The sequence below is a fragment of the Hoylesella loescheii DSM 19665 = JCM 12249 = ATCC 15930 genome, assembly GCF_000378085.1.
GTDB classification, from domain to species: Bacteria; Bacteroidota; Bacteroidia; order Bacteroidales; family Bacteroidaceae; genus Prevotella; species Prevotella loescheii.
Genome location: NZ_KB899212.1, coordinates 57672 through 288357, shown reverse-complemented (window position 1 = coordinate 288357; position 230686 = coordinate 57672). Strand labels below are relative to the sequence as shown.

157 protein-coding genes, 3 tRNA genes and 3 pseudogenes (2 of these 163 only partly in view) are annotated in these 230686 nt (G+C 47.8%); 72 read left to right on the top strand and 91 right to left on the bottom strand.

The window, feature by feature from the left end; all coding sequences use genetic code 11:
- A protein-coding gene (locus tag F453_RS0104815; protein ID WP_018966991.1) for a 4-alpha-glucanotransferase crosses the window boundary here: on the bottom strand, positions 1-368 show its 5' end (the start). The gene continues 2329 nt to the left of window position 1, outside the view; only the first 368 of its 2697 coding nucleotides appear in the window; the start codon lies at positions 366-368; its stop codon lies off the left edge, out of view.
- 1048 nt (positions 369-1416) lie between these two features.
- Between F453_RS0104815 and F453_RS14100 the strand changes: the two genes are divergently transcribed.
- A complete protein-coding gene (locus F453_RS14100) occupies positions 1417-1998 on the top strand; it encodes a hypothetical protein (RefSeq protein ID WP_018966990.1) in 582 nt (193 codons plus the stop codon).
- 241 nt (positions 1999-2239) lie between these two features.
- Here the strand turns inward: F453_RS14100 and lpxA are convergent, their stop codons facing one another.
- From lpxA to F453_RS0104780, 5 genes are all read right to left on the bottom strand, one after another.
- Positions 2240-3022 (bottom strand): acyl-ACP--UDP-N-acetylglucosamine O-acyltransferase, encoded by a 783-nt coding sequence (lpxA, locus tag F453_RS0104800; RefSeq protein ID WP_018966989.1) that lies wholly within the window; start codon positions 3020-3022, stop codon positions 2240-2242.
- 318 nt (positions 3023-3340) lie between these two features.
- A complete protein-coding gene (locus F453_RS0104795; protein ID WP_018966988.1) occupies positions 3341-4726 on the bottom strand; it encodes a TolC family protein in 1386 nt (461 codons plus the stop codon).
- Positions 4723-7992: an efflux RND transporter permease subunit gene (locus F453_RS0104790; protein ID WP_018966987.1), complete on the bottom strand. Its 3270-nt coding sequence runs from the start codon at positions 7990-7992 to the stop codon at positions 4723-4725. The genes F453_RS0104795 and F453_RS0104790 overlap by 4 nt, the downstream gene beginning before the upstream one ends.
- Before the next feature lie 353 nt (positions 7993-8345).
- Positions 8346-9539: an efflux RND transporter periplasmic adaptor subunit gene (locus F453_RS0104785; protein WP_018966986.1), complete on the bottom strand. Its 1194-nt coding sequence runs from the start codon at positions 9537-9539 to the stop codon at positions 8346-8348.
- A gap of 1082 nt (positions 9540-10621) precedes the next feature.
- Positions 10622-11728 carry a zinc-dependent metalloproteinase lipoprotein gene (locus tag F453_RS0104780; protein WP_025789912.1) on the bottom strand — a complete coding sequence of 369 codons (1107 nt, stop codon included), beginning with the start codon at positions 11726-11728 and terminating at the stop codon, positions 10622-10624.
- A gap of 196 nt (positions 11729-11924) precedes the next feature.
- On the opposite strand from F453_RS0104780, the gene F453_RS0104775 reads away from it, so the two are divergent.
- The 6 genes from F453_RS0104775 to F453_RS0104735 all read left to right on the top strand — a co-directional run bounded on the left by F453_RS0104775 (position 11925) and on the right by F453_RS0104735 (position 26603).
- A tRNA-Pro gene (locus F453_RS0104775) sits at positions 11925-11997 on the top strand.
- A gap of 497 nt (positions 11998-12494) precedes the next feature.
- Positions 12495-15884, top strand: coding sequence for a SusC/RagA family TonB-linked outer membrane protein (locus F453_RS0104765; protein ID WP_025789911.1), 3390 nt, complete (start codon positions 12495-12497; stop codon positions 15882-15884).
- Between the two features lie 13 nt (positions 15885-15897).
- A complete protein-coding gene (locus F453_RS0104760) occupies positions 15898-17811 on the top strand; it encodes a SusD/RagB family nutrient-binding outer membrane lipoprotein (RefSeq protein ID WP_025789910.1) in 1914 nt (637 codons plus the stop codon).
- A 2147-nt stretch (positions 17812-19958) separates the two neighbouring features.
- Positions 19959-23159: a SusC/RagA family TonB-linked outer membrane protein gene (locus F453_RS0104745; RefSeq protein ID WP_026292455.1), complete on the top strand. Its 3201-nt coding sequence runs from the start codon at positions 19959-19961 to the stop codon at positions 23157-23159.
- Positions 23160-23186: 27 nt separating this feature from the next.
- A complete protein-coding gene (locus tag F453_RS0104740; RefSeq protein WP_025789909.1) occupies positions 23187-24953 on the top strand; it encodes a RagB/SusD family nutrient uptake outer membrane protein in 1767 nt (588 codons plus the stop codon).
- 249 nt (positions 24954-25202) lie between these two features.
- Entirely contained in the window at positions 25203-26603 is a 1401-nt protein-coding gene (locus F453_RS0104735; RefSeq protein ID WP_234398359.1) for a hypothetical protein, read from the top strand.
- Positions 26604-26707: 104 nt separating this feature from the next.
- Here the strand turns inward: F453_RS0104735 and F453_RS15815 are convergent, their stop codons facing one another.
- The 5 genes from F453_RS15815 to F453_RS0104710 all read right to left on the bottom strand — a co-directional run bounded on the left by F453_RS15815 (position 26708) and on the right by F453_RS0104710 (position 28964).
- Positions 26708-26851 carry a hypothetical protein gene (locus F453_RS15815; protein WP_018966978.1) on the bottom strand — a complete coding sequence of 48 codons (144 nt, stop codon included), beginning with the start codon at positions 26849-26851 and terminating at the stop codon, positions 26708-26710.
- A 79-nt stretch (positions 26852-26930) separates the two neighbouring features.
- On the bottom strand, positions 26931-27665 hold the full coding sequence (locus F453_RS0104725; protein WP_018966977.1) for a hypothetical protein: 735 nt from the start codon (positions 27663-27665) through the stop codon (positions 26931-26933).
- On the bottom strand, positions 27662-28099 hold the full coding sequence (locus tag F453_RS0104720; RefSeq protein ID WP_018966976.1) for a hypothetical protein: 438 nt from the start codon (positions 28097-28099) through the stop codon (positions 27662-27664). Before F453_RS0104720 ends, F453_RS0104725 begins: the two co-directional genes overlap by 4 nt.
- A complete protein-coding gene (locus tag F453_RS0104715) occupies positions 28100-28720 on the bottom strand; it encodes an ADP-ribosylation factor-like protein (protein WP_018966975.1) in 621 nt (206 codons plus the stop codon).
- Between the two features lie 19 nt (positions 28721-28739).
- The gene (locus F453_RS0104710) at positions 28740-28964 is read right to left on the bottom strand and encodes a DUF6140 family protein (RefSeq protein ID WP_018966974.1); all 225 of its coding nucleotides are present in this window, start codon (positions 28962-28964) and stop codon (positions 28740-28742) included.
- Between the two features lie 1164 nt (positions 28965-30128).
- On the opposite strand from F453_RS0104710, the pseudogene F453_RS16100 reads away from it, so the two are divergent.
- Positions 30129-30341, top strand: a pseudogene (locus F453_RS16100) (hypothetical protein).
- A 374-nt stretch (positions 30342-30715) separates the two neighbouring features.
- Here the strand turns inward: F453_RS16100 and F453_RS0104705 are convergent.
- The 15 genes from F453_RS0104705 to F453_RS0104630 form a co-directional block, all read right to left on the bottom strand.
- Positions 30716-32134: a tetratricopeptide repeat protein gene (locus F453_RS0104705; protein WP_025789908.1), complete on the bottom strand. Its 1419-nt coding sequence runs from the start codon at positions 32132-32134 to the stop codon at positions 30716-30718.
- A gap of 434 nt (positions 32135-32568) precedes the next feature.
- Entirely contained in the window at positions 32569-33531 is a 963-nt protein-coding gene (locus tag F453_RS0104700; RefSeq protein WP_018966972.1) for a PstS family phosphate ABC transporter substrate-binding protein, read from the bottom strand.
- 6 nt (positions 33532-33537) lie between these two features.
- Positions 33538-34371, bottom strand: coding sequence for an energy transducer TonB (locus F453_RS0104695; protein WP_018966971.1), 834 nt, complete (start codon positions 34369-34371; stop codon positions 33538-33540).
- A 41-nt stretch (positions 34372-34412) separates the two neighbouring features.
- On the bottom strand, positions 34413-35072 hold the full coding sequence (locus F453_RS0104690; protein WP_018966970.1) for an ExbD/TolR family protein: 660 nt from the start codon (positions 35070-35072) through the stop codon (positions 34413-34415).
- A gap of 3 nt (positions 35073-35075) precedes the next feature.
- Positions 35076-35687 carry an ExbD/TolR family protein gene (locus F453_RS0104685; RefSeq protein ID WP_018966969.1) on the bottom strand — a complete coding sequence of 204 codons (612 nt, stop codon included), beginning with the start codon at positions 35685-35687 and terminating at the stop codon, positions 35076-35078.
- Positions 35688-35718: 31 nt separating this feature from the next.
- Entirely contained in the window at positions 35719-36549 is an 831-nt protein-coding gene (locus F453_RS0104680) for a MotA/TolQ/ExbB proton channel family protein (protein WP_009236450.1), read from the bottom strand.
- A gap of 252 nt (positions 36550-36801) precedes the next feature.
- A complete protein-coding gene (locus F453_RS0104675) occupies positions 36802-37995 on the bottom strand; it encodes a pyridoxal phosphate-dependent aminotransferase (protein ID WP_018966968.1) in 1194 nt (397 codons plus the stop codon).
- Positions 37996-38520: 525 nt separating this feature from the next.
- A complete protein-coding gene (locus tag F453_RS0104670) occupies positions 38521-39732 on the bottom strand; it encodes a bifunctional 3,4-dihydroxy-2-butanone-4-phosphate synthase/GTP cyclohydrolase II (RefSeq protein WP_018966967.1) in 1212 nt (403 codons plus the stop codon).
- Between the two features lie 345 nt (positions 39733-40077).
- Positions 40078-41970: an LptF/LptG family permease gene (locus F453_RS0104665; protein ID WP_018966966.1), complete on the bottom strand. Its 1893-nt coding sequence runs from the start codon at positions 41968-41970 to the stop codon at positions 40078-40080.
- Between the two features lie 878 nt (positions 41971-42848).
- Positions 42849-43043 (bottom strand): hypothetical protein, encoded by a 195-nt coding sequence (locus F453_RS0104660; RefSeq protein WP_018966965.1) that lies wholly within the window; start codon positions 43041-43043, stop codon positions 42849-42851.
- Positions 43044-43062: 19 nt separating this feature from the next.
- The gene (locus F453_RS0104655; RefSeq protein WP_018966964.1) at positions 43063-44244 is read right to left on the bottom strand and encodes a phosphoribosylaminoimidazolecarboxamide formyltransferase; all 1182 of its coding nucleotides are present in this window, start codon (positions 44242-44244) and stop codon (positions 43063-43065) included.
- 120 nt (positions 44245-44364) lie between these two features.
- Positions 44365-44715, bottom strand: coding sequence for a DUF2752 domain-containing protein (locus tag F453_RS0104650; RefSeq protein WP_234398358.1), 351 nt, complete (start codon positions 44713-44715; stop codon positions 44365-44367).
- 52 nt (positions 44716-44767) lie between these two features.
- Positions 44768-45100: a TM2 domain-containing protein gene (locus F453_RS0104645; protein ID WP_018966962.1), complete on the bottom strand. Its 333-nt coding sequence runs from the start codon at positions 45098-45100 to the stop codon at positions 44768-44770.
- Positions 45101-45327: 227 nt separating this feature from the next.
- Complete coding sequence (locus F453_RS0104635; RefSeq protein ID WP_026292454.1) at positions 45328-46923, bottom strand: leucine-rich repeat domain-containing protein; 1596 nt, start codon at positions 46921-46923, stop codon at positions 45328-45330.
- Positions 46924-47028: 105 nt separating this feature from the next.
- Complete coding sequence (locus F453_RS0104630) at positions 47029-48465, bottom strand: leucine-rich repeat domain-containing protein (RefSeq protein WP_018966960.1); 1437 nt, start codon at positions 48463-48465, stop codon at positions 47029-47031.
- Positions 48466-48777: 312 nt separating this feature from the next.
- Here F453_RS0104630 and F453_RS0104625 point away from each other — a divergent pair, with 312 nt between their 5' ends.
- From F453_RS0104625 to F453_RS16425, 3 genes are all read left to right on the top strand, one after another.
- Positions 48778-49065 (top strand): hypothetical protein, encoded by a 288-nt coding sequence (locus tag F453_RS0104625; protein ID WP_081619115.1) that lies wholly within the window; start codon positions 48778-48780, stop codon positions 49063-49065.
- 177 nt (positions 49066-49242) lie between these two features.
- Positions 49243-49398 (top strand): type II toxin-antitoxin system YafQ family toxin, encoded by a 156-nt coding sequence (locus tag F453_RS16430; RefSeq protein ID WP_018966958.1) that lies wholly within the window; start codon positions 49243-49245, stop codon positions 49396-49398.
- A gap of 40 nt (positions 49399-49438) precedes the next feature.
- Positions 49439-49549, top strand: coding sequence for a hypothetical protein (locus F453_RS16425; RefSeq protein WP_262502535.1), 111 nt, complete (start codon positions 49439-49441; stop codon positions 49547-49549).
- A 153-nt stretch (positions 49550-49702) separates the two neighbouring features.
- Here F453_RS16425 and rplS read toward each other — a convergent pair whose 3' ends face one another.
- Entirely contained in the window at positions 49703-50071 is a 369-nt protein-coding gene (rplS, locus tag F453_RS0104615; RefSeq protein WP_018966957.1) for a 50S ribosomal protein L19, read from the bottom strand.
- Positions 50072-50281: 210 nt separating this feature from the next.
- Positions 50282-50355: transfer RNA gene (locus F453_RS0104610), tRNA-Met, on the bottom strand.
- 228 nt (positions 50356-50583) lie between these two features.
- Between F453_RS0104610 and F453_RS0104605 the strand changes: the two genes are divergently transcribed.
- From F453_RS0104605 to fdxA, 5 genes are all read left to right on the top strand, one after another.
- Complete coding sequence (locus tag F453_RS0104605) at positions 50584-50982, top strand: START-like domain-containing protein (RefSeq protein ID WP_009236467.1); 399 nt, start codon at positions 50584-50586, stop codon at positions 50980-50982.
- A 628-nt stretch (positions 50983-51610) separates the two neighbouring features.
- Positions 51611-52375 (top strand): 5'-nucleotidase C-terminal domain-containing protein, encoded by a 765-nt coding sequence (locus tag F453_RS0104595; RefSeq protein ID WP_018966956.1) that lies wholly within the window; start codon positions 51611-51613, stop codon positions 52373-52375.
- Between the two features lie 181 nt (positions 52376-52556).
- Positions 52557-53393 (top strand): bifunctional metallophosphatase/5'-nucleotidase, encoded by an 837-nt coding sequence (locus F453_RS0104590; protein ID WP_018966955.1) that lies wholly within the window; start codon positions 52557-52559, stop codon positions 53391-53393.
- Between the two features lie 244 nt (positions 53394-53637).
- On the top strand, positions 53638-54384 hold the full coding sequence (gene porT / locus F453_RS0104585; protein WP_018966954.1) for a type IX secretion/gliding motility protein PorT/SprT: 747 nt from the start codon (positions 53638-53640) through the stop codon (positions 54382-54384).
- Positions 54385-54692: 308 nt separating this feature from the next.
- Positions 54693-54860, top strand: a complete 168-nt coding sequence (fdxA, locus tag F453_RS14090; RefSeq protein ID WP_009236471.1) for a 4Fe-4S ferredoxin — start codon at positions 54693-54695, stop codon at positions 54858-54860.
- A gap of 850 nt (positions 54861-55710) precedes the next feature.
- On the opposite strand, the gene F453_RS0104580 is transcribed toward fdxA, so the two are convergent.
- The 3 genes from F453_RS0104580 to F453_RS0104570 all read right to left on the bottom strand — a co-directional run bounded on the left by F453_RS0104580 (position 55711) and on the right by F453_RS0104570 (position 59253).
- A complete protein-coding gene (locus tag F453_RS0104580) occupies positions 55711-56286 on the bottom strand; it encodes a TlpA family protein disulfide reductase (protein WP_018966953.1) in 576 nt (191 codons plus the stop codon).
- 163 nt (positions 56287-56449) lie between these two features.
- Positions 56450-57502, bottom strand: coding sequence for a DUF4831 family protein (locus F453_RS0104575; RefSeq protein WP_018966952.1), 1053 nt, complete (start codon positions 57500-57502; stop codon positions 56450-56452).
- Positions 57503-57738: 236 nt separating this feature from the next.
- Positions 57739-59253, bottom strand: coding sequence for a bifunctional ADP-dependent NAD(P)H-hydrate dehydratase/NAD(P)H-hydrate epimerase (locus tag F453_RS0104570; protein WP_018966951.1), 1515 nt, complete (start codon positions 59251-59253; stop codon positions 57739-57741).
- A 407-nt stretch (positions 59254-59660) separates the two neighbouring features.
- On the opposite strand from F453_RS0104570, the gene hpt reads away from it, so the two are divergent.
- From hpt to F453_RS0104525, 7 genes are all read left to right on the top strand, one after another.
- On the top strand, positions 59661-60200 hold the full coding sequence (gene hpt, locus F453_RS0104555; protein WP_018966950.1) for a hypoxanthine phosphoribosyltransferase: 540 nt from the start codon (positions 59661-59663) through the stop codon (positions 60198-60200).
- Positions 60201-60662: 462 nt separating this feature from the next.
- Positions 60663-61235 (top strand): adenylate kinase, encoded by a 573-nt coding sequence (locus F453_RS0104550; protein ID WP_009236478.1) that lies wholly within the window; start codon positions 60663-60665, stop codon positions 61233-61235.
- A 7-nt stretch (positions 61236-61242) separates the two neighbouring features.
- On the top strand, positions 61243-62409 hold the full coding sequence (gene obgE / locus F453_RS0104545) for a GTPase ObgE (RefSeq protein ID WP_025789904.1): 1167 nt from the start codon (positions 61243-61245) through the stop codon (positions 62407-62409).
- Positions 62402-63175 carry a peptidoglycan editing factor PgeF gene (gene pgeF, locus F453_RS0104540; protein WP_018966948.1) on the top strand — a complete coding sequence of 258 codons (774 nt, stop codon included), beginning with the start codon at positions 62402-62404 and terminating at the stop codon, positions 63173-63175. The genes obgE and pgeF overlap by 8 nt, the downstream gene beginning before the upstream one ends.
- Positions 63176-63250: 75 nt before the next feature.
- Entirely contained in the window at positions 63251-64495 is a 1245-nt protein-coding gene (locus F453_RS0104535) for a M23 family metallopeptidase (protein ID WP_018966947.1), read from the top strand.
- Positions 64496-64549: 54 nt separating this feature from the next.
- The gene (locus F453_RS0104530; RefSeq protein WP_018966946.1) at positions 64550-65104 is read left to right on the top strand and encodes a hypothetical protein; all 555 of its coding nucleotides are present in this window, start codon (positions 64550-64552) and stop codon (positions 65102-65104) included.
- A 138-nt stretch (positions 65105-65242) separates the two neighbouring features.
- On the top strand, positions 65243-67054 hold the full coding sequence (locus F453_RS0104525; RefSeq protein WP_018966945.1) for a MutS-related protein: 1812 nt from the start codon (positions 65243-65245) through the stop codon (positions 67052-67054).
- 360 nt (positions 67055-67414) lie between these two features.
- On the opposite strand, the gene F453_RS15645 is transcribed toward F453_RS0104525, so the two are convergent.
- From F453_RS15645 to F453_RS0104510, 3 genes are read right to left on the bottom strand one after another with little or no spacing between them, the layout of a single operon-like run.
- Positions 67415-68134: a DUF8188 family protein gene (locus F453_RS15645; protein ID WP_018966944.1), complete on the bottom strand. Its 720-nt coding sequence runs from the start codon at positions 68132-68134 to the stop codon at positions 67415-67417.
- The gene (locus F453_RS14675; protein WP_148295792.1) at positions 68124-69389 is read right to left on the bottom strand and encodes a hypothetical protein; all 1266 of its coding nucleotides are present in this window, start codon (positions 69387-69389) and stop codon (positions 68124-68126) included. Before F453_RS14675 ends, F453_RS15645 begins: the two co-directional genes overlap by 11 nt.
- Before the next feature lie 47 nt (positions 69390-69436).
- On the bottom strand, positions 69437-70363 hold the full coding sequence (locus F453_RS0104510) for a hypothetical protein (protein WP_018966942.1): 927 nt from the start codon (positions 70361-70363) through the stop codon (positions 69437-69439).
- Positions 70364-70913: 550 nt separating this feature from the next.
- On the opposite strand from F453_RS0104510, the gene F453_RS0104505 reads away from it, so the two are divergent.
- The 11 genes from F453_RS0104505 to F453_RS0104455 all read left to right on the top strand — a co-directional run bounded on the left by F453_RS0104505 (position 70914) and on the right by F453_RS0104455 (position 88950).
- Positions 70914-72167, top strand: a complete 1254-nt coding sequence (locus F453_RS0104505) for an exo-beta-N-acetylmuramidase NamZ family protein (protein ID WP_018966941.1) — start codon at positions 70914-70916, stop codon at positions 72165-72167.
- A 108-nt stretch (positions 72168-72275) separates the two neighbouring features.
- Positions 72276-73733, top strand: a complete 1458-nt coding sequence (locus tag F453_RS0104500; protein WP_018966940.1) for a sodium:solute symporter — start codon at positions 72276-72278, stop codon at positions 73731-73733.
- A 95-nt stretch (positions 73734-73828) separates the two neighbouring features.
- The gene (locus F453_RS0104495) at positions 73829-76582 is read left to right on the top strand and encodes a golvesin C-terminal-like domain-containing protein (RefSeq protein WP_026292453.1); all 2754 of its coding nucleotides are present in this window, start codon (positions 73829-73831) and stop codon (positions 76580-76582) included.
- A 175-nt stretch (positions 76583-76757) separates the two neighbouring features.
- Entirely contained in the window at positions 76758-78170 is a 1413-nt protein-coding gene (locus tag F453_RS0104490) for a glycosyltransferase family 2 protein (protein WP_018966938.1), read from the top strand.
- Between the two features lie 239 nt (positions 78171-78409).
- The gene (locus F453_RS0104485) at positions 78410-79774 is read left to right on the top strand and encodes an MFS transporter (RefSeq protein WP_018966937.1); all 1365 of its coding nucleotides are present in this window, start codon (positions 78410-78412) and stop codon (positions 79772-79774) included.
- Positions 79764-81014 carry an exo-beta-N-acetylmuramidase NamZ family protein gene (locus F453_RS0104480; RefSeq protein WP_018966936.1) on the top strand — a complete coding sequence of 417 codons (1251 nt, stop codon included), beginning with the start codon at positions 79764-79766 and terminating at the stop codon, positions 81012-81014. The genes F453_RS0104485 and F453_RS0104480 overlap by 11 nt, the downstream gene beginning before the upstream one ends.
- Before the next feature lie 17 nt (positions 81015-81031).
- The gene (locus tag F453_RS0104475) at positions 81032-82231 is read left to right on the top strand and encodes an acyltransferase family protein (RefSeq protein WP_018966935.1); all 1200 of its coding nucleotides are present in this window, start codon (positions 81032-81034) and stop codon (positions 82229-82231) included.
- Between the two features lie 240 nt (positions 82232-82471).
- On the top strand, positions 82472-83311 hold the full coding sequence (locus F453_RS0104470; RefSeq protein ID WP_018966934.1) for an ATPase: 840 nt from the start codon (positions 82472-82474) through the stop codon (positions 83309-83311).
- Positions 83312-83514: 203 nt separating this feature from the next.
- A complete protein-coding gene (gene murQ / locus F453_RS0104465) occupies positions 83515-84336 on the top strand; it encodes an N-acetylmuramic acid 6-phosphate etherase (protein WP_009236512.1) in 822 nt (273 codons plus the stop codon).
- A gap of 20 nt (positions 84337-84356) precedes the next feature.
- Entirely contained in the window at positions 84357-86210 is a 1854-nt protein-coding gene (locus tag F453_RS0104460) for a serine hydrolase (protein WP_018966933.1), read from the top strand.
- A 517-nt stretch (positions 86211-86727) separates the two neighbouring features.
- Entirely contained in the window at positions 86728-88950 is a 2223-nt protein-coding gene (locus F453_RS0104455) for a GH92 family glycosyl hydrolase (protein ID WP_018966932.1), read from the top strand.
- Between the two features lie 264 nt (positions 88951-89214).
- Here F453_RS0104455 and F453_RS0104450 read toward each other — a convergent pair whose 3' ends face one another.
- From F453_RS0104450 to pta, 7 genes are all read right to left on the bottom strand, one after another.
- Complete coding sequence (locus tag F453_RS0104450; RefSeq protein WP_018966931.1) at positions 89215-90531, bottom strand: DUF4369 domain-containing protein; 1317 nt, start codon at positions 90529-90531, stop codon at positions 89215-89217.
- 351 nt (positions 90532-90882) lie between these two features.
- Positions 90883-91893, bottom strand: coding sequence for a class II fructose-bisphosphate aldolase (locus tag F453_RS0104445; protein ID WP_009236518.1), 1011 nt, complete (start codon positions 91891-91893; stop codon positions 90883-90885).
- 193 nt (positions 91894-92086) lie between these two features.
- A complete protein-coding gene (locus F453_RS0104440) occupies positions 92087-93922 on the bottom strand; it encodes an SLC13 family permease (RefSeq protein ID WP_025789901.1) in 1836 nt (611 codons plus the stop codon).
- 284 nt (positions 93923-94206) lie between these two features.
- A complete protein-coding gene (locus F453_RS0104435; RefSeq protein ID WP_018966929.1) occupies positions 94207-95409 on the bottom strand; it encodes a sugar MFS transporter in 1203 nt (400 codons plus the stop codon).
- Between the two features lie 881 nt (positions 95410-96290).
- The gene (locus F453_RS0104425) at positions 96291-97154 is read right to left on the bottom strand and encodes a hypothetical protein (protein WP_018966927.1); all 864 of its coding nucleotides are present in this window, start codon (positions 97152-97154) and stop codon (positions 96291-96293) included.
- A gap of 1567 nt (positions 97155-98721) precedes the next feature.
- The gene (locus F453_RS0104415) at positions 98722-99924 is read right to left on the bottom strand and encodes an acetate kinase (protein ID WP_018966925.1); all 1203 of its coding nucleotides are present in this window, start codon (positions 99922-99924) and stop codon (positions 98722-98724) included.
- A gap of 176 nt (positions 99925-100100) precedes the next feature.
- Positions 100101-101138: a phosphate acetyltransferase gene (gene pta, locus F453_RS0104410; RefSeq protein ID WP_018966924.1), complete on the bottom strand. Its 1038-nt coding sequence runs from the start codon at positions 101136-101138 to the stop codon at positions 100101-100103.
- A gap of 231 nt (positions 101139-101369) precedes the next feature.
- On the opposite strand from pta, the gene F453_RS0104400 reads away from it, so the two are divergent.
- From F453_RS0104400 to F453_RS0104355, 10 genes are all read left to right on the top strand, one after another.
- Positions 101370-103136: a GNAT family N-acetyltransferase gene (locus tag F453_RS0104400; RefSeq protein WP_018966923.1), complete on the top strand. Its 1767-nt coding sequence runs from the start codon at positions 101370-101372 to the stop codon at positions 103134-103136.
- A gap of 282 nt (positions 103137-103418) precedes the next feature.
- Entirely contained in the window at positions 103419-104555 is a 1137-nt protein-coding gene (sucC, locus tag F453_RS0104395) for an ADP-forming succinate--CoA ligase subunit beta (protein ID WP_018966922.1), read from the top strand.
- A gap of 93 nt (positions 104556-104648) precedes the next feature.
- Positions 104649-105527, top strand: coding sequence for a succinate--CoA ligase subunit alpha (gene sucD, locus F453_RS0104390; RefSeq protein ID WP_018966921.1), 879 nt, complete (start codon positions 104649-104651; stop codon positions 105525-105527).
- Positions 105528-105786: 259 nt separating this feature from the next.
- Positions 105787-107097, top strand: a complete 1311-nt coding sequence (locus F453_RS0104385) for a hypothetical protein (RefSeq protein WP_018966920.1) — start codon at positions 105787-105789, stop codon at positions 107095-107097.
- Between the two features lie 54 nt (positions 107098-107151).
- Positions 107152-108159: an SPFH domain-containing protein gene (locus tag F453_RS0104380; RefSeq protein ID WP_018966919.1), complete on the top strand. Its 1008-nt coding sequence runs from the start codon at positions 107152-107154 to the stop codon at positions 108157-108159.
- Between the two features lie 143 nt (positions 108160-108302).
- On the top strand, positions 108303-108566 hold the full coding sequence (locus tag F453_RS0104375) for a hypothetical protein (RefSeq protein ID WP_018966918.1): 264 nt from the start codon (positions 108303-108305) through the stop codon (positions 108564-108566).
- Between the two features lie 815 nt (positions 108567-109381).
- Positions 109382-112726 carry a SusC/RagA family TonB-linked outer membrane protein gene (locus tag F453_RS0104370; RefSeq protein WP_026292452.1) on the top strand — a complete coding sequence of 1115 codons (3345 nt, stop codon included), beginning with the start codon at positions 109382-109384 and terminating at the stop codon, positions 112724-112726.
- Positions 112727-112755: 29 nt separating this feature from the next.
- Entirely contained in the window at positions 112756-114450 is a 1695-nt protein-coding gene (locus tag F453_RS0104365) for a RagB/SusD family nutrient uptake outer membrane protein (RefSeq protein WP_018966916.1), read from the top strand.
- A gap of 234 nt (positions 114451-114684) precedes the next feature.
- Positions 114685-117969, top strand: a complete 3285-nt coding sequence (locus tag F453_RS0104360) for a SusC/RagA family TonB-linked outer membrane protein (protein ID WP_018966915.1) — start codon at positions 114685-114687, stop codon at positions 117967-117969.
- A gap of 21 nt (positions 117970-117990) precedes the next feature.
- The gene (locus F453_RS0104355; protein ID WP_018966914.1) at positions 117991-119823 is read left to right on the top strand and encodes a RagB/SusD family nutrient uptake outer membrane protein; all 1833 of its coding nucleotides are present in this window, start codon (positions 117991-117993) and stop codon (positions 119821-119823) included.
- Here the strand turns inward: F453_RS0104355 and F453_RS0104350 are convergent.
- Positions 119795-120100 (bottom strand): biopolymer transporter ExbB, encoded by a 306-nt coding sequence (locus tag F453_RS0104350; RefSeq protein ID WP_234398345.1) that lies wholly within the window; start codon positions 120098-120100, stop codon positions 119795-119797. The two genes, F453_RS0104355 and F453_RS0104350, sit on opposite strands and share 29 nt — an antisense overlap.
- A gap of 159 nt (positions 120101-120259) precedes the next feature.
- Here F453_RS0104350 and F453_RS0104345 point away from each other — a divergent pair, with 159 nt between their 5' ends.
- The 3 genes from F453_RS0104345 to F453_RS0104330 all read left to right on the top strand — a co-directional run bounded on the left by F453_RS0104345 (position 120260) and on the right by F453_RS0104330 (position 125294).
- Positions 120260-122005 carry a phosphoethanolamine transferase gene (locus F453_RS0104345; RefSeq protein WP_018966912.1) on the top strand — a complete coding sequence of 582 codons (1746 nt, stop codon included), beginning with the start codon at positions 120260-120262 and terminating at the stop codon, positions 122003-122005.
- 331 nt (positions 122006-122336) lie between these two features.
- Positions 122337-123170 (top strand): YMGG-like glycine zipper-containing protein, encoded by an 834-nt coding sequence (locus tag F453_RS0104340; RefSeq protein ID WP_148295791.1) that lies wholly within the window; start codon positions 122337-122339, stop codon positions 123168-123170.
- Positions 123171-123941: 771 nt separating this feature from the next.
- Positions 123942-125294 (top strand): MATE family efflux transporter, encoded by a 1353-nt coding sequence (locus F453_RS0104330; RefSeq protein WP_018966909.1) that lies wholly within the window; start codon positions 123942-123944, stop codon positions 125292-125294.
- 432 nt (positions 125295-125726) lie between these two features.
- On the opposite strand, the gene F453_RS0104320 is transcribed toward F453_RS0104330, so the two are convergent.
- Entirely contained in the window at positions 125727-125987 is a 261-nt protein-coding gene (locus tag F453_RS0104320; protein WP_025789896.1) for a hypothetical protein, read from the bottom strand.
- 756 nt (positions 125988-126743) lie between these two features.
- On the opposite strand from F453_RS0104320, the gene F453_RS0104315 reads away from it, so the two are divergent.
- From F453_RS0104315 to F453_RS0104305, 3 genes are read left to right on the top strand one after another with little or no spacing between them, the layout of a single operon-like run.
- Positions 126744-130052: a SusC/RagA family TonB-linked outer membrane protein gene (locus F453_RS0104315; RefSeq protein ID WP_018966906.1), complete on the top strand. Its 3309-nt coding sequence runs from the start codon at positions 126744-126746 to the stop codon at positions 130050-130052.
- A 58-nt stretch (positions 130053-130110) separates the two neighbouring features.
- Positions 130111-131511: a RagB/SusD family nutrient uptake outer membrane protein gene (locus F453_RS0104310; protein ID WP_018966905.1), complete on the top strand. Its 1401-nt coding sequence runs from the start codon at positions 130111-130113 to the stop codon at positions 131509-131511.
- Positions 131512-131515: 4 nt separating this feature from the next.
- Positions 131516-132685, top strand: a complete 1170-nt coding sequence (locus F453_RS0104305) for a TlpA family protein disulfide reductase (RefSeq protein ID WP_025789895.1) — start codon at positions 131516-131518, stop codon at positions 132683-132685.
- Positions 132686-132961: 276 nt separating this feature from the next.
- Here F453_RS0104305 and F453_RS0104300 read toward each other — a convergent pair whose 3' ends face one another.
- The 8 genes from F453_RS0104300 to F453_RS0104255 form a co-directional block, all read right to left on the bottom strand.
- Entirely contained in the window at positions 132962-133552 is a 591-nt protein-coding gene (locus F453_RS0104300) for a DUF4240 domain-containing protein (RefSeq protein ID WP_018966903.1), read from the bottom strand.
- Positions 133553-133840: 288 nt separating this feature from the next.
- Complete coding sequence (locus F453_RS14080) at positions 133841-134452, bottom strand: septal ring lytic transglycosylase RlpA family protein (RefSeq protein WP_018966902.1); 612 nt, start codon at positions 134450-134452, stop codon at positions 133841-133843.
- A gap of 147 nt (positions 134453-134599) precedes the next feature.
- On the bottom strand, positions 134600-135937 hold the full coding sequence (gene gdhA, locus F453_RS0104290; RefSeq protein ID WP_025789893.1) for an NADP-specific glutamate dehydrogenase: 1338 nt from the start codon (positions 135935-135937) through the stop codon (positions 134600-134602).
- A 254-nt stretch (positions 135938-136191) separates the two neighbouring features.
- Positions 136192-137613 (bottom strand): protoporphyrinogen oxidase, encoded by a 1422-nt coding sequence (gene hemG / locus F453_RS0104285; RefSeq protein WP_018966901.1) that lies wholly within the window; start codon positions 137611-137613, stop codon positions 136192-136194.
- Positions 137614-139142: 1529 nt separating this feature from the next.
- Entirely contained in the window at positions 139143-140075 is a 933-nt protein-coding gene (locus F453_RS0104270) for an endonuclease/exonuclease/phosphatase family protein (RefSeq protein ID WP_018966898.1), read from the bottom strand.
- Positions 140062-141360, bottom strand: a complete 1299-nt coding sequence (locus F453_RS0104265) for an NCS2 family permease (protein ID WP_018966897.1) — start codon at positions 141358-141360, stop codon at positions 140062-140064. The genes F453_RS0104270 and F453_RS0104265 overlap by 14 nt, the downstream gene beginning before the upstream one ends.
- A 183-nt stretch (positions 141361-141543) precedes the next feature.
- Positions 141544-142248 (bottom strand): nucleoside-specific channel-forming Tsx family protein, encoded by a 705-nt coding sequence (locus tag F453_RS0104260; RefSeq protein ID WP_018966896.1) that lies wholly within the window; start codon positions 142246-142248, stop codon positions 141544-141546.
- Between the two features lie 395 nt (positions 142249-142643).
- Positions 142644-144665, bottom strand: coding sequence for an ATP-binding protein (locus tag F453_RS0104255; protein WP_044108442.1), 2022 nt, complete (start codon positions 144663-144665; stop codon positions 142644-142646).
- Between the two features lie 903 nt (positions 144666-145568).
- Here F453_RS0104255 and F453_RS14075 point away from each other — a divergent pair.
- Entirely contained in the window at positions 145569-147236 is a 1668-nt protein-coding gene (locus F453_RS14075) for a hypothetical protein (protein ID WP_154659391.1), read from the top strand.
- A 924-nt stretch (positions 147237-148160) separates the two neighbouring features.
- On the opposite strand, the gene F453_RS0104235 is transcribed toward F453_RS14075, so the two are convergent.
- Positions 148161-150779 carry a transglutaminase-like domain-containing protein gene (locus tag F453_RS0104235; protein ID WP_018966891.1) on the bottom strand — a complete coding sequence of 873 codons (2619 nt, stop codon included), beginning with the start codon at positions 150777-150779 and terminating at the stop codon, positions 148161-148163.
- Positions 150780-151160: 381 nt separating this feature from the next.
- A complete protein-coding gene (locus tag F453_RS0104225; protein WP_018966889.1) occupies positions 151161-151934 on the bottom strand; it encodes a copper homeostasis protein CutC in 774 nt (257 codons plus the stop codon).
- Between the two features lie 612 nt (positions 151935-152546).
- On the opposite strand from F453_RS0104225, the gene F453_RS0104215 reads away from it, so the two are divergent.
- The gene (locus F453_RS0104215) at positions 152547-155264 is read left to right on the top strand and encodes a substrate-binding domain-containing protein (RefSeq protein ID WP_018966888.1); all 2718 of its coding nucleotides are present in this window, start codon (positions 152547-152549) and stop codon (positions 155262-155264) included.
- A 582-nt stretch (positions 155265-155846) separates the two neighbouring features.
- Complete coding sequence (hcp, locus tag F453_RS0104210; protein WP_025789890.1) at positions 155847-157499, top strand: hydroxylamine reductase; 1653 nt, start codon at positions 155847-155849, stop codon at positions 157497-157499.
- A 217-nt stretch (positions 157500-157716) separates the two neighbouring features.
- Here hcp and F453_RS0104205 read toward each other — a convergent pair whose 3' ends face one another.
- From F453_RS0104205 to F453_RS0104195, 4 genes are all read right to left on the bottom strand, one after another.
- Positions 157717-158349: a glutathione peroxidase gene (locus tag F453_RS0104205; RefSeq protein ID WP_018966886.1), complete on the bottom strand. Its 633-nt coding sequence runs from the start codon at positions 158347-158349 to the stop codon at positions 157717-157719.
- Between the two features lie 488 nt (positions 158350-158837).
- Positions 158838-160151 (bottom strand): phosphopyruvate hydratase, encoded by a 1314-nt coding sequence (eno, locus tag F453_RS0104200; protein ID WP_018966885.1) that lies wholly within the window; start codon positions 160149-160151, stop codon positions 158838-158840.
- Positions 160152-160645: 494 nt separating this feature from the next.
- Positions 160646-160819: a thioesterase gene (locus tag F453_RS16085; protein WP_081619111.1), complete on the bottom strand. Its 174-nt coding sequence runs from the start codon at positions 160817-160819 to the stop codon at positions 160646-160648.
- A 198-nt stretch (positions 160820-161017) separates the two neighbouring features.
- Positions 161018-161917 (bottom strand): AraC family transcriptional regulator, encoded by a 900-nt coding sequence (locus F453_RS0104195; protein ID WP_026292447.1) that lies wholly within the window; start codon positions 161915-161917, stop codon positions 161018-161020.
- 159 nt (positions 161918-162076) lie between these two features.
- On the opposite strand from F453_RS0104195, the gene F453_RS0104190 reads away from it, so the two are divergent.
- From F453_RS0104190 to F453_RS0104170, 5 genes are all read left to right on the top strand, one after another.
- The gene (locus F453_RS0104190; protein ID WP_018966883.1) at positions 162077-163405 is read left to right on the top strand and encodes a TolC family protein; all 1329 of its coding nucleotides are present in this window, start codon (positions 162077-162079) and stop codon (positions 163403-163405) included.
- Between the two features lie 131 nt (positions 163406-163536).
- The gene (locus F453_RS0104185) at positions 163537-164430 is read left to right on the top strand and encodes an HlyD family secretion protein (protein ID WP_018966882.1); all 894 of its coding nucleotides are present in this window, start codon (positions 163537-163539) and stop codon (positions 164428-164430) included.
- A complete protein-coding gene (locus F453_RS0104180; protein ID WP_018966881.1) occupies positions 164427-165908 on the top strand; it encodes an ATP-binding cassette domain-containing protein in 1482 nt (493 codons plus the stop codon). Before F453_RS0104185 ends, F453_RS0104180 begins: the two co-directional genes overlap by 4 nt.
- Positions 165905-167008 carry an ABC transporter permease gene (locus tag F453_RS0104175; protein ID WP_018966880.1) on the top strand — a complete coding sequence of 368 codons (1104 nt, stop codon included), beginning with the start codon at positions 165905-165907 and terminating at the stop codon, positions 167006-167008. The genes F453_RS0104180 and F453_RS0104175 overlap by 4 nt, the downstream gene beginning before the upstream one ends.
- 219 nt (positions 167009-167227) lie before the next feature.
- A complete protein-coding gene (locus tag F453_RS0104170; RefSeq protein ID WP_018966879.1) occupies positions 167228-168319 on the top strand; it encodes an ABC transporter permease in 1092 nt (363 codons plus the stop codon).
- Between the two features lie 304 nt (positions 168320-168623).
- Here F453_RS0104170 and F453_RS15640 read toward each other — a convergent pair whose 3' ends face one another.
- From F453_RS15640 to F453_RS0104130, 8 genes are all read right to left on the bottom strand, one after another.
- Positions 168624-168785: a hypothetical protein gene (locus F453_RS15640; RefSeq protein ID WP_154650683.1), complete on the bottom strand. Its 162-nt coding sequence runs from the start codon at positions 168783-168785 to the stop codon at positions 168624-168626.
- Positions 168786-170335: 1550 nt separating this feature from the next.
- On the bottom strand, positions 170336-171955 hold the full coding sequence (locus F453_RS0104165) for a sialidase family protein (protein ID WP_018966878.1): 1620 nt from the start codon (positions 171953-171955) through the stop codon (positions 170336-170338).
- Between the two features lie 327 nt (positions 171956-172282).
- Positions 172283-174343 carry a glycoside hydrolase family 20 protein gene (locus F453_RS0104160; RefSeq protein ID WP_018966877.1) on the bottom strand — a complete coding sequence of 687 codons (2061 nt, stop codon included), beginning with the start codon at positions 174341-174343 and terminating at the stop codon, positions 172283-172285.
- 137 nt (positions 174344-174480) lie between these two features.
- Positions 174481-176109, bottom strand: a complete 1629-nt coding sequence (locus tag F453_RS0104155) for a beta-N-acetylhexosaminidase (RefSeq protein ID WP_026292446.1) — start codon at positions 176107-176109, stop codon at positions 174481-174483.
- A 303-nt stretch (positions 176110-176412) separates the two neighbouring features.
- Positions 176413-177387 carry a glycoside hydrolase family 130 protein gene (locus F453_RS0104150; RefSeq protein WP_018966875.1) on the bottom strand — a complete coding sequence of 325 codons (975 nt, stop codon included), beginning with the start codon at positions 177385-177387 and terminating at the stop codon, positions 176413-176415.
- A gap of 249 nt (positions 177388-177636) precedes the next feature.
- The gene (locus F453_RS0104145) at positions 177637-178959 is read right to left on the bottom strand and encodes an MFS transporter (protein WP_044108438.1); all 1323 of its coding nucleotides are present in this window, start codon (positions 178957-178959) and stop codon (positions 177637-177639) included.
- Positions 178960-179283: 324 nt separating this feature from the next.
- Positions 179284-181146 carry an alpha-L-fucosidase gene (locus F453_RS0104135; RefSeq protein WP_026292444.1) on the bottom strand — a complete coding sequence of 621 codons (1863 nt, stop codon included), beginning with the start codon at positions 181144-181146 and terminating at the stop codon, positions 179284-179286.
- 651 nt (positions 181147-181797) lie between these two features.
- Positions 181798-182472, bottom strand: coding sequence for a hypothetical protein (locus F453_RS0104130; protein ID WP_018966871.1), 675 nt, complete (start codon positions 182470-182472; stop codon positions 181798-181800).
- Between the two features lie 688 nt (positions 182473-183160).
- Here F453_RS0104130 and tig point away from each other — a divergent pair.
- From tig to F453_RS0104095, 6 genes are all read left to right on the top strand, one after another.
- Entirely contained in the window at positions 183161-184522 is a 1362-nt protein-coding gene (tig, locus tag F453_RS0104120) for a trigger factor (protein ID WP_018966869.1), read from the top strand.
- A 350-nt stretch (positions 184523-184872) separates the two neighbouring features.
- A complete protein-coding gene (locus F453_RS0104115; protein WP_018966868.1) occupies positions 184873-186492 on the top strand; it encodes a BACON domain-containing protein in 1620 nt (539 codons plus the stop codon).
- A 36-nt stretch (positions 186493-186528) separates the two neighbouring features.
- Positions 186529-188133, top strand: a complete 1605-nt coding sequence (locus F453_RS0104110) for a BACON domain-containing protein (protein WP_025789886.1) — start codon at positions 186529-186531, stop codon at positions 188131-188133.
- Between the two features lie 17 nt (positions 188134-188150).
- On the top strand, positions 188151-190913 hold the full coding sequence (locus F453_RS0104105) for a S8 family serine peptidase (RefSeq protein ID WP_026292443.1): 2763 nt from the start codon (positions 188151-188153) through the stop codon (positions 190911-190913).
- 11 nt (positions 190914-190924) lie between these two features.
- Positions 190925-191875, top strand: a complete 951-nt coding sequence (locus tag F453_RS0104100; RefSeq protein ID WP_018966865.1) for a PorV/PorQ family protein — start codon at positions 190925-190927, stop codon at positions 191873-191875.
- A gap of 46 nt (positions 191876-191921) precedes the next feature.
- Entirely contained in the window at positions 191922-193484 is a 1563-nt protein-coding gene (locus F453_RS0104095) for a hypothetical protein (protein WP_026292442.1), read from the top strand.
- A 212-nt stretch (positions 193485-193696) separates the two neighbouring features.
- Here the strand turns inward: F453_RS0104095 and F453_RS14670 are convergent, their stop codons facing one another.
- The 10 genes from F453_RS14670 to prmC form a co-directional block, all read right to left on the bottom strand.
- On the bottom strand, positions 193697-194449 hold the full coding sequence (locus F453_RS14670) for a hypothetical protein (protein ID WP_018966863.1): 753 nt from the start codon (positions 194447-194449) through the stop codon (positions 193697-193699).
- Positions 194450-194622: 173 nt separating this feature from the next.
- Positions 194623-196242 carry a right-handed parallel beta-helix repeat-containing protein gene (locus F453_RS0104085; RefSeq protein ID WP_234398337.1) on the bottom strand — a complete coding sequence of 540 codons (1620 nt, stop codon included), beginning with the start codon at positions 196240-196242 and terminating at the stop codon, positions 194623-194625.
- A gap of 203 nt (positions 196243-196445) precedes the next feature.
- The gene (locus F453_RS0104080; RefSeq protein ID WP_033404144.1) at positions 196446-197363 is read right to left on the bottom strand and encodes a hypothetical protein; all 918 of its coding nucleotides are present in this window, start codon (positions 197361-197363) and stop codon (positions 196446-196448) included.
- Between the two features lie 996 nt (positions 197364-198359).
- On the bottom strand, positions 198360-199643 hold the full coding sequence (locus tag F453_RS0104070; protein WP_018966859.1) for a DUF1302 family protein: 1284 nt from the start codon (positions 199641-199643) through the stop codon (positions 198360-198362).
- A complete protein-coding gene (locus F453_RS0104065) occupies positions 199640-200416 on the bottom strand; it encodes an outer membrane lipoprotein-sorting protein (protein ID WP_026292441.1) in 777 nt (258 codons plus the stop codon). The genes F453_RS0104070 and F453_RS0104065 overlap by 4 nt, the downstream gene beginning before the upstream one ends.
- 40 nt (positions 200417-200456) lie before the next feature.
- Entirely contained in the window at positions 200457-202817 is a 2361-nt protein-coding gene (locus tag F453_RS0104060; protein ID WP_018966856.1) for an efflux RND transporter permease subunit, read from the bottom strand.
- Positions 202818-203036: 219 nt separating this feature from the next.
- A complete protein-coding gene (locus F453_RS0104055) occupies positions 203037-203651 on the bottom strand; it encodes a TetR/AcrR family transcriptional regulator (protein WP_025789885.1) in 615 nt (204 codons plus the stop codon).
- Positions 203652-204268: 617 nt separating this feature from the next.
- Positions 204269-204985, bottom strand: a complete 717-nt coding sequence (locus F453_RS0104050) for a ComF family protein (RefSeq protein WP_018966854.1) — start codon at positions 204983-204985, stop codon at positions 204269-204271.
- The gene (locus F453_RS0104045) at positions 204960-205448 is read right to left on the bottom strand and encodes a regulatory protein RecX (RefSeq protein ID WP_018966853.1); all 489 of its coding nucleotides are present in this window, start codon (positions 205446-205448) and stop codon (positions 204960-204962) included. Before F453_RS0104045 ends, F453_RS0104050 begins: the two co-directional genes overlap by 26 nt.
- A 292-nt stretch (positions 205449-205740) precedes the next feature.
- A complete protein-coding gene (gene prmC, locus F453_RS0104040) occupies positions 205741-206601 on the bottom strand; it encodes a peptide chain release factor N(5)-glutamine methyltransferase (RefSeq protein ID WP_018966852.1) in 861 nt (286 codons plus the stop codon).
- 22 nt (positions 206602-206623) lie between these two features.
- Here prmC and ribD point away from each other — a divergent pair, with 22 nt between their 5' ends.
- Positions 206624-207667 carry a bifunctional diaminohydroxyphosphoribosylaminopyrimidine deaminase/5-amino-6-(5-phosphoribosylamino)uracil reductase RibD gene (gene ribD / locus F453_RS0104035; protein ID WP_244869409.1) on the top strand — a complete coding sequence of 348 codons (1044 nt, stop codon included), beginning with the start codon at positions 206624-206626 and terminating at the stop codon, positions 207665-207667.
- A gap of 169 nt (positions 207668-207836) precedes the next feature.
- Positions 207837-208433 (top strand): hypothetical protein, encoded by a 597-nt coding sequence (locus F453_RS0104030; protein ID WP_018966850.1) that lies wholly within the window; start codon positions 207837-207839, stop codon positions 208431-208433.
- Positions 208434-208683: 250 nt separating this feature from the next.
- On the opposite strand, the pseudogene F453_RS16075 reads toward F453_RS0104030, so the two are convergent.
- The 7 genes and pseudogenes from F453_RS16075 to F453_RS0104005 all read right to left on the bottom strand — a co-directional run bounded on the left by F453_RS16075 (position 208684) and on the right by F453_RS0104005 (position 216584).
- Positions 208684-208857 (bottom strand): annotated as a pseudogene (locus tag F453_RS16075) (thioesterase).
- A 244-nt stretch (positions 208858-209101) separates the two neighbouring features.
- On the bottom strand, positions 209102-210358 hold the full coding sequence (locus tag F453_RS0104025; protein ID WP_025789883.1) for an alginate export family protein: 1257 nt from the start codon (positions 210356-210358) through the stop codon (positions 209102-209104).
- Positions 210359-210465: 107 nt separating this feature from the next.
- Positions 210466-210936, bottom strand: coding sequence for an RNase H family protein (locus F453_RS0104020; protein WP_018966848.1), 471 nt, complete (start codon positions 210934-210936; stop codon positions 210466-210468).
- Between the two features lie 3 nt (positions 210937-210939).
- Positions 210940-212757, bottom strand: coding sequence for an arginine--tRNA ligase (gene argS / locus F453_RS0104015; protein ID WP_018966847.1), 1818 nt, complete (start codon positions 212755-212757; stop codon positions 210940-210942).
- A 58-nt stretch (positions 212758-212815) separates the two neighbouring features.
- Entirely contained in the window at positions 212816-213043 is a 228-nt protein-coding gene (locus F453_RS14070; RefSeq protein WP_018966846.1) for a hypothetical protein, read from the bottom strand.
- Between the two features lie 126 nt (positions 213044-213169).
- A complete protein-coding gene (locus F453_RS0104010; RefSeq protein ID WP_018966845.1) occupies positions 213170-213889 on the bottom strand; it encodes a GLPGLI family protein in 720 nt (239 codons plus the stop codon).
- A gap of 49 nt (positions 213890-213938) precedes the next feature.
- Entirely contained in the window at positions 213939-216584 is a 2646-nt protein-coding gene (locus F453_RS0104005; RefSeq protein ID WP_234398334.1) for a carboxypeptidase regulatory-like domain-containing protein, read from the bottom strand.
- A 322-nt stretch (positions 216585-216906) separates the two neighbouring features.
- Here F453_RS0104005 and pyrE point away from each other — a divergent pair, with 322 nt between their 5' ends.
- The 5 genes from pyrE (at position 216907) to F453_RS0103980 (ending at position 219671) form a co-directional block, all read left to right on the top strand.
- A complete protein-coding gene (gene pyrE, locus F453_RS0104000; RefSeq protein WP_018966843.1) occupies positions 216907-217545 on the top strand; it encodes an orotate phosphoribosyltransferase in 639 nt (212 codons plus the stop codon).
- 244 nt (positions 217546-217789) lie between these two features.
- Positions 217790-218203, top strand: a complete 414-nt coding sequence (locus tag F453_RS0103995; RefSeq protein ID WP_018966842.1) for an SRPBCC family protein — start codon at positions 217790-217792, stop codon at positions 218201-218203.
- 231 nt (positions 218204-218434) lie between these two features.
- Positions 218435-219034 (top strand): hypothetical protein, encoded by a 600-nt coding sequence (locus F453_RS0103990; protein ID WP_018966841.1) that lies wholly within the window; start codon positions 218435-218437, stop codon positions 219032-219034.
- Between the two features lie 123 nt (positions 219035-219157).
- Positions 219158-219511, top strand: coding sequence for a hypothetical protein (locus F453_RS0103985; protein WP_018966840.1), 354 nt, complete (start codon positions 219158-219160; stop codon positions 219509-219511).
- 88 nt (positions 219512-219599) lie between these two features.
- Positions 219600-219671: transfer RNA gene (locus tag F453_RS0103980), tRNA-Arg, on the top strand.
- A 1972-nt stretch (positions 219672-221643) separates the two neighbouring features.
- On the opposite strand, the gene F453_RS0103975 is transcribed toward F453_RS0103980, so the two are convergent.
- The 3 genes from F453_RS0103975 to F453_RS0103965 all read right to left on the bottom strand — a co-directional run bounded on the left by F453_RS0103975 (position 221644) and on the right by F453_RS0103965 (position 226167).
- Positions 221644-222174 (bottom strand): methylated-DNA--[protein]-cysteine S-methyltransferase, encoded by a 531-nt coding sequence (locus F453_RS0103975; protein WP_018966839.1) that lies wholly within the window; start codon positions 222172-222174, stop codon positions 221644-221646.
- Positions 222175-222413: 239 nt separating this feature from the next.
- Positions 222414-224492, bottom strand: a complete 2079-nt coding sequence (locus F453_RS0103970) for a GDSL-type esterase/lipase family protein (protein WP_018966838.1) — start codon at positions 224490-224492, stop codon at positions 222414-222416.
- 316 nt (positions 224493-224808) lie between these two features.
- Positions 224809-226167 carry a dipeptidase gene (locus tag F453_RS0103965; RefSeq protein ID WP_009236629.1) on the bottom strand — a complete coding sequence of 453 codons (1359 nt, stop codon included), beginning with the start codon at positions 226165-226167 and terminating at the stop codon, positions 224809-224811.
- Between the two features lie 298 nt (positions 226168-226465).
- On the opposite strand from F453_RS0103965, the gene F453_RS15635 reads away from it, so the two are divergent.
- Complete coding sequence (locus tag F453_RS15635; protein ID WP_148295833.1) at positions 226466-226672, top strand: hypothetical protein; 207 nt, start codon at positions 226466-226468, stop codon at positions 226670-226672.
- A 76-nt stretch (positions 226673-226748) separates the two neighbouring features.
- On the opposite strand, the gene F453_RS0103955 is transcribed toward F453_RS15635, so the two are convergent.
- From F453_RS0103955 to F453_RS0103930, 6 genes and pseudogenes are all read right to left on the bottom strand, one after another.
- Complete coding sequence (locus tag F453_RS0103955) at positions 226749-227255, bottom strand: hypothetical protein (protein ID WP_018966836.1); 507 nt, start codon at positions 227253-227255, stop codon at positions 226749-226751.
- A gap of 242 nt (positions 227256-227497) precedes the next feature.
- Positions 227498-228292: an alpha-1,2-fucosyltransferase gene (locus tag F453_RS0103950; RefSeq protein WP_018966835.1), complete on the bottom strand. Its 795-nt coding sequence runs from the start codon at positions 228290-228292 to the stop codon at positions 227498-227500.
- 36 nt (positions 228293-228328) lie between these two features.
- A pseudogene (locus F453_RS16070) lies at positions 228329-228442 on the bottom strand (magnesium chelatase subunit ChlI family protein); the annotation flags it as partial.
- 162 nt (positions 228443-228604) lie between these two features.
- Positions 228605-228880 carry a YciI family protein gene (locus F453_RS0103940; RefSeq protein ID WP_025790077.1) on the bottom strand — a complete coding sequence of 92 codons (276 nt, stop codon included), beginning with the start codon at positions 228878-228880 and terminating at the stop codon, positions 228605-228607.
- 22 nt (positions 228881-228902) lie between these two features.
- On the bottom strand, positions 228903-230450 hold the full coding sequence (locus tag F453_RS0103935) for a YifB family Mg chelatase-like AAA ATPase (protein WP_018966832.1): 1548 nt from the start codon (positions 230448-230450) through the stop codon (positions 228903-228905).
- 15 nt (positions 230451-230465) lie between these two features.
- On the bottom strand, positions 230466-230686 hold the 3' end of the coding sequence (locus F453_RS0103930) for a DUF4369 domain-containing protein (protein WP_018966831.1). Its footprint extends 865 nt past the window's final position; the window shows 221 of its 1086 coding nt (coding positions 866-1086); its start codon lies beyond the right edge, outside the window; its stop codon occupies positions 230466-230468.

The window sequence follows — 230686 nt, the reverse complement described above, 5'->3', positions numbered from 1 at the left end:
ATGTCGCGGCGCTTAAGACATTGGGTGAAGGCCGAAGTGTATTGGTAAGCATCTTCGGGGATGGCATTCCACTGGTCGTAAACGTGGTAGGCTTTTGCTTTAAGCGCGCCAAGGCCCAAGCGATGGGGATGTAACGTCCACTCCTGACGCTTCGTTACGCCAGCGATATCTACACAATAGAAGTACTCCACGGCGTTTTGGCAAGCGTCGGGCAACTTGTTTATACAACAGTTCCAGCGCAATCCGTCGATCGTATTCATACGATATTGCGTTGTTTGGCATTCGCCCTTACCGTTGTTAGTAACAATGTTCAGCACCAATTCTTCTCCGAAGACGGTCTGGTAATCGATATTGAAATATAAATTCATAGACTCAGGGGTTAGTAAACTTGGCGTAAAGTTAGGCATTAATTCGTAAGGGATTCACCCCTAAAAGAGGGAAATGTTTATCTTGGCGATGCAAACGATTGCGCGAAGCTAAAATCAGGGCTAATTTGCAAATAGTCAATAAGCTATCGTTTGCTATAGATAACGCGCACTTACACTAACTTCGGCCACACGAATGACACCCCCTTGCAATGGGCTTTTTGGCAAGGCGAAATGCTACAAGCCACTTGTAGCCCGGCTACAACTGCTTTGTAGTGACACTACAAGTGCTTTGTAGTGGGGCTACAAAAGGCTTGTAGTGGCAGTACAAACGGCTTGTAGTGACAGTACAAACGGCTTTGTACGACGCAATTGAGAAATAATGGCATTAAGAAGGCTAAGAAATCACGTGAATTCGGGATAAGAAGCAACTTATAATAGCATATATACATGCGAAAGATGTTGCGCTAACTACCACTTAGCGATTCGTTTGCTGGAAGGGTAGGATCTCAAATTCTATTGTATCTTTGTCCAGTACTTCATACATGAGAGATCGTATTTTATCTTGGTTTAGCATAAGAGAATAACCCTCCTCTCAGCTTGAAGGGTTTTAAAAGTCAAGATGGCTCCTATGCCTATCACATGTAAAAATATTTCTACCCACATAATATTTTTCTGTAAAAATAATGTCCCCATGAAAAGAATTATTAATTTTGCAGAAGAATGAAGAACTTCAGCACCTTAGACTATAGCAAAGAATTCTATTAGACGATTATACATGTAAGGTTTAATTCACTTGTTTTTTCGTCATTTCCAACCTTTCACTAAGTGCTCTGAAGAGTGCATTCAATGCCTGTGTCGGCTTGGGTGACGGCAAAACCACCATATCATGCCTTGCCGTACACTTATGGAATCCCGTAAGCGAGCACATCATCGTGGGCAGTTCACCTTTCGCAACGGCAAAACAAACATCGAAAATCTAACACATATAAACATGAATAAAAAAAGTTTTTTGACAGCATTCGTTCTGTTATTTGCCTCATTAATTCTGATGCCGATCAAAGTATCTGCCATCGCCATATTAACCTATCGCGCAGCCTGCGATGTTTATCTGAAAGACGGAACGCAAATTCGCGATGCCGAATTCACTATACCCAAGAACTCTACTTTCAAAAAATTCACCATCAAGGTTGAAGGCGAAAAGCGCGTAATTAAATCAGACGAAGTAGACTACTTAGTCGTTTATCACCGCAAACAAGACGCCCAACATGGTTTTGTGCTGAAATACATAACGTGGAAGAAAGGGGGTAAGGATAAAATCCAATCGAAACCCTACTGGGCCTTATACTCTGGTGGTAGCAAGCGACTTGGTATATGGGACGTAGGCGACGCTGGATTCCAGGTTACCAAGCAAGGTACCATAGCCGTAAACATTCGAAATTCTTCAGAAACTCTTCTATGGAAAGAGGGTGAAAGCATACCCACGTCGGTTCCGACGACCTTTTTCGGCAGTTTGAAAAAAGAGTTTTTGCTCGATTATTTTTCAGACAGCCCGAAGGTGCTAGATTATATTAAGAACAACGATCTACCCTCCTTATACTCACTATTTAAGCTAGCCGAGATATACAATTAACTTCCTTCGTTTTATTTTGTATGCCACAGACAGAATAATCTAGCCACTTAAAATTACTCTAATTATTGGATTGAGGGTCACTTACCACACCAAGCCCACATGCCGTCAATTCTTCTCCATCTATTCTTAAAGGCCATGGCCATACCTTTTATGAGTATAGCCATGGCCTTTAAGTTGTGTTTCGCAACTTGCAAGTAGCTAAGTTGCAATATTAAAAAGGTGTGAACGAACCCAAGAAAACCTACATCTTGGTGACGATACCACCCTCTGTGGCCTCGATAAACTGCACGAGATTGCGTATTTCAGGACCATCGGGCACTTGTTCTTTCACCTGGAGCACCGAGTCGAACACGCTTGTTTGTCCGTGGAACACCAATCGGTAGGCGTTAGCGATGTGCTTAATGTTCTTCGGATCTACGCCATCGGCTTTCAACATCACGGAGTTTACACCGCCGTAAGCCAGCGGTTTGCCGCCAAGGATGATATAAGGGGGCACGTCTTTCGAGAAAGTGGTGCCCGCTTGAATCATGGCGCGGTCACCAACACGCGTCTTGGCATTCTCGATAACACCCGTAGAGAATATCACGCCGTTGCCAATTACGCAGTCGCCTGCAATCTTGGTGCCGTAGCCAAACACACAATCGTTGCCCACCTGCGTATCGTGCGAGATGTGTGCACCCTCCATCAGGAAGTTGTGATTGCCGATAACGGTTTTACAACCCTCGTGAGTGGCGCGGTTGATAACCACGTTTTCGCGAATGGTATTGTCGTTGCCGATGATGAGGAACGACCTTTCGCCCACGAAATTGAAGTCTTGGGGCAGCGCTCCCAATACCGAACATTGATAAACAGTGTTGCCATTGCCCATTCGTGTGCCGTTAAGTATGCTCACGAAGGGGTAGATAACACAGTTGTCGCCTATCTCCACATCGTCTTCTATATAGACGAAGGGGTAAATTTTGCAGTTGTCGCCTATCTTGGCACGTGGCGACACCTCTGCTCTTGAACTTATATCGCTTGACATAATATGAGTTTTTGAGTTGATGAGTTTATGGGCTTGGGAGTTTTTGAGTTGATGAGTTATTTTGAGTTTTTGAGTTTTGAGTTTGTAAGTTTATGAGTTTTTGTGCTGGATGTTGGTAAACAGCCGAGGTGGCGATGTTTGCCTGCGTAAGGTTTAACTTGTAAACGCACCGACAATCAGGTTTGCCTACCCTGCAATCAGAACAATCGCAAATGCCCATGAGGCATTATCGAACTGTTCTATATTCTAATATCCGTCATCTCAAAAGAAGTCATGAACTTACAAACTCAAAACTCACAAACTTAAATTTTCACGTCCCTACTTTCCGCCTCCCAATGCCATGTAGAGGTTTACAACGGCTTGCATCTTGTAGAAGTCGTCTTGAACCTTTGAGAGTTCTACTTGCAGCAGGGTTTGTTGGGCGGTAATCACTTCGAGGTAGCTGCCTCGACTCTCGGTGAGAAGCATCTTGGTATCTTCTACGTTCTGACGAAGCGTAACGATTTGCTTAGCCTCAATCTCGCTTTTTTCGGCCGAAGCGTTGTACAATACCAAGGCGTTGCTCACCTCGTTGCCTGCACTTAGCACCGCTTGTTGCCAAGTATTGTATGCGCGTTCGTATTGTATCTTGGCCACTTTAAGGCCTGCAACGATTTGCCCGCGTTGGAAAATGGGTTGCACCAAACTACCCACAGCCGAAAGCAACAGCTTTGCGGGGTTGGTGATACCCATGCCACCGCTGTTGGTATAACCGCCTTGAGCGCTAAGCGTAAGCGTTGGATAGAAGCGACTACGGGCCGTTTGCACGTTGTAGAAGCATTGCGCAAGACTCATTTCGGCAGCATGCACGTCGGGGCGATTGTTAAGCATCTGCAAGGCAATACCCGTTGAGAAGTTGGTTGGCAAGCTCTGACCTTCGAATTTGCCGCGAGCAATGGTGCCGGCAGCCTGACCCAACAGTAGCGACAGGGCGTTTTCCGACTCGCGCAACTGACGTTTCAGTCCCACCTTTTGTGCCTGAACCGAGTAGTAATTGCTCTCGGCACTCTGCACACCCGTAGAACGAACGTTGCCATATTCCTTTTGCAGCTTCATGGTTTCCCACGTATCCTTAGCCAAAACCTCCATTTCGTCTATCAGTTCCAGCTCCTTATCGAGCATCAGCAACGTGTAATAGAGGTTGGCTACATTTGCCACGAGCCTTGTACGCGTAGCTAACTGATAGTCTTTCATGCCCAACAGGGCCATCTGCGAACTGCGTTTGGCGGAGAGAAGCGTGCCAAAGAGGTCGATGGTCCAACTTGCCGACACGGGCAGCGAGTAGGTTTTAACGGCTGCATTGCCGTCCCACGAACTGATGGTTCCCTGCGGTGTGAAGGCGAACGAGGGCAAGAAGGCCAGTCGGGCCGACTTTAATTGCGCCTCGGCCATCTGTACATTGAGGGCCGCATTAAGCAAGTCGTAGTTGTGTTCGAGTGCCGTGGCGATGTGCGACTGCAATTGTGGGTCGGTAAACACGCTGCGCCAAGGCAGGTTTCCGAAGCTAGCCGTATCGGTAACGGCCAGCGTATCGGTGTCTGAAAGGGGCGAACGAACCACCCCTTTGGCGTTAACCGCGGGGCGTTCGTACTTGCCATAGAGGCTCTTGCAGCCCGTTAGGGCAAGGGCTGCAAGTGCCAGGAGGATGAAATTCTTTATCTTCATTGTTTTGCTTTCACGTCTTTTTCTATCGCCATTTGGCGTGCATACTGTTTCAACTCGCTCTTTACCTCGCGGTTTTCTTCGTCGCCAAACTCCAAGGGACTGAACTTCTCTTGCAGGTGTTGGAAGATAACGAAGAGCGCGGGCACAACAAATATCTGCAAAATCATACCGATGAGCATACCGCCAACGGCTGCCGCACCCAGCGTTTGGTTTCCGTTCTTGCCCACACCGCTAGCAAACATCATGGGTAGAAGACCGATAACCATGGCCAAACCTGTCATCAAGATGGGTCGCAGACGGGAGGCCGCACCCAAGATGGCACTGTACTTGATGGCCATACCCGTGCGTCGGCGTTCCAAAGCGAACTCAACGATAAGGATGGCGTTCTTTGCCAAGAGTCCGATAAGCATAATGAGGGCAATCTGCATGTAAATGTCGTTCTGATGACCAAATAGCTGCGTAAAGATGAACGCACCCGCCAAGCCGAACGGCAACGAAAGGATTACCGACAAGGGAAGCAGATAACTCTCGTATTGAGCCGAGAGAATGAGGTAGACGAACACCAAACAGAGGGCGAAAATAATAGCCGTGGTGTTGGATTGTTCGTGCTCCGAACGCGTCAAACCTGAGAAGTCGTAGCCGTAACCTGTAGGTAAATTCTGCGCAGCAACCTCTTCTATGGCCTTGATAACTTCTCCCGAGGAGTATCCGTCGGCAGGTGTTACGTTGATGTTGATGCTGGTGAAGAGGTTGAAACGTCGCACATTAGAGGGTCCATACACACGTTTGAGCGTGCAATATTCGCTTACGGGCACCATGCCTTGTGCTGTACGCACGTAGATATTGGTGATGTCGCTTGGTTTCATACGACTGGCAACGTCGCCTTGAATCATTACGCGGTAGAGCTTACCAAAGCTATTGAAGTTGGATGCGTACATACCGCCATAGTAACCTTGCAACGTTGAGAGCACCACGCGCGGACTAATGCCACTCTGCTTACACTTGGCCACATCCACGTCTACCAAATATTGCGGGTAGTTGGGGTTGTAAGTGGTCATGGCGTTCATCACTTCAGGGCGTTGGTTCAGCTCCTTCAGATAGTCTTGCGTCACCTTAAAGAAGTGGTCGAGGCTTCCGCCCGTCTTATCCTGCATGGTGAACGTAACACTGTTGGCAAGTCCGTAGCCAGGAATCATCGGCGCACCGAATGCGATGATCTGTGCACCCTTGATGCTGGAAATCTGCTTATAAATGGTGCCAAGAATCATGTTAGAACTGCGAACATCGATAAAGAAACGCATAATGCCGTCGCCCTCCCACAATCCAGCAAGCTTATAGAAGAATCCACCTGTACGTTCTTCAAACGGTTTGAGCTTAAGCACGAACGTGGCTTGGTCGGAACCTTGGCCTGCGATGAAGTTGTAGCCCACAATTTGTTCGCGACTCTGTATCATTGGGTTGTTAGCCAGCATCTCATCCACTTGGTTTACCACCTCTTGTGTGTGCTCTTGGCTGGTGGCTGGTGGCAACGAGATGGTTACGAAGAGCGTTCCCGTGTCTTCGTTAGGCACAAGACCCGTCTTGGTTGTGCTCATAGTGAACACCAAAACCACAACACCCACCAACACGGCGATACCAGTAACGATGCGATGCCTGATGATGTTCTCTACGCCCTTGCGATATTTACCCAACATCTTGTTAAAAGCCACATTGAAGCCCGCATGGAAACGATCTACAAAACTGGTTTTCTTGCCATGCTCGCCATCGGCGTGGGGCTTCAAGAAGATGGCACAAAGCGCGGGCGAAAGGGTAAGGGCGTTGATGGCCGATATGATAATAGACACGGCCATGGTAACACCGAACTCGCGATAGAACGTTCCCGACGTGCCACTGATAAACGATACGGGGATAAACACACAGGCCATAACCAGCGTAATGGAGATAATGGCACCCGAAATCTCGTTCATGGCATCGATGGCAGCCACCTTCGAACTCTTATAACCCATGTCTAGCTTGGCGTGCACAGCCTCAACCACCACAATGGCATCGTCTACCACAATGGCAATGGCCAGCAACAAGGCCGAGAGCGTTAGCAAGTTGATGGAGAAACCGAACATCCACAAGAAGAGGAACGTACCAATGAGCGACACGGGCACGGCAATAAGCGGGATGAGCGTTGAGCGGAAGTCTTGCAAGAAGACGTAAACCACAAGGAACACCAGCACAAAGGTAATGATCAAGGTCATTACCACCTCTTCGATTGCGGCGAAAAGGAACTCGGTAACGTCGTAGTTTATCTTATATTCAAGCCCAGGAGGGAAGGTTTTAGATTGCTCTTCAAGCACCTTCTTCACGTCTTGTGCAATCTGTGTGGCGTTAGAACCGGCAATCTGTTGTACCATACCCATCGCCGAGGGATGGCCGTTGTTCTTCATCATTACAGAATAACCCAGCGCACCCAGCTCTATCTTAGCCACGTCTTTTAGGTAAAGCGTCTGGCCTTGGGTATTGTTGCTGATGATGATGTTGCCGTATTCTTCGGGCGTTTTAAGCCTTCCCTTATAGCGCATCACGTATTCGAAAGCCACATTGCTTTGCTCGCCAAACGAGCCAGGTGCTGCCTGAATGTTCTGTTCGGCAAGTGCGGCAGCCACGTCGCTAGGCATCAGCCCGTATTGTTTCATCTTGTCGGGCTGCAACCATATACGCATAGAGTACGTACCGGAGCTAAACGACTGCACATTACCCACTCCCTGCACACGTTTGATGGCTGGTTGGATGTTGATTTCGTTGAAATTGGTGATGAACTTTTCGTCGTAACGGCCGTCGGAAGACGTGATGGTATACATCACAACGTTACTCGTCTGCCGTTTCGAGGTGGTAACACCCACCTGCGTAACCTCTGCGGGCAGCAGCGCTTGTGCCTGCGACACGCGGTTTTGCACGTTCACGGCAGCCATGTCGGCGTTAACGCCCTGCTTAAAGTAAATGGTTATCATGGCCGTACCGTCGTTTGTGGCAGTACTCTCCATGTAGGTCATGTTCTCTACACCGTTAATGCTCTCTTCAAGAGGTACCACCACGGAGTTAAGGACCGTTTGGGCATCGGCTCCCTGATAAAAAGCCATCACCGAAATGGTGGGTGGGGCAATGTCGGGATACTGCGCAATGGGCAGCGACACGATGCCGATTAAACCCAGCAACACAAGAAACACGGAGATAACCGTGGAGAGTACTGGGCGTTGTATGAATCTTGTAAATGTCATATTCTAGTCTTTGAGTTCGAAAGTTCTTGAGCTTTCTAGTTCTTGATGTTGAGTACAAGGACAGGCGACACCTTATTAAATAAGAAGCCCTACCCCATTTTTAAGGTCTAGTTTATATCGTGAGCATCTGTTCAAAGTGATGATGCCTATTCGCGTTTCTGAGTTTTTGATATTTCGAGATGTGGTTATGACAAGCGCAACAAATCACGATGTGCATGCGTTTAACCTGCCATAGGTGTCAAGAAAGGCACAAACCAAGTTCAAAAGTTCATTAACGCAAAACCAACAAAACTAAAAAACAAAACCTTATCAACTCTAAAACTTAAAAGCTAAGCGTCTTAAAAACTATTGTTCTACTTCTTCATCATGTCGATAAAACCCTTTGCGCTATTCTGGTTCTTGCCCAGCTTAGCCGCATCCGACACCTTTTTCAGATATTGCTCCTCTGTAATCGGTACAATCTGCATGGTGTCTGTAAGCGTGGTAAGTCCGCGAGTAACAATCTTATCGCCTGCTTTCAACCCGCCAGTAACCACATAATTGTTACCATCGTTTTGTGGATCGACGGTAATCTCTGTGTATCTCACGCGGTTTTCTTCACCCACCTTATACACAAATACCTTATCTTGTATCTCGGTAGTTGCGCTTTGGGGGATAACCAGACTATTATTGTTAACTCGAGGCACAATGATCGTGCCCGAAGCACCACTCTTTAGCAGGTGTTCGGGGTTGGGGAAGCGAGCGATAAGCGAAACGGCACCCGTTGCTTGGTTGATAACGCCACTCATCTTCACCACCTTACCTGGATGTTGGTACACCGTTCCATCGGCCAATTGCAACTTCACTTCGGGATAGTCGCTAATGGCAGCGTGTGTTCCTCCTGCTTGTTTCGACATGTTTAGCACGTCTTTCTCGTTCACGGAGAAGTACACCTCGATGGTAGAAGCGTTCGAAACGGTCGTGAGCGGTTCAACGCTTTGTGCGCTAACCAGTGCTCCCACCTTATAGGGCAAGCTGCCCACGATGCCGTTGGCAGGACTTTTCACGAAGCAAAAGCCCAACATGTCTTTTGCCGAAGACAACGAAGCCTGTGCTTGTGCCACTGTGGCGCGAGCGTTTTCGTATGCGTTTTGTGAAGTTTGCAGTTCGTAAGCGCCGATAACGTTACGTTCAAAAAGCTTCTTACTGTTATCGAAAGTAAGCTTGGTGGTGTTAAGTTGCACCTTAGCCGAATTCAGTGCGGCCTGCGCTTGGCGCACTTGTGCCTGGTAAGTGGTGTTATCAATGACGAAGAGCAACTGCCCAGCCTTCACCACTTGACCCTCTTGTACGCAAAGCTTGGTGATGAAGCCCGACACTTTGGGCCTTATCTCCACGTCTTGTTCACCCTTGATGGAAGCGGGATAGGTGGTTTGCGTCTCCGACCCTTGCGTACCTACCGTCATTACGGGATATTCATTGTCGCCCATTTTCATGTCACCCCTGCCGCCACATGCAGCCAAAAGGGCGGCAAAGGCCACCAACATTAACCATTTCTTTTGTTTCATACCTTATTTATCTAAACTATTTATTGCTGTATTCGACCAATTTGTTATCCTAATTAGAAAAACTCAACGCGCCGGTTAAGTTTTTTCGTTGCAAAGGTACGAAGAAATATCGTTCGTTGTCAGAATACTTCAACGCTTTTAATATTTATTAATACGACTTGCGCGAGGTGCTGTGTGCGAGCACTTTAATTGGTAGACAAGTATCTGGAAGAACAACGGAGCAAGCACAAAATGCGGTGAACAAATGAACACAAAAACGAATGTAAGCGAAGAGCTATTGAGCAATGACTAAATAAGGGTAGGCTGAAGCGGGCATTTGTTGCTATTGGCGAACGGACGTTTGCTCTATATCACTATGAACATGGGATAATCAACAACCCCCAAACAACCTACATACAGACGGGATTAGTTTTACTTATCATTACATAGCAGTTGGTGTAGATACGTGTTTTTCATGTTAGCCTTGTCCAAAACACACCTGTTTAAAACCACAAACAACACAAAACGGTCTAGGCATAGGCGAGAAAACCTTGCGCTAACTACCACGTAGCAGTTAGCCAAGAAGCATAATCCGCCCCCTTAAAGAGCAACTCACACCATCTCTTCTATGGCATTTTCAACAACAACACGTCTGCTTTCGAAAGCCCCAAAATAAGCCTTTGCAATGCATTTATTGGTAAGGCATCACCCTATTGCTATTCTGGAGAGTTGGTCCACATAAGATGGAACGCTGCTCCATTTCATCTGGAACATTGCTCCATATCATCTGGAACACAGTTCCAGCATACATGTAACAACCGAAATATTCATCTACTATCTATCAACGACATAACCTATCGACTTCAAAAGGTAAAAGACGAAAAGGCGAAAGATGGCATACCTGCCCTTAAATACGCTTCCATTTAACTCTTATATCTTTTTATACATTGATTTTTTCACCTTTCCATCCTTTCACCCTTTCACCTTTTCACCTTCTCACCTTTTCACTTCTTCACCCTTTCCACCTCTTCACCTTTTCATTTTTTCACTTCTTCACCTTCTCACCTTTTCACTTCTTCACCTTTTCACCCTTTCATCTTTTCCTACTCTACCACAATAAACTCGATATCCACGATGCCCTTTGGCGCAACGCGCGTATTGACTGTTCGGCTTCTTCTAAGCGTTTTCGGCATCAACGGACTATAACCGAGCACGTGATACATACGCTCCGTTTGGTTCTTGGTAAAGGTGTGGCCCAAGCTTAGGGCATAATCCATGATGTTGTTAGAAGTGAACGTTTTGCCATCGCTTCCCGTTCGCTTTAATAATTCGTTGAGATCCGCATTATGAGCATTGTGCGTTTTAACGTACTCTGTCAAGAAATTGTCGTATGCCACCTTATTATATGTTGGCGTGTCTTTACAATAATCGGTATCTTTAAAACCATCTAGATATTCCCCATTCTCTTCTCCAAACACGTGGAAAAGTCCCAAATAATGTCCCAGTTCGTGTGCAAGCGTGACATTGAAGTCGGCAGAGTGGATCGTAAAAGTACGCAAGTTGGGCCAATCGTTATAACGGTTTGACTCTTGGTTAACATACTTGCTGTTCACCGACACGCAGAAAGGGGTTGTCAAATTCTCCAAGGTTAGATAGTTGCTATTAGCCACCACCAATCCCTCCAACTCATGATTGCCCTTTGAAGACACGGCCATGTGGCTCACGCCGAGCGTCGTTGCATTCTCTTTAGGCTGCTTGAAATGGTACACGTACACGTTAATATACTTGTTTGGGTCCCACATATATTGCTTAAATTTGCCAGTCTTGTCGTTCATCAGCACGTAAGGATCGATGGGATACTCGTTCTTTCCAAGCTTGATATATTCCACACCAGGAGCGTCGAGCCGCTTTCCTGCATCGGCGGTTGATGCAAGCGTAAAGGCAATATTTGTGCTTTCACCCCCACTGTAAGTGCCACGATACAACTCATTGACGTTATTAAGCACCTGCCTTAGTCGGTTGGCTGGCACTTTCTGCGTAGCGTCGTTCTCATCGGCATAGAAAACATGGAACACAACAGGCAATATACTTACAACCGTAGGATCTATGGGCTCGGGGCCAGGGGAGGTTCTAAGTTCATCCTTACTACAAGCAGCCAGCAACACGAGCGCTGCGACCACCATAAAAAGTGAAGACAAATACTGTTTCATTACATTGTAAATATTTAGATTAGACGAGACGCCAACCTGCTTTACAGGCAAGAAGAGATACATTGCGCCACTACAAAAATACGACAAAAGAGCGATAAATTCATCTCCCACACGAAAAAACAGCAATAAAATTTTGCCATTAACAATTTATTGCCTACCTTTGCACTCGCTTTTAAGGCAACTTAAAGGCTATGTTCGGGATTTAGCGCAGTTGGTAGCGCACACGTCTGGGGGGCGCGAGGTCGCTGGTTCGAGTCCAGTAATCCCGACAGAAGAAAAGGAGTTACAACCACAAGGTTGGCAACTCCTTTTTTTTGTTGGCACGGTTCTCTATTTCCAAAAACCACATCTTGAACACTGTTATTCGCATTACTGAATATTGAAATACCAAGCAAATAACACTTTGTAGGCTTTTTTGTTGTCAGTTATTTACTTTTTATTTAAATTTGTTGGCGAATAACAACTGCTTACCTTGCTATGTGTTGTGCGCCACAGGGCAGTCTACTATTAACTATTACTCGACTGCTTAATCCGAATAATGTTTTCCTTGTGGCTTGAGTGGGCATGTTTTTCACCCCCACGCGAGTGACGCGGCCTAGGTCATTAATGACAGAAGGTGCAGCCCAACGATGCACAAATGGAAGAAAAAGAGAATAAAAAGACGAGGATCGAACCCTGTTAGAGCAGGCTATCCCTGCATTATTTAGTTCCTCGACAAAACCTAAATTGACACTTACTATATAATTAATCTTTAAACATGACAGAAATGAACGAAAAGCTGAAAAAGTCGCACGCCTTTTGGCGAATGTGCCTAACCGCATTAATATGGATGCTGGCCAGCACACTTTATGCGCAAAACATCACGGTAAAGGGAACCGTGAAAGACCCGACGGGCGAACCCGTTATCGGCGCTTCGGTAACGGTGCAAGGCACACGAACGGGTACTGTTACCAACATTGATGGAAATTATTCTATCGAATGTTCGCCACAGTCAACGCTCGTGTTCTCGTATCTGGGTTTCAAAGCCAAGAGCGTTGCCGTTAACGGACGCCAACAGGTGGACGTGGACTTTGAAGACGATGCCACCGCACTGAACGAAGTGGTGGTGACGGCTCTGGGTATCAAACGCCAAACCAAAGCTCTGGGATACGCCGTAACCGAACTGAAGAGCGACGAACTGGAACGCGCCAACACCGTTTCGCCCGTAACCGCACTTCAAGGAAAGGTGGCTGGTGTGGAGATTAGCCAGTCAGACGGTGGTATGTTCGGCTCTACCAAGATACAGATAAGAGGTGCATCCACGCTGAACGCCAACAACCAACCCATCTTCGTGGTAGACGGCGTGATACTAGACAATGCCACAAGCCGTTCGGGCGACGCCGACTGGAATAGCAACATCAACGACTATGGTAACCAACTGAAAAACCTCAACCCCGACGATTTCGAGAGCGTGAGCGTACTAAAAGGTGCTGCTGCAACGGCCTTGTATGGTTCGCGTGGTTTGAATGGTGCCGTGGTTATTACCACCAAGAGCGGTAAAGCAGGTAAAGGGGTAAGCGTACGTTTCTCGCAAACCGTGGGTTTGGAAACGGTTTATCGCTCGCCCGACTTGCAGAACAAGTATCTTGTGGGCGCGTTCCCTGGCGGAGTGGGGTACGACGAGTACTATACGAAGACAGGTAACACGTGGGGAGACAACATGTCGTCGTTTGCAAGAAACTCAAAAGGCGACTATTCGTTTATCGAACAATATGATAATGGTCTTGCTTGGGGGCCTGAAATATCGTGGGCCGAAGGCAAGCAGTTTGAGCAATACGACGGTACCATGGGTCCTGCCCGCATCTTTAAGAACAATTATAAGGATGCCTACGATACTGGCTTTAACACCAATACCAACATATCGTTGCAAGGTGGAAACGACCGAACGCAATTCTACGCCTCGGCTTCTTACAAGTATAATAAGGGCACAACGCCACGTAACACCTTCAATCGTTTCTCTTTCCTAGGTAAGGCTTCTCAGAAGGTGGGCGACATCATGACCGTAGATTTCAGCGTAAACTTCACCCAATCGCAGCCACGAAACGCTCCTTTGAACATCGGCGAATACTTTGCAAAGGGCACTTTCCCCCGCGAATACGACGTTAACCGCTATCGCCACCTGTACAAAGGCGAACATGGCGGATTGGCCGACGGAAAATATGGCGACCAATATCGTTCCGTTCCTGGTAGGGGGCTATGGTGGAGCATTTACGAAAACGACTATCGGCAGACCGAAACGGTGTTCCGCCCAGTGCTCAACCTCAACGTTCAAGCTTTACCTTGGCTGCAATTGTCGGCTGGAGGCTCGCTCAACTACTATGCCGTTAGTGGCGAATATAAAGAACCTGGCAGTGGTTATGCCAACGAAGGAGGAAGTTATTCCCTGTCGCATACCCAAACCACGCAAGAAAACTTTTATGTTGGAGCCAACGTTAACTATCAAATCAACGACGATTGGGAGGTGCATGGATTCTTGCGCGAGGAGTATTTCAACCAATACGCACAGCTACATTCGGAAAAAACTAACGGTGGATTGATTGTACCTAACCAGTATTTCATCAAGAACTCTAAGCTTCAGCCCGACGTTGATACCTATAAGTTCAACACCAAGCGCATCGTTTCTACCATCTTTATGGTGGGTACAAGCTGGAAGAACCAACTGTTCCTCGACGTAACAGGCCGTAACGACTGGTCGTCGTCGCTTGTATATAGCTACGGCAGGGGTAACTTCTCGTACTTCTATCCCTCAGTTTCTGGTTCGTGGATTATCACCGAAAGCTTTAAAGACAAGCTTCCCAAGTGGATTAGTTTTGCCAAAGTGCGCGGTTCGTGGGCACAAGTGGGCAACGACACATCACCCTATTACATCAACTCGGGCTACGAAATTGCCACCTATCAACGTGGCGACAAGAAGGTGTATGGCATGAAAATACCCGACAACATGAAGAGTACCGACTTGAAACCCGAACGTAAGAACGCGTGGGAAGTGGGTCTCGACTGGCGTTTCCTTGACAGTAGAATTGGCTTAGACTTCACTTATTACAAGGAAAACACACGCGACCAAATCATGACCATTGATGTACCCAGACCCTCGGGCGTAAGACAAAAGCTCATCAATGCCGGTAACATACAAAACTCGGGTATAGAAATAGCCCTTAATACCACGCCATATAAACGCGGCGATTGGCAATGGGACCTTAACCTAACCTACACCCGCAACCGCAATAAGATTGTGGAGCTAAGTCCCGATGTTGCCTCGTACATCAACTTGGATGGTGCGGCCACCTATGGCAACTACCGTATCGCATCCGTTGCCAAAGTAGGATCAGACTATGGTATGCTTATGTCCGACTCGTGGATTAAGACCGACGAGAAGACAGGCAAGCCCATCATCGGTTACAGCAACAACTATCGTACGGTTTATTACAAGCGTGGCGGAACGGTTAAAGAAGTGGGCTCCATGTTGCCCGACTTCCTTGGCACGGTCAACACCACCCTACGCTGGAAAGACCTCAGCCTGTATGTGCTCTTCGATGCACGCTTTGGCGGTTACGTGGCTTCGTACAACTCGCGCTACTCCACAGCATACGGATTCTCGGGCGCATCCGAGAACTATCGTAAGGGTATGACTTGGACCAGCCGATACGACAACGCAAAGGACAAAACCTTTACCGATGGATTTATTCCTGATGCCATTTTCGACAAAGGAACTGTTGTAACTGCCCCCGATGGCACACAACACGATGTTAGTGGCATGACTTATCAACAGGCTTACGAAAAAGGCTATGTAGAACCTGCACACATGCAAAGCCACGGTTACTTTAAGAACAGTTGGGGCCAAGGCGTTATCAACGACGACTGGTTTAAGAAACTAAACTACATTGCCTTGCGCGAAGTAACCTTATCTTATAACGTTCCGCGCAGACTTTGCGGATACATCGGAGCCAAAAGCTTAGCATTGAACCTCACGGGTCGCAACATAGCCTACCTGCTTAACACCGCACCCAACCACGAAAACCCCGAATCGGTTCGTGGAACAGGAGCCGCACAGTTCCGTATGCGTTCGTTCATGCCTTACACGGCTAGTTATCTCTTCACCCTAAACGCCACTTTCTAAACGCATTGTCATCATGAAACAGAATATTTTCAACTTCAAATCCCTAGCTATGGGGCTCTGTACGGCATGCTTGGCCCTAACAATGGGATGCAGCGAAAGCGATTATGCCGACATCAACACCGACCCATCGAAGGTTACAAAGGGCGATCCCATCTTCCTCTTCACGCAAGCGCAGGTGGAATATCAGCCTTTCGACTACCTGTTGTGGTTCTACGATGGAGCCTACACCTCAAAGTTTGTGCAGGCATATACGCCCGCAGCTAGTTTCAACGACCTCTTTAACAAGATGGCCGAATTAGGTGGCGTGGGTTCGCAGAGCATCCGCGTTAAGCTTTACGAAAACGAAATAAACAGCGTTCTCGCAACTATGCCTGCCGATAAGGCAGCGCAATACACGCACCTGTCGGCTATGGCCAACGCCTTATCTGTGTATATGGCGCTCTTCGACACCGATCTCTTCGGCTCTAGACCCTACTCTGAGGCCGCAAGAGCAAGGCTTGATGGTACGCTTACTCCCAAATACGACAGTCAGCCGCAGCTTTTCGACCAATGGCTGAAAGAATTGGATACTGACTTAGAAAAGCTGAAGGTTACCACCACGCAGATAACCGTCGGCAACAGCGACCTTGCTTACGACGGCGATGCGGCTAAGTGGGTGAAGTTCATCAACGGCATCAAACTTAAAATTGCCGTGCGCATGCTGCATCAAGATAAGGCACGAGCCATAAAAATTGCCGAAGAGGTGGGTGCAGACAACGCCAACGTGATGCAAAGTATCACCGACGACTATGTGTATAACAAGGGTACGGGTGGCGATGGAGGCAACAACACCTATGGAACAGACAATAGCGTGAACCTAGGCGTGAGCAGCAAAAACGTTATCGACTTTATGCGCCGCAACAAAGACCCACGTATGCTCGTGATGTTTACCAAGAACGACTTCAACTCGGAGGTGATTCAGGCCTTCTTCGATGCGCAAGCTAGGGGCGATAAAGACTGCGCCGTTCCTAAGTATATTCTCGACCAAGTGAACTATACCACTGATGCGAAGGGACATAAGCATTTTGCTAGCTGGAAAGGCGACGGCGAACCATGGGTGCGCTATCATGGTTTGCCCATCGGTATAAAACTTTCTGACGACGCACAATATACCGGCGACAACAACTACTTTGTGGCTACACGATGGAAAGTAACCGATGGAGACAAGTCGAAAACCTACTCGCCACTATCGTATTTCAATGAAGAGCTAGTGCGCGGACGTGTAGACTACACCTTCCCCACAGCTCCCAAAGGTAAGGTGGTGCAAGACGTGGAAGACAATCCGTTGTACGAAATGACGCTCTCTACGGCCGAAATGAACCTCTACTTGGCAGAGTTTAAGCTGTTGGGAGCTAACTTGCCACGCACGGCAGCCGATTATTTCAAGGCTGGCGTTGAGGCTTCGGCACAGGCTTACAACCGTATGGCCACGCTTAACAAAATTCCTTATTACGATAAGGCGCATTGCAACGACCCACTAGACAAGCCCGTTACATACGAAGCCGATGCGATCAAGGCCATGATGGCCAATGCCGACTATCAGCTTACGGGCGATCGCGACGCCGACTTGGAGAAGGTGTACATCCAACTCTACCTACACTTCTACTATCAGCCACTCGAACAATTCGTAACCGTTCGTCGTTCGGGTGTGCCAAAGGTGGGTAGTACGCTCATTCCATGGGTGGCTTTGAAGCCCAGCAAGGATATTCCGCGCCGCTTCTATATCGCTCAACCCGAGCCATCCGATAAGATGAGGGCTATCATTGAGGCAGCCATGCACGAACAAGGATTTAGCTTTACCGACGGACAAAATCCCGAAGTGCTTAACGCCGAAAGAGTGTGGTACGACAAGGGAGCACCTAACTATGGCGAAGGACCAAATTATTAATGTAAGTAAACAAGTTAACAAGTAGACGAGTTAACAAGCGGATGCGTTAACAAGTAAACGAGTTAACAAGTGGACAAGTAAATAACTGAATCGGTTGACGAGTTGAAGAATGAACTGGTTGACAAGTCGATAAGTTAACAAGGCCACTTACTAACAAACTTACAATTACATTTTAGATAAAGGGGGCACCATACTGTGGTGCCCCCTTTTTTATTAACTGCCTTAAATGCCTATCTTGCTCGCCCATATTGTTACGTAAGTTCGGGATAAGATACCATGCCTTTTGAACAAAACTAGGTAGGTAAAGACATGGCGATCTCGCTAACTACCGCGTAGCGGTTGGTCATTTAGGGACAAACATCATTCAACAACTTTATTTAAACATGCCTATTAGCGGCCCGTATTGCATGAACTACCGCGTAGCGGTTGGCCATTTAGGGACGAACATCATTCAACAACTTTATTTAAACATGCCTATTAGAGGCCCGTATTGCATGAACTACCGCGTAGCGGTTGGTCCGTTGGTAGGGCAGGGTTGCGAACGAAGTGAGCTACCCTGCCTTGCAGATGGAATAATAAAACTAGGCCGAAGGTCTTGGTCTTTTTACGTTTACCACATCTGTTATCTAGTCGATAGACGGATACGAAGGCAAATGCGATTGATGAGGAACATTGTTTTTCGCCATTCGCTTTCCATAAGCAGATTGTTCAAACGTAAAAAGACCAAGACCTTCGGCCTAGCTTTGTTCACCTACAACTTAGGCAGGGTAGGTCGCCGCTGCTCCCAACCCTGCCCTATTAACGGACCAACCGCTACGCGGTAGTTGGCATAACGAGTCTCTCTTATCACGAACCTGCGCACTGTTTGTAAATATTTTGTACTAGATTTTAACATCGTGAGTGCCTGTCTAATTCACAAACGCGCCATCCGACTTGCATTTAGCCGATTCTCGCGAAAGAGCCGTAATCGACTGATATCCTTCCGCTTACACAATCCTAACAGACAAAACGAGAGGTTTTAAAGGGCATTTAAACATGTTTATTACTAGTTGTGAGCATTCCAGGCATAAATTTTAAGTTGGCGATTTCTCGTCTCATGCTTTCTGTTTTGTAAGGTCCAATTTGACGTTTTTCCACTTCTTTCCTTGCGTTTTAAGGTAAAACGGCGTGTTATCGTTAAGATGCAACCTTGTTCCATATAAGCTGGAACAAGGTTCCAGATGATATGGAACGTTATTCCAACTTATCTGGAACAGGTGTCCCGCTTATAAAAAACACGGCAACCAGCCTATTAATACGCTACAAACGACAATGTCGTAGCGTTCGTTAGTTTGTAAAATTGGAGGCGCGAGAATAACGTTGCCTTGTCGTTTGGTGAAATCGGGAGTTGATAAAACATGCGCGACGGTGGGTGGAATTTGGTGTGGCGAGGTAGAAAAAGAAAGTCGTGAAGATATGTTTTTACCACTTTTCGCAGAACAACTCTTCTAGAATAGGACAGAAAAACAACATCTGTTTGTAAAGATTAATTACCACATTTAACGCCATCAGAGAACTAAGGGCCAATTGAATTTGTATATACGGTTTGGCCCACGTTGTTGAATCTCCGCTTGAAGAGCGTCCTATTCACCACGTATTGACGCATCCTTCATAGCTTTTGCATTGCTATCATCTCACATTCAAAACCCGTTTACACCTTATTATATGCCAGTTTGGGATAAGACGCCATACGTTTTAGAGCATGGCAAAGGCGTAAGCGGAAACTATTATGCTAATCGCCATACGGCTGCTGGCGCTTCGCTGTATTTGTAGGCGAACTATTATGAATTACGTAAATTGAGGATAAAAACGATGCTTTTTGAACAAGATTAGATAAGAACAAATGGTTATCCCACCAAATACCACGTTGCGGGTGGCCCGTTGTTGGGCAGGGGTACTATCGAAGTGAGCTGTCTTACCTTGCAGGTGCACATAAAACGACATGAAAGAGACAATCCCAAATAAGATATTTTATTATATCGATGCAAATAATTAGATATTTATAGAATTTTATCAATTCAAATGTGTCTACGCAGAAAATCTTTAATAAATTTGCACCCGCTACCTGAATTTATTTCGTATATATAAACTTTTTGACAAATATAGATATGAAAAGATTTATCTCCAGAAAGCAAGAGATGCGACTTGGTCATCTTTTGCGAAGCACCACATTCTTATGTGGCATGATGCTTCTACCTTCGCCCATGGTGGGAGCACCCAAAAGCAATATTCAACAAACACAGTCTACCGAACAAATCAAGGGTTCGATAACCAGCGACACTGGCGAACCATTGACTGGTGTAACAGTGAAAGTAGCAGGCGGACAAGGAACCATTACCGATATCGATGGTAACTTTTCTGTTAATGCCACACCTGGCACCATGCTTACATTCTCTTACACGGGCTTCAAAACCCAAACGGCTAAGGCACAAAACGGGATGCGCATTGTGCTAGAAAGCGATGTAAGCAATTTAAATGAAGTTGTTGTGGTGGGTTATGGCACACAAAAGAAAGCCAACTTAACGGGAGCAGTGGCCTCGGTGAATGGTGCCGTGCTAGAGAATCGCCCAATAAGCAACATCGGACAAGGATTGCAAGGCGTGGTTCCTAACCTCAACGTTACAATGGGTAGAGGTGGCGCGCCCGGTGCAAGTTCCTCGTTTAATGTTCGCGGAACGACTTCGCTCAATGGCGGCGAGCCTCTTGTATTGGTAGACAACGTGCAAATGGACCCCAACCTAGTGAATCCAGACGACATTGAATCTATCTCCGTGCTAAAAGATGCTGCTTCTGCAGCCATCTACGGTGCCCGTGCAGCCTATGGCGTAATCCTCATTACAACCAAGAAAGGAAAGCTAAACGCACGCCCAACGGTTCAGTTCTCGGCTTCGGGATATTGGCAAAAGCCCGCCGTTGAAATGCATAATGTGAGTTCGCTGGACTATCTCAAAATGATTGACATTGCCTATCAAAACAGCGGTGGTAGCGGTCACTACTTCAACCCCTTAGTATATAGCTATGCCGAGAAGTATGCTAATGGCACTTATGACAAGCCCGTGTTCTTTGACAGCAGCTACAGCACCTCTAAATATGGCTACTGCGGAAACACCGATTGGTGGGATGAGCTGTACAAAACCTCTTTCTCGCAGATTTATAATGCCAGCATTAGCGGTGGAAGCAAAAAGACGAGTTACTACGTTTCGCTGGGTGCCAACAACCAAGGAGGTATCTTAAAAGCCACAGACGAAAAGTACAACAAGTATAATGCAAACATCAATATAACTTCAGAGGTAACGCCTTGGATGGAAGTTTCTGCCAAGATTGCACATACCTATACAACGGAGATACACCCAACAGGCGGTACAACAGCAATGAATTCCACACCATATTCGGGAATATCGGCTTATAGCGGTATGATGAAGTCGGACCTTAGCCCACTGATGCCCGTGAAACATCCTGACGGACACTATGCAGGACAAGGAAACTTTACCAACCCCGTTGCTATTCAGGCACAAGGAGGAAATGCTCACTATCGCCAAAACGACCTGTGGATGACAGGAGCCGTAAAGCTAACCCCCATTAAGGGACTTATCATTAATGCCGATTACACTTGGAACTTCTATGGCCTCTCATCAACGCAACATGTGCGCAACTTCTACGACTACACTGCCGTTCCGGGTACAGAGAACTATTACCCCTGGACAAACCCAAGCAGCGTAACCAAAGCCAACAATGACGACTACTACTCTTCGTTTAATGCTTTCGCCGAATATTCGTTGGCATTGGCCGAAAATAGCCATAACTTCAAGTTCATGGTGGGCTACAACCAAGAGAAAAAACGCACGCAGTATTACTATGCAGGAAGAAAAGACCTGATTAATCCAGACAACCCTGCCATCAATCAAGCTACTGGCGACATGGCCATCGATGGCAACATGGGCCAATGGGCGGTAAATGGAACTTTTGCCCGCATCAACTACGACTACAAAGGACGCTATCTTCTCGAATTGAATGGACGCTATGACGGCTCTTCGAAGTTCAAAAAAGGCTATCGTTATCAGTTCTTCCCATCCGTTTCACTTGCTTGGCGCGTATCGGAAGAGAAATTCTTCGAAAGCATGAAGACATGGTGGGACAACCTGAAACTACGCGCCTCTTACGGTTCGCTAGGTAATCAGGTTGTAAGCGGCAACTTCCCCTACCTGGCCACCTATGGCATAAACAGCAAATATGGCGCATTGTTGGGTGGCAAGCTCCCCGTAGCCATTACCGCACCTGGCCTTGTTAGCCCTTCTTTCACATGGGAGACCGTTGACCAAATCGACTTAGGACTTGATGCAAGCTTCCTTCGCAACCGTCTGAATGTGTCTTTCGACTGGTATCGCCGTAACACCAAAGACATGCTTGTAGACGGCGAAGTGCTACCTGCTGTACTGGGCGCAAAGGTTCCAAGAATGAATGCCGCCGACTTAAAGACCTTGGGTTGGGAGTTGTCGCTAGAATGGAACGACCGTCTGCCCTTTGGCTTGTCTTATCACGTCAAGGGTGTGCTTTCTGATTACCAATCAACCATCACCAAGTTTAATAACCCCACTGGGCTTATCAGCCAATACTATGTAGGACACAAATTGAATGAGATATGGGGATATGTATCTAACGGACTCTTCCAAAGCGACGAAGAAGCTGCCGCTCACGCCAATCAGTCTTATCTCTATGGCGGTAAATGGGGTGCAGGCGATGTACGCTATGAAGACCTGAATGGTGATAAAAAGATCGATATTGGCGACAACACCTTGGCTAATCCTGGCGATAGAAAAGTGATTGGAAACAGCACGCCACGCTTTGCCTATGGTATCACAGCTGGATGCGAATATAAAGGCTTCGACTTTGAAATGTTCTGGCAAGGTATAGGCAAGCGCGATTGGTTCCCTGGCTCAGGTTCTGCAGCCTATTGGGGATTTACCAACGAGTGGCAGACTCCGTTAACAACCTCTCTCGACTATTGGACAACAGAAAACCGAAACGCGTTCTTCCCCAAACTGGGATGGTCTAATGGCGGTAACCGCGCTATAAGCTCGCGCTATTTGCAAAACGCCAGCTATTGCCGCCTCAAGAACGTAACGCTAGGTTATTCACTACCCAAAGCAATACTCGATAAAGTTGGCGTCTCGCGCCTCAGAGTGTACATCACAGGCGAAAACCTCTTCACATTTACTCCACTTATCAAGGCATTCGACCCAGAAACCTTAGACAACATGACCTACCCCATCAACAAGAAGATTGCAGTAGGTATGAATTTAACTTTCTGATGTGTCACTTTATAAATAACAATGATTATGAAATTAAGAAATTATATCGCGCTATCATTATTTGCAGGAATGACAGCAGCGTGCGATTATACAGACTTATCACCACTTGATTCTTTCACGGATCAAACCTACTGGACCTCGACCAACGACCTAAAGCTTTATGCCAATGGCCTTTATGGCGTGTTGAGTAGTCCATCTGCAACGCTCGACAACGTGAGCGACAACTTTGTAACGTCCAACTACAGCTCTTATCTCTTTGACGAGATGACCGTTCCCACAGAAGCTTCGGCAGGAAACGGATGGTATTGGAACGACATACGCGCTTGTAACTACTTCATGAAGCGCTACTCAAAAGTAGCTGGCAACCAAAACGAAATCAACAAGTATGTGGCTGAAGTAAGGTTCTTCCGTGGCTTGCATTATTTCAACAAGATCAAGATGTTTGGAAACGTTCCTTACTATGATGAAGATTTGCAAACGGATAATAAGGAACAGCTTTATAAAGGGCGCGACCCACGCGACTTGGTACTTGGTAAGGTGATTGACGACTTCTTGTTTGCCATCAAATGGCTACCCGAGAAATCACAGTCTGAGTCTGGCCGCCTCAATAAAGAAGCGGCACGAACTCAGCTAGCACGCATTTATCTCCATTTTGGAACTTACAAAAAGTACCACAAAGAAGCTGCCACAGGAGAACTGTCGGCTGATGCGCTATTGAAAGCGGCCGTACTGCAAACCGACACGCTGATGAATGCTGGGACATTCGACATTGTGAAAGGTACAGATGCAGGTTGCGACCAGCTCCACTTCCCTAATTACCCACTTTCTTACTCAAACCAGTTCACACAAGAAGACCTTTCTACCAACAAAGAATGTATCCTAGCAAGATTTTATGTGACAGGTGTGCTCACGCACGAACTAGGTAGACAAGTGCAAAACGGAGGTATGGGCTTATCAAAAGACTTTGTAGAATCTTTCTTGATGAAAGATGGTACTCCTATTTATAATAGTGGCTCAGGTTATGTTGGCGACAACGACCTTGAAGAAGAACTTACCAACCGCGACCCTCGTCTCTATCAAATCGTAGATAACAACCACAAACCCTACTATGTTAGAAATGGTGTACGAGACCTTAACGAAGCAGCAAACCGAGTGGGGGCTAGCAAAAGCGTAACAGGTTATGATTGCGTGAAGTTCCATCATGCAAACACCACGCAACAAGAGGCGCGCAGCTCTTCATTCGACTGGTTTGTATATCGCTATGCCGAGGTGCTGCTCATCAATGCAGAAGCCCATGCAGAACTGGGTACTTGCACACAAGAAGTACTCGATAAGACCATTAATAAGCTGCGCGACCGCGTTGACATGCCGCATCTCACAACCACACCCGTTACCGATGCCAAGCCCATTAATTATGGTTACACGCTATCCAACCTCATCTATGAGATACGACGCGAACGCCGCATCGAGCTTATTGCAGAAGGTTTCAGGCTCGACGACCTAAAACGTTGGAATGCCATGAAACTGATGGAGAACCCCAAAACGATGTTCGGCATCAGAATTACGCCAAAATCTATCAGCGGCTTCCCCGAAGGAACATTCGACAGCAAAACAGGCCGTCCTACCATTGAATATAATGGCGCAACATACCTATATCAATATAAGGCTGCCAAACAGCTAGACGATGCAGGTAGAAAGTGGAAAGCCAACGACCGCCGTTTCCTCTACCCACTGCCCAAACAAGAATTGGTGCTCAACAAAGCGCTTAATCCACAAAACCCAGGATGGGAATAACACTTTGTTGTAATGCGCTATAGCATATATATGAGAGCCACTACGCATAGTGGCTCTCATTATATATAGCGGTATCGCGAAAACAAACTTCCCCTCTCCATGCGTCTTATTTCTACATACTCCTAATACTCCCCCTAAATCGTACCTTAACACAAAATATCAACAAAACGCATGTTTTGCAACACACATAGCCTCACGTGCTTCATCTGTTACTACCTAAATCCGTAACTTTGCCGTATGAAAACAAACATGAAAGAAACATACGAAGAATGGCTTACGGCCATTGCCAACACCCGTCTGTTGTTCAACAGGATGGCAGAACTAGAAGACTGGCTAGACAACCATTCTCTACACAACAATGGTGTGAAGAGAAGCTTTAAGTCGGTTCAGCGTATGCGCGCCGCTTTTCGAGACCTTAAAGAGCAAGTTCGACTTGATACCGACGAAGTGATAGACCTCGAAGAACTGTTAGCAGAATACAGCGTTGCATGGCATTTCTACGACAAACATCTCGCACGGCGTGCCAATCCCGAAGAGTTGGCCTACCAACTACTCCTGTTCTACTATTCCCTCGAACCACCAACTAATCTTAATAGCCGTATATCACAAATATTTCAGCAAGTCCTTGCACAAGATATCAGCGTACCCTTCCTCATTTCTTTCTTGCTAAAAGCCATCCCCGGTTATGGTTCGCGCGATGGCGATGCAACAGACATGGGCCAAAAATACGAGTCGGTGATGCAGTTGCTCAAACGCTTTACCAGCAACACGCGCGTCTTCACCTCACTCCCTGCGTTGGTTAAGGCGAGACAGGAGAAGAAGAAAACAAGGCTGATGCTGATTTACCACACTCGCGAAGTGCTGGAAATCTATAATGGCTTATCCCACCCACAAGGGATTTACGATACGGCAGACAACGTGAAGCAACAGACGGTGGCGCTAGACCTTGATGGCTTTTGGAACGAATGCGAAGGGCGCAACGAGTATACGCACTTTTGGCAGTTTATTGAGGCCGACAATAACACAGGACATTTTATGTTCCACTGGGAGAAATTAGCCGATGGAACAATGCGCCACACGCGTTTCCTCATCAGGTTCTTATGGGGAGAACAGGGCAAACCTGTTGCCAACATCATGCACCTCTTAGCGTTTTGGCAACACATACAGGGCCATCCCTATTCAGAATCAGTAAACACATACTACCTTGTAGAGAAGTTGGAGGAGAAACATCCGACTGAATTAAACCTGCGTCGTGAGTTTCCCTCTAACGTATGGTCTGCCAAAATCAACCTTACACGCGTAACAGACGAAGCCTTGAACGAGCAATACGCCAATTGGATAACACACAACAAGGGCGTTACAGCCCAATATTCCTCGGCCGAATACACGTTTTATCCCAGTCTTTTCGCCGTCTCTATAAACTACATCTACATTTTATCGACAGACGAAGACTTTCTTTATCGCGTTCCGCGTGACGCACATGACGGTTTTGAGAGAATCAAAATGGGCGACAACGTTGGTCAACTGCTTATGGACGACAAAGCATATCTTGCCTTCGACGAGCTAGACATCTACCTGCCCATCGAGCCCGAAGTATTAGAGAAGTATGGCATAACCAAGGTGCCGAATTGGGAACAACTGCCAACTTAATTATCCCCCTCCACCCTCTTAATTGACTGCAAACTCGCAATGCAGGTAGAGAGGATGGAGGGGGAAACCGTAAAGTATATAACTACAAAAGCTATAGATACTTTTTATTTCTTTTGCTTGTTCTTCGTTTCTTTCTTTTCAAATATCTTTTTTATGCCTTCTTGTATAACAAAAGTTGCGGCAGCCTCAGCTGCTTGCTTAGCAAAGGGCTTTAGAAGCTCGACAACAGGCTTAATTGTTATTGCCATAGTGTATTAATTTTTGAATGGTTTTACTATTATACTATCTTGTATTGTACAACATTTATTCCCAGTCGTTTTGTTGATTCTACCCAAAATCTACTTCAATTACCGAAGTAAACTCGTGGATATGCTCTTTCTTGTGCATGGCATCCGCGTGTGCGTTTACCAACTTGGCTTTAATATCTACGGCAAAATTCCACGAACTTTTGAGTTCACACAGCCAGTTAACAGTCATTTCCTCTTTACCTGATAGCCGTTCGTCACATCTTAGTCTATCAGCTAACATGGTAAGAAATGTATCGTTAGCCAGTCCATGTTCATTTATGAATGCCATTACATCGGCAAAAGGTTTAGGTTCACGGTTAGGGTCTTCGCTAGAAATCATTCCTTGCAGGTTTATCGAGGTTGATTTATCCCAACCAACATGCACCGCACCTTTGACAAGAGTATGTTTGGCATTCCCATTCAGCTCTGTTTCTTCTTTATCTGTGTCCTTAACAGTCTTTTTAATTGTGATACGCTTTGCACCCATTCTTACCAACGCCTCTTTTACAGCATTACACTGTGAAGTGATAAACAACTTTTCTATGTTGTCATCATCCATTCTCACATACACATTACTATGGCTGTCTTTAATGTATAAGTCTTTGTCATCAAAGGAAGGTGGTGTATGTAGCGTAAAGTTTGGTTGAGTCACCTCGTCTGGATTGACGAATTCTACCCTTCTATTCACATCGTCTGTAAGCATTTCTGGGTAAAAACCACTTTTCAAACCATTGTGATAATCCTTGTCTACAACTATCAATAATTCCTTTTTCATTTATCTATTATGCTTAATGAGTAAATAATTAAAGTTACAATTGTTAATATGGCTATAGAGATTAGTGCGATTTGGAATGTTGTCAATCGGCTGTTTCTGTTTAAGCAGTTTTCAGAAGAGGAAGCTAAGCCAAGGCCAGCCAGTTCCAAATCATGTTTCAATGCCTCTTTCGGATTGGGTAAATCCGTTATATACATAAAGCTCATGGTACGTCCTAGTTCATCCTTGGCATCCAGATTACCTTTCATGAAGAAGAAATTGCGCACCTTACCGCACCAAGGGCTGTTTTTTTTAAGTACAAAATCAGCTTGTTGTTTTATCAACCCGAAGTGTTCAGCGCATTTTAATGCATCTTCAACCCTTTCACCATTGTGTATTATAACATCCTGCTCACTTAGCCTTGCAGGCTGATACCATAAAATGCTAGTTTCCATTTATCTGTCTATTATTTCGTCTTTAATTGTTTTTATATCATTTGGCGAGTTGAGATTTACAGTTTCTATTCTCTTCGCCATATCTCTTGGCAAGCCTTTTATCGTTGCAAGTTCTAACCCATCATTTACATATTCGATGAGTTGTGCTTTTGGCATACATTTTAAGTTGTTGTTAAAGAATACGTCTGTGTGGGTTACAAGAATTTTGAAACCACAGTCTTTCTTGCCGTCCTCACCACTTTCACCTTTTATCATATTGAATATCTTGCGTAGTCGCATTCTTATTGCATCCTTGTTTTCTTTAATTGTGTTGATGTCTACAAGGAAGTAAATAAACGTGCCGTCTTCTATGAGCTCGTCATAGCAAGGCACATAATAATCTCCTCCTCCAATATCTTTGGTGGAGGCAATCGTTACTTCGTCCTTTCCACTTTTAATTGAAAACTCATCTATCTCTTGATAGTGGGTTGTTACATATTCTACCTCGTTTTTGTCTCGTAAGCCATTCCACAGAGTTGTTTTTCCTGATCCTTTAATTCCCAGGATGGCTATCTTTTTCGTCTTCTGAGAAGGCTTTAACAAGAAGTAAGCCAATAAGGCCTCAATAATTAAATCAATCATAACATTACTCTTTGATTAACTAATCTGTTATTTCCTCTGCACTCAACTCCCCCATATTCAAGCAGCCTGCCTTCTTAATGTCAACGCCATAGATACGGAGGAAAGCTTGTTGAACTAATGTGCCGCCATTGTTGACAACGGGGTTGCCGATGGTGGGGGTTATCACTTCCACGGACATGCCGGGCTCGATGCGAACGCCGTTGTTGGTTCGCAAATGTTTAGTGGTTATTCGGTATTTTGCCATATCTTATTAGTTTGATGTTGTTTTATGCTTTTCTTGTGAAGCAGTGGCAGGGCGACACATATATAATAAGGAGATAGCTTACATTGTGTGCTACCATGACAGCTCTTCGTGAGATTTGTTTTATTGTTATTGGGTAAGGCGGAGTTAGCTACGGTTTAGAGCCGTGGGTTGCTGCTGTCCACATCGCCACTGGTTACAAATGCAAAGTTAGGCATAGGCCATGTGGTTGTATTTATAGCGAACGGAGAATGTGAATGGGGTACATACAGAATGTGAACATAACGTATTGGCATACGTCACGGACACAGATACAAAGCAAAGAAACTACACACTTATGGGCATGAGCCAAGTGTACACCCTGGCGAAGACATAGCACGGAAATGCGTCTAGACGTATGCAGTCTGCAGTTTGCAGGCATAGGTCCGTATGAGCCGTCCTTTATGGGCTACCAACAGCTAAGTCAATATTGTAGATAAGGGTTTCATAGGCATTAAGCGTTCATGTCCTTGTGTCTCCATGATAGGACGAGTTTTTAGTGTTTGTTTAGTGCTTTGTGGAGCATACGATAACAAAAAGCGCGGAGACTACCGTCACCCGTCCCGCGCATATAGGCTCTCGCATTGCCCTTACAGTAGAACGAGCAACTGTAGAGCCCCACGCCGATGCGCTATATATAGCCTCTTCATACAGCAAGGACAATGCACTAGGCGACAATCCGCCGTCATGCCCAAGTGTAAAGGGCGTAATAATCACATCATTGAGGACATCTACTTGTTGCCTCGTCTCTGACTGCAAGTTCGAATTTGCGAGATTCATATACGCCAAAGACAAAACGTGGGTAAACGTCTTTCCATTATGTATGTGCCATCTTGATGACCACTATCCGCAAACAGAAGCGTGGTATCGTTAAGACGACACTGCAAAAATACTAAAAAAGTTTTAAACAATTGGTGAAAACGAAGATTTTTCGCTGCCAGCACTACGCGAGTTCGGGATAAAACACAATCGTTATGCCTTCTGTTGCTTAGCACTAGTTGGCGAGATAGCCATTTCTTTACCTGTCCAATCCTGTTCAGGGGGCATGGTCACTTATCCCAAACTCACCAATCAACCCTTCCGTCGTTCGCATTTTCACAGTTCCGAAGATGCGCTTTCTAGGCCCCGATAATGCATTATTACATTAACCGCCGTGTTAAATATGTTTTGGACGGCTGTTCCATGTTATCTGGAATGCTGTTCCAGTTGAATTGGAACCCTATTCCAACTTAGCTGGAACAGGAGTCCAACTTAGCTGTAACAAAGCGGGAGCTTAAAAAGCTCACTACACGAGCTTATAGGGTGAGGCGTGAAAAGTGGCGTTGGAGGTTGGAAGGGTGAGTTAGTGGCGGTAATAGGAGGTGGAACGAGCTCCCTAGATGGTGTCCAGCAGGTATCAAACGTTACGATAATTCGGGATAAGCTACGATGCATTCTTGGGCAAGATTAGATAAAAAGCGAATGGAAGTATCACCAACTAGCGCTACGCGATAGTTGACATAGCGAACATCTCTTATCCCAAACTCGTGTATGGACTATACGCATAGTGATGAAGTAAGGTCTAAGCGTCTTTTCAACTTCTCACTCCTTCACCTTTTCTTCCTGTCTAAGTCACAATGAGAGAAATACAAAAAAGGGGTGCACCACACCTGTGTGGCACACCCCCAAATGAAAATATCTAAATTAAATTTATGGATAATCCTTGTTGAAGGGCATTACTTGACACCCAAAGCTTGTTTAGCCGTTTCGTTATCAGGATCAATTTCCAATACTTTCTTCCAATACCCATCGGCCGTTGCCTTATCGTTCTTTACCAAGAAATAATAACCTAGGTAACGATAGGCTTCCGTCAAGCGGGCGTTATCGGCCTTGTCGCGGTCGGTTTTATTAGCCAAAGAGTTTACGATAGCCTCGTAGAAAGGTTTAGCAAGACCCTCTTTGGTTTCGGGATCAAGATTGGAATTGATGCGAGCACGCATGAAATTGGCGAAATCGATGTTGGCTGGGAACTTCTCACCCAAACGTGCATAAACGTCATCAGCCTTCTTAAACGAAGCCTTTTGTTGGTCGCCTGTCTGCTTTGCAGCAAGATTCATGTAGATGGTAGCCAGTCCGGCCATGTCGCTAGCAGTCGTTTTGGGGGCATGTTTGAGGTATTCTTCATAATAAGCCGTAGCCTTATCGAAATCTTCTTTAGCCAAAAAGAGGTCGGAAAGAGCCTTACGGTTGCTGTTAACTAGCTCCTCATTGCCCTTGTTCTCTTCCATAGCCTTATTGAACATCTCGATAGCCTTATCGTATTGCTTATCGTTCTTCAAGGCCGTACCATAATAGGTATAGTCGAAGCCAGTGAATTTAGAACTGTCGGAAGCGTTGAAAAGTGCATCGGCATACTTCAAAGCCTCAGCTGTGCGCTCCATATCCGTAAGATTGTAGAAGGCCAAACGGTTCCAAGCTGCCTTACGTGGGTTGCGCGACAATCCGTAAAGAGCCATTTCCAAACTCTTGTCGCGCTTCTGCAACATCCATGCCTCAGTGGCGTAGTTGGTAATGTCTACATCTTCGAGTTTGCTCTTGTCGGTTACCTTGTCATAATACTGCAAGCTCTGCTCCATGCGGTTAGAGGCATAGAGGATACGCCCTGCAAGAGCGTCAACAGCCACATCAGGGCGTTGTGCACGCAAGTCGTTGAGCTTTGCAACGGCCTCTTCCGGACTACGTCCGCGGTAGATGTTGGCATACTTGAAATATCCCTCGGGGTTTTTCGGGTCGAAATAGATGGCCTGCTGATACCATGCGGCTGCGGCTCCACCATCATCGTTCAACACTTCGATGTCGCCCAAGAGGATGTAACCTTGACCGTAGTTTTTGTTGGCCTTAATGGCAAGGTTGGCGTAATGCTTAGCATTGGCCGTATCTTTGGCCTCGAAATAAGCCTGTCCGATACCAACCAACACCTCGGCATTCTTCTTGTTCTTCTTGAACACCTCCTTAACCTGGTCTTTTGAACCGGCAGGGTTGGCCTTAATTACCTTAGAGATGGCGTCGATAGTAGACTTATTGTCTTGCGCCATGAGCGGCGCGCCGATGCCTACCATCAACGCACCTAGTAAAAGATATTTAACTGTCTTCATAATCCTACGTTCTTTATAATACTTCTGGCATGTTTTGAAGGTGTGTTGAATAAACAGCCCGTTGCGACACGACGTCAGCGAATGGGCTAACGCTTCGTTGATAGTTGTTCTTAAGCAGTCATCCTCGGGTATTTTTCGCACCTTTTGTGAAAGTATGTGCGTTAGATACACACCGAAGAAGTGAATACCAAAGTACAAATGCCATTGAAGGCTGTCTACATCATCCACTTCAAGGGACACTTTGTTGTTGCTTTTGCATTTTCGGCTAATGACATTCGCCCTAGTGAGCGAAGCATTGTGTGGTGTTTGAAACTTAGGAAAGTAATACGAAACACCATGCGGCCGAAATCAAGAGCCTACTTGAAACTGCCCGATGATACATGCTTCAACATGTCTATACCTACTTAGACGATGAAAAGCCTGAATTGTTTTATCTATTGATTAACATTAACATCCCTTATAGTTATGTTACCTTGAACAGGCAACAAACCAGACTTGAGGATGATAAGCTGCCCTTTGGGCGAGGCCATAAACTGCGCAAATCCCCAAGGAAGCCCCTGATAGGGGTCGTTGAGAAGGGCGTAAATGGTGCGTATCAACGGATAATTACCGTTATATATATAATATTGGTAAGGTTTCCAGCTGTTGGCAGGGGTACCTTTGTCTTTTCTGCTTACCGACATTACACGAATATTCTTCTTGAAGGTGAGATTGGTGCTATCTCGCTTGTCGTTGAGCCAATTACTACCGATGATACCGATAGCATTAGGAGTTTTCTCAACGTAATCCACCACTTCAGCCGTTTTGTTCGTTGCAACGACATTTGGGTTGGTGATGGGTTTTCCGCCAAGTATGGAGTCTTCGGCGAAGTGCACGGTGCTAGACCGCTTATTGTCGAAAACCACCGTGATGGTGCCCCGCTTAGAGCCAGGGAAGATGTCGCTCCAATTCTTCGCTTCTCCGCGAAGAACACGTGCAAGATCTTTAACAGAGATGCAGGTGTCGACATTGTTCTTGTTTACGATGAGCGCCAATCCGTCGTATGCCAACTTAATGGTCTGCGGACGGAACTGCCTATCATAAAGGCTCTGGTACTCTTTCTTCTTAAAATCACGACTGGTGATAACAAGGTTAACGCTATCCTTCAGCAAGAGGGTGAGACCTTCGCCCTCGGTGATATAAATGGGATTGACCGTGGCTTGGGGATAGACAGAATGGAAGACCTCGCGCTCTTCGTCGATGATGGGACTAAAACTTTCGTCAGAGGCGAAACTAATCACCCCTGACGAATATGTGTCCGTGCGCCCATTCTTGCGCTTGCTTTCTCCACAAGCGGCAAGAACAAGGCTACACAGTGCTAATCCTACGATTGTGTAAGATGTTATGCGTTTTTTCATAAAATGCTATTGCAGTCTGAATGAAACCGGAACGTTGTACTTAACACGTACAGCCGAACCATTCTGCTTACCTGGAATCCAGTTGGGCATGCTCTTAACAACACGAGCGGCCTCGCGGTCTAGAGAGGGGTCTACGGAACGAGCCACCTTCACGTCGGTGATAGAGCCATCACGCTCTACAACGAACGATATAACAACACGTCCTTGTACGCCGTTCTCCTGTGCTACGACAGGGTACTTCACGTTTTCCGACAAGAATTTCATCAATGCAGCGTCGCCACCAGGGAATTGAGGCATCTGCTCAACCACCTCGAAGATCTTTGTTTCTACTTCGGGTTTAGGCTCGGGCTGTGCCACAGCTTCCTTAATCTTGAGCACTTCACCAGCAGCATCGTCGTTACCCTTTACGTCAAGGGCACCGATAGCTGTCTTGGTAGACATGATTTCTTCTTGTGTCTTGATTTCATCCTCAGGCTTCACTTGGTCGTCACGCTTAATAACAGGTGCTGTAAACTTCACAGAGCTCTTCACACGTTCAACAACCTTTTCGGGTTCCACATCCACTTTGGGTTTCTGTTTCACCTCAGCCTTTTTCTTGGGTTGGTTGATTTGAGATATCTCAGTTACCTGAGTAACGTCAACCTTTCCGCGGTTTGCCTCGATTACGCTTTTAATAGCGACAATCGAGAACACAACGACTGCAGCAGCAAGGATAGAGATCATGGCGATGATGTTGCGCTTGGTGGTACCCTTACGGAGCTTATACGCACCATACGCTTGGTTTTTACCTTCAAACACGAGGTCTACCCAATCGCCAGCAACCAAATCAATCTTTGACATAGTTTTCTCCTTTCTTAATTAATCATTAATAGGCCATCGACTTATTCAACACCCCTCTTCTTCAGCATTTCGCTGTCTTGGGGATTGATTTTATCGATAACGTATTTACCTATACTGCAAATCTGCATTTCGTCGAGAACATCTACCAAGTTCTTATAAGAAGCCTTGTCGGTAGCCTTTATAATAATGGTCAGCGTTGGTATTTTCTGGCCATCTATTTCACCAGCTTTGAGCTTAGACAATTCCTTGTCGTACTCTTCCTGAGTGAACTTTGGGTTTTCCAACTTCTTCTTGTCGAGCTTGGCCTTAGCAGCCATGATTTGTCTTACTGGTATCGTACCGTCTTCCGTTTGGTGGTTGATCAGTACATTACGGATACCTTTTGCGCCCCATGTTGTCTCCTTCATCGTAGAAGGGTCGTTGTAGTTAGGCAAACCATCGACGTGATAAATCTTATCGTTACCGGCCACGTAGATCGTAATAGTCTGTGAGGCCTTTGTCACCGATTTATCATCGTCTGTCATATTCTTATCGTTACTAGGCATACTCAATTCCATCGTCTGTGGCTTAGCCAAAGAGGTACAGAGCATGAAGAAGGTGATAAGAAGCATCATCATGTCCACCATCGGGGTGAAGTCAACGCGGACGTCTTTTTTCTTTTGTTTTCCGCCGCCTTTTCCTTGTTCAACTAGTTCAGCCATTCTTTATTCCTCCACCTTTTTATACGATGTAATGAGATAGTAACGGTTTTCGCTCATATCTTGGAGTTCGGACATCACCTTCTTAACCACAGCATAAGGCGTTTTCTCGTCAGCTTTAATGGCGAGCTTCACGTCGGTGTTAACCTTACGTGCTTCCTTCACCCAAAGTTGGAACTCGCTTTCCTTTCCGTCAATACTGTCGGTAGGAATGCCATAGTTCTTCAACTGCTGTGCCATCTCGGTCTCTGTGAGAGAGAGATACTGTTGGATGGTGTTCATGGGAACTCCCCACATGGCGTCCTTCTTGAACTTGTTCACTTGTTGTGGTGTGAACTTCATTCCATAAAGTTCGCTCATGCCTTCAAGCACAGCCTGTGTGTCATTTTGATTGTCCATACTCATGAATATCTTGCCCGACTTATCGACAAGAATATTCAGCACACTCTTCTCGGGGACCTTTATTTCCGATACCGAGCCAGGAGTAACTACCTTCACGGGTTCATTCTTGACGAAAGTAGACGTCAACATGAAGAACGTTAGAAGGAGCACCATGACGTCGCTCATCGGGGTCATGTCGATCCAAGTGGATTTCTTCTTAATTTTTACTTTACCCATAGTGATAAATTTTTAAAGGGTTAGCAAAAAATTAAGCTTCTTCTGCGTGGTTGGCTTCGTAGGTCTGAGCGATAGAATAACCAACCTCATCAAGTGCGTAGGTCAGTTTATCGATCTTATTGGTAAAGAAACCGTAAGAAATAACTGCGAACCACGAAGTGGTGATACCGAAGGCCGTATTGATAAGGGCCTCAGAAATACCAGCAGAAAGAGCGAGCGAGTCGCCACCGCCACCAGCGGCAAGAGCCTGGAACGACTTGATCATACCCGTTACAGTACCGAGAAGACCAGTAAGTGTACCCAGCGTTACGAGAGTTGCGAGGATGGGAAGGTTCATCTGCAAGGTAGGCATTTCAAGCTGAGTAGCCTCTTCGTGAGCTTGCTGTATCTTAGCAATCTTCTGAGAAAGCTTGATACCAGTTACAGACTCCATTGCCTTATAAGCAGTAAGCGAAGCCGAAACAACGTTAGCCACCGAACCTTTTTGCTTGTCGCAAAGTTGTTGTGCACGGTTGAAGTCCTTAGCGTTAAGGGCTGCCTTGATGTTAGCAACGAATTTGGTGAGCGAACCCGTACCAAATGCGGTGCGCAATGCCAACCAACGCTCAACAGAAAGTGCGAGCACGGTCAACAACAAAGTCTGAATTACAGGAACCACAAGACCACCCTTGTATATCGTTCCCCAAATATCTAGCGGGTGTCCTTCGTTATCTCCACCTTGGAAGTGCGATGGACTTCCCAAATAGAACTTGAAGAAGCATGCAGCGATGATGAAGCAGCAAACGATTACCCAAAATGCTGCTCTAATTCCTTGAAAGCCCTGAGACTTATTTGCAGGGCTGGCTGTTTTCTGTGTTGCCATAATTTAATTTTTAAATTTTAGTTGTTAATAAATATTTAAGTTTTATTTTGTTCCTTATAGTATAGACGTTCGTCCAAATGCTGATTTGTTGTTGGGCTTTGTCCTTAATGGTCTCGCAAAGATACTCATTATTGTATAAATTGAAACACAATTAAGAAGTTTTAACGACTAAAAGTTGCCAATAAGGCTGCTATACAGCATTAACGTACCATTATATGGAAAAAAAACTGCTTTTTGTCACCATTCACAATATTATACAAGTTTCTCGAGAGCCTCCTTAATGCGCTTCATCGCCTCACGAAGATTATCGTCGCTAGTGGCGTAACTGAACCTGATGCACTCAGGATCGCCAAAGGCATCACCTGAAACCGTTGCCACATGTCCCACTTCAAGCAGATACATCGCCAAATCGGTTGCGTTATTAATCACGTAACCATCGGTACGCTTGCCGAAGAAACTGCTACACTTTGGGAAGAGATAGAAAGCACCTTCTGGAACATTCACTTCCAGTCCGTCTATTTCCTTTGCCAGCTTCACCACAAGATTCCTTCTGCGTTCGAAAGCCAACCGCATGTCTTCCACACAACCTTGATCGAGCGTGTAAGCAGCCTCAGCCGCCTTCTGACTTACCGAGCATGGACCGCTGGTATATTGTCCTTGCAGCTTATTACATCCTTTTATTATCCATTCGGGAGCAGCCATATAACCAATACGCCATCCCGTCATCGCATATGCCTTTGACACGCCATTGACGATGATACAGCGTTCCTTCATGCCATCGAACTGAGCGATGCTCGCATGTTTACCAACATAGTTGATGTGTTCGTATATCTCATCGGCCAACACATAGAGATCGTCGTGTCGGCGTATCACGTCGGCCAAAGCCTGGAGTTCTTCTTTCGAATACACGCTACCTGTTGGATTGCTTGGCGAGCAAAGTATGAGCATCTTCGTTTTAGGCGTGATGGCGGCCTCAAGTTGCTGAGGTGCCATCTTAAAGTTTTGCTCAAATCCAGCATTTACATAAACGGGGGTTCCGCCAGCAAGCTTCACCATTTGTGGATAACTCACCCAATATGGTGCAGGCACAATTACCTCATCGCCATTGTTCACTAAAGCCATAACTGCGTTGCACACGCATTGTTTAGCACCATTCGACACCAGCACCTCGTTAAGACCATACTCCAGATTGTTTTCTTTCTGTAGTTTGTCCACGATAGCCTTCCTCAGTTCGGGATAACCAGGCACAGGAGAGTATCTAGAATAGTTCTCGTCCACAGCTTTCTTCGCAGCATCCTTGATGTGATCAGGCGTGTTGAAGTCTGGTTCGCCCACACTCAGGTTGATGACATCGATACCCTGTGCTTTCATTTCTCCACTCTTTTGCGACATTGCGAGGGTTGCCGAGGGTGAGAGTCTATTTAGTCTGTCGGATAATTGTGCCATAACTATTCTTGTTTAGAAGGTTTATTGTGCAAATGTACTTATTATATCACAGCTAACGAAACAAAAGCGAGTTTATTTTACAAAAACATTGATTTTTCTTTTATTTGCCATAGTTTCGCCCTAAACGAACATTTTAATTGGGGCGTTTTTGGTTTTCAAGATCAGCTTAGGGTTCAACTAGCGAATTAACGAGTTGACATAGGGTAAGTTTACAAGTTAACAAAAGAAACAGCACGAACCTTGACGGGTAGACAATAAGGATAAAGGACTAATATGAAGAGGTTTTCAAAGAGTGAAAATTTGGAAAACAAAGAGATAACGATATAAACACGCGGGAATATAAATTGACAAAAAGCAAGCTAACTTACCAATTTGCCAACGTATAAATATGTTAACTTGCAGGTAAGTTAGCTTGCTTGTATATCCAACCAAATAAATAGGGCTGCCCAAATTGGCACAGGCGCATAGGCTACCGAGCAAGAACGCCATATCCGTACGGGCAAGTCACTACACGCAAAAGCACGTTTATTTCAGGTGGAGATCATGACCCATACGATCTTGTTTGGTTTTAAGATATTTGTAATCGTATTCGTTGGGATGAACCTCAACAGGCACATTCTCGGTTATTTCCAATCCGTAGGCTTCCAGTCCCACGCGTTTAACTGGGTTATTGGTGATAAGTCGCATCTTGTGCACACGCAGATGACGAAGCATTTGAGCCCCACATCCATAGTCGCGCTCATCAGGCTTGAAGCCTAGATGTACGTTAGCGTCCACCGTATCATAACCTTGCTCTTGCAGTTTGTAGGCAGCAATCTTGTTCATCAGTCCAATTCCCCTACCCTCTTGCTGCATATATACGAGCACGCCACGACCTTCTTTCTCTATCATTTCTAGTGAATGGTGCAGCTGATCACCACAATCGCAGCGCATACTACCTAGGATGTCGCCCGTTGCACACGACGAATGCACCCTAACCAGCACTTCATCATCATCTTTCCATTCGCCTTTGGTCAGTGCGAAATGCTCCAGGCCGTTGCTAATTTGACGGAATGGCGTAAGCTTGAAATGGCCATACTTGGTGGGCATATCCACCGTTTGGCCCACTTCGATCAGCGATTCGGTCTTCAAGCGATAGGCAATCATGTCTTTAATGCTTATCAGCTTCATACCATATTTATCTGCCATCACCTTCAATTCTGGCAAACGCGCCATCGTTCCGTCTTCATTCATTATCTCCATCAACGCTCCCGCCGGATACAGACCAGCCATTCGGCACAGGTCTATTGCCGCTTCGGTGTGCCCACTGCGTCTCAACACACCGTTATCTTGGGCATAAAGGGGATTGATGTGTCCAGGACGACCGAACGTTTCGGGTGTAGATGCGGGGTCGGCCAATGCTCGGATGGTCTCTGCACGGTCGTGAGCCGACACGCCTGTTGAACAACCTTCCAACTTATCCACTGTAACCGTGAACGGCGTACCCAACACCGAGGTGTTGTCGTTCACCTGATGGGGCAGGTTCAGCTCCTTACAGCGCGACAAGGTGATAGGTACACACAACACGCCACGGGCATGTTTCAGCATGAAGTTCACCATTTCGGGCGTTATCTTTTCGGCTGCTGCGATGAGGTCACCTTCGTTTTCGCGGTCTTCATCGTCTACAACAATCACGAACTTACCTTCTTTAAAGTCCGCTATTGCCTCTTCTACGCTATTGAGTTTTATTTCTGACATGTTTGTTTATATTTTTATTGTATACATTATTATAAAGCCTCACCCCAGCCCTTACTTAAAGGGCGAAGGGAGTAATATGCCTTGCTGTCTCGGGCTTTAGGGGCAAAGTAAACAAATTGACAAGCTTACGAGTGTACAAATTTACAAGTTAACGAACTGACAAGCAAACAAGCTAACGAACTTATGAGTATTCAAATTAACACGATTGCTTAGTTCCCTGTTCAAAAGCATTTGTCTTAACACCTTTACTCCATAACCTCTTTACGTCTTATTTATCAATCACTTACTACTTACTACTTATCACCTCACTACTTACTACTTATCACCTCACTACTTACTACCCTGCTACAACTCTTCTATCTGCGCGATAATCTGGTTGTTGTTTTGCACCACCACGCGCAAGTCGTTTAACAAGCGCGACCTAAATCGCCACATTCTTAAATACAGAACCAACCCAACTGGCACCAATATGGCCGCCACGGTGTTGAGCCATTGACGATTGAATGGACGCGTATGCGCCTTCACCGACATGATGGGATACCTGTTCAGCAAGTTCAATATCACTTTGTCTCGCGAGTTGCCCAAGTCGTCTATGGCCTCGTCCAACAGACGATTAATCTCCTCCATTTCATTGTCCGCCTGGTATTCAAAGAATACACGCCGCACATTAGGAGCCGATTTCAGCCTATGTGCCTCGGCGTATGCCTGCGCCCTAGCCGTAACTTCGCGCAGCAATTCTGCATCGTGATGATAGTCGGGTTCGTTTATTATCACCTCTTTCGCCACAATATGGCGTTCCATTCGCATACCCAGAAGACTCATCAGCACACCTCGGTAGGCATCGAAGTTAAACACGGCCGAGTCTTTGTTAGCCTTATAGGTAACGAACACCGCCAACGGGGTAAGCACCATCGTTGCCAACAGCTCGCCAAACCACACGTCCCAGATACCACGCCGTGCCATCTGGTAGCCTGTGTTGTCGAGAATATAATACACGATGAACACCAACACCGACACGATAACCGGTATACCCAGTCCACCTTTGCGAATGATGGTACCCAGCGGAGCACCGATAAAGAAGAATATTAGGCACGACAACGACACCAAGAACTTCTTGTACATCTCTATCTTATGCTGCCTTATCATGCGGTTTGCATCTTCCGTCACCATCGCTTTAAACTCCATGTCGGCACTCACAGCCTGTACTTGCGAACGTGCCATGCTCAATACGCCCCGTTTCCCATCTCCATTCAGTCGGGCAAAGGCACTATCCACGTTAAACGCTTTCGTTTTCGCTTCCGCCATAGCAGCCGATGAGTCGGCTTTGGTCATGTTCGAAGCGTTGTAATAGCTAGCTTGCACCTCGTTGTAAAACACTCGCCCGATACTGTCGTTGTTATGTTGCAGCGAGTCGAGGTCGTGGTATAGCTTTGCCAAACCTTTACCCCTGGCATCGCCCGAGAAAAGTTCGGCATCAGTCATATTAAAATCGCCGTTAAAGTCTATCAATGTTTTCTTCTCCAAAAAAGTTTCCCTACGGAACGGTGCAGCGGCATTTTTGCCCACTTCTTGCGACTGATTAGAGAACCATTCACCGTTCCACAGCGTCAGCAACAGGTGTTTTCTCTCGGCCGTTGTCTGCAACATGCCCGAGTCGGCCAAGATTATCTCCGAGTCTTCATAGCTGTTGCTCATGCGATAAATCATTATTCCGTAGAACTTTCCTGTCTGATTGTCTTTCTTCTGCACGTAGATGTTGCTGTTGGGAATGCCATCGTAGAACACGCCTTCGGGTATTCCAAGCTCCGGACTCTTCTGTTTCATCGAGATAAGCAACTGAGAGAGCTTGATGGTAGAATAGGGTCCGATGTTGTTTTGAAACACGAACGACGTGACGCTGATAAGACTACATACCACAACCAGCGAGCTAAACGTGCGCGTTAGCGAGATGCCGGCCGACTTGATGGCCGTTAACTCGGAACTTTCGCTAAGGTTTCCGAAGGTGATGAGCGACGACAGCAGTATGGCCAACGGCAAAGCCTGTGGCACCATCATCAATGCCATCCACCAAAAGAACTGCGCCAGCACCTCCATCGTCAGTCCCTTGCCCACCAGTTCGTCTACATAGCGCCACAGGAACTGCATCATCAGCACAAAAAGGCAGATGAAGAACGTTCCGAGAAACAACATCCCGAACTGCTTGCAGATAAATATGTCTAGTTTCTTTATTCTCAACATGTCTTTGTTGTTAAGCCCATTCGGGACTTCCGATTTGCCGAGTGCAGCCTAATTTCTGCAAAATTAGTGCAAACGAGTGCAAAGAAAGCTGGCTTTCAGTTTGCCGAGTGCAGCCTAATTTCTGCAAAATTACCACAAAAATATAAGAAACGGCAAGCTTACAGTCGATAATTTACCCTACCACCTTGCCGAACACTACACCACCATAACATAGCTTTACATATTCCAATCACACCCCCCTATCGACAAATTCGTTATATCAACAGCACCAACCACAACTCTACCACGATGCACAAACCACTAAACGCTATTATTTTTCTCGCCATATCCAGTCCTCATCCAATAATCATCCAACTAGGGCATCATGCCCTAACACGGTTGTTTCCCATTGCAAGCGGATGCAATAAAGACAAACCATCATGATTTGGCAAAATTATGCCCACACATTTACATCGCTTTCCAAACACATTCAAAAAGCTCCTATCTATCATCAATTGATCAAACAAAAAAGTCCAGCTAAGATGTACTCGTGTTCCATATAAGCTGGAACCTTGTTCCAGATAAGATGGAACCTCGTTCCAGATCATCTGGAATCGCGTTACACATAAGATGTAACAAACTAAAACACTAAAAAGCACGCTATCAGGACTTTGCTATGGCACTTCCATAGCAAAGTTACCCACGTAAAAACAATAAATAATGATGTTGCATGAAGGCGTGTTCTAAATATTGTAGGCTTGTATTCTCTACCGCCTAATCTCTTCATCCTTCACCGCTTAAACGTTATCCACGCTTTTGCAGCACCCTCTTTGCTCCTGTGGCTTACTGTTCAGTAAGGGCGAGTAAGCGCAAACGGCAATCGTTTGGCATTCCAGTCGCTATCGTTTCTTATGCCTATTGGCGCGCCGTTCGCGGTATTTAGCCTTTTGCTTAGCCGATCCGCTGCCATGCGCCCCTGTGATATACTTCTTCTTTTTGGCCTTGGTTTTCACCTTATCGTCTTTCTTATCGCCGCCAGAAGAAGATTTGCGGAAGGTCATTCCGCCACCAGCAATTATCTCGTCGATGTCCATGTGCAAAGTATTTAGGGGGTTAATGGTGGAAAAGCCTTACGCCTGTAAAGGCCATGGCGATGTTGTATTTGTCGCAAGTGGCGATAACATGGTCGTCGCGAACCGAGCCACCAGCCTGCGCAATGAAGTCGACACCGCTTTTATAGGCACGTTCGATGTTGTCGCCGAAAGGGAAGAAGGCATCGCTACCCAAAGAAACACCGTGGTTTTGGGCTATCCATTGGCGCTTCTCCGTTAGCGTAAGAGGCTCGGGCTTGGTCTTGAAAAACTGCTGCCAAGTGCCTTCTGCCAATACGTCTTCGCTCTCGTCGCCAATGTAAAGGTCGATGGTGTTGTCGCGATCGGCACGTTTGATATTGTCTACAAAGGGTAAACTCATCACCTTGGGATGTTGGCGCAGCCACCAAATGTCAGCCTTGTTACCTGCCAAACGCGTGCAATGAATACGGCTCTGTTGCCCTGCGCCGATGCCGATGGCCTGCCCGTCTTTAACATAACATACCGAATTGCTCTGCGTATATTTAAGAGTGATAAGTGCGATGATGAGGTCGCGAAGGGCTTCGGGTGTGAAATGCTTGTTCTGTGTGGGAATATTCTCAAACAGTTTTGGGTCGTCTAGGCGTATGTCGTTGCGCCCCTGTTCGAAGGTTATACCAAAAACCTGCTTCCTTTCCAATGGTTCGGGCGTGTAAGCAGGGTTTATTTGCAACACGTTGTACGTGCCCTTGCGTTTCTCTTTCAATATGGCCAGCGCCTCGGGGGTATAGTCTGGGGCGATAACACCATCCGAAACTTCGGGCTTGATGAGTAAGGCCGTTGCCTCATCGCATGTGTCGCTCAGTGCGATAAAGTCGCCAAAGCTGCTCATGCGGTCGGCTCCACGCGCCCTTGCGTAGGCACAAGCCAAGGGCGAGAGTGGCATCGGGGTATCGTTTACAAAGTAAATGCGTTTCAGGGTGTCGGTAAGTGGCAGGCCAACAGCGGCTCCAGCAGGCGACACATGTTTGAAACTAGCCGCAGCGGGCAGTCCGATGGCGGCTTTCAGTTCCTTAACCAACTGCCAACTGTTAAGTGCATCAAGGAAGTTGATGTATCCTGGGCGACCGCTTAACACCTTAATGGGTAGTTCGCCATCAGTCATAAAGATGCGCGAAGGTTTTTGGTTGGGGTTGCAACCATACTTCAAGGCAAGTTCTTTCATCTCTTTGTGGGTTTAATTGCCTTGCAAAGATAGTAAAAAATAATGGCAAACGCCTAATAATGGGTGCACGGTGTTAATTCTTTCAACTGGAAAACGTCCGCCGTATGTGTTTTTCGTAGTTTAATGGAAATGCCTAAAAAGGAGGTAAGCCCACACGCATAGTTCCCACGCCACAAACGTTGCGAACACGCGTTTACGACTCAATGTGGCCTGCGTTCGTACATAAAGGCGCTGTGTAAAGGGCTTTCTAAACCACCAACCTGCCACGAGCGCAAGGGTGAAAGCCAATGCTGCGGGCGCGACCAGCAACACATTGGGGTTTGACGCCACAGCTTGCCATAGCTCACCATGCAGAAGATGCTTCAGCCCACGTGTGGTTCCGCAGGCAGGACAAGGTAAACCTGTTGCCGAACGCAATGGACAGATAACAACATTTATCCGCCAAATCACGTTCAGCAACAGCCAAGCCACACCTATTATATATAATAAGGTGACAAGTTTAATTTCTTTCTTTACCGTCAACTTAGACTATGCGCATCAGCTTTTGCAAGTTTTCTTGGCGCGCCGAATCCATAACGAGGAAGAGGTCGATGATTGCCCAAATGTAGAATCCACCGCAAGTAAGCAGCTTTATGACACCCAAAACCGGATGGCCAAGATAAAACCTGTCTATACCCAGAACGCCTCCAAACAGCGAAATAATAAGTACTGTGATGGGATCTTTAAATTGCAAGCATACCAACATGCCGATTTGTTTCTCGTCCATGTTTTCAAATATCTCGCGTATTTGCATTAGGCTACTCTCAGGGAAATACTTGCCGTATGTGGCAAGCAGCATGTTTACGTCTTTTTCCATAATGACATGTGTGATGTTTTGGTGCAAAGTTACACATTTTTTATTACAAACAAAGGAAAGGGATTTAAAAAAGCCTCACCCCCTAGTTTTGCTCCAAAGGGAGAGGAAGATGAAGCGCCTTGCCGCTAATAAGGCTATAAGCTAACGAGTAGGCAAGTTAACCCGTCAACTTGCCTACTCGTTCCACTTGTTATTTTATCAAAATGCTAGTGCATTTACTTGCCGTATCACTTCACCAACACTTTCTTTTGCGTTCCATCGCTCATCTTCACGATGTTTACTCCACGTTGCGGAGCGTATATACGCACGCCTTGCAGATTGTAGCGAGCCGTTTCAACGGCTTCGACACTACTTGGAGCAGTCGCGCTAACACCTGTAACAATTGCCTTGAGGTCGTCTTCAATGTCGTTGAAAACCGATCCCTTCCAGTCGTTCGACTTCTCGTAAGCTTGTTTCTTTCCTTTCACCACGTGCAGGTTGATAGAACTGGCAAAGTCGGCGAAGGCATCTCGGTGACAGGTGGGTGGATTGACGGCATATACATTGAGTGTCGTTTCTACGTAATTAAATGCCATAATCTTTGCACCAACATATTCGATGGTAGAGGGAAGAGTGATGGTTGCGAGCGAGTAACAGGCTGCGAACATGCCGTCGCCAATGCGCTTAACGCCTTCGGGGATTGTCATCTCCTCTATTTCGCTGTAAAAGAAGCAGCTATCGCCAATCTCGCGTACCGTAGAAGGGATGTTAACTTGGCAGCCAGAGAAAGTAAACGCCCACTTTCCAATCTTTGTTAGTCCTTCGGGAAGGGTCACTTGGTTTAGCTTGGCCTTTTTCTTTTCGGCCTTGTCCTTGATATGCTTATAGGCGTTTCCTCCGCCACACTCTTGGAAAGCACCTGTTGCCAACTCCTTAACAGTAGCCGGAACGGCATAAGAGTTGCCCCGCTTAGACGTGGGGTAACAGATAAGCAGGGTGGCATCTTTATTAAACAACACACCATTTGTCGACGCAAAGTGTGCATTTCCCTCGGCAACGCTGATGGCTTCGAGGGCGTAGGTAGAGGCAAAAGCATCCTCGCCAATGGCGGTTACCGACTTCGGGATGTTGATCGAGCTGATGTTTTTCGCGCCACCAAAGGCCAAATGGCCAATGCGTTCAACCACTTCGGGCACTTGCACTTGGCCCTTGCCCTTCATAAAACATTGCAACAGCGTGTTGTCGGCATTGCGAATCAGCATGCTATCTACAATGTCGAAGTGCTCGTTTGCTGCAGGCACACTCACCTCGGTAAGACTTTTGAGGTGGGCAAAAGCTCCTTCGCCAATCGTTTCTAGCGATACAGGCAGGTTTACACGCTGTATGCCCGTGCCAACAAAGGCGCATTCGCCAATGCTTTTCAAGCCTTCGGGCAGGTCGGCTTTGCGAAGCGAGTTGGTGTTAGCAAAGGCATACGCACCCACTTCTTTAAGCGTGGTGGGCAGATAGACGTGGGTTACGTAGGCAAGGCCCTGCAACCAGTGGGCAGGAACACGTTCCAGCTGTGCCTTTTGTAGGTTAATACTGTGCAAATCTTCTTTTCCACTAGGCTTTGCAAGCTTGGCTAGGAAGCGCATGTCAGCTTCGTTTAGGGGGCCAACAACGCATAATCCTTGGTAATTGTCGGGCTTGGCGTCGGCGAACGCTTGTTCCAACGTACCCGCTTTGGTTACTTGCAGCGTGGTTTGGTTAAGGTAATGGTCATTGTCGTTGTTCTTTCCGTTTTGTGCCATCACGTTTAACGTGCAGGCAATGCAAAACAATTGCAGTAAAATTTTTCTCATAAGGTGTAAATATTAGGTGTGATATATCATGCGATGACTATAATAAGGTAAGCTAAAGGGGCTTGGACGACATCTGCTATTGCCGTTCAAGCCCCTTGTTTGCCTTTATTTCACGAATGCTTTACGTTGACTTTTGGCCTTATGATCGGTGAGCGAGGCCCACGTTTCATCGGCGTTATAGGCCGCCTTGTCGCCATTTGGCACATCTAGTTTAGGGTTCGTGCCAATCTTCGCGAATGCCTCTGCGTGGCATCTAGGCGGTGTAACGGCGTGTATCTCGATGGTTTTCAGTCCGTCGGAGAGGTCGAACACACCCTGACCAACATATTCAAGACTGGCAGGCAACACCACTTTGCGAAGCGAGTAGCAAGCATAGAAGGTGCCATCTTCAAGTCGGCTAATGCCTTCGGGCACCACAGCCTCTTCAATATCTGTGTAATAGAAGCTGTTGTAGCCAATAGCTCGCACCGTGGAAGGGATATTTACGTGCTGAACGCCTGCGAAAAGGAAGGCCTCGTGACCAATGATTTCGAGTCCTTCGGGTAATACCACGGTCTTTAAACGATGCTCACTTTTCTCTTTCGAGCCAGTATGCGTGTTTTGTCCGCCTGCCTCTTGGAAAGCTCCCGGCGCTAACTTCTTCACCGTTGCAGGCACTTCGTAGCTGTTTCCCTTGCGCGAAGCAGGGTAAGCGATAAGTTTGGTGAGGTCTTTATTAAAGAGAACGCCATCTGCCGACGAAGCATAGTGGGCGTTGTCGGTTGCCACTTCTATGCGAACAAGGCTATATGTGGAGGCGAAAGCATCGTGCCCGATGCGCGTTACCGATGCAGGGATGTTCACTTGCGTAACCTCTTGCGCCTTACTAAATGCCAATGCGCCAATGCCCAACGTGCCTTGGGGAACGTTTACCTCACCTTTGCGGAAGTTGAAGCATTGCAGCAAAGTGCTGTTTTCTTTGTCGAAGAGCAACCCGTCACGTTCTTCGTAACGCGCGTTGCCCTCACCGATGTGCAGTTCGGTTAGTTCCTTCATGCCCGACAATGCCCCTTCACCGATATGACGAACACCTGCCGGCAAGCTAAGCGTACGTAAATGCAGATTGGCAAAGGCCTGTTCGCCAATGCTTTCTAAGCTTTGGGGTAGCTCGATGTTAAGCAAGGCGTTGCAATTGGCAAAGGCGAAGTCGCCAACGGCTTTCAGTTGGGTGGGGAAATAAAAGTGAGTGAGAAACACCAATCCCTCAAATGCGTGGTCGGGAAGCCTTTCGATGATGGCATCGTGCAAGTTAATGCTGTGCAAACTATCAAGTTCGTTGCCCGCAGAGAGTTTTGCCAAGAAGGCAATATCGGCCGCATTGATGGGTCCCACCACGCGAATGCCCGTCATGTCTTTGGGATTAAGGGCGTGGAAGAGGTCTTCTAGCGTACCCGGCTCTTCGATATTGATGGTTATGGTGTTGAAAAACGTGTCGTTATCCTGACGATAGCCAAACGCTTGTTCATCGTTCGGGTTTGGCGTTTGGGATATGTTCTGTGTCATGTCGCTTCTTGTTTTAAATGAAATGTTTTTGTGTTTTGACTGCCTCGCGAGAGTCTAACCACCTGTATAATTGTACTTTCGTGCTTCCATACATGCAGCAGAAAAGCCCAAAGGTGTTAAGACATCTTGCAAAAGACAATCTAATAACTTGTTTGCGGTTACAAATTTACATCTTCTTACAATTTCGGGCAATACCTAAAAGATGGTATTTTGTCCCAAATTGGTGCATGTCTTGGAAACTTTTTTTATAACTTTGCAGCGATAAAAACGAGGTGGTTGACAGCAGTGTGTCAACCCATTAATGGCATAAAGATGATGAAGCGGGATTTAACAGCATTAGTAAAGGCTGTAGAAAAGAAATTCGGACAGAGCGTGACGATGGCCACCGACTTCGAGAAACTGGCTTTTGCGTTTGCCCGACAGCACGTAACGCTGCATCCCACCGCCCTAAAACGATTGTGGATGCAGCTTTCTGGAGCGGAGAAACCTTCGGTAGAAATACTGGATAAGGTGGCGTTGTTTGTGGGTTTCCAAAGTTGGAAAGCCTTTAAAGACGCACTACACGGCAACGGCGACGGACAATCTAACTACGAGGTATAACCTTTCGTCCCCCTCTTTTATGGGCTTATCGACTACCGCATTTTAAATGTGGTGTGGCGAAAGCTATTGGCCAATTTGTGAATAAGAAAGAGGCAACGCGTCGTGCACTTAATGAATTGCGCGAGGGAAAAGTAACTCGTTGTAAGAATTTTGAGAATACTTGAAAAGCGTTAGATAATGCGCGAGATCGTCTATACTGGGCAATACAAACGCGATTTGAAGCGTGCTCGTAAACGCCAGATGCCAGAAGACGATCCCAACGAAGTCATCCGCCTGCTAGCCGAAAACCAACCCTTGCCCTTAGAAAGGAGAGGCCACGGCACTTTCTGGTGAGTTTTCTGGACTGCGCGAATGTCACATACATCCCGATTGGTTGCTGATATACAGCAAAGAATACATCTTCCCTACCGCAAAAGAAGGTGTAACAAAAGAGCTACACATTCTAAACCTTATACGTACTGGTACACACGCCGACTTATTCTAACCGTTCTTCTTATAAAATAGCGTAAAATCGGAAAATTACTTTCCCTATTTTTAGCTCCTACAAAAACGTTATTGGCTGGCGCTTACAGCCCCACTAAAAACTCAAAAGCCCGACATTTGCATGCCGAGCTTTTGTTGTAACTTGTTGAGTTTTTTATTGTTGAGGAGCAACAACGCCGCCTCTCTTCTCCTTGATACGAGCTTTCTTGCCCGTAAGTGCGCGGAGATAGTAGAGTTTTGCGCGACGAACCTTACCACGTTTGTTCACCTCAATGCTGTCGATATTGGGCGATTCGATGGGGAAGATACGCTCAACACCCACTGTTCCCGACATCTTGCGAACGGTGAAACGCTTCTTATCTCCATGCCCGGAGATGCGGATAACAACACCGCGGTAAAGCTGGATACGCTCTTTCGTACCCTCGATAATTTTGTAAGCGACAGTAATGGTGTCTCCCGACTTAAATTCGGGGAACTTTTTGCCGGTTGCAAATGCTTCTTCAGCAACTTTAATCAAATCCATTTTGCTTGATATTTAAATTGTTTATCGTCCCAACGTAACATAGCTAGGTAACTCTTCTTCCTGCCAGCGATTACGCCGAAAAGCGGTGCAAAGTTACTGCTTTTCCCTCTTTTGGCCAAATTAATGGCGCGAAAAGTGGATTTTAGCAGTTTGAAATGTCCCAAAAAGAAAGTCAGGCAACCGACTTAAGCCGTTTGCCTGACTGCTTTGTAGCGGGACCCAGGATTGAACTGGGGACCTCATGATTATGAATCATGCGCTCTAACCAGCTGAGCTATCCCGCCAACATTCTGTTTGTTTGCGGGTGCAAAGGTAAGGTAAAAATACGAAACGAGCAAAAAAAAATATGTTTTTTCAAACACTTACCGTAAAAAAGTAGTATTTTTGTACACGAAACGATAAAATAAGGGTGTCGGCGAGATGCCCGTGCCGCCTCTCCAACATAAACTAAAAGAAAATGGAGGGTAAGCATACACCTTTATATATTATAGCAAACCACTATCTGTATTGTTATGGACAAGCAAAGACTGTGTATCGAACGAGAGCTCATATCTAGCTCCGCACCCATCATTTGGGACCTCATCAGTACCGACGCAGGGTTATCTCGATGGATGGCAGACAGCGTAACGCAAGAGGGAGAACAACTCACCTTCGTGTGGGGCGAGCTATGGAGCCATCACGAGGTGCGTACAGCCACCATCGTAGAGAAGATAAAGAACGAATACATCAGAATTAGTTGGGACGATGAAGAAGGCCCAGACAACTTTTTCGAACTGCGAATGGACAAGAGTCACATCACCAACGACTATGTGCTAACCATCACCGACTTCGCATGGGACGATGAGGTGGACAGCCTGCGCACCATCTGGAACGACAACTTGGCAAGGCTGCGCAACACCAGTGGCATTTAACCGCACTCTCTGCATTTACATCCAAAAGCGTAGCCAACGACTTGTTTGTGATGCATTGGCCCCTAGGCCGATAACCTACGCACACAGCCAACTGGCCGTTTATCCTGCGTTGTGACAACAAACCATCGTAAACACAACCTTGATTCGATACCTGAACAACCCTGTTCTACATTGTTTTTCACACGAAAACCTTTGCCATCGGAAGGCCTTTCACAAGTTCTTATTGCACGCTTTTTGGCGTTTGGGATTGTTACATACGATGCGTAACAAAAGCACTACTTGTACCTAACAACCCATCCGCTTAAAACCCACATTCCAAAAGCTTTCTAGGCATGTTTAGAAAGCGATGTGAATGCACGGCCATGGTTCTGTCTGCATCTTCGTTCCTTCATGGTAAACATACACGTTCCCTTTCATAATTACGCGAGAAAGAGAACAAAATTTAGCCTCGATGTATAATAAAATCTCATCGTATAGCCATGTCCTTGCTCAAAAATGCGTACCTTTGTGATGCGGTTTAAGCCTTTCGAGCAGTTTTGGCAATGGCCTTCCATGGGCCAGAATGGGGCGAAAGCGCTTTCGCAAGACCGTTTTTAGCATGATAATCACTTTATTATATAACTAGGAAATGAAAAAGGGAAGAGGTTTTTTTTCGCTTCTTATAACGGCCCTTACACTGTGGGGGTGCGGCACTCGCTATGTCGTCACGGGCATAGAACATAGCCGAATACTGGTAGACAAACGTTACGATGCCAGCCACGACACCGAATTGCAGACTTTTATCGCGCCTTATAAGCAGCGGGTAGATAGCCTCATAGCTCCACTTGTGGGACGTGCAGGCTGCTACATGTCGGCAGGAAGACCCGAAAGTCCGCTGTCTAACCTATTATCCGACATACTAGTATGGGGCGGAGAACGCTTTAACGAGCAGCCGCAGTTTGCCGTTTACAACATTGGTGGCATGCGTGCAGCCATCATCGAGGGTAACGTTACGCGGGGCGACATCATCAATGTGGCTCCATTTGAGAACAAAATCTGCTTCATTACCCTAACTGGCGAACAGGTACAACGCCTTTTCGAGCAGATTGCCAAACGTGGCGGAGAGGGCGTGAGCCACAGTGTAAAGTTGGTTATGGACAAGAATTGCCATCTGCTTCGTGCCTCCATCGACGGCAAACCCATCGATCCGAAGGCGCAATATCGCGTGGCAACCATCGATTATGTAGTGCAAGGAAACGACGGTATGAGTGCCTTTAAGGAGGGAACGCAACTGGTTTCGCCCCAATCGGATGAAAACAACGTGCGCTATATCATCATGGATTACTTCCGCCAACAGATGAAAGCGGGTAAGGCCGTGTGTGGAAAGCGAGAGGGAAGAATAACGATTGAATAGCTTGTGAGTTTTTAAGCTGCTTAGTTTGTGAGTCTTATCTCTGCGGCCAATAAGCCAACGCACACTTCGTTATGTCACGGAATAAACCCAAAACCGGCAAACGGGTTCATTAAACCCATGAACTCGAATTTCAAAAACATAAAAGCTCAGAGCCTCAAAAAATTAAAACTTCAAAATCAAGATGAAGAAATATCTGTTAATGGCCGTGGCCTGCATGGCTTTGCTTACGGTCCAAGCACAAAAACAGCTGGTTATATTACACTCCAACGATACGCATAGCTGCATCATGCCTCTAAGCGAGCACCTCGCCGACACGGCCATCGCAGGGCGCGGAGGTTTTCTTAGGCGCGTGGAAATGATCAGGCAAGAACGCCAGAAACATCCCGACTTGCTGTATTTCGACAGCGGCGACTTCTCGCAAGGCTCGCCCTACTACTCCATATTCAAGGGCGACGTGGAGATTGAGCTGATGAACCGCATGGGTTGCGATGCCAGTACGGTGGGCAATCACGAGTTCGATTTTGGCATGGAGAATATGGCACGCATCTTCAAAAAAGCCAAATTCCCCATTCTTTGCTCCAATTACGACTTCACGGGAACGCCTCTCGAGGGTGTGGTTAAACCTTATACCATCATTCACCGCAATGGTTTGAAGATTGGGGTATTTGGTATCGACCCTAAGTTAGAGGGCCTTGTGCTCACCAAGATGTACAAAACGGTGAAGTATTTAGACCCTGCCGACACTGCATTAAAGATGGCCACGATGCTGAAAAAGAAAATGAAATGCGACGTGGTGATTTGCATTTCGCACCTTGGTTGGGGTATCGGAGGCGACGACGACCAACGAATGATAGAGGGGTCGCGCAACATCGACCTGGTGTTGGGCGGACATTCGCACACGTTTTTCGAGAAACTACGCTATGCCAACAACCTAGATGGTCAGCCAGTGCCTGTAAACCAAAATGGCAAGAACGCCATTTATGTGGGTAAAATTGTGCTGAAGGTGGGGAAAAAATAAAGCGCCGTACAGGGCGAAGGCGTAAAAATAGGCGTTAAAGGTGGGCAGGGAAAGCTCGCATAGCCTTTTCGTTTACCTTGTTTATTGGCTATCCTAGCTTACTTAATTGTCTTATTAATCCTAAGACAGCACAAGATGTCCCAGCCAATCCTCCTTACCCACCCCCCCATCCGTCACGCCAAACCCGTCCCCATTACCCATAGTTACACAATAACCGCCCTCGTCTTGCGTTTATATACAACGTATGAAGCAGCTGATATACCTTATTATATATATGTGCGCACTGCCTATCTCGATGATGGCACAGCAACGGCGCGTGGAGAACAGGCCCTATACCGACCTGCGCCCATTCCATTTTGGCGTGGTGGTGGGTGCGCATGTACAGGATGTTGAACTGTTTAACGCTGGTCCGCAAAGTGTAACGCTAGACAACGGACAGGTTATCGAGACCAACATCGCCACCGACCAAGACCGCTACGACCCTGGCTTTGTGGTGGGCGTAACGGGCGAATTGCGCCTTAACCGCCACTTCCAGCTGCGCGTTGTACCTGCAATGTACTTCGGAAATAGGCACTTGGTGTTTCGAAACCAAGGGCAAACCGATGCCGAAGGGCGTCCCATCGAACAGCGGCAAGACATGAAGACGGCTTACATATCTACGGCCTTCAACCTTATTTTCGCTGCACCACGCTTCAACAACCATCGCCCATACCTTGTGGCTGGCATCAACCCGATGCTTAATCTCAGTGGAAGCGATACCGACATATTGCGATTTAAGCGCCACGATGTTTTTACCGAGGTGGGTATTGGCTGCGATTTTTACTTGCCTTACTTTAAGCTTCGCCCCGAATTGAAGTTCATGTTTAGCCTCATCGACTGCCTAGACGCGAAGCATGCAGACCGTCTGCGCGACAAGACCCTTGTGCCTTACGCCCGTTCCACATCACGTGCAACCAGCAAGATGATAGCCCTATCGTTTTATTTCGAGTAAGACGGCGAGGCTGCTGCTTAACGATCTGACGAAAAACAGTTAAGAAGTCAACCTGCAAACAAGCTAACAAAGCATGCGTTTATCAATTGATAACGTGCAAGTTTGCCTATTCATAACCACTTTTAGAGTTGATATAGATTGACCCTTAATCAACAAAAAGTGGGTATCCAACAAAAAAATAATCATTATTTCTAGGTACATAACGAAACATTTACTACCTTTGCGTCATCAAAAGTTAGTATGGCGCAAATTAAAAGCGCAACTACTAGAGCACATATTATACAAAAACATTTAAATAGAATTTTATTATGGCTTACGTTATTGGTAACGATTGTATCGCTTGTGGCACCTGTTTGCCCGAGTGCCCCGTAGAAGCAATCTCTGAGGGCGATATTTATAAGATTGACGCAGACGCTTGCACCGAGTGTGGCACATGCGCTAGTGTATGTCCCAGCGAGGCAATCAGCTTGCCGTAAGGACAAATAACAGGAGGGCTAGGCGATAAGGCAACCTGTTGACGAGTAAACAAACATACGAGTTGACAAGTTAACCAAACCACCAATTTACGCCCCAACAAGAACACGAGGAGACCAATTAACAAGGTTTGGATGGGCCAAAGGGCTTGCGCACACTGCGCATCACCCACCCCATCAATTAGTAAACCTTGCTTATTGGCCTCCTTTTTTCGTGCCCATTTGTCTCGTTCGCCCACAAGTTAAAGCATCAGTTCGGTATATTTAGCGTTCTTTGGTTGGTCGGTATACGGATATGCGCTAGTTCGGAAGATACCGTTCGTTTTGAAGAAGACCAAATGCAACAGACATCTATTATGCCAATTACCCCACACGCTCATTCTTTTGAAAAGCCATTGATAAGCATTGGCTAACCCAGAACAAGCACATTACCACTACTACATTCAACCATCACCTTAGTATCTCTTAGTTGGAATGCGGTTCCAGATAAGCTGGAACGTTGTTCCAGTTAAGATGGAACACTGTTCCGGATGATATGGAACCGCATTCCAGCTAATGTATAACGCAGCGTTGAATGAAAGAAAAGGTAACGAACGCTTATCTCATTGGTATTAAATAGGTAACAGCAAAACGGCAATAACCCATCCACACGATGGCAAAAGCTGATTAAGAACAATGTCAGAAGTTGCCTCGCGCGCGCGTACGCGCACGTTTAATTAATGAGTAAGCAAGGAAAGTATGGGACGAGCATTAGCCCACCCCTTCGCTAGTGCCACCCCATAAAAAACATTGTTGCAAGCAAAGCATGCCTGCAACAATGATAATTCTCTATAACTACTATGTTTCGTCAGTCTTATTTCAGCAGTTCGGCCAAGCGAGCGTGCAGTTCTTCGGCACGCAAGTCGGCACCAACAATTTCGCCCTTTTGATTGATCAGCACGCATGCAGGAATGCCTTCAACCTTGTAAAGGCGTGCAGCTTCGCTTTTCCAGCCCTTCAAGTCGCTTGCCTGAATCCATGTCATGCCCATTTCTTTCACAGCTTCGGCCCAGTCTTCTTTGCGTTCGTCGAGCGAAACACCTACAATTTCAAGGCCTTTGTCATGAAAGTCCTTATAGGCCTTAACCACGTTAGGCATCTCCATACGGCAAGGACCGCACCACGAAGCCCAAAAATCTACCATCGTTATCTTGTTCTTAGCCACCACTTCAGACAGCAACACTCGCTTGCCATCAAGTGTAGGCAGGGCGAAATCGGTGTACTTGGTAGAGCCGTCGGCCTGTTCTTGGTTGTTAGAAGCGGCGTTTGCCGTATCGTTAGCTTGGGTAGCAGCAGCATCTTGCTTGTTGTTGCATGCTTTCTTGTTTGAACACGAAGCAAAGGAAATGGCTACCGCCAATGCCAATGCAGAGAGGATTGTTTTCGTCATATAGTTGTTTTGTTATTGGTTGTTTGTGTAAATCGCCATCGCTTGCCATTGGCAGACGTATGGCACAATGGGCATATTGCAGCTTTTATCTTGTTTTGTGCTCTGTTCGTTGCGTTGACATAGGCTTGCGCCTTAACTTATCGCATCGAATGGGTATGCACGTTTACTTCAAGGTTTCGGTCTTCACGCTCTCGATGGTTCCCGTTATGGGGCTTAGCACCATTCTCGTGAGTTGCTTTTTGCTAAAAAGCTCGCCACTAATCGGCTCGGTTTTACCAAATTGGGCCATGTATAGCTCGATGGCAGCACGCAGATTACCCTCTTGGGCCACAGAAATCTTCACCTTGCCAGGCAGGTTTACGTAAACGCCAGCATTGTCTTTGCTCTTGCCCTTGTCGATAGAGGCCTGCATGGTGGGTATGGAATGAAGGTCTTCAACACTGATATAGTAAGGCGCTCCACCAAGGTCGTCCTTATCGGCCATACCATAATGACGCGAGAAACGGAAGAGCACCTCGCGCTCTACTGCTTTGGTGGGCACGAAATTGATAATGGTTTCGGTGGTATCTTTCACCGTTGTGCCCGAGAACACTTGCAAAAGAGCCTGCTCTTGTTGGTCTAGGTTGTTGAGCATCAGGCGTAATTGCTCGCCATCTTTGGGCATTGCGTCGGCCTGACCACGTGAAAGCTGGTTGCGACTATCGCGAATGTCGTATATTTCTTTAGCTATTAGCTCGGCCATCTTTGCCGACGAGCCTGCCGAAAGGATGTCTTGGTTCATGAAATCCTTAGGATTGAGGGGGCGTTTAGCCCGTGCAGGCACGAAGCTTTTGGGCTGCTTGGGTGTGGGAGGTGTGGCATTGATGGCCAGTAGCACGCCATTGTCGGCCAATCGCACGTCAGTGATGCTGTGTTTCTTATCCATAGCCGCCACATAATGCTTAGTAGAGTCGGGCATTCCAAAGTCGGTGATGTTAATGCTCACCACACGATACTCGGTGTTTTTTTGCATCTGCGTGTTGAAAAGCTTCATATACTTTTCGCCATACATGGCCAATTCTCCAGGAGTATAAGTAGTTTTCTCCACCAATACGGCAAGTCTGATGCCCGTTTTGGGCAAGAAATAAGCGATACCCTCTGTTTGTGCGTTGCCTTGAGCTAGCCCAGGAAGAGCGGCAAAAGCCAAAGCAGCGATGGTAACCATTATCTTTTTCATATCTGTTGTTGAGTTTATTTAATTTCAAGTTGACAAGTAGACAAGTTAATGGGTTAACAAGGAGGAGAAGAATGGCCTAAAAATGAAAGGTTGGAGCATTGAAAGGAGAAGCCTCTTAAAGAAACTCTTGGCTCAAATTCGCCATCAAGCCAACAAGCATACTTATTTGCCAAGCGCTGAAACTCACAGGCATTTGGCTTAACTCCTTAACCCTTTAACTTCTTAACTCCTTGTAATTATCCTAGAAATTCAAACGCCTGTGGCAGGTGCGCGATAATGTCGCCAGCCATCAAACTTTCCTGTCCCAATTGTTTTGCAGCCAAATCGCCAGCCAAGCCATGAAGGTACATACCCACGATGCAGGCATTTTCGCGGTCGTAACCACGTGCCAACAACCCGGTTATCACGCCCGTTAGCACGTCGCCACTGCCTGCCGTGGCCATACCTGCATTACCTGTGGGGTTGAAATACACCCTTCCATCGGGCATGCACAGTGCCGAATAGTGACCTTTCAGCAAGATGTAGGCATGCAGGTGTTGAGCCAAGTCGATGGCTTTCGACAGTCGGTCGTAGTCGCCTTCACTGCCACCGTTCCCCAATCGGTCGAATTCGCCCACGTGGGGTGTTAGTATGAGCTGTTCGGGCAGCTGTTGCATCCAAGCCTTGTGCGATGCGAGGATGTTCAGAGCATCGGCATCTATCACCATGGGACATTGTGTTCGGCGAATTTGCGAGATAAGCGCGATGGCGGTATCTTCGTGTTGTCCCATGCCAGGACCCATGCCCACGGCATCGTAATGCTCGGTATCGAGAGGTTCGGTGAAGAAATAATCTTCCTTACCCGTACTTAAAATGGCCTCGGGAAGCGATATTTGCATCACGTCGTAGTTACGTCGGGGCGTGCAAACGGTAAGTTTTCCCACGCCCGAACGCATACAAGCACGGCCAGCGAGCACTGCAGCGCCCGCCATTCCATAACTTCCTGCCACGATGAGGGCATGTCCCATCAGGCCCTTATTAACGAAATCGCCACGCGTAAGCAGTCGTTCGCGCACGTCGCTTTCTTCCAATATCTGGAAGTTGGTGTTCGTCTGCTCGATATACTTTTGGCTAAGCCTGATATCTAGCACACGCAAACGACCTATAAACTGTTGGTTGTCTTCGAAAAGCATGGCCAACTTCTTCTGCTGTAACGTCAATGTGAGATGCGCTCTCACAATGTGAGCCTTCACGTTATGCGTGTTGTCTTCGGTCATTAGTCCCGAAGGCAGGTCGATACTCACAACCTTGCAAGGCGACTGGTTGATGTATTTCACCAGCGAAGCAAAGCCACCGGTGAGCGTTTTGGTCAATCCCGAACCGAAAAGGCCGTCTATCACCACCGTTTCGGGCGTTAGTTTGGGCGGATCGAAGTCTACCAACACCTCCGTAAAGGATTTGATGCGCTTACAATCTATGGTCCTCTGCTTGTTAGTGGCACAGTCGGCCGAGAGCCTGTCGTTAACATTGAAGAGATACACCTTTACGTTATAGCCCGCTTCGGCCAACAAACGAGACACGGCTAACGCGTCCCCGCCGTTGTTTCCTGGGCCAGCAAACACCACAAAGGGCGTTCTATTGTCCCATTCTTCTCGTAAAGCGCGCACAATAGCCTTAGCGGCACGCTCCATAAGGTCGATGCTCGCCACGGGCTCGTTCTCTATCGTAAACTTATCTAGCTCTTTAATCTGAGCGCCGGTGAATATCTTCATAATGTGCAAAAATACAAATTAAATTACATCTGATAGTCAAAAGCTACCAACATTTACATATTATTATGTTCTTTAAGCGCAAATACGAACAAAATGTATTGAAAAACTGCTTTACGGCATACATTGTTATACACTTAAAAGACTATGGCTAGACATGGGCCGAAGCCGTTTAAAGCTGGGCAACGAGGGAGAGGCGAGGGGGAGAAGGCAGAGCTATTAATTCGTGAAAAAACACCCAAGAGCAAACGAAGAACAAAAGCACGACATTCGCAAAGAAGTAAATGAGACGCCATAGGGTAAGGCGAAGCACAGCCTTTTCACACCACTTCAAAACCTAAATAACGTTACCTACGCCCCGTGTTCCACTTTTTTTTCGTATTTTTGCAGCCTAAAAGCAAAAAGATTTTATGTCTCGAATTAAATTGATAGATAAGGTTTTCGAAACGTCTATTACGGAAGCCGAAATTCAGGAGCGTGTTAAAGCCGTTGCCGACAGGATAAACAAAGACATGGCCGACAAGAACCCTATACTCTTAGCAGTGCTAAATGGCTCGTTCATGTTCGCTGCCGACCTCATGCGCATGCTCACCATACCCTGCGAAATATCGTTCGTTAAGCTGGCTTCGTACCAAGGCACCACCTCGACAGGTACAATCAAGGAGGTGATTGGTATCAACGAAGACCTCTCGGGACGAACGGTTATCATCATTGAAGACATTGTTGAGTCGGGGTTGACGATAAAACGCATGATTGAAACCATCGGAACGCGCGCCCCGAAGTCGATACACATCTGCACATTGCTGATTAAGCCCGACCGGTTAACGGTTCCGCTCGACGTGGAATACGCGGCCATCGAAATCCCCAACGACTTTATCGTGGGTTATGGACTGGATTATAACCAGCAAGGCCGCAACCTAAGAGACATCTACACCTTGGTGGAGGAATAGCATTTCTTAGGAGTTAAAGGAGTTATGGAGTTAAGGAGTTAAGCCAAATGCATAGGTGACGTTAGTCATTCTTTCACCTTTTCACCCTTTCACTTTTAGGAGTTAAGGAGTTATGGAGTTAAGGAGTAAAGTCAGATGCATAGGTGACGTCAGTCATTTTCTCACCTTTTCACCTTTTCACTCTTTCAATTTTAGGAGTTATGGAGTTAAGGAGTTAAGCCAAAAGCATCGGTGGCGTTAGCCATCCTTTCACCTTTTCACCCTTTCACTTTTAGGAGTTAAGGAGTTAAGCCAAAAGCATCGGTGGCGTTAGCCATCCTTTCACCTTTTCACCCTTTCACTTTTAGAAGTTAAGCCTACACCAACAAATTATCAGACCATAAATAAACAAGGCATACCGCTCCCCTGCTCTTCTCGGAGAGAAATCGAGAGTAATGCCGCTAACAAAATAAACACAACGAAATGAAGAATATCGTTATCTTCGGTGCCCCCGGATCGGGTAAAGGCACACAGAGCGACAAGATGATCGCCAAGTATGGTTTCAAACATATCTCAACGGGCGACGTGCTACGAAACGAGATAAAGAACGGCACTGAACTGGGAAAAACCGCCAAAGGATACATCGATAACGGGCAACTGATACCCGATGAACTGATGATTGACATCCTAGCCAGCGTGTACGACAGCTTCGGAAAAGAACATAAGGGCGTTATCTTCGATGGTTTTCCACGTACCATTCCGCAAGCCGAGGCCCTGAAAACAATGCTGGCCGAACGCGGACACAAAGTGGCGGCCATGATCGAATTGGACGTTCCCGAAGAAGAACTGATGAAACGACTGGTGTTGCGCGGACAACAAAGCGGACGAACAGACGATAACGAGGAAACGATTAAAAAGCGACTGGGCGTGTATCACAACCAAACGGCACCGCTCATCGAATGGTATAAAACCGAAAACATTCACAATCACATCGACGGATTGGGCGAATTAGACCGCATCTTTGCCGACGTATGTGCCGTGATTGACAACATCTAAACTGCTCATGCCCGAATCAAACTTTGTAGACTACGTTAAGATTTACTGCCGCTCGGGTAAGGGCGGAAGGGGATCTATGCACCTTAGGCGCGTAAAATACAACCCTAATGGCGGTCCCGACGGTGGCGACGGCGGACGCGGAGGCAACATCTACCTGCGCGGAAACCACAACTACTGGACCCTGTTGCACCTGAAATACCAACGCCACGTGTTCGCCGAGCATGGCGGAAACGGTGGAAGAGACAAGTGCCACGGAACCGACGGCAAGGATATGTATATCGATGTGCCGTGCGGAACTGTGGTGTATAATGCCGAAACGGGCAAATTCGTCTGCGACGTGATGCACGACGGACAGGTGGTGATGTTGCTCAAAGGCGGTAGAGGAGGACTGGGCAACTTCCAATTCCGCACCGCCACCAACCAAACGCCACGCTATGCGCAGCCCGGAGAACCAATGGAAGAGATGACCATCATACTCGAACTGAAGCTTCTTGCCGATGTCGGGTTGGTGGGTTTCCCCAATGCGGGCAAGTCTACGCTGCTTTCTTCGCTCTCTTCGGCACGTCCCAAGATTGCCAACTACCCTTTCACCACCCTCGAACCATCGCTCGGCATCGTGGCCTATCACGACCATAAGTCGTTTGTTATGGCCGATATTCCAGGCATAATCGAGGGCGCAAGCGAGGGAAAAGGTTTGGGATTGCGTTTTCTTCGACACATCGAGCGCAACTCGTTGCTGCTCTTTATGGTGCCTGGCGATACCGACGACATCAAGAAAGAGTACGAGGTGCTGCTCAACGAGCTAAACAACTTCAATCCCGAACTGAACGATAAGCACCGCGTATTGGCTGTTACCAAATGCGACTTGCTAGACGAAGAGTTGATGGAGATGCTTCGCGAGACGCTACCCACCGATCTTCCCGTGGTGTTTATATCGTCTGTTACGGGTCTGGGGCTGTCTGAATTGAAAGACATCCTTTGGCGAGAGCTGAACAGCGAGAGCAATAAGCTGCAAAGTATCATGGCCGAAGACACCCTCGTTCACCGCGATAAAGACATCAGGAACTTTGCGCAAGAACTGGCCGACGAGGGTGAAGACTTCGAAGTGGAGTACATCGACGCCGACATTGAAGACCTAGACGACTTTGAATACGAGGAGGAAGACGATGCCTAAGCTATTGGAATACGCGCTTGGCGACGGCATCCACGCCTTTAGCACCATGCGTGCCGATGGCACAAGCCAAGGTGCTTACGCTCATTTCAACATCAACCCCTATTGTGGCGACAACCCCGAGCACGTGGCACAAAACCTTAACAGCCTGTGCCACATGCTTGGTATCGCCCCCACAAACCTCGTTATGCCCCACCAAACCCACGAAACAACGGTGCGACAGGTGGGTAACGAGCTACTTTCCATGCCAAAAGAAGTGCGCCAGATGGTGCTCGAAGGCGTGGACGCACTTATCACCAACGTGCCTGGCGTGTGTATCGGCGTATCTACGGCCGACTGCATACCCATCATTCTTTACGATGCCGAACATCGTGCAACGGCTGCCATCCATGCCGGATGGCGCGGAACGGTGAAGCGCATCGCACAAAACGCCATCGCCCAGATGCGCACGGCCTTCGCCACCAACCCGCAAACCCTGCGCGCCGTTATTGCCCCTGGCATATCGCTGCAAAACTTTGAGGTAGGCGACGAGGTGTACGAGGCCTTTGCCAACGCTGCATTCCCCATGGGCGAGATAGCTAAACGATACGAAAAATGGCACATCAACCTGCCCTTATGCAACCAACTGCAATTGCAAGAGGCGGGTTTGAAGGCCGAAAACATATATGCAACGGACATCTGTACATACGACCGCTGCAACGAATTCTTTTCTGCCCGAAGGCTGGGCATCAACTCTGGCCGCATATTTACGGGCGTTACCATCAGCTGAACATGGCCAAAAGGCTTGTCGCCACTTAGCGTGGCGGTGTTGGCTAGTGCCTGTTCGCATATATATTTTATACAAATGAAACAGCTTACCACACTTCTCCTCGCGTTGATCTTCATCGCGGGCAAGCCTGCTGACGACCATTTCACTGCTGCCGAAATGCAACAGATAAGTATCGCGACGCCTGGATTGTTCGATAAGGGCGATGTTTTCTACATCGATCTCACCGCCATTGGGCACAAGAACTTCGCTTTCCCGCTACCCGTAGGTAAGTCGAAGGCCATCGGGGGAGATGTGTTGGAGATTACCACGCAGAAAGGTGATGCCGTAAAGGCTATGCTACCGGGAAGGGTTAGGCTGGCCCGAAAGAACAAACAGTGGGGAAACGTGGTGGTGATACGCCACGATAACGGTCTGGAAACCGTGTATGCGCACAACGCGCAAAACCTTGTGAAGCCCAACCAAATGGTAGAGGCTGGCCAAAGCATCGCCATCGTGGGTACGAAAAGCGGAAAGGGGCGCATGGCTCTCCTTACAATGGTGAACGGTGGGCGCATCAATCCGCTAACCATCATAGACATCTATGGTCAGAAATTGCACAAAACGGTGCTGCGATTTGAGAAAAAAGGCCATCGCGTTTTGGTAAGGCAGGCCACCGAAAAAGACCTAGAAGAAAAACTCTTAGCCGAGAAGAAGGCGAAAGACGACGAGAAAAAGGCTCGCAAGGAGGAAGAAAAAGCCAAGAAAGAAGAGGCCAAACGCCTGAAAGAAGAAGAGAAAATGCTTGCCGATGAGAAAAAGGCAAACGAGAAAACACTGCTCAAACCCCAAAAGTCGGGCAAGAACAACTCGGGCAATAAGCTGGTTCTCGCCGACTTCTCGCACAAAGAATGGGCCTATCCGCTACCTGGAAGCCACGTCATCAGCCCCTACGGCGGTCGCCGAAGACATTCGGGTGTCGACGTTAAGACCCGTCCTAACGACAAGATACTTGCTGCATTCAGTGGCATTGTCACTCGTTCTGGCCCCTATTTCGGTTATGGCAACTGCATCGTTATTCGTCACGACAACGGCTTAGAAACGCTTTACAGCCACCAATCACGCAACTTGGTGAAGGTGGGACAGGCTGTTAAGGCCGGCGATGTTATCGGACTGACGGGACGAACGGGCCGTGCCACCACCGAACACTTGCACTTCGAGGTGTCGTTTAAGGGCAGACGCATAGACCCCGCATTGGTTTTCAACCACGCTTCGAAAACCCTACACCAGCATACATTGGTGCATGCCAGTGGCATTGTGCGTGTAGACAAGTCGAAACGATAAAGACCTGGGCAAACGATAAACGGTAAACAGCAATCAATAAACCACAAATAGAAGATGGACATACAACAGCTTTTCGACAGATATCTCGCACTTTCGGAAGCCAGACGCAAGGGCTACACAGAGAGTTTGGGGCTTCCCGACCCCGAGGCCACACAAAAAATGGAGTTTGCCGCAGGCACACCGCTCCCTGCTCTACTTGTGTGTATATATAATAAGGTGTCGGGCACACCTCGGCAATGCAAGCGCGAAGATTTCATCGACTTTATTCCAGGCTTTCGCCTACCCCACTTGCGCGAGTGGTCGGCAGCCTACGAAGCGCTGAAATTGGTACATGGCGCAGAGTGGTTGCCCTTGTTGCACGATGGCGAAAGGGGTTATTACGCCATCAACAGGACAACAGACGAGGTGGCAATCACCTTCCTAGACGAGTTCGCCTTTATCGACACCGTGAGCCTTAACTCCGTTAACTTCATGCAAACGCTTGTGGCCAACTACGAACGCAAGGTGTATTCCGTTGACCGCTACGGCCTACTCGACTTCGACGAACGCAGAGAAGGAGAAGTGGCACGCGAGATAAATCCCGACGTGGATTATTGGATGGAAGAATAAGCGGTGGCTAATCGTCTAGTGATCTAGCCCTTCCAGCAGCCTCCAAAACTCCTAGAAGTCATAGCTATCCTTCAAAACCTAGCATCCCTAGAAACCCCATAACCCCTCGTAAAACCTAAAAAACACCTACTCACGCTCATGAAATCAGCCACCCTAAAAGACTCCTATCGCTCTGAAGCCTCATTATTGGCAGCCCAACTCGCGCGCTTAAAGCGCCGTAACCTCTACTTTGTGGCGGGCGAAATCACCTCTTTCATCGCCATGTTGGGCTTCATTGTCCTCGCCACCACCCTTCACAATGCCACGTGGACACTGTGGTTGGCTGCCGTTTGCTTGGCCTTATACGTAATTATCAGGCGATTTGATGTGCAAAACGAAGCTGCAACCACAGCCATCGACCAGTTAAGGCAAGCCTACGAAGACGAGGCGCGTTATCTCGAAGGCGATTTCACCCCCTTCGACGATGGTGCATGCCATGCTGATGCGCACCATCCCTTTGCCCTCGACCTTGACATCTTCGGACGTTCATCGCTTTTTCATCGCCTCAACCGCACTGTTTCAACTGGCGGAAGCCATTCTTTGGCACAGTCACTCACCTGCTTGCCTGGCTCTACGCCACAAGCCAAGGCCGAGGTAGAACAAAAACGCGATGCCATAGACGAACTGGCCACCAAACAAACATGGCGAATGCACTTCATTGCGCAAGGCAAAGGCAAGGCAGGCGGCATAGACAGCGCACGCCTTACACAAGCCATCGCTGCGGCTTCTACTGTAAACATACCACGTTTTGCCACCGCTTTCCTACCCTTCGCCTTGGCTTGTGCCTCCATCGTGGGCTTCTTCGCCTCGGTCTTGCTCGCCATCTTCACGCCTCTTGATGCCAACATCCCCATTTGGTGGGGAATGATTAACTTCTTTGCGGTTATGTTGCTCTGTGCCAAACCTCTGCGTGCGGTAAGCAAAACGGCAAACCTGCTGCACAGCGAACTTACTGCCTGTGTGCAATTGCTTACCCTTATCACGGCCGAAGAGATGCGAGCCGCACTAAACAAACAACTGAAAACCGAACTAGAAGGTGCATTGCACGCCTTCAAACAACTGGAACAAACGGTTGGAAGCCTAGATCGTCGCAGCAACATATTGGGTCTGATGTTTGCCAATGCCCTCTTCCTTAGCGATTTCTTCCTAGTTCGTAAGTTCTTAAAATGGCAAGATAGCAACCTGCAACGCTTTCCGCAGTGGGTAGACAGCTTAAGTCAGATGGACGCCCTCGTATCGTTGGGCACTTTCCGCTACAACCACCCCGAGGCCGTTCAGCCACAAATTGAAGACACGCCCCACATCGTTTACCACGCCACCAACCTTCGCCACCCCTTCTTAGGCACAAAGGCTGTGGGCAACGACCTACAAATTCGGCAAGGCCAATACCACATCGTTACGGGTGCCAACATGGCTGGCAAAAGCACATTTCTTAGGTGCGTGGGCATAAACTACGTGTTGGCCATGGCGGGTCTGCCCGTCTTCGCCAGCGAGATGCGTGTCTCGTGCTTCTGGCTTTTCAGCAGCATGCGCACCACCGACGACCTCACCCATGGCATTTCTTACTTCAACGCCGAACTACTTCGTCTCGAACAGCTTATCGACTATTGCCAACAGCATCCCAACACCTTTATTATTCTCGACGAGATATTAAAGGGAACAAACTCGCTCGACAAGCTCAACGGCTCACGACTGTTTCTACAAACCATGTCGCAGATGCCAGCCAGCGGCATAGTAGCCACCCACGACCTTGAACTTTCTAAGCTAGAAGACGAAGACAGCGCTCGTTTCGCCAACTATTGCTTTGAAATTGAGTTGGGCAACGATGTCACTTACTCGTACCGCATTACGCGCGGTGTGGCCAAAAACCAAAATGCCACGTTCTTATTAAAGAAAATATTGAACCGCTAAGCCATGCCCTTGGCTTACGTCTAACGAGCATTTATAACGCGAAAGCAAAACTCCGAAAACCAACGAAGTGAGCTTTCGCGTTATCATTATTCAGTCCTTCATCCCTTATCGCTTAACTGTAACTTTGTTCCACATCACATGGAACAGTGTTCCAGATAACATGGAAGGATGTTCCAGATAACCTGGAACAGGGTTCCAACTTACATATACCACGACAGGAGTTCTTAAAACGTTTCTTTACACCTCATTCAGCGCATCGTAAACAAGTATGGAAGGCATCACATTACCTGTTTACATGCAAACTTTATAGATAAAAGAGGGACTATATCCAGGCCTTTCTTTAATTATGTTGCAAAGGATTTATTTAACGAAAAGCCGCTTGAACTCATCTTTGGGCAGGATGTAACGAAGGTAGTGTTCGACGTACTTGCGGTTGATGGAGTCGGGCGTGTTCCGCATGCGGCGAACAGTGCGGGGCGACATGTAGTCGTACAAGAGATGATCTTCGTTGGGGTATATGCTGTCTATATACATCAGGTCTTTGTTCCGCTCGTCTATCTTGTCGCCCGAAACAAAGCGGTGAAGGAACACGGGCATGGGATTAGCTTTTGTGCCATAACTCTTGTCGTGCCACTGAATGCGATTGACATACACGCAAAGCACCATGCCATCTTCTAGTTGGCGTTGTTGAACTCCTCCCGTATCATAATGACGCCCCTTATGACCAACAAAGTCTTCAACACCTATAATCCAAATAAATTCGAAAAACTTTTTGTACTTCTCTATAAAGAATATGGATGCACGCATATATATTCTTTCTCCCGTAAATTTATTATACTTTATACCTTTTATATTGAACATTTTACCACCTGATATGTTCAGGTACCTATCCTTCGGCAACGTGACATAAATACTGTCAAAGTTCTGTACGTATGTGTCTACATAAGCAACTGCAGAACGATTACCTTTAAAGTGGTATACTATGGGAATAAGCAATGCGACCAAGATTGGCGCTACAACAAACTTGCCAAGCGCCAACAATCCTTGTCTCTTCAATGAATCTTTACCCTTAAAAATCATTTGCTACTATTTTTGGTTTGGTATCGTCCTCATGAAGAGCAAAAAGTAATTCACCAATCATGCCTTCTGTCATGTAAAACTCATCCTCTTTGTTTTCGCTATCAACCCAAATGCCAAGACCTGCACCAAGTACTCCTACGCCAAACCCTAAAAGAGTTTCAAAGAGTTGCTTGCCCATCTTTCGCGCTATCTTCTCTGTGTTTTCTGCTGCCTTGTTTGCAACCTTGCTTGCTCTTCTAGCTTTTTGTTGAGCTGCGATTTTCCTACCCTTCATCTTACGGTGAGGCTTTTTCTTTCCGTGAGACCTTTTCTTTAGTTTTTCATCACGGCTGGCCGCTTCACCTTCTTTCTTACGACAAGACTCCTTTGCTGCATCCTCTGCTTTCTTGGCCTCATTTAGATCTGAGGGATTACCTTTGGCCTCAGTATATGTACCGCCTTCAAAAGTATTGGGCGACACCTGATGAAGTGCTTCTGCCGTAGCTTCGCCTGCGGCTGTTTCTTCAGCTGTCTCTGCTATTTTACCAGCATAGTCGTATTCAAAGTTCTTGTCCTCGGTAGAATTCTTCATCATCTCATAATGATCTAACTCTACATCCTCTGCTCCTCCATTGTAAGCGAAAAGAATGGATACGGCCAACGATATGGGATTTGCACCACCCGTTAAACCACTGATAATACCTTGTACCCTTTGATTCTCCTTTTCGGTAGAGATGATCTTCTGGTTAGCCGCACTGATATTCTCTGCGGCCAGCTTAGCCAGATCGTCATCAAGAATTACGGTGACAACGCCGCCACGAGGACATAACAGAAAAGAATGTTGGAGCAAGGCAGGCTTACCTTTGACAAAGGTGCCCGTATGCCCCATCTTCCATTGCCCGTCTTTTAAAACGTCACAAAAGTGCTTTACATCATAACCTAGTTTCTCGCCATCTACAAGAAGCGCACTGCCCCACATCACAGCCGAAGTGGCCAGCGCATCGCCAGTGGGTATCATCATTGCTGCCACTGAGGCAAAAATAGTATCGGCCCCACAAGTCATGATTGTAAGCGCAACGCCAGCAATAGCGACAGCCCCAATTGCAAGGCCACAAAGGTAAGAGTCCAAGCCTTCCCACGCCATATAGGGGAGTTTGCAATTAAAACATGCTGATAATTTGCGGGCATCAGTATTCAAAACGGCTAGACCGTCTCCTGATAAGAAACTCCATGGACATGTTTCAATCCCTATTTGTACAGGATAGGGAGATGTCATGTTCGTACAAACTGCGTTTGTTCCATGTCGAAGATACGATATACTCATTATTCGTCTAGTTTTCTGATTTTATATTGTATGGTCATACTCACGTTGTTTAGCACCTCTTCCGTTATGTTACACTCAGCCTCTTGCACGTAACGTTGTTCACCGTTAACCAACGCATGAACGTACAATCGGGCTGCGTATTCGGAGAAGGAGTAATCAACAGAAGGCTTGAAACGGGTGTCGTAGGCTTCGCGTATCTCTTTTTTTCGCTTAGTTTCCTCGTCTATCTCGCCCTTACGCTCGAACAAAACACTGCTAGGCGATTCTTTGATGATACGCGGGGTAACCCTCATGGGCACAGTTATGCCTTGGAAAAGTTGTGACGGCAGCTCTATATCGTAGGGATTGTTATACTCTTCTTTGCCAACAATGTAGCCGCCAAATAGCAGTGTAAAAAACATCTTACTTTTAAGTTCAGCCAAAAGCAGATCTCCATTTGTCATGACTTTTTCAACAGACTGCACGAATTGCATCATGCTGTCTCTTGCAGGTTTCGACTTGAGGAAATCATATTTACTCAGCAGGTCGGTTTTATACTCCTCCCACTTCTCCCGCATCTCGTCTTCGTTTATCACAGTTTCAATTATACCTGTGCCCATGTCTATACCCAACACGGCTTCGCACTTCAGCTTTTCCAAATCGTTCATTAGTTCCAATGGCTTTTCGTAGCTACTCGGGTAGATGTTAGCAAACTGCTCTAGCAGCGTACAACGGGCATTAACCATTCCCTTGTCTATGTTCTCAAACGACTCAAGAAGGTAGTCCGACTTCATTCTTATCGCACATACAGGTTCTTCGTCCACCTTATTTATGATGGTCTGTTCGCAACGGTACTTGTGGGAGATGAACTTAACATGGTCTAGGCCTTTGCAACGTTCACACAGCTCTTCCCAATATGCCTTTTTCATCCAAAATGTCTTTTCCATATCGTGTATTGATTATTCTTATTCTAGTCTGTTTAATGTCTGCATTAGGTAATCGCGCCAAAATCTTCGTATAACAACCGACTTGGCCAAGATGCCCATAGTAGATGTCTGCAAGGGCAAAACTAGTGATTTTATTTTACATTATCAAGAAAACATTAATCAAATTCTTCGCATTAAACATATTTTTCACATTGGTAATGCGACATTAAATTATACACAATAAACATTAATTCAATAGATAAAGCATAAATGAAAAGGATATAAGACGGCCATGCCCGTGGAGTGGGTACATAATAAGTATAAAGACTAGCACCAAAGCATGTTATAAAACAACTCGCTGAAAGCGTATCATACCTCATATATTATGCTATAGCCTACAAATGCCTGCTTAAACAAATCTATAGAAGTTACCTGTTTGTATTTACCTAATCATTATCGGCCGTATTTTTGCAAAACATCAATAACAAATCTAAAAATACTTAATTTCGTGTTTCTGATTCTAAAAAAATGCACTAACTTTGCCATGTAAGCAACTAAAAACCGCCTTGACATGAAAAAAATTGTTACGATATTGATGCTCTTTTGCCTTGTCGCTGTTGTCGGTAAGGCACAAAAAGCACGCGTGGCTTGCGGCGACGAACGCACGAATGCGTATCTGCCCGCACTGAAAGACAAGCGAGTGGCATTGTTCGCCAATCATACGGCCGTGGTGAAAGGCAAGCATATCTTAGACTTGCTTATTGATAATAACGTGAATGTGGTGGGCGTTTTTGCGCCCGAACATGGGTTCAGGGGAACAGCCGACGCAGGCGAACATGTGAAAAACTCAACCGATAAGAAAACGGGCGTGCCCATTTTTTCGCTCTATAACGGAAAAGACGGTACGCCTAACATTAAAGTATTGAAGGAAACAGACGTACTGGTGGTTGACATTCAGGACGTAGGACTGAGGTTCTACACCTATTATATATCCATGTTGCAATTGATGAACGCCTGCGCAAAGACTAAAACCACGATGATGATATTGGATAGGCCCAACCCAAACGGCTGCTATGTAGACGGTCCGGTGCTAGATATGAAGTACAAGTCGGGTGTTGGTGCTTTGCCCATTCCTGTTGTTCACGGCCTAACGTTGGCCGAAATGGCGAGCATGATAAATGGCGAAGGCTGGTTGGAAGGTGGTGAGCCATGCCAACTCAACATCATTGCATGCCGCAACTATACGCATTCCACGCGCTACAAGCTGCCTATCGCGCCCTCGCCAAACCTACCTAACATGCAGGCCATATACCTTTATCCTTCTATTTGCCTGTTCGAAGGCACGGTTGTAAGCCTTGGACGCGGCACCAGCCTGCCGTTTCAGCAGTACGGACACCCCCAAATGGTGGGCTATAAATATGGCTTTATACCCCGAAGTGTTGCCGGCGCGAAAAATCCGCCACAGCTAAACCAGCTGTGTTTTGGTGTAAATTTAAGCCGCAAACCTCAAGAAGAGATTATCAAACGGGGCTTCGACCTTACGTATGTCATCGACGCATACCGCAACTTAAATATCGGCGAGCGCTTTTTCACACCCTTCTTCACCAAGCTGGTGGGCGTAGACTATGTGCAAAAGATGATCATGGAAGGTCGCTCTAACGAAGAAATACGCGCCGTTTGGCAACCCGAACTCGAGAAATATAAGGAGATGCGGCGCAAGTATCTTATATATAAGGAGGAAGAAGTAAGTAGTAAAGGAATAAGTAGTAAAGGAGGAAAGAGTAAAAGGAGTAAAGGAGGAAGGAGTAAAAGAGTAAAGAGGTAAGGAATTAAGCCAATAGCTCGCGACTCTTTAACTTGGAACTCATCAACTTGTAAAGCCTGTCAACCCGTAAACTTGTCAACTCGTCAACTATATTTAAACCAACAAGATATGACCCCAATTGCAATCCTAGCAACCGTTTTAGCCTATTTCGCCGTTTTGTTCCTTGTCTCGAGCATCGCCCGACGCAATGTGGATAATGCCGCTTTCTTCACTGGCAGTCGCCAAAGCAAGTGGTACATGGTGGCATTTGCCATGATTGGGGCCAGCATCTCAGGCGTAACGTACGTTTCTGTACCAGGTATGGTGTCGCAAAGTGGCTTTGGCTACCTGCAATTGGTATTGGGATTTATCGCTGGTCAGCTTATCGTGGCCTTCGTTCTCACACCATTATTCTATCGTTTGCAGCTCACTTCGGTTTACGAATACCTGCGTAACCGTTTCGGACAGCAAGCTTACCACACGGGAGCATGGTTCTTCTTCATCTCGAAGATGCTTGGAGCGGCCGTTCGTCTTTTCCTCGTATGCTTCACTTTACAGCTTCTGGCTTTCGGTCCATTGGGCATCCCCTTCTGGGTTAACGTGGCCTTATCGGTGGGTTGCGTGTGGTTTTACACCCATAAGGGTGGCGTTAAGTCGGTAATTTGGGCCGACCTGATAAAGACCACCTGTCTTATCGTATCGGTGGCATTGTGCATTTGGTTTATCGCGGACGACTTACAGCTGTCGTTTGGCGGCGTGGTGAGTCACATTAGCCAAAGCGACATGAGCCGCATGTTCTTCTTCGACGACGTTAACAACAAGCAATTCTTCTTCAAGCAGTTCTTTGCCGGTATCTTCACCACCATTGCCATGACTGGGCTAGACCAAGATATGATGCAGCGCAACCTAAGTTGTCGCAACAGTCGTGAATCTCAAAAGAACATGGTGATTAGCATTCTGCTGCAATTCATCGTGGTTGCGGCCTTCCTGATGTTAGGTGTGCTGCTCTACGAAGAGGCTGCACGCCACGGCGTAACGGCTACAGGCGACCAGCTTTTCCCCACCATCGCCACAGGAGGCTTGCTTCCGGGCGTTGTTGGCGTGCTGTTCATCGTTGGTTTGTCAGCTTCAGCCTATAATGCAGCAGGCTCGGCGCTCACCGCACTCACCACTTCGTTCACCGTAGACATACTCGGGGCAGGCAAACGCAGCGAAAGCGAAGTTACCCGAATGCGCAAACGCGTGCACATAGGCATGGCCGTGGTGATGGGCTTGTCTATTATCGTGTTCAATGTGCTGAACAACACCAGCGTGGTAGATGCCGTTTACACCCTAGCCAGCTACACTTACGGACCAATATTGGGCCTCTTCGCCTTTGGCATATTGGTAAAGCGACCTGTGCGCGACCGTTGGATACCCCTCGTGGCCTTGGCTTCGCCCCTGCTCTGTTGGGTACTAGACCGCCATTCAGAGGCTTGGTTCAACGGCTATCATTTCAGTTACGAGTTGCTTATACTCAACGCCCTGTTCACCTTCGTGGGTCTTTGCCTACTCATCAAACGAGGCGAAACCGCTCAAAAAATATAGCAAAAGATGGTTAGGAGCAACTGTCAACAGCATTGGTTCCATCAATTCCATCAGCCACATCAGTTCCATCAAGTCACATCAGAAAGGAGATAAAGATGTTTAGACGCAACATATCAATCGTAGCCCTTTGCCTTGCTGCCCTCTCTACATGGGCGCAGCAGGTAGCTCCAACAACCTTCGCACCCCGCTGCGACCAGCCGTTGGTAACCAACATGTCGGTTCCCACTACCCCCACGCAGGGACTTACGGGCAGACATATCGCCGTTTGGCATAGTCACGGCCGATATTACGAGCGCACACAAGACCGCTGGGAGTGGCAGCGCGCACGTCTATTGCAAACCGTAGAAGACCTCTACACGCAGAGTTACGTGCTGCCTTTCCTCGTACCCATGCTCGAAAATGCGGGCGCAAACGTGCTTGTGCCGCGCGAAAGAGATTGGAATACGAATGAAGTGGTGGTAGACAACGATGCCAACACACTGTCGCCACACACCATATATAAAGAGCGCAACGGCCAACAGGCATGGCAACAGGGACAGGGCGAAGGCTTTGCCTACCGTCATAAGGTGTACACCAACTTTCAAAATCCCTTCCGCGATGGTACGTTTCGCACCGTGCAATCGATAAAGAAGGGGCAAGAGAGCCTTGCCGAATGGGTGCCCAACGTGCCAAAGACAGGCGAATATGCCGTTTATGTATCGTATAAAACCGTGCCTGGAAGCACCGCCACGGCCCATTACACGGTGCATCACCAAGGTGGGGAAAGTCATTTCCGCGTGAACCAACAGATGGGTGGCGGAACATGGATTTACCTCGGCAAGTTTGTTTTTGACGAGAAAGCAGGCCAACAGCATCGTGTTAGCCTAAGCAACAACACGGGAAAAGTGGGCGAAATCGTGACGGCCGACGGTGTGAAGTTTGGCGGTGGCATGGGTAATATCGGTAGGCCCGACATTAGCGGCTATCCTCGCTTCACCGAGGCAGCACGCTATTGGCTGCAATGGGCTGGCGTGCCAGACAGTGTTTACTCTGCTTCGCATGGCGAAAACGACTACACCGACGACTATAAAAGTCGTGGAATGTGGGTCAACTGGCTTGCAGGCGGATCAGAATGTTACCCCGATGGACAGGGACTTAACGTGCCCATCGACCTTTCTTTAGCCTTCCACAGCGATGCCGGAACCACCAAAGACGACCGCACTATCGGTACATTGGGCATCTATTACAGCCAATCTTACGACAGCGTGTTTGCCAATGGTGCCTCACGACATCTCTGCAAAGACCTTACCGAGAGCGTACAAAACAGCATATTAAACGACATTCGCGCACTATACGAACCCCTTTGGAACAGTCGTGGCAGTCGCGACGCCTCGTATTTCGAAGCTCGCACCCCCCGCGTTCCCGCTATGTTGCTCGAATTACTTTCGCATCAAAACTTCGCCGACATGCGTTATGGCCTCGACCCACGCTTCCGTTTCACCGTAAGTAGGGCCATTTACAAGGGCATGTTACGCTTTATCTGCGCCCAAAGGGGACAAACACCCGTGGTAGCACCACTGCCCGTAGACCATCTTTCGGCATCGCTTAAAGGCACCGATCAGGTGGAACTGACGTGGAAAGCCGTGGCCGACACACTCGAACCATCGGCCATGCCCGACCGATACATCGTTTATACACGTCTGGGCAACGGCGCATTCGACAACGGCAAGGTGGTAAAACGCAACCGCTATGTGGCTCGCATACCCTCCGACGTGGTGTGCAGCTTCCGCGTTGAGGCGGTGAACAAGGGCGGAAAGAGCTTCCCCTCCGAAACAATGGCTGTGGCACGATGCTCGGCCAGCATGGGTAAAAAGGCCTTGGTGGTAAATGGTTTCGACCGCGTTTCTGCCCCAGCCGACTTCGTTGCGCCTGCTCCTGCCGACACTTTGTATGCCGGTTTCCTAGATAACATCGACCACGGCGTGCCTTATCTGCAAGACATCAGCTACACAGGAAGCCAAAAAGAGTTTAACCGAAGCCTGCCTTGGCTCGACGACGACTCGGGTGGATATGGCGATAGCTATGGAAACGAAGAGACAAAGGTGATTGCTGGAAACACGTTCGACTATCCCGCACTACACGGCGAGGCCATATTGAAGGCGGGTTTGAGCTTTGAATCGTGTGCCAACGAGTGCCTCGACAAGGCGAAAGACGGATACGCCTTTGTTGATTACATACTAGGTAAGCAATGCCAAACCAAGATGGGGCGTGGCAATGTACACCCCTTGATGTTTAAGACCTTCGATGCGAAGGTACAAAAAGCATTGGCAGAGTATGCCCAACGTGGCGTTCACCTGTTTGTTTCGGGTGCATACGTAGCTAGCGACCTTTGGTGCAACCCCTTGGCTAAGCCCTTAGAGAGCGACCAACGTTTTGCTGCCGAGGTGCTGAAATATAAGTGGCGCAACTCGCGAGCAGCCCTCACGGGAAGTGTTCGCATGGTGCGCTCGCCGCTAGAGCTGGGTGTGGGCGAGATGAACTACGCCAACACACTGAACTCGGAACAATATATCGTGGAGTCGCCTGATGCCCTCGAGGCCGCCGACTCAACGGGATATACCGTGATGCGCTATCCCGAGAACAACCTCAGTGCAGCCGTTGCCTCGCAAGGCAGCTACAAAACGTTCGTCATGGGCTTCCCCTTCGAGAGCATCACACAGGCCTTCTGTCGCGAGAAACTGATGAAAACCATCGTCGATTTCTTTATGCGCCAGCCCCACGAAGACATTACGCACGACTCGAAACAGGATGAAAGAAAGGCCAGACACATCACTTCGTTTACCGGAGAAGAGAAAAAGGTGAAAAAGTGAAAAGGTGAAAAAATGGCTAACGCCGTTAAGGCATTTGGCTTAACTCCTAAAACTGAAAGGGTGAAAAAAGGGCTAACGCCACCAAAGCATTTGGCTTAACTCCTTAACTCCATAACTTCTTAACTCCTTCTCCCTAACTCCCAACATAACTCGTAAACTAATAAATAACAACGATATGAAGAAAATAACTTGTTTCGTACCTTATATAGACGAGGCTCAGGCTGGTAAAACACTGTCGGCCTTGCGTGCTTCACAGTTGGTAGACAAGGTTGTTTGCCTTGACCAACCTGTGTTTAAGTCGGAAACCATCCGTCGAATAGCCGCCGAGAGCAATGCCGATTATGCCTTGGTTTATACCAAGAGCACCACGCTAGAACTGGGATACATGGCCTTAGAACGCCTTTTGCAGATTGCACAAGACACCGAAGCAGGCCTAGTTTACGCCGATCATTACCAAGTAAAGGGTAACGAACAGGTTAAAGCGCCCGTTATCGACTATCAAAAGGGTTCGTTAAGAGATGATTTCGACTTTGGTTCGGTGCTCTTCTTCAATGCTGCCGCCCTCAAAGAAAGCGTGCAACGCATGACAGACAGCTACCAACACGCTGGTCTTTACGACCTACGGTTGAAGCTCAGTCAACGCTACTCGCTGGTACACGCCAACGAATACCTGTACAGCGAGGTAGAGGAAGACAACAGAAAGAGCGGCGAAAAGCAGTTTGATTATGTTGACCCACGCAACCGCGACCGCCAAATTGAGATGGAAAAGGCATGCACTCAACACCTGAAAGAGATTGGTGGATACCTCGAACCCCACTTCAAAGACATCGATTTCAACCAAGGTGAGTTCGAAGTGGAGGCATCGGTAATTATCCCCGTTCGTAATAGGGTGGCTACTGTTGGTGCCGCCATCGAGTCGGTATTGAAACAACAGACCAAGTTTAAGTTCAACCTCATCGTCATCGACAATCATAGCACCGACGGAACAACCGAAGCCATCGACGCATTTAAAGCCGACGGGCGCGTGGTGCACCTTGTTCCCGAACGCAACGACCTTGGCATTGGCGGATGTTGGAACTATGGCGTGAACTCCACTCACTGTGGAAAGTTCGCCGTTCAGCTAGACAGCGACGACCTATATAAGGACGAACATACGTTGCAAACCATCGTCGACGCCTTCTATGAGCAAAAGTGCGCCATGGTAATCGGTTCGTATATGATGACCGACTTCGACCTGAACGAACTTCCCCCTGGCGTTATCGACCACAAAGAGTGGACGCCCGACAACGGCCGAAACAACGCCTTACGCATCAACGGACTGGGTGCGCCCCGCGCTTTCTATACTCCTGTGTTGCGAGCTATTGGCTTACCCAACACCAGTTATGGTGAAGACTACGCCATGGGACTAAACATTTCGCGCCATTATCAAATTGGACGCATCTACGATGTACTTTACCTGTGTCGCCGTTGGGGTGGAAACTCCGATGCTGCACTGAGCATCGAAAAGGTAAACGCCAACAACCTGTACAAGGATAGGATAAGAACGTGGGAGTTGGAAGCACGTATTGCGGCCAACAAACAACGCTAAAAAAGACAATAATAGGTACTAAGATAAAAAGAATGACAGGAAAACATCCTTGCATTAATCCGCCTGCCGTCTTCAAAAAGAGGGCAGGACGGATGGCAAGGTAAAAGATGCGGTCGGCAAATTAAGTGCCTAATCACAAGCCTGATCTTTCAAATCGCAAGTACCAACACATCTCGACGCAATCGAAAATTTGCGTAAACAAAGTAGCGAAAGCAACATAACGAAGCAATATCAGCAAAATGAAGAATGTAACAAAGAACATAAACCCATGGCTATGGATACCCACGCTCTACTTTGCAGAAGGTATTCCTTACTTCATAGTCAACAATATCTCGGTGATTTTGTTTACTCGCATGGGTGTGCCCAATGGCGAGATGGCCCTCTTCACCAGTCTTATTTACTTCCCTTGGGTAATTAAGCCCCTGTGGAGTCCCTTTGTAGACATCCTACGCACTAAACGTTGGTGGATTGTCATGATGCAAATCGTGATGAGTATAGCCTTCATCTTGCTCACGTTCTCCATCCCGCATCCCTCGCCCGATGTTATTTCGGCTACCGCTACACCTGTTAGCCTCTTCACTTTCACGCTGATACTCTTCGTGATAACCGCCTTTGCCTCGGCCACACACGACATAGCGGCCGACGGTTTCTACATGCTTGCCCTCAACCAACAGCAACAATCGTTCTTCGTTGGCATTCGAAGCACCTTCTATCGACTATCGTCCATCTTCGGACAAGGCGTATTGGTGTACGTTGCAGGCGTGTTAGAAACCCGAACGGGCAACATTCCATGGGCTTGGACCATCACTATGGCCATCACGGCCGTGATGTTTAGCGGCATCACCATCTATCACACGTTCTTTGTTCCGCGTGCCAAAGAAGACGCAGAGAAAGATGCTGAGAACCCTACGAACAAGGAAACGCAGAAACGAAGCACAGCCGAAGAAATATTCGACGAGTTCGCACGCACGTTCAGTCTTTACTTCAAGAAGCCTGGTGTGTTGCTGGCCATCGTCTTCATGCTACTCTATCGCTTGCCCGAAGCATTCTTACTCAAGATGGTTAGCCCCTTCTTGCTAGACAAGCGGATTAATGGCGGACTGGCATTAAGTACCGAAGACGTTGGCTTTGTTTATGGAACCATTGGCGTTATCTTCCTCACCGTGGGCGGTATTATTGGTGGTATGGCCGCTTCTCGTTGGGGATTGAAGAAGAGTCTTTGGCCAATGGCTGCCTGCATGACGCTGCCTTGCTTCACCTTTGTGTACCTAAGCATGGCCATGCCCACCAGTTTGGTGGTTATTAGCATTTGTGTAGCCATCGAACAGTTTGGCTATGGATTCGGCTTCACAGCCTACATGCTCTACATGATGTACTTCGCAGAAGGCGAATTTAAGACTGCCCACTATGCCATCTGCACCGCTTTCATGGCTGCAAGTATGATGATACCGGGCATGGTGGCGGGCTATCTGCAAGAGCTATTGGGCTACGAACACTTCTTTTGGATGGTTATCATCTGCTGTATTGCCACGGTGGGCGTTACGCTAACGATCAAAGTAGACCCCGAATACGGACGTAAACGCATAACGAAAAATGAAAAATAAAGCCCTCCTTACCATCGCCCTAGCACTCGCAGCTATGCTTGCCCCCACCCAAACGTGGGCAAAGAAAACGGTGCTAACGGGTATCGACGTGCTTACGCAGCAGAAATTCAAATGCTTGCAGGGCAAACGCGTGGGATTGATAACCAACCCCACAGGCGTAAACGCCAACCTCGTGTCTACCGTCGATGTGCTGAAAGCGGCCCCTGGCGTAAACCTCGTGGCCCTGTATGGTCCTGAGCACGGCGTGCGTGGCGACATCCATGCGGGCGATAAGGTAGAAACGGCGCGCGATGCAAAAACTGGATTGCCCGTGTTTTCGCTCTACGGCAAAACACGGAAACCAACACCCGAGATGCTAAAAGACGTTGACGTGCTGGTGTACGACATCCAAGACATCGGTTGCCGTTCGTTTACCTTCATCAGCACGATGGGTCTGGCCATGGAAGCAGCGGCCGAAAACGATAAGGAATTTGTGGTATTGGACCGTCCAAACCCACTTGGCGGACTGAAAATAGAGGGAAATATCACCGACGACGACTGCATATCGTTCGTCAGTCAGTTTAAGATACCTTATATATATGGACTAACTTGTGGCGAATTGGCACGTATGCTCAACGATGAAGGCATGCTCAAAGGTGGCGTTCGCTGCAAACTGACGGTGGTAAAGATGAAAAACTGGAAGCGAACGATGGGCTATGCCGACACGGGTTTGCAATGGATTGCCTCGTCGCCGCATATCCCACAGGCCGTTACCTCCTATTACTACCCCACCAGTGGTATCCTTGGCGAACTGGGTTATGTGTCCATCGGCGTGGGATATACCATCCCTTTCCAAATGTTTGCAGCACCTTGGATAGATGCCGTGCAGCTTGCCGATGCCATGAACGCCCATCAACTTCCCGGCGTAACCTTCCGCCCCATCTACCTCAAGCCCTTTTACAGCGTGGGTAAGGGCGAACTGTTGCAGGGCGTGCAGATGCACATCGCCGACTTCCAACGCGTTGAACTAACGCCCATGCAGTTTGTTTTCATCGAAGAAGTGGCGCACCTTTACCCCAAACATGCTGTTCTGGCGAACGCCGATGCCAAGCGCTTCGACATGTTCGACAAGGTGTCGGGATCTAAACAAGTGCGCATCAAGATGGCCATGCACAACCGTTGGGCCGACCTCAAACCTTTCTGGGATAAGGATGTGGCCCAATTCCGCACGCTTTCAAAGAAATATTATCTTTATAAATAACCCCAAACACCCTACCTATGGAAAAGAATAAGACCACTAGTAGGATTTTATCCATCGACATTTTGCGTGGTTTGACCATCGCGGGCATGATAACCGTGAACAATCCAGGCAGTTGGAGTTACATGTATGCACCGCTCGAGCATGCCGAATGGAACGGTCTGACACCCACCGACCTCGTTTTTCCCTTCTTCATGTGCGTGATGGGAATGTGCATCTACATCGCCATGAGCAAGTTCAACTTTGCTTGCAACCGTGCCACCGTGTACAAGATATTAAAGCGTATGGTGCTAATCTACCTCGTAGGTTTGGCCATTGGCTGGTTCGCCAAGTTCTGCTACCGCTGGAATAATCTACAAGAGGGGGCCGATTTCTTCTCCCAACTGTGGTACATGGTATGGTCGTTCGACAAAATTCGCTTAACGGGCGTACTTGCAAGACTTGCCGTTTGCTATGGCATAACGGCGTTGTTGGCCATCACCGTGCGGCATAAGCACCTGCCCTACATCGTTGGCGGACTGCTGCTAGCCTATTTTGTGATATTGATGGCAGGCAACGGGTTCGCCTACGACGAAACAAACATTCTCTCTATTGTAGACCGCGCAGTGCTTACCGATGCCCACATGTATCACGACAACGGCATCGATCCCGAAGGTTTGCTAAGCACCCTACCCTCAATAGCTCATACCCTGTTGGGCTTTATCATTGGTGGCATGCTCTTCCGCAAAGCTGACGCAGGCGTGCAACAACTTGACGCACGTGCTAATATCACCCTAACCAAGGTTGTTCCTCTTTTCGTTGTGGGCACATCGTTGCTATTTGCAGGCTATTTGCTTAGCTATGGTTGCCCCATCAACAAGAAAGTGTGGTCGCCTACCTTCGTATTGGTAACCTGCGGACTAGCCTCCATGCTCTTAGCCCTATTTACTTGGATTATCGACGTTAAGGGCAAAAAGAAGTGGAGCAAGTTCTTCGAAGTGTTTGGCGTTAATCCGCTCTTCCTCTTTGTACTGAGCGACTTCTTCGCCATTGTCTTCGGTGCATTCACCTTCCCCGTTGGCGACAAACAGATGAATGTCATTGGCTTCGTCTACTCGCAGCTATTATCCCCCATCTTTGGCCAATACGGCGGTTCGTTGGTCTATTCGCTGCTCTTTATCACCCTCAATTGGGTTATTGGTTATCAACTATATAAGAGGAAAATATACATTAAGTTATAAGAATTTGAGTGTTGATGTTTTTGAGTTTTGAAGTTCATAAGTTGTGGACAATTTGTTTTAGACCAACCAAAATAATTGCCCTATCATCAACTCGAATAAAAAGCAACTTAAAACTAACAAACCCAAGAACCCATCAACTCAAAAACTCGAAAGCCATTGGCTTAACTCCTTAAACGCCATAACCCCTTAACTCCTGAGACAGAATCAGTAAACTTGTAAACTAAAAAAACTCATAAACTCATGCAATATATTCTCATTGCCGACAGTGGCTCTACTAAAACAGACTGGTGTGTAGTGCAAAACGGACAGCAACAAGGCCGATATGAAACCAAGGGAATGAACCCTTTCTTTCAAACACAAGTCCAAATGGAAGAGGAGATACGCCAAAACCTCTTGCCCCAACTGCCCAACGAACAGCCCACAGCAGTGTTTTTCTATGGTGCAGGATGCACACCCGAGAAGTCGCCATTGGTGAAAGAGAGTCTCGAACGCTGCTTTCCTGGCGCAACCACCATTGAGGTCAACTCCGACCTCTTGGCTGCCGCCCGTTCCCTTTGCGGTTACCAGCCTGGCATCGCCTGCATTCTGGGCACAGGTTCAAACTCGTGTTTCTACGATGGTAAGGGTATTTCGTTCAACGTTCCCGCATTAGGCTTCATCCTAGGCGATGAAGGTAGCGGTGCCAACCTTGGCAAAAGGCTTGTAGGAGACATACTTAAAAACCAATTCCCAGGCGACTTAAAGACGGCGTTCTTTGAAGAATTCGACACCAGCATGGCAGATATCATCGACCGTGTTTACCGTCAACCCTTCCCAAGTAGGTTCCTTGCAGGCTTCAGTCCGTTCCTCTCGCGCCATCGCGAGCATCCAGCAGTACACCATTTGTTGGTTAACGCCTTCAAATCGTTTATTCGCCGAAACGTGATGCAGTACGATTACAACAAACACGCCATGAACTGTATTGGCTCTATTGCCGACGTTTACCGCAACGAAGTGGCTGAAGCAGCACAGATTTTGGGCGTTACCTTGGGGCAGATAAAGAAAAGCCCGATGGAGGGATTGGTAACTTATCACTCATAATCCCAACCACTTCCCCTCTCTCCAAAGGTAGAGAGAAGAAGTATTCAGTGCAACCACACAATGTGGCCACAAAGCAAATAAACACAGCAAGCAAAGCTATCATAAGTAAATAAATATAGAATACAAAGCCATCACACAGCATATCGCTCCCCTCTACCCTTGGAGAGGGGCGAACGGGGGTGAGGCTTCACATCTATTACATTATGTCATTCACAAAGATAACCGAGCAGCCGTCGCTCTATAACAACCTCGAAACAAAGACGGCAGAAGAACTTCTGAGAGACATCAACACTGAAGACCGAAAGGTGGCAGAGGCTGTTGAGAAGACCATTCCACAAGTGGCGAAGCTCGTAGAACTGATTGTGCCCCGCATGAAACGCGGTGGACGCATCTTTTATATGGGCGCTGGAACAAGCGGAAGATTGGGCGTGCTAGACGCTAGCGAACTTCCCCCAACCTTCGGCGTACCCAAAACGCTGGTCATCGGCCTTATCGCAGGTGGCGACACGGCGCTTCGCAATGCCGTTGAAAATGCCGAAGACGATGAGGAACGCGGATGGGACGAGCTCACCGAGTTTAACATTAACGAGAAAGACACCGTTATTGGCATTGCCGCTTCGGGTACAACGCCCTACGTGGTGGGTGCTCTTAGATGCGCAAGAGAACATGGAATACTCACCGCTTGCATCACAAGCAACCCCGATTCGCCTATGGCAGCCGAGTCGGATGTGGCTATCGAGATGGTTGTAGGTCCCGAATACGTTACGGGAAGCTCGCGAATGAAGTCGGGAACGGGTCAAAAGATGATTCTCAACATGATTTCAACCGCCGTGATGATACAGCTTGGCCGCGTTAAAGGCAACAAGATGGTGAACATGCAGCTTAGCAACAAGAAGCTGGTTGACCGTGGAACGCGCATGCTCGTTGAGATGCTTGGTTTGGAATACGGCAAAGCCAAGAACCTGCTTTTGCTCCATGGGTCGGTGGAAAAGGCCTTGGAAGAATACAAACGCCCTCACGAATAACCCCCAAACGCACATAAACGATGTTCAGGATTTTGTTTTCGGCTCTCTGTGCTTTTGCCCTTAACGCCTCGGCTAACAACATTCCCACGGCTTCACCCGAAGAAGTGGGCATGAGTTTGGCACGTCTGCGCGCTGCCGACGAAGTTATTCTGCGCGCCATTCGCGACCATCGCACACCTGGTGCAGTGCTTGCTGTGGTGCGCCACGGAAAAATGGCCTACCTTAAAGCCTATGGAAATAGGCAGACCTACCCCACCACGCAACCCATGACCACCCAAACGGTGTTCGACATGGCATCGTGTACCAAGCCCATGGCTACGGCCATATCGGCCATGCTACTTGTAGAGCGGGGCAAGCTGCGCCTTTCCGACCCCGTTAGCACTTATCTGCCCGAGTTTAAAAACTGGCATGGCGAGGGTAAAGACAGCGTAACGATACGCGTGGAAGACTTGCTGACGCACACTTCAGGTCTACCGCCTTACGCCCCCGTAAAGACATTGGCCGAGGCCAACGGCAAGCCCAACCCCGCCAAACTGATGGCATACATCGCACGCTGCAAACGCGATTTTAAGCCACATACCGACATGCAGTACAGCTGCCTGAACTATATCACCCTGCAAAACATCGTTGAACGCATCACGGGACAGTCGCTCCGCACCTTTGCTGCCAACAATATCTTCATCCCATTGGGCATGAATCACACCGATTTCTTACCCTGCGCACCCGACAAAAGCGGTAAGCTGGCCAACACATCACAGCCTCGCTGGGTGACCAACGGCGAACAAGCAAGCCTCACGCCCATAGCTCCCACCGAGCGACAACCCAACGGAACGGTGAAACTAGGTCAGGTACACGACCCCTTGGCATGCACACTTAATGGTGGCGTGTCGGGTAATGCGGGCCTATTTTCCTCTGCCGAAGACGTAGCCACACTTTGCGCCATGCTCCAAAACGGAGGTGAATGGGGCGGGAAACGCATCCTTAGTCCGCTAACGGTAAAGGCCATGCGCTCTATTCCACAAAATTTCAACAGCTTTGGGCGTAGCCTTGGCTGGGACGTAAGTTCGGCATACGCCTCCAATCAAGGCGATTTGCTTAGCGACGAAGCCTACGGACACACAGGCTACACAGGCACATCGATCGTTATCGACCCTGTTAACGACCTCTCCATCATCTTACTTTGCAACAGCGTTCACCCCGTAGACACCACCAATGTGATACGTCTGCGCGCCCAAGTGGCCAATGCCGTGGCCGCAAGCATAACCAACGAGGCTGCCGCTTTCCCTGGTTATTACTACGTTAGGATGCGTACTTTCGAGGCCGAACCACCCATCCGCTCTACCGATATCGTGATGTTGGGCAACAGCCTTACCGAAGGTGGTCGCGATTGGGCAGAGAAATTGGGCAAGCCCAACGTGCGCAATCGTGGCATTAGTGGTGATGTGGCGATGGGTATTGATGCTCGTCTGTTCCAAATTACGCCCCACAAACCTGCTAAAATATTCTTACTCGTCGGCATTAACGATGTAAGCCACGACCTCACCGTAGACAGCATCGTTACCAATATACGTTTGTTGGTAGAGCATATACACGCCCAATCACCCAAAACTAAATTGGTGTTACAGAGCCTTCTACCCATACGCGAGAGCACAGGGCGATGGAAACGCCTGCAAGGCAAAACCGACATGATACCCCAAATCAATGCGCGCCTCGAAGCGTTGGCACGCGAAAAGGGGCTCACTTTCATCAATCTCTTCCCTCACTTCACCGAACCAGGCACCAATGTGCTACGTTCCGAGCTAACCTACGATGGGCTTCACCTCAGCAAGGCGGGCTACGACGTATGGGTGAAGTTGCTTAAGCCGCATCTGTAATATTGCTTCGAGTTGGTGAGTTCATGAGTTTTTAGTTCATAAATTCATGAGTTTATTGGTTCATTAGTTTACTGATTTTTGGGCATTCAGCCAACAAGCTAAAAGCTTAATGCCTAAAAAGAATGGGGTAAAGAATGCCGTATGCAACGGGCTTTATCGTCAGCCTATCAGTACAAGACCGTTTGTACGGTGGCTACAAGTCGTTTGTAGTGGCACTACAAAGCATCGGTAGGGCGACTACAAGCCACTTGTAGTGGGGCTACAAAGCACTTGTAGTGGGAATACAAGCCACTGTGTAGCCTAACAGGAGGTTTGCAAATGCCTCATCGCTAAACAACGGTTAATTTCCCAATGCTAATCTTTTGTACCACAATGGTGCTAAGAAAAGAAGGCATAAGCAAATTAAAGAAGCCACAAACCCAGCGGTTTGGCAACTAAAAAGCTCAACAACTCACCCCCTCACAAACGCAAGCCCCCAACTCTTCATAAACTCAAACCCTCATAAACCCACAACGCAATGAAGAAATTAACAATCTTGGCACTTGCCCTTATGGCAACAAGTGCGGGCATGGCACAGAGCCAACCCGTTGATTATGTCAGCACGCTGGTGGGCACGCAGTCCACATTCCAGCTATCTACCGGTAATACCTATCCCGCCACGGCCATGCCCTGGGGAATGAATTTCTGGACTCCGCAAACGGGAAAGATGGGCGATGGGTGGACGTATGGCTATCAAGCCAACAAGATAAGGGGACTGAAACAGACGCACCAGCCCAGTCCGTGGATCAACGATTACGGTCAATTCGCAATCATGGCCACAACGGGCAAGCCCATTTTTGATGAAGAAGGGCGCGCCTCGTGGTTCTCACACAAGGCCGAAACAGCCAAGCCCTATCATTATAAGGTGTACTTGGCCGACTACGACATTACGGCCGAACTGGCACCCACCGAGCGGGCGTGCCTCATGCGCTTCACTTTCCCGAAGACCGACTCGGCAAACGTCATCGTAGACGCTTTCGACAAGGGTTCGTACATCAGGTTATTGCCCGACAAACGCACCATCGTGGGCTACACCACGAAGAATAGCGGGGGCGTGCCAGATAACTTCAAGAACTACTTTGTTATCGTGTTCGACCGCGATTTCAACACAGCACGTTTGGCCGACGGTAAGAAACTGCTCGCCACCGACAAACAAGAGCTACAAACAGACCATGCTGGGGCCGTCGTAACCTTCAGCTGCAAGCGTGGCGAACAGGTGCACGCGCGTGTCGCCTCATCGTTTATCAGCGAGGCGCAGGCCATACAAAATCTCGAAGAATTGGGCAACAGCTCGTTCGAAACGTTGCTGCAAAAAGGCAGACAACGCTGGAACGACGTGCTGGGACGCATCAGCGTGGAAGACACCAACATCGATAACTTGCGCACTTTCTACTCATGCCTCTACCGCTCTACGCTTTTCCCGCGCAAGTTTTATGAGATTTCTGCCAATGGCGACACGCTACATTACAGTCCGTACAACGGAAAGGTGTTGCCTGGAACGATGTTTACCGACACAGGTTTTTGGGATACGTTTCGCAGTCTCTTCCCTTTGGTAAACCTTGTGTACCCCTCCATGGCGCGCGAGATGCAAGAAGGACTGGTGAATACCTACAAGGAGAGCGGCTTTTTACCCGAATGGGCAAGCCCTGGACATCGCAATTGCATGGTGGGTAACAACTCGGCGTCGATCGTTGCCGATGCTTACATCAAGGGCATACGTGGTTACGACATCGAAACGCTATGGCAGGCCGTGAAGCATGGCACGAAAGCGGTGCATCCGCAGGTGGCTTCTACGGGCCGTTTGGGGTACGAGTATTACAACAAACTGGGCTATGTGCCCTGCGATGTGGGCATTAACGAGAGCGCTGCACGCACCTTAGAATATGCTTACGACGACTGGTGCATTGCCCAATTGGGTAAGGCGCTAGGCAAACCAAAGAAAGAATGGGCCGAGTTTGAACGTCGTTCGGAGAACTATCGCAACCTTTTCAGCAAGGAATTTAACCTGATGCGCGGCCGAAAAAAGAATGGCGAGTGGCAAAAACCTTACAACCCATTGAAGTGGGGCGATGTTTTCACCGAGGGAAACGGCTGGCATTACACATGGTCAGTATTTCATAACCCCCGTGGCCTTATCTCGTTGATGGGCGGCAACAAAGCTTTCACGGCCATGCTCGACTCTGTTTTCGCTCTCCCACCTGTGTTCGACGACAGCTATTATGGTCAGGTGATACACGAAATTCGTGAGATGCAGATTATGAACATGGGTAATTATGCCCATGGAAACCAACCCATACAGCACATGCCTTATCTCTACAATTGGAGTGGCTCACCTTGGAAGACCCAATATTGGGTTCGCGAGGTGATGGATAGGCTTTACAGTGCGCATCCCGACGGCTATTGCGGTGATGAAGACAATGGTCAAACTTCCGCTTGGTACGTCTTTTCGGCCATGGGTTTTTACCCGGTGTGTCCAGCTAGCAACGAATATGCCATTGGCACACCGCTTTTCGCCAAGGTTTCGTTGCACTTGGAGAACGGCAAGACAACCGTTATCACCGACAACAACCCACAATGGCGCTACATCAAGCGGTTAACCATTAACGGATCGCCCAACAACAGCAATTGGCTAACCCACAAAACGCTTACTTCGGGCGCAACAATTGGTTTCGAAATGAGTGAGAAACCCGTTGATAGGTAATAACTATCATATAACCAAACAAGACCGACAAGACCCATACGACGAGGCAAACAAGGTGCTTCTCGTATGGGTCTTGTCGGTCTTACTTTTTCTATGAGCCTTGCAAAAATGTAAGTTCGGGATAAGAAACATGTTTGTGACATGCAACATTGTTACATATCACAAAAGTATCGCTTATGCGGTAACGCAATGGGAATTAAAAAAGGCAGTTCAAGACATTATTAGGCGATTTTTTCTTGCTTGTTAGCTGGGTCGCAATTCACCCTATGCCTTCTTCTTCTCTTTCTTTGTTTTGCCTTTGTCTTTTTGTTCGTTCTTCTTCTTTCCTTTCTTATCGTTGTCTCCGTCGTTCTGTTCGTCCTTCTTACTTTTCTTTTCGTTGCCTTCGTCCTTTAACTCGCCTTTCTTCTTACCCTTCTTATCGTTACCTTCATCGTTTAATTCGCCCTTCTTCTTACCTTTCTTATCGTTGTCTTCATCGCCTTGTTCAACATTCTTCTTTTTCTGTTTCTGCTCGTATTGTTTGGTTAATTTAGCTGCATTCTTGTCTAGAAGTTTCTGCATTTCAGCAAGGTAACTGCTCGTCCTGACTATTTTTCCTTCGGGGTCTAACATTGCGAAGAAAGGCGTAGCGTCTTGTCCATAAACCTCGTTAAAGCGTTTGAAGCCCTTCTTGGTAAGGCGATATTGTGGCCACAAAAGCTGCTCGCGTTCCAAGAATTTTTGCCAAAGAAAGTCTTCCTTGTCGTCGGCCACACAGAGAAAAGACACCTCTGGATGTTTGGCAATCATCTTTTTAAACTCGGGTATTAGCTTTTGGTTCGACTTTCTCCACGTTGTCCAAAAGCATACGAACGCCACTTTGTCTTTTGGGATGGCAGAAAGCAGGGAGGTTAGATGGTTCTTTTGGGTGTACATAGACAAGTCTTCAAGCGCTTCGCCCACAGCCATTGCCTTGGCGGTAGCCACTGCTCGGCGGTAGGCTTGCACTCGTGGGTAGTCGTCGAGACACGCAAAAATGTTGGCCGTGATGTCTTCTATCTGGCGTTTGGTAAGCGTTCGGTTGTTAAGCACCATCTCTGTGGCCATCTTTATGGCCAAAGGCGACTGCGGATGCTGCTTCATCCACGTCAAAGAGTCGTTCTTACGTTGGTTAAAGTCGTTGAAGTCTTCCTGTGCTCGTCCACCCGTAACGCGCAGATGCTTGCTTATGGGCAGGTTAGAGAAAAGGTATTTGTACTTGTCGGCTTTGATAACCATCTCGGTATTACTAACAAATATGGGGGTATAGGTCCACGTTGGTTCTTCTTTCGATTCCATGGCGTAGAGCAGCTTGTAGTTGTTGGTAGACAGTGTACACAGTGTGGGGTGTGTAACTCTTCCCACTACCTCGAACTTTCCATCCTTAACGATGGCTCTAGCCACTTCATCGTAGTTCGATCCCTCCGCTGTTTCCAATACAACTTCAATGCCTTCGGGCAAGTCGGGTATGTCGCTTGTAATGATAAAGCCCTTATTTGATTGGGCGAATGTGTTTAAGGTGCAGAGCGTGCATAACAGGGTAATGATTAGTCTATCCATGTTTTCGTGGTTATTTTTTGCAAAAATAGCGAATTATTTCATATTACAAGACACATTGGATGTAAATTATTGCATTGTGAAAAAGTTAAAATAGGAAATGGAGGCATGTAGACGAGTAAACCCGTAGTTTAGGACTAAATGCAGTTGGTTGAGCTATCAGATACAGGCTATTAAAAATAAAAAAGCGGACATCTTTTTAACAAAGATGTCCGCATTCGTTAAGGTTTGTTCCCTAGTCAATCTGTTGCACTGGTTTTACCTTGTAACAGCTGTCTATGGGAGTGTCACCTAATTCTGTATAAGGATGTGCCTCCAACGTGAGGACACATCCCCTAAAGACTTATTATAAAATTAGTCGAGTTGTGCCAACTTGTTATCAGAACCCAACACTTCCTTAATCTTGTGCTTGTAGAGTTCTGTCATCAGGTCGCGAGCAGGTCCGCAGTACTTGCGGGGATCAAACTCAGCAGGCTGTTCAGCAAATACCTTACGAACGGCAGCGGTGAAAGCCAAACGCGAGTCAGAGTCGATGTTGATCTTGCAAACAGCGCTCTTCGATGCTTTACGCAGTTGCTCTTCGGGGATACCAACAGCATCGGGCAACTTGCCACCATATTTGTTAATCATGTCAACATACTCTTGGGGTACTGAAGACGAACCATGGAGCACGATGGGGAATCCAGGAAGTTTCTCCATGATGGCGTCGAGCACGTCGAAAGCCAAGGGAGGAGGTACAAGACGACCAGTCTTCGGGTCGCGTGTGCATTGTTCGGGAGTGAACTTGTATGCTCCGTGCGACGTACCGATAGAGATAGCCAACGAGTCTACACCCGTCTTCGTAACGAAGTCGATAACCTCTTCGGGCTTGGTGTAGTGCGATTCGCTTGCCACAACGTCGTCTTCAACGCCAGCAAGAACGCCAAGCTCACCCTCAACAGTTACGTCGAACTGATGTGCATACTCAACAACCTTCTTCGTTAGGGCAACGTTTTCGTCATAAGGAAGTGACGAACCGTCGATCATTACTGACGAGAAGCCAGCGTCGATACAGCTCTTGCAAGTTTCGAAGCTATCTCCGTGGTCCAAGTGAATAACGATTTCAGGGTGTTTTACTCCGAGTTCTTTTGCGTATTCAACAGCGCCCTGTGACATATAACGCAGAAGGGTGGGGTTAGCATAGTTGCGCGCGCCCTTCGAAACCTGTAAGATTACGGGTGATTTGAGGTCGGCAGCAGCCTTAATGATGGCTTGCAGCTGTTCCATGTTGTTAAAGTTGAATGCCGGAATTGCGTATCCGCCATTGATGGCCTTCTTAAACATCTCGCGAGTGTTTACTAGACCCAGTGATTTGTAATCTACCATAATTTTATTTTATTAAAAAGTTGGATGTCGTTATCTTATTTATACGTATGCAAAATTACAGCTTTAATTTGTCAACACAAAGAGTTATATGTGTTTTTTATGCCTAACGGGGTCGAATAGTAGCATTAATTGATACTTATCATTTCGTGGCTTACATTTTGTCAGCTTTACTTTACACTTGCATACGTTACCCTTATCCCAATGGGAAGATTATGGGCAATAAGAAGATCATCACTATACCGATGACGAGTTGCAAGGGGAAGCCCACCTTTACATAGTCCATGAAGGTATATTGGCCCGCTCGCATAACCAGCGCATTTGGCGGAGTGGAGAACGGCGACATAAAACACATGCTCGCGGCAATGGTTACGGCGAAGAGGAACGCATAAGGACTGGCGCCTATCTCTTTGGCTGCCGAGAGCGCAATGGGTGCCATTAGCACGGCGGTGGCCGTGTTACTAATGAACATCGTTAAGATCGTGGTCGTTAAATAAATGCCGGCTAGAAGCACAATGGGACTCATACTGCCCAAAGAATCTACCAAAGCGTGTGATATTTCAGCAGAAACGCCCGTTTTTTCGAGGGCTGTAGACATGGGCATCATGGCTGCAATAAGCACCACACTCTCCCAATTGATGGTTTTATAAGCGGCTTCCACGTTGCGGAAACATCCCGTTAGCACCATCAGCAGACCAGCAATGACAACGGCCGTTACAGGTGCAATGGGGATGAAATCGAACATCATCATGGCCACCATCAGCAACATGATGGCGCCCGCGATGGGTGCCTTGTTGGTAAGTATCACCTTTTGAGCCTGCTCTTTGGGCTGACCCAGCACCACCCAGTCGTCATTTTCGTTTGCAAGTTGTCCGATATTGGTCCACGAACCTTGTACCAACAGCACGTCGCCTGCATGTAGACGCTCTTCGGAAAGGTCTTTAAGGATGTAGTCGTGACTACGTCTGATGCCCAGAACGTTAACGTTAAAGTGTTCGCGAAGACCAGAATTCTTCAGCTTCGCACCGTTAAGCTGCGACGTAGGCATAAGCACCAGCTCGGCAATACCCAGGTCGTAGAAGTCGATACCTGTGTTATCAAGTAGTTCGAGCTTCATTTCGGTGGCAAAAACGTCCATGTGTTCGTTGTCGCCCGTTATGTAAATAACGTCTTCGGCTTGCAACATACTGTCGGGCATGGGCATGCTTTGCTTCACGTTACGTATGAAACGACCACTACGCGCAGCCTTTCGTCTAATCTCCATCACACTTAATCCGTAGCGGTTGCGGAGGTCTAGTTCGGCAAGTGTTTGTCCGCCAATGGGCGATTCGTGCGTGATATGATACCGACGAAGCTGATGTTGCAGGTTGTATTCCTCTACTAGCTGGTCGAGCGTTTTACCCACGTTGGCTGCATCGCCGTCTTTCTGCTTGCGTTTTCCCAGAAACAGGCGCGATAGTGGCAACATCATGCCCACACCCAAGCACACGATGACGATACCCACAGGGGTAAACGAGAAGAATGTTAACGGTTGTTCGCCTGCTTGCGTTAACGCATCTTGTATCACAAGGTTAGGAGGCGTACCGATAAGGGTTAGCATTCCGCCCATGCTACTTGCAAAAGCCAAGGGCATAAGCATGCGCCCGGGGTGCGTTCCTTTTTGTGTGGCCATACTCACAACAACAGGCATCATCAAGGCTATTGTTCCCGTGTTGCTCACGAGACCGCCGATAACGGCTGTGGTAAACATCACTAGCAGGAACATAAACGTGTCGTTGCCGCCCGCCATCTTCATAATGCGTTGGCTGGTGGCCTTGGCCAAGCCTGTTTGGAATATGGCTCCGCCAACAACGAACAGGCCCACCATCATGATAACCACGGTGGAAGAGAAGCCAGCAAGCGCCTCGGCAGGAGTGAGAACACCAAATATCAGGAGGGCAGCCATGGCACATACCGCCACAACATCCGAACGAAGGCGGCCGATGATGAACATGGTTACCGAAAGGGCAAGGATTACTAATGTAATGATCATGTTTTGAACGATTGCTTTTTTGTGTTTTACCAACCACTGTAAAGAACTCTCTTCGGCTGGCGTTGTTGGTGAATAGGGATGTAAAGATACAAAGAAAATCACGATTAGAAGGCCTAATCGGGATTATATTATGTTCTTTTATAGGTTGGAAAAGGACTTGGGATAACTTGTTTTCGCCATTCATCTAGGCTTTCCCTACAGCCTTGGCTCACAAGGATACGCATCATTTCGAGAAATCCAATGCATTCCTGCCTCCTAACAAAATTGTATTACCCTCCCCAAGATTAACCTCTTCTAAGTTCTTTCCACGCGTATGCCAGTACCACCGCAAAGCCTGCGAGGGGCAAAACAAAAGGCAAAACGGGGTTGCTATTATCAGCTATCATACCCATGAGCAAGAAACCGCAACCGCCAACAGGTGTCATCATCAAGATAGACGATGCACTTTTGGTGAGCCTACCTAAGCCCGTGAGGGCCAAAGAGAAGATGGTGGGGAACATGATGGCCTCAAAAAAGTAGTTGGCTAGCAAGCCTATCAACGACAACACGCCCATATTGAGCAACACCAAGCACATACTACATACGCAGCCAACTGCGCAAACGAACAGCACACGCTGTGCACGAACGCGTCGCATCACCCAACTTCCGCCAAACCTACCTATCATAAAGAAGGCCAAAGCAGCAGTAAGTACAATCGAAGCAGACTTATCCGACATCCATCCTTGGCCTGTAACAAAGTTGATAAAGTAGCTGTTGATGGATATTTCGGCCACTTCGTAAGCTAAAAGTGCAGCCAAACCCATCACGAACATTGGCTGTTTAAATAGTTCAGCAAGGTTTTTCAGTCCGCTTCCGCTCGTTTCGTCTTCGGTGGTGGATTGTATTTCGGGCAGTTGCACACGCGAGAAAACCAGTGCAATAAGCAGCACCACAACGCCTAAAACCACGTAGGGGATGGCCACATTGCCTCCTTCGCTGTCGTTGCGAAAGAGAAACAGGCCCACGCTAAACGTAGCGAAAATGCTGCCCATGCCGTTAAACGACTGCGAGAGGTTTAGCCTACTGGTGGCCGTTTGGGGCGAACCCAACTCGGTTACGTAGGGATTGGCAGCCGTCTCAAGAAAGGTGAGTCCGCAACCAATGACAAACAGCGCGCCCAAAAACACCTCAAACGTGCCGATATTGGCCCCTGGCACGAAGAGAAACGCACCCAAAGCAAAGAGCGCAAGCCCAAAAACCACCCCACGACGATAGCCAAAGCGATTGATAAACAATCCTGCGGGAATGGCCATGATAAAGTAACCCAGATAGGTTGTTACCTGAATGAGGGCCGACTGCGAAATGGATATATGCAGTTCGTTCTGAAAATGCTTGTTCAGCACATCGAGAATGGCTCGGGCAAAGCCCCATAAAAAAAAGAGGGTGGTGATAAGTACAAAGGGCAGAAGGTATCTCCGCTCCGTTAGTGATGCTTGTTTTTTGTTCATTATATGATGATAAGGATAGACGTTTATGGTTCGCATCGAATGTTATTTGGTAGCACCGCGTGTCTGCTTTCGCGCATACCGTTGCCTCGCGTGTTGCCTTTTTGCCATCTTTGCACGAGCCTGTGCACGATGAATGCGCACTACAAGATATTCGCTGCGATACTTGTCGACTTCATTACACAATACATCAGCATATTTTTGTTTCTTTAAGAAGCCGACGGCGTTTAACGTTCGCATGCAGAAAAGCCCTCTTATGCACTGCATTATAGCGTTTACGCGCCTGTACAAGGCCTTTTCTGGTATTCTACATTTCTCTTTTCGCACAAGGCGAAACGATTAAACCACTGCTGCAAAGTTAATAAAAAATCGCGACACCCCAGCAAATACCCTCCGATAAAGCCTTCTAGGTATAGCTGTTGGGCATTAGAAAAGGCGAAAAACGAACTAATCGGCACGATAAAGGGATGAAAAACAGCGTTTATCCTTCAATTCTGGGCATGAAAAAAGGGCTCCGCTGAGCCCCAACCTTTTGTTAACCTTAAATCTAATACTATGAAAAACACATTACAAAGTTAATTCTTTATTATTTACGTTGCAAGCATTTGTCCATAATTATACCGTATTTTATATTTTGTTGTATTATTTATGCACCGTTTTAATACAAATTAAATCTTTGGAAGAGCCATCAAATACTGTATGTTTACAAACAAGAATGACCCATTTGTCGCAATATATGCAAGGCGCAGCAAGGGCTAATGAAGGCGGATGTAAATCTTTTCGAACTCTTTAAACACGTATCCATGCACCAATATGCGCACTCGTCCTACGCTAAAAGAGCGAGGTTAAGTTTACATTTGCCCAGCGCTTACGATTTAGCCCCACTAAGTACGCACGCCACTTGTTTTCTTCTTTCGCCTGTTGTGATAGTTAACCAATCCCGGAATAATGTCGTTTTCGATACATGCAGGTTCAAAATTAAACTCCGAACAAACCTCACGCAGCAGATATTCCCACGTTGTTGCGATCTTGCCCATAAAGTAAACGGGCTGCGATTGGAAGTCGTATTGTATCAAGTTACGCCTTACAAAGCTGCGAAAACTATCAGCAACAAGGTCGTGCACATAAGGATGGTTGGGGCGTTCGGCTAAAAAAGTGCTCACCGTAGCCAAATAGTAGTGTGGCAAGGGTTCGTTATATACCTTCTCCATCATCTCAGACGGTGTGGTGTTGTTCTTGTATAGGAAGTCAACCACCAACTCTTCGGGTGCCAATCGTTTAAGCACATCCGATAGAAATGCCTTTCCCATAGCCGAACCACTACCCTCGTCGCCAAGGATAAAGCCACCAGGATGCACGTTCTTCTCAATCTCCTCGCCATTGTAGAAACACGAGTTGCTACCCGTATCAAGAATACAGGCAATGCCAGGCTTATCTAGACACATGCCACGAGCCGCTGCCAGCAAGTCGCTTTCTACGAAAGTGGGGGTTTTGAACTGCGAAATGATAGACGTACTCACAACTTTCTTCTTCGATTCGTTGCTACATCCCGCACCATAATAGTATATTTTTTGCAGTTTTCGGTGAAAATATTCCTCGGGTAAGCCTAGTCGTACGCTTCGACTAATCTCCTTTCGGGTCTGAAAATAGGGGTTAAGACCCTCCGTTCGCGCCTTTTCCACAATCTTCCCGTCCTCAACAAACACCCAATCGGTATGTCGCGAGCCACTTACTACAATCAATGTCATCATATCTTTCCTGCGTATAAAGGTTTTTAGCCATGCCCTATGGCATGCGGTTGGTTTCTTTTATGAAAACGTTTTTAGGTTTTATATGCACAAAGATACAGTTTTATTTCCACCACGCCATGTTTTTATGGATAAAAATGTAGGTAAAAACGATAAGCGGTATCGGCACGGCGATGGTGGCATAGATAACAAACCGGGCGCGTGCATACCCACAACCGCCCACTCATCTTTAATAATACGCGCGCGCGTACGCGAGAGAGAAAGACACCAGTAGTTGCCCATCCTTATTCATCTTTCACGGCATCACCCGCCCAAACACCAGAAGCCACAACAAGCCCACAACCCTCTTGACTATTAGAAACTCATCTCAAAAAAGAGAAAATCATGTTTAAAGTTTGCCCAATGTAAAAAAACACCTAACTTTGCGGCAACATACTTACCCCGCTTCCCATAAGAACAGCGCGCTCAGGGTAAGTTTTTTTCTTTTCAATCGTCCCTATTCATGTTCGATAGATATACGTGAACTCGGGATAAGAAACAATGGTTTTTGAGCAAGATTAGATAAAACCAATAGGCATCTCACCAACTACCGCGTAGCGGTTGGTCTGTTGGTAGGGCAGGGTTGCGAACGAAGTGAACTACCCTGTCTTGCAGATGGAATAACAAAGCAAGGCCGAAGGTCTTGGTCTTTTTACATTTACCGCAGCTGTTGTCCAGTCAATAGACGGATATGAGGGCAAATACCATTGATGAATAACATTATTTTTAGCCATTGGTTTCCCCCAAACAGATCGTTCAAACGTAAAAAGGCCAAGACCTTCGGCCTAGCTTTGCTCACGTACAACTTAGGCAGGGTAGGTCGCCGTTGCTCCCAACCCTGCCCTACCAACAGACCAACCGCTACGCGGTAGTTGACATAACGAATTTCTCTTATCCCGAACTCGCGTATATACATATATGCAAGTCATGGATAAAATATCAACTTCTCTAAACAAGATAAAGATGAAAAAGCTCTCTATCGCACCAACTTACGCCTTGCGATTGATGCATTACACACAACCAACAAACCAATATCCATACTGTCATTTCTTAACCTAAACACCCATAGGCACAACTTTTCCTAGCTAAACGCAATAGTTATTAAGTTTCGAAAGAGGCTCTCTTACAATCAACGAGTTATGCCCTTATATCAACATTAATCACTAACCATCGTGTTACAACTTAGGTGTAACCCTGTTCCATGTTATCTGGAACAGGGTTCCAGTTGATATGGAACGTTGTTCCAGATAACATGGAACAGGAGTCCAAAATAGCTGTACCAAAGCGAGAGATAGAAAGACTATGTGCAAGAGCTATTTTCGGGCAATTTGAGTGCTAAGCTCGTGGCGGTTGATTGGCCAAATAACGAAGAGCGCGGACGAAATAGAACAAGGCAAAATACATCGACAAAAGCTATGAGGGCCAATAAAAAGGAAAGTACTTTACTGTGGGTAGAAAAAGAAAAGACCAATCGGGCGGTGTGCCTGATTGGTCTCTTCGCTAGTGTGAGAGGGTAAAAGCGCCCTCCTTATCCTTGTTTGCTAACAAGCCTTTGAGTGTCGCTAGCAATAACCAGTTCTTCATCGGTGGGTATAACGCATACCGTAACCTTCGAATCGGGTGTAGAAATGATGGCCTCTTTGCTACGAACCTTGTTGGCTTCGGCATCCATCTTAATGCCAAGAAACTCTAAACCGCTGCACGCATCAAGGCGCGTACCTGTTTGGTTCTCACCTACGCCGGCCGTCCACACGATGATATCCACACCACCCATTGCTGCGGCGTATGCGCCAATATATTTCTTGATGCGGTAGTTGTACATGTCGAGAGCTAGCTGAGCACGCTTGTTGCCTTCGGCTGCAGCACTTTCTATCTCGCGCATGTCCGACGAAATGCCCGTGATACCCAACACGCCACTTTGCTTGTTGAGGTATTCGGCCATCTCTTGGGGTTTCATTCCCGTCTTTTCCATGAGATAAGTAACGGCCGAGGGGTCGATGTCGCCCGAACGCGAACCCATCATCAGACCTTCGAGTGGCGTAAGACCCATAGACGTGTCTACACATTTGCCGAACTTAACGGCAGCCATGCTGGCTCCGTTACCGATGTGGCAAGTGATGATACGCTGGGTTTTAATGTCGCGACCAAGGTATTCGCACACGCGTTGCGATACGTAACGATGGCTGGTACCATGGAAACCGTAGCGACGAACATGGTAATCTTCGTAGAACTTATAAGGAACAGCGTAGAGGAAAGCATGTTCGGGCATGGTGCTATGGAAAGCATTGTCGAACACAACCACTTGCGGTGTGGTGGGCATAAGTGCATCTACGGCCCTGATACCACGCAAATGACCCGCGTTGTGCACGGGTGCGAGGTCGCAAAGGTCTTCTATTCCCTTTTCTACCTCTGGTGTAACGATGCAGCTGTCGTTAAACTTATCGCCGCCTTGAACGACGCGATGGCCCACAGCATCAATCTCGCTGAGGTCTTTGATGGCACCAATTTCCTTGTCGAGAAGGGTTTGGAAAACGAAGTTCACACCCTCCTTATGGTCGGGCATGTCGTGCATAATCACCTTTTTCTCGCCATTGGGCAGGGTCAGTTTTAAGAAAGCCTCGTCTAGTCCGATGCGTTCAACGCCTCCTTGTGCCAGAACTGACTTGTCGTCCATGTTGTAGAGCTTGTACTTAATGGACGAGCTACCACAGTTTAATACCAATATTTTCATTCTTATATATCGTTGTTTTCTTTAGTTCTTGAGTTTCTGAGTTCGTGATTTATTGAGTTTTTAAATTCTTCAAACATTATCTCATCCAGAACTTATAAGCTTGTATGAGTGGGCTTGTGAAATGCGTTCTGCAAGCCACATCAACTTAAACACCCCCGCAACTCGGCAACTCCAAATTACTTGTCAGCGGAAAGGGTGCAGGCTTTGGCCTTAGCATCTTGTGCCTGACAAGCAGTAATGGCCACCATATAATAGATGTCATCTACCGAGCAACCACGGCTCAAGTCGTTCACGGGACGTGCTATGCCCTGCAAAATTGGGCCTATGGCCTTGGTGTTTCCTAGTCGCTGCACCAACTTGTAACCAATGTTTCCCACTTCGAGATTGGGCACCACCAACACGTTGGCATTGCCAGCGATGGCACTTCCAGGTGCTTTTTTCTGTCCAACAGATGGAACCAGTGCAGCATCGGCCTGCAATTCGCCATCGATACGCAAGTCGGGGTTCATGGTTTTGGCCAATCGGGTGGCCTCAACCACCTTGTCTACCACCTCGTGACTGGCACTTCCCTTGGTAGAGAAGCTTAACATAGCCACGCGCGGATCTTTAAATCCAGCCACACAGCGTGCCGTAGCAGCGGTACAAACAGCTATTTGGGCCAGCTGATTGGCATCGGGCATGGGTGTAACGGCTACGTCGCCCATCACCACCACACCGTCTTCGCCATACTCTTTTTGGTCGGTTACGAGCAGCATAGCACCACTTATGCAAGTGACACCTGGTTCGCATTTGATAATTTGCAATGCAGGTCGAAGCGTGTCGCCCGTTGTGCTGAGTGCGCCAGATATTTGTCCGTCGGCTCGATCGGTTTTAATGAGCATACAACCAAGGTATAGGTTGTTCTTCACCAGTTCGCGAGCCTGCATCAAAGTCATACCTTTCTTCTTGCGAAGTTCGGCTAGCAGTTGTGCCAACTCTTCGCTATCGGGATTGTCTTCGGGGTCGATGATGGTTGCCTTGTCAATGTTTACCAGTCCGCGAGCCTCTGCCAGCTTATGAATTTCAGAAGGGTTGCCAATGAGAATGATGTCGGCGATCTCGTCGGCCAATGCTCTATCGGCGGCACGAAGCGTACGTTCTTCGCTTGCTTCGGGCAAAACGATGCGCTGTTTGTCACTTTTGGCGCGTTCTATGATTTGGTGTAATAGGTCCATTATTGTCTACCTTATTTTTAAGAAGTTATCTTTTTTATTACGTTGATTTGCTATATGCATAATGCAAAAGTAACAAAAATATGTGGGATAGCCTTTGTCCGACAAATAAAAATTGATAATTTTGTGTCATGGGGCAGTCAAAGGCCAGCACCATGGCATATTCGATAGCGAACAAAAGCAGCAGAACAAGGCCAACAAAGCACGTCCCACACCAGCAACTAACAAAAGTTTATGATAAAATTCAAAGACTTGACAACAGGCGATCGACAACTCATCCAAAGCTACACGCTATGGGGCGAGCGCCAAAATTGTGATCTCTCGTTTGCCAACCTCATCAGTTGGAGATTTCTTTACAACACACAGTTCGCCATCGTAGACGATTACTTAGTGTTCAGGTTTCACTTTAATCGCCACTTGGCGTACATGATGCCCGTGGCTAAACCCCAGCTGCAAGACGACGGAACATACAAGGTGAAACCCTGCGACGAATGCTCCATCGACGTGATTAAAGCCATTAGAGACGACTCTATCGCCATGGGCCACCCCTTTTTGCTGATGGGCGTGTGCAATTATATGCGCGATCTTATCGAGATACGCTTCCCTGACACCTTCGAAATAAAACCCAATAGAGACTCAGCCGACTACATCTATACACGTGAAAAGCTGATTAACCTCTCGGGAAAGAAGTTGCAAAGCAAGCGCAATCACATCAATAAGTTTAAAAACCTTTATCCTCATTATATATATAAGGAGCTTACACCCGACCTCATTCCCCAATGCCTGGCCCTGGAAAAGCAATGGCGAAGCGTATCGAAAGACGATAACGATGAGCAAGACCTTGACGAAGGACTCTCGGGAGAACTGCGTTCGATGACGCGCGCCTTTAACCGATGGGACAGATTGGGACTTACAGGCGGCACCATTTGGGTAGACGACAAGCTGGTGGCATTCACCTTTGGCTGCCCCATCAACCAAAACACCTTCGACGTATGCGTTGAGAAGGCCGACGTGAACTATGAGGGGGCATTCACCATCATCAACCAAGAGTTTGTGAAACACCTGCCCGAGCAGTATTTCTACATCAATCGCGAAGAGGATATGGGCGACGAAGGACTGCGAAGGGCAAAAGAATCGTACAAGCCCGATATTCTCTTAGAGAAGAATAGCGTAATGGAGAAACACCCATTGGCGCTTTTCGAAGACGTGAACCGCATCAAAGAGGAGACGCGCGAGCTGTGGAAGCTAGTGTTTCGCGACTCGGATAAGTTCATGGACCTATACTTCTCGCGTGTGTTCAGGCCCAAATACAACATCGTTTGCCAAATAGACGATCACGTGGTGGCGGCGCTTCAAACTCTTCCTTACAACCTGCTGTACCACGGACAGGAAGTGAAGACGGCCTACATCAGTGGCGTTAGCACCCATCCCGATTACCGACAGCAGGGCGTTGCCGACAATTTGATGCGTCAGGCACACTTCGACCTCTACTATAAAGATACGGTTTTCGCCGCGCTTATCCCTGCCGAAGAATGGCTCTTCGAATGGTATGGCAAGTGCGGATATGCCAAACAGATAACTTGCACACCACCCCCAGAAGACGTGGAGAGCATGGATTTCGCCACGTTCGACCGTTGGCAACGCGCCAAGACCTGTATCTTGCTACACGATGCCGATGCTTTCGACGTGGCTAAAGAAGACATTCGGCTTGCAGGCGACCAATACCAACGCCCCGAAAATAACGTACCAGGCATGATTCGCGTAGTGAACGTTAAGCGTGCACTGCAACTTTACTTGCTGCAACACCCCGAAACGAACACCGTGATACGTGTGGAAGACGACCACGACATACCCATGAACAACGCCTATTACATCTTGGCGAACGGAAAAGTGAAGAAAACCGACGAGCCAGACACTAATGCCACAAGACTGCGCATCGAGCAATTGGCCGACTTCATCTTTGGGGAAGAACGGGCGGAAATGAACCTCATGCTCAATTGAGCCACCCCTTTGCAGCACGTTTGGGATGAGCTATGCGCACGTTTCAACTTGTTCGTCCCAACCTGCGATTACCTTTCAACTTGTAAGCCACATGGGCACATAGCACATAAGGTAGACAAACACAACTGCAAAAACGCAAAACAATGTCAGAAAGCGTACAAATTGGGCGTCTGTTAAAAAATCATTATTACGTAAATTACCCCTGCAAACAACGCCGTGGGTTAAAACAAAAAAACTAAATTTGCACTTAGAACTCATTCTCAAATAATTAATTATCAAACTATGAAAGTTCATGAATATCAGGCAAAAGGTATTTTTGCAAGTTATGGCGTGCCAGTAGACAACAGCATTCTATGCAAAACGCCCCAAGAGGCAGTAGAAGCTTTCAAGAAACTTGGCACAGAACGATGCGTGGTTAAGGCGCAAGTGCACACCGGTGGACGTGGAAAGGCAGGCGGTGTGAAGCTTGCCAGCAACGAGGCCGAAGTGCTTCAGCATGCCACAAGCATTCTGGGGATGGACATCAAGGGCTTCACCGTAGACCGTATACTGGTTGGCGAGGCCGTAAACATCGCCGCCGAATATTACGTGAGCATCGTTATCGACCGCAAGTCGAAAGGTGCCATACTCATGCTAAGCCGCGAAGGAGGCATGGATATCGAGGCCGTGGCGAAAGAAACGCCAGAGAAAATCTTCAAGATTGCCATCGATCCATCCGTAGGACTTACCGACTTCAAGGCCCGCGAAGCTGCTTTCAAACTCTTCGACGACATGGCTCAGGTGAAGCAAGCTGTACCTTTGTTCCAGAAATTGTATAAGCTCTTCGTGGGAAAAGATGCATCGCTGGCCGAAATTAACCCGCTGGTGCTCACCAAAGACGGACAGCTGAAGGCCATCGACGCAAAGATGACCTTCGACAACAACGCCCTTTATCGTCATCCCGACATCTTCGCGATGTTCGAACCCACAGCCGACGAGAAGAAGGAACAAGAAGCTAAGGACAAGGGATTTAGCTACGTGAACCTCGGAGGCGAAATAGGATGTATGGTTAATGGCGCTGGATTGGCCATGGCCACTATGGATATGATTAAGCTTTACGGTGGAAATCCCGCCAACTTCCTCGATATCGGCGGCAGTTCGAACCCCCAAAAGATTGTTGAAGCCATGAAACTGTTGCTTGCAGACAAGCATGTGCGCGTGGTGCTCATCAACATCTTCGGTGGAATTACACGCTGTGACGACGTGGCTCAAGGACTCATCGAGGCCTTTAAGGAACTAAAAACCGACATGCCCATTGTTATCAGATTGACTGGAACCAACGAGAAAGAAGGTCGCGAACTACTGAAAGGCACTAAGTTTATTGTGGCAGAAACCATGGCCGAGGCTGGTAAGAAAGCCGTGGCAGCAGCTGGATATTAACCACAAGACAACAAAACGCGAGCGCAACACCCCGCAATGGGTGTACATGAACCAGTAGTGAACAATTCACCCACAAACTAAAAACATCCCAAAATGAGTATACTAATCAACAAAAATACAAGGCTTATCGTGCAAGGTATCACGGGCCGAGACGGTGGTTTTCATGCCACCAAGATGAAAGCGTATGGCACTAACGTCGTTGGAGGCACCTCGCCAGGCAAAGCAGGACAAGAAGTGAGCGGCATTCCCGTGTTTAACACCGTGCGCGATGCCGTTGAGGCGACCCAAGCCAACACCTCCGTGATCTTCGTTCCCGCAGCTTTCGCCAAAGACGCGATGATGGAAGCAGCCGATGCAGGTATCCAACTCATCATCTGTATCACAGAAGGCGTACCCACTTTAGATGTGGTTCAAGCCTATAACTACATCCGCCAGAAGGGCGCTAAACTAATAGGACCCAACTGTCCCGGACTTATCTCGCCCGAAGAGAGTATGGTTGGCATCATGCCTACCAACATTTTCAAGAAGGGCGGCACAGGAGTTATCAGCCGAAGCGGAACGCTGACCTACGAAGTGGTGTATAATCTCACCCAAAACGGCATGGGACAAAGCACCGCCGTGGGTGTAGGTGGCGACCCAATCGTGGGCCTTTACTTCCAAGATTTACTCGAAATGTTCGAGAACGACCCTGCAACCGACAGCATCGCCATTATCGGAGAGATTGGCGGAGATGCCGAAGAGCGGGCCGCCGAATACATTAAGGCGCACGTAACCAAACCCGTTGCCGCCTTCATCTCGGGCAGAGAAGCACCCAAAGGCAAACAAATGGGACATGCAGGAGCCATCATCTCGAGCGGAAGCGGTACGGCAAAAGAGAAGGTTGCAGCCTTCGAAGCGGCCGGAATACCCGTAGCTAGAGAAACAAGCGAAATTCCCATGCTGCTTAAAAAGCAACTGGACGCGAAACAATAGCAAACGTTTAGGGGGCGGCGAGGGCAACTAAGCCCATACGGTTACAAGGCAATATCGGAATTGATCGACACATAAGAACTCCTGAACACTTATAGCCTTTAACCCAGCCAACCCTCCCCCACCGATAAATCGCACTCCGACCGCCAGAGGTCGGAGTGCCTTTCTTCACTTGTTTGGCCATCCACTCCAACCCTGTTGCATATATAATAAGGAGTGTGAAGCCAACAATAATCCATCTTTAGAGAATTGGAAAACAAACATGAGCAAACGAATCAAAGTAATTAAATGCCCACATTGTGGAAGCGTTAAGGTAAAAGAAACACGAACCGACTATTACCAATGCGAAGCATGCTCCACCGAATTTTTCATTGATAGCGATGATATCAACATCAACCACCATTACGTTGGCCCCACCGACAACGTCTCCCAAACCAACATTATCAAATATTTGCTGATAGCGCTAGCCGTTATCTGCTTCATATCCATACCCTCTATCATCGTCAAATGCTTCAGAAGCAGTGCCACGCATTCAACTCCCTCGGTGTTTTCTAGCATGCCCGAAGAGAAGGAACGTTTCAACACCGAGCACATTATGCCCTTCCTCACCAAAGACGGGCGAGCTGTCGTGGCGGTTTTTGGTTCCGTTAGTAAGGGCGATTACCGCAATGAAAAGATCGATTACCTAATGCGGGTGTACGATGTGAAGAAAGACGAGAAGATAAAAGAGCAGCGTCTGGCAGTAGATAAGCTTGACGATGTGCAAACCCGAACCTTCGAGAACGGCTGGATAAACGTGGTTATCAACAAGAGCACATGGTACACCATAGACCCAAGCTCGCTCGAACTGAAAGAGATGACCGTCTACAAGAACGTACCCGAACTGCGTGAAGGCTTCGCTAGCATCGAACCACTTTACCCAGGCGACTCTGATGGCTTCAAGGTGATGACCAACCTTGGCAAAGAGCGCTATTACCTGCCGCTCATCGGCAAGACATACACATCCAACGAGCTTTTCGACGCCTGCCAAGCCAAGCTGCCTAACCCCACCGTTCGCACGGCATTCGCTTTCTCAAAGCAAACAACAGACTATCCAGAGCAGCAAATACAACTGGTGAAATACACCCATTACGCGCAAGAAGGTCAGCCCAAAAGAGATTCGTGGGAATTCGGATGGTGCAGGGATTTTGGTGAAAAATCGGGCATTTTCTTCGGAAATGCAGGCTCGGTGAAGGCTTTCATCAGCACATTCGACCGCAAGATGGCGCGCCTCATCAACTATTCCGACTTCACACCCGAAGCCATATACTTCTCGCCGAGCGTGCTTTGGTTCGACAACTCGCAATTGCTTATACGCTATAAACCCACGGCCAAGGAAGATGCCGAGTACGTTTACCAGCTGTTAGACGCCAATACCGCCCAGCGCAAGTGGTCGATAAAGGCGCCAGCCAAGTTCAACACCACCAACATAGAAAATGTAGTGCGCTCGCCCGAAGGCTTCCTTATCCCCAGCTACCGCAGCGCTTGGTTAATCGGTAACGACGGGAAAACCATCGCCGTGAGAGAATTTTAAGTGCCTTGAGGCATCAAATGCATTTCGTTACACATTATAATATATACATACATTATGGGCATAGCCAATCTTTTTCGCAATCAGCTGTCGGCCGTAATTCAATGGCAAGCTGATAAACAACAATACTTGTGGTACAAATATCCCACTAAAACCGACGAGATAAAGAACGCCAGCAAACTGATAGTTGGCCCAGGACAAGGCGCAGTGTTGGTTTACGAAGGCAAAGTGGTAGACGTACTGACGGAAGAAGGAACCTTTAACCTCAAGACCGACAACCACCCCTTCTTCACCACACTTGTAAACCTTCGCCAAAACTTCGAAAGCGAACACAAGCTGCACATCTATTTCTATCGCAAGGCGCAAGTTACGAACCAGCAATGGGGCACCTCTTCGCCCGTAAAGTTTATTGACGAGCAATATAACCTGCCCGTAGAAATGGGCGTTAATGGAACGTTCTCTTACCAAATAAGCGACGTTGAGCACTTTTTTAAAGACATCGTTGGTGCACGAACAGAAGTTAGCAACAGCGAGATACGCGATCTGATATTGGGCCGTCTGTCGCAAAACATCGTTACAACCATCCACAAGCTGGGCTACTCGTACAACCAGATAGACGGCCACCTCACCGAAATTGGTCAAGAGCTAGCCACCCTACTCAACGAAGAGACACAGAAACTGGGCTTCACCCTCACCGACTTCCGCGTAGACGGAACGCTCTTCGACGAGCAAACACAAGAGCGAATAGGCAGAATTGCCGATGTAACGGCCGACTCGCAGGCTGCACAGGCGGGCGGACTTACCTACGCCGAACTGGAAAAACTACGTGCCTTGCGCGATGCAGCACGCAACGAAGGTGGCCTTTCGGGCAGTGGCGTGCAGATGGGCGTGGGGCTTGAGATGGGCAAACAAATGGGAGCCGCCACCCAACTGATGAACGAACGCAGCCCGGCCGACGACGATTTATCACGCCGATTGGCTCGCCTGCGCCTACTAAGAGACGAAAACGTGATTACGGATGCCGACTACGAAGCGAAGAAACGCGAGTTGCTCAACGAGATATAACACCCGCTTAGCATGCCGTTTCAAACGCCTTGTAGACGTATAAACCCATAAACTTGCCAACTCATCATATCGTTTACCAGTTAATCCGTTAACTGGTAAACTTATCAACTCACATACTTGCAAACCCATAAACTCGCCAAACAATGAAATATATCAAAGCCATAATATGGAGCATCGTGCTACTTATCGTTCTCGTTGCTCTCTTTGCCATCATCAAAATATGGGGCATCACCCTGCCCGAGGGCTGGAACATGTCTGTCAGAACCCTCGTCAACATCATCCTTACCGTTGGTATTGCCGACTTCCTACTTATTTTCTTCCTCATCGCCATCCCTTTCTTAACAGGCAAATCGCGAAAGAAATACAATGAAAAGAGTGGAAAAGTGGCGCAAAGAATGGAGGATTAAGCAAACGTTTTTGCCGTCTAGGCCAATAACAAGCTTCATTCCCAACCCCCTTCTATTCATTCATCCACATCCCCGCACCAACATTTAGTTAAGCATATTATTAGTTCGTGGCGTGCGTTGAAAAAGCTTTTGTTCAAAGCTTTTTCAACTAACGCCTCGGTAAAGATAAGTTGTACCGTCATTCCAGTTAACGTGGAACAAGGTTCCATTTATGATGGAACAAGACTACACATCAACTGGAACAGCATTACACATCAGTTGTAACACTTCAAGAACTGCTAAAGCTGCGTGCAAGCGCTTATCTAACGGGAGATAATTACACAATTATGGGTCAATAAAGTACAAGCCAACGAGGTCTTTTACCAAAGCTTATATAATAAAACAATTAATTAAACCGCAGCCGAAACGAAAATATTGACGGTATTGGGCCTTCCAAAATAACGTTTCGTAAATATGTTGTTGTACAAGGTTAAATATCTTATATTTTTACACGTCACTAGCTAACTATATCGTAAAAGCAGTGTAAAAACAGCGAGCGAATTACCAATTAACCTTTTATTGCTAAACTCTTAAATCTTGTGATATAAATTATTTTTAACACAAAAATAAGTCTATGTATATTAAAAACTTGTAAATTTGCCTATACCTAAAATGATATCCAGGCCTAATAAGATGAAAAGGCCGTAGTTTCTAAACAATTTAAAGTTGACAACAGTGTACCGAGCGAGCCCGCACCATGGCGTCAAATCCCCCTTCAACAAAAGGCTAAAACAACGCCAGCAGGTATCACAACGTATCTACTTAATAATGTCCTTATGAAAAAAGCTTATTGTTTACTTGCAACGCTGGCTTCCCTAACCGCCCCGTCTACTATGCTGACGGCCATGGCAGGAAATACTCAAGGAGCCGCTATCGTGACTGAACTGCAAGAGCAGAACACTATCACGGGTGTGATTACCGATACCCAAGGCGAACCCATCACAGGCGCAACAGTGGCTGTGGTTGGAAAAACCGTGGGTGCCGTGTCCGATATTAACGGGCGATTTACCCTCAATGTGCGTCCAGGCGCTAAGTTGAGCATCTCATACGTGGGTTATAAAACCGTAACCGTTGCGGCTTCAGAATCCATGAAGATTGAGCTGCAAGAAGATGCTGGCCAACTCTCCGAAGTGGTTGTAGTGGGCTATGGCACACAGAAAAAGGCTAATCTTACGGGTGCCGTAAGCACCGTAGACCTCTCAAAGACCATGGCCGGACGTCCACAACAAGATGTGGCCAAGGCCTTGCAAGGTGCTGTGCCGGGTCTGTCGGTTATCAGTAACAATGGCGATATCAACGGCAAGCCCACCCTGCGCATACGTGGTGTGGGAACATTGAGTAACGATGCCAAAAGCAATCCATTGATCGTGGTAGACGGCGTGCCTATGGACGACATCTCGTTCCTTAACACGCAAGACATCGAAAGCGTGTCGGTGCTCAAGGATGCTGCCTCTACATCCATCTATGGAACAAGAGCAGCCTTCGGTGTGATATTGATACAAACAAAAGGTGCACACCCCACGGAGCGTTCGACCATCACTTACAGCAACAACTTTGCATGGGATCAGGCGACCTTCACCCCTGATTATCCCGATGTTCCTACGCAATTGAGAGCCGCATTGGAAGGTAAAGCCAGTGCAGGAAAATACGCAGTGGAACTATTTGGTATGCATTTCGACAAGCTGCTGCCACTCGCAGAGAAATGGCAACAGCAAAACGGAGGCAAGACAAACTATCGCGAGATGCGCCCATACATAGACGAAAACAACGTGGGCGACTATACACTCATTGACGGTAAGCCTTACTATTATGCCGATTGGGACATCAATAAGATTTATTACAACAATGCCGCCCCATCGCAAAGCCACATTCTGTCAATACAAGGCTCGTCAGGGAAGAGTTCTTACTATATTTCCTTTGGCTATGATCACAAGGACGGCATCATGAAAGTACGTCCCGACAAGCTGGATAAGTATAATGCTACGGTTAACGTAACCAGCAGCCTGTACGACTGGCTGCAGGTGGGAGCACGCTTTAACTATACGCGTCGCGACTATGAACGTCCCGATACATATAACAATGTATACCAATACCTATGGCGTTGGGGCTCGTTTTTCATCCCTTCGGGTACAATCGGCGGATACGACACGCGCGTGTTGGCACAGCTGAAACAGGCAGCCACAGAGAAGACCGCTACCGATTTCACTCGCATGAACGCATTCCTCAAAGCTAACATCATGGAGGGGTTGACGTTTAATGCGGACTTCACCTACGCCATCCAAAATATGAACAGCGGCTCGCAAGACTTCTCAGTTTATGGAATCAACTGGTTACACGCCAATCCCACCTACATCGTAGAGAAGGAAGCGACTTCTGTGTGGAAAGATAACTCGAAAGAAAACACGTGGACACTTAATGCCTACATTGACTACGAGAAGAGTTTCGCCCAGAAACACAATCTCAAAGCGATGGCGGGTTTCAATGCCGAGAAGGTTGAATATATCTATCTCAAAGGTAGCAGAAACATACTGTTCGATCAAGCGATGCCCGAACTGAACCTTGCAATGAAAGAAGGACAGGACATTGGCTCTAAACATACCCGCCGCGCATCTGCAGGATTCTTCGGCAGAATCAACTACGACTACAAAGACATTTACCTCTTGGAAATCAACGGGCGTTACGATGGCTCGTCTAGATTCCCACACAATGCACACTGGGCATTCTTCCCATCGGTTTCTTTGGGTTATCGTTTCACCGAAGAACCATACTTTAAGAACCTGAAAAATGTTGTGAGCAATGGTAAGTTGCGTGCATCAATAGGCGAAATAGGTAATGAGGCCGTAGGCGATTACATGTTTGAAGAACTGATTAGCCAGATGGAAGACAAGTATGTGAACTGGGTGGACAACAATAAGCCTAACGCCAACCTGCTAACCATGTACAACATGCCCGACCTTGTGGCAAAGAGCCTTACATGGGAACGCATCCGAACCACCGACATAGGCATCGACCTAGGTTTTCTTAACAATGAGTTGATGGTAGGTTTCGATTGGTATCAACGTGAGAATCGCGATATGCTAGCCCCCTCGAAAGTGCTTCCACAGGTCTTGGGAGCTGATGCCCCCGTATCTAATGCAGGTACCTTGCGCACACGCGGATGGGAGTTTACTGTAGATTGGCATCATCGCTTCGGCGAGTTTAACGTGTACGCTAATTTCAACCTGAGCGATTCGCGCTCGAAAGTAGTAAGGTGGGACAACCCATCGATGCTGCTCAACGCCAACTATTCAGGCAAAAACTATGGTGACATCTGGGGTTTTGAGACCGACCGCTATTTCGAAGAGAGCGACTTCACTGGGAAAAACCCTGATGGAACATGGAATTACGCCAACGGCGTTGCTTCGCAAAAGGGCCTGGAACAAGGCTCGTTCCACTACGGACCAGGCGACGTGAAGTTCAAAGACCTTGACGGCAATGGTGTTATCAATGGCGGTAAAGGTACAGCCAACGATCATGGCGACCTCAAGGTGATAGGTAACTTCTTGCCCCGTTACGAATATAGCTTCCATCTTGGTGGCTCTTGGAAGGGCATCGACCTTGACCTATTCTTCCAAGGCGTGGGTAAACGTGATGCATGGACAATTTCTTCGATGAACTTCCCTCTGATGCGTGAGGCCGACCTTGCACTTTACGCACATCAAACCAGTTACAACAAGGTGCGCTTCTCGGCAGATCGCAAGACCATTGAGGGCTACGAAATTGACCAGAACAACAAATATCCGCGCTTGTATCCTGGCAATGAGGGGAAAGGAACAATATCAGGAATAGAAAACGGAACAAACAACTATTATCCGCAATCACGCTATCTCACCGACATGTCGTATCTAAGGTTAAAGAACGTAACTCTTGGCTACACTTTACCCGCAGAACTAACACGCAAGGCCTACATACAAAAGGCACGCATATACTTCAGCGCAAACAATCTCTTCTTACTGTATAAAGGCAACGACCTGCCCGTAGACCCCGAAATAAATACAGGTGCAGGATTGAAGTATGGCGGTTGGGGACGTACCACGCCCATAACCCGTACTTTCTCGTTTGGCATGCAGGTAACATTATAACTAAAAAACCATCTTAAAGCATTAGAAATATGAAAAAGATATTGATATGCGGTATCATTGTGACGGGTGCGCTGACTAGTTGCGACAGCTTCTTAGATATACACCCAGACGATACCTTCACCAATACTCCTTCTTATTGGAGCAACACCGATAACTTGGACAACCAGTGCAACACTTTCCTCAATAACTATACAGGTTACGGAAACGGAGGCTCGTACGGATGGTTTTACTTCAAGACGTTGGGCGATGACCAAGTAAACTTTTCCGACAACAACTGGGAATATACTAATGTCGTGGCATCGTCATTAGACTGGAAATATCCATTCGAAGACGTGCGCCATGCCAACTACGTTCTAACTGGCCTGAAGTCGTCATCACTCGCTTACGAGACGAAAGCCAACTATGAGGGTATTGCCAAGCTCAACAGGGCGTGGACCTACTATCAGCTTGTACGCCAATATGGTGATGTGCCCTTCATCAATACAGTGGTTACCACCGAAGACGATAATATTCTATATGGTCCCAGGATTGACCGCGACATAGTGATGGACAGTGTGTTGAACGACCTTAACTATGCAGCAGAGCACATTACGCAAACTAACAAGCAAAGATTTACGGCCGACATGGCATTGGCAATGAAAGCCGAGATTGCGCTCTACGAAGGAACGTATTGCAAATACAGAACTGCCGAGGACAACGCTGGTAAAGCCGCCAATCCTGACAGGGCACAGCGTTATCTTAACGAATGCGTTGACGCTTGCAATAAGCTCATGGCTAAGGACTATAAACTGAACGAGAGCTATAGAGGCAACTACAATTCTACCGACTTGAGCAAAAATCCGGAGATGATTTTCTATAAGCCTTACTCTAAGAATAAGTTGCACCACTCTACCATCGACTACACGATGAACACTGGTGGAACCAACGGTATGACCAAGGATGCTTTCGACGCGTATCTCTTCCTTGATGGCAAGCCTAAGGCAACAACTACAATGAACACCAACGATGCTGCCACTAAGAATGCCGATGGACAGTATAGCATTGAGGCGCAACTTGCCGTACGCGACAAACGATTGGCCGAAACCATCGACCCGATACTTGCTTTCAAAGGTCACGACTACAAGCGTGCAGGCAGTAGTGGTTTCACTTCGTCCACAGGCTACGCTGTTTGCAAATACGATAATGTGACAGAACTAACTGTAGACGAACGTAACAACATCGGCAGGCAGTACACCGACTGCCCTATTTACTGGTTGTCTGTCATTTATCTAAACTTTGCCGAGGCCAAAGCTGAACTTGGAACGATCACGCAAACCGACCTAGACAACAGCGTAAACAAGCTGCAAACACGCGCAGGACTACCTGGAATACAGCTTGCTCCTGCTGCCGACCCAGCCAATAACATGAACGTGAGCAACCTACTGTGGGAAATCCGCCGAACACGCAGATGCGAATTGATGTTCGATAACTGGACACGCTATTGGGATTTGATACGTTGGCACCAGCTCCATCTCCTCGATTCAGAGCAACATCCCAACATCTATCTCGGAGCAAACCTCAGCAATGTGACTAACCCAGAAGAGGACCTGACCCCCAATGGGTATATGATTGGTTCGAACACCATCAATCAAGTGCGCCGTTTCGATAAGAAATATTACTTCTATCCCATACCAACTGGCCAGATCACGCTGGGCGGATTAACCCAGAACCCTGGTTGGCAATAGAAAACAATAAGAGATTTAGCCTTCCAAAGGTTAGATCTAACACTACTACAAATGGGGTATAGCGGGACTAACAACACCGACAAGCTGCACCTCACTTTGCAAACAAGACTAGATTTGGCAGGGACTTACCTGAAAATGGCAAGCGCCCTGCCAAATCATGAATAAGACAGACTCACCAATCTGCGACACACAATTCACAAAAAAATACAATTATACCAACAAATCATATTTAAAATGCGAAGAATCTATTATTTAAGCGCGGCTTTCGCAGCCCTATCGGGCACATTCGCCCTGCAACAGGCACAGGCCGCAGCAAACCAAACGCCACGCACCGTTAACACCGTGCAACAGCAAACAGGTCTTTCGGGCATCGTTACCGATGCTAACGGCGAACCCGTAACGGGCGCTTCAGTCGCCATCGAAGGCAAGGGCGTGGGCGCAGTGACCGACATCAACGGCCGATTCACCATCGACGCACGTCCGGGAGACAAGCTAACCATCACCTACGTGGGCTATAACCCCATGCACGTGACAGCCAAAGCCGATATGCGCATCACCCTCACCGAGAACGCCAGTCAGCTAGGCGAAGTGGTGGTGGTGGGCTATGGTACTCAAAAGAAGGTGAATCTCACGGGTGCCGTGTCTAACGTAAACGTGAAAGAGGCCATCGCCAGCCGTCCCATCACCGATGTGGCCAAGGCTTTACAGGGTATAACCCCTGGTCTTACCATCACCAACCGTATCGGTGGAGTTGGCACACAAAGTGCCGTTAAACTACGTGGTTCGGTGGGTTCGCTTAGCGCAGAGTCGGGAACAACGCCACTCATCCTCGTAGACAACGTGGAAGTACCCAACCTGAACTTGGTAAACCCCGACGACATCGAAACCATTTCGGTGCTCAAAGACGCAGCTTCGGCATCCATTTACGGAACTCGTGCTGCATGGGGTGTTATCCTTATCACCACCAAACAAGGTTCTAACAACGATAAGGTAAACGTAAGCTACTCCAACAACTTTGCTTGGAGCACGCCCACCAAGATGGCCGAGCAGATGAAAGCATCAGACAACGCCCGCTTTATCTTCGAGATTATGAAGAGCAAAGGCTTGTCTAGCAAGTCGAATATCGGTTATACCATCGACGAGGCACTAATTGGCAAACTCGAAGAATGGGAAAACAAGTATGGCGGAATGTCGCAAGAAGAACTCGGAGAGATGCAGCAAGGCCGCGACTTTGATATTATTGGCGGTAACACTTACTTCTATCGCTCGTTCGATCCAATTAAGGAATTCACCCGTAAATGGACTCCACAGCAGAACCATAACCTATCGGTGACGGGCGGAAGCAAGAAAACCACCTACAATATCAGTTTGAGTTACCTCACCCAAAGTGGTGTAATGAAGTACAACTCCGATAAATACGACCGCTATACGCTGCATAGCAACATCACAACCAACGTTAGCGACTGGTGGAAAGTGCGCACAAACATACTCTTTACGCGCACTAAGAACGATGAGCCATACCGTTTCACGTCTGGCCAATACGATGCTTGGTTCTACCTTTTACGTTGGCCTCGCTGGTATCCTTATGCCAATTACCAGGGTCGTCCCTTCCGTTCGGCAGTTACCGACATCAAGCATGGCAATCGCGAAAACACCACAACCACTTACGTTCGCGGAAATCTAGGCACGGAGATAACGCCAATGAAGAATCTCTCCATCAACTTCGACTACACGTTCTCCTTCACCAACGATTCGCGTAAGGTGAACGGTGGCACGATCTACGCCTACGACATGTTCTCCACGGCACCATTCTCTAACTACACAGACATCTACGGTTTGCCTCACAACATGGCCGAACAGTCTAGCCAATACACCCTGCAAAACATCTTTAAGGGTTATGCAACCTACATGTTCGACATCGAAAAGCAACACAACTTTAAGTTGATGGCCGGTTTCGACGCCGAAACACGTGAAGCTTTCGCACACTATTCAGAGCGCCAAAAGCTCTATAACGAGAAATATCCAGAGATCGCTCTGGCCTACGGAAACCAATTCTCGTACAACAGCAACTACAGCTATCACAACGATTTCGCTGCGGCTGGTGTGTTCGGACGTATCAACTATGACTATCTACAACGCTACCTGCTCGAATTTAACCTGCGTTACGACGGCTCTTCACGCTTCCCTGTTGGCAAGAAGTGGGCATTCTTCCCCTCGGTATCGGCTGGATGGCGTGCAAGCGAAGAGAAATTCATGGACTGGACTAAACCAGTGCTCTCCAACTTCAAGCTTCGTGCCTCATGGGGAACCATTGGTAACCAAGATGTAGCAGCTTACGCTTACCTTCCCATCATGGCTCCGCAAAACTCGGGATGGGTTATCGATGGCAAGAACGTAGCTACACTCAACACGCCTTCCGTTAGTTCGGATGCCCTGACATGGGAACGCGTGTCCACACTCGACATTGGTTTCGATGCCAGCCTTCTCAACAACGACCTCAATATCACATTCGATTGGTATCGTCGCGTAACATCGGGCATGCACACCGTGGGCGAAAAGCTACCCGCCACCTTTGGTGCCACAGTGCCCAAGATGAACTTCGGTGAGCTCACCGGCACCGGATTGGAGATTGGCGTTAACTATCAGCACCAGTTCGAGAATGGTTTGGGTATCTCGGCATCGGCTTCTTTCTCGCACGTTAAGGAAGTTATCACCAAGTTTAACAGTCAAACGCGTGACATCAACGAGAACTACGAAGGTAAACGACTTGGCGAAATATGGGGTTACGAAACCGATCGCCTGTTCCAAGCAGACGACTTCGACAATACTGGAAAGCTTAAAGACGGCATCGCTTCACAAAGTAAATTCGAGAACGACGCCTTTAAATTCGGTCCGGGCGACGTGAAATACAAGGATCTAAATAACGACGGAAAGATCACTTACGGCGACAATACGGTTGATAATCCTGGCGACCAGAAGGTGATTGGTAACTACCTGCCCAACTACGAGTATAGTTTCTCGTTGGGTGCAAACTATAAGGGATTCGATTTCAACATGTTCTTCCAAGGCGTAGGTAAGCGCGACTTCTGGGTTGGCGGTGCTGTTGGCATCCCCGCAGGTGGTTCTGGCTACATGGATGCAGCCTACAAGCACCAGCTAGATTACTGGACGCCCTCCAATACGGGTGCTTTCTACCCCCGTCCCACCGATATGAGCTGGAAACAAAACAACCAGAACTATCTCAAACAAACCCGTTTCCTTGCCAACATGGCTTACTTGCGTTGCAAGAACATAACGCTGGGCTACACCTTGCCACAAGACATCGTGAAAAAAATCATGCTGCAAAGCTTCCGCGTATATGTTAGTGCCGAAAATCTCTTTGAGTTCGAAAACCTGCACTTGCCTATCGACCCCGAAACAACGGAGTACAAGCGCGGAGCAGCAAATGCCTCATGGTCTTTCGGACGCTCATATCCCTTCACGCGAACCATTTCTTTCGGCTTGCAAGCCGCATTCTAAACCTCTTAACAAGAACAAAATATGAAACATAAGATATTGGGCCTCGCTTTGCTAGCCCTGCCATTGGTAGCCTGCAACGATTTCCTTACGCGCGAACCGTATGACAAGCTACGTGGCGACAACGACGAAACATGGAACTCGGAAGACGTTATCAAGTATTCCATGTACAACGTATATCCCACTTTCTTTAAGGGATATAACTCAAGCTGGGGACGTGCCGACTGGTTTGCAGAAACAAACATTGCCGACTGGAACGACGATAATGCCCAAGAAGTGGCAACTTTCTTCACCAAGAACGTACCCACCGCAACCACCGCCGCTACTCAATGGAACTTCGACCAGATACATACCGTCAACACCTATCTTGACAAATTGTCGCGGTCAACCATCCTCGATGAACCCAAACGCCATTGGACGGGTGTCAACCGTTTCCTCCGCGCAGTGGAATATGCCAAGTTGGTATCTAACTTCGGCGACGTTCCTTACTATCAACAGCCAATTGCCCCAACCGACAAGGCCACTTTATATCGTGCATTCAGTCCGCGATTGGAAGTGATGGACAGCGTACTCTCAGATATGAAGTATGCCATGGAGAATGTTCGTCTTACCGATGGCGAGAAAGGACTTAACATCACCCGCGACCTTGTTTATGCTTATGCATCGCGCATATTCCTCTTTGAAGGCACATGGCAGAAGTATCACAATCCGCAGAACACCGAAGTAGCCGCCAAATACTTGCAAGTGGCCAAAGATGCAGCCGATTACGTGTTGAAATCTAAGCGTTATGAGCTATGCAGCAACTACAAAGATCTCACCACTTCGATAGATCTCGCGGGTAATCCAGAGATCATTCTCTACCGTGCTTATGCTGCAGGTGTTGTCACCCACAGCTTGATGACGTTCAACAACACAGAACCCGAGAAGTCTAGTCCATCTAGGTCACTCATCGAGAGCTATCTCATGCAGAACGGTCTACCTATAACCCAAGAGGGAGGAAACGCCATGTACCAGGGCGATAAGGACTTCAAGAAAGAGATGATGAAACGCGATCCGCGCCTTTATGCCACCATCGACACCACAGAACTGCGCTTGCCATCTGTCGCCGCAGTATATGCCACGTCGGGCTATTTCGCTAATCGCTTCGTCAACCCCACGCTCATCAATGCCGCTGGCGGTAAAAGCTACACCAACATTACCGATGCGCCCGTGATGAAACTCAACGAAGTGATGATGAACTACATCGAAGCAGCAGCAGAGTTGGCCACTTTGGGTAAGTACACCCTTACCCAAGCCGACTTCGATCTCACCATCAATGCCCTTCGCAAGCGTCCTAGCACCAACATGCCTGCCCTGCAATTGGTGGGCGATGCACTACACGTGCCCGCTGGCGAGATAAAAGATAGCCAACGCCAAGCTAATGTTTCGCCCATCCTTTGGGAGATACGTCGCGAGCGTCGCGTTGAGTTGGTGTACGAAGGTCTGCGCTTTAACGACCTACGTCGTTGGAAAAAGCTGGAAGATGCCGACATGCAAAAGAACCCCAAGCTTAACATGGGTGCCTTCGTTAACAAGAAGGAGTACGTAGCGTGGTACAATCAAACGCATCCCGCAGAAAAACCTGAAAAGGTATTAACCCTAGAGAAACTGAGCAAGATGCATCTCATTCAGCTCAACCCCGCCACAGGAAAGTATGAAGTAAACGACACCGTAGGCTACATCATACCTATTGTGAAAGAAGACTTTATGCGTACCTTCGCCGACAAGGATTATCTCTATCCCATCCCCATCGACCAACTAACGCTCTATCGCAACGCTGGTCATGCCATCAAGCAAAACCCCGGTTGGGAAAAATAATCAAAGTGATCATCATCCATTCCCCCATCTCGTCGATGCGAGATGGGGGAATTTTGATTTTAATAAAACCAACACCAGCCTCACCCCCAGCCCCTCTCCAAGGGGAGAGGGGAGTGATATGCCGTGTGACGACAATGCTGCCCGTATTCATTAGCATTGGTATGCCGATACAGCCATACATCATTATCAGTGCGATTACAAAATTACCTGCGCCTATTAACATTTGTATGCCCATACCAGCCTGTGTCATTTTCGATGCGATTACAAAACCACCCATACCTATTAGCATTACATCCACATGGCATACCACTCCCCTCTCCCCTTGGAGAGGGGCTGGGGGTGAGGCTCTTCTTTAGAAAAAACAATACGCTTTGTGCATTTTGCCACTTCAATTTTTCTTCCGACCTTTGCACCTAACAAACAAATCTGCACGAAAATGATACGCACGCTCATGCGCCCCCTTCGTCAATGGGTATTCTTCTTGGCCATGTTTGCGGCCATAACACTGATGCCTATCGAGGCCATTAAGCACATGTACGCCTATCCCGACGAAGTGGCGGCGGCCCTGCTACACCTCGTCGCCGCTCTAGCCTTGGCCTACCTGCTCACCTGCGTGGTGCATGCCGTGGGGCGTAAGTGGTTCAAATGCTTGGCCTACGTCCTGCCCACATGGTGTGTATTGTTACGAAGTTTCTTGCATTATGCCCTTAAATCAGAACTCACACCCAAAACCGTGATGCTCGTGGCAGAGACCAACGCCGCCGAAGTGTCGGGTTTCTTCTCCACATTTGCCATATCGGCAGGCGCATTTAAAAGTTACGCCCTCACCATATTATATATGGCCATCGTCGTTTTTGCCGAACGTCACCGCGTCACTTGGGGTCGTTGGCTCCAGCATAAACTACCCTCCAAGCTGCTCGCAGGCACCATCCTCACCTCGTTTGTTGCCCTAGCCTACACCTATTCGGCCATTCCTGCCCTGATGCGTTGCCAAACCACGGCCGATGCAGAATGGTGGAACATTCGCTATTACGCCTATTCGATGGACGACCTTTCTATCGCCGCCTACTCCCTTTACGTTCCCCACCTGATGAAACGCGAGATGCAAGACGCCATCGCCAACAACCTAGCGGCCGCAAGAAGCACAAGCCATCTTGCCAACGATGCCGATTCGCTTACCATGGTGGTAGTCATTGGCGAATCGTACATCAAGAGCCACGCCCAAATCTACGGTTACCCGCTGCCCACCACACCGCGAATGGTGGCCGAACAAAAACGTGGCAACCTGCTAGCCTTTACCGATTACATCAGCCCCTACAACTTCACCACCGAGGCCGTAAAGGCCATACTCAGCACCAACGACGTGTCCGCAGGTCAGAATTGGAGCCAAGGCGCACTATGGCCTGTGGTATTTAAACGTGCGGGATATGCCGTAGAGATGTGGAGCAACCAACTGGTTTCGGCCGACAACGTGTTCACCAACTACACCCTCAACGGCTTTATCTATCATCCGCAGATACGTCCTGTGACCTACGATAGCGTTCATGGCAGTGAAGGAACACTCGACGGACCACTTGTTTCGCAAGCTCTTGCCCATGTCAAGAACCACAATCGTCGCCATAGACTACTGCTGCTACACCTCAACGGACAGCATTTCAACGCCAAAGACAAATATCCCGACACGCCCGACTTCAATGTTTTCAGTGCCACGGACATTAAAAGCGCTGCACCATGGCTAACAACGAAGAAGCGACAACAGGTCGCCGAGTACGATAACGCCACACGTTACAACGATCATGTGTTAGGTATGGTCTTCGATGCGATGCGTAACACGTCGGCTGTTGTGGTCTACCTGCCCGACCATGGCGAAGAGATATACGATTGGCGCGACCAATATGGGCGCGGAACTACGCCCGAACACACCTCGTCTTACATGCATAGCATGAACGACATACCATTCATTGTATGGGCCTCACCATCGTTTATCCACCGCAACCCCGAAGTTTGGCAGCGCCTGCAACGTGCCGTGGCTCGCCCAGGCATGTCCGATGGCATCTGCCACTTACTCTTCGGTATTGCCAATATTCGCACTCCTTATTATATAGCGCACAAGGATATCGCCAGCGACGCATGGAAACCCTCGCGCAGAATTGTCTACGGAAAGGTGGAATACAAACCCTAATGCCGCCAACAAAGCGGTTGCCCAAGTCGATAAGCGTGTTAATCTCCCTACCCCTAGCCTCATCTTAAAAGCGCTAGATTATCTAGAACGCCCATAACGCCTACAATATCTAAGCTCACAAGAAACCCGATTAATCCTAGAAAACCCAGAAAAACACCCCACCCCACATGCTTTGTTTAGGGTATTCCCTACCTTCGTTTCGGGGATTCCCCTCCCACCACATCGCTCCTTCTTGCTAACTTTGCATCCAGAAACAAGAATAAAAGTGTTGGAAGGCGACTTGTCGCCCTATACATCACCGCAAATTCTCAACCCAACAACAACGAAGACGATGGTAATAAGAAAACTCACAACAGCCATAATCGCTCTGGCGATACTCGTCGGATGTGGAACCTACGCTGGTTCGGGTGCTTATGCAGGTGCCACTCTTGGCTCTATCTTAGGCAGCGCCATCGGTGGAATAACTGGCGGACCACGTGGATCCGACCTCGGAACCATTGTTGGCATGGGTGTAGGAGGTGCTGTCGGGGCTGCCATTGGCGAACAAGCCGACAAGAAAATGCAAGAGCAGAGCGAGAGAAGACGCGAGCGCATCGAACAACGGCGAAGAGAAAGAGACCGCGACGACTACGGCTATTACAACGAACAACCGCCATACGAACAGCGCCCCACATACGAAAACGGTTTCGATGAGAACAACGGAGGCGACGACCGCATATACGATTTCAAGGGTTCAGACTATACAGGCAGTTATAGCGCTCAGCAACCCACCACCAGTATCGACGCGCAACAGCAGCCAGCACAAACAATCAGCGCGCTGCCCATCAAGATACTAAATGCCCGATTTGTGGATAACAACCAAAACCGCTGCATCAATCGCAACGAGCTTTGCAAGGTAATCTTCGAACTTTGGAACAATAGCGACCAAACACTGCACGATGTTCAACCCATCGTAACCGAAGAAACGGGCAACAAACACTTGGGCATATCGTCCACCATACATATTGAACAGCTAGAACCAGGCAAGGCCATACGCTACACAGCACTGGTAAAGGCCGACAAGAAGTTGAAACCGGGCAACGCCGTCATACGTCTGGCAGCCGTAGCGGGGAACAACATCCCCATCACAGAACCCGTGTTTTTCAACATACCCACAGACAAGTAATTCATGATATCGTAAATAGATCATAGGTAGAGAGTTTTAAAAGGCAAAAAGTTAATCAGGATTAGAGAAGTTATAAAAAGTCAGGTTGATAAACAAAGGCAATTGTGAAGTTGCCTCACAAACAAGAGAGAGAGAATTATACAACAGAGAGTTGGCGTTCAAACATGTTCCTATGCAAAGGCAACAGTTATCCCTGTTCCTTATAGTAGGCATGACAACGCCAAGCCATAGCGAGGCAAACACTCGCTGCGCACCATTGCGATGCGGGATTGCCGATATGGGAATAGATTATTTTGCATAGTTTAATAGCATATTAGGTACAAAAAAGAGGAACGTTTTCGATAAGTCAAATGTGCAATGCCAAGTTTACTTGAGCATTGCCATGACGAGAAAACGAACTTTTCGAGAAACGAGAAAAGAACGTTTTCGATAAGTCAAATGTGCAATGCCAGGTTTACTTAAGCATTGCCATGACGAGAAAACGAACTTTTCGAGAAACGAGAAAAGAAAAGTATAGCCGAGCATTCCGAGTCGTGAAGACTAAGGATGTTCGGTTTTCCCATTTGCCCAGCTCATCGAAAAACACTACCTTTGCAAGCGTTTTAAAGGTCATAATAAAACGGTTTGCACAATTAGCGAAAGCCATAGGGCAAGCCAGTACAGCACAGATAAACCCACTTAGCTTATCTAATCAAGCCCCGAACATTAAGGCGAGCTAAGCCGACTAGGCCCATAAAGCCCCTATCCCCACCCCCACATCATCCCTATCACATGGATAACAGAGACAACATAGACTTCGGTAAGATGAACATCCCCCAATTGTTCATTAAGCTTTTCGTGCCCACCCTTTTAGGATTGGTGTTCAACGCCATGCTTACCCTTGCCGATGGCATCTTCGTTGGGCAGGGTGTAGGCAGCAACGCCTTGGCAGCAGTAAACATCGCCGCACCCATTTTCCTTCTCGGCCTGGGCGTGTCGCTCATGTTTGCCACAGGCGTTAGTGTGGTGGCGGCCGTCCATCTCTCACGGGGCAACAACAAGGCTGCCAACATCAATGCCACCCAAGCCCTCACCGTGCCCTTCGCCATCATGTCGGTGGTGAGCGTGCTTATCGCCGTTTTCGCCCCACAACTATGCTATCTCTTCGGCGGTTCCGAAACACTCGAACCCCTCGTTGTTGAATATCTCACCTACATCAGTCCCATACCCGCCCTCACCGTGCTTGTTCATGTAGGCAGCTTCATCATCCGTCTAGACGGTTCGCCCAAGTACGCCATGTACACCAGCGTAATTCCTGCCATACTCAACATCTTTCTCGACTGGCTATTTGTTTTCCCCCTCAATCTTGGTTTGATGGGTGCCGCCTCTGCCACAAGCATTTCCGAAGCCGTGGGAGCTGTGATGGCCGTGGCCTATTTGGTGTATTTCCCAAAGACCATACACCTTTATCGGCCCAAGTTCACCCGCACCAGCGTGCGTCTCACTGTGCGTAACCTGGGGTATATGATGAAGTTGGGCGTTCCTACGTTCATTGCCGAAACCGCCATTTCAGGCCTCATGATTGTTGGCAACTTCATGTTCATGACCTTTCTTCACGAAGATGGCGTGGCGGCGTTCAGCGTGGCATGCTATCTTTTCCCACTCGTGTACATGTTCGGCAATTCCATTGCGCAGGCACAGCTACCCATCGTAAGCTACAACTACGGTCAGTCCAACCACGATCGTGTTCGCCACACCCTCCGTCTGTCGCTTGCGCTCACGGCCGTAAGCGGACTCATTATCAGCATTTTGGGTATGTTGGCCTTCCGCCCGCTCATTTCCCTGTTCCTTGCCGAAGGTAGTCATGCCTTCAATGTGTGCGCCGAAGGCTTCCCGTTGTTTGCCATCAGCTTCGTATTCTTCTCGCTCAACGTAGTCATTATCGGCTTTTATCAAAGCGTGGAGCGTGCCTCCGAAGCCATCTCCTTCATGTTTTTGCGTGGTTTCGTCTTGGTTATCCCCATCTTCATAGCCCTCCCCCATCTCATTGGCGTTAATGGGCTATGGCTCGCCGTTCCCCTTTCCGAGGCCCTAACCTTCGTTGTGCTAGTGGTATGGAGCAAACAAAGGCTGATTTTCGGTTGACGAGTTTGTCTCCAGTTCACAAGTTAACGAGTTTGTTTCCAGTTAACAAGATTAACGAATTTGCAAGATCGTAGTTCTCAAAATGGCATAAGTCCGTTTGTTTAAACCTATTGTTAACACTACATTTCATTTGCAAAATCGATAATTTGATTAACCTCTTCGCTCAACTTGATTAGCTTTTCGATGGTTTCGCATTGGCTAATAAAGAAAATACAGCTATCACTATCAATTTCAAACTCAGCTAAACAATCCTTGATTTGCCACTTTGCTACATATCTCCATTCTCGTTTCCAAGTCTATGGCTTCTGCGTTAGGTATGTTGCGAAACCATTTTTCAGCGCGTTCTTCCTTTGTCATTTGTTATTCTTGCTCCTCACAGCGCGAAATATAGTAATCAATCTTGACAAATCAACATCGTGTTTCCGCTCCATTCTAGAAGCGTTTTTCTGCAAAAAACGGTAAAAACATATCTTCACCACTTTCTTTTTCTACCTCGCCACACCACATTTTGCCCACCATCACACATGTTTTACCAACTCTCGTTTTCACCAAACGACAAAGCTGCGCTATTTTCACGCCTCCAAATTCACAAACCAACGAACGGCATAACATCATTCCTAGCAGTGCATTATTAAGCTTTCTGCCGTATTTTTTATAAGAGGGACACCTGTTCCATATAAGCTGGAACATCATTCCATATCATCTGGAACATTGTTCCATGTCATCTGGAACAACGTTACACCTTAGCGACAACACGTGGTTTTACCTTAAAACGCATCGAAAGTAGTGGAAAATCGTCAAGTAAAACCCTAGAAAACAGAAAGCACGAGGTAAACAATCGCAAACCTAAAATTTACGCCTAAAGTACTCAAATCTAGCAATAAAACATGCCTAAACACATCTAAAAGCCTCTCGCTTCATTGTATAAATCAACATAAAGCACACTATATCAACCCATTACAAGCCCTCACGAGAATCAATTAAATGCAAGTCGATGGCAGGTTTGTGAATTAGACAGGCTCTCACAATGTTAAAAATCGGTGCAAAATATTTACAAACAAAGAAGAAGGTATCACTAAATTTGAGGTCCTGAATTTGTGAGTAGACAGGGGCGGATTGCAGTTAACAAGTCAAAGAGTTAGCAAGTTCGTTTTCTGTTAATAAACAGCCACGCCTCTCTGCATAATCACCTATTAGTTTAACGAAAACCTCTATTTGCTTGCACAAAAACAAAAAAACAATTATCTTTACAGCCGATAAAATAGAATATACACCATTTAGGGCTTCCTTCGCACCCCACACAGGCTTCCATGACGTCTGTTACACGCCACCAAACATCTGTAAACCTCCGCGAAAGATACGTTTCAACCAAGAAAGCTACAAGCCAACATTTACTTAACAGATATCGCAACATATCAATTACACTACAAAAACAATACCCAAAGGCCTATGAACCCAATTCTACCCCGCGTGCAAATAGCAAAGCATCACACGCAGTGGCATCGCCTTGCCATTGCCGTCATTTTGCCTTCGCTACTTGCCCTTGCGCCCTTTGCTATGCAAGCCATGGCCCACGCGCCAGGAAATGCGCCACACAAACCCATGCCCGACAACGACAAACGGCAGCTGCACGGAGTTGTTACCGATGAAAACGGCGAACCGCTGATGGGCGTTAGCGTGTCGGCCGACGGATCTACACCCCTCACCATCACCGATGCCGATGGTAAGTTTAGCGTTGCCATGCCCGCCAACGCCACTCGGTTAACCTTCACTTACGTGGGTATGGCCACACAAACCGTAAACATCGGCCAACGAACAAACTTCCGTATCGCTATGAACGCAGGCGAACAGGCCCTTAAAGACGTGGTGGTTACGGGCTACCAAAGCATCTCGCGCGAACGCACAACGGGTTCGTTTAACATCGTTACGCCCGAAAAGTTGAAAGGTAAGCTACAAACCAACATCTTGGCACGTATTGAAGGCATGGTGCCTGGTATGATGCAGCAAAACGGCAACCTATATATACGTGGTATGTCGACACTTAACGGCGGTGCCAACGCCTATCGCCCGCTCTTCGTTGTAGACGGTTTGCCCTTCGAGGGAGATATAGGCAGCATCAACCCATCTACCATCAAGTCGATAACCGTACTGAAAGATGCTGCCGCTGCCTCAATTTATGGTGCGCGGGCAGCCAATGGCGTTATCGTTATCACCACCATCGATGCCAAGGAAAGTCCTAAAACCACGGTGAGATATGATGCCAGCGTGAAGTTCACGCCTAAACCCAACATGGACTATCTGAACCTGATGGATAGTCGCGAGCTGGTAGACCTGCAAGTGTATGGTTTCAAATACAACTCCATACCCTACGACATGCTCCCCAAAAACTATTATCTCAATCCCGTTTCGGAGTTGCTCTATAAGCACCGCGACGGACTTATCGACGAGCAAACGTTTCAACAAGGGTTGGAAAAATATCGTAACCTGAACAACCGCAAGCAACTGGAAGACTTCTATGCGCAAACAGGTATCGAGCACCAACACAACCTTAGCCTAAGCGGAGGCAACGACATTAACCGCTATGTGTTCACCCTTAACTACGCGGGTAACCGCTATAGCGCCCGCTATAACCAAACGGAACGCTTCGGGGCTACGCTTAGAGACAACATCAGACTGACGAATTGGCTTAGCGCCGAGGCGGCTTTCACGATGAACTTTAACAACACCAACAGCGACAGGGGCATGGGAACGTATGCCGACATGTATCGAAACCAACCTTCGTATACCATGTTGAAAGACGAAAACGGCAATCCCCTGAACGTGCCGACCTATAAGTCGGAATGGGAATTGAACCGACTTCTAGAACTGGGACTTAAAGACGAGCATTACAGCCCCATAACCAATCGCAGCGAAGAGCGATACAAAAGCAACGAGAAATATTATCGGCTGATGTTGGGCCTCAACGTTAAGATTATCAAGGGGCTTAACTTCGACATGCGTTTCCAAACCGAAAACTCGTCTGATAAAACAACGGAGATATTCAGTGCACGGTCGTATTACGTGCGCAACAAAATTAACGATGCCGCCAAATACAACCCTACCACCAAGCGACTGACACTTAACGTGCCAGAGGGCGCACACTATTCGGAGAGCAGGGGCGATGCCGACGCATACACCTTGCGTGCACAACTCAACTTCAACCGCGACTTCGGCCCACACAGCATCATTACTCTTGCCGGCGGCGAACGGCGCAGAACAAGGAGCACAAACACCTCGGTGTATTACATGGGCTTTGACGAGAGCACGCTGGCTTACAAACCTGTAGACCCCGTTAGCCTGACCAACCTCAAGGGAACAGAGTCGCTCTCGGGCAATTTCAGCTGGTCGAGCAGTGGCAACAACTGGATAAACGAGATCGAAAACCGATATGTGTCCTTCTATGCCAACGCTGCATACGCCTTCGACAGCAAGTATAACCTCACGGCGAGCATACGTATAGACCAGTCGAACCTCTTCGGAACCGACCCGCGCTACCAATATCGGCCACTTTGGTCGGTGGGTGGTGCATGGCATGCATCCAAAGAGCGCTTCCTTGAAGGCAAACTGCCATGGCTAAACAACCTCACGCTTCGCCTCACTTACGGTATCGGCGGAAACGTACCACGTGGTGCCGGCCCCTTCGTTACGCTAAATGCGGCCCAATATAACCCATGGAGCAAAGACTTTGGAGCCGAAATTAAGAGTCCGCCCAACTACACCTTGCGTTGGGAAAAAACCGCTACCACCAACTTGGGACTCGACTTTGCCGTGCTCAACAATCGCCTCTCGGGTAGCATCGAGGTGTATCACAAGCATTCAACCGACCTCTTGGCCCAACGAGATGCCGACCCCACACTAGGGTTTAGGCAGCTGACGCTGAACTATGGCAACATGACCAACAGAGGTATAGAAGTGTCGTTGAACAGCGTTAACCTGCAAACGCGAAACCTAAGGTGGACAACGGGCATGAATTTTGGCTGCAACAAGAACACGCTCGACGACGTGGAGGACTCTAATCCCAACGTTCATTCGTACACAAGTGGCTTTGCTGCCGTTAAGGGACATCCGCTCGGGTCGATCTTCAGCTTCCGTTACGCAGGTCTTTCGCCCACCGATGGAACGCCACGCTACTATGTAGACGGTGGCAGCAGAACCGATTCGCAAGTGAGCAACTTATCGGATCTTGTCCACTCGGGCACTCGTCACCCCACATATAGCGGTTCGTTTACCAACACCATCGCCTATAAAGACTTCGAATTGTCGTTCATGTTCATGTTCTACGGCGGCAACGTGTTGCGCACGGAGCCTGCTCCTTTCGTGTCAGAACCCTCGCATCTCAACCCCAACAAAGAAATGCGCAATATCTGGCGACAACCAGGCGACGAACGAAACCCAGACGCAACGCCTGCATTTACCGGCTATGCGCTAGACCTAGCAACAATGAGACACCCATGGTATGCGGCCGACCGCCACGTGTTTAAGGCCGACTATGCCAAGCTTCGCCATCTGTCGCTCACCTATCGCGTACCCCAACAGCTCGTTAGTAAGTGTAGACTGTCGCAGCTGGCCTTAACGTTGCAAGCACAAAACTTGCTCACTTGGACCGCCAACAACTATGGAATAGACCCCGAAGCACTAGGAACCACAGGCTACGGATGGGGTATGCGTACCATTCCAACCCCTGCAACATGGACATTCGGACTGTCTGCCACATTCTAAAGATGTGCACAGCCCATCAAAGGTGATTTATAAAACCCACCCAAAACGTAAAACAAAGATGAGAACAACATACCACATCCTTGCCACCATGGCACTAGTTGCACTGCTATGCGCCTGCGACTCGTATCTCGACATTAAGCCTAAAGGGGAGAGAATACCCGAAACGGCCGTCGATTACAGGAGCATGATCAGTCATCCCAACATACAAAAGATTACCGAAACCTATCCCTGCTACCTCACCGACGACTGCTTTTTGCCAGATACGGCCCTCAACTCGAGTACTCCAGGGTTAAATACCATCACACCATACATCAAACGCCTCTACACCTTCGACAAACAGGTGTTCGGCGACGGTGAAGACGATACGTTCTGGTTTTCGGCCTATTCGCGCATCTTCACCAATAACGTGGTGATTCGTGAAGTGATGGATGCCATCGAAGGCACCACCGAAGAGAAGTCGGCCATACGTGGCGAAGCGCTCGTTAATCGTGCGTTGGACTATCTATACCTCGTTAACGGTTACGCCAAACACTATAACGAGCCCACGGCCGAAGGAGATGCGGGCGTGCCCTTGCTGCTTAACGCCGACATATCACAAACAAACCTTACGCGAGCTAGCGTGAAAAGCGTATATCAACAGATATTGGCCGACCTCTATGAGGCTGAAACTGGCTTACCAGAAGAGATCAGCACCAACGCTTTTCATGCCACGAAAGATGCCGCACGCGGACTTATGGCTAGGGTTTACCTATACATGGGTAACTACACAGAGGCTTTAAAGGTGGCCAATGGGGTAATAGCCAGACACGACACGCTGCTGAATCTCACCCAGTATGCGGTGGTAAAACCTGCGGGAATGATTGGTCGCACCAACGTTCCTGATGCCGATGCCAACCCCGAAAGCATCTTTATTAAGTACGCTCCCTATATCTTTGGGGTTAGTTCGAAGGCGTTTCCATCAGACAGTCTGCTGAAAATGTACCCTGATAGCGACATGCGTAAGGTGCTTTTCATGCCTGAAACTTATCGCGGCAACCTGCTTCCACATCCGATATGGGCACCTTTCGTGCGAGCCAATACGGCTGTAAATACGCCCGAACTGTTTCTCATCGCCGCCGAATGCGAAGCGCGCGTGGGCAATTTGCAGCGAGCCATGGCACTAGTAAATAAACTGCGCGACCATCGTATAAAGGAAAACGCCCACGTTTCGTTAGCCGACAAAGACAGCGTGCTAAGCTTTGTGCTCGAAGAACGTCGTCGCGAGCTGGCCTTCAATGGTTTCTTACGGCTCATCGACTTGAAAAGGCTCAACCTAGACCCACGTTTCGCCACGACGGTGCAACACGTTGGCGCAACAGAAACATGGACATTGCCACCCAACGACCCAAAATACGTGTTACCCATTCCGCAAAGGGTGATGCGATTTAATGCAAATAGTATGACACAAAATGAAAGGTAATAATATGAAACGACTATCTTTGCTCACCCTCCTTCTAGGCCTTGTTCTCCAAGCGACAGCCACGGGCATGAGCGTAACAGGTCTTGTGACCGACAAGAACATCAAGAAGCTGTATCTATTCATCGTTGAAGACGAACACTATGGCTACGTTCAGCCAGTAGATTCGTTTAAAGTGGAGGACGGCAGCTTTACTTATCGCAACGATACGCTTACTACACGACTCTTCTTTATGTCGCCTGCGTTCAACCCTAACGAAATGGAGAGCTGCTTCGAACAAGGTGCCTTCCTGTTTTTAGCTAACGGCAATAACCAATTGACGGTTTCTAGAAATGGTAATGGACCAATAATCGTCGACAATCCCAACGTAAAACTCAACGCGCAATACGCTCTTTTCAAGCATCAGAAAGACAGCGCGGGCAACAAACACACGCTCGATTCACTAGATCAGATGTTCTATGCGGCGAGAGATCGTAATGACGAGCGCGAGATGCAACGTATTAAAAGCAGTACGGCATCTATCTACGACCGTGCTTACGAACAGTTGCGCCAGTGGCTGGGCAATGAGATTGAGCGCCATCAAGGTACTGCATTCGGCCTATACCTTTATTATACGCACAGGTTGCAGAACGTAAACATCACCAATCGCACAGACCTTGCCTATGCGAGGCAGATCGTTGAGGGGTCGGATGCTGAAGCGAAGCAAACTTGGTATTACACATTGGCAACGCAAAAGCTAAACGCGCTGGAACTGACGATTGTGGGACAAACGGCTCCTGCAATAGTGGGAGAAGATAAGGCAGGTAAGTCTTTGAGCCTATCCGACTTCAAAGGGAAGTATGTTTTGGTAGATTTCTGGAGCTCTTCTTGCACCTGGTGTAGGAAAGAAACGCCTATTTTGCTCAAGACTTTCAATGCTTTCAAAGGCAAAAACTTCACTATCTTGGGCGTGTCTACCGACTTTAAAAAGGCCGAATGGCTAAAAGCCATCAAGGAAGACGGTGCTGTTTGGAATCACCTTTTGCTTAAAGGCAATGCGCGTAAAAAGGTTATGGATGATTATTCCATCGTGAGCATCCCCCAAATATTACTCGTTTCGCCCGAAGGAGCCATCATCGCCAAAGACTTACGAGGAAATAGAATCTACGAAGCGGTGAAAAAAGCGGTGGCAAAATAGCCATTGACGTGAGATAAAATAAAACAAAAACAACAAAGCAGGCTAATCGTATGGGAGCGATTAGCCTGCTTATTGATTGGGTTATTAGTTTTATTGGTTTCCTCGAACGTAAATGTCGGACTGACAGGATAAGTCAAACCAATCCGATTAGCCTGATTGCCTAGATCGACTTAAAAGCCATCGCATTACCTAATCGGTGAGCCTAACCAGCCCAATTTCGTAGCTTTAACCGCTTGGACAATAGCCAAACGCGAAATGGTTAATGCAAAATGACCGTTATTCCCCGAACCTTTCGAAGAGGCGTGGGCATAATTTTTGCATTGATTCAGGTTCATCTTCTTCCCAATTAAATTCGAAATTGGGATAATAACCCTCACAAGTTTTGAAGTTGTCGTAGTCAATATAGTCGTACAACTCAGCATCAACGGACTCTTCGAACGCCTCTAACGCCACAAACCAGAACAGCTCGAACTCAAAAAAGTCTATCTCGGCACCATCAGCAATATAGTCGATGAGGTTGTCGGGGTTGGCCATAGCTGCCTCGTAAGCCTTACGTCCGCGCGATATAACCCACAAACGGAAATACTCGAAGCCATCGTCCGAACAGCCACCATTCATCAAATACGCGGCGCAACACATCTCAGAGTTGTAACTATCGTAAAGAAGCTTGTCGGTGCGAAGCCTAAATCCAACCATTTCTTTTAACGACAGTTTGCTCAGTTCGCGTTTTACAACTTCCAAATACTCGTCTTCGTCGTCGCCAGCCTCGTCTACTGCGGTTTGTACGATGGTCCAAAACTGTTCTTCGTCCATCATTTCGGCCGTCGGTTTAAGTTCGGCCAGCTCTTGTTGTCTTTGCTTTTCCATAACATAAAAGGTTTTAACTTGAAGGGTGGAAAGTGATTCAAACAGGTTTCTTGGGGCTTTTTGTCAGCAATATTGCTATCTCTTCTAGGCTATCTGACTTTTATTGGCCGCTTGGTACAAGACAAGGACAGACCATTATGCCCTACTTTTGCCAAAGTTTCTAGCATTTTAAGCAGTGCAATCAACCCCTGCAAACAGTCCTATCGGGCATAGATACTACCCCAATCAGCCCAAGAAAAAAGACCAATTGTTGACAACCTAGCGACGACCAAATATCCTTTGGCATCGCTATCGCCTACCTCTTTTCTTACCTTTCTTTCCCTTCTTGGTCTTAGATTTTACGTGTTTCTTCTTCGATTTAACGGTTTTGCCCGTAGCAGAGTGATGTCTTTTGGCACTACCTTTTACCTTAGCGCCTTTCGACTTGTGTTTTCTTCCAATGGTAGAAGCTTTCTTTTTCTTATGCTTTCCCTTCTTTTTCGCTTTGAACTTTGTATCTCGTTTCTCCGAGTCATACTTCAGATGTCGGGTTGAAGTTAAGTTTTCATCCTCCAAAGACACATCGCCATTCTTCACAGGCGTAACCTCTACGGGTACGACACCCTTGGAAAGCATACCCAATGCCTTAGCTGCACCCCACGACAAGTCCACGATACGGCCGCGTCCAAAAGGTCCACGGTCGTTCACACGAACCACAACTTCCTTACCGTTAGTTAGGTTTTTCACCTTCAATAACGTACCGAAAGGATGCGTTCGATGGGCGCAAGTAAAGGCATCATGGTGCAATCGTTCACCACTACTTGTTCGCGCGCCAGTTGCTCGGCGTGAATAAAAAGAGGCTTTACCTCTCTGCTGTGCGTGCAAAGAGATAAAGCCTCCAATGATAAGTGCAACTAACAATACTTTTCTTAATTGCGTCACGTTGCTTGATTTTATGATTATTGAGGTTTGTCGCACCCCGATGCACCACCTTTGGCACGGATTGCCGCTCCTTCTGCCCAAGGAATGCGGGTGCGCAACACTCTAATTCTGTATTATCTATATGCTTTATGCGATGCCCTGAGCCATCATGGCGTGAGCAACCTTCATAAAGCCGGCGATGTTAGCGCCCTTCACGTAGTCGATATAACCGTTGGCTTCTGTGCCATACTTCACACATTGCTCGTGTATCGACGACATGATGTGGTGCAAGCGTTCGTCAACTTCCTTGCCTGTCCATCCCAAACGTAGAGAGTTCTGCGTCATTTCAAGACCCGAAGTAGCTACGCCACCAGCGTTAACAGCCTTTCCAGGTGCGAACAACGTTTTGGTAGCAACAAACTTCTCGGCAGCTTCGGCGGTACAACCCATGTTCGAAACCTCAGCCACACAAACGGGTTTGACAGCCAAAATCTTGTCGGCGTCTTCGCCATTGAGTTCGTTTTGGGTAGCGCAAGGCAAGTAGATGTCTGCCTTTGTTTCCCAAGGCTTCTTGCCAGCAAAGAACGTAGAACCGGGGAACTTATCTGCGTATGGAGCGCAAATGTCGTTGCCGCTATTGCGAAGTTCGAGCATATACTCGATCTTTTCACCGCTGATGCCGTTCGGATCAAGGATATAGCCGTCGGGACCACTAATGGTTATAACCTTAGCACCTAGTTCGGTGGCCTTCTTTGCAGCACCCCAAGCCACGTTTCCGAAGCCACTTAGCGCCACAGTCTTGCCCTTAATGTCGATGCCCTTGGTTTGTAACATCTGGTTAACGAAGTAAAGTGCGCCGTAACCTGTTGCCTCTGGACGGAAGATTGAGCCACCCCATTCAAGACCTTTACCCGTAAGCACGCCCTCAAATTGGTGCGTTAGCTTGCGATACATACCAAAGAGGTAACCTATTTCGCGACCTCCAACGCCGATGTCGCCTGCGGGAACGTCTTCGTTGGGACCAATATGGCGATACAATTCAGTCATGAAAGCTTGGCAGAAACGCATAATTTCAGCATCGCTGCGTCCGCGGGGCGAGAAGTCGCTACCACCTTTACCGCCACCCATAGGCAACGTGGTGAGAGCGTTTTTGAATGTCTGCTCGAAGCCCAAGAACTTCAAGATAGAGAGGTTTACAGAGGGATGGAAACGCAATCCGCCCTTGTATGGGCCAATAGCGCCGTTAAATTGCACGCGATAACCAATGTTCACGTGTACCTCGCCCTTATCGTCGGTCCAAGGAACACGGAAAGTAATAACGCGCTCAGGCTCTACCATCCGCTCGATAATCTTAGCTTTTTCAAACTCAGGATGTTGATTATACACGTCCTTAATTGAAACAAGCACTTCTTTTACGGCCTGAAGGAACTCAGGTTCACCTGGATGCTTGCGCTCCAGTTCTTGCATGATTTTCTCCACTTCCATGGTTATAATCTTTTTTATGGTTGGGTTAGTAAACTTACTATTTGTCAAATGGATGCTGCAAATATAGAACATATTTATATACGCACCAAATAAAAGGGCAATATTTTTTCGGAGCCTGCAATTCGCTTGGTGTATCAAGTGACATGGTGCGATAAGGGTTTGCTTCCCTTTTGTTTGTTTTTACGGCTTTAATCTTACATTTGCTAGCCAGCAAGACATATATTTGTCCAAAAAGATAATCTTTATTTTTGTCTTCAAAAGTTCGCCAATTCTTGCGGAATAATTGCTGCGCCCTGCTTTATTCTGTCGGCCATTCCGATGCCATTACGTAGGTTTCCGCCCACGATAAGCCCTTTATACTGGCCTTGCAGTGCGTTAATGGCTTCGAAACGCTTACCACTGCTAACCTCGTATTGCGGGATGGCGTGTCGATGGCGGAATATTCGAAGCAGACTGGGCTGCAAATCGGCAGGCAGATGCAACATCTGGCGCAGTTCGGCAAGCACCAGTTGCGTTAGCTCGACATCGCTCATATCCGTCACTTCGGGGTGTTTGATGCCCCCAACGAACACCGAGAACAAGTCGCCTTGCACTGGGGCACGCCCCTCGAAGCACGATGCGGGGAACAGTACGCCCAATATGCGCCGATTTTCGCACGAAGGAACTAGTCCGCCGAAGGCCTTATTGCGTTGTCCGTTCACATCGCCGAAGCCCACGCTAACCTGTACCACAGGGGCATAACGCAGGGTGGTGATGGCATCCATCATATCTTGGGGCGCGAAAGGCAACAACGATGGCAGGGCGTATGCGCCAACGGTGGTAACCACTTGTTGGGCTACAACGTGGCAAACAGTGCCGTCGGCCCGTGTGTATTCTGCCTCCCAGCCCCGTTCGGTAGGCTGCAAGTGCAAGTCTTGTGCGCCCAAAACGATGTTCGTTTCGCCAACAGAACGCCCCAGGGCATCTATCAAACGCTGCAAGCCACCTTCGGCCGAGAACACTTTTTTGGTGGCCAACAGGTCGCGCGGCGTCTTCGGTTGGCGCATCTTCGCTATCGCCCCGCGCACAAAACTGCCGTATGTGTGCTCCAAATTATAAAGCTTGGGCAGGGCATAACGCGTAACTAGGCGTTCGGGATCACCTGCATACACGCCCGAAATAAATGGGTCTACGGCGTAGCGCTCGAACGAATCGCCCAGTCGTCGCCTAACAAGCTGTGCCACACTTTCGTCTTCGTCTGTCCCAACTTTTCTGAAAGGCTCGGCCAATATCCGCAGTTTGTCGTGCCAAGAGAAAAGGGTTGTTTGCACGCTAGCTTTCAAACCAACGGGCAAGGCATGAAAACGTCCACCCTTCCAAATCCACCTTTGCTTGGCCTCTTCGCATGCCGTGAGCAGCTTACAGCCGTATGGGGCGAGGTCGGCAAACAATTCGGCCACCTCGGGATAGGCCACCATACCCGTGTTAGGACCGCTTTCGTAGACAAATCCTTGCTCTTCAAAGGTGCGGATTTGTCCGCCAATGCGGTTTTCTTTCTCAATTACCAACACGTCTTTGCCCTGCTTTCGTAGAACATGAGCGGCTGTAAGGCCTGTCAATCCTGCCCCAACGATAAGTATTTGGGGTTTTGCGTTGTGCTTTAAGCAGTCTTTGAGGTTATTATCTTGCATGTACATGTATGGATTAATGTGCCAGTATCACCAGCTTGTTAGCAGTTTTCCGCCCGTGATACGACATCCTAATATTGTTCGCTGGTACAAAATTAAGAAAATTATGACGCAATGGCATTCCTCATTTATGAGGATTTAGGGCGGGGAAAGAATTGAATGAACGAACGAGGCAGATAGAACGAGCGAAACGAGTGAAAACTATTTGCCCATTAAAGTCATGGTGGAACCTTGGCAAACCACACGTCCTACTTGCCCCGATAGCAAGAAGATGGATTTTGCCAAACAAGAAAACAAGATGCGAACACAACGCTCTGATAACCAACAAATAGAACTTTCGCCTCGCTATCACTATGTGGGAATGCGGTTCCATGTTAACCGGAACAATGTTCCAGTTGATATGGAACCGCATTCCAGCTGACAAGGAACAAGGTTCCAGTTGACATGGAACACAACGGGAGCTTAAAAAGCTGTGTGCAAGGGCTTATTTATCCTTTTTCAATAGCACGGTTTTAAGCCAAACATTGTTTATAAATTGGGATGTGATACCATACGTTTTAAGTAAGACAAGGTTGCAAGAAGAAGCCATTATCCGTGAGTTCGGGATAAGATACCATGCGTTTTAGGCCAAGTAAGGATGCAAGTAGAAGCCATTATACATGTATTCGGGATAAGACACCATACGTTTTAAGTAAGATAAGGATGCAAGAAGATACGCTTATACGTGTATTCGGGATAAGAGGCGCTGTTTTTTGAACAAGATTAGATAACGAATGAATAACTATATCGCCAACTACCGCGTAGCGGTTGGCCTGTTGGTAGGGCAGGGTTGGGAGCTAAAGCGACCTACCCTGCCTAGTTTGCGCGGAGAGGAAACAATGCCGTAGGTATTGGTCTGTTTCCATTTAACACACCTTTAAGGTGAAGAATGGGTGCAAATCTCTCTTCGCTGTTCTGTTATCCCACCTATTTATTGACGCCATTTCCTCTTCCAACAGGTCAGATTATACCCACAAACAACCAACTTCCCCATACTAGCTAACCAATAGAAAAAAGACCAAGACCTACGGCCTTGTTGGGTTAAATGCTCCACTTAGACAGGGTAGGTCGCTTTAGCTCCCAACCCTGCCCTACCAACAGACCAACCGCTACGCGGTAGTTGATGTAATACAGGCAGCTAATGGCCATGTTTAAATAAAGTTGTTGGATGGCGTTCATACCTAAATGACCAAACGCTACGCGGTAGTTAATGCAATACAGGCCGCTAATAGTCATGTTTAAATTAAGTTATTGAATAGCGTTCGTACCTAAATGACCAACTCCTATGCGGTAGTTCATGCAATACGGGCAGCTAATGGCCATGCTTAAATTAAGCTGTTGAATGGCGTTCGTACCTAAATCACGAACCCCTATGCGGTAGTTGGCGCAGTGCATGCAACGCTGCAACCAAGTAGCAACAAGCTAAATAAGCGGCGTGGAGTGTTGAAACTAAAAAAATACTCCCCCAACACCTCATCTAAGGCGAAGGGGGAGTGAATTTATTTCGACTTCAGATTTATCTCAGCAAACACCGGATAATGATCTGATGCCGTTCGTAATTGATGTTGTTTAAGGTCGATTTGCTGCGGGGCATCCTGTCCTTTTTGACTTTTCGTCGCCGGTTCTTCTGTCCAATAGAAGTTGGGAAGCACTGCATAACGAGCCACAGAGAAACGGGGAGACACAAAAATATGGTCTATCCTACTGGTTGTTTTTAGCGTGGGATTGAAGCTGTTAAACGTTCCGTTCTCTGCAAAGCGGTGCTTAGCCACGACGTAGGCATCGTTTAAGCGCGCGTTTGCGGTGAAGATGGCATAGGTTTCGTCGTTTTGGTCTACGTTAAAGTCACCCGTTAGCACCACAGGCATGTCCTTTCCGCCCAAGCCTTCAATAGCTTTCATCACCAGCTTTGCCGACTCGCGACGCGCCTTAACGCCCACGTGGTCGGTATGGAGATTGAAGAAAAGGAACACTTTGCCACTTTCGCGCACCCTGAACTTAGCCCAAGTGCAGATGCGTATGCAAGCCGCGTCCCACCCCAACGAAGGAATTGTATATGTAGGCGATAGCCAAAAGTATCCATCGCCAAGCTTATTCAGTCGGTCGCGCCGATAAAATATGGGTGCATATTCACCTGCTTCGCGTCCATCATCACGTCCAACGCCCACGTAATCGTAGTCGGGCAGTGCGCGCAACATGTCGTCGAGCTGACCTTTCAATACCTCTTGCGCCCCGAAAACATCGGGATGGTGGTAGTTAAGTTGGTCGGCTATCACCTGACAACGTTTCGCCCAAAGGTGCCCTTTCGCCTCATCGCCATCATTTCGATACCTTATATTATAGCTACCCACAACAAGCGTCTGCCCAAAGGTGGCAAAGGCCATACACAGCACAGCCCCAAGCAGCGCGAAACGAGCCTTATTGGAACACATAACGCAAAACAAGAAGGGTGCTAACGATGAAGAGCGTGATGTTGACGTCTTTGTAATTGCCACTCAACAGCTTCACCAACGTGTAGCTAATCAGTCCCAAGGCCATGCCCTCGGCAATGCTATAAGTCAGCACCATCATCAAAACGGTGATGAAACAAGGTAGTGCCTCGGAGATGTCTTGTAGGTCTATCTTCTTGATAGACTCTAACATGAACACGCCCACAAGCACTAGCGCACCCGTGGTAGCGGCAGAAGGGATGATGAGAAACAGCGGAGCCATGAACAAAGCCACAATGAAGAACATGGCCGTAGTAAATGCCGTGAGTCCCGTACGTCCGCCTTCGGCCACGCCCGCAGCACTTTCGACGAACGTTGTAACGGTAGACGTACCCAAAAGTGCACCCGTAGAAGTGGCGATAGCATCGGCCATCATAGCTTTTTGGATGTTCTTCACGTTGCCATTTTCGTCCATCATGTCGGTTTTGGCTGCCGTTCCGATGAGCGTTCCCAGCGTGTTGAAGATGTCGATAAACACCAACACGAATATGGTGAGCATCATATCAACGTTGAGCAGCGCAGCGAAGTCGAGCTTTAAGAACGTTGGGGCAATGCTTTGGGGTAGCGAAACGGGCACGAAAGCATCGGGAATTTGGGTTATTCCCATAGGTATGCCGATAACCGTACATATCAAGATGCTATAAAACAAGGCTCCGCGAACCTTCAATACCAGCAATGCGCCACTCAAGATGATACCCAACGAGGCCAATGCAGCTGTTGGCGTAAAAGCTCCAAGCGAAACGAAGGTGGCATCGTTGGCCACTACAAGTCCCGCGTTTTTCAGTCCGATGAAGGCGATAAACAATCCCAAGCCGCCCGAAATGGCAAAGCGTAGGTTCTTGGGGATACACTTTACAATTTGTTCGCGTATGTTCAGGGCCGTCAATATGATAAAGATGATACCCTCGACGAACACTGCCGCCAAGGCAGCTTCCCACGAATAGCCCATACCACGCACCAAAGTGAAGGCGAAAAAGGCGTTAATGCCCATGCCTGGAGCCTGCGCAAAGGGTAGCTTAGCCAAGAAAGCGATGAACAATGTGCCAAGGGCCGAAGCCAAAGCAGTGGCGGTGAACACGGCACCCTTATCCATTCCCGCGGCACTTAGTATGTCGGGGTTCACGGCAAGGATGTAACTCATGGTGAGAAACGTGGTTACGCCGGCCATCATTTCGGTGCGGCGCGATTGCTTCTTGGGATTAAATCCCAAAAGAGAATAGAAAGACATGATTTGAGGGGGTAAGTTTTTTGAGTCTTTGAGTTTATGAGTTGTAAGTTAACGGGTAAACAACTTAACGAATTAACAAGTTGATAAATTTAAGAGTTAAAGAGTTAACAGGGAATTTTACTTTATGCTTCAAAACCATACGGCTTAACTCCTTAACTGCTTAACCCCTTAACTACTCAATAATTAAAACGTCCATTTCGCTGCCAACGTTGGCAACCAGTACCAGCGATGGTTTTGGTTAACGAAGTTGTTGCTTATTTCCCATTCCGTACCTAGGCTTAGCTTGAAGTCTTCGCTTATGCCTTTGATGCGGTTGAGGTTAACCCAGAACTGGGGCTCAGCAAGAAATATGGCGATGTTCTTTCCGTCGGCGAAGCGACGATCACCCCAAAAGTCGGCGAAACCATTAAACGATAGCAGCTGGTTGCAGAAGTTGAAGTACCATGTTGCTGTGAGTTGCCACGAGTGTTTTTGGTTTTGCTTGGCCAAATACTTATACATTGGCGTGATGGTGAAGCCCGAATTGAAGTCTTTATCGTTCCAACTGTAAGTCACACCAGCAAGATAAGCGTCGTTGTACGAACCCACGCCCTTGGCCAATCCACCGTTATACTCTACGTGAATAGCCAACGGTGCTTGCCAGAATTTCAACTCGCGGGAAATCTCCCAATAGGCGGCAGCCACGCCATTGTCTGCATAGTCCATGTCGACGAAGAAGAAAGTGTTACCCCATTTGTCGGGTTTGAACGTCTCCACGGTGGTTGTTAGCTTGGGTCGTGTTGAGAGATTGTCGTTCAGATGTCCGAAATCATAATGCAATTGCACATTCTGCGCCTGTACAGACAGGCTGGCCACGATAGCTATGGCCAAAGCGAAAAGCTTTTTCATCCTTGATTTTAAAATTTGGTTTCGTTAGTTTTCCTGCATGACTTTATCCGCATACACTGCGACGGAAGTCTGCAAGCCACTGCAAAGTTACTGAGAATTGAGGAAAAAAGAGCAGCAGAAAAGAAATAAAACGCCTCATCCCCAGTCTCTCTCCAAAAGTAAGATGCCTCACCTCCAACCACTCTCCAAAAGTAAAACGCCTCACCCCCAGCCCCTCTCCAAGGGGAGAGGGGAATGATATGCGATGCTGCCACTAAGTTGAAAAGCGAGTTATACAAGGCTTTTGCAAGGCATTATGCTATGCAGCCACTAAGTTGACAAGCGAAATAGGCAATGCTTTTGCAAAGCATTTCACTCCCCTCTCCCCTTGGAGAGGGGCTGGGGGTGAGGCTTATTTACCCTCTTTTCTTCCTATATTCTGCTGGCGTTATGCCGAACGCCTTTTTGAAAGCGTGGTAGAAACTAGAAGCGTGCTCGAAGCCACAGCGTTCGGAAATATCCTCGATGGTAAGTTCGTATTTCGTTTCGAGCAACAACTTGGCCTTTTGCATCTTTAAATTAAGGATAAAAACACCAGGCGTATTGCCCGTTAACGCCACCAATTTGCGATGAAACTGCCTAACACTCATGTTCAGTTTCTCGGCCAAGGCGTTAACGTCGAGCGCATGGTTGTCGAGCAACAGATAGGTAAAGTCTGCCACTTTGGTAAGAAATTGGCGTTCGGCCTCGGTGCGATGGTCGTTCTCCTCCGTTGCTTCGTTGCTGTTTTCAGCATACTTCTTACGCAAATTTTGGTGTCTATCCAACAACTTTTCCACCATCGTTATCAGCTCTTCGCTATTAAATGGCTTGTTGATATAGGCATCGGCACCCGCCTTAATACCTTCGAGGCGCTCTTGTTCGGTAATCTTCCCCGTCACCACCACAATGGGGATATGGTTCAACACATCGCTCTGGCGTACCTTTCGGCACACTTCCAAACCGTCGATACCAGGCATCATGCGGTCGGTTATTATGATGTCGGGCACCAATTCCATAGCCTTACTCAAGGCCTCGGTGCCGTTGGTGGCATAATACACGGCATAATGGGCACTAAAAAGCGACCCGATGTAGGCGCCCAAGTCTGCATTGTCTTCCACAATGAGCATGCGCTGTTCGTCGTTATTGTGGTTCGCCTCGTCGTCAAGCCGTTCTTTCGTTTGCGGCAAAAAGGGCGTATTGACATGCGTCGCAACCATATTGCAGGGCTTGCAAACGTTTCTGATGGGCAAACGCACAACGAAAGTCGAGCCTTTTTCGGGCACGCTCTCAACCATTATGCAGCCATCTAGCGCGTCTACAATCTGCCGTACCAGCGCCAAACCAATGCCCGTGCCCTGCTGCGAGGCATCGGCACTCGCCTTATAAAAAGGTTCGAAGAGATGCGGAACGGCGTCGGGCGCGATGCCCACACCCGTATCTATCACGCTGATAACGGCATTCGTACCTTCGCGAGCCACCTTTACGCTCACCCTTCCATATCGGGGAGTGAACTTAAAGGCGTTAGATAGCAAGTTGTTTACCACCTTATTAATATACTCGGGCACGAAATCGGTCTGCATACGTTCATTGGCAACAAACTGCAAGTCGATATTTCGTTTTGATGCAAAGTCACGATAGCTTTCCACGATCATGCCCAGATGCGCAGAAAGGTCGGCATTCGTCCATTCGGGACTGTCTACAGCCGATCTCACCCTTGCAAAATCAAGCAGTTGGTTGATGAGTGTTAGCAGACTATCACCTTGTTTTTCGATGACTTGCGCCTTGCTTCGGGCATCCTCTGGCAAAGCTTTGTCTTGGTGCAAGTCCTTGCTAAGTCCCAAAATTAACGTTAGCGGCGTGCGCAATTCGTGGGTAACGTTGGTATAAAAGTTGTCGCGTAGCAGCCCCATCCGCTTTAATAATACTTGGTTTCGTTTCCTTAACCTACGCACATAAACCAGCGCCGCAACCACCACCAACAACAAAAGAACCACCGCTATGCCTGCAATGGTGAGGGCGCGTTTTTCTTTCTGTTCGTGTGGGGTTTGAAGAGTAAGAAGCTCGTTTTGGTGTTTGGCATTGTTTTGACTCACCAACAGCCCCGAAACAAGCGCATCCTGCCCCATACGCCTTTCGCCTTTAACAATACGTTCCATGCGTATCAGTGTGGCAATCACCTGCGAAAGACGAGTGTTCACCTTATCCATACTGGTCAGAGAGGCAGTCTGCTGGATGGGGGGATGAACATTTGGCAAACCTGTTGACAACTTGTTGGTGCATGCATTTAGCAATAACATCATCAAGGCGAGCGCGAAGGGCAGACGTAGGGTCATGCCAATGTTGCGCAAGGCAATAAATTGCGGTAGATGGAAGGTTGGTAAGTGGCGATAGTTCATTGGTTTGCTAGTGTTTGTTGTTTGAATGGGCGACACGTTTCCGCCCTTTATCCATGGTGCAAATATATGAAATATTTATCAACGTTGTTCATTTTTGCGCTTTGATTTTGATGCCATCTTATGTTTTCATGTTGCTGTGTAACCGGCCAAACGCTACCTCCCCATGTCCTATGCACAATGTTTTTAGCAAGTGGTTGAACTGTGATGAAATAACATTATTTCACTAACCAAACAGTACAAGACCCTTTGTACGGTGGCTACAAACGAGCGGTAGTCAGGCTACAACTCATCTGTAGTGGCACTACAACTCGCTTGTAGCCACACTACAAAAGGCTTGTAGCGTGCCTACATGCCATAAAACACATTTTGGGTACTTATCGGATGGCTTATGTCTTTGTGTAAACCGCATCGTATTTGCCGATCTTATGGCTGCAAAAGATTATAGGCAGCAACCTTACTTTCAACATAATGAGGACATTACAAATAAAATTTATTTTGATTTTATTTTGTTCGTTTATAAACTTTTACGTACCTTTGCATCCGTTAAAAAAGACTCGAAGGTGTTAAATCGAATAACATTAGACTGATTAGCTCTTTTCAAGTTCAGTTTATAAATTAGGGTGTTACAATATAAAGTGCGCATTTTCTTTTACTACCACCTAAGAGAAATAGCAACAATGGATGAATAATTGTAATATAGATGAAAAAGGAAAAAATGGAACAAAAGCACTATGAAACACCATGGTGCAAAGTAGTAAGCATGGGAAGCTTAAGTTTCTTATGCTCGTCGGTACTTCCCAACGTTGCAGATTCTACAGAAGAAGACTGGGGACACAACGAAGACATAGACGGAGGAGAGATAGATATTTAATGAGATGCCAGTTAATTCTAACAATGAAGAAAATGAAACTGATACATAAAGTGTGTATATGGGCAATGCCTATTGCCCTAATGTTGGCTGCATGCAGCACAGACAAAGATACAGACAATGGAAACAATGAAGTGGAAGTGGGTGCCGATGGTTTATCTTTCGTGCTCCAAGAAGAGAGTTTTGACTCAGACGTTTCCACACGTTCGATACCGCAGCCAGTAGATGCGGGTACAATAGATCTGGGTAACGGTATTGAGGCCGAAGTTTCAATACAACGCGATGGGGCAGAACCAACAAGAGCGAACGGTGTAACCCGTGCAACACCCGTTAGTGACGGTCATTACATAATCAGGGTGTACGATGCTTCTGGGCAATTACTTAGTGGCCAAGGTAAAGAGCTATCGGGAAGATTCAAAGGTGGCAAGTTCGTTCATGATGCTGGCAAGCATTTACGCCTTAGCCCTGGTACTTATAAGTTCGTCTGCACAACGGATAATGTAATTTTGTACAATACATTTGGAACGGGGGCAGTCGTTTCCAAGACATCGGGAAGTGTAATTACCAAGGAAATGATTGGCGTAACAGAACAAGAGATCGTAACAGGTAGCGAGCGGATTATTTTCATGATGTACCATAGGACATCGCGTTTGCGAGTACGATTCACAGGATATACCGAACAACTGACCAACGTAAAGGCTAAGTTTAACTTTGGGAGTGGATCTCAATCTCATTTCTACATCGCAGTCCCTACAGGATTTTCAGGGGGTGGTACCTCCGTGTCCGAATGGTATTCAGATGAATACTCTCTCCCCACTACTCCTACTGGAAAATCTGAAACTTACGTATTGGCCAACGAATTCTTAACCGAATATAAGTATATCAGCAATAGCAAAACTATCCATGGTCTCTATCTTGACCTTTCAGGTACGATTTATGGCAAGAGCGTGGATATAAAAGATAAGTACATTAATTTCGCACAAATGGTTTATTGGAAGGATAATGGTAGTTACACCATTAACATTAAGCTCAATCCTACCCCTGCCCTCTACCTCTTTAATGATGGTAGTTGCGGCGTACCTGCTGAAAAAGGGTCGCGCACACCAATTGCCATTGTGTCACAAGAAAAGACTAACGTAAAACAAGGTGTTGCCATGGGGCTACGCAGTACGATACAAGAATGGGAGGCTTCGACTTCTCCTACCTATTCAGGGCACAACTACACCACTAAATATACTGAGCTCGTGGAGGCGCAGAAAGATGAAAACGGATACAACTGGACGTGGGATAAGAGCACCGATGTAAACGGCATTGTAAAAGCCGACGAACAAACGCGCTACCCCGCATTCTATTGGGCATCGCACAACCCATACAATGTGAGCTTCGGTAAGTGGTACTTCCCTGCCATAGGAGAAATTATTAAAGTATTTGATAAGCTAGCCAAGAAGACAGGAGTTAATGGTCAGACCATAACTTTTGAGAAAAAGGTGGATGTTATAACAAATGCTTTTACCAATGCAGGTGGTACTGACCCATTCCAAGGTCGGGCTTGGTCTTCTACATTATGCGATTATTCTGGCCCATCAAGCCCTATGGTGTTCTACGCATCTAGTCCAAATGGGAATGAAATTATAGTTCGCACACAAGGAGCACTAAAGAAACAGTTAGGCTACATTTATACATTCCCCTTTGTACGTTTCTAAGTAGCCGTTATTATAAGTATAAAGCCCGTTATCGCATGAAAGCCGCGATAACGGGCTTTATCTTAATTTACACACTAGAGAACCATGTAGGCTACGTGATTTACCATAAAACCGCACAACAACACCTTTGCCCGCTACGCGCATTTGCTACCATAATCGAGAGCACTCATCGGCAAAAGCTTCCTGTTAGAAGCAATGAAAGCGGCAATAACAAGCGGTGATCGTTGAGCAATTGGCATGCTAACGAGGCGGTAAAAGCTACAGGGTTGCAGATTGATAAACCACCAAACGAGTGTTCGGGATAAGAAACTACACGAGTTCGGGATAAAACTCAATCGTTATATCAACTATAGCGTGGCGCTAGTTAGTGAGATAACTTGTCGTATTTTTTCTAATCTTGCTGAAGAACGCATCGCATCTTATCCCGAATTTACGTAACGTTTAACACTAGCTTGGCTCGATCTAGGCGGTTCGTTCCACAGCCTATCGCCACCAACTACTCACCTTCCCGCCCTCCAAACGCCCCCTTTCATCCCCCACTCTATAAGCCTTTGTAGTGAGCTTTTTAACATCCCGCTTTGTTACAGTTAAGTTGGAACCCTATTCCAGCTAAGTTGGAACGGGGTTCCAGATGATATGGAACAACATTCCAGATGAATTGGAACAGCCGTCCAAAACATATATAACACGGCGATTAATCTAATAATGCATTGTCAGGGCATAGAAAGCGCATTTTCTGAACGATGAAAATGCGAACGACGGAATGGTTAATTTGCCGACCATTGCGTAGCGGTAGTTGGCATAACGATTGTTTCTTACCTCGAACTTATCATCAATACAAGTCGGGCCAATCAGATTAGCCGAGTCTTTTTAAAAAGGTTCGACTAGTCTGATTGGCCCGATTAATCTAATGCAAGCTATTCTTTATTTCCCTGTTTCCAGCATTTTTGCCACCTTCTCCAGCTGTTCGCCCATGCCGATGGTATAGCCTTGCGAGCAGAATACCACGCGATTGAAGGTGTCGGCCACGATAAACACAGGCATCTGCGATGGATTGGCTAGCTTCATTGCCTGCGCAACTTGCTGCCTAATCTTACCCTCGGCATCCACGCCAAGAATGATGTTGGCAGGTAATGTACCGAAATTCTCGTTCTTGAAACGCTGCAAGTCGGCATCGTTGGGGAAGAGCAACACGAACGGACGACCCCATTCGTCGAGCGTGGCGCGTGCTTTTGCCAAGTCGCGTAGCGCGTGATTGGTGGGTTCTTCGCCAATGCCAAGCAGGGCGAGCGTGAAATATCCGCGACCCGTTTGTGAGAGAATGCTCACCTCTTGTCCATCTTTGAGGAAGCGCGACTCGCTATCGAAGTTGCCCAGCACGTTGAGTTGACCCGACGGGCGACGCATCTTAAGGGCCACTTCGGTGGTTTTGCCCGCGGCGATGTTGAAGAAACGATGCGTAGCCAGTACGCCGCCATTGGCCAAGCGCGTACCCGTTACCAAGAGATAGGTGCCCGCATCCAGATCGTAACCATTCTTAAAGGTATTGGCCCAGGTTGTCCCCTCGTTGTCGTTACCATCCCCTTCTTCGAAGTTCAACAGGCGTGCTTGTCCGTCTACAATCTTACTGAGGGTGAAGTGGCTGTAATACTTGGGATCGGAAGGTAACAACGGAACTGCCGTGTACGTGAGTTTCAGTCGGCCTGTGGGCGTTACCTGTTGCTGTGCGTTATCAAAGTCTACATCTACCCACACGCTATCGCGCTTATATTGTACTTTTCCCGTTACGGCATCTTTACGCGACTCGATACCCAGGCTTCGTGCCATGCTCACGAAGAAGATGTCGCGCGAGCGTGTATCGGTAAGTCGCGACCGCCAAACGCCCATCGGTGTCTGCGCGATACGCAAGGCCTTGGTGTCGGGATTAAGTTTAATGTTGTGCTTGGTCCAGTCTATCAGCACCGTGGGATCTACACGCATGCTATCGGCCAGCCCTTTATTGAAAGCCTCTTGGAACGATTGCTTGAAGGGTGCGATGATCATTTCGTCTTCCACGCGGGGTGAAAGTTGATCGCTTTGTGCATTAAAATGGTCTTCAAGAATATCTAAAGAGATGTCTTGCAAGTCTTTGTCGGGCAACGTAGCCAGCAAATCCAGCGCCCTATCCATACGGTCGGTATGACTGTTAATAAACTGATAGATGGTTTGCCAGTTGCCACGCGCCTTCTTTAAGAACGTTCCAACCTTTCCATCTTTCTTGGGTTTGTAGAACGTAGCCTCGTAAGCGTGCCTGATACTATCTTCCTTTACCAAACGTAGTTTATTGGCTTCGGCCTGCTCGGGACTAACTTCGGGCAGCTTGGCACTCTCTACCGGTGGCACGATATTGGTAGAATCGAGCGCGCCTACCATGTTCTTAGCATCGGTTCGTGCGCTGCGAGTAAGACGAATGGTGATGCTCTTGTCTTTCCCGAACGATGCTTTGGCAAAGCCGTAAGCCCCATTTTTGGAGGCCCACACCATCATATCGCCCACACCGGCAGTGAGAAAGGTTCGCCCGCGATTGTCGGTGAACTTGTTCACGGCCGTGTAATACTCGGCATAATTGTATATCTTAAATTCCACTTTGGCCTTATCAACGGCTTTTCCTGCGGCATCCACCACCATGAAATCAATGCGAGCCGTTGGGGCGTAGTTGCCAATGAGGTTTATTTCGGTGTAATTGTTGGTGCGTAACATCACCTCTTCGGGTCCACGATAATTGCCGAAGGCTTTGGTGTGCATAAGCATGGCACGCGAAGCAGGTAAGTTAAACCATCCCAAGTTAAGCACAGGCTCGGGTTCGCACGCTCCTAAGAAGTGCCATTGGCCATCGGCCCATGCCTCAACCCATGCATGGTTGTCGTCGGTATGTGCCCATCGGGGTGTATACACCTGCCTGGCGGGAATGCCAAGCGTACGCAATACCGCCACGGTAAACGTGCTTTCCTCGCCACAACGACCAATGGCCGTCTTCATACAAGCCAGCGGAGACAACGTGCGGGCATTGGATGGCTGATAAGTAACATGCTCGTGGCACCAGTGATTCAATTCAAGTATGGCCTCGGTCATGCTCAAACCCTCGACACGCTTTTTCAATTCGTCGTACAGAACGATGCGTGCGTTGTCCAAGTTCTCGTTGTTCACGCGGATGGGCATAACAAAATGGCGGAAAAGCAGTTCGGGAACGGTTCGTCCCCACGGCATTTCTTCACGCGCTTTAAATGTCGCCTTCACATTGTCTAGATAGAAAGCGGTGGTGTAATCTGTGACATCGGCCACTGGCATGTAAGCATAGAGAAACTCTAAGGCCTCTTGCTCGGCCACAGAAGGCACCGATTGGGTTGCGCTGAAGAAGTTTTTGCCCACCAGTTGCATTTTCTCGGTGAAATCTTTGTGTACCTGCGCACGATACTTATCATCGGAAATGAAATGGTAATAGCCTGCTTGGGCTGCGTTAAACGCGGTCAAGGCGATGAAAAGGGATAACAATAGCTTTCTCATGTTGAAGGTAGGGGTTTTGTTGATGGAAGATAAAAGGGTGATGATTGATGATTTGTGCAGAACTCACCTCGTTGTCTTGGCGATGGTCATACAGGCAATCGAGGGTGAGTAAAGTCTCCATTATAGTAGCTTTCTCCAAGAAGGTGCAATGCGGCAACTGTATTTCGAGGCTACTCGCTGTAGCCTATTCAGATTGTTTACAATGCACTTCTCTTACCGTCTTTCGTTCTCTCGCCAAGTGGAATATGTGCCACGCCTAGCTTAGGGGCACCAGCGATAGAGCTGTTAGCGGTAAAACAAGCCATGAAGACTATTTTCTGCGATGGTTTTAACTCGTTTTATTATTTTTAATGATAGAGCCACCGAGATGGCTACACATAACTAGGTGGCATTCTTTTCAGAACGAAGCTCCCTGATGGTGTGGTTCACACGGCGGGCCGTTGTCACCTCCCGATAGCTTTCGTCGGTGTCTTTGCCACCCATTCGCACGTTTCCGCTCATGTACTCGCACGATGAGAGCACCGATTCGCGTGCCGAAAAGTGGAATTGCGTTACATCCGTCTCTACGTGTATCTTAAAGATATTGCGTTCGTTCACACCGCATCCAGCCATAATGGCGATACCTTTTCCTGCCTTCTTTTGCAGTTTGTAGAGCAGCGGAATACCCTTCTCGGCCGTCTTTTGTTGGCCAGAGGTAAGCACGCGATTAAACCCAAGTTCCTCAAGTTGGTCTAAAGCGTCGAGCGGATTACGGCATCTGTCGAACGCGCGATGAAAGGTTGCAGCCATATTGCCCACATGCGCCATCAGTTTGGCATTGCGTTCGATGTCGATATCGCCTTCTGGGGTTAGGCATCCAAACACCACGCCGTCTACGCCAGCCTGTTTACAGGCGTCGATATCTGCTGCCATGATGTCCATTTCAAGATCCGAATAGGTGAAATCACCCCCTCTCGGCCTGATGATAACATGCAGCTTGGTGTCGGAAAGCAATCGGCGAGCCGTCACGATGTCGCCAAACGAAGGCGTAGTACCGCCTTCGGAGATGCCTGCACAAAGCTCCACCCGGTCAGCTCCACCCTCTTGGGCCGCCAAACAGCTTTCCACACTGTTTGCGCATATCTCAAATTCAAAGTTGTTGCTGGTCTTGTTCATATAATACCTACATCATTGGTTAAATAGATTGTCGCTTTCATGGTGTCGGTGTACCGTTCTAGACACATCATTCTCCCATTTTTTAGCAGACTATAGAGCGTAGTGCGACAAATTAGCCATGCCAAAAAGCGGGGTATTCATCCCGCTAACCATTACAACAAGGCTTCTTTTTTGTGCATCGCTCATGGCAAAGATACAAAATAACTGCCAATGTTGTTGTGATTTTTTGATATTTAATGTAAATTAAATAGCCTCTTTACGCGCTTTTAATTTTAGTAACAAGATTAAAGATTTGTCTTTGCCAAAAAGTCGGAAATACACTTCAAAACGGCTTGTACCCAAAAAGGCGTGCTCAAAAAATTCACGAAATGTGAGTGGGCTTTCTAGGTTTATGCCTAAATTTGCAGTGTAACGCAGCGCCTAAGGCTTCAACGCCGATCCGATAAAGAAGGCGCGAAGTCCCACCCTTCATCCTCTCTCCAAGGGGAGAAGGGAGTAATATGGGTTGCCGCTACAATGCAGATGCCCATCGCATGCAATATCGTAACAAGGCATTTCGTTCCTTCCTCCGCCTGGAGAGCGGTTGGGGCGAGGCCTTTATAACCGCTCAATATGAACCCCAAAAGCCATAAGCTTACATTCTTCGCCATTACGTTGCTGGCCATTTTAGCCTTGTTGCTATCGGCTTGCAGTCCTAAGAAGAGTTTTTTCATTGGCGTTTCGCAGTGCAGCGAAGACTCGTGGCGAACAAAAATGAACAGCGAGATAAGGCGCGAGTCTTACCTCTACGACAACGTGCGCGTGGAGTTTGCATCGGCCAAAGACAACAACCGCGTGCAGATAGCACAGATTGAGCGTTTCATTGATAAAGGTGCCGACCTCATTATCGTGTCGCCCAACGAGGCGAAGGCACTCACGCCCGTTATCAACAAAGCCTTCGACCGCGGCGTTCGCGTGGTGCTGGTCGACAGGAAGAGTGCGTCAGACAAGTACACGGCCTTTATCGGGGCCGACAATGTGGCCATCGGGCGAGCCGTAGGGCGTTTTGTGGGCGAACATCTTGGCGGAAAGGGGCGCGTGATGGAATTGCAAGGACTTCGCGGTTCGTCGCCAGCCATAGAGCGCGACAGTGGTTTTCGCGAGGCTCTGGCACATTATCCGCAAATAAAAGTGGTGGCTAACGCCCACGCCGACTGGTTTGCGCAAAAGGCCGAAACCGAAGCTACACGCATGTTTAAGGCTGTTGGCGAGGCCGACTTGGTGTTTGCGCAGTGCGACCGAATGGGCATTGGGGCACACCAAGCCACACAAAAGCTAGGCATGAAGGGTGTGAAGATTGTGGGTGTTGACGCCTTACCCACCCCAGGCGATGGTATCGAGGCCGTGAAAAACGGAACATTTCTAGCCACATTCGTATATCCCACACATGGCGACGAGGTGCTAAAACTGGCCATGAACATATTGGAGGGTCGCCCTTTTCGCCGAGAAACCATCTTGCAAACAGGCGTGATAGACGCCAACAATGCCGAAAGTGCCCTACAACAATGGGCCGAACTAACCCTGCTCGACAACAAGATGCAACGTCTGAACCATCGCATCGACGAGAGTATGGCGCAATATAGCAACCAGAAAACCATCCTTGTGTTGGGTATTTTGTTGGTTTTCATCCTCATGATTTTCGCTTTCTTCGTGCTGAAAGCCTATTTCGCGAAAGCGAAACTCAACGAAAAGCTGGAAGAAAAGAACCGCGAAATAGAGGCCGCCACGCAGGCTAAGCTGATGTTTTTCACCAACGTAAGCCATGAGTTACGCACGCCTTTAACCCTCATCGAAACACCCGTGGAGCAGCTTTTGGCCGAAAATCAACTGTCGAATGTTCAACGCCAGCTGCTTGAAGTGGCGCATCGAAACGTACGAACGTTGCTAAAACTCATTAACCAAATACTGGATTTTAGGAAGGTTGAGGGTGGAAAGATGACCTTACAGCTAGCCGAGACCGATCTCGCTGCGCTGATAAGCAACGTTGTTAGCGAGTTTCTCGCAACTGCCGAGCATAAGCGCATCAAGCTTACTTACCATCTGCCCGAACACATTAAGGCCACGATAGACGCCGAGAAGATAGAAAGGGTGGTGAGCAACATTCTTTCTAACGCCGTGAAGTTTACGCCAGCAGAGGGCGAAATAAATGTAGAACTAGTCGCAGACACGGCGCAAGGCACGGCCACGCTAAGTATAACGAACACGGGCAAAGGTATCGCCGAGAGGGATTTGCCACATATCTTCGACCGTTTTTACCAGCCGCAGAACAGCAAAGAGGGCACGGGCATCGGCTTGGCTTTGGCTAAGGCCTTTGTAGACATGCATGGTGGCGACATCGGCGTTTGCAGCAAAGACGAGGGGCCAACGGTGTTTACCGTGCGTTTGCCGCTCGAAGCTCAAGCCGAGGCTTCGATATCGCCCACCGATCAGTCGCTGTCTGTCGAGCCACAAACCTTTATCACGCCCCCAATGCATGCCACGGCAAAGGCCGAAGATCCGCAGTTGCAGACCATCTTCGAAGAAAACAACGACCCACATCAGCCCACCATCCTCTTCGCCGACGACAACGACGACGTTTGCCAAATGGTTCGCACACTGCTCGAAAAACATTATCGCGTGCTTACAGCCCCTAATGGGGAGGTGGCTTTACAGCTGGCTGAGCTGAATATACCCGACTTGGTAGTGAGCGACGTGATGATGCCGCAGATGGATGGGCTTGAATTGTGTCGCCGCTTGAAACAAGCCACGGCCACAAGTCATATCCCCGTGATACTGCTCACTGCGCGAACGCTCGACGAACAACGCATTGCCGGCTACGAACATGGTGCCGATGCCTACATCACCAAACCTTTTAGTGCGCCCTTGCTCTTGGCGCGCATCCACAATTTGCTGCAAAGTCGCAAACAGCTAAAATTGGTTTTCGCAGGCGCAGACGAACTAGCCAACGAGGAGATAAGCAAGCCCGACAAGGTGTTTGTGAGCAAAATACGCAGCGAAATACACCGCAACATCAGCGATAACGACTTTGGCGTGGAACAATTAGGTGCTGCGGTAGACCTCAGTAGGGTACAACTTTATCGTAAGGTAAAGGCTTTAACGGGGCTTAGCCCTGTTGAACTGATTCGTGCCACCCGACTGAACCGCGCACGTAAGCTGATAGAGGGTGGCGTAACATCTATTTCCGAGGTAGCTTATCAGGTTGGTTTCACCTCGCCATCTTATTTCACCAAGTGTTTTAAAGACCAGTTCGGGGTTAGTCCTATCGAACTACTTAACTCCAACAAAGGATGATTAAAGGTGAAAAAATGAAAGGGTGAAAGGGTGAAAAGATGAAAGGGTGAAAGGGTGAAAAGATGGCTAACGCCCACAAACTTATCAACTCGTCAACTAGTAAACTTACTTACTTCCAAACGGAAAAATGACTAACGCCACGCTACAAAAGGCTTGTAGTGGCAGTACAAACGGCCTTGTACTGATCGGTTGATGAAAAGTTCCCTATTTACAGCTTTTCGCTTGCCACTTACAACTTCATCACTTGCCATTTACAACCTCATTGCTTGCCTCTTACAACTTCGTCACTTGGCCCTTACAACCTCATCACTTATCCCTTACTCCTTATTATATAAGCGCGCGCGAGGGAAATGGCTAAACGCTGTTTTCATGTATCCCACAACACACAACGACAGCTTTTATTGGCCCAAGCAATAAGGATGGTAAGGCCGTTTGCCATCCATCCCAGCCCCACTTATACCTACTTATAGGTATATTTAACTTCAATTAACCACCCTGCGGACACATTTGTTACCCTTTACTAGGTATTATCCCGCGTATCTTTGCAGGCAAAATAACAATCATAAAACGTACAAAAACTGCATGATGGAGAATAAAATGTTTTGTTTCCAATGTCAGGAAACAGCCAAGGGAACGGGTTGCACCGTTAAGGGAGTATGCGGCAAAGAGGCCTCAACCTCTAATTATCAAGACCTTTTGCTAGGCGTAGTGCGTGGCGTTGCCACCATCGACCGAGCCATTCGTAAAGCTGGCGTAGAGAGTGTAGCGGGTGTCGACACCTATTTTGTCGACGCATTGTTCGCTTGTATCACCAATGCCAACTTCGATGATGCCAGCATCCTCAAACGTGTAGACAAAGGTATCGCCCTGAAAAAGCAACTGCTGGCCATCGCCAAAGAGCATAATGTGGAACTGCCAGCCTATCACGAGATACTGTGGGGTGGCGAAAAGGCCGACTACGAGGCACAAAGTCGCAAGGAAAGTGTGCTGCGCAACGAGAACGAAGATCTGCGTTCGCTGAAAGAACTCACCGTTCTGGGCCTCAAGGGTATGGCCGCTTACTACGAGCACGCTTCGCGATTGGGCTATACCGATACAACCATTACCGACTTTATGGGCGATGCACTGGCCATTATAGCCAACCCCGACGCCCCCATGGACCAACTTCTGAACTGCGTTCTCGACACTGGCAAGTGGGGCGTAAACGCTATGGCCCTGCTAGATAAAGCCAACTCCACATCGTATGGCCATCCCGAGATAACCAAGGTGAACATTGGCGTGGGCAAAAACCCAGGCATTTTGATTTCGGGACACGACCTGCACGACATCGAAGAGCTGCTGAAACAAACCGAAGGAACAGGCGTTGACGTGTACACCCACGGCGAAATGCTACCCGCTCACTATTATCCCGAACTGAAAAAATATAAGCATCTGGTTGGAAACTACGGCAACGCGTGGTGGAAACAGAAAGAAGAGTTCAGCACGTTCAATGGTCCTATCGTGTTTACGACTAACTGTATCGTGCCGCCTTCACCCAATGCCAACTACAAAGACCGTGTGTTTACGATGAACTCAACGGGATTCCCCGGTTGGAAACACATCGAAGCAGACGCCAACGGACATAAGGATTTCTCGGAAGTGATTGCCATTGCCAAGACCTGTGAGGCCCCAACAGAGATTGAAACAGGTGAGATTGTAGGCGGTTTTGCCCACAATCAGGTATTTGCACTGGCCGATAAGATTGTAGAAGCTGTGAAAAGCGGAGCCATTCGCAAGTTTGTTGTGATGGGTGGATGTGATGGCCGCATGCGTAGTCGCGACTATTACACGGAGTTTGCTCAGCAGCTGCCCCACGATGTGGTTATCCTCACATCGGGTTGTGCCAAGTTTAAGTACAACAAACTTAACCTCGGCGACATCAATGGCATTCCCCGCGTGCTCGATGCAGGCCAATGTAACGACTCGTACACATGGGCTGTGGTGGCTTTGAAGCTAAAAGAGATTTTCGGTGCAGCCGATATCAACGATCTGCCACTTGCCTTCAACATCGCTTGGTACGAGCAAAAGGCGGTTATCGTGTTGCTCGCCCTGCTGTCGTTGGGCATTAAGAACATCCACATCGGCCCTACCTTGCCTGCCTTTGTTTCGCCTGGCGTGCTGAAAGTGCTGGTTGAACAGTTCGGACTTGGCGGTATAACCACCGTAGAAGAAGACCTGAAACGAATGATTGGATAAGGCTTAGTGCCTACCTATAATAAAGAAATCGGCCTAACCGCCCCTGTAAAGTAGGCACGGTTAGGCCGTTTTTTTGTTGGCAGAAAAGCTAAATGCTGGGCAATCTGGCTGGCCAAGGAAGCCTAGTTCAGCTAAGACAACTGCGCATTCAAGGGCTATTTGCCTAAGGCTTTAGCATCTGCCCTAGCGTTATTTATCAGTTTCTTGGGGTTCATTGTTATCTGTCCTGCCCAACAACCTTTGCCACTTCTTCTTCCAAATACGGCATCGTGTCTTTGGGTTCGATGCGTTTCACCACCTTTCCTTCACGGTCAACGATAAATTTGGTGAAGTTCCACTGAATGTCGTACATGACATTGAGGGGCACATCCTTCGGTAAACGCTCGAACTCGGCACGCTGTGTGGAGTCGCTCATCAAGTAACCAAAGAATGGCTGCTGGCGTTTGAGGTAACGATAAAGCGGAATGGCGTTCTTGCCATTTACGTCTATCTTGGCAAATTGCGGAAAAGTTACGCCGTAATTGGCCTCGCAAAACTGGCGTATCTCTTTGTTCGTACCAGGCGCTTGACCTTTAAACTGGTTGCATGGGAAGCCCAAAACCACCAAGCCCTTATCGCGATACTTGTCGTAAAGCTCCTGCAAGGGCTTGTATTGAGGCGTAAGTCCGCACTGCGTGGCTGTGTTTACGATGAGCAACACCTTACCACGATACTTTGATAACGACACCATTCGGCCGTTTTCGTCCTTTACCTTAAAGCCATAAATGTTCTTTTGCGCCATGCCCGAGAAGGCAAAGAGGGCGAAAATGGCAAAGGTTAAGGTTCTGAGAAAATAGAGTTTTGAGTACATAAAATCTTTAATGAGTAAAAAAACAGCCTCATCCCAACCCCTTATAGGCCTCACCCCCAACCCCTCTTCAAGGGGAGAGGGGAGTGAAATGCTTTGTTGGGAGCGTGGCTGTTATGCTTGTTTGTCTTTGTAATTACCTTACATCTTTTATTATTTCCCCTTGTTGTAGCCTTACATCTTTTATTATTCTGCCTTGTTATAACATTACATATTTAATTAATTAGCCTTGTTGTGACCTTACATATTACTCCCCTCTCCCCTTGAAGAGGGGCTGGGGGTAAGGCTTTTTCCCCTTGGAGAGGGGCTGAGGGTGAGGCCGATAGGGGCGGATGTGAGGCTAGCAGGGCTGGAAATGAGCTTAAATAAAAAAACAGGGGCGACCCAAATAGGCCGCCCCATCTTATAAGTTACGCTTCCAAATGTTCAGGGCGCGATGCCATATCAGCATCTACCGCCGACCATTTGGCAAGTATCATCTCTGCGTATGCTTATTGCTTCTTCAGCCTTTCGTAGCCATAGCGTGCAGAGCAGCACAATTGTTCCTCGATACGGATAAGTTGGTTGTACTTAGCCATACGGTCGGTACGGCTCAACGAACCAGTCTTGATCTGTCCAGAGTTGGTAGCAACGGCGATGTCGGCAATGGTCGTATCTTCCGTTTCACCCGAACGGTGTGAGGTAACGGTGGTGTAACCAGCGCGGTGAGCCATCTCGATAGCCTCAAGTGTTTCGGTGAGCGTACCAATTTGGTTAACCTTGATAAGGATAGAGTTGGCAGCACCCATCTTGATACCTTTCTCCAAGAACTTCACGTTGGTAACGAAGAGGTCGTCGCCAACCAACTGACAGCGGTCGCCGATGGTTTCCGTCAGCTTCACCCAGTTGTCCCAGTCGTTCTCATCCAAACCATCTTCGATAGAATCGATAGGATATTTGGTGATCAGTTCTTCGAGATACTTAATCTGTTCGGCAGCGGTGAGTTTCTTTCCGTTAGGATCTTTGGGCATACCGTTTTTGAGTTGACGATAGTCGTAGTACCATTCGCCATTCTCTTGTACGGCAAATTCAGATGCAGCACAGTCCATAGCGATCTTCACATCCTTACCAGGTTCGTAGCCGGCATCCTTAATAGACTTCATGATTGTATCCAAAGCGTCTTCGATACCGTCGAACTTAGGAGCGAAACCACCCTCGTCGCCAACTGCGGTAGACAGTCCGCGAGCCTTCAAGTTCTTAGCCAGTGCGTGGAACACTTCAGCTCCCATACGGATAGCCTCACGTTCGCAAGATGCACCTACGGGGCGAATCATGAACTCTTGGAAAGCGATGGGAGCGTCAGAGTGTGCTCCACCGTTGATGATGTTCATCATCGGAACGGGCAAAACGTATGTGTTTGTTCCGCCGATGTAGCGGTAAAGGGGCATACCAAATGCCTTAGCGGCAGTTTGGGCAACGGCCAACGAAACGCCGAGAATGGCGTTGGCACCCAGCTTGCTCTTTGTGGGCGTGCCGTCTAGTTCGAGCATCTTGTAGTCGATTTTGCGTTGTTGGCAAACCGACATGCCTTTAAGGGCAGGAGCGATAACGTTGTTTACGTTCTCTACGGCTTTGAGAACACCCTTACCCAAGTAGCGGCCCTTGTCGCCGTCGCGCAATTCGAGGGCTTCGTTTTCGCCTGTTGATGCGCCAGAAGGTACACTTGCGCGGCCTACCACGCCGTTACACAATGTCACTTCCACCTCTACGGTAGGGTTACCTCTTGAGTCGAGGATTTCTCTCGCATGAACTTTTTCAATTACCATAATTTGTTCTTATTTAATTAAATAAAAAAATGTCCGTATTAAACTCTTGCAAAGTTAATAAATATCTCTGGAAAAACAGATGAAAAACAAATAAATACGCTCTGTTGGGATAAGTTAACTTATGACAGAGAAAAAGGTGTTGTCTGGCTTGTTCCACAATTTGCCCTTAGACAGAAGAACATATTTTCATAACAGAAGAACATAAGAACAACACGTAAATACAGGGTTAGAGGGAAACCTTTTTGCCTTTTACCTCCCCACTCTTTCACCTTTTTATGTGGCGTTTGCCACTTTTTTGTTCGGAAGTAGACAAGTTAATACGCGAGTTCGGGATAAGAGATGTTCGCTATGTCAATTATCGCATAGCGCTAGTTGGCTAGACAGCTATTCGTTTTTTATCTAATCTTGCCCAAGAAAGCGTCGTATCTTATCCCGAATTCACGTAATGTTTGATACCAGCTTGGCATGATCTAGGTGGTTCATTCCACAGCCCATCACCGCCAACAACTCACCCTTCTACCCTCCAAACGCCTTCTTTCACACCTCGCCCGATATGCTCTTGTAGTGAGCTTTTTAAGCTCCCGCATTGTTATAGCTAAGATGGAACCTTGTTCCAGATAAGTTGGAACAGCATTCCAATTCAACTGGAACAGCATTCCGGATAACATGGAACAGCCGTCCAAAACATATATAACACGGCGGTTAATCTAATAATGCATCATCAGAGCTTAGAAGGCACATTCTCGGAAGTAAGTTAATGGGTTGACAAGTAGACAAGTTTACAAGTTAACGAGTGGATAAGTTTGTGGGCGTTAGCCATCTTTTCACCCTTTCACCTTTTCCCTTTTTCACCTTTTCACCCTCTTTCATCCATTCCTAAACGCCAATGGTGTTTGTCCCGTTTGTCGTTTAAAGTACTTGTTAAAGAAGCTGGGGTTGGGGAAATTCAAGGCTTCTGAGATGGCTGCAACCGTTAGTTGACCATGCCGTAGCATCACCTTCGCCTCGGTAATCACGGCTCGGTCTATCCATTCTTTGGCATACACGCCACTGGTTTGCCACACAACCCTACTAAGATAACGTTGCGACAGGCACAGCTTGTCGGCATAAAAGGCCAAGTTATGTTCGCTTTTGGCATGTTCGTTCACCAAAGCGATAAAGCTATCGAACACCACACGTTGGCGCGAAGGAGCTTCGACAGGATGCTCCGCAGCACGAACGTAGCACTCGTTATAAAGATGACATAGGGCGGTGATGATGGAAAGGGCTGCCTGCCGGTTGTAGGGCTTATCCCTAAGCACGAGCAACAGACTCTCGTATAAATGTTCCACCTTGGCAATATCCCTGTCATTGACAGGCATAAACGCGTCTTTCGCCTGTCCGTTAAACATCGTTGGCACACCCTGCGGAAACAATTCGTCCATCAGCCACGGCTCAATCATCAGTCCTTCCACTTCACTATCAGGCGCAACACAGTCTAATTGTAAGATTGCACCATCGCAAAAGTACACCAATGTGCCACTTTGCACATGCCTGCCGATAAGGTTAAGCGTAATCCTTCCTTCGCCTTTCTTCAATATTCCGATGCGAATACCAGGCAGGCGATAAGGATAATGGGGCACAACGGCCAAGCCAAAGAGGTTTCGACCATTATAAAGCATGGTGAAACCGTCTTCGGTTATGGGCATGTCGGGTTCTGCAATATGCACGCTAAGCCTACTTCTTATCTCCTCCATAGTAAGAGTTTCGATTGTCTGATTGTTCATAACACGGCCTTTCTTCTTTCCACAAAGATAATAAAAACCATCTATAAAAACTCTGATTAAACGAAAAAAGCTACTAAAAGAACATTTATTGGCCGTGAAGGATAACAAGGATGTAACCAAAACAGCGTAATTTTGCACCATGAGATGTAAACGAAAGGAATGATGAAGCATACATTATTAATAGCCCTCGCACTGATGTGCACCACCGTTTGCCCTGCGCAAACCACGTTGGAAACTTGCCAACAGCAGGCGCAACAGAACTATCCGCTTATCAAGCGGCGAGCGCTCTACGCCCAATCTACGGCCTACACCATCGACAATATCAAGAAAGGATGGCTTCCGCAGATACAAGTTGCGGCACAAGCAACGGTGCAAAACCGCGTGGCACAACTACCCGAGCAGCTATCTAACATGATGGCGGCGCTGGGACAAAACAATCGCGGACTGGCAAAGGAACAATATCGCGTGGGTGTAGACGTTAACCAGATGCTGTGGGACGGCGGAAGGATTAGCGCTCAAAAAGATGTGGCGCGACTGCAACAGCAGGTAGACGAGGCACAAACAGACGTTTCGCTCTACCAAGTGCGCCAAAGGGTGAACGACCTTTACTTCGGCATTTTGCTTCTTGACGAACGTTTGCGGCTTAACCGCGACCTACAAACGCTACTGCAAAGCAACGAAGACAAGCTCGCTGCACTGCAAAGGCAGGGTGTGGTCATGCAAAGCGATGTGGACCAAGTGAAAGCCGAACGCCTAACGGCCATGCAAATGGCCAACGAACTGCAACACTCGCGCGATGCGCTCTGTCGTATGTTGGCCTTGTTTTGCAACGTTGAGCGTATCGACAGCATTGTAAAACCGACGCCCACACCCACCGAACAGGTAACGGAAGACGTTCGACCCGAGCTAAAAGCCATCGACTTGCAGCTGAGTTTGATAACTTCGCAACAGCGTGCACTGCGCAGCGCACTGCTCCCCACATTGAGCGTATTCGGCCAAGCCTACTATGGCTACCCCGGTTTCGATATGTTTAAAGACATGAACAGCCGTTCGCCCTCGTTCAATGCTTTGGCTGGCGTGCGCCTTGCGTGGAACATTGGCAACCTATACACGCATCGCAACAACGTGCAACGGCTGTCGGTGGCAAGGACTGAGATAGAAAACGCTCGCGAAGTGTTCTTCTTCAACAATCGTTTGGAAACGGTACAACAGCAAGAAACCATAGCAAGCAAGCGCCAAACCATGGCTGCCGACGACGAGATTGTTGCACTTAGACAAAACGTTAGGCGAGCTGCCGAGGCCAAACTAGCGCATGGCACCATCGACACTGATCGCTTACTGCAAGAGATAACACGCGAAAACAATGCGAAAATAAACCGCTCTACACACGAAGTGGAGATGTTACAAGGGATATATTACTTGAAATACGTAAGAGGAAAAAGCCTCACCCCCGACCCCTCTCCAAGGGGAGAGGGGAGTAAAATGTAAGGCTACAACAAGGACAAACAAGCATAACAACCACGCCCCAACAAGGCATTTCACCCCCCTCTCCCCTTGGAGAGGGGTCGGGGGTGAGGCCAGTAGGGGGGATTGTTAGGCCTCTCAACAACACAAATAATATGAAACATCAATCAATAACTCTTGCCGCACTGGCACTATTAATAGTAGCCTGTGGCGGAAACGAAAAGGAATACGATGCCACAGGTATCTTCGAGGCGACCGAAGTTACGGTTTCGGCCGAAGGAACAGGGCGCCTGATGGCCTTCGACATTAGCGAAGGCTCAACGCTTACGGCAGGACAGCAGGTGGGACTCATTGATACCGTGCAGCTACAATTAAAGGCTAGGCAGGTGGGAGCCACACGCGAAGTCTTCGCTAACCAACGTCCCGACATCCAAGCGCAGATTGCCGTCACCAAACAACAAATCAATAAGGCCCTTGTTGAACAACGTCGAACAGAGGCCTTACTTAAAGATGGCGCTGCCACCAGCAAGCAACTAGACGACGCCCAAAATGCTGTGGCCGTGCTGCAAAAGCAATTGCAGGGGCAAATCTCTCTGCTACAAAACAGCACGCGCAGCCTTAACAGCCAGATGAGCGGTGCCGACATACAACGTTATGAGGTGATGGACCAATTGGAAAAGTGCCATATCAAGTCGCCAATAACGGGTACGGTGCTGGAGAAGTATGCCGAACAAGGCGAATTTACCAGCATCGGCCGACCGCTTTTCAAAGTGGCCGACACACGTAACATGACCCTCCGCGCCTACATCACTTCAACACAATTGTCCAAAGTGCACGTAGGACAGCGCGTAAAGGTATTCGCCGACTATGGCAATGACACCCGACACACCTACGAAGGTACTGTTACATGGATTTCGCCAAAGGCCGAATTTACCCCTAAAAGCATTCTTACCGACGACGAAAGGGCCGATCAAGTGTACGCCGTAAAGGTCAGCGTGAAGAACAATGGCTACATCAAGATTGGCATGTATGGAGAAGTGAAGTTATGAACGCCATCGAAGTGAACAACATCTGCAAAAGCTATGGCGAGATACAAGCCTTGAAGGATTTCTCGTTTAGCGTGGCCAAAGGGTCGCTACACGGACTTATCGGACCCGACGGAACTGGCAAGACCTCGATGTTTCGCATCCTTGCGACATTGGTTTTGCCCGACAGCGGCACGGCATCGGTAGATGGTTACGACGTGGTGAGCGGACTAAAAGACATCCGTCAACGTGTAGGCTACATGCCAGGACGGTTTAGCCTGTATCAAGACCTTACCGTTGAAGAGAACCTACGCTTCTTCGCCACCCTCTTCGGCACAACCATTGAGGCTGGTTATCACAACGTGAAGGACATATATGGACAGATAGAGCCCTTTAAACGGCGACGCGCCGGTGCGCTATCGGGCGGTATGAAACAGAAGCTAGCCCTTAGTTGCGCACTTATTCACCAACCCAGTGTGCTGTTATTAGACGAACCTACCACAGGCGTCGACCCTGTTTCGCGCACCGAATTCTGGGATATGCTTGCCCGTTTGAAACAACAAGGCATCACTATCCTTGTTTCTACGCCCTACCAAGAGGAGATAAAGCGATGCGACGAGATAACCACGTCCCCCTTACCGTCCACGCTCGGCACAACAGGAAATCAACAAACGACGCCCACCACACGTCCCCTATATATTAATAAGGAAGAGAAGGCCACGCCAAACACCACCACCGACAACGCCACGCGCGACATCAACCAAGCCGAAACCATTATCCACGTGAGTCACTTGGTAAAGACCTTCGGCACGTTTAATGCCGTAGACGACATTTCGTTCGATGTGCGCAGGGGCGAGATATTCGGCTTTCTCGGTGCCAACGGTGCAGGTAAAACCACTGCCATGCGTATTCTTTCGGGCCTTAGTCAGCCTTCGGGCGGCAAGGCTACTGTGGCCGGACTAGACGTTAGCACACAACACGAGGCCATCAAACGGCGCATCGGCTACATGAGTCAGCGTTTCTCGCTCTACGAAGACCTCACCGTTACAGAGAACATACGCCTCTTTGGCGGCATCTACGGCATGAGTTCGACCGACATCAAACGCAAAACCGAACAGCTGCTCAACCGACTGACGTTGCAAAACGAGGCCAACCGACTAGTAAAAACCCTCCCTTTGGGCTTTAAACAAAAGCTGGCTTTCTCGGTAAGCATACTTCATCGGCCCGAAGTTGTGTTCTTAGACGAACCCACGGGCGGTGTAGACGGCAACACCCGACGCCAGTTTTGGGAGCTGATTTACGAGGCTGCGCAGGGCGGCATCACCGTATTCGTAACCACACACTATATGGACGAGGCCGAATATTGCGACCGATTGTCTATCATGGTGGATGGAAAGATACGCGCATTGGATACACCCGAACAGCTGAAACGCCAATACGCGAAAGACAATTTGGGCGAGGTGTTCACCCTCCTTGCCCGTAATGCGGAAAGGAGTGAATGATGAAGACCTTCTTTTCATTCGTCAACAAGGAGGTGCGACACATCTTACGCGACCGCCGCACTATGCTCATACTCTTCGGTATGCCGCTGGTGATGATGTTGCTCTTTGGTTTTGCCATCTCTACCGACGTGCGAAACGTTCGCCTAGTGGTTGTCACTACACCGTGGGACAATGCTACACAGCAGATTGTACACCGCCTCGACGTCTCCGAATACTTCGTTCACACCTACAACGCACCCACAGTTGAGAAGGCCAAACAGCTTATTCGCGACCAGAAAGCCGACCTCGCCGTGGTGTTCTCGCCACGTTTTGCCGATCATCGTTACGATGGCGGCGCGCGCATACAGCTTATCACCGATGGAACCGACCCCAATATGTCGAGTTTGCAAGCCGCATACGCCTCGCAAATCATTGCCCAAACCCTGCAACAGGGGAGCAAAGTAAGCATCGCCAGCACGCCAACGGTTACTACTCGACTGCTATACAACCCACAAATGAAAAGTGCCTACAACTTTGTTCCAGGCATCATAGGTATGTTGCTCTTGCTTATCTGCGCCATGATGACCTCGGTAAGCATCGCTCGCGAAAAAGAACGTGGCACGATGGAGGTGCTTCTCGTCTCGCCAGCGCGTCCCTTACTGATGCTTATCGCCAAGGCCGTGCCCTATTTCATGTTGTCTATTGCCATCTTGTGCATCATCTTAGGCATCTCACATTTCGTTTTGGGCGTTCCGCTTTCAGGCAATCTGTCCGCCATTTTCGCGCTCAGCCTGCTCTACATCTTCCTTGCCCTGTGCATAGGGCTACTCATTAGCGTGCTAGCCAGCACCCAATTGCAGGCCCTACTCATATCGGGTATGATGATGTTAATGCCCAGCATACTGTTTTCGGGCATGTTATATCCCATCGAAAGCATGCCACAAGTACTGCAATGGCTAACCATCATCGTGCCTGCACGATGGTTCATCGCCGCCATTCGCAAGCTAATGATCATGGGCGTGGGACTAGATATGGTGGTCAAAGAGCTGCTCATACTCGCTGCAATGGCTACGTTGATACTTGGTATAGCGCTGAAGAAGTTTAATATTAGGTTAGAATAGTGGAGGAGTTAAAGGAGTTAAGGAGTTAAGGAGTTAAGCCAATAGTATGGCTGCTACATTCTTTAACTTGTAAGCAGAACCCAATTGTTCTGCTCCCTTAATACCCTTAAATATATTAACAAGCAACAAGATTGTTAGCCACGCTGCAACAAGGCATACGGCTTAACTCCTTTTACTCCTTAACTTCTTTAACTCCTTAACTCCATTAACTCCTTAACTATGTTCAAATCTCTCCTCCAAAAAGAATGGATACAGATACGTCGCAACGGCTTTGTTATGCGACTTGTGGTGCTTTATCCCATCTTTATCATGGGCATTGCACCATGGATTACCACGATGGAAGTGCACAACATAACGGTGAGCATCGTAGATAACGACCGCTCTACGCTATCACGCCAAATCGTTGGTAAAGTAGAACACTCCAACTATTTCCACTTCAACGGCATGGCCTCATCGTATAAGGAGGGCTTGGCAAGTGTGGAGAGGGGACAGACAGACGTGGTATTGGTTATTCCACAGCACTTCGAACGAGAACTAACATTGGGAAAAAGCCCGCAGGTGTTTGTTGCCGCCAACGCCACAAACGGCACCAAAGGTGGCTTGGGCAGTGCCTACCTAGCCAACATCGTTACAGGAACAAGGCTGAACAACCGCCCCCTACCCTCGCCCCGACAACAAACCATAACCTCAAACACCCTATACAACCGCCACGAGAGCTACAAGGTGAACATGATTCCTGCCCTTATGGCCATGGTGATAATCATGGTTTGCGGCTTTTTGCCCGCACTTAACATCGTGGCCGAGAAAGAGGCGGGCACCATCGAGCAGATAAACGTAACACCCGTAGGCAAAACGCAGTTCATCTTGGCCAAGCTCATACCCTATTGGTGCTTTGGTTTCGTCATCTATACGCTTTGTCTACTGCTCGCTTGGGGCATCTATGGCATCACGTCTGTGGGCAATGTGGCCTTACTCTACCTATTTATGATGCTGTTAGCCGTGATATTTAGCAGCATCGGACTTATCGTTAGCAATTACAGCGACACCATGCAACAGGCCATGCTCGTAATGTGGTTCATCATGGTTTGTATGATGTTGCTCAGTGGCCTGTTCACTCCTGTGCGCAGCATGCCCAATTGGGCACAAACACTTACATGGATTGTACCAGTGCGCCACTATATCGACGCCGCCCGTTCGGTGTTTATTCGGGGTACGGCGCTAAGCGGACTAACTACCCAACTCGCCATTCTCGCCTCCATGGCCACCATTATGGGCGCATGGGCAGTGTGGAGTTATAAGAAGAACAGCTAGGTATGGGGGAGCATTTGCAACACCTTTATCCCGCATCTGCAAGCTCTTCGCAAAGTATTTTCTCCTTCCTCGCCACCCACTTTTTATGGCATCGCTGCCGTACAAGCCTTTTGTAGTGTGACTACAAACAAGCTGTAGTGGCACTACCGACAAATTGTAGCGTGGCTACAACTCGTTTGTAGCCACCGTACAAGAGGCTTTGTACGGTACGTTTAATAAGAAAACGCCCAATGAGAGTTTGACGAACGTGCAAGATAACACATGCAAGCAATACGCGAGTTCAGGATAAGAGAAATTCGTTATGTCAACTACCGCGTAGCGGTTGGTCTTTTGGAAGGGCAGGGTTGGGAGTGAAACGACCTACCCTGTCTAAGCGGTGCATATAATACTTCAAGGCCGTAGGTATTGGTCTTTTTACGTTTGAACCATCTGTTTTTGGGAAACCAATGGCCAATAACAACGTCATTCGTCAATAGCATTTGCCCGCATATCCGTCTATCGTCTAGACAACAGATGCGGTAAATGTAAAAAGACCAAGACCTTCGGCCTTGTTTTGTTATTCCACCTGCAAGGCAGGGTAGGTCGTTTCACTCCCAACCCTGCCCTGCCAAAAGACCAACCGCTACGCGGTAGTTGGTTAGATAGTCATTTGTTTTTTATCTAATCTTTCTCAAGATACATTGTATTTTATCCCGAATTCACGCAAGCAATAGATTACGAATTCGAGATTGATCACCAAATACCTACACGAGTTCGGGATAAAACACTGTCGTTATGCCTTCTGTTGCGTAGCACTGGTTGGCGAGAAAGCCATTTCTTTACCTATCCAATCTTGTTCAGGGGGCATGGTTTCTTGTCCCGAACTCGCCAATTAGCCATTCCGTCGTTCGCATTTTCATAGTTCCGAGAATGCGCTTGCTAAGCCCTGATGATGCATGATTAAGTTAATCGCCACGTTAAATGTATTTTGGACGGCTGTTCCATGTTATCTGGAATGCTGTTCCAGTTGAATTGGAACACTGTTCCAACTTATCTGGAACAGGCGTCCATCTTAGCTATAACAAGGCTGGAGCTTAAAAAGCTCACTACAAGAGCATACCGGATGAGGCGTGAAAGATGGCGTTTGGTGATTAGGAGGGTGAGTTGGTGGCGGTGATAGGCTGTGGAAAGAACCGCCTAAATGGTGCCAAGCGAGTGTCAAACGTTACGTGAATTCGGAATAAGCTACGATGCTTTTTTGAGCAAGATTAGATAAAAAACGAATGGTTATCTCACTAACTAGCGCTACGCAACAGAAGGCATAGTGAACATCTCTTATCCCAAACATACGTAAATACCTAGAACTAGGCTAGGTGTAACAGACCTCTGCCATGTCAACTACCGCGTAGCGGTTGGTCTTTTGATAGGGCAGGGTTGGGAGTGGAAACGACCTACCCTGCCTAAGCGGTGCATATAATCCTTCAAGGCCGTAGGTCTTGGTCTTTTTCTATTGGCTAGTTTGTATGTGGATATTGGTTGATTGCGAAATAATTTGGCATATTGGAAGAGGAAATGGCATCGACTAAAAGACGGAATAATAGGGTGATGAGGAGTGCATCGTAACCACTCTCTCCACCTAGAAGCCTATTCAACGGAAACAGACCAATACCTACGGCATTGTTTTCTCTCTGCGCAGCCTAGGCAGGGTAGGTCGCTTTGGCTCCCAACCCTGCCCTATCAACAGGCCAACCGCTACGCGGTAGTTGGCATAACAGAGGTCCGTTGCGTCTAGCATACTTCCAAATATCTGGTGATTAATCCCGAATTAGCAATAGATTATAAGCCATTATAGGGAACGCAAATTCGCTAAGCGTGCCGTAAGTACCTATTGGTGGATGACTTGCGATGGGCAATTCTCGGCAAACTAGCTGTCTTTTTCCTATTGGCGTGACCTTTATTCTGATATATAAAACAAAAAGTGGAGTGATGCCCCACTTTTGTTTTCTGTTTGTTGTGCCATATAAAAGCACTCCAATCTTACTTCATCAAATCTTTCAACGGAATGCGTTGGAAGGTCATTTGCGCAACACTACTCTCGTAGAGAATGCCAATGGTTTCGCGATCTATCATCGTAAGGCACGAGTAACCCCAACCTAAACCCTCATCGAGCAACACCTGATGCTCGGGCAACCACGTCTTTCCGCCATCAAGACTCATCTTAATGGTGATGTTGTTGCGGTGCTTGGTAGAATTGGGATTGGAGAAAAGCAGGATGTCGCGTTTCAAAACGTTGTCCTTAGCCTTAACGCTGATAAGGCTACCCATACAAACAGGCTCGATAAGTGCACTGCGCGAAGAGGGGTGTTCGGTCCAAGTGGCGCCAAGATCGCGTGTTGTACACACGGCACGACTTCCTCCGCGGTTGTCGCGCATGTTCAACATCAGCACGCCTTTTTCCACTTCGGCCACCTGTGCTTCGGTGGTGTTGTCGCGTGCGGGCTTGTTGATGTGCCACGTTTTACCGCGATCTTTGCTGTACATGATACCTGCCGAAGGTTCGCGATTGGCCTTAATAAACTGTATGGGGAAAACCAATGTGCCGTCGGTCATGGTGATGCCACGGCCAGGGCCTTGCAAAAGGAAATACCATTCGGGCAGTTTCACCTGCGAAGTGATGTTTATCGGTTCCGACCACGTTTTTCCATCGTCGTCGCTTCGCACCAAAACCAGCTGTGCGGTATGGTCGTAATCCATGCCCGGTTGCGAACTCCACCATGCCCTTTCGTTGCCCATGCCGTGCGTCCAAGCAGCTACAACCCACACGGTATTGGTCTTTGTGTCTACCAGAATACTGGGGTCGCCCACGCCATTTTGTGCTTTGGGCAGTCCGCCAGTCTCACCAAAGGCCATGGGAAGACGCATCGGTTCCCACGAACGACCACCATCCGTGCTGCGACTAAGGCCAACGTCGACATACTCTTGCAAGTCTACGCTACTATTATGCCGCACATCGTACACGCCGAGCAATGTTCCGCGATTGGTAGTAACCAGTCCGGGGATACGATAAGCGGCCACGCCATCGTCGCCAGCATGCCTAACACCGATACCCATACGGCGAAGCGGAGTGGGTTGACCCACGTTTTCAACCATCAGTGGACTGTTATCGCCGAGAGCTTCACGCAAGGCTATGTTGAAAGTGGTGTGCAAAGCAGCGGTGGGTTGCATCTCGATGCTCACCCAAAAGAAGTTGTAGCCAGGGAAAAGCTTTTGTTTGCTACGCAGCGTAACAGTGGCTTGCGTGGGTTGCACCTCGTCTTGTTTCACCGAATACGAAGGGATGGCCTCCATTGTACGGCCTGGCGTGAAGTTGGTGATATATTCCACGGGCTTCATACGACGTTTGCCATAGTCTTGGCGAGCATCGGTGCCTCCGTAATATAACTTCAAAGATTTAATTTGATCACGTGGGGCGTTGCCCAAATCCAATGTTAGGGCATTGAGCGTACCCGTCTCCTTGGCATCGATACGCATCAACATCAAGATGTTGTCGTGGCGTTCGATGAGTATGGGGTATTGCGGCTGTTGCACGAAAAGCGTGTCGCGAGCTTGCACAGCAAGAGCGATGGCCGATAAAACGGCAATGAAAAATAGTCGCATAATTTGTTGTTTGAGTTTATTATATGGAGATATAAGGAGTTATTTAAGGAGTTAAGGAGTTATGGAGTTAAGGAGTTAAGCCAAATGCAGAGGTGGCGTTAGGGAGTTATTTAAGGAGTTAAGCCAAATGCTTTTCATCTTTTCACCCTTTCACCTTTTCACCTTTAAGGAGTTAGGGAGTTATGGAGTTAAGCCAAATGCAGAGGTGGCGTTAGCTATTTTTTCACATTTTCACCCTTTCACCTTTAAAGGCGTTAGCCATTTTTTCACCTTTTCACCTTTTCACCTTTTCACCTTTAAAAGTCTTTTCACCCTTAAAAACGTTCCCTACCACACCTTTATCTCATCGCAAAATACCCATCCGCCTTCGGCACCTTGCTTGGCTCGCATACGCACGTAGCGTGCTTTGGCCGTGCCTTTCCATGTGAAGGGCTCGATGAAATATTCGCGTTTGTCGTGTCGTTCCATATCGCGGCGTTGCAACGACGTGTAGTTCTGACCATCAGAAGAAACCAACAGCTCTACACTATCAGGGAAAGCGATATCTACGCCCATAGATTGCAGGAAGTCGGCAGACACCTCGTGCAGTTCTGTTTCCGCCCCAAGGTCTATTACGGCATCCATACACTCGCCACCAATAAAGCCTTGCCAACGGTCGCCCTTAAACACCCAGTCGCCCCGACGGCCATCAGTGAGCGTGCCATCGCCCGTTCCGCGATACTTCTCGGTGTAACGCGAGAGATACGTAACAGGTTTTCCAATGGCCAAATGCGTTACAGGAGTGAGCGATTCCTCACGTCGTCCGCGCTCGGTGCGCAAGTCAAAGTGGTTATATCCCATGGCCTTCATGCGGTCGAGTGCCTGTATGGCGCGATTGCGGAAGTTTTCATACGAAGGACGATTACGCGTCCATCCCACTTCGGCAATGCCCAACAGTCGGGGATAAAGCATGTACTCGGCATGTTCGGGCGTAGGAACCTCTTCTGTCCAAAGGTTTCCTTGCACGCCGTCAATGTATTTTTCCAGCGTGTCGGCCGATTCCTTGTGGGTTATTGGCTCGTATGAATACACCTTTTCAAGCGGAACATAACCGCCCATAGCCTTGGGTTGGGTGAACGGAACGTCTTGATACATGTCGAGATAGCAATATGCGCCAGGCGTCATCACCACATGATGACCGGCCTTTGCAGCCTTCAAGCCTGCCTCTTCGCCCGTCCACGACATCACGGCAGCATTTGGTGCCAAGCGGCCTTGCATGATTTCGTCCCATCCCAGCAGCTTTCGGCCGTGGGCATTAAGGAACTTCTCGATGCGCATGATGAAGTAGGCTTGCAGTTCGTGGGTATCTTTCAGCCCCTCATCTTTCATTCGTTTTTGGCATTTGGGGCACGTTTTCCACTTCTCTTGCCAAGCCTCGTCGCCCCCGATATGGATGTATTGCGAGGGGAAAAGCTGCATCACCTCAGTGAGAACGCCTTCGAGAAAAGTAAAAACGCTATCGTTTCCAGGACAGAAGTCGGGGCTGGTATAGGCCTTACCTTCGCAAGTGAGGTTTGGGTAGGCAGCAAACACCTCGTTACTATGGCCTGGCATCTCTATCTCGGGTATCACGGTGATGTGCCTTTTGGCAGCGTACGCCACGATATCGCGCACATCGTCTTGCGTATAATATCCGCCATAAGCCCCCGAATCGTTGGCGTGGCAGTAGCGTCGGTCGTGTTCGCGCCACCATTTAGTCCAGTCGTTTTGGGTTCGATAGGCCGTTTCCTCAATCAGTTTGGGGTATTTCTTCACCTCCAAACGCCATCCTCCGCCATCGGTTAGGTGCCAATGAAAGCGGTTAAGCTTAAAGTAAGCCATGGCATCGAGCTGCTTTTTGATAAACTGGGGCGTGAAGAAATGGCGCGAACAATCGAGCATCATACCGCGATAAGGAAAGCGTGGCTGGTCATTCACCTCGGCGCAAGCCACCTTATTGCCGTCTACCATAAGCTGCCGAAGGGTTTGCAAGCCATAAAACAAGCCTGTTGTGGTATGCGACATGATGGTTATTCGTTCGGGCGTTACGTCTAGGGTATAATATTCGGGGAACGTTCTACCGTAGCAAGACGGCTCTTTTATCCGCAACAAGTTAAGGCTTATGGCCGGGACTTTACTGATGAACTTTCCTTTAAACACCTTCAAGCCCAAGGTTTGGCGTATGTAGGCCTTCATTTGGCGTGCCTCTTCGCCCTCGAAATTCAGTTCAACGGGCGTGTTGGGCTTAATGGTAAAGAAGCCTTTGCCCATGGTTATCTCCCTAGGTTGCGGGATAACCGATTGCGCCTGCACCTGTTTTGGGCAGAGCGAAGCCACAAGAAGCAGCAAGGCGAGGAATGTTTTATGCATGTGTTGGATACTATTAAGAAGATGTGAGATATACCTTTATATTAAAGCGGAATGGTATTGATAACGAAAAGTGGCAGCCATCTCACCACAACCCATAGTTAGGGCTTACGGCGAAATGGCTGCCAGCAGTCTATATATTACCAAAGGGCCGAAGTGGGGATGGCCTTTTCTTTCCAAAGATGGCGTGCATACTGATAGCCATAGCGGTCGTAAAGGTCGCTAAGACGCAGTGCGCGCTTGCTGAAATCATCGAAATTCTTCTTCGCTACGGGTGTCCATTGCACCTCGGCCAAAGCTGCCATACGTGGAAGAACCATGTATTCGGCCTGCGTGGTGAAAGGAATGTACTCCGTCCAGAGGTTAGCTTGAACGCCCTTGATACGATTCTTGGCTTCGGCCGAAAGCGTATCGGGCAGCGGTTCGTAAGAATATACCTTCTCAACAGGCGAACAACCACCGATTGCATCGGGTTCGTGCTTGGTGTCTTTTGCCTGATAGTGGTCGAAATAAACGTGCGAGCTAGGCGTCATGATAACATCGTGACCTTGCTTTGCAGCCTTAAGACCAGGCTCAACGCCACGCCAGCTCATGATGGTTGCGCTTTGGTTGATCTTGCCTTCTAGGATTTCGTCCCATCCGATGATGCTCTTACCCTTGCCATTGAGGTACTTCTCAACTCTGTTGGTGAAGTATTGTTGCAGGTGTTTGATGTCGGTGTTCTCGTCTTTAGCCTTTTGCAAGCACTTGGGACACTTCTCCCACATCACCGTTGGCGACTCGTCGCCACCAATATGGAAGTATTTTGCGGGGAAGATATCCACTACTTCATCGATAACATCTTGCACAAACTTGTACGTGCTTTCCTTTCCAAGGCACAAAACATCCTTATATACGCCCCAACGATGTCCCACTTCGTAGGGTCCACCGGTACATCCTAGCTCGGGATAAGCAGCCAATGCGGCCAACATGTGTCCGGGCATGTCTATCTCGGGGATAACTGTGATGTGACGTTGACGTGCATATTCCACAATCTCGCGTGCCTCTTGCTGGGTGTAGAAACCACCGTGAGGAATGCTATCGTCAACAGTTGCGTTGTGACCGATAACCGTTCCCGAGCGCATCGACGACTTCGCGGTGAGTTCGGGATGGCTCTTTATCTCCAAACGCCAGCCTTGATCTTCGGTGAGATGCCAGTGGAACACGTTCATATTGTGCATGGCCAAGATGTCGATAAACTTCTTTACGAAGCTTAGGGGGAAGAAATGGCGTGCGCAATCGAGCATCATGCCGCGATATCCAAAGCGTGGAGCGTCGGCAACAGTCACTGCGGGCAGGGTGATAGCTTCGCCTGTGGTTTGCACGGGCAACGATTTGCGCAGTGTCTGAATGCCATAGAACACGCCAGCAGGTGTGCTAGCGGCGATGGTTACTTGCTTGTTGTTCACGCTAAGACGGTAAGCCTCGGCACCAGCAACTTTGGGGTCGATGGTCAAAACAATAGCTGCAGCCTTCTTGTCGCGCTTATCAAGCACGGCGGTTTTTATGCCCGAGGCCTGCTGTATGTATTCAGAGAGGAAGCGGGCATTGCGTTTCATCTCGGGATTGGTACCTTCGTACACGATGGTTGTGGCGTTCGTGAGGTTGAAGGGCAACCCTTTGGCCATCACAACACTCTTTGGCAGTGGCACAACATTATAGTTGGCGTCGGCTGCATGGGCGCTTAGCATCGATAAGCATAAGGCCGTGGCTAATAAAAGACGTTTCATTTCTATTTTAGTTTATGAGTTATTGAGTTGGTGAGTTATTGAGTTTAAAAGTTGATGAGTTGGTGAGTTATTGAGTTTATGAGGTGGTGAGTTGGTAAGTTTTTGAGTTTATGAGGTGGTGAGTTGGTGAGTTTATGAGTTGATAAGTTTCTCAGTTTATAAGTTTATGAGTTGAAGAGTTAGTGAGTTAACGAGAAAGTTTGCCACTCTGCAACAACGCATATGGCTTAACTCCTTAACTCCATAACTCCTTAACTCCTCAAAAACAACTCCTTACTACTTTACTACTTGCTCCTTTACTCCTTACACAATTGAGTTATTCTTCACAAAGTCGATAATCTCTTTTACGTATCCGAAGGCCATTCCCACCACAGTATCGGCAGCTCCGTAGTACACGGCTACGCGTTCGCCGTCGCTAAGTGCGGCGCAAGGGAACACCACATTGGGCACATCGCCTTGCAATTCGTAGGGCGCAGCAGGTGCAAGTAGGTAGGGACGGGTGCGATAAAGCACGCGTTCGGGATTGTCTTTGTCGAGCAACACGGCACCCATCGAATAGCGGAAGCCATTGCAAGTGGTGATCACGCCATGGTAGAACATGAGCCAACCCTCATCAGTGAGGAACGGAACAGAACCTGCGCCGATCTTGGTGCACTGCCATGCGCTCTCGGGGAATGGCGTTACCTTCATCACGCAGCGATGTTCGCCCCAGTATTTCATATCGGGGCTATAGCTTAGATATATGTCGCCGAAGGGCGTATGACCGTTGTCGCTAGGACGCGAAAGCATTGCGAACTTGCCGTTGATCTTCTGTGGGAAGAGCACACCGTTGCGATTGAAGGGCAAGAAGGCGTTTTCGCACTGGTAAAAGCGCTTGAAGTCAAAGGTATAAGCGATACCAATGGTGGGTCCGTGATAACCATTGCACCAGGTAATCCAATAGCGGTCGTCGATCCAAGTTACGCGCGGGTCGTACTTATACTCCGAGTCTATCATCTGGGTATTACCAGCTTCGAACACGATCGGTTCGTGGTTGATGTCCCAATTAATACCATCCTTGCTGAAACCGGCAAAGATATTCATCTGCACGGCTTTGTTATCGCAACGGAAAACGCCAGCGAAGCCGTCTTCAAAAGGTACTACGGCACTGTTGAAAATGCTGTTTGAGGTGGGGATGTGATAACGTCCAATGACGGGGTTTTTAGAATAACGCCACATTACATCGGTAGAACCGGCGGGACGTTCCTCCCAAGGCATGATGTCTTTTAGTTGTTTCATTTCTTCTTGATGCCTCTCTTCGCGCCTTGGCTTGTGACTGTGGCGCGGCAAAAGGACTTGGGAATTATGGGTAATTTATTTTATGGCCTCACCCCCAGCCCCTCTCCAAGGGGAGCGGGGAGTGGTATGCCTTGTTGTTGCTTTGTATATGGTTGTCGTTTGGCTTTGCAAATGTTATTATCTTGCTTTGTTTTAACCCTGCATATTACTCCCCTCTCCCCTTGGAGAGGGGCTGGGGGTGAGGCTTTTTTATTTTTTATCCTCGTACGTAAACGGCACGAAATAGGTGATGAGGAATGCGGGAATAGTGGCCACGAGGGTGAAGATAAAGAAGTGTTTGTATCCCAACCAGTCGCTAAAGAATCCACTAGCCATTCCTGGCAGCATCACACCGAGGTTCATAATGCCCGAAGCGAAGGCGTAGTGTGCCATCTGGTGTTTGCCAGGCGCTATCTGCTGCATCATGAAAAGGGTTAGTCCTACGAAACCAAAGCCATAGCCAAAGTATTCGAGGGTTATCGCGCCACCAATGAGTAAGCCGTTTTCGGGTTGATACCACGACAACAGCGTGTAGGCCACGAAAGGTAAGTTGAACACGCAGCACAGCGAGAACAGCGTGCGTTTAAGTCCGAAGTGCGAGATGTAATAGCCCGCCAATATGGACCCCAGCACAAAGGCGGCTGCGCCAAACGTACCATAATACAGTCCGATTTCTTCTTCGCTAAGTCCCAATCCACCAACTTCGCACCCTGCTTTAAGGAAAAGCGGCACCACTTTCATCACAAAGCCCTCGGCAAAACGATAGAGAATGATGAAGAAGATGTAGTAAACGATGTGGCGTTTGGTGAAGAAGTCGCTCAGCACGCGCACCAGTTCGTTGAAGGTTTCGGCTGCACTCATGCGCTTTTCGGTACGTTTTCCGCCCTGCGGAAGCATACGCGTATGGTACAATCCCAATAAGAACATCAGTACACCCAAGGCTACCATCACCACCATCCATGCCTGCGCAGCGGCCGAATGCATAACCGCTTCGGGCGCACCTTTCACGCCACCGTAGTGTTTTAACAACCAACCGGCCAGCCAAACCAATCCGCCCGAGGCCACAATCTTGGCTATATTGTAGAAAGCACCTTGCCAACCGATGAAGCGGGCTTGGTCTTCCTTGCTCAATTCGGCCATGTAAACGCCGTCGGTGGCTATGTCGTGGGTGGCTCCGCTAAATGCGATGATGGCCATCAAGGCGATACACACGGTGAAATAGTGGGGCAAATGGAGCGCCAAACCTACGAGGGCGAAGCCCGCACCAGTAACTAACTGGGTGGTTACGACGAAGAATTTCTTGCTGCGATACAGCTCCAGGAACGGACTCCACAAAAACTTGAAGGTCCAGGGCATCATGATGAGCGAGGTCCAGAAGGTTATCTTGCTGTCGCTCACGCCCAATCCCTTGAACATAAGCACGGCCACCATGTTGAGAACCACGAAGGGAAGCCCCATGGCGAAGTAGACGGAGGGCACCCATGCGATAGGGTTTCTCCTGCTAGAGTTGTTTACTGAGTTTGTTTGTTGCATGTTCTTATTAATTAAGGAGTCTTGCTCCATTGCCCTAAACTGGCCTAAACTGGCCACAACTGGCCTCACCCCCCAACCCCTCTCCAAGGGGAGAGGGGCGTGGTATGCCTTATTTGGATTGGGTTGTTGAGCCTATTAGCTTTGTTGAGACATTCGTTATTGCTTTGTTTGCCTTGTTGAAACCTTGGCTATTGCCTTTATTTGCGTTGTCAAGACATTCATTGTTGCCTTTGTTTGCCTTGTTGTAGCATTGCATATTACGCCCCTCTCCCCTTGGAGAGGGGTTGGGGGTAAGGCTGTTAGGGATTCGAGCTGAGGCCCTTCCTATCTAACAATAATCTCTTCCCACTGCATTTTCTCGCCTTTAAGCAAGCGAGTGGCCTCAAGTTTGAGGTAACGGGTTTTGATTGCAGGCAACTTCACGGTCTGGGGTACGGGGTTATTCTCGATGTTAGAGAACTCTCCGCCCAGCCAACGCTTCCACGTTACGAGGTCGTCTGATGCATATATCTCGTAGTTAAGCACCAATCCGTCTTTCGTATCCTCCTTAGGAACATACGTAAGGCTATGGTATACGCCCTCCTCTTGCAAGTCTATGTCTACAGCATTCGGTCCATCTTCGCCCAAAGCCAGAATAACGCGTTCGGGTTCGGCCTGCTTTTCGTTAGCCTTTGCAAGCACCGAAGCAGGCAATTGCACAGCATCTTCGGGCAATGGCGGAGCGCAATACACGCCAATGTTGCTTATCAGCGGACAAGCCTTTGCGCTATTGATGGTGAAACGCAGGCGTGTGGTCTTCACCGTGGGGAAACATACGATGCGCTTATAGCCAATGGTGGTTAGCCCAGTTGTGCCTTCGGGAGCGCGTTCGTCGCGCAGTTGCACCCATTTGCCGTTAACCAAGGCTTCGAGCGAGAAACTCTTCACACGCTGACCCAATGCAATATACTCTTGGGCCATAAAGCGGTTTATTTCGGTAGGACGCTTGAAGCTGAGCGTTAGCGATGCGCGCGTAACGCCATCATTGGTGGCCCAATAGGTTTCGGTGCTGTTGTCGATGGCCTTTTGTGCGCCATACGTGGCACTACCTCCGCGCACTTGCGAGGCCGTTACGCTGGCTTGGCTCACCAAGTTGTTAGCCAATTCGGCCTTGATAACGCGCGCCATGGCCACGGCATGTGCCGAGTCGATGGGATGGATACGACCTTCGTGCGTGATGGGGAAGTTCAGCAGCAGCGATGCATTACGGCCAACCGACTCGTAATAAGTGTCAACCAACTTGCGAAGGCTCTTTACCTTCGAGTCTTCGTTTTCGTGATAGAACCATCCCGGACGTATAGACGTGTCGCATTCGCCTGGCGACCAGTGCTTGCCATTTTCCTGTCCGTGCATCAAAGTGTCTTGCGGCGTGTTGAAAACATAGTCTATCGTACACCAGTTTGTTAGTCCAGCGTAACCCTTTTCGGTACCAATCCAGCGCAGTTCAGCACGGTCGCCCCAGATGGCTAGTTTGGGTTGCCACTTGTGAATCATTTCAAATGTCTTGGGCCAGTCGTAATATGTGGCACCATCTATTTTGCGTGCTTCGCGTGCATCACCGTAATACCCGGTGCCACCGTTAGCTCCGTCGAACCAAACTTCAAACATCTCGCCATACTGGGTGAGCAGTTCTTCGAGCTGATTACGGAAATAAGTGACGTATTCAGGACGTGCATACTCGGCGTGGTTACGGTCCCACGGCGACAGATATACGGCAAATTTCAGCCCGTATTCTTTGCAGGCGTCGGCCAGTTCTCGTACCACGTCGCCCTTTCCGTCTTTCCACGGCGCGTTTTTCACCGAAAATTCGGTGTATTTCGATGGCCACAGGCAGAAGCCACAATGATGTTTAGCCGTCAAAATGATACCTTTCATGCCAGCCTCTTTACATGTTCGCGCCCATTGACGTGCGTCTAGGTCAGTGGGATTAAACAGCATTGGGTCTTCATCGCCAAATCCCCATTCCTGATCGGTATAGGTATTGAGCGAGTAATGCAAGAAAGCGTAAGTCTCTAATTGGTGCCAACGCAGCTGGTTGGCATTAGGCAGTGGGCCACAAGGCGCTGGCGCGGCAACCTTACGTTGTGCGCTAGCCCCCAAAGTCATTGCCAGAGCCATGGCTAAGGCGGAAAATTTGTTTATTCTCATCGCATTAATAAGAAGTTTAGGGAAATCTAGGGTTAAAGGTACAACGTTTTTTCGTAATACACTATACTTTTTTGCATTGTTTAATAAAAAAGCTGTAATATGACACCCTCCACGACTTCAAAATGTTAAAGGAGGCATGTGACACGCCATATAACGTGCAGCCCACAAAAAACAACCTAGCACACCCCCACCAACCAATGCCTCTCGGCACAACTTCCACTTATGCAATCCGTCTTATATAATAATTGTACGCGCGCGCGTACGCGTAAGTAAGTACCCACTTACGCCGATTTCGCAAGATGGCATTACACCTTTCGCCAGAGGTTCGTACAACAACGCCACTGCGTTTTGATAATTTCCGCAACACGGCTAAGATGCCTTTGCAGCATGCTTAAACAACTCGTGGCGTGTTACAGATGAGATGGAATCCTATTCCAGATAAGATGGAACAATGTTCCAGATGATATGGAACAGCGTTCCGGCTAATATGGAATAACACGCCTACATAACTATAGCAAGGCGTGAGGTATGAAAACATAACGCCATACCTTATTTATCGCCTTACAAACAGGCATGAATCTAAGGACGTTTTGGGGTGAACGCGCTATACATTGCACCCTAAACGCCGAAACAAAAGTTAAGGTCGAAAACCTATTTCCCAATATAGCCGTCAAGCTTTTCGAGCATGACGAGGGGCCTTTTCTTCATTTCCTTTACCGAGAAGTCCTTGCTTTTGATATAATCCACCATCTCGGGGAAGCGTTCGAACTGTATTCCTAGCAGGGATTTAGAGGCTATGTCGATGCCACCCGAAGGCACATAATAGGTAACGGCCACATCGTCGCCCTCCACACAATAGCTATAAGCCATTGCGGTTTCTACCAGGCGCACGTCCATTGCATGCAAAACCAACGCGGCATCAGAAAGTAAGCCAATCACTTTTTTCCCCTTATAGCCCACCAACCAGAAAAACTTATGACCGGAAGGCTTTAGGCTAAGCGGGCGTGACATTGCCTTTAAGGCATAGAGCGAGCGGTATTCTTTCTCGCTGCCGTCTTTCTCGTAAATGCACTTAAGCACCTTCACGTCGTCGGCCCTATATGTCATGCCGTTCTTACCGTCCTTCGTCGGCGTGATGGTAATTTCGTTAACGTTCTTCAACCGATCGGGGCCGTATGTCCCAAAACCTTCATTTAAGAACCACCCTTCAACGGTTTTACCGCTGTTAAGGGTTAATATGCACTTCACTTCGGGGCGTTCTTTTGCCCATGCCGATGCGACAAAGACCATCGACAACAGCAAAGCGACAAACAATTTACTTTTCATGCTAAAAGGTATTATCAATTAAAGTTTATAAATTTATAAAGAAACCGAGTTCATAAGTTGCGCCTACGTTGAGCCTTTCACTAGTAACTAGTTGTAAGTTTCTCATTCAGGGCGGTTTGCAACAAAAGCGAATAAGTTCAAGAACTTTAGCTCTAACATAATCATGGTGTATTTGCAACAGTCGGTTACCACGTCGAGATGTCTCCTTTTGAAGGATACGATGCGCGCCAAGACAGATGTTGCATCAGCAGCAAGCATACCTTTGAAAAGACAAAATTACGGAATTATTCTGTAATGGAAAAATATTTGGAAAAGAAATCAAAAAGCCATCGCCCTACATCATACTTTTATACATGCACGCTCAAGGCATGTTTTGCCCGCCGCACACCCATCTGGCACGCATCAAATCATCCACCCTACCCCACATTTTCATCACAGACTAACACCGCAAAACTCATTTTTCATCATATATATTAGGTAATTACGCCAAGAATAAGTAATTTTGCACTTCATTGTAGGCATGCGAACATCACTTTCGCAACAAAAGCAAGCATAAAGACAACTAGGTTATTGGCTTTCAACCCCTTAACAAACAAAGCGGGCGTAGACCCTTAACGCGCTTACTTATAGGAAGTTGAGCTTGCAAAACTTGAACATTAAGATAACAAAAACAATAAATACATAGAAGATGAAGATTTCATTTGAAAACGCCGATAAGGTGAATGGCCAGCTTACCATCGTCGTAGAAGAGGCCGACTACAACGAGAAAGTGGAGAAAACGCTCAAAGACTATCGCAAGAAAGCCAACATTCCCGGTTTCCGTCCTGGGCAAGCTCCCCTGTCACTGATTAAAAAACAAGTGGGCGAACAGGTGAAGATGGACGAGCTGAACAAGCTTGTTGGCGAAACGATTTATAGCTATCTAAAAGACAACAACATACAATTCTTGGGCGAACCGCTGCCTTCTGCAAAGCAAGAGGCACAAGATCTCGCGAAACCTGCTCCCTATACCTTCGTCTTCGACATTGCCGTGGCTCCCGAAATTGACCTCGAGTTGACGGACAAAGACAAGCTTGACTACTACGAAATCACCGTTGACGACAAGCTGGTAGACGAACAAGTGGACATGTTTGCTTCGCGTGCGGGCAAGTATGAACAAGTGGAAAAATACCAAGCCAAAGACATGCTGAAGGGCGACATGAAAGAATTGAACGCCGACGGCAGCGAAAAAGAGGGCGGTATCGTGAAAGAAGGCGCCGTGTTGATGCCCGAATACATCAAGGTAGACGACCAAAAGAAACTATTTAAAGGCTTGAAGCGTGGTCAGGTGGTTGTGTTCAACCCCAAAAAGGCCTTCCCCGAGAGCGAAATAGAGGTTTCGTCGATGCTGGGTATCAGCAAAGAAGAAGCTGCCAACGTTGATTCTGACTTCGCTTTCCACGTTTTGGAGATTACCCGCTACGCCAAAGCGCCCGTAAACCAAGAGCTTTTCGATGCCATTTACGGTGAAGGCGCAGTGAAAGACGAGGCTGACTTCCGCTCGAAAATAGCCGAAGGCATCGCCAATCAGCTGGTTAGCAACAGCGAGTTTAAACTCATTCAAGACCTGCGTGCCTACTGCGAGAAGAAGGTGGGTAAGCTCGTGTTCCCCGAAGAGATGCTCAAACGTGTGATGCGCACGAAAGTGAAAGACGCAAAAGAGGTTGACGAGAAGTTCGATGCTAGTCTTGAAGAACTGAAATGGCACCTTATTAAGGAGCGTCTGGTTAAAGCCAACGACGTGAAAGTGAACGACGACGACGTACTTGATGCCGCTCGCCTGCAAGCACGCATTCAGTTTGCACAATACGGAATGAGCAATCTGCCCGACGAAACTGTGGACAACTATGCCCGCGAGATGCTCAAAAACCGCGAAACACTCGACGGCTTTGTTGACCGCGCTGTTGAAAACAAGCTCGTGGAAGCATTGAAGAAGGTGGTGAAACTGAAAAAGAAGAAGGTTTCGCTCGACGATTTCAACAAGATGATGGAAGAAGACGCAAAGAAATAAACGCGCACTACCTAATTGTTGCGAAAACGTTTTACCCCCTAAAAACAAGGTACGTTTGTCGCTATCAACAATATATCACAAACGGGTTTGCAAGGAATAGGCCTTGCAAACCCGTTTCTTTTATTGAAAAATACCTACAAATGGCGATGCCCTAATTTGCACATTTTAACCCTTGTGTTTGTTCCATATCCTCGTTCTCTTAGTACTTTTGCAGGGTAAGTTAAGCATATTTTAAGATTGTCAGTACAGCTTAAAATCTTTATTCATATTATATACAGAAGTCGCACTTTCTTTTCAGAATAGAATTCTAGTTTTACATATAATATTTACCCAACAAAACGTTGACGAGTATGGACTTTAAAAAGACTACCTTACACTTATTTATTGGTGCAATGCTTCTTTGTTTGCTGTCGTGCGCAAAGGAAGATGAATTTGAATTGCCCACATTGGTTCTTTCAGAAAACACTGTCACTTTTGACAGAGGAGTGGGTGAAAGAAACATTAGCATAACAACCAACCAGAGTAATTGGGTTGCCTCTTCTCCACAAGAAGGCGAATGGCTGTCGCTTGTTCAAGACGGGAATGTTCTGAAAGTGAAAGTGGCCGAGAATAAGATGGGTGCAGAACGCACAAGCTATGTGCTGGTGAATGCCAATGGCGCTACGGGAAAGGTTGAAGTAAGGCAAAGTGCAGCCGACGTAACGCTCGAAGTTGTGCCAACTGCCATCTATCTACCCCAAATGGGCGGTGAAAAGATTGTTGACGTTACAACAAATTCGTCGGTTTACGAGGTTACGCCCAGCGAAGAAGTTAGCTGGCTAAAGATTTTCAAGCACGATGAGGAAATTAAATTGGTGGCCGAACGCAATGACACTTACCTAAACCGTGAAGTGAAATTGTATGCAAAGAGTGGCGCCGAAACCCGTGAAATCACCGTAACACAATCGGGTATTCAACGTTTTATCCTTCCCATCAACCCGGGAATGCCGCAAGATGCCCATAAGATTATGGAGTACGAAGTTGGTCGTGGTAGCTATTTGCGCGAATATCAAACAGCGATGCCATCCTATGGACTTGAAGAAACCTACACATTCATTACCCCCTCGCCCGTATTTACATTGATACAGTATTGCAGTCCTGATGGTGTCACGCCTTCGCAGATTATCTGTATCGGCGACGGAACTACGGCTGTGGAAGCCGCAAAGGACAAGGCGTTCGAGAAATTCCTTACCGACAACGGCTATGTACGCAGCAATTCGGCATCGAACAAGGAGTACGTGAACGAGAAAGCACTGCTTTCGCTGAAGGTTTACATCTCCGAAAAGCCCGGAAATCAAGGCGTGAACCTGACATTTAAACCCATAGTGAAACAGGTTGGCGAATATAAGACGTTCGACAAGATACCTTTCTATCCCCTCGAACTGTTGCAAAAAGACGAAGTGAAGATAGCCCAAGTGGAGCAATACGAAGCTAACGCAGGGAGCAAAGAGGAAGAACGCAGCTTTAACGAGCATAAGAAGACCGAGGTTTCGCAACTTCAATACACGCTGAAAGGTACGCCTGGCCCATCAGACGCTTACAGCCGTATTCACCTTTTCTACACAACAGACAAGAACGGAAAGACTCCTGATAAGCTTGGAAGCGTGCAGATTGGCGCCCTACTCTTTAAAGACGTGAGTCTTGGACTATGGAAATATGGCAACAAATGGCTGGTAACGAACGAGTTTCAGAAAAAACTTGGAGAGGAAGGGTTCTCGTTCTTACGCTCTTCTGGCAGCACCCACTTCTTTGTTCGCCAACACGACCACCTGCTCATTGCCGTTACACGCGTAGCAGACAACAACGTGCCTGTTCTGGCTTTGCTTTATAACTACGACCCATCCGTATCGGGTGCAGGCAGCAAAGCAGTGAAGGCACAAGAGAAGATGATGCAAAACATGCTGAATGCACAAAATGCGTTGAAGTTTTAATATAAGCGGTTATACCTTACTTAAATTTTATTCGACATGCGTATAATAAACTTATATAAGCTGTTGCAGCTCTCCGCAATGTGCCTAATGGTGGCAATGGCGGTGGGATGTACCAAGAGCAACGACTTCGAACAGCCGCAACTGAGTGTCTCGGATAAGGAAATAAAGTTCGCTAACCAAGTGGGCGAAAAGACCATAACCGTAACCACAAACTGCAAAGAATGGTTTGCCACGACACCTAAGCCGTGGGTGCATCTCACGCAAAACGGAAACGAGATTATCGTAAAGGTAGACGCCAACACGAGTGGCGCCGAAAGAAGCAGCCATATCCTTGTAGATGGCGGTCTGACCGTTGAAAAAATCATGGTAAACCAAAGTGCAGCCGACGTTTCATTAAACATCGCCAATGGCGAACTGGTGTTGCCACAGGCTGGCGGAACTACTACCGTAGACGTAAATATCGAGAGTAGCTTGTATGATTTGCAACAAAGCGAAAAGCCCGAATGGTTGGAAATCGTGAAGAAGAAGCACGCTTTGAAATTTATTTCAAAGCCAAACTATGGTTCAACGGAAAGGACGATAAAGCTCATCATTAGTCATGCTGGGAAGAATAGCGAAGTGGTTGTGAAGCAACCAGGCGTATCGACCTTTATCTTGGCATGCAATCCAGGCACGCCTTTCAGTCTGCATAAGATGATGGACTTTGAATATCGTCGCGGAAGTATATTGAAAGAGTATGGCGCACCCGACCCACAAGGCGGTTTATACGAAGAAAGTTACATCTTCAAGACGTCTTCGCCCTTGTTCAAAGAGGTGTTCTATGTTCACGATACGCAGTATTCTGCACCCACCCGCATCTTCACTCGCTCGCTGGTTAAGGAAGGCGTGGACGCTGTTCGCACACAGGCCTTCCAAGATTTCGTAAAGGCCAACGGCTACGAAAGAGACACGAAAGACCCTAACCACTACGTAAACAAGCAAGAGCTGATAACGATGGATGTCGACATTATGGAGAAAAACAACAGTGTGGTGTTGTTCTTCTACCAAATGCACATACAAGATAAGGACTATGAAACGTTCAAAACGCTTGAGCTTGGCCCGCTCGCACTATTGAACAAGGCAGATAAGAAGGTGGGCGACGTGGAAGATTACGAAGCCGCACAAAACAGCGAGGAGGTAACAAGGCAGGTTTCTAAGAACAGGGAGATTGAGGCCATCGCCTATAAAACCACCGACCCGCTGCTGGTAACACGCACTTACTTCTTCTTCACTCGTGGCGGAGACAACCCCGCCCCACAAGACATGGTGGGAAGTGTTGAACAATACAGTCTAAGTTTTAGCCAACCAAACTTGGGTATATGGCGACACGGCAGAGAATGGTTCGTTACGCGCGAGTTTGATAAGCTTCTTACGTCGAACAACTTTGAGTTCGTAGGCTACAATGGCAAGCATCATGTCTATGCTCGTCGCTCTGATTACCTTACATTAGCTATCTCGGGAGCGAAATTTGCCGATGTAAACAACGGACAGCCTGTGATGCAAATAAGCGTGCTTTATAAGAAGAATGTCTTCGCTGGAAGCAAGCAAGACAGGATGGAAAAGATAGAGAGCATGCTTAAAAAACACAATCCAAGGAAATAATACTGAAAGGAATAGTTATGAAAAGAACTATTATATATATATGTGCGTGTGCAATCTCGGGTTTGATGCTCACTACATCGTGCCAAGAAAACTTGGATTTGGACACGGCCAACTCCAAAACGCGTTCTGTTATCATTGATAAGGACATCTTTGCAGTAAAGGGTCGCATCAACGTAAAGTTGGAAAAGGGAGCCAACGAGGCCATGCCCGCTTCTGCTAAGGGCAATGTAGAGATGCAAAGTGTGCCTTCGGCCATGTCGTCGGCCATGAAATTCTCGGGCGCTTATAAAATGGAGAGGGTCTTTAAGCCCGCAGGAATCTACGAGGAACGCACCATAGCCGAGGGGCTAGACCGATGGTATACCATCTATTTCGACGAAAACAAAGACGTTGGCGAGGTGTTGCAGCAGTTTAATAAGGTAAGCGGAATAGAATATGCAGAACGTGTTCTGCCCATCGCAAACCCCAAATTTACGGCTAAACCCTATACAGGTTCAACCCCACAAACAAGAAATCAACCCACAGCCTCGGCCTTTAACGACCCACTCTTGGGCAAGCAGTGGCATTATTACAATGACGGTTCGGTAAGCCCACGTGCAAAGAAAGGGGCCGACTGTAACCTCAAGCCTGTTTGGGAGAAGTACACCACGGGTAAAAACAATGTTATCGTTGCCATTGTAGACGGTGGTATCGACATTACACACGAAGACTTGGTGGATAATCTCTATATCAACGAGAAGGAAAAGAACGGACAGACTGGTGTAGACGACGACGGCAACGGCTTTGTTGACGATGTTTACGGCTACAACTTTGTGGAAGCAAAAGACGTGGTTGGCGGTACTATCCAACCCGATAACGAAGGTCACGGCACACACGTTGCTGGTACTGTCGCCGCACGAAACAACAACGGAAAGGGTGTTGCAGGCGTAGCAGGCGGAAACGGAACGGCTGGCAGTGGCGTGCGACTGATGAGTTGCCAGATTTTTAGAGGTAAAGACGAGCAAGGAGATGGAGCTGCCGCCATTAAATATGCGGCAGACAACGGTGCTGTTATCTGCCAAAACTCTTGGGGATACTCGTCATCGGCAGGCGTTACGGCAATGCCCAAACTGCTAAAAGAAGCCATCGACTACTTCATTAAGATGGCGGGATGCGACGCTAACGGACAACAACGCGCCAATTCACCGATGAAAGGCGGTGTGGTTATCTTTGCAGCAGGTAACGAAAACAAAGAGTTCTCGGCCTATCCTGCCTGTTATGCGCCTGTGGTTTCAGTTTCTGCCATGGCATGGGACTTCACTAAAGCTAGTTTTAGCAACTATGCCGATTGGGTTACGATTATGGCACCAGGCGGCGACCAAGACACTTTCGGCACAGAAGGCGGTGTTTTAAGTACCGTACCTAAGAGCAAAGTGCCTTCGGGTTATGCATTTTTCCAAGGCACATCAATGGCTTGTCCGCATGTTTCGGGCATTGCTGCGCTCATCGCATCCTACTTTGGCAGGCAAGGTTTCACCAACGACGAGTTGAAATCTCGTTTAATTACGGCATACAGACCTTTCAACATCGACGAGCTAAACCCTGGTTATAAAGGGAAACTTGGCAAGGGATATATTGATGCCGAGGCTGCTTTCGAGTCAGACACAAAGATTGCACCCGAAAAGGTTGGTACGCTCACGCTTACTCCCAACTTTGTAGACATCACAGTAGAATGGAGCGTTGCGAAAGACGAGGATAAAACTGCGGCGTTCTATCGCTTATACATCAGTCCTAACGACCTAACAGCCGAGAGCCTCAAAGGCATGAACTACAAGGAAGTTAATGGTATGGGCCATAGCTTGGGTGAAACGCTTAGACTCACTTTCGATGAGCTGAAAGACAACCAAGCATATAGCGTGGCTGTGGTGGCTGTTGACCGTTGGGGGAACATTTCAGCACCTACCATTCAGAAATGTACAACCAAACTCAACCATGCTCCAGAAGTGACAGACTTCCCCGAAGGAGTTATCGAACTGAACAACAACGAGAGGAAAACGTTCAGTTTCAAAGTGGCCGACCCCGACGGACATAAATGGGAGATAAAGGCTACTGGCGAAATCAAAGGCGTATCGTACAAATTAAACCAAGCCACCGTAACCGTTAACCTCGTTCCCGTGTTGCAAGCAGGTAGCTATACCTGCACGTTTGTTCTCACAGACGACCTTGGGGCGAAGTCGGAAAAGAGCTTTACGTTCAAAATCGTCAAGTACATGCCTCCTAAGTTGGAGAAAACATTCGACAACTACATCATTGGCTTAGACGAAGGACCCATGAATATCTCCCTAAAAGGCCATTATTCAAATAGTGGCAGCAGTGAGCTTTCTTACAAAGCCAATGTTTCAAACAGCGGCATTGCTTCGGTTCAAGTCAACAACGACCAACTTCAAATTAAACCCTTGGCTAGAGGCATCACACGTGTTAACGTGCTTGCATCAGATGGCCGCCAAACTTCTTCCGATGGTTCGTTCCAAATTCGCGTCGTTGAAAGAAAGTCGGCACCCGTCTATGCCGTCTATCCAATCCCTGCAAAGAAAGACATTAACGCCCTGCTGAACCCCGAAGTTACACAAGCAGAGTTCGTTATCAGTTCTACCGTAGGCGAACAAGTGATGGAGGCTACCGTAACTCCCGACAAGAACAACGTTGCCAAATTAGACCTTTCTAAGCTGCATCCTGGCACTTACAAGCTTACCGTGCACACCAGCAAAGGCAATCATACGCAAATGTTTATTAAACGATAACCCCAACGAATATGAATTCAAAACACATCATCATAGCCTGCGTAGCACTTCTTGGTACTACGCAAGCTCACGCCCAAGGACAAGACCTTTCGGTGTTAGCAGCAAACCCCGATGCCCGAACAGCTGCTATGGGTAACGCCGCAGTAGCAGCCGACGGGATGTACCTATACAACAACCCTTCTGCATTTCTCTGCGCAAACAAGAAGTTCTCGGCAGATGCTTCTGCCTCCATTTACGAGAAGACCGAAGGCTACGAAGGAACATTCGGACTATACACCGCCACTGTGGGCTACAAGTTCGCCAATCGTCATGCCGCATTTGCTGGTTTTCGTTACGCTGGCGGCTTAAAACTAAAAGGCTACGACATGCTTGGCGAACCCACCAAAGACTACCAGCCTTACAATTGGACCATCGACTTGGGTTACGCTTACATGATTGGGAACGGCTTTTCAGCCTATGCCGTAGGCAATGTTATTTTCAGTCACCTCTCTAAAAACGCCGTTGGCGGTGCCTTTACCATAGGTGCATCCTATCAGAAAAGCACCACCACAGCAGGGAATAAGTCTGCAAACCTTATGTTAGACGCCAAAGTTGGCGCGATAGGTCCGCAACTCGACTACGGCAACGGCAACAAAACCACCATGCCTACGTATGTTGCCGTGGGCGGAGCACTGACGGTTGACGTGGCAGACAAGCACCAAGTTGGGGGCGCTTGGTCTACTCGTTATTTCTTTCAGCCATCAGAATATAAGGTGCTTATGCTGGGTGCTGGACTTGAATACACCTATAATAAAATGGTATCGCTACGTGCTGGCTACAAATATGGCGACCGCAACCTCAGCCACTTCACTATGGGCGCAGGCTTTAAGTATGGCGGGCTGTGCCTTAATGGAGCCTACATGCTGAAAACAGCCAATGCAGGGAGCAGCTATTGCACCATTGGCCTAGGCTACGACTTTTGAAAAATCGAATAAACGAACAATGGTATCTAATCTAAAATATTAAATGATGAAAAAAACTTTATACTCAATCTGCGCATTAGCATTTGGCTTAACGGCCTCGGCACAGATAATGAACACGCCGAAGGGAAAGTTAATCGACAACATGTATCGCAGCAGCGACTCGTGGGTAAAGCGAGGATGGACAGGCACAGAACCAGGTAGATACGAAGGCTTGGTTTCTAAAATCGTAGTAGGCGACGACAATTGCCTGTACGTTTACAACCCCCTATCGGGTCTCGACAGCAAGTCGTGGCTGAAATTAGATAAGGTTAGCGAAGGAAAATACAAGGCTGCCTTACCCCAGGTAATCCACAAAGACAACAACGGCGACGACGATGACAGCGACTCTGGCAGCTCCGAACGCATCTTTAAGCTCAACCGCATGTCTATCAAAGACAATAACGAATACGAAGTTGTTGCTGCAGAAAAGAACTTTATGGAGTTTTCGTGGGACGGTCAAACGCTTAAGATGCTAGGCACAGGCTCTAAAAACGAGATATTGGGCGCTGTATACAACAACAAAACATGGGATAGCCAATATGGCGACTGGGATATAACCATCCAAACATTCAAAGAAAAGCCCGTCACCCCACCTTCTTCTGCCCAAAAGAAGCAATACACGCTCACCAGCAAGACAGAAACTTCACCGCGCATTGTAGAAGCAGCCTTCGACAATAACGACATCTATCTCAAAGGTTTATTCAAAAGTGCAAAGCTGGCCAACGTTTGGGTGAAGCTAACAACTGATGGAAACAAGGCTGTTATGCCAACAAACCAGTACCTAGGAACAACGGTTAAGACCGATTTCAAAAGCTATTCTAACGATATGGCCGAATATCACACCTACGCTGCAGCCTTCAACAACGAGACAACCATTGCCGACAAGCTCGAGTTCAGCATCAATCCGACAACAGGTGTGCTCTCCAACAACAACATGCTCAAAGTTGTGTTAGGCAAAAGCAGCTCGACAAACATACCCAAAGAGGACTTCGGCACGCTTGAGAGCTTAGTGTTAACGCCATACCTTCAGAAGGCTGGCAATCCAGAAAAGCCAACGTTGCACTACTGTTCGGCTAGCGAAAGCTACGATTATTCACTAACCACCATCACCTTAGCTTTCTATGTGAAGAGTGTTGATGTAGATGGCAACTACCTCGACCCCAACAAGATGTACTACAACGTTTACGTCAACGATAGCAAAGAGCCATTCAAGTTCACGAGAACCAAGTTCCCTTACATTGAAAAGGACATGACCAACATCCCCTTCAACTATCAAGATAAGAAGAACGATGACATCAAAATAGCAGGAGACCAACGCATACTGCACTTCTACGACGCGTCTATCAAGAAGCTTTCAATAGTGATGGTGTACGAGGCAGACGGCAAGCAGTATTCAAGCGAACCAATGACCACCCAAGTAGTAACCACTGGTATCGACAATGCCACCATTAACAACACCACCACCGAGCAGTATTACTCTGTTGATGGATGCCGTCGCCAGCAACCACAAAAGGGTCTGAACATCGTGAAGTCTTCTAACGGAACCACTAAAAAGGTGCTTGTAAAGTAACCATCCAAGGCTACAATATGGCATTAGCCATACATTCACAAGCCTCATAACTCATCCGTTTATTACTGTTTGGTTGCATTCTGCCAAACAGTAATAAACAGATGAGTTTTTCAAGTCTCATATTTACGCCTACTTTGCATAAAACATTTGCTTAGAGCTAGCGCAATAAAATCGAACATTATCTTTACTATGTTGAAGCCTATTATTTGCCGCTATACAGCATGGAGATACTCTACAAGTTTCATTTTCACCACTTCTATATCATGTTTCCTATTCCTCTTTAAACGTTTCGTTGTACCAAAATCGCTATAATGCAGAATCATAATCTTTATACCATGCTTTGGCAACTCCACTCTACGTCTCTCATCATACAAACATCTTTGCTCTCTCCTAGACACACCACTTACCGTTATCTTATTATCGAAGAATGGCGTCGACTCCATATGTTGACTTTCATAATACTCTATCACAAGATTCAAATCCTCATAATAGGCATCAACAGGCAGTTTCTTCCCAGTGTCGCCCAACAAAAAATCAAAACAATGCTGTTTCGACGCTTCCCTTTTTAGCACTTCATTGCAGAGTCCTATTACATAATGTTCGTCTGAATTAGCCCTACTTGAACTCTTCTTCCTCACAGATACACCATTAGAAACATCAACCGAGCAGTTAGGTAACAATGTATTCGCATCCACATCTGCGTTTGCATCAGCAAAAGTCCAATAGATATTTTTCTTTTTTAATTCTCCACGAGCGTAGGGTATGGCATGTAGACAGCCTTCGTTATAAAGTTTTCTAAGGATGCTTCTAATAGGCAGCCCATGTCTATGGTCTTTGTTAAAGACACCTTTATCAATAAACAACCCCATAAGTTCCAATGCTGGCACTAGTCTAGGATTGGTCTTATCAGCAAAGTAATCTCTCAACACGTTGTTAATTGCTTTTATAAGTTCTTGCTTCTCCATCTACATAATGTTGTTTGGTAAGTTTGCAAATGTACAATCTGGTTTTGATAGAATCAATAGTTCCATAGGTAATATGCAAATAATCAGTAACAATACACATTTGAGCACGCTCTCTTCATATAGGCCAATCCATCCTTATCCTCTATTAAAAGGAAACTATCGCAAGGCCTTTTTCACGGCCTTTTGTATGCGTCGGCCGCCACTTTCACCGATGCCGAGAAGCCATTGCCATTCCATTTCAAGTAATAGAAACGCTTAGTGTCGTTTCTAATGCTGCGCACACCCACGTTCTTACCCTTTCGGGGCAGTTCGCATAATGTGCCTTCGAGCTGCGTTAACCGCTTATGAACAGTGAGATCGGGCGTAAGTGTTCGAGTTGTAGGGTCGTAATCGTAGGCCATACACACCTGAGAAGAGCATGAACTATTCTCGTAAGTAAGGGTAACGATCAGCAACTTATGTCCATTATCGCGTTTCCAAAGGGCGGCATCTAGTTTTTGCTCGCTTTCGCACTCCACATAAAACCAGCCATTAACGGTATTGTACACCACGACACCATAGTTGGCGTCGGAAACAGCATAGGTGTTGCTTTTAGAGTTAACGGGCAATTGGGGATGTTCGAAATTGAAACGCTCGTAGCGTCCTTGTTTCTTAGAAAACCTCACAGCCAGTTTTTGAGGACTACCTTCTAAGCCTGGCCAGGCCTTGCAAACAGCAATGGCGAGGTCCTTAACATTATCCGTCTTGGTCGAAGCGGGCAATTCTATGCCCATTCCTTTCCATCCTTCAATCAAATCACTGCCCCACAGCGCCTCATCCGTACATTCATCCTCTTCTCCCTCACCGCATTCGCAATCTCCTTCACCTTCATTGGGCTCACCGTCTTCGCTACTGGCCACCTCCTTCTCTTGTTCACGCGAGGCTTTGAGGTCTTGTCTACCCTCCGGACCCACATCTCGTGGACTCAGTTCGTTATTGTCGCGACTATACGAAGTTGTTCCATACTGGTAGATATCAATGTTTCCCAAGTCGCCAGAATGGTGTATCTCACAGTCGCGCAACGATAAGTTGGTCTTATCAACATAGAAAAGCGGCCCTTGGTTTTGTGCAAAGCGGCATCGGGTGAATGCCGTATTGGTGGCATTGGTAAGCGTAATGAGCGTATACTCACAGCAACGGTAGAAGTCGCTATCAGCAAAGAGGGCGTTGAAACAGTTTCTCAGGGTCATGATGCTATAGCTGCAATCGCGTATAATGCTCTTGGTGAATTTCATTTCGCGTGTATTGGTGGCGGTGATACCCTCCGTTCCACAGCCGTACAGGTCGCAACGGTCAATCTGCACACCATCACATCCATCAAACTCCAATACTCCACCCGAGCAATAACCTTCGTCAGTATGTCCCATGGTGAGGTTTCGAAGGGTGATGTTATGCGCGTTTCTAAAACTAATCACATAAGAATAGCGCGGCCGAACAATGAGTGCAGCCCCCTTAGCGCCTTGTAACACGAGGTTCTTACATTGGTCGAGCACCAATTGATAGCCGTCGAACACACTTTCTCTATTCACTTGCTTGCTGGGTTCTGCCCCTGCAGGCAAGTCGCTCATGTTGGCTTTCTGTGCGTGATCGTCAAATTCCATCACGTCAGAGAGGTTGATAACGCCGCTAACGGTTATAATTCGGTCGGAACCTAAGGCCTTAATAAAGTCGTGCGCTGTACTTACTTTGTATTCTTTCGCTGCTAAAACGCCTGTAAACAAGAGTAGCAATGCGAGTAACGATAGTCTTTTCATATTCGAGTTTATAAGTTTGTTCATTGACAAGTTAACGAGTTGACAACTTTACCAGGCTTGCCCTTGTTATCCTTATTTACTTAGGTCAAGCTTCACTAGGTTCCGTTTGTGTACCCTATTTCCTAAGCCTATTCATTATTATAGGCTCTCTAGTTCCCGTTGTTTACTTTCTGTCGTTTACTGTGGCAAACTCATCTCTTTGGCTAATCCGTTAGATCTTTCACCACATCAAGAATACTCACAGCAACCGCTGTGCCATTTTTCTCTACCCAAACCCTGCCTACGCGCTTATCAACCTTTGTTATTCTACAATCTGCTTCAAACGTATAGCCAAGCTTGGCAAACACATGTTCGCCCACATCGTAATTCATTTTGATGGGTATCAGTCGACATCTCGACTTCTCGGCAACCATTATTCGGCTCTCGGCATCCAACAACAACAGCTTGTTTGCATGCACGTTCAAGATGATGGCAGCCTTCCACTGACCGTTATTTTCAATCGCCACAGAAGCGCCCGATGTCCATTCGCCATTCTTCAGCACCTTAAACGAATTGGCGTGCAGCTCTTCGTTGGCATGACAGTTGGCAAATCCCCTGCCATCCGATTTATAGTCAAGATCCAGATAACACACTTTGGGCTTTTGCAGCTTGGTGTCGTCAACGACAATGGCACGTTGCAAGCCCTCGCCCGACTGCCACCAGGTGAGCACCACATCGCCATTTTGCGCCGTTTCTCCCTTTGGCAAGGGCACCGTTAACGCCTGCGGAACAACCACCTGTTCGCCCATACTGGCGATGGTAATCGTATTTCGCCCAACCTTTTCAACGGTAAAATTATACACAGGCAGTAAGGTCGTGGCGAGATTGTCGCCCCGCTGTATCGCACTGCCATAAAATGTAGCGGGCGACAGCACCGTTTGCCCTTCTTCCACATCATTCAACGCAAAGTCTTTGGGAAAATTCCATGGGAACGAATCCACCCGATTTACGGCATACGCACCTGCATCAAGGGTCGTATTGTCGGGTCGTTCCATGCCATGCGCCTTACCGCTGCCATCGCAAGAAGTAAGCGTCGCACCAACAATGGCAATCAAAGCCATACCAACAAACATTATTCTCATAACATCGATATATTAGGGTTATAGCGCGCCCTTTAAACATCACGTCACCGTTCAGCCTCCAATCTGCGGTTCCTTTCTCTGCTCACATGTAAACGAGTTAACAAGCCAACAAGACCGTTTACGGTCTCGGCATCAACATTCGCTTATCAAACATGTTCTTTTCTCGTTCTCTGGAAAGTACGTTTTCTAGCCACAGCGCAGCTCAAGCATCCTTGGATGCTGCCCATTTGGCTTATCAAAAACATCTAACTTTTCATTGAATTCTTGTTTTTACGTGGTATCATCCGCTTGCCCTTTACAGTAACTGACAAGTTAACGAACTAGCTAAGTGGCACATTGAGCAACAAAACGAGTATCGCCCAACGGCCTAAACGAAAGCACAAACCCATTGAAGGCAATTTGTAGAGCCCGCCTAAATATGTTACAAAAATAGCATATAATTTCCAATACGTCAAATTAATATTGATGCTTTTATGAAACTTTACAAGTCTGTATCGAATGTTTACATGCCGAAGGGCCAATATTTTGAGGTTCGCCAGCCAAGTCACGACTTACGACACATCCATGTTTACAAACCAACAAATAAGCCATTAAATGCCACTTTCTTAACCCCCATAACGAGCTTTTTCGTTAAACGCTGAGTTATATGTAAGCTGGAACCCTGTTCTAGCTAAGCCGGAATTGCGTTCCATGTCATCTGGAATCCTGTTCCATATAACATGGAACACGATTCCCTCATAGTTGAAACAAAACGAGAGTTGAAAAAGCATTGTGCAAAGACCCATTAAGCGTTCTGCATTAATCCGTTAGCCACTCTTCCATCCCTTTTCTTTTCTACCAGAGACACAGAAGCTTTTTGGCAGAAGGTCATAAAAAACACCAAGCCAAACCATCTTTTCAACCTTTCACCTCCTCATCTTTTCACCTTTTCACTCTTTCACCTTTTCACCCTTCTTCATATTTTCACCCTTTCACTTTTTCACCTTTTCACCCTTCTTAGAATCCATACCGCAGCTTCACCCACACTTCCGAATTGCGCGAATACATGGCAAACACGCCCGCATTGGCATGAAAATAGTCGTAGCCAGCGGTAAAACTAATCTGGTCGTTAAGGTCGTACTTACACGAAAAGCGATTGAACACGCCTCCATGCGTCACATCTACGTAGGCAAAGGAAGAAAGGGCAAGCGTATTGCGAAACAGTTCTTTCGAAACTCTCACCGTTGCAACGCCCGTGTTACGCAAAACCGAAAGCCCCGCAAGACTACCACCTACATGCTTATGGGCGTATTGTGCACTCAGCGTCCAGTCGTTACCAGCGTACCAATCTAAGCCCAACAACCCGTTCAACACATTGCGCCCTTGCACCTCATAACCAAATTCCGCATGCTGCGCTTCGTTCAAATTAGCTGCCAATTCACCACGAAACACGAACCTCCCAACAGGAAGCGACACATCGGCTCCAAACATCGTGAGGCGACGATAGTGCCCAACAACAGTCATAGAAGTGCCCGATGGGTCTATAGCATAACTGAAAGCGGGCATCTTATTCCATGTATGTAAGCCGCAAAAAGAGAAGTCTATGCCACTGAGGTTTACCGAAAGCCGACCGCCAAACTCCACATTTCTCAGTCGCGTTTGTGGCTTTCGGCTATCTAAGTCGAACGTGTAAGGCATGGGTGCATCGATGCGTGCAGCCCACGGGTTACGCTCATCGGTGGGCAGAATGAAGAAATCGCTCACGGGGATGCAAACCAGTTCTACATTAAATGCCTGCCTAACGAGCCTCAACCGAAAGGCATTGACGGGCGTTCGAATGTCATCGTAGTCTTGTGCGAGGAACTCCGTATAGTCCATAGGCGATATTTGGTCGGTAAGTCGCAATGCGTCTGCCACCCCCCAGATTATTATCTGCCGCCCAGCACGTAGGTCAACATCGCCTTTTGCATACGAAAGGTAGGCCTCGCGCAGCGTAATGCCCGTTTGTTCTTTCAGCAAAGCGTTGTAGATGGCATTCATCGAGACGAACAACCTTGCACCACCTTTCTCCAACGTAAGTTCTCCACGCGCCCTTGTTCGCGAGGCCATCCAGTCGCCTTTACCTTCGGTTCGGGCTGCATGGTAGGTATCGAGAAAGCCCTTTACCTGCACTTGCAGCTCATCAGAGGGCGTTTCGACCGTTTGCAACGTGTCTGCCACGGTGTCTTCGTCCTGCGCTCCCGCCTGCGCCGATACCATCAGCGCAAGCAGAAGCATAAGTATAAGCCTTGCCGTTTTCATATTCCCTTCTCTAATCGTGCAACAGTAAACAATGCGGCATCTATCTTAAGGTCGAACTTATGTCCGCTCATTTGGAGGATGGTTTTATGTCCTGTCTGCACATTGGTCATCTCCATGTGTCCCATCACCCAGAAACCTTGTACCTTCGAGATGTTGCTCACCGTAAGACTGCGGTGTAATTTGTCGAGCTTATCATAGTATTCGGCCTTTACTGCCATGGCACAGTCTTGCCTTATCCACGTTATACGCTTAGAATATATCTCGTGTTTGTCGTTAGGAACGGACTGAACCACCCAGCATTTCTGCCCTCCAACCATTTCTTCGCGTAGCAAGGTGTGGGTTTCTTCATCCACATTGCGACTACTCATGTCATCGTATGTAAAGTCGCTACCCATGAAATAGTCGGTTTTCGACGATTTTCCGCTGATACGCCGCGTCTTCTTCATGGCGGGCAGATATAGCCAACGGTCGTCTTCGCGTTTGGCATCGTCGTAGTCCCAAGTAAGAAATCCCGTACCTTTCACGTCTCCAGGATAGGTGAAAAACATCACCCGCTTGCTGTCTTTGCCCACATCCATGGCCCACGAAACAAGCTTACGTTCGCGGCGATTGCCGTTTTTCTGTATCAGAGTCATCGTTAGGGTGGCGTAACGGGTGTCGCCGTCGGGCCGATTTTTCGCTTTCAGCATGACGTCGCGCCCTGTTAAGCCAGCTGCCGATAAAGAAACGGCAGAACACATCAAAAGGATTGCGCTTAAAAATATTGTTTTCATTGCTATGATATTTATTTGATTAATAATAAGTTGCCATGTTTCAGCCGTTGCCCTTGCCTGTTTGGCCCTTGCCGAAGATGTGCAAATACTTAAACAAGATGGGCGTAATGAAGAGGTCGGCCAACAAGGCAGACACCATTCCGGCAATAGCCAGTATGCCCCAGTTGCGCACTTGGATGGCACTAGAAACCGTAAAGCCGGCGAAAGTTACCGAAATGATCGCCGTAGACATAACGATGGCGAGACCTTCTGTGCGGAAGGTGTGCTTGATGGCCATGTTATAGTCGCCATAACGATTGTAGGCCAGATGCCCATGATTGATGAAATGAATGGTATCGTCTACGGCAATACCCAACACCATGGGGATAAGCGATGCCGTCATCATGTCTAACGGATAATCTAACCATCCCATCATGCCACCCACGATGATAGCTGGGGCAATGTTAGGTATCATGCCGATGAGCCCTACTTTCCAGTTGCCGAAGATAAAAACAAGGATAACGCCAATGACAAGCACAGAAAGCAACATCGACCACATTTGCCCACGCTCCACGTATTGCTGCATAGCGGTGAACTGGGGAATGTTTCCCACAGCCGACACATGGGCATTGGGGAACAGCTTTTGTGCCTCTTGCTCTATCAGTTGCATTTCTTTCTCGGCCTCGTTCGAGTTATACGAGTTGAGTTCTATCTGCAAACGCAGCCGCTTATAGTCGTAATCCATCCAATATTCGGCCTCGGTTCCGCCTGCGTTCTCGTAAAGCAACAACAGCTGAGCCACCATATTGGGGTCGTGGGGTATGGTATAGGCCGAGTCTTTATTGGCATTGAGCGTGCAATTCATATCCTTTATGATGTCGAGAATGGAGTTGTGGCGCTTGGTTAGCTTGTAGGTTTGGGCAATGCGACTTAGTTTGTCTAGTTTTTCTAGGTTGCTTGGCAGTTTGGCATCGCCTGCTTTGGGTAGCACAATCATCACGTCGTACGAGTACATACTACCCAATTCGGTTTGGCAGAGGTCGAGAAAACGAGCCACGTAAGGCACTTTTCGGCCCATGGTACGTTCGACATCGAAGGCGGGTTCGATGCTGAACAGACCGACAGCACAAAACGCGGTGAACACCACTGACACGATAACGACTGAACGATGGCGACGAATGACGAAGTTGCCAAGCCGTTCGAAGAGTGTTCCAGCCCGTCCTTCGATGCTATGATTCATGTGGGGGTGTGGCTTTCGGTTGCGTCCAAACGACAATAACACAGGCGTAATGAAGAGACAAGTGCCCAAAACGCCCAGCAAACAAAGTGAGGTGTTAAGTCCAATGGCCTGCATCGGCACGATTTTCATAGACAAGAAGGTTGCCATTGCTGCAATGGTGGTAAGTCCGGAGAGCAATACGCCCCACCCAGTTGAACCCACAGCCTCGACGACAGACGTGCGTCGACGTCCCGTTTGCACAAATCGGGTTTTGAAGAAGTTGTAAAGGTGGATGTTATAGGCTATCGAACAAGCGAATGCCAGTATAACGGCAATCATCACGGTGGGCTGATCTACGTAGATGCCCGTCCAGCCAATGACACCATAACCCAGCAATATGCCTATCATCGAGGTAAGCAACGGCGCAACCACACCACGGAACGAGCGCGTTACAAAAAGCATAACCAAGATGGAAGCAACGAAGGCGAAAAGCATCAAACGGCCCATTTCGCCCTGCAAGAAGGTGACTTTTTCGTGGGCAAGATAGGGCATACCCGAGGCGTTGGGCGACAATTCTTGGTACTTGGGCTTGCTAATGATGTGCGCCAGTTCTTTTCCCGTAAGTATGTCAGGCGATGTACGACTCGTCTTTTTCCACTCCTGCTCGGGCGGAAACGTTCGTAGCTTCACCACTATCCATGTCATCGTACCGTCTTTCGATACCAACTTGCGGGCTAGATATGGTTTACTGAAGGCTTTTTTTCTAATAGCCGCCAACGAAGCGGCATCGGTGGGTATCTCGTCGGGCACTATTTGTTCGATGGTCATTCCCTCATCGGTACCCACTGTAAACTCTAAATCGGTGAGCGAGGTAATCTTTTCGGCATACGAAAGGCTGTCGAGCAATTCGTTACTTAGTTCGCGGATGAGCGAAAGGCTACGATGCGAGAAGATGTCTTTGCTCTTAACCAGCACGGCCGCATAATAGTCGTTGCCAAAGATAGACTTAAACTCGTTCGTCTTAACCAGCACGGGGTCGTCTTCGAGGAAGTAATCGTCGAACGATGTCTTCATCACGATGCGCTTGGTGCCTACAACCGAGAGGGCCATTAACATGGCAAAGGCGGCCAACACCAGCCATCTATGCCTGAGTATCCATACAGAGGTGCGTTTGAAACCCCTATTTACACGTTCTATTTTCATTGTATTTGAGTTTATTAGTTGTTTAATTTATGGGGTTATGAGTATTTGAGTAGGTGAGTTCTTTAATTTATAAGTTGGTAAATTCATCTGCTTATAAGCTGTTGGGTTTAAGTGTTTATGAGCCATTGATCTAATAAGGGCATAAACTTAAAGCCTCAATAACTCATAAACTTATGAACTCAAAAACTCAAAAGCTCACCAACTCATAAACTCAAAGGACTATGCCTTCATCAGTTTTCGCCAACCTGCGACCGAGAATTCGAAGTATTCGGCAAAGAATTTGGTGATTTCTGCTTCCGTAAGTTCTTCGTGTTGCACAATCTCAAAGAGAACGGCCGTCCACATCGAGCAGACGATATACATCAGAAACGGCGATATATCGACATGCAATTGGGGGTATTTCTGCTTCAACATTTGCAGGTATTCCATACCCAATTGCGTTTGTTGCTTGGTCAAGCGGTCACGATAGCCCTCCAGCGACGTACCTTCGGCGTTGAAAAACAGTAGCTTCAGTTCGGCCCTAAACTTTCCTATCAACTCCAAAAGCCTATTCATCATCTGCTTTTGCATCTGCTCTACCAAAGAAAAATCTATCACCAAGTGTTCGCTGCTGTTGTGATACTGCATGTATTCGTCTAATGCCTTAAGCAACGGAGCTAGCACCGCGCACAATATTTTATCCTTGCTCTCGAAATATTTATAGATATTTCCCAGTGCCACCCCCGATCGTTTGGCAATGGTTCGCATAGAAGTTTTCTTCACGCCATTGCGAACAAACTCATCATGAGCTACGGAAATAATCCGACACCGAACATCATCTTTCTTCACTTGCATATCGTTCTATATATTATAAGGTGGGTTAAAAGAGAACAATGTTTGACCGCGTTCACAAAAAAAGCGCACTGTCTGATTTCCCAGACAGTGCGCTTTACAATAAAGGCAATCTGCTTGTAGCCCTATATGTCTTTTCATGTCAACCATGTTCTTATTCTTCTCGCAAGCAAAATTACTTGTTTTCGCGAAACTTCACAATACCTATTGTTGGGTATTTTCAGGTTTATGCATGTTTTATAGTCAGAAAAGAACTGGTTTTAGAATATCATCTGCCAACAAGCTTTGCCATCAATGAATCAGTACTAATACGTGAATTTGGGACAAGACACGATGCTTTTTGAGCAAGATTAGATAAAAACGAATGGCTATATCACCAACCACCGCGTAGTACTAATCCATTTGTACTGCGACTACAAACCAACTGTAGTCACACTACAAACCATTGGTAGACACACTACAAACCATTTGTAGACCCACTACCAAAGGCTTGTAGCCAAACATGATGCCGTATTGTGGGTTTTCGTTGCTTAGAAGCGATAAATTCTAAAACCATGTTTCTCTATCAAACGGCCATCAAACAGCAGCTTTTTGCGGTGGAAATTACAGGCCGACCAGCCTCATCGCGTGAGCGCTACGCCCACACTCAACACGCTCACCTTTATGTTGGGGATACCCGAAAGGCAGCCCATACAGGCGCAAAGGGTGGCTCCTGTGGTAACGACATCATCCACGAAAAGCACGTGGCAGCCTGCGTTGGGAAGTCGCCCAACCAATTTAAAGGCGTGGTTAACATTGTCGGCGCGCTCCCATCGGTCTTTATGGGTTTGCGTTTCGGTATTTACGATGCGGCGAATAAGCTTCCGTTTCACTTTCAAACCTGTGATTTGGGCGATGCCTTGCGCCAACATTTCGCTCTGATTATAACCTCTTTGCCGCACCCTTTGTCGTGCTAGCGGCACAGGAACAATGAAATCGATGCCCTCAAAGAAACCTGTTGGCAGCAGTTCTTTGCCCATCAGCTGTCCTAATTCTATGCCCAAATCGGGACGATTGCCGTATTTCAGCTTGTAAAGCAAGGCACTAGCAGGCGCGGCAGCCTGATAATGCAGCAGGGCGGCACATCGCTCAATGGGCACGCGACCCCAAAACAGCTGCGCCATCTCGTTGTCGTAGGGGCTGATGGCGTAGTTGGTTCGGGGCAGATAAAGGTTGCAAAGGGCGCAAACGATGTCTTCATGGGGCTCGAGTCGCGTGCCACAGACGGCGCACGAACGGGGTGCAAGCAAGCTTACGATGCGTGCCCAAAGACTAATCTTCGGTGAACTCGTCGACATCGGTTAAGCATTTGCGGATGGTTTCCATATCGAAGCCACGACTCAGGGCAAACTTTATCAGCTTCATATTCAGTTCGTAGTCGGTGGCAGCTTTCAAAGTGCGGCGCTTACTTTCGAGCAACGGGCGCAAAACGGCCGTAAAATCTTCCGCAGCCACTTCATCTAATATGGGTTTATATATGTCGCTCGAAATGCGTTTAACCATCAATGCCTGCTCCACCTTTCGTCGTCCCCAGCGATTATAAGTAATCTTGTCGCGCACGAACATACGACAAAATCGCTCGTCGTCTACATACTTGTTCGCTACAAGATAGTCTACGATGCGCTGTTGTGCGTCTTCGGCAATGCCCCAACGCCACATTTTCTCGCGCATCTCTCCTGTGCAATGCTCTGCTCGGGCGCAAAGTGCGGCCAAACGGGTGCGTGCTTGTTCTTCGGTTATTTGCTTTTGTCTGTCTTCCATCGTTGGATATTTAGTTCATAAGTTAACGGGTTGACGAGTTAACAAGGGCGTTGTATGTTGACAGGTTCACCTGTTGACGAGTTAACGAGTTGATAAGTTAATAGGTGCAGCCATTTTTTCATCTTTCACCTCTTCACCTTTTCGCCTTTATACAAGTAGACCAGTTGACGAGTTAACAAGTTAACGAGAACATTGCCATTGTGCAAACAAGCATTTGGCTTAACTTCTTAACACCTTAACTTCTTAACTTCCCAACTCACTCCTCCCCCTCCTTACTACTTCTACTACTTTACTACTTCACTCCCTTTGGCCTTGTCGCCGACATCATTCGCTGCTTTCCGAAGGCGTCGTTACGTGTTTCAATCGCCTGCCAACCCATGTCGATCAACATTCTTTGCATGGCATCGTGGCATAAGGGGTTTATCTCGAAAAACAGTTTTCCACCACTTTTCAGGGCATGCAAGGCATATCGGGCGATGCTTTCGTAAAACAACAGCGGCTCTTCGTTGGGCACGAAGAGGGCCGAGTGGGGTTCGTTCTGCAACACGTTGGACTCCATCTGCAGTGCCTCGCACTGCATAATGTAGGGCGGGTTGCTAACAATCACATCCCACAAGTTGGTGTCGGGAGGCATGCAAAGCGCGTCTTGCAGGGCGAATTGCACCTCAGCGTCCAGCTTTTGGGCGTTTCGTGTGGCGATGTCGAGGGCCTTTTGCGATATGTCTATGGCCGAAACGCGCCATGTGGGCAAGTCGAGGGCCAGCGTTGTGGCAATACATCCGCTGCCTGTGCCAATGTCTAACAACGTGGGCGGTGTGCCAGTGGTGGCCCTATCCTTGCAAACCTGCACAATCCAAGCACACAATTCCTCGGTTTCTGGTCGTGGGATGAGCACCCCCTGCCCCACTTCGAACGTGCGCCCAGCAAACTCAGCGCAGCCCAACACATACTGCACGGGCACGCCTTGCACCAGTTTATCCATCATTTTGTGGAGTAGGCGGGCATCGTCTTGCGATAATTGTGTAACTTTGTCTGCGTAAACATCGGCCAACGACAGTCCGAAGCCGACGTCAAGCACCATCCTTACAATGGCCTTGGCCTCGCCTTCATCGTAAAGGGGCAACAAACGGCGCCACAATTCGGGGTAAGTCATGGCTGCAAAAATAAGAAAAAAAATGGATAAAAGCAATGTGAACGACACGGAAAAATGGTTGCCGCAAATCCAAAAGGACTTATCTGACCCTGCCAATACTGGACAGGCCACGGCACAAACGTGCGCGAACGTCGAGCAAACAACCGACGAACGCTACATGCGCCGATGCTTACAACTGGCCCGATGCGGACTGTTGGGGGCTAAACCCAACCCCATGGTGGGGGCGGTGATTGTTTATCGCGACCGCATTATCGGCGAAGGCTACCATGTGCATTGCGGTGCAGAACATGCGGAGGTAAATGCTTTTGCCGCAGTTAGACCCGAAGACGAGGCCCTTTTACCCCATGCTACGCTCTATGTTAGCCTCGAACCGTGCTCGCACTACGGCAAAACACCACCCTGTGCCGACCTTATCATCCACAAGGGAGTGGCGCGCGTGGTGGTGGGATGCATCGATCCCTTCGCCAAAGTGCAAGGGCGAGGCATCGAAAAGCTACGTAGGGCGGGCATCGAGGTGGTTGTGGGGGTGCTTGAAAAAGAATGCTTGGCACTGAATCGCCATTTTATCGTGTTCCAACGCGAACAACGTCCGTATGTGATCATGAAGTGGGCGCAAACGGCCAACGGCTTCATCGACGACCATTACCGCGCCTTGGCCATCTCTACGCCCTTCACCCAGATGCTGTCGCATAAGCTCAGGGCAGAGTGCGACGCCATTTTGGTGGGCAAAACCACCGACGAACGCGAACATCCTGCACTGAACACGCGCCATTGGTGGGGCAAAAGCCCGCGCCGACTGGTGTTGCATCGCCAACAAGCCATTGCCCAATTGCTTGCCCAACTGTATCAAGACAATGTGCAAACACTCATCGTTGAGGGCGGTGCTACGGTGCATCAGGCTTTCATCAACGCCAACTGCTGTGACGAGATACATCGCGAAACGGCCCCATTCACCGTTTTCGATGGCACTAAGGCTATCGGCATTCCACCTAAATTTCGACTGATTAAGCAGGAGATATTTGATGGGAATGTGATGGAAGAGTTTATTAGCAAGTTTATTGTTTAATGAATTAATAAGTATTTAGATCGCAGTATGGACTTGCCCCCTTAATAATCTTAACGCCTTAACACCCTTTTTAGTCATCTTCATATACCCCAAAAACCACTTTAACAGCCTAGAATGCTGCAACTTTTAAACTTAAATTTGACATCTAAACTAACAAACCCATAAACAGATGAACTCAAAAAGAAAACTATTTTGCATGCTCTGCGCTTGCATCTTACAAACGACTACGGCATTGGCATCTAACGTCGTAGCATTAAATCATGGTAAGGACAGTCTGCAAGCAGATTCCACGGGGCGACAACAAGTACCGCATTACCAGATTGTATCTGCCCAAGACGAACTCAAACTGTATTGGACGGGCAAAGGCTTCGCGCAGGCGAAAGGGGATAAGAGCGATAGGCAATACGTAAAAGCCATATTAAGAACTTTCGACGCTTCGTGGCTCGCCCACCCACTTACCATTGCAATGAAAACCATACGGGTGCAGAAGAATGGCGATAAAGAAGAAACGATGGTTATCGTCGCAGTGAAGTCTACAGGAAAAAGGTGGAAAATTAATGCCCCAAAGTTCAAGCAATGCATGATAGACGGATACAAATGTCCCATATATGGCGTGCCTTACTACATTGACGGCTGCATTTACATCGTCTGCTTTATCCCCTCATGGCAAATGACGGGCAACGAATTACGACCTGAAATTTACCGTGAAACCTTATATGAAGGTGTGGTAAAGCCATTTGTTGGCAAGCTTCTTCCTCTAAGCTAGTGTTATGTTCTGTTCGAATAGCTCAACAACTACGACACCTTTTGTTAGCCAAAATCGGTTTGCTTGATAAACGATGGGCGAGTTAGGGATAAGAGCTGTTCGCTATGCCGACTATCGCGTAGCGCTAGTTGGTGAGATAACCACTCGTTTTTTATCTAATCTTGTTCAAGATAGCATCATATTTTATCCCGAATTCACGTAACGTTTGATACTCGTTCGGCACTATCTGGGCGGTTCATTGCACAGCCTATCATCGCCACCAACTCATCCTTCCGCCCTCCAAACGCCATCTTTCATTCCTCACCCGATAAACTCTTGTAGTGAGCTTTTTCAGCTCTCGCTTTGTTACAGCTAAGTTGGACTCCTGTTCCAGCTAAGTTGGAACAGTGTTCCAATTCAACTGGAACAGCATTCCAGATAACATGGAACAACACAAGAGAAAACCTCTACTGCTTCAAGAGAGCTGAAAATGGTGTTTTATTACTCTTTTTCGGCAGGCAAGTTAACGAGTTCACAAGTTGTCAGGGCTATTTTTCAAGCCCACGCTTTACTGTCGGCTTAACGCAAAGGCTTGTTTCGGCCAAGGCAAAAAGAAGCTAGGGTTGGCAAACGGCATACCGTTCGCCAACCCTAGCGTTATGTGAATGTCGTTGTTAGGCTAAGCGTGCTTACCACTTAAACGATAAGATGCGGGGGTTGATGTTGAGCGAAACGAACGCCCAGTCTTGCCAACGCTTGTAGCTTTCGGGGCCAGCAGGAGCAGGCAGCCACTTTGAAGCAAACATCGTAGAGTAACCAACGGTGAGCTTCACGTCTTTCATTAGCTCATAATCTAGCTGCAAATCCACTTCTGCACCAAGTCCCTGATCCTTGCCATCAATCTTTACACCATCCAAGAAGTAGTGTCCGTTGGCTTTCAACGCAAGCTTTTCGTTGGGAGTAAAGGTTACGCCCAGCTGAATGTCTTGTAGACCAAGTGTACGATGTCCAGTTACATAGAAGTAGTCCATCGCTCCATAGAACTTATGATGCGTGCCATAAAGAGGATCAAATGCGTTATAAGTGTCTCCCTTTCCATCTTCACCGCTTAGATAATCATATCCCAAGTTAAACTTCCATTGTTCGTTGGGCATGAAACCAGCATTAACACTAGCCATCCAAGCAGAAATTTTGTTGTATGTAACATACTGTTTACCCGTTTGGTAATAAACAGAAGCCTGCAAATCGAACTTCTCTGGACGATATGTTACGTATGCACCGAGGGTCTGCATAAACCTAGCATCGCCTTCTGCAGAAGGGTTATGCTCCCAACCTAGATTAGAGAACAAAGCTGAAATACCAAAGGGTTTTTCCTCATTTCCATAGTGGTACCACAAGGTTTGCATGTGCTTGTAGGGCTGTCCAGTATGATTATACTTTGTACCTAGCAGTCTCTCTTCTTCCTGACTGAAAGCTAAGATGAGGTGCAACTTGTGCATATCATTCTCATAACCCAGCTTTAAAGCGTCGTGACTTCTGCCAGCCACGTTCCAATCGAGTTCACCGAAGAGACGTTCGTCATCGTATGAAAGGATTTGACGACCTAATTTAGCGAAGAAGTTCTCACCAAAACGAAGTTGTCCCCAAGCCTCGTTCATCATAATATCACCGCTTTTTTCAATCTGTCGGTACTTTCCCCACACGGAAACTTGTTGAACAGAGAGCTTGGCACTAAGTCCATCGCCACGTTGGTAACCAATTCCCAACCTAGCTCTTTCATTAACGAAGAATGCGGGTTGTGCTCCTTCGGGGCGTAATTCTTGATAACCGTTACGGTATTCGGCCCTTGCGCGAACCTGCGCGTCTACGTTAATCTCATTCTCGTCCTGTGCCCACATCATGGTAGGAATAGCGAGTAGCGATAATGCGATAAAAGTCTTTTTCATTTCCAAAGCATTTAAGTTTCTAATTATTTAACCTCCACAAAAGTAAAGATAATAAAACAGACTCGCAAGAAAAAAGCGAACAATTATCAAAAAAAGGGCGAAAGTTTTCACTTTCGCCCAAAATCGGCTGGTATTTCCCCCCATTTGGAGGTTTCCCATTTAACTATTTGTGTATTAACCTCATGGGTTTGCAACCACCGTTCGGCTCTTTCTATCACTCGAAAAAGTTCTTCGGTCTTAGCGTTGCGTTCCAGTTTGGTTTTACATTTCTTTTTTTGTACCCACAATATGGCGTTATAACTATCGGAATATATCACCTTATTGGTTATGCCTCGTTGCTGCATCAGGGCCAAGGCATGAACAATGCCAAGGAATTCGCCGATGTTATTGGTGCCGTGAACTGGTCCGAAATGGAACACGGGATAACCCGTTTGTAGGTCGACACCTTGATATTCCATCGGCCCAGGGTTGCCCGAACAAGCTGCATCCACAGCCCACGCATTGGCCGAGACCTCTGCGGGCAGCGGCAACACGGTGTCGGTGCGATGCGATGGCGGGTTAACGAGTTGCGATACCATGACTTACATTCTCTCAGGAACCTCGATGCCCAGCAGCTGCATGCCGTTCTTGATAGTCTTGGCCACATTTTTTGCCAGTGCCAAACGCAATGTTTTGGCCTCGCCACTCTCGGCGTTGAGGATGCTGTAATCGTGGTAGAACTGGTTAAAGTCTTTGGTCAGTTCGTAGCAATAGTTAGCTATGCCACTGGGACTGTAATCTTTTCCGGCTTGCTCAACCACTGCCTCGAAGCTGTTGAGCTTCTGAATGAGCTGCACTTCCTTCTCGTTGAGGGGTAGCGTATCGGGCAAAACGCTGGGCAGAACAATGCCTTCGGCCTCGGCTTTACGCATAATGCTGCGTATGCGGGCGTATGTATATTGTATAAATGGACCTGTATTGCCATTGAAGTCGATACTTTCTTCGGGATTGAAGAGCATGTTTTTGCGTGCATCGACCTTGAGAATAAAGTATTTAAGCGCACCCATGCCCACGATGCGAGCAATCTCGTTGCGCTCGTTTTCGGTCATATCGGCAAACTTACCCAACTCTTCGCTGGTACGGCGAGCGGCAGAAACCATCTCTTCCATCAGGTCGTCGGCGTCTACCACCGTACCTTCGCGACTCTTCATCTTGCCATTTGGCAGTTCAACCATACCGTAAGAGAAGTGCACCAGTTCTTTTCCCCACTTAAATCCAAGCCTGTCGAGCAGAATAGAAAGCACTTGGAAATGGTAGTTTTGCTCGTTACCCACCACGTAAATCATCTTGTCGATGGGGTAATCCTTAAAGCGGAGGTCGGCCGTTCCGATGTCTTGGGTCATGTAAACGCTTGTTCCGTCGGCTCGGAGCAGCAGTTTTTGGTCGAGTCCTTCGTTGCTAAGGTCGGCCCAAACACTGCCATCGGGTTTGCGGAAGAACAGCCCTTTGGCCAGTCCTTCTTCCACTTTGGCCTTGCCTTCGAGGTAGGTTTCCGACTCATAATATATCTTGTCGAAACCTACGCCCATAGCTTTGTAGGTCTCGTCGAAGCCTTGATACACCCAATCGTTCATCTTCTTCCACAGCGCACGCACCTCTTCGTCGCCCTGTTCCCAACGCACAAGCATGTCGTGCGCCTCTTTCATCAGTGGCGATTCTTCCTTAGCGCGCTTCTCTGCCTCTTCATCGGTCATACCTTCAGCCTTAAATTTGGCCGTAAGTTCTGACAACTCGGCACGATAATGTTGGTCGAAGGCCACGTAATAGTCGCCGATGAGGTGGTCGCCTTTCTTTCCCGTGCTCTCGGGAGTTGCGCCATTACCCCACTTTTTCCATGCCAACATCGACTTACAGATATGTATTCCGCGGTCGTTAACGATGTTTGTCTTCACCACACGGTTGCCGTTGGCCTCCATAATCTGAGCCAACGACCATCCGAGAAGGTTGTTTCGCACGTGTCCGAGGTGCAAAGGCTTGTTGGTATTGGGTGAAGAATACTCCACCATCACAAGTGGTGACTGCTCATTAACGATCTTTTCGCCGAAGCGAGGTTCGCTATCGATGCGGTTGAGCAAGCTAATCCACGCTGCGGGGGCAATGGTGAGGTTGAGAAAACCCTTCACCACGTTGAAGCTTTGTACCACCTTGCAGTGCTTAGCCAGATAATCGCCCAACTGTTGGGCGGTGTCTTCGGGTTTCAGCTTCGACAATTTAAGGAACGGGAACACCACGAGCGTGAGGTTTCCCTCAAACTCGGCCTTTGTCTTTTGCAACTGAACCATCGTTGTTGGCACGTCTTGGCCATAACATTCTTTCACCGCTTGCACTACGGCTGCTATTATCTCGCTTTCAATATTCATGCTGTTCTATTTCGATTTTTCTGTAAGCAGATGCAAAGGTAGTGATTTTTTTTGGGTTTTAACCCAAATCGGCCATTAGAGCCTGTACAGATTTTGTTTGGTTGTTGAGCATATTGCCTGTCTTATTCTTAAAGGCGTAGCGGGCTACGTCAAGAGAATAAGACAGGCAAGATGCCGACAAGCAAACGAAAGATGAATAGGAAGCGATGGAAACACCTTGAACTATTTGATAAGCGGTCTTATGGACGATTGGGGTTTTAAGCAGGCTAAGGACAGCAAGTATCATTAGAAGAACTTGTTAATCAAGGAGAACTAAGCGTGCAATACGAGCATGAAAAACCTGCCCTTCTTTGATTAAGAAAGGTATCGAAGGCAAGGTTTTGGCCTGCATCGCCTTGCCATCGCTTGGTGTTTACTGTCCCCTTCGCATCATTTCCACATACTTTTTCATCTTTTCTTTAAAGGCCTTTTCGGTCATTTCTTCGCCTCCCGTGGGTTCTTTTATGGCGTGGTCTACGCTCATCGAGATGTTCTTGGCCACGAATATTTGGTCTTTCAGTTCGGCTTCGAGAATCAATCCGCCCACATTGGCATACACAGGGCCTGCATCTACTGGGATATGCTTGGTAAACCAGATAACTTGCTTGCCGTCTTTGCTTACCGCCTTCACGCATTCGTAACCCAAGATGTCTTTCTTTTCATTGGGTTGCACGTCGAAGGTATCGGCCTTCAAGGGGTCGACCAACAAATAATGCTTACCCATCACCACCACTTTCGACACCTGCCTTTTGGTATCTTTGTTGAAGTATATGATGTTTTCGAGTTGGTTTTTCACAAACTCGTTGGCATCGAAGGTTTGCCCCATGAAATTAACCATTTGTTTTTCTTTCGCCGCTTGTGCACGCCCTTCAACCTGTCCGCCATCTATGCACAGCACATAGCCAGCCTTAACATGGGCCACCGCACTAACCAATGCCTTGCGCATCTCGTCTGGCAAGCCTGCGTCTTTCATCGCATCGGGCGAATTAGCGTTAACGCGCGTTTCGTATTCAACGGTTAGCTGCTGGGCGTTAACTGCGAAAGGCAGTGCCGCGAGCAACACTACGGCGAGGGATAATAGGAACTTTTTCATACGTTTATCTATTTAAGTGTTCAATTAATGTATATCGCTTGGGAGCGGTCTAGAAATTAACCATCGCCCCAATCATCACGTTTCCAGGCATGTAATGGATGTTTCGAGTGTTAACGTAGTAGTTGTCCACCACGCGTTCTTGCATCAGTCGTTCCTTCAGATTGAGCATATCTTGTGCCGAAGCCTTTAAGCGTACATGCTTATTGAGGTCGTATTCCATGCCGAATCGCAAGACGGTGTAGTCTGTTCCGCTACCACTCAACTTGCGCCAGCGTTGTCCCAACCTCACCGTAGCTTGCCACTTGGTGGCGATATAGCCCAATTCGCCTTCCAAGCGATAATCGTTTTGGTGCGACCGAAGCAGTTCGCTCTTGTTATTCACCCATGCCGCGGCAGCAAACAGTTCGCCATTAAACCCGTGTTTGTAGTAGGTTTTGACGTTGAAGTTGAGATTGAACGAACGAGTATTCGACGTTTGCGCCACGCCCTGATAAAAGAATGGGGAACGGGCAAGGCTCAATCCACCGAAAAGACGGAAGTTAAGCGGCGTTGATACCAGCTTTTTCTCTATCATCGAGACCAAACTAAGCCCCTTTCCACCCGATGCATTGCGACTAACGACACGCGAAACCAACCCGTCGGTCATGCTATAATCGTAAGCCAAAGCATTGTGGTTGTAGCTAAGCGATACCATATTAAAGAGGGTTATGCCCTTAAATAGGTTGCCATATACCTGCATCGCCGTGAGTTCGGTGGTATGGGCGAGCGCATTTTCTATCTGCGCGTAGCTCACACTTCTGAAATCGGAGATGTAGGGACCATCGAACACCTCACCAGCACCCATTAATTCGTATCTGCTTTTAAGCCGAAGCTCCATATAATGCATCATGCTAACGCGATAGGTGAGGTTAAGCAGGGGCGAAAAGGCCATCTTTGGCGATACGCCGAACGATAAGGGGCGCGACGATCGCAAACTGAAATGATGGAAAATGCCACCCAAACCGAACCTAAACTTACCCAAATCTTTGTTCAAACTCAGTTCTGCGCCGTTGTCGTAAAAGCGATAAGGCATCTTCAAAGCAGGGTTATCCATGCCCATGCTGTCGCCTTTTATGGTGGTAGAGAAGGTTTGCAGACCATGTCGCAAAGCTATTCGCAAGAAGTAATCATCGGCAAATCGACGCACATATTGTGCCGAACCCGAAAATTCCAACCTGCGTATGTTCATCTCAGAATGCAAAGTGGGCGACTTAAAGACTGGCGTAGGGAGCGAAGAAAAGTCGTAACGGTTGTTGCTGAACAAGAAATTGAGATCGGCCTTGTAGCTGAACACATTCTTGCCATGGCGATAAAGCCACACCAAGGCGTTGTTTATCGTGGCCATTCGACCTTTCGTCTGTTCGTTAAGACCAACGCCTTGCAGCTGTCGGTCGGCATTTCCGTCGGTCGTTCCAAAGTAGCTGCGATTGGCGAACGTCAGTTCCATGTTCTTTTGGTTGGCCAACTTGAACTTGATATTGGATAGGAAGTGGCGTTTATCTTGCAGTTCGAGGGTAGAATCGGTGTATGCCAGTCCGCCTTGATAGGCATAATGGTCTATGCTTTTCATTCGATAGCGGTCGGCTCCCACCATTCCGTTCCACAAAATCTTCATGTTTTTGCCTGGCGTCGATACAGTGTTGAGCGACACCAGCCCATTATTCCTGCGGTAAACGTTCTCGCGATAGTCTAGCATCATGGCATAATCGGTAAACGCCTTACGCATGTTAGCCATCGGATCATCGCCCGAAAGCAATTCGCTATACCCACCACTGATATTCACGATGTCGGCAGGTTTCATCAGTTGTTCGCCTGTATTGTTGCCTCCCGCAATGAGATTGCCCATCATTCGCTTACCCAACAGCATAGCCGAACCTTTCGCCATGGCCTTGTTCAACAGTCCGCCCTGCGCTTCGGCTTGTCCTTTGATCCGTCCGCGCATGCTTTTGTTCATCGAAAGGTCAACCACCGTTTGGTTACTACTTTGGAAACCAGAGAACACATTGTACTCCGAATAGTTGTCGATAACCTTAAAGTTATCCACACCCGACGCGGGAAGGTTCTCCATCGGCGTAGAAACATTGCCCTGATAGAGGTCTTCGCCCTGCACCAATACCTTGCTCACGCGCTTGCCGTTTACGGTTAGCGAGTTGTCCTTATCATCGTATCGCATGCCAGGTAGATTGTTCACCACGTCTTTCAGCACCTTTTCGCGCCCCGTAGTAAACCTCGATACGATGTAGGTAGTGGTATCGCCGTTCACAATCATTGGGCTCGACTTCACCTCTACCTCTTTTAAGTTGATGGCCTCCGACTTCAACGTGAAGTCTACCTGCATCTTTGTGTTTCCAAAGAGAAACACTTTCTTGCTCTGCGCCACATACCCAATGGCCTTCGCCTCCACGCGAAGTGGACCGTTCGGCACGTTCTCCACGCGGAATTTTCCCTTTTCGTCGCATGCCAAAGCTTGCCATTGCTTATCATCCTTATCGTAAAGGGTGACGGTACAGCGAGCATTGGGACTGAGCGAATCGGTAAGCACCGTACCCTCAACAATGTTTTGAGCACGCAAAACTGCCACTCCGCACAACATTAGCAGTGCGACAATCAGCCTTATTGTTAACAATTTGGCTTGAAAACTTATTATCGTCGGCATTCTTAACATAAGCGCCATTGGGGTTTTAGGTATTCGCAGATGGTTACAAAGATATAAAAAACGGACGAGCCAACATAAAAAAGAAAGTAAAAAGATGTTTCGCCACACCACTAAAAAGACGTTAAACATTCTCCATCACCATTTATATCGCTAAAATAAGGCAACAGAACGCACCGCATAAATTTTGCCCAATAGGATAAATAGCGTAACTTTGCACATTATTATATATAGTATATATAACGGGACGACATGCCACCGCAGCGACTCGCATCGAGCTGCCACAATGGCTTTTAGTCTCAAACCAATAAACCCACACAAGGATATGGACAACATCAAGAAAGATTTTGCAGCACGCCTGCTTCAGGTTAACGCCATCAAGTTGCAACCCAACGACCCCTTTACATGGGCTTCGGGCTGGAAGTCGCCCTTCTATTGCGACAATCGCCGCACGCTATCGTTCCCCCAACTGCGCAGTTTCATCAAGCTTGAACTAACGCATGCCGTGCTCGAACATTTCCCACAAGCCGACGCTGTGGCAGGTGTTGCCACGGGAGCAATCGCTCAGGGCGCGCTGGTAGCTGATGCCCTGCAACTTCCTTTTGTGTATGTAAGGAGCAAGCCCAAAGATCACGGACTGGAAAACCTGATCGAAGGCGACCTGAAAGCGGGTCAGAAGGTTGTGGTTATCGAAGACCTCATCTCCACAGGTGGCAGTAGCTTGAAGGCTGTCGAGGCTATCCGAAAGGCTGGTTGCGAAGTAGTGGGTATGGTTGCAGCCTACACCTACGGGTTCTCCGTTGCCGAAGAGGCGTTTAAAGCGGCAGATGTGAAGCTGGTAACGCTTACCGATTACGAACACGTTGTGCAAAAAGCCGTTGAAACGGGATACATCGCCAAGGAAGATGTGGTGCTGTTGAACGAGTGGCGACTAAACCCCGCAGAGTGGGATCCTAAGAAATAAAACCACAAACGGCCTTTTCCAAACCACAACCACCCCACAACTGGCCTCACCCCCAACCCCTCTCCAAGGGGGAGAGGGGAGTAAAATGTTTTGCTGCGACATAGCATTATTTTATCGTTAACATTGTAATAGCACTGCATATTACTCCCCTCTCCCCCTTGGAGAGGGGTTGGGGGTGAGGCCAGTTGTGGGGTGATTGAGGTCATTTTATCGACTTCTATTTATTAATATTCAATCACTTTACATGTCTACATTCGAAAGTAGTATCCGACAAATTCCCTATAAGCAAGAGGCGGTGTTTAATATTCTAAGCGACCTCTCTAACATTGAGCGCATAAAAGACAAGTTGCCCAAAGACAAATTGGAACAAATGACCTTCGATAGCGACTCTATCTCGGTGAGCGTTAATCCCGTTGGGCAGATAAAATTGCGCATCGTGGAACGCGATGCACCTAAATGCATCAAGTTCGAAACGGCCGATTCGCCCGTGCCTTTCAATCTTTGGATTCAGGTTGTACCCAATGGCGACAACGCCAGCAAGATGAAACTTACCATCAAAGCCGAACTTAACCCCTTCATTAAAGGTATGGTGAAGAAGCCATTGATGGAAGGATTGGAGAAGATTGCCGACTTGCTGCAAGTGATAAAGTACGAATAGGAGCAAGGAGTAGGTAGTAAGGAGTAAGTTAAGGAGTTAAGAAGTTAAGGAGTTAAGCCAAATGCTAAGTTACTTTGAAAAGGTTTCTTGCTAACTTGCAATCTGCAAACTCGTTAACAAATCAACTTATCAGCAGTTGAAACCTTCCTTTCATCCTTTCCACTTTGATTGGCATGAGCCCTCTTTTCACCTTTTCACCTTTTCACTTTTTCACCTTTAACCAATCTGTTTATGCACAAAATAAGGATTCATCCATTACTTATCGCCATGCTTTTGCCATTGGCTTGCACCCTATTAAGCTCGTGCGGAAAAACAGAAAACGAGTTTTCGGACCATCGTGCCTATTTTCTTTTCGACAATCAGGTACACAACAACGCCGTATTGGCTTCGGCAATGACTCCTCACAGCAATGTTTTCGTCACCGTGAACATGCAAACTCGCTATACGGGTCAAAACAGTTATGTTGAATTTAATTTTGTTCAGGGTGGCGGAGGAAACCAACAGGCATCAAAGGCCACTGCTGTTGACCAAAGCCGAGGTGTGGTTTTGGGTATGAACAACGGACTGATATTGGGTTACGGCTTGCTATCCGACCCGCCCACATTCTATGCCTACGACCAGCAATGCCCCAATTGCTACTCGCCCACAGCCATTCCACGCCGCAGCTACCCGTTAACGGTGCAAGCCAATGGGTTTGCCACTTGTGCCAATTGTCACCGCAAATACAACCTTTCAACAGGTGGTAACGTGGTTGAAGGCGCACAAGGCAACAAGCTTATACGTTATCGCGCATCTACAACGGGGGCGTATGGCGTGCTGGCAGTGAACTGACGCACGCCAATAGTTGCCACCACCTTATTATATAGATTGTTCGATAGGACCTATCTAACCATCCCTACTTGTCCGTCTTTATTGACTATCACACAACAAAGTCATCCTATAATATCAGAATCAATGAACGATTTCACCCTCTTCTTTATGTACGACATGGTTTGGGTGACGCTTCTCGCCATCATCTATGCCACTTACGCCTTGCTGTCTAAGCCCAAAGGCGACAAGGCCGTGCGCCTAACCATCGGCTTTGCATTTGCCTATTATTTGGTGTTTTTCTTGCTCTCGTTTGCCACAAACATACTCGTGGCCAAGGGTTTGTTTCTACTTGCACTCTTTCCAGTGTCTGCCTTGTGGTTTGCCTTTGCCCCTTATCGTAAAAGCAGGCGCTTAAAGCTTATCGCATTGGTGTTGGCTGCACTCTATTGTGCATTCTATGGCATTGTAGTTCTGTTGCACGGCATGTCGAATATGTAGCATTTTTATCACACACGCCTTAACAAAAGCCACTTTTTATTTTGCATTGTGCGTCTTTTAACGTAACTTTGCACCACATTCATTTAGGGCTTCCATAGTTCAATGGATAGAACGTAGGTTTCCTAAACCTTTGATCCGGGTTCGATTCCCGGTGGAAGTACACCCAACGAAACGCCTTCGGGCGTTTTGTTTGTTTATATGCTATTTGGTAAACGCATTCGTTCCCAGCCCTCTTCCACTAAAAACTATCTCCACAATAAACATGCAAGTTCGGGATAGGTAACAATCGCTATGCCAGCTCGAGATAACAAAACAACCCATCGTAGTCTATATCCCTGTGAGGGATGTTGTACCAACTACCGCGTAGCGGTTGGTCATTTAAGGACGGACACCATCCAACTGCTTTATTTAAACATGACTATTAGCTGCCTGTATTGCGCCAACTACCGCGTAGCGGTTGGTCTTTTGGTAGGGCAGGGTTGGGAGCGAAAGCTACCTACCCTGTCTAAGTGGTGCATCAAACCCCACAAGGCCGTAGGTCTTGGTCCTTTTCCCATTGATTAGCCAGTATGGGGATGTTGGTTGTTTGTGGGTGTAATCTGACCTGTTGGAAGAGAAAATGGCATCAATAAGCAGGTAGGATAACAGACCAACGAAGAGAGATTTGCGCCCATTCTTCACCTTGAAGGTGTGTTAAACGGAAACAGACCAATACCTACGGCATTGTTTTCTCTCTGCGCAAACTAGGCAGGGTAGGTTGCTTTCGCTCCCAACCCTGCCCTACCAACAGGCCAACCGCTACGCGGTAGTTGGCGATATAGCTATTCATTCGTTATCTAATCTTGCTCAAAAAGCATCGTCTCTTATTCCGAATTCACGTATAATGGTTTCTTCTTGCATCCTTATCTTGCTTAAAACGTATGGTATCTTATCCCGAATACATGTATAATGGCTTCTACTTGCATCCTTACCTGGCCTAAAACGTATGCCAACCTCATCCCGATCTTGCTTACAATATATGGGTTTGGGATAACAACAAACTTATAACAGCACGTGTACATGTTAGTGTGCGTTGCGCCAAATACCGCGTAGTAGTTGGTCATTTAGGGACGAACTACATCCAACAACTTAATTTAAACATGCCTATTAGAGGACCGTATTGTATGAACTACCGCATAGCGGTTGGTATCATGGTATCTTCTTACATCTTAGTTTTGCGTAAAACGTGTGGCGTCCTCATCCCGATCTTGCTTATTATATATGAGTTTGGGATAACAACAAACTTATAACGGCGCATATATATGTTAGTGACGTTGCATCAACTACTGCGCAGTGGTTGGTATCAGGTTATCTTCTTGCACCTTAGTTTTGCGTAAAACGTATGGCATCCTCATCCCGATCTTGCTTATTATATATGAGTTTGAGATAACAACAAACTTATAACGGCATATATATATGTTAGTGACGTTGCACCAACTACCGCGTAGCGGTTGGTCTTTTGGAAGGGCAGGGTTGGGAGCGGTAGCGACCTACCCTGTCTAAATGGTGCATCAAACCTCACAAGGCCGTAGGTCTTGGTCTGTTTCTGTTGGTTAGTTTGCATGGTAATGTCGGTTATATTTCATGTCTCTATTCTTCGTTCATTCACGTTATCTTTTCACCTCTTCACGCTTTCACTTTTGCGTCCCTACCCTACCTGCAGCCCAACCGCTACGCCGTAGTTAACGAAATAGCCATTTCTTTACCTGCCAAGTATTGCTCAAGACACACGGCTTATTATCTCCAAACTCACGAATCGTTTAGTTCTTAAACACTGCTTTCACTGCTTTCGTTGAGTTCCATGTTATCTGGACTGCTGTTCCATCTTATCTGGAACAGCAGCCCAGTTGATATGGAACACTATTCCAGATAAGATGGAACAGGAGTACATACAACATGGAACAACACGCTAGGATATTTACTATGGTTTATAAGCCATGAAAACGTTGGGCTACAACACTTTCATTGATTGGCGAATGACGATTAATTGAGATACACGAAACCACCAAATGCGCGCAAAAATCCCACCTCGCGTCTCTAATTCAGAACCCTACACCTTATATATATACGTGCGCACGCGCGAGGGAGAACGACTAATCGTTTGCACAGGGCTGCACCCCACGTTCCAAATTTAGCAAAAACGTCTTCTTATCCAGTCCACCAGCATAACCCGTTAACGTTCCATCGGTCCCTATAACACGATGGCAGGGGATGATGATGCTAATGGGATTACGCCCCACGGCTTGCCCTACGGCCTGCGCCGACATGCGTCCCGAGGCGTTATGCGCTGCTAGGTACGCGGCCAAAGCACCGTAAGTGGTGGTCGAACCGTATGGAATGGTGAGCAAACGCTGCCAAACGGAAAGCTGGAAAGGCGTTCCTTGCGGACGAACAGGCGGTGGTGTGCCTGGGTTGTGACCTTCAAAATAATGTGAAAGCCATGCACGAGCAGCAACAAAGACGGGCAGTTGGGGGGCTTCTTCTAACGTAACGCCCTGAGGATGCTTAGCTTGCTCGCCCTCGAAAAGCACGCACGTGAGGGCTTCGCCATCGCTTTCAAGATGGAGCGTGCCTAAAGGAGAAGGCAAGTTGAGGAAGAAGGTTATTTGAGTTTCTGAGTTCATCAGTTCATCGGTTTATGAGTTGAGAGGTAAAGTACAAAGCCCACAGCGTTTTGAGTTGGCGAGTTTAGAAGTTAGGAAGTTTATGAGCTGGAAACAAAGATGTTTAGAAACTAAATCAATGGCGGTTTAAGTTGCTGGGGTTATAAGTTTGTAAGTTCATGGGTTAGTGAATACAAAGAGGGGATTAACCACCCTAATGCCCCAACTCATGAACTTAAAAACCTACAAAACTCACAGCCCTATCTCTTCACTTCCACCCTAAACGTAGAAGCGGGAAAGCCATCGCCATTCACCAAATTGGCTCTTGTGAAGGGTTGCCAGCCATATCGCACGAAGGCGGGATGTGGCACTTGCGGACACGTAAGCCTTACTTCGCGGTCTTTGATGGTGGCTTCGGCAGGATAGAACACCTCGTCGTAACCTGCCACTTCGAACGTGCGAAGCGCTTTACCATCAGCCGTTTTCAATCCTTTGTCCCAATTAAAGTACACTCGCACCTCGCCATCGGGTTCCATGGTGGCACTTTGCACACTAGGGCCACAGGGTGTTAGCTGCTTAAAATCGTACTGATGATAAAGGGCAAGGTTTGCCAATCGCTTGCCAACAGGGTATTTTTGGCGCGGATGTACATCGAGCGAATCGCCCACATCGCTGCTCACGGCCATGTAAACGTATGGCAAGGTGTTGGCCATCACTCGCTGACTGTTGCGGAACCATGGCCAAGAAGGGCGGTTGATGCTGGATAATTGCACCATGTAAACAGGCAATTGGGAGTTATCCCAGTTGGTTCGCCACGAGCTTAACAAAAGTGGAAACAAACGTTGGTGTATCTCCATGTTCTCGGCATTCGACTCGCCTTGATACCAAATAACACCATTGATGGGGTATTTGGCTAATGGCCTGATGGCCGCATCGTAAAGATAGGTGGGCTGATAGGGGTGCATCTGCAACTTATCGGTGGCCTGCGCAATGTTCTTTCGCATGCGCTGCACCACCCAAGGCATAACCATCACGTTGTCTTTAAAGCGGTCGTTCAGCAGTTCGGGATATTCATCTTCAAGCGTTTGGCGATCTATCCATGCCTCGATGGGACTTCCACCCACAGCGTTGACAATGATACCGACGGGCACCCCCAGACAGCTACGCAATACCTTAGCAAAATAATAGGCCACGGCCGACACCTCGCCCATGTTTTTAGATGTGGCTTGCTGCCAACCTTTACTACGCATATACTGCAAGTTATTGGTAGAATCGAGCGCCGATTGCGACCATTCGGTGTTGTCGGTATCCCATCTTGGCAAGAGGTTTAGCACGCGCAGGTTGGGGTCGTCAACTATTGTCAGCGCCTCTTTACCCAGTTCGTCGTTGGCTAAGGGGAACGCCATGTTGCTCTGACCAGAGCAAAGCCACACCTCGCCCGCAACAATATTCTTAAACTTAAGCGTTCGTTGCTCGCTCGTTACGGTGAGGGTATAGGGTTTTCCCATGCGAGGCACAGCGAAAAAGATGCGCCACGTGCCATCGTTTTGCGCCACGGTACTGCTTTTTTCGTTGTTAAACGTAGCCACAACGCGCTGCCCTGCGTTGGCCGTTCCATAGACTTCGAAGTTGCGGTTGCGACTAACCACCATGTTATCAGAGAACACAAGGGGCATTTGCAGTCCGCCAAAGTCGCCCGTTAGCGCCTCGTACACCACGCGTGCAAGAACTCCTGCCCCAGCCTTGTTGGGGTGCAGTCCATCGGGAAGCATCTGTGGGAAAGGCAACAGCGAATTATAGAAGTCGATAAGGCGTGCACCTGTGGCCTTTGCCACACGTTCGATGGCGGCTTGTATCAGTTTGTGCCAATCGCGCGTGCCTGCTAAGAAGCGGTGATGGCGATGCGATATGGGGCTCATCTTGGCGATGTAGAAGGTCGCGTTGGCGTTAGCGGCCTTGAACGAACGGATGAGCGCGATGTAATCTTTGGTAAAATCGTCGCGGAAAAACGGCCAGTTGCGCGGGTCGGTATCGTTGATGCCAAGGTGTATCACCACGATATCGGGCTTGAAAGCCAAGGCGTTCTTATACGCTTCTTGCTCAATGTAGGGGCGATGACCGCGCGAAAGAAGGGTTGCGCCCGAGTGTCCGAAGTTGCGCACATCGTAACCTTTGCCCAACTTTTGCTGTAATTGGGCGGGATAAGATTCGGTTGCGGGGTCGGAAAGGCCGTAACCGTAAGTGATGCTATTGCCTACGCAGGCCACGCGAAGCGGTTCGGCAGCGATGGCAGCTAAGGCGATGGCTAGCAGTATAAGGGTAAAAAGGGATCTTCGCATCGTTTACAGGTAAAAGGGGGAAAAGAAAAGGGAGTGAGGAAGCCTCACTCCCTGCCCCCTCTCCAATGGGGAGAGGGGAGTGAATAGCGTTATGTGGATGTGGAGTTTAGCAGCGAGATTGGGAGTAATGCGGCGCAAGCGGGAGCGTGACAAGTGGATGAGTTAACAAGCGGACCTGTGAGCAAGCAAACGAGGTTACGAGAAACCAGCGCAAATTAGCAATGCTTTTGGCTTAACTTCTTTACTCCTTAACTCCTTTAACTCCTCAAAACTTACTCCTTACAACTTACTACTTTACTACCTTACCACTTACTACTTAGAGCTTATCATACTCCAGATGGAAGTTAACCACAGCCTCGATACCCTTGCGGAACATGCTTAGTGGCATGTTTTCGTTGGGCGAGTGGATAGCGTTAGACTCTAAACCGAAGCCCATGAGGATGGTTTTAACACCCAGAATTTGCTCGAAAGTGGAAATGATGGGTATGCTTCCGCCCAAGCGAGCAGCCAAAGGACGTTTGCCAAACACCATTTCAACACCACGCTCGGCAGCCTTGTAGGCAGGCATATCAATGGGACATACGTAGCCCTGACCACCATGTAGGAACTTGATGTCTACCTTAACCGACTTGGGTGCAACGCGTTTGAAGTAGTCGCTTACCAGTTGGCCAATCTCCTTATAGTCTTGATGCGGTACCAATCGGCATGAAAGCTTGGCGTAAGCCTTAGAGGCGATAACCGTTTTAGCACCATCGCCCGTGTATCCGCCCCAAATTCCGCACACGTCGAACGAAGGACGGAAGCCCGTACGCTCAAGTGTTGAGTAGCCTTTTTCACCAAACAGCTCGTCAACTTCAATGGATTTCTTATAGCCTTCAAGGTCTAGCGGTATGCTGGCGAGCATCTTACGCTCGTCGTCGCTGGCCTCTTCCACCTTATCATAGAAGCCGGGGAAGAGTATTCTGCCGTCTTCGTTGGTGGCATCGGCAATGAGTTTGCACAACACATTGATGGGATTGGCGATGGCTCCACCGTAATGTCCAGAGTGAACGTCGCGGTTTGGCCCCGTAACTTCTATCTGCCAGTAGGCAATTCCACGAAGTCCAGTGGTGAGTGTAGGTATGTCTTCGCCAATCATACTAGTGTCCGAAACCAGTATCACGTCGCATTTCAGCAGTTCTTTATGTTTCTCGATGAATGCGCCAAGACTGGGCGAGCCCACTTCCTCTTCACCTTCGAGGATGAATTTGATGTTATGTTTCAGCAGGTTGTTTTTCGCAACGTACTCGAAAGCCTTAGCTTGGATGAACGATTGGCCCTTATCATCGTCGGCCCCACGTGCCCAAATGCGTCCGTCGCGCACCTCTGCTTCGAAAGGTTCGCTGTTCCAAAGCTCGAAAGGTTCTGCGGGCATAACGTCATAGTGACCGTAAATAAGCACGGTTTTGGCATTGGGATCGACCATCTTTTCACCGTAAACCATGGGATTGCCATCAGAAGGCATCACCTCGGCGCGGTCTACTCCAGCCATCAACAACAACTCTTTCCACCTTTCGGCACAACGTTGCATGTCAGGTTTGTGCGCCTGCTGGGCGCTAACACTGGGTATGCGGATAAGGCTAAAAAGCTCATCGAGCATACGTTCTTCGTTCTCTTGAATATACTTCTTTATCATCTTATTAGTGATTTAGGGAAAATTCTGTCTAGGTTTTGGCTCGAACCACGAGCTATGGGTTCAGTCGATGTGTGGGATTTAGTCGTTTGTTGCATTTGCATGGCATGTTTGATGCCCTGCATCCTTTACTCGTCTGACCGCTATGATCGGATTATCCGTGTGGATGTTCATGGGTTTTCCGATTGTTTTCGCATCGTTTTCTCAACCGTTTGTGTAGGGTAACGAGTGTCGTTTTCGTGCCTGTTTTCTGCTTCTTGCGATGGCATTAGCACGCCATTTTCGCACAAAAGGAAAGGGAATGGAACGAAACGATGAACTTTCAGCTTGCAAAGAGCAGCTTCTAGGCCCAGCCTCAACCCCCACATTGGTTCAAAGATACGCCTTTTCTTTGTGTTTTTTGCAATTTACATATTTATTAACAGAGGGAGAGGGACGAATTTCTTATGATACCAAAATTGACTGGAATAAGGGAGAAAAAGTGTGGGGCGTGCACAAACAAGCCTAAAACCCATAGAAAATAATTCTTAGAACCGTCCTGTAAATCCATCAATGGTATTTTCTAGAAGTATCCTTGATCGGTTTTATTGCTTAGGGCCGTCGTCGTCTTGCGTTGTAGTTAATGGTTTGGAAGTTACTGAGCGAACATTCCATGAAGCCCATATTATGCCTAATAAAGATGCACAGCCCGTGGCAATAAGCATTGGCCAATCTACGGAATCGGCCTTAGAAAACAGAAAAAATGTGCTTCCCAGGCAAACAATCACTGCAATGAAGGCACAGACTATTGAAGCCAGGAACTTGTTAGCCCTTATGACAGGAGCCACTCCTACCATCGCAACAACGAAGACACAATACTTCATTGCCATGAATATGCTATTGACAATGATGCTGAAAACACTACTTGTGTCGAAGTTCGAAAGCAATTTGTTGAACACGAACCCGTATGCCAGCTGCACAAGAAGTATTGCGAGAAATCCTATTGGCAACATTAAGACCCATCTAAGTGCAGGATGCAACTTGCTAACCAATTGTAAGTCATAGCTGTCATCGATGTAAAGCTTGCTCTTTTTGTTTTCTTTAGTATCCATTTTTTACGCTTATATGTTAAAGTTAGACATGATAGTTTCTTCTTTTCAACGTCAAAATACCCTCAAACCACAGGCTGCACGACAATCATATTCTTAAATACCACATCCATGAGACCCAAAAGGGCGTAGGTGGTGGGGTAGAATACTGTGTTCGGTAACATACCCCGAGATGTATCACCCTTTTAGAACCCGGCCTTAATTGTGGTCGAATATAGAGATTATCTTATAGTTCTCATCATCGTTTACAAAGCGATCCAATGCCGTGGGAAGATGTCGGGGGCGTTCCATGTGGGTTCGGCGAACCACTGCTTGGGGTAAATGGCGATGGCCGATGAACCCCTTGAGAGGTAGGCACCCCAAAAACTGAAGGTGGAATTGGCGATGATGTGGCCCTTGCAGAGTGACATGAGGTAGAGATCGGCATGATCGGGCTGTGGTTGAGCATGCTCCACGAACACGCAATTGGGCAAGTTGAGGTTCATTTTGGCCCACTCTATATCGTCGGAGAAGACGAAGAAGCGTGCATCGGGATGGCGTTCGCGCACAGTAACGGCAGCCGAGAGGTAATAGTGGACCGAACAAACACCGAAATTAGCTTTGTTAACGGGCAGCAGATAGTCGCCACGGCGCACATGAACGCTTACGGCAAAGGGTTCAGACGTTATCTCGTCTACATAGTCGAGTTGCGCATACGGGCGGAAATTCAGTATCACGGCAGCGTTGGCTATAAACTGTTTGTGCTGCGAATAATCGTCGATGAGCACGGCTCGTGGGTCATCTTCACGGTAAAGACGCTTGAAAAGGTGGAGCTTACGCAACATTTTCAACGCCATCACCATAAGTTTCACTCGCCAAGGTTCGGTGGGAAGCGTTATCAGAAAAGCCTTATCGAGCCACACGCCACCATGTTGCTTGGTTCTACGACGGTCGTAATGCAGGTAAACGCCATGGTTGCTGTGCTGCCTTAGCAAACCATGATAGCGACAATATTCGAAAAGTTGGTTGCCCAACCCACCTTTAATACATACAATTTTCATCGTTAGTGGTAGCTGTTTTTAGTTTCCTCGGTCGGCCTAGTCGCCACTATCGAGGTTTCTGTAACTGATGGCTTCAGCCAGATGCTGCGACTTAACGGTTTCGCTTTGTTCGAGATCGGCGATGGTTCGCGCCACTTTTAAGATATGGCTGATAGTCATCCCCCTATCTCTTGATACTCTGCCGATTTCGACTCATCATTCTCGTAGCATATCTTATGCGCTCCATGCTCTTTAATATTTCCAATACATGCCACAATACAATCCATAAGCGGCGACTAAATTATGGTCTAGCGTATTCTTTCTTTTATATGATTATAGTAAATAGTTATTATCAGCATTTGCCACTTCGAGTGTGCGAAGCTCGAATGTTTTAAAGCCTGAGGCAATAAAAGGATCGCTTTCGGCTATTCTCAATGCTTCTTCTTCAGAGTCGGCTCTGAAAACAACCATACCCCCAGGATAGTCGGCAAAAGGTCCGCAGAGAACCAAGCGCCCCTCTTGATCTAAAGTGCGCAGATGTTCAACATGCTCTTGAACCACTTGGAGGTTCAAATCCTTCTTATTATTCATTAAATACACAAATACCATTACTCATTGATTATTATTGTAACTAAAGTCCTCGCTCGGCCCAGTCACCCCTATCGAGATTTCTGTAACTGATGGCTTCGGCCAGATGTTGCGACTTAACGGTTTCGCTTTGTTCGAGATCGGCGATGGTTCGCGCCACTTTTAAAATGCGGTTGTAGGCTCTTGCCGATAGACTTAGGCGCTCCATGGCCGTGCGTAGCAGCTCGATGCCCTCTGCATCAGGTTCGGCAAAGAGGTGAATCATACGTTCACTCATCTGCGCATTACTGTAAACGCCCTTCACTTCCTTAAATCGCTGCTCCTGCATTTGGCGTGCACGGATAACACGCTCACGTATTACGGAACTAGATTCACCCTGGGCAGCCTGCGAAATGTCTTTAAATGGAACGGGCGTGATTTCTACTTGAATGTCGATACGGTCGAGTAGCGGTCCACTTATTTTGTTCATGTAGCGCTGAATTTGGCCCGGCATGCACACGCAATGGTGCGTTGGGTCGCCATAATAGCCGCAAGGACAGGGGTTCATCGAAGCCACGAACATGAAGGAACAGGGATATTCGATGGTGTATTTGGCACGCGAGATGGTTATTTTGCGGTCTTCGAGCGGCTGACGAAGTACTTCGAGGGTGGTTTTATTAAACTCGGGTAGCTCATCCGCAAATAAAACGCCATTGTGGGCCAACGAAATCTCACCCGGTTGAGGTGTTGCGCCACCGCCAACGAGGGCTACTTCGGAGATGGTATGGTGTGGAGCGCGAAACGGACGCTGCGAAATGAGCGACATTCCTTTGCCTAACTTACCCGCAACACTGTGTATCTGCGTGGTTTCGAGGCTCTCGCCCAGCGACAACGGTGGCAAGATTGAGGGCAGGCGCTTAGCCATCATCGACTTACCAGAGCCTGGCGGACCCACCATAATTAGATTGTGCGAACCTGCCGCAGCAACTTCCATGGCGCGTTTAACGTTCTCTTGCCCGCGAACGTCGGCAAAATCGAGGTCGAAACGATATTGTTGCTCGTAAAATTCCTTGCGTGTATCGATGACGGTAGGCTCGAATTGCGCCTTCCCCGAAAGGAAATTCACCACATCGATAATGTTCTCCATACCGTAAACGTCGAGATTGTTCACCACGGCAGCTTCGCGCACGTTGGCCTTTGGTACCAAAAGTCCCTTGAACTTTTCGGCCCTGGCCCTAATGGCGATGGGCAATGCACCCTTGATGGGCTGCAAAGTGCCATCTAAACTAAGTTCGCCCACCATCATAAACTTATCCAGATTGTCGGCTGGCAATTGGCTATCGGCAGCTAAGATGGCGATAGCCAATGGCAAATCGAAGCTGCTGCCCTCTTTACGGAGGTCAGCAGGCGCCATGTTCACGGTGATATCGGCCCGCGGGAAACGCATGTTATTATATTGAATAGCCGACGAAATACGGTCGCGACCTTCGCGCACGGCCTCGTCACCAAGGCCTGTGAAATGGTATAACATGCCCTTCACGAGGTTCACCTCCACGGTAACGGTGGTAACGTTCAGTCCGTTTACCGCCGCGCAGTAGGTTTTGACAAGCATAGATGGGTTAAGTTTTCAGAGCAATTTGTCGAGTTGTTCTTTCAATTGGTTATTATCAAGGTCTCTGGCTATTATTTTCCCGTTTTTCAATAGGATGTTAAACGGCACGGTGTATATGCCTAACTTCTTAGCCACATCGCCCTCGAACATCGCGCCATCGCAGATATTGGGCCACGAAATGGAGTCGCGTTGCAGTACATCGTTGCACTCGCGCAGAATGGGATCTACACAAAGGC

Excerpts from the sequence above, each read along its gene's own strand:
- F453_RS14100 (WP_018966990.1), top strand. The coding sequence starts at position 1,417 with ATGCCGATCAAAGTATCTGCCATCGCCATATTAACCTATCGCGCAGCC.
- F453_RS0104535 (WP_018966947.1), top strand. The coding sequence starts at position 63,251 with ATGAAACAGCTTACCACACTTCTCCTCGCGTTGATCTTCATCGCGGGC.
- F453_RS0104765 (WP_025789911.1), top strand. The coding sequence starts at position 12,495 with ATGAACGAAAAGCTGAAAAAGTCGCACGCCTTTTGGCGAATGTGCCTA.
- F453_RS0104385 (WP_018966920.1), top strand. The coding sequence starts at position 105,787 with ATGAGCAAACGAATCAAAGTAATTAAATGCCCACATTGTGGAAGCGTT.
- F453_RS0104590 (WP_018966955.1), top strand. The coding sequence starts at position 52,557 with ATGAAGAAATATCTGTTAATGGCCGTGGCCTGCATGGCTTTGCTTACG.
- F453_RS0104110 (WP_025789886.1), top strand. The coding sequence starts at position 186,529 with ATGCGTATAATAAACTTATATAAGCTGTTGCAGCTCTCCGCAATGTGC.
- F453_RS0103950 (WP_018966835.1), bottom strand. The coding sequence starts at position 228,292 with ATGAAAATTGTATGTATTAAAGGTGGGTTGGGCAACCAACTTTTCGAA.
- F453_RS0104670 (WP_018966967.1), bottom strand. The coding sequence starts at position 39,732 with ATGTCAGAAATAAAACTCAATAGCGTAGAAGAGGCAATAGCGGACTTT.
- F453_RS0104625 (WP_081619115.1), top strand. The coding sequence starts at position 48,778 with ATGATGAAGCGGGATTTAACAGCATTAGTAAAGGCTGTAGAAAAGAAA.
- F453_RS0104165 (WP_018966878.1), bottom strand. The coding sequence starts at position 171,955 with ATGCGACTATTTTTCATTGCCGTTTTATCGGCCATCGCTCTTGCTGTG.
- F453_RS0104085 (WP_234398337.1), bottom strand. The coding sequence starts at position 196,242 with ATGAAAAGACTATCGTTACTCGCATTGCTACTCTTGTTTACAGGCGTT.
- F453_RS0103935 (WP_018966832.1), bottom strand. The coding sequence starts at position 230,450 with ATGCTTGTCAAAACCTACTGCGCGGCGGTAAACGGACTGAACGTTACC.
- F453_RS0104485 (WP_018966937.1), top strand. The coding sequence starts at position 78,410 with ATGAAGAATGTAACAAAGAACATAAACCCATGGCTATGGATACCCACG.
- F453_RS14075 (WP_154659391.1), top strand. The coding sequence starts at position 145,569 with ATGAAACTGATACATAAAGTGTGTATATGGGCAATGCCTATTGCCCTA.
- F453_RS0104225 (WP_018966889.1), bottom strand. The coding sequence starts at position 151,934 with ATGAACAAGACCAGCAACAACTTTGAATTTGAGATATGCGCAAACAGT.
- F453_RS0104045 (WP_018966853.1), bottom strand. The coding sequence starts at position 205,448 with ATGGAAGACAGACAAAAGCAAATAACCGAAGAACAAGCACGCACCCGT.
- F453_RS0104375 (WP_018966918.1), top strand. The coding sequence starts at position 108,303 with ATGAAATATATCAAAGCCATAATATGGAGCATCGTGCTACTTATCGTT.
- fdxA (WP_009236471.1), top strand. The coding sequence starts at position 54,693 with ATGGCTTACGTTATTGGTAACGATTGTATCGCTTGTGGCACCTGTTTG.
- F453_RS0104265 (WP_018966897.1), bottom strand. The coding sequence starts at position 141,360 with ATGTCTTTCTATTCTCTTTTGGGATTTAATCCCAAGAAGCAATCGCGC.
- F453_RS0103940 (WP_025790077.1), bottom strand. The coding sequence starts at position 228,880 with ATGGTATTTGTGTATTTAATGAATAATAAGAAGGATTTGAACCTCCAA.
- F453_RS0104020 (WP_018966848.1), bottom strand. The coding sequence starts at position 210,936 with ATGGTATCGCAACTCGTTAACCCGCCATCGCATCGCACCGACACCGTG.
- F453_RS0104710 (WP_018966974.1), bottom strand. The coding sequence starts at position 28,964 with ATGGCAAAATACCGAATAACCACTAAACATTTGCGAACCAACAACGGC.
- F453_RS0104100 (WP_018966865.1), top strand. The coding sequence starts at position 190,925 with ATGAATTCAAAACACATCATCATAGCCTGCGTAGCACTTCTTGGTACT.
- F453_RS0104060 (WP_018966856.1), bottom strand. The coding sequence starts at position 202,817 with ATGAAAATAGAACGTGTAAATAGGGGTTTCAAACGCACCTCTGTATGG.
- F453_RS0104435 (WP_018966929.1), bottom strand. The coding sequence starts at position 95,409 with ATGAACAAAAAACAAGCATCACTAACGGAGCGGAGATACCTTCTGCCC.
- F453_RS14675 (WP_148295792.1), bottom strand. The coding sequence starts at position 69,389 with ATGACATCTCCCTATCCTGTACAAATAGGGATTGAAACATGTCCATGG.
- F453_RS0104025 (WP_025789883.1), bottom strand. The coding sequence starts at position 210,358 with ATGAAAAAGACTTTTATCGCATTATCGCTACTCGCTATTCCTACCATG.
- F453_RS0103955 (WP_018966836.1), bottom strand. The coding sequence starts at position 227,255 with ATGGATACTAAAGAAAACAAAAAGAGCAAGCTTTACATCGATGACAGC.
- F453_RS0104475 (WP_018966935.1), top strand. The coding sequence starts at position 81,032 with ATGGAAAAGAATAAGACCACTAGTAGGATTTTATCCATCGACATTTTG.
- F453_RS0104260 (WP_018966896.1), bottom strand. The coding sequence starts at position 142,248 with ATGAAAAAGCTTTTCGCTTTGGCCATAGCTATCGTGGCCAGCCTGTCT.
- pgeF (WP_018966948.1), top strand. The coding sequence starts at position 62,402 with ATGCCTAAGCTATTGGAATACGCGCTTGGCGACGGCATCCACGCCTTT.
- F453_RS0104480 (WP_018966936.1), top strand. The coding sequence starts at position 79,764 with ATGAAAAATAAAGCCCTCCTTACCATCGCCCTAGCACTCGCAGCTATG.
- F453_RS0104095 (WP_026292442.1), top strand. The coding sequence starts at position 191,922 with ATGAAAAAAACTTTATACTCAATCTGCGCATTAGCATTTGGCTTAACG.
- F453_RS0104320 (WP_025789896.1), bottom strand. The coding sequence starts at position 125,987 with ATGATGTTCCAGCTTATATGGAACAGGTGTCCCTCTTATAAAAAATAC.
- F453_RS0104175 (WP_018966880.1), top strand. The coding sequence starts at position 165,905 with ATGATGAAGACCTTCTTTTCATTCGTCAACAAGGAGGTGCGACACATC.
- F453_RS0103965 (WP_009236629.1), bottom strand. The coding sequence starts at position 226,167 with ATGATAAAGAAGTATATTCAAGAGAACGAAGAACGTATGCTCGATGAG.
- F453_RS0104665 (WP_018966966.1), bottom strand. The coding sequence starts at position 41,970 with ATGTTGAGAATAAAGAAACTAGACATATTTATCTGCAAGCAGTTCGGG.
- F453_RS0104170 (WP_018966879.1), top strand. The coding sequence starts at position 167,228 with ATGTTCAAATCTCTCCTCCAAAAAGAATGGATACAGATACGTCGCAAC.
- F453_RS0104575 (WP_018966952.1), bottom strand. The coding sequence starts at position 57,502 with ATGAAAAAGATAATGGTTACCATCGCTGCTTTGGCTTTTGCCGCTCTT.
- F453_RS15640 (WP_154650683.1), bottom strand. The coding sequence starts at position 168,785 with ATGACGTTGTTATTGGCCATTGGTTTCCCAAAAACAGATGGTTCAAAC.
- F453_RS0104370 (WP_026292452.1), top strand. The coding sequence starts at position 109,382 with ATGAAAAAAGCTTATTGTTTACTTGCAACGCTGGCTTCCCTAACCGCC.
- F453_RS0104605 (WP_009236467.1), top strand. The coding sequence starts at position 50,584 with ATGGACAAGCAAAGACTGTGTATCGAACGAGAGCTCATATCTAGCTCC.
- F453_RS0104525 (WP_018966945.1), top strand. The coding sequence starts at position 65,243 with ATGAAATCAGCCACCCTAAAAGACTCCTATCGCTCTGAAGCCTCATTA.
- F453_RS0104595 (WP_018966956.1), top strand. The coding sequence starts at position 51,611 with ATGAAAAAGGGAAGAGGTTTTTTTTCGCTTCTTATAACGGCCCTTACA.
- F453_RS0103985 (WP_018966840.1), top strand. The coding sequence starts at position 219,158 with ATGAACGATTTCACCCTCTTCTTTATGTACGACATGGTTTGGGTGACG.
- F453_RS0103975 (WP_018966839.1), bottom strand. The coding sequence starts at position 222,174 with ATGAACTCAGAAACTCAAATAACCTTCTTCCTCAACTTGCCTTCTCCT.
- F453_RS0104340 (WP_148295791.1), top strand. The coding sequence starts at position 122,337 with ATGGTAATAAGAAAACTCACAACAGCCATAATCGCTCTGGCGATACTC.
- eno (WP_018966885.1), bottom strand. The coding sequence starts at position 160,151 with ATGGTAATTGAAAAAGTTCATGCGAGAGAAATCCTCGACTCAAGAGGT.
- F453_RS0104215 (WP_018966888.1), top strand. The coding sequence starts at position 152,547 with ATGAACCCCAAAAGCCATAAGCTTACATTCTTCGCCATTACGTTGCTG.
- pyrE (WP_018966843.1), top strand. The coding sequence starts at position 216,907 with ATGGACAACATCAAGAAAGATTTTGCAGCACGCCTGCTTCAGGTTAAC.
- F453_RS0104490 (WP_018966938.1), top strand. The coding sequence starts at position 76,758 with ATGAAGAAAATAACTTGTTTCGTACCTTATATAGACGAGGCTCAGGCT.
- F453_RS0104790 (WP_018966987.1), bottom strand. The coding sequence starts at position 7,992 with ATGACATTTACAAGATTCATACAACGCCCAGTACTCTCCACGGTTATC.
- F453_RS0104005 (WP_234398334.1), bottom strand. The coding sequence starts at position 216,584 with ATGCCGACGATAATAAGTTTTCAAGCCAAATTGTTAACAATAAGGCTG.
- F453_RS0104235 (WP_018966891.1), bottom strand. The coding sequence starts at position 150,779 with ATGAGAAAGCTATTGTTATCCCTTTTCATCGCCTTGACCGCGTTTAAC.
- F453_RS0104130 (WP_018966871.1), bottom strand. The coding sequence starts at position 182,472 with ATGAAAAGTAAATTGTTTGTCGCTTTGCTGTTGTCGATGGTCTTTGTC.
- F453_RS0104160 (WP_018966877.1), bottom strand. The coding sequence starts at position 174,343 with ATGCATAAAACATTCCTCGCCTTGCTGCTTCTTGTGGCTTCGCTCTGC.
- F453_RS0104255 (WP_044108442.1), bottom strand. The coding sequence starts at position 144,665 with ATGAACTATCGCCACTTACCAACCTTCCATCTACCGCAATTTATTGCC.
- F453_RS14070 (WP_018966846.1), bottom strand. The coding sequence starts at position 213,043 with ATGATACTTGCTGTCCTTAGCCTGCTTAAAACCCCAATCGTCCATAAG.
- F453_RS0104630 (WP_018966960.1), bottom strand. The coding sequence starts at position 48,465 with ATGACACAGAACATATCCCAAACGCCAAACCCGAACGATGAACAAGCG.
- F453_RS0104355 (WP_018966914.1), top strand. The coding sequence starts at position 117,991 with ATGAAACATAAGATATTGGGCCTCGCTTTGCTAGCCCTGCCATTGGTA.
- prmC (WP_018966852.1), bottom strand. The coding sequence starts at position 206,601 with ATGACTTACCCCGAATTGTGGCGCCGTTTGTTGCCCCTTTACGATGAA.
- F453_RS0104205 (WP_018966886.1), bottom strand. The coding sequence starts at position 158,349 with ATGTACTCAAAACTCTATTTTCTCAGAACCTTAACCTTTGCCATTTTC.
- F453_RS0104735 (WP_234398359.1), top strand. The coding sequence starts at position 25,203 with ATGAAAGAAACATACGAAGAATGGCTTACGGCCATTGCCAACACCCGT.
- F453_RS0104415 (WP_018966925.1), bottom strand. The coding sequence starts at position 99,924 with ATGAAAATATTGGTATTAAACTGTGGTAGCTCGTCCATTAAGTACAAG.
- obgE (WP_025789904.1), top strand. The coding sequence starts at position 61,243 with ATGCCCGAATCAAACTTTGTAGACTACGTTAAGATTTACTGCCGCTCG.
- F453_RS0104795 (WP_018966988.1), bottom strand. The coding sequence starts at position 4,726 with ATGAAGATAAAGAATTTCATCCTCCTGGCACTTGCAGCCCTTGCCCTA.
- F453_RS15815 (WP_018966978.1), bottom strand. The coding sequence starts at position 26,851 with ATGGCAATAACAATTAAGCCTGTTGTCGAGCTTCTAAAGCCCTTTGCT.
- F453_RS0104150 (WP_018966875.1), bottom strand. The coding sequence starts at position 177,387 with ATGAAACAACTAAAAGACATCATGCCTTGGGAGGAACGTCCCGCCGGT.
- F453_RS0104660 (WP_018966965.1), bottom strand. The coding sequence starts at position 43,043 with ATGGACATCGACGAGATAATTGCTGGTGGCGGAATGACCTTCCGCAAA.
- F453_RS0104645 (WP_018966962.1), bottom strand. The coding sequence starts at position 45,100 with ATGGAAAAAGACGTAAACATGCTGCTTGCCACATACGGCAAGTATTTC.
- F453_RS0104180 (WP_018966881.1), top strand. The coding sequence starts at position 164,427 with ATGAACGCCATCGAAGTGAACAACATCTGCAAAAGCTATGGCGAGATA.
- F453_RS0103970 (WP_018966838.1), bottom strand. The coding sequence starts at position 224,492 with ATGCGAAGATCCCTTTTTACCCTTATACTGCTAGCCATCGCCTTAGCT.
- F453_RS0104785 (WP_018966986.1), bottom strand. The coding sequence starts at position 9,539 with ATGAAACAAAAGAAATGGTTAATGTTGGTGGCCTTTGCCGCCCTTTTG.
- F453_RS0104470 (WP_018966934.1), top strand. The coding sequence starts at position 82,472 with ATGCAATATATTCTCATTGCCGACAGTGGCTCTACTAAAACAGACTGG.
- F453_RS0104070 (WP_018966859.1), bottom strand. The coding sequence starts at position 199,643 with ATGAAAACGGCAAGGCTTATACTTATGCTTCTGCTTGCGCTGATGGTA.
- F453_RS0104155 (WP_026292446.1), bottom strand. The coding sequence starts at position 176,109 with ATGAAACGTCTTTTATTAGCCACGGCCTTATGCTTATCGATGCTAAGC.
- F453_RS0104760 (WP_025789910.1), top strand. The coding sequence starts at position 15,898 with ATGAAACAGAATATTTTCAACTTCAAATCCCTAGCTATGGGGCTCTGT.
- hemG (WP_018966901.1), bottom strand. The coding sequence starts at position 137,613 with ATGTACATGCAAGATAATAACCTCAAAGACTGCTTAAAGCACAACGCA.
- sucC (WP_018966922.1), top strand. The coding sequence starts at position 103,419 with ATGAAAGTTCATGAATATCAGGCAAAAGGTATTTTTGCAAGTTATGGC.
- F453_RS0104135 (WP_026292444.1), bottom strand. The coding sequence starts at position 181,146 with ATGAGAATAAACAAATTTTCCGCCTTAGCCATGGCTCTGGCAATGACT.
- F453_RS0104010 (WP_018966845.1), bottom strand. The coding sequence starts at position 213,889 with ATGAAAAAGTTCCTATTATCCCTCGCCGTAGTGTTGCTCGCGGCACTG.
- F453_RS0104360 (WP_018966915.1), top strand. The coding sequence starts at position 114,685 with ATGCGAAGAATCTATTATTTAAGCGCGGCTTTCGCAGCCCTATCGGGC.
- tig (WP_018966869.1), top strand. The coding sequence starts at position 183,161 with ATGAAGATTTCATTTGAAAACGCCGATAAGGTGAATGGCCAGCTTACC.
- F453_RS0104450 (WP_018966931.1), bottom strand. The coding sequence starts at position 90,531 with ATGGATAGACTAATCATTACCCTGTTATGCACGCTCTGCACCTTAAAC.
- F453_RS0104305 (WP_025789895.1), top strand. The coding sequence starts at position 131,516 with ATGAAACGACTATCTTTGCTCACCCTCCTTCTAGGCCTTGTTCTCCAA.
- F453_RS0104700 (WP_018966972.1), bottom strand. The coding sequence starts at position 33,531 with ATGAAAAAACGCATAACATCTTACACAATCGTAGGATTAGCACTGTGT.
- F453_RS0104350 (WP_234398345.1), bottom strand. The coding sequence starts at position 120,100 with ATGGGTGGTTTTGTAATCGCATCGAAAATGACACAGGCTGGTATGGGC.
- F453_RS14670 (WP_018966863.1), bottom strand. The coding sequence starts at position 194,449 with ATGGAGAAGCAAGAACTTATAAAAGCAATTAACAACGTGTTGAGAGAT.
- F453_RS0104505 (WP_018966941.1), top strand. The coding sequence starts at position 70,914 with ATGAAAAAAATTGTTACGATATTGATGCTCTTTTGCCTTGTCGCTGTT.
- F453_RS15635 (WP_148295833.1), top strand. The coding sequence starts at position 226,466 with ATGGAACGAAACGATGAACTTTCAGCTTGCAAAGAGCAGCTTCTAGGC.
- F453_RS0104315 (WP_018966906.1), top strand. The coding sequence starts at position 126,744 with ATGAACCCAATTCTACCCCGCGTGCAAATAGCAAAGCATCACACGCAG.
- F453_RS0103995 (WP_018966842.1), top strand. The coding sequence starts at position 217,790 with ATGTCTACATTCGAAAGTAGTATCCGACAAATTCCCTATAAGCAAGAG.
- lpxA (WP_018966989.1), bottom strand. The coding sequence starts at position 3,022 with ATGTCAAGCGATATAAGTTCAAGAGCAGAGGTGTCGCCACGTGCCAAG.
- F453_RS0104570 (WP_018966951.1), bottom strand. The coding sequence starts at position 59,253 with ATGAAGATATTCACCGGCGCTCAGATTAAAGAGCTAGATAAGTTTACG.
- F453_RS0104685 (WP_018966969.1), bottom strand. The coding sequence starts at position 35,687 with ATGGGTAAAGTAAAAATTAAGAAGAAATCCACTTGGATCGACATGACC.
- F453_RS0104425 (WP_018966927.1), bottom strand. The coding sequence starts at position 97,154 with ATGACATTGATTGTAGTAAGTGGCTCGCGACATACCGATTGGGTGTTT.
- F453_RS0104500 (WP_018966940.1), top strand. The coding sequence starts at position 72,276 with ATGACCCCAATTGCAATCCTAGCAACCGTTTTAGCCTATTTCGCCGTT.
- F453_RS0104380 (WP_018966919.1), top strand. The coding sequence starts at position 107,152 with ATGGGCATAGCCAATCTTTTTCGCAATCAGCTGTCGGCCGTAATTCAA.
- F453_RS0104345 (WP_018966912.1), top strand. The coding sequence starts at position 120,260 with ATGATACGCACGCTCATGCGCCCCCTTCGTCAATGGGTATTCTTCTTG.
- F453_RS0104105 (WP_026292443.1), top strand. The coding sequence starts at position 188,151 with ATGAAAAGAACTATTATATATATATGTGCGTGTGCAATCTCGGGTTTG.
- F453_RS0104055 (WP_025789885.1), bottom strand. The coding sequence starts at position 203,651 with ATGCAAGTGAAGAAAGATGATGTTCGGTGTCGGATTATTTCCGTAGCT.
- F453_RS0104445 (WP_009236518.1), bottom strand. The coding sequence starts at position 91,893 with ATGGTAGATTACAAATCACTGGGTCTAGTAAACACTCGCGAGATGTTT.
- argS (WP_018966847.1), bottom strand. The coding sequence starts at position 212,757 with ATGAATATTGAAAGCGAGATAATAGCAGCCGTAGTGCAAGCGGTGAAA.
- pta (WP_018966924.1), bottom strand. The coding sequence starts at position 101,138 with ATGGACCTATTACACCAAATCATAGAACGCGCCAAAAGTGACAAACAG.
- F453_RS0104530 (WP_018966946.1), top strand. The coding sequence starts at position 64,550 with ATGGACATACAACAGCTTTTCGACAGATATCTCGCACTTTCGGAAGCC.
- F453_RS0104705 (WP_025789908.1), bottom strand. The coding sequence starts at position 32,134 with ATGAAGACAGTTAAATATCTTTTACTAGGTGCGTTGATGGTAGGCATC.
- F453_RS0104195 (WP_026292447.1), bottom strand. The coding sequence starts at position 161,917 with ATGAACAATCAGACAATCGAAACTCTTACTATGGAGGAGATAAGAAGT.
- F453_RS0104065 (WP_026292441.1), bottom strand. The coding sequence starts at position 200,416 with ATGAAAACAATATTTTTAAGCGCAATCCTTTTGATGTGTTCTGCCGTT.
- hpt (WP_018966950.1), top strand. The coding sequence starts at position 59,661 with ATGTCTCGAATTAAATTGATAGATAAGGTTTTCGAAACGTCTATTACG.
- F453_RS0104115 (WP_018966868.1), top strand. The coding sequence starts at position 184,873 with ATGGACTTTAAAAAGACTACCTTACACTTATTTATTGGTGCAATGCTT.
- F453_RS0104310 (WP_018966905.1), top strand. The coding sequence starts at position 130,111 with ATGAGAACAACATACCACATCCTTGCCACCATGGCACTAGTTGCACTG.
- porT (WP_018966954.1), top strand. The coding sequence starts at position 53,638 with ATGAAGCAGCTGATATACCTTATTATATATATGTGCGCACTGCCTATC.
- F453_RS0104550 (WP_009236478.1), top strand. The coding sequence starts at position 60,663 with ATGAAGAATATCGTTATCTTCGGTGCCCCCGGATCGGGTAAAGGCACA.
- F453_RS0104720 (WP_018966976.1), bottom strand. The coding sequence starts at position 28,099 with ATGGAAACTAGCATTTTATGGTATCAGCCTGCAAGGCTAAGTGAGCAG.
- F453_RS0104270 (WP_018966898.1), bottom strand. The coding sequence starts at position 140,075 with ATGTGTTCCAATAAGGCTCGTTTCGCGCTGCTTGGGGCTGTGCTGTGT.
- F453_RS0104675 (WP_018966968.1), bottom strand. The coding sequence starts at position 37,995 with ATGGCACAATTATCCGACAGACTAAATAGACTCTCACCCTCGGCAACC.
- F453_RS0104365 (WP_018966916.1), top strand. The coding sequence starts at position 112,756 with ATGAAAAAGATATTGATATGCGGTATCATTGTGACGGGTGCGCTGACT.
- F453_RS0104510 (WP_018966942.1), bottom strand. The coding sequence starts at position 70,363 with ATGGAAAAGACATTTTGGATGAAAAAGGCATATTGGGAAGAGCTGTGT.
- F453_RS0104300 (WP_018966903.1), bottom strand. The coding sequence starts at position 133,552 with ATGGAAAAGCAAAGACAACAAGAGCTGGCCGAACTTAAACCGACGGCC.
- F453_RS0104050 (WP_018966854.1), bottom strand. The coding sequence starts at position 204,985 with ATGTCGACGAGTTCACCGAAGATTAGTCTTTGGGCACGCATCGTAAGC.
- F453_RS0103990 (WP_018966841.1), top strand. The coding sequence starts at position 218,435 with ATGCACAAAATAAGGATTCATCCATTACTTATCGCCATGCTTTTGCCA.
- F453_RS0104635 (WP_026292454.1), bottom strand. The coding sequence starts at position 46,923 with ATGAGAAAAATTTTACTGCAATTGTTTTGCATTGCCTGCACGTTAAAC.
- F453_RS0104695 (WP_018966971.1), bottom strand. The coding sequence starts at position 34,371 with ATGTCAAAGATTGATTTGGTTGCTGGCGATTGGGTAGACCTCGTGTTT.
- rplS (WP_018966957.1), bottom strand. The coding sequence starts at position 50,071 with ATGGATTTGATTAAAGTTGCTGAAGAAGCATTTGCAACCGGCAAAAAG.
- F453_RS16430 (WP_018966958.1), top strand. The coding sequence starts at position 49,243 with ATGCGCGAGATCGTCTATACTGGGCAATACAAACGCGATTTGAAGCGT.
- F453_RS0104440 (WP_025789901.1), bottom strand. The coding sequence starts at position 93,922 with ATGATCATTACATTAGTAATCCTTGCCCTTTCGGTAACCATGTTCATC.
- F453_RS0104495 (WP_026292453.1), top strand. The coding sequence starts at position 73,829 with ATGTTTAGACGCAACATATCAATCGTAGCCCTTTGCCTTGCTGCCCTC.
- gdhA (WP_025789893.1), bottom strand. The coding sequence starts at position 135,937 with ATGGAAGTGGAGAAAATCATGCAAGAACTGGAGCGCAAGCATCCAGGT.
- F453_RS0104655 (WP_018966964.1), bottom strand. The coding sequence starts at position 44,244 with ATGAAAGAACTTGCCTTGAAGTATGGTTGCAACCCCAACCAAAAACCT.
- murQ (WP_009236512.1), top strand. The coding sequence starts at position 83,515 with ATGTCATTCACAAAGATAACCGAGCAGCCGTCGCTCTATAACAACCTC.
- sucD (WP_018966921.1), top strand. The coding sequence starts at position 104,649 with ATGAGTATACTAATCAACAAAAATACAAGGCTTATCGTGCAAGGTATC.
- F453_RS0104190 (WP_018966883.1), top strand. The coding sequence starts at position 162,077 with ATGATGAAGCATACATTATTAATAGCCCTCGCACTGATGTGCACCACC.
- F453_RS0104080 (WP_033404144.1), bottom strand. The coding sequence starts at position 197,363 with ATGAGAATAATGTTTGTTGGTATGGCTTTGATTGCCATTGTTGGTGCG.
- F453_RS0104330 (WP_018966909.1), top strand. The coding sequence starts at position 123,942 with ATGGATAACAGAGACAACATAGACTTCGGTAAGATGAACATCCCCCAA.
- F453_RS0104725 (WP_018966977.1), bottom strand. The coding sequence starts at position 27,665 with ATGAAAAAGGAATTATTGATAGTTGTAGACAAGGATTATCACAATGGT.
- F453_RS0104400 (WP_018966923.1), top strand. The coding sequence starts at position 101,370 with ATGATAAAATTCAAAGACTTGACAACAGGCGATCGACAACTCATCCAA.
- F453_RS0104580 (WP_018966953.1), bottom strand. The coding sequence starts at position 56,286 with ATGACGAAAACAATCCTCTCTGCATTGGCATTGGCGGTAGCCATTTCC.
- F453_RS0104185 (WP_018966882.1), top strand. The coding sequence starts at position 163,537 with ATGAAACATCAATCAATAACTCTTGCCGCACTGGCACTATTAATAGTA.
- F453_RS16085 (WP_081619111.1), bottom strand. The coding sequence starts at position 160,819 with ATGTTATCCGGAATGCTGTTCCAGTTGAATTGGAATGCTGTTCCAACT.
- F453_RS0104455 (WP_018966932.1), top strand. The coding sequence starts at position 86,728 with ATGAAGAAATTAACAATCTTGGCACTTGCCCTTATGGCAACAAGTGCG.
- F453_RS0104780 (WP_025789912.1), bottom strand. The coding sequence starts at position 11,728 with ATGAAACAGTATTTGTCTTCACTTTTTATGGTGGTCGCAGCGCTCGTG.
- F453_RS0104745 (WP_026292455.1), top strand. The coding sequence starts at position 19,959 with ATGAAAAGATTTATCTCCAGAAAGCAAGAGATGCGACTTGGTCATCTT.
- F453_RS0104740 (WP_025789909.1), top strand. The coding sequence starts at position 23,187 with ATGAAATTAAGAAATTATATCGCGCTATCATTATTTGCAGGAATGACA.
- ribD (WP_244869409.1), top strand. The coding sequence starts at position 206,624 with ATGGATAAAAGCAATGTGAACGACACGGAAAAATGGTTGCCGCAAATC.
- F453_RS0104690 (WP_018966970.1), bottom strand. The coding sequence starts at position 35,072 with ATGGCTGAACTAGTTGAACAAGGAAAAGGCGGCGGAAAACAAAAGAAA.
- F453_RS0104715 (WP_018966975.1), bottom strand. The coding sequence starts at position 28,720 with ATGATTGATTTAATTATTGAGGCCTTATTGGCTTACTTCTTGTTAAAG.
- F453_RS0104680 (WP_009236450.1), bottom strand. The coding sequence starts at position 36,549 with ATGGCAACACAGAAAACAGCCAGCCCTGCAAATAAGTCTCAGGGCTTT.
- F453_RS0104145 (WP_044108438.1), bottom strand. The coding sequence starts at position 178,959 with ATGCAACAAACAAACTCAGTAAACAACTCTAGCAGGAGAAACCCTATC.
- F453_RS15645 (WP_018966944.1), bottom strand. The coding sequence starts at position 68,134 with ATGATTTTTAAGGGTAAAGATTCATTGAAGAGACAAGGATTGTTGGCG.
- hcp (WP_025789890.1), top strand. The coding sequence starts at position 155,847 with ATGATGGAGAATAAAATGTTTTGTTTCCAATGTCAGGAAACAGCCAAG.
- F453_RS0104460 (WP_018966933.1), top strand. The coding sequence starts at position 84,357 with ATGTTCAGGATTTTGTTTTCGGCTCTCTGTGCTTTTGCCCTTAACGCC.
- F453_RS0104030 (WP_018966850.1), top strand. The coding sequence starts at position 207,837 with ATGAACTCAAAAAGAAAACTATTTTGCATGCTCTGCGCTTGCATCTTA.